The organism is Lichenicola cladoniae (genome assembly GCF_013201075.1).
Classification (GTDB): Bacteria; Pseudomonadota; Alphaproteobacteria; order Acetobacterales; family Acetobacteraceae; genus Lichenicola; species Lichenicola cladoniae.
In genome coordinates, this window is sequence record NZ_CP053709.1 from 57672 (window position 1) to 286557 (window position 228886).

The 228886-nt window shown below is 63.2% G+C and carries 209 protein-coding genes and 21 pseudogenes (1 of these 230 running past the window's edge); 116 read left to right on the forward strand and 114 right to left on the reverse strand.

Going from position 1 to position 228886, the window contains the following annotated elements; all coding sequences use genetic code 11:
• Positions 1-146, forward strand: partial view of a hypothetical protein gene (locus HN018_RS22130; protein ID WP_171837397.1) — the final stretch only. 988 nt of this gene lie to the left of the window's left edge; only the last 146 of its 1134 coding nucleotides appear in the window; its start codon lies beyond the left edge, outside the window; its stop codon occupies positions 144-146.
• A 76-nt stretch (positions 147-222) separates the two neighbouring features.
• Here HN018_RS22130 and HN018_RS22135 read toward each other — a convergent pair whose 3' ends face one another.
• The gene (locus tag HN018_RS22135; RefSeq protein WP_171837398.1) at positions 223-636 is read right to left on the reverse strand and encodes a hypothetical protein; all 414 of its coding nucleotides are present in this window, start codon (positions 634-636) and stop codon (positions 223-225) included.
• A 104-nt stretch (positions 637-740) separates the two neighbouring features.
• The gene (locus tag HN018_RS22140) at positions 741-1802 is read right to left on the reverse strand and encodes a site-specific integrase (protein ID WP_239479390.1); all 1062 of its coding nucleotides are present in this window, start codon (positions 1800-1802) and stop codon (positions 741-743) included.
• 470 nt (positions 1803-2272) lie between these two features.
• Here HN018_RS22140 and HN018_RS22145 point away from each other — a divergent pair, with 470 nt between their 5' ends.
• From HN018_RS22145 to HN018_RS22165, 5 genes are all read left to right on the forward strand, one after another.
• A complete protein-coding gene (locus tag HN018_RS22145; RefSeq protein ID WP_171837399.1) occupies positions 2273-3559 on the forward strand; it encodes a DnaB-like helicase C-terminal domain-containing protein in 1287 nt (428 codons plus the stop codon).
• Positions 3556-4434 (forward strand): site-specific integrase, encoded by an 879-nt coding sequence (locus HN018_RS22150; protein WP_171837400.1) that lies wholly within the window; start codon positions 3556-3558, stop codon positions 4432-4434. The genes HN018_RS22145 and HN018_RS22150 overlap by 4 nt, the downstream gene beginning before the upstream one ends.
• Complete coding sequence (locus HN018_RS22155; RefSeq protein ID WP_171837401.1) at positions 4431-5009, forward strand: hypothetical protein; 579 nt, start codon at positions 4431-4433, stop codon at positions 5007-5009. The genes HN018_RS22150 and HN018_RS22155 overlap by 4 nt, the downstream gene beginning before the upstream one ends.
• Entirely contained in the window at positions 5002-5784 is a 783-nt protein-coding gene (locus HN018_RS22160; RefSeq protein WP_204259807.1) for a segregation/condensation protein A, read from the forward strand. The genes HN018_RS22155 and HN018_RS22160 overlap by 8 nt, the downstream gene beginning before the upstream one ends.
• A gap of 117 nt (positions 5785-5901) precedes the next feature.
• On the forward strand, positions 5902-6372 hold the full coding sequence (locus HN018_RS22165; RefSeq protein WP_171837402.1) for a hypothetical protein: 471 nt from the start codon (positions 5902-5904) through the stop codon (positions 6370-6372).
• A 216-nt stretch (positions 6373-6588) separates the two neighbouring features.
• Here HN018_RS22165 and HN018_RS22170 read toward each other — a convergent pair whose 3' ends face one another.
• Positions 6589-7560 (reverse strand): IS5 family transposase, encoded by a 972-nt coding sequence (locus tag HN018_RS22170; protein WP_171837409.1) that lies wholly within the window; start codon positions 7558-7560, stop codon positions 6589-6591.
• A 988-nt stretch (positions 7561-8548) separates the two neighbouring features.
• On the opposite strand from HN018_RS22170, the gene HN018_RS22175 reads away from it, so the two are divergent.
• Positions 8549-9523: an IS5 family transposase gene (locus HN018_RS22175; protein WP_171837403.1), complete on the forward strand. Its 975-nt coding sequence runs from the start codon at positions 8549-8551 to the stop codon at positions 9521-9523.
• Between the two features lie 78 nt (positions 9524-9601).
• Here HN018_RS22175 and HN018_RS22180 read toward each other — a convergent pair whose 3' ends face one another.
• The 3 genes and pseudogenes from HN018_RS22180 to HN018_RS22190 form a co-directional block, all read right to left on the reverse strand.
• Complete coding sequence (locus HN018_RS22180) at positions 9602-10390, reverse strand: sterol desaturase family protein (protein WP_171837404.1); 789 nt, start codon at positions 10388-10390, stop codon at positions 9602-9604.
• Between the two features lie 162 nt (positions 10391-10552).
• Complete coding sequence (locus tag HN018_RS22185) at positions 10553-10708, reverse strand: hypothetical protein (protein WP_171837405.1); 156 nt, start codon at positions 10706-10708, stop codon at positions 10553-10555.
• Between the two features lie 58 nt (positions 10709-10766).
• A pseudogene (locus HN018_RS22190) lies at positions 10767-10940 on the reverse strand (IS5/IS1182 family transposase); the annotation flags it as partial.
• A gap of 1049 nt (positions 10941-11989) precedes the next feature.
• On the opposite strand from HN018_RS22190, the pseudogene HN018_RS22195 reads away from it, so the two are divergent.
• From HN018_RS22195 to HN018_RS22215, 5 genes and pseudogenes are all read left to right on the forward strand, one after another.
• Positions 11990-12952 (forward strand): annotated as a pseudogene (locus HN018_RS22195) (IS5 family transposase).
• A gap of 91 nt (positions 12953-13043) precedes the next feature.
• Positions 13044-13184: a hypothetical protein gene (locus HN018_RS22200; RefSeq protein WP_171837407.1), complete on the forward strand. Its 141-nt coding sequence runs from the start codon at positions 13044-13046 to the stop codon at positions 13182-13184.
• A gap of 147 nt (positions 13185-13331) precedes the next feature.
• Positions 13332-14863: pseudogene (locus HN018_RS22205) on the forward strand (ISNCY family transposase).
• 980 nt (positions 14864-15843) lie between these two features.
• Positions 15844-16953 carry an IS110 family RNA-guided transposase gene (locus HN018_RS22210; RefSeq protein ID WP_172443485.1) on the forward strand — a complete coding sequence of 370 codons (1110 nt, stop codon included), beginning with the start codon at positions 15844-15846 and terminating at the stop codon, positions 16951-16953.
• A gap of 383 nt (positions 16954-17336) precedes the next feature.
• Positions 17337-18362 (forward strand): IS481 family transposase, encoded by a 1026-nt coding sequence (locus HN018_RS22215; protein ID WP_171837990.1) that lies wholly within the window; start codon positions 17337-17339, stop codon positions 18360-18362.
• A gap of 289 nt (positions 18363-18651) precedes the next feature.
• Here the strand turns inward: HN018_RS22215 and HN018_RS22220 are convergent, their stop codons facing one another.
• The 8 genes and pseudogenes from HN018_RS22220 to cyoA all read right to left on the reverse strand — a co-directional run bounded on the left by HN018_RS22220 (position 18652) and on the right by cyoA (position 28028).
• Positions 18652-19761 carry an IS110 family RNA-guided transposase gene (locus HN018_RS22220; RefSeq protein WP_172443485.1) on the reverse strand — a complete coding sequence of 370 codons (1110 nt, stop codon included), beginning with the start codon at positions 19759-19761 and terminating at the stop codon, positions 18652-18654.
• A 207-nt stretch (positions 19762-19968) separates the two neighbouring features.
• Entirely contained in the window at positions 19969-21774 is a 1806-nt protein-coding gene (locus HN018_RS22225; RefSeq protein WP_171837856.1) for a glycoside hydrolase family 15 protein, read from the reverse strand.
• A gap of 38 nt (positions 21775-21812) precedes the next feature.
• Positions 21813-22553, reverse strand: a complete 741-nt coding sequence (locus tag HN018_RS22230; protein WP_171837855.1) for an NAD(P)/FAD-dependent oxidoreductase — start codon at positions 22551-22553, stop codon at positions 21813-21815.
• An 8-nt stretch (positions 22554-22561) separates the two neighbouring features.
• Complete coding sequence (zwf, locus tag HN018_RS22235; protein WP_171837854.1) at positions 22562-24076, reverse strand: glucose-6-phosphate dehydrogenase; 1515 nt, start codon at positions 24074-24076, stop codon at positions 22562-22564.
• A 51-nt stretch (positions 24077-24127) separates the two neighbouring features.
• On the reverse strand, positions 24128-24535 hold the full coding sequence (gene cyoD / locus HN018_RS22240) for a cytochrome o ubiquinol oxidase subunit IV (RefSeq protein ID WP_171837853.1): 408 nt from the start codon (positions 24533-24535) through the stop codon (positions 24128-24130).
• The gene (locus tag HN018_RS22245; protein ID WP_171837852.1) at positions 24532-25209 is read right to left on the reverse strand and encodes a cytochrome (ubi)quinol oxidase subunit III; all 678 of its coding nucleotides are present in this window, start codon (positions 25207-25209) and stop codon (positions 24532-24534) included. The genes cyoD and HN018_RS22245 overlap by 4 nt, the downstream gene beginning before the upstream one ends.
• Positions 25206-27217 (reverse strand): annotated as a pseudogene (gene cyoB, locus HN018_RS22250) (cytochrome o ubiquinol oxidase subunit I). Before cyoB ends, HN018_RS22245 begins: the two are co-directional and overlap by 4 nt.
• Before the next feature lie 4 nt (positions 27218-27221).
• Positions 27222-28028, reverse strand: coding sequence for a ubiquinol oxidase subunit II (gene cyoA, locus HN018_RS22255; RefSeq protein ID WP_239479391.1), 807 nt, complete (start codon positions 28026-28028; stop codon positions 27222-27224).
• A 426-nt stretch (positions 28029-28454) separates the two neighbouring features.
• Between cyoA and HN018_RS22260 the strand changes: the two genes are divergently transcribed.
• Positions 28455-28601, forward strand: coding sequence for a hypothetical protein (locus HN018_RS22260; protein ID WP_171837850.1), 147 nt, complete (start codon positions 28455-28457; stop codon positions 28599-28601).
• A gap of 25 nt (positions 28602-28626) precedes the next feature.
• Positions 28627-28740, forward strand: a pseudogene (locus HN018_RS28765) (IS5/IS1182 family transposase); the annotation flags it as partial.
• An 85-nt stretch (positions 28741-28825) separates the two neighbouring features.
• On the opposite strand, the gene HN018_RS22265 reads toward HN018_RS28765, so the two are convergent.
• The 7 genes and pseudogenes from HN018_RS22265 to HN018_RS28770 all read right to left on the reverse strand — a co-directional run.
• On the reverse strand, positions 28826-29524 hold the full coding sequence (locus tag HN018_RS22265) for a LysR substrate-binding domain-containing protein (protein WP_239479392.1): 699 nt from the start codon (positions 29522-29524) through the stop codon (positions 28826-28828).
• 66 nt (positions 29525-29590) lie between these two features.
• A pseudogene (locus HN018_RS29505) lies at positions 29591-29740 on the reverse strand (helix-turn-helix domain-containing protein); the annotation flags it as partial.
• Positions 29741-29937: 197 nt separating this feature from the next.
• A complete protein-coding gene (locus HN018_RS22270) occupies positions 29938-31491 on the reverse strand; it encodes a GMC oxidoreductase (protein ID WP_408886823.1) in 1554 nt (517 codons plus the stop codon).
• Between the two features lie 150 nt (positions 31492-31641).
• Complete coding sequence (locus tag HN018_RS22275) at positions 31642-33147, reverse strand: efflux transporter outer membrane subunit (RefSeq protein WP_408886824.1); 1506 nt, start codon at positions 33145-33147, stop codon at positions 31642-31644.
• Positions 33098-34240, reverse strand: coding sequence for an HlyD family secretion protein (locus HN018_RS22280; protein ID WP_239479393.1), 1143 nt, complete (start codon positions 34238-34240; stop codon positions 33098-33100). The genes HN018_RS22275 and HN018_RS22280 overlap by 50 nt, the downstream gene beginning before the upstream one ends.
• A gap of 6 nt (positions 34241-34246) precedes the next feature.
• On the reverse strand, positions 34247-35782 hold the full coding sequence (locus tag HN018_RS22285) for an MFS transporter (protein WP_239479394.1): 1536 nt from the start codon (positions 35780-35782) through the stop codon (positions 34247-34249).
• A 633-nt stretch (positions 35783-36415) separates the two neighbouring features.
• Positions 36416-36797 (reverse strand): annotated as a pseudogene (locus HN018_RS28770) (IS30 family transposase); the annotation flags it as partial.
• Positions 36798-36866: 69 nt separating this feature from the next.
• Between HN018_RS28770 and HN018_RS22290 the strand changes: the two are divergent.
• From HN018_RS22290 to HN018_RS22300, 3 genes are all read left to right on the forward strand, one after another.
• Positions 36867-37540, forward strand: a protein-coding gene (locus HN018_RS22290; RefSeq protein WP_408886825.1) for an IS6 family transposase whose coding sequence is annotated in 2 segments (ribosomal slippage) — positions 36867-37212 and positions 37212-37540 — 675 coding nt in all. Because the reading frame shifts where the segments join, the coding sequence is not laid out codon by codon here.
• An 83-nt stretch (positions 37541-37623) separates the two neighbouring features.
• Positions 37624-37821 carry a Rossmann-fold NAD(P)-binding domain-containing protein gene (locus HN018_RS22295; RefSeq protein WP_171837846.1) on the forward strand — a complete coding sequence of 66 codons (198 nt, stop codon included), beginning with the start codon at positions 37624-37626 and terminating at the stop codon, positions 37819-37821.
• Positions 37822-37865: 44 nt separating this feature from the next.
• Positions 37866-38906 (forward strand): IS110 family RNA-guided transposase, encoded by a 1041-nt coding sequence (locus HN018_RS22300; protein ID WP_171837845.1) that lies wholly within the window; start codon positions 37866-37868, stop codon positions 38904-38906.
• Positions 38907-39242: 336 nt separating this feature from the next.
• Here the strand turns inward: HN018_RS22300 and HN018_RS22305 are convergent, their stop codons facing one another.
• Positions 39243-39641, reverse strand: a complete 399-nt coding sequence (locus HN018_RS22305) for a helix-turn-helix domain-containing protein (protein WP_172443531.1) — start codon at positions 39639-39641, stop codon at positions 39243-39245.
• A gap of 135 nt (positions 39642-39776) precedes the next feature.
• Between HN018_RS22305 and HN018_RS22310 the strand changes: the two genes are divergently transcribed.
• Entirely contained in the window at positions 39777-39950 is a 174-nt protein-coding gene (locus HN018_RS22310; protein ID WP_172443532.1) for a hypothetical protein, read from the forward strand.
• On the opposite strand, the gene tnpC (HN018_RS22315) is transcribed toward HN018_RS22310, so the two are convergent.
• The 3 genes from tnpC (HN018_RS22315) to tnpA (HN018_RS22325) form a co-directional block, all read right to left on the reverse strand.
• Positions 39915-41450: an IS66 family transposase gene (gene tnpC, locus HN018_RS22315; RefSeq protein ID WP_172443560.1), complete on the reverse strand. Its 1536-nt coding sequence runs from the start codon at positions 41448-41450 to the stop codon at positions 39915-39917. The genes HN018_RS22310 and tnpC (HN018_RS22315) overlap by 36 nt on opposite strands.
• A 90-nt stretch (positions 41451-41540) precedes the next feature.
• Positions 41541-41888, reverse strand: coding sequence for an IS66 family insertion sequence element accessory protein TnpB (gene tnpB / locus HN018_RS22320; RefSeq protein WP_172443533.1), 348 nt, complete (start codon positions 41886-41888; stop codon positions 41541-41543).
• On the reverse strand, positions 41885-42313 hold the full coding sequence (gene tnpA / locus HN018_RS22325; protein ID WP_239479396.1) for an IS66-like element accessory protein TnpA: 429 nt from the start codon (positions 42311-42313) through the stop codon (positions 41885-41887). Before tnpA (HN018_RS22325) ends, tnpB (HN018_RS22320) begins: the two co-directional genes overlap by 4 nt.
• A gap of 95 nt (positions 42314-42408) precedes the next feature.
• Between tnpA (HN018_RS22325) and HN018_RS22330 the strand changes: the two genes are divergently transcribed.
• The 5 genes from HN018_RS22330 (at position 42409) to HN018_RS22350 (ending at position 46981) form a co-directional block, all read left to right on the forward strand.
• The gene (locus HN018_RS22330; protein ID WP_172443534.1) at positions 42409-42750 is read left to right on the forward strand and encodes a nuclear transport factor 2 family protein; all 342 of its coding nucleotides are present in this window, start codon (positions 42409-42411) and stop codon (positions 42748-42750) included.
• A 232-nt stretch (positions 42751-42982) separates the two neighbouring features.
• The gene (locus HN018_RS22335; RefSeq protein WP_171836571.1) at positions 42983-43531 is read left to right on the forward strand and encodes a recombinase family protein; all 549 of its coding nucleotides are present in this window, start codon (positions 42983-42985) and stop codon (positions 43529-43531) included.
• Positions 43532-43548: 17 nt separating this feature from the next.
• On the forward strand, positions 43549-45198 hold the full coding sequence (locus HN018_RS22340; RefSeq protein WP_171836583.1) for a transposase family protein: 1650 nt from the start codon (positions 43549-43551) through the stop codon (positions 45196-45198).
• Complete coding sequence (locus HN018_RS22345) at positions 45192-46163, forward strand: ExeA family protein (RefSeq protein WP_171836572.1); 972 nt, start codon at positions 45192-45194, stop codon at positions 46161-46163. The genes HN018_RS22340 and HN018_RS22345 overlap by 7 nt, the downstream gene beginning before the upstream one ends.
• A 128-nt stretch (positions 46164-46291) precedes the next feature.
• Positions 46292-46981 carry a BID domain-containing protein gene (locus HN018_RS22350; protein ID WP_171836573.1) on the forward strand — a complete coding sequence of 230 codons (690 nt, stop codon included), beginning with the start codon at positions 46292-46294 and terminating at the stop codon, positions 46979-46981.
• Between the two features lie 143 nt (positions 46982-47124).
• Here the strand turns inward: HN018_RS22350 and HN018_RS22355 are convergent, their stop codons facing one another.
• From HN018_RS22355 to HN018_RS28775, 5 genes are all read right to left on the reverse strand, one after another.
• A complete protein-coding gene (locus HN018_RS22355) occupies positions 47125-47556 on the reverse strand; it encodes a VOC family protein (RefSeq protein ID WP_171836574.1) in 432 nt (143 codons plus the stop codon).
• Positions 47557-47661: 105 nt separating this feature from the next.
• Positions 47662-48213: a cupin domain-containing protein gene (locus HN018_RS22360; RefSeq protein WP_171836575.1), complete on the reverse strand. Its 552-nt coding sequence runs from the start codon at positions 48211-48213 to the stop codon at positions 47662-47664.
• Positions 48214-48234: 21 nt separating this feature from the next.
• On the reverse strand, positions 48235-49149 hold the full coding sequence (locus tag HN018_RS22365; RefSeq protein ID WP_171836576.1) for an alpha/beta fold hydrolase: 915 nt from the start codon (positions 49147-49149) through the stop codon (positions 48235-48237).
• A gap of 11 nt (positions 49150-49160) precedes the next feature.
• Positions 49161-50252 (reverse strand): alkene reductase, encoded by a 1092-nt coding sequence (locus HN018_RS22370; RefSeq protein WP_171836577.1) that lies wholly within the window; start codon positions 50250-50252, stop codon positions 49161-49163.
• Positions 50253-50299: 47 nt separating this feature from the next.
• Complete coding sequence (locus HN018_RS28775) at positions 50300-51880, reverse strand: SDR family NAD(P)-dependent oxidoreductase (RefSeq protein ID WP_239479397.1); 1581 nt, start codon at positions 51878-51880, stop codon at positions 50300-50302.
• A 170-nt stretch (positions 51881-52050) separates the two neighbouring features.
• Here HN018_RS28775 and HN018_RS22385 point away from each other — a divergent pair, with 170 nt between their 5' ends.
• Positions 52051-53007 carry a LysR family transcriptional regulator gene (locus tag HN018_RS22385; RefSeq protein WP_171836579.1) on the forward strand — a complete coding sequence of 319 codons (957 nt, stop codon included), beginning with the start codon at positions 52051-52053 and terminating at the stop codon, positions 53005-53007.
• Between the two features lie 244 nt (positions 53008-53251).
• On the opposite strand, the gene HN018_RS22390 is transcribed toward HN018_RS22385, so the two are convergent.
• The gene (locus HN018_RS22390) at positions 53252-53989 is read right to left on the reverse strand and encodes an SDR family NAD(P)-dependent oxidoreductase (protein ID WP_171836580.1); all 738 of its coding nucleotides are present in this window, start codon (positions 53987-53989) and stop codon (positions 53252-53254) included.
• A gap of 74 nt (positions 53990-54063) precedes the next feature.
• Between HN018_RS22390 and HN018_RS22395 the strand changes: the two genes are divergently transcribed.
• Positions 54064-54654, forward strand: coding sequence for a TetR/AcrR family transcriptional regulator (locus tag HN018_RS22395; protein ID WP_171836581.1), 591 nt, complete (start codon positions 54064-54066; stop codon positions 54652-54654).
• A gap of 599 nt (positions 54655-55253) precedes the next feature.
• Here HN018_RS22395 and HN018_RS22400 read toward each other — a convergent pair.
• Positions 55254-55907 (reverse strand): annotated as a pseudogene (locus tag HN018_RS22400) (IS110 family RNA-guided transposase); the annotation flags it as partial.
• Between the two features lie 117 nt (positions 55908-56024).
• On the opposite strand from HN018_RS22400, the gene tnpA (HN018_RS29510) reads away from it, so the two are divergent.
• The 3 genes from tnpA (HN018_RS29510) to tnpC (HN018_RS22415) all read left to right on the forward strand — a co-directional run bounded on the left by tnpA (HN018_RS29510) (position 56025) and on the right by tnpC (HN018_RS22415) (position 58399).
• Positions 56025-56429, forward strand: a complete 405-nt coding sequence (tnpA, locus tag HN018_RS29510; RefSeq protein WP_171837828.1) for an IS66-like element accessory protein TnpA — start codon at positions 56025-56027, stop codon at positions 56427-56429.
• Entirely contained in the window at positions 56426-56773 is a 348-nt protein-coding gene (gene tnpB / locus HN018_RS22410) for an IS66 family insertion sequence element accessory protein TnpB (RefSeq protein ID WP_172443533.1), read from the forward strand. The genes tnpA (HN018_RS29510) and tnpB (HN018_RS22410) overlap by 4 nt, the downstream gene beginning before the upstream one ends.
• Before the next feature lie 90 nt (positions 56774-56863).
• On the forward strand, positions 56864-58399 hold the full coding sequence (tnpC, locus tag HN018_RS22415; protein WP_172443560.1) for an IS66 family transposase: 1536 nt from the start codon (positions 56864-56866) through the stop codon (positions 58397-58399).
• Between the two features lie 26 nt (positions 58400-58425).
• Here the strand turns inward: tnpC (HN018_RS22415) and HN018_RS22420 are convergent.
• Positions 58426-58821 (reverse strand): annotated as a pseudogene (locus HN018_RS22420) (IS110 family transposase); the annotation flags it as partial.
• A gap of 282 nt (positions 58822-59103) precedes the next feature.
• Between HN018_RS22420 and HN018_RS22425 the strand changes: the two are divergent.
• The 3 genes from HN018_RS22425 to HN018_RS22435 all read left to right on the forward strand — a co-directional run bounded on the left by HN018_RS22425 (position 59104) and on the right by HN018_RS22435 (position 61688).
• Positions 59104-60123: a tyrosine-type recombinase/integrase gene (locus HN018_RS22425; RefSeq protein ID WP_171837295.1), complete on the forward strand. Its 1020-nt coding sequence runs from the start codon at positions 59104-59106 to the stop codon at positions 60121-60123.
• A 591-nt stretch (positions 60124-60714) separates the two neighbouring features.
• The gene (gene parS, locus HN018_RS22430) at positions 60715-61185 is read left to right on the forward strand and encodes a type II RES/Xre toxin-antitoxin system antitoxin (protein WP_171837294.1); all 471 of its coding nucleotides are present in this window, start codon (positions 60715-60717) and stop codon (positions 61183-61185) included.
• Entirely contained in the window at positions 61182-61688 is a 507-nt protein-coding gene (locus HN018_RS22435; RefSeq protein ID WP_171837293.1) for an RES family NAD+ phosphorylase, read from the forward strand. Before parS ends, HN018_RS22435 begins: the two co-directional genes overlap by 4 nt.
• A gap of 207 nt (positions 61689-61895) precedes the next feature.
• On the opposite strand, the gene HN018_RS22440 is transcribed toward HN018_RS22435, so the two are convergent.
• Positions 61896-63242: an ISNCY family transposase gene (locus tag HN018_RS22440; RefSeq protein WP_408886826.1), complete on the reverse strand. Its 1347-nt coding sequence runs from the start codon at positions 63240-63242 to the stop codon at positions 61896-61898.
• A gap of 397 nt (positions 63243-63639) precedes the next feature.
• Between HN018_RS22440 and HN018_RS22445 the strand changes: the two genes are divergently transcribed.
• The 8 genes from HN018_RS22445 to HN018_RS22480 all read left to right on the forward strand — a co-directional run bounded on the left by HN018_RS22445 (position 63640) and on the right by HN018_RS22480 (position 69118).
• Positions 63640-64065, forward strand: coding sequence for a MucR family transcriptional regulator (locus HN018_RS22445; RefSeq protein ID WP_171837291.1), 426 nt, complete (start codon positions 63640-63642; stop codon positions 64063-64065).
• Positions 64066-64099: 34 nt separating this feature from the next.
• Positions 64100-64822 (forward strand): DUF7168 domain-containing protein, encoded by a 723-nt coding sequence (locus HN018_RS22450; protein ID WP_172443536.1) that lies wholly within the window; start codon positions 64100-64102, stop codon positions 64820-64822.
• Positions 64819-65280, forward strand: coding sequence for a SprT-like domain-containing protein (locus HN018_RS22455; RefSeq protein ID WP_239479398.1), 462 nt, complete (start codon positions 64819-64821; stop codon positions 65278-65280). Before HN018_RS22450 ends, HN018_RS22455 begins: the two co-directional genes overlap by 4 nt.
• The gene (locus HN018_RS22460) at positions 65280-65843 is read left to right on the forward strand and encodes an exonuclease domain-containing protein (protein WP_172443537.1); all 564 of its coding nucleotides are present in this window, start codon (positions 65280-65282) and stop codon (positions 65841-65843) included. The genes HN018_RS22455 and HN018_RS22460 overlap by 1 nt, the downstream gene beginning before the upstream one ends.
• Entirely contained in the window at positions 65843-65989 is a 147-nt protein-coding gene (locus HN018_RS29515; protein ID WP_408886830.1) for a putative quorum-sensing-regulated virulence factor, read from the forward strand. Before HN018_RS22460 ends, HN018_RS29515 begins: the two co-directional genes overlap by 1 nt.
• Positions 65990-66112: 123 nt before the next feature.
• On the forward strand, positions 66113-66571 hold the full coding sequence (locus HN018_RS22470) for a hypothetical protein (protein ID WP_171835758.1): 459 nt from the start codon (positions 66113-66115) through the stop codon (positions 66569-66571).
• Positions 66572-66789: 218 nt separating this feature from the next.
• Positions 66790-67059 (forward strand): HU family DNA-binding protein, encoded by a 270-nt coding sequence (locus tag HN018_RS22475; RefSeq protein WP_171835757.1) that lies wholly within the window; start codon positions 66790-66792, stop codon positions 67057-67059.
• 124 nt (positions 67060-67183) lie between these two features.
• Positions 67184-69118: a DEAD/DEAH box helicase gene (locus HN018_RS22480; protein WP_171835756.1), complete on the forward strand. Its 1935-nt coding sequence runs from the start codon at positions 67184-67186 to the stop codon at positions 69116-69118.
• A 264-nt stretch (positions 69119-69382) separates the two neighbouring features.
• On the opposite strand, the gene HN018_RS22485 is transcribed toward HN018_RS22480, so the two are convergent.
• Complete coding sequence (locus tag HN018_RS22485; protein WP_171835755.1) at positions 69383-69565, reverse strand: hypothetical protein; 183 nt, start codon at positions 69563-69565, stop codon at positions 69383-69385.
• A 525-nt stretch (positions 69566-70090) separates the two neighbouring features.
• On the opposite strand from HN018_RS22485, the gene HN018_RS22490 reads away from it, so the two are divergent.
• The 3 genes from HN018_RS22490 (at position 70091) to HN018_RS22500 (ending at position 73850) form a co-directional block, all read left to right on the forward strand.
• Positions 70091-70435 carry a hypothetical protein gene (locus HN018_RS22490; RefSeq protein WP_171835754.1) on the forward strand — a complete coding sequence of 115 codons (345 nt, stop codon included), beginning with the start codon at positions 70091-70093 and terminating at the stop codon, positions 70433-70435.
• 169 nt (positions 70436-70604) lie between these two features.
• On the forward strand, positions 70605-73505 hold the full coding sequence (locus HN018_RS22495) for a ligand-binding sensor domain-containing diguanylate cyclase (RefSeq protein ID WP_172443539.1): 2901 nt from the start codon (positions 70605-70607) through the stop codon (positions 73503-73505).
• Positions 73506-73640: 135 nt separating this feature from the next.
• Entirely contained in the window at positions 73641-73850 is a 210-nt protein-coding gene (locus tag HN018_RS22500; RefSeq protein WP_172443540.1) for a response regulator, read from the forward strand.
• Between the two features lie 102 nt (positions 73851-73952).
• On the opposite strand, the gene HN018_RS22505 is transcribed toward HN018_RS22500, so the two are convergent.
• Positions 73953-74147 (reverse strand): hypothetical protein, encoded by a 195-nt coding sequence (locus HN018_RS22505; protein WP_172443541.1) that lies wholly within the window; start codon positions 74145-74147, stop codon positions 73953-73955.
• Between the two features lie 162 nt (positions 74148-74309).
• A pseudogene (locus HN018_RS22510) lies at positions 74310-75028 on the reverse strand (IS5 family transposase); the annotation flags it as partial.
• A 145-nt stretch (positions 75029-75173) separates the two neighbouring features.
• Between HN018_RS22510 and HN018_RS22515 the strand changes: the two are divergent.
• From HN018_RS22515 to HN018_RS28790, 4 genes and pseudogenes are all read left to right on the forward strand, one after another.
• The gene (locus HN018_RS22515) at positions 75174-75884 is read left to right on the forward strand and encodes an IS6 family transposase (protein WP_171836555.1); all 711 of its coding nucleotides are present in this window, start codon (positions 75174-75176) and stop codon (positions 75882-75884) included.
• Between the two features lie 145 nt (positions 75885-76029).
• Positions 76030-76254 (forward strand): transposase, encoded by a 225-nt coding sequence (locus HN018_RS29520; RefSeq protein ID WP_408886831.1) that lies wholly within the window; start codon positions 76030-76032, stop codon positions 76252-76254.
• A 40-nt stretch (positions 76255-76294) separates the two neighbouring features.
• Positions 76295-76471: pseudogene (locus tag HN018_RS29525) on the forward strand (transposase); the annotation flags it as partial.
• A 113-nt stretch (positions 76472-76584) separates the two neighbouring features.
• A complete protein-coding gene (locus HN018_RS28790; RefSeq protein ID WP_239479400.1) occupies positions 76585-76854 on the forward strand; it encodes a hypothetical protein in 270 nt (89 codons plus the stop codon).
• A 504-nt stretch (positions 76855-77358) separates the two neighbouring features.
• On the opposite strand, the gene HN018_RS22530 is transcribed toward HN018_RS28790, so the two are convergent.
• From HN018_RS22530 to HN018_RS22540, 3 genes are all read right to left on the reverse strand, one after another.
• Positions 77359-78491 (reverse strand): IS3 family transposase gene (locus HN018_RS22530; RefSeq protein WP_171836553.1). Its coding sequence is split into 2 segments (ribosomal slippage): positions 77359-78245 and positions 78245-78491, totalling 1134 coding nucleotides; the frame shifts between segments, so codons are not numbered across the junction.
• A 1093-nt stretch (positions 78492-79584) separates the two neighbouring features.
• Entirely contained in the window at positions 79585-79803 is a 219-nt protein-coding gene (locus HN018_RS22535; protein WP_239479401.1) for a helix-turn-helix domain-containing protein, read from the reverse strand.
• Positions 79804-79806: 3 nt separating this feature from the next.
• Positions 79807-80097, reverse strand: coding sequence for a hypothetical protein (locus HN018_RS22540; protein ID WP_171836552.1), 291 nt, complete (start codon positions 80095-80097; stop codon positions 79807-79809).
• A gap of 127 nt (positions 80098-80224) precedes the next feature.
• On the opposite strand from HN018_RS22540, the gene HN018_RS22545 reads away from it, so the two are divergent.
• The gene (locus HN018_RS22545; protein ID WP_239479402.1) at positions 80225-80821 is read left to right on the forward strand and encodes a chemotaxis protein CheB; all 597 of its coding nucleotides are present in this window, start codon (positions 80225-80227) and stop codon (positions 80819-80821) included.
• A complete protein-coding gene (locus HN018_RS22550; RefSeq protein WP_171836550.1) occupies positions 80822-81820 on the forward strand; it encodes a sensor histidine kinase in 999 nt (332 codons plus the stop codon). It abuts the gene before it with no gap.
• A 105-nt stretch (positions 81821-81925) separates the two neighbouring features.
• Here the strand turns inward: HN018_RS22550 and HN018_RS22555 are convergent, their stop codons facing one another.
• The 4 genes from HN018_RS22555 to HN018_RS22570 all read right to left on the reverse strand — a co-directional run bounded on the left by HN018_RS22555 (position 81926) and on the right by HN018_RS22570 (position 84566).
• Positions 81926-83251 (reverse strand): PAS domain S-box protein, encoded by a 1326-nt coding sequence (locus tag HN018_RS22555; protein WP_172443542.1) that lies wholly within the window; start codon positions 83249-83251, stop codon positions 81926-81928.
• Positions 83252-83387: 136 nt separating this feature from the next.
• The gene (locus tag HN018_RS22560) at positions 83388-83909 is read right to left on the reverse strand and encodes a hypothetical protein (RefSeq protein ID WP_171836548.1); all 522 of its coding nucleotides are present in this window, start codon (positions 83907-83909) and stop codon (positions 83388-83390) included.
• A 10-nt stretch (positions 83910-83919) separates the two neighbouring features.
• A complete protein-coding gene (locus HN018_RS22565; RefSeq protein WP_171836547.1) occupies positions 83920-84318 on the reverse strand; it encodes a type II toxin-antitoxin system VapC family toxin in 399 nt (132 codons plus the stop codon).
• Positions 84315-84566, reverse strand: coding sequence for an AbrB/MazE/SpoVT family DNA-binding domain-containing protein (locus HN018_RS22570; protein WP_171836546.1), 252 nt, complete (start codon positions 84564-84566; stop codon positions 84315-84317). Before HN018_RS22570 ends, HN018_RS22565 begins: the two co-directional genes overlap by 4 nt.
• Positions 84567-84642: 76 nt before the next feature.
• Here HN018_RS22570 and HN018_RS22575 point away from each other — a divergent pair, with 76 nt between their 5' ends.
• From HN018_RS22575 to clpS, 4 genes are all read left to right on the forward strand, one after another.
• A complete protein-coding gene (locus tag HN018_RS22575; protein ID WP_171836545.1) occupies positions 84643-84831 on the forward strand; it encodes a hypothetical protein in 189 nt (62 codons plus the stop codon).
• A 186-nt stretch (positions 84832-85017) separates the two neighbouring features.
• Positions 85018-86529, forward strand: a complete 1512-nt coding sequence (gene istA, locus HN018_RS22580) for an IS21 family transposase (protein WP_408886729.1) — start codon at positions 85018-85020, stop codon at positions 86527-86529.
• Between the two features lie 11 nt (positions 86530-86540).
• On the forward strand, positions 86541-87308 hold the full coding sequence (gene istB / locus HN018_RS22585) for an IS21-like element helper ATPase IstB (RefSeq protein ID WP_171837390.1): 768 nt from the start codon (positions 86541-86543) through the stop codon (positions 87306-87308).
• 249 nt (positions 87309-87557) lie between these two features.
• The gene (gene clpS / locus HN018_RS22590; protein ID WP_171837800.1) at positions 87558-87863 is read left to right on the forward strand and encodes an ATP-dependent Clp protease adapter ClpS; all 306 of its coding nucleotides are present in this window, start codon (positions 87558-87560) and stop codon (positions 87861-87863) included.
• A 400-nt stretch (positions 87864-88263) separates the two neighbouring features.
• Here clpS and HN018_RS22595 read toward each other — a convergent pair whose 3' ends face one another.
• A complete protein-coding gene (locus HN018_RS22595) occupies positions 88264-91074 on the reverse strand; it encodes a bifunctional diguanylate cyclase/phosphodiesterase (protein WP_171837799.1) in 2811 nt (936 codons plus the stop codon).
• Positions 91075-91416: 342 nt separating this feature from the next.
• On the opposite strand from HN018_RS22595, the gene HN018_RS22600 reads away from it, so the two are divergent.
• Complete coding sequence (locus HN018_RS22600) at positions 91417-92409, forward strand: IS481 family transposase (RefSeq protein ID WP_172443529.1); 993 nt, start codon at positions 91417-91419, stop codon at positions 92407-92409.
• 97 nt (positions 92410-92506) lie between these two features.
• A complete protein-coding gene (locus HN018_RS22605; protein ID WP_172443543.1) occupies positions 92507-93805 on the forward strand; it encodes an IS701 family transposase in 1299 nt (432 codons plus the stop codon).
• A 45-nt stretch (positions 93806-93850) separates the two neighbouring features.
• Here the strand turns inward: HN018_RS22605 and HN018_RS22610 are convergent, their stop codons facing one another.
• From HN018_RS22610 to HN018_RS22625, 4 genes are all read right to left on the reverse strand, one after another.
• Positions 93851-94843 (reverse strand): IS481 family transposase, encoded by a 993-nt coding sequence (locus tag HN018_RS22610; RefSeq protein ID WP_172443544.1) that lies wholly within the window; start codon positions 94841-94843, stop codon positions 93851-93853.
• 116 nt (positions 94844-94959) lie between these two features.
• Positions 94960-95714, reverse strand: a protein-coding gene (locus HN018_RS22615; RefSeq protein ID WP_171837688.1) for an IS5 family transposase whose coding sequence is annotated in 2 segments (ribosomal slippage) — positions 94960-95381 and positions 95381-95714 — 756 coding nt in all. Because the reading frame shifts where the segments join, the coding sequence is not laid out codon by codon here.
• A gap of 815 nt (positions 95715-96529) precedes the next feature.
• Entirely contained in the window at positions 96530-96940 is a 411-nt protein-coding gene (locus HN018_RS22620) for a VOC family protein (protein ID WP_171837687.1), read from the reverse strand.
• Between the two features lie 39 nt (positions 96941-96979).
• The gene (locus tag HN018_RS22625) at positions 96980-98659 is read right to left on the reverse strand and encodes a gamma-glutamyltransferase (RefSeq protein WP_338034038.1); all 1680 of its coding nucleotides are present in this window, start codon (positions 98657-98659) and stop codon (positions 96980-96982) included.
• A 202-nt stretch (positions 98660-98861) separates the two neighbouring features.
• Between HN018_RS22625 and HN018_RS22630 the strand changes: the two genes are divergently transcribed.
• The 4 genes from HN018_RS22630 to HN018_RS22645 are packed head-to-tail and all read left to right on the forward strand — an operon-like array spanning position 98862 to position 103294.
• Positions 98862-99788 carry a 2-hydroxyacid dehydrogenase gene (locus tag HN018_RS22630; protein ID WP_171837685.1) on the forward strand — a complete coding sequence of 309 codons (927 nt, stop codon included), beginning with the start codon at positions 98862-98864 and terminating at the stop codon, positions 99786-99788.
• Positions 99789-99807: 19 nt separating this feature from the next.
• Entirely contained in the window at positions 99808-101451 is a 1644-nt protein-coding gene (locus tag HN018_RS22635; protein ID WP_239479404.1) for a peptide ABC transporter substrate-binding protein, read from the forward strand.
• Positions 101448-102401: an ABC transporter permease gene (locus tag HN018_RS22640; RefSeq protein WP_171837684.1), complete on the forward strand. Its 954-nt coding sequence runs from the start codon at positions 101448-101450 to the stop codon at positions 102399-102401. Before HN018_RS22635 ends, HN018_RS22640 begins: the two co-directional genes overlap by 4 nt.
• A gap of 5 nt (positions 102402-102406) precedes the next feature.
• Positions 102407-103294, forward strand: coding sequence for an ABC transporter permease (locus HN018_RS22645; protein ID WP_171837683.1), 888 nt, complete (start codon positions 102407-102409; stop codon positions 103292-103294).
• A gap of 102 nt (positions 103295-103396) precedes the next feature.
• On the opposite strand, the pseudogene HN018_RS28795 reads toward HN018_RS22645, so the two are convergent.
• Positions 103397-104236, reverse strand: a pseudogene (locus HN018_RS28795) (LysR substrate-binding domain-containing protein); the annotation flags it as partial.
• A 138-nt stretch (positions 104237-104374) separates the two neighbouring features.
• Between HN018_RS28795 and HN018_RS22650 the strand changes: the two are divergent.
• The 8 genes from HN018_RS22650 (at position 104375) to HN018_RS22685 (ending at position 115457) form a co-directional block, all read left to right on the forward strand.
• A complete protein-coding gene (locus tag HN018_RS22650; RefSeq protein ID WP_239479405.1) occupies positions 104375-105577 on the forward strand; it encodes a DUF885 domain-containing protein in 1203 nt (400 codons plus the stop codon).
• The gene (locus tag HN018_RS22655) at positions 105577-106680 is read left to right on the forward strand and encodes a ketopantoate reductase family protein (protein WP_171837682.1); all 1104 of its coding nucleotides are present in this window, start codon (positions 105577-105579) and stop codon (positions 106678-106680) included. Before HN018_RS22650 ends, HN018_RS22655 begins: the two co-directional genes overlap by 1 nt.
• A complete protein-coding gene (locus HN018_RS22660; protein WP_171837681.1) occupies positions 106677-107795 on the forward strand; it encodes a Gfo/Idh/MocA family protein in 1119 nt (372 codons plus the stop codon). Before HN018_RS22655 ends, HN018_RS22660 begins: the two co-directional genes overlap by 4 nt.
• The gene (locus HN018_RS22665) at positions 107795-109405 is read left to right on the forward strand and encodes a DUF885 family protein (protein ID WP_171837680.1); all 1611 of its coding nucleotides are present in this window, start codon (positions 107795-107797) and stop codon (positions 109403-109405) included. Before HN018_RS22660 ends, HN018_RS22665 begins: the two co-directional genes overlap by 1 nt.
• Positions 109406-109470: 65 nt before the next feature.
• Positions 109471-110460 carry an ABC transporter ATP-binding protein gene (locus tag HN018_RS22670; protein ID WP_239479406.1) on the forward strand — a complete coding sequence of 330 codons (990 nt, stop codon included), beginning with the start codon at positions 109471-109473 and terminating at the stop codon, positions 110458-110460.
• Positions 110457-111437: an ABC transporter ATP-binding protein gene (locus HN018_RS22675; protein WP_171837679.1), complete on the forward strand. Its 981-nt coding sequence runs from the start codon at positions 110457-110459 to the stop codon at positions 111435-111437. Before HN018_RS22670 ends, HN018_RS22675 begins: the two co-directional genes overlap by 4 nt.
• Positions 111438-111633: 196 nt before the next feature.
• Positions 111634-114441 (forward strand): TonB-dependent receptor domain-containing protein, encoded by a 2808-nt coding sequence (locus HN018_RS22680; RefSeq protein WP_171837678.1) that lies wholly within the window; start codon positions 111634-111636, stop codon positions 114439-114441.
• A gap of 767 nt (positions 114442-115208) precedes the next feature.
• The gene (locus HN018_RS22685; RefSeq protein WP_171837677.1) at positions 115209-115457 is read left to right on the forward strand and encodes a hypothetical protein; all 249 of its coding nucleotides are present in this window, start codon (positions 115209-115211) and stop codon (positions 115455-115457) included.
• A 2-nt stretch (positions 115458-115459) separates the two neighbouring features.
• On the opposite strand, the gene HN018_RS22690 is transcribed toward HN018_RS22685, so the two are convergent.
• The 5 genes and pseudogenes from HN018_RS22690 to HN018_RS22710 all read right to left on the reverse strand — a co-directional run.
• Positions 115460-115711: a hypothetical protein gene (locus HN018_RS22690; RefSeq protein ID WP_171837676.1), complete on the reverse strand. Its 252-nt coding sequence runs from the start codon at positions 115709-115711 to the stop codon at positions 115460-115462.
• Between the two features lie 11 nt (positions 115712-115722).
• Positions 115723-116436 carry a DNA/RNA non-specific endonuclease gene (locus HN018_RS22695; protein WP_239479407.1) on the reverse strand — a complete coding sequence of 238 codons (714 nt, stop codon included), beginning with the start codon at positions 116434-116436 and terminating at the stop codon, positions 115723-115725.
• 236 nt (positions 116437-116672) lie between these two features.
• Positions 116673-119945, reverse strand: coding sequence for an error-prone DNA polymerase (locus HN018_RS22700; RefSeq protein ID WP_171837674.1), 3273 nt, complete (start codon positions 119943-119945; stop codon positions 116673-116675).
• A 10-nt stretch (positions 119946-119955) separates the two neighbouring features.
• On the reverse strand, positions 119956-120195 hold the full coding sequence (locus HN018_RS22705) for a hypothetical protein (protein WP_171837673.1): 240 nt from the start codon (positions 120193-120195) through the stop codon (positions 119956-119958).
• Positions 120196-120211: 16 nt separating this feature from the next.
• Positions 120212-120391: pseudogene (locus tag HN018_RS22710) on the reverse strand (DNA polymerase Y family protein); the annotation flags it as partial.
• A 150-nt stretch (positions 120392-120541) separates the two neighbouring features.
• On the opposite strand from HN018_RS22710, the gene istA (HN018_RS22715) reads away from it, so the two are divergent.
• On the forward strand, positions 120542-121804 hold the full coding sequence (istA, locus tag HN018_RS22715) for an IS21 family transposase (RefSeq protein WP_172443561.1): 1263 nt from the start codon (positions 120542-120544) through the stop codon (positions 121802-121804).
• A 62-nt stretch (positions 121805-121866) separates the two neighbouring features.
• On the forward strand, positions 121867-122661 hold the full coding sequence (gene istB / locus HN018_RS22720; RefSeq protein ID WP_172443545.1) for an IS21-like element helper ATPase IstB: 795 nt from the start codon (positions 121867-121869) through the stop codon (positions 122659-122661).
• Between the two features lie 52 nt (positions 122662-122713).
• Here the strand turns inward: istB (HN018_RS22720) and HN018_RS22725 are convergent, their stop codons facing one another.
• The 6 genes from HN018_RS22725 to HN018_RS22750 form a co-directional block, all read right to left on the reverse strand.
• Positions 122714-124069, reverse strand: coding sequence for a Y-family DNA polymerase (locus HN018_RS22725; protein WP_171836871.1), 1356 nt, complete (start codon positions 124067-124069; stop codon positions 122714-122716).
• Positions 123987-124748 (reverse strand): ImuA family protein, encoded by a 762-nt coding sequence (locus HN018_RS22730; RefSeq protein ID WP_171836872.1) that lies wholly within the window; start codon positions 124746-124748, stop codon positions 123987-123989. Before HN018_RS22730 ends, HN018_RS22725 begins: the two co-directional genes overlap by 83 nt.
• 202 nt (positions 124749-124950) lie before the next feature.
• Positions 124951-126174, reverse strand: a complete 1224-nt coding sequence (locus tag HN018_RS22735) for a tyrosine-type recombinase/integrase (protein WP_171836873.1) — start codon at positions 126172-126174, stop codon at positions 124951-124953.
• Between the two features lie 3 nt (positions 126175-126177).
• Positions 126178-127410 carry a BRO family protein gene (locus tag HN018_RS28800; protein ID WP_239479408.1) on the reverse strand — a complete coding sequence of 411 codons (1233 nt, stop codon included), beginning with the start codon at positions 127408-127410 and terminating at the stop codon, positions 126178-126180.
• 305 nt (positions 127411-127715) lie between these two features.
• The gene (locus HN018_RS22745; protein ID WP_171836874.1) at positions 127716-128213 is read right to left on the reverse strand and encodes a hypothetical protein; all 498 of its coding nucleotides are present in this window, start codon (positions 128211-128213) and stop codon (positions 127716-127718) included.
• Positions 128213-128680, reverse strand: a complete 468-nt coding sequence (locus HN018_RS22750; RefSeq protein WP_171836875.1) for a hypothetical protein — start codon at positions 128678-128680, stop codon at positions 128213-128215. The genes HN018_RS22745 and HN018_RS22750 overlap by 1 nt, the downstream gene beginning before the upstream one ends.
• Before the next feature lie 196 nt (positions 128681-128876).
• Here HN018_RS22750 and HN018_RS22755 point away from each other — a divergent pair, with 196 nt between their 5' ends.
• From HN018_RS22755 to HN018_RS22765, 3 genes are all read left to right on the forward strand, one after another.
• On the forward strand, positions 128877-129089 hold the full coding sequence (locus tag HN018_RS22755; protein WP_171836876.1) for a transcriptional regulator: 213 nt from the start codon (positions 128877-128879) through the stop codon (positions 129087-129089).
• Between the two features lie 245 nt (positions 129090-129334).
• A complete protein-coding gene (locus HN018_RS22760) occupies positions 129335-129832 on the forward strand; it encodes a hypothetical protein (RefSeq protein ID WP_171836877.1) in 498 nt (165 codons plus the stop codon).
• A gap of 429 nt (positions 129833-130261) precedes the next feature.
• Positions 130262-130519, forward strand: coding sequence for a hypothetical protein (locus tag HN018_RS22765; protein WP_171836878.1), 258 nt, complete (start codon positions 130262-130264; stop codon positions 130517-130519).
• A gap of 286 nt (positions 130520-130805) precedes the next feature.
• On the opposite strand, the gene HN018_RS22770 is transcribed toward HN018_RS22765, so the two are convergent.
• Positions 130806-131318, reverse strand: a complete 513-nt coding sequence (locus HN018_RS22770; RefSeq protein WP_171836879.1) for a hypothetical protein — start codon at positions 131316-131318, stop codon at positions 130806-130808.
• Between the two features lie 116 nt (positions 131319-131434).
• On the opposite strand from HN018_RS22770, the gene HN018_RS22775 reads away from it, so the two are divergent.
• Positions 131435-131821: a hypothetical protein gene (locus HN018_RS22775; protein ID WP_171836880.1), complete on the forward strand. Its 387-nt coding sequence runs from the start codon at positions 131435-131437 to the stop codon at positions 131819-131821.
• Positions 131822-132305: 484 nt separating this feature from the next.
• On the opposite strand, the gene HN018_RS29170 is transcribed toward HN018_RS22775, so the two are convergent.
• Both HN018_RS29170 and HN018_RS22780 read right to left on the reverse strand, forming a co-directional pair.
• Positions 132306-132428 (reverse strand): hypothetical protein, encoded by a 123-nt coding sequence (locus HN018_RS29170; RefSeq protein WP_275434413.1) that lies wholly within the window; start codon positions 132426-132428, stop codon positions 132306-132308.
• A gap of 77 nt (positions 132429-132505) precedes the next feature.
• Complete coding sequence (locus HN018_RS22780; protein WP_171836881.1) at positions 132506-132859, reverse strand: hypothetical protein; 354 nt, start codon at positions 132857-132859, stop codon at positions 132506-132508.
• A 208-nt stretch (positions 132860-133067) separates the two neighbouring features.
• On the opposite strand from HN018_RS22780, the gene tnpA (HN018_RS22785) reads away from it, so the two are divergent.
• The 3 genes and pseudogenes from tnpA (HN018_RS22785) to HN018_RS29745 all read left to right on the forward strand — a co-directional run.
• Complete coding sequence (tnpA, locus tag HN018_RS22785; protein ID WP_171837828.1) at positions 133068-133472, forward strand: IS66-like element accessory protein TnpA; 405 nt, start codon at positions 133068-133070, stop codon at positions 133470-133472.
• Positions 133469-133816, forward strand: a complete 348-nt coding sequence (tnpB, locus tag HN018_RS22790; RefSeq protein WP_172443533.1) for an IS66 family insertion sequence element accessory protein TnpB — start codon at positions 133469-133471, stop codon at positions 133814-133816. Before tnpA (HN018_RS22785) ends, tnpB (HN018_RS22790) begins: the two co-directional genes overlap by 4 nt.
• A gap of 165 nt (positions 133817-133981) precedes the next feature.
• Positions 133982-134155: pseudogene (locus HN018_RS29745) on the forward strand (IS66 family transposase); the annotation flags it as partial.
• Positions 134156-134322: 167 nt separating this feature from the next.
• On the opposite strand, the gene HN018_RS22800 reads toward HN018_RS29745, so the two are convergent.
• Both HN018_RS22800 and HN018_RS22805 read right to left on the reverse strand, forming a co-directional pair.
• Positions 134323-134976: a plasmid pRiA4b ORF-3 family protein gene (locus HN018_RS22800; protein ID WP_172443546.1), complete on the reverse strand. Its 654-nt coding sequence runs from the start codon at positions 134974-134976 to the stop codon at positions 134323-134325.
• A 65-nt stretch (positions 134977-135041) separates the two neighbouring features.
• A pseudogene (locus HN018_RS22805) lies at positions 135042-135197 on the reverse strand (transposase domain-containing protein); the annotation flags it as partial.
• An 88-nt stretch (positions 135198-135285) separates the two neighbouring features.
• Between HN018_RS22805 and HN018_RS22810 the strand changes: the two are divergent.
• The 6 genes and pseudogenes from HN018_RS22810 (at position 135286) to HN018_RS22830 (ending at position 139265) form a co-directional block, all read left to right on the forward strand.
• Positions 135286-135507, forward strand: a complete 222-nt coding sequence (locus tag HN018_RS22810; protein WP_171836207.1) for a hypothetical protein — start codon at positions 135286-135288, stop codon at positions 135505-135507.
• A gap of 15 nt (positions 135508-135522) precedes the next feature.
• Positions 135523-135786: pseudogene (locus HN018_RS29530) on the forward strand (SMC-Scp complex subunit ScpB); the annotation flags it as partial.
• Positions 135787-135818: 32 nt separating this feature from the next.
• Positions 135819-135992: an SMC-Scp complex subunit ScpB gene (locus tag HN018_RS28810; protein WP_239479409.1), complete on the forward strand. Its 174-nt coding sequence runs from the start codon at positions 135819-135821 to the stop codon at positions 135990-135992.
• A gap of 449 nt (positions 135993-136441) precedes the next feature.
• Positions 136442-136828, forward strand: a complete 387-nt coding sequence (locus HN018_RS22820; protein ID WP_171836209.1) for an amidohydrolase family protein — start codon at positions 136442-136444, stop codon at positions 136826-136828.
• A gap of 64 nt (positions 136829-136892) precedes the next feature.
• Positions 136893-137657: an SDR family oxidoreductase gene (locus HN018_RS22825; RefSeq protein WP_171836210.1), complete on the forward strand. Its 765-nt coding sequence runs from the start codon at positions 136893-136895 to the stop codon at positions 137655-137657.
• Between the two features lie 894 nt (positions 137658-138551).
• Positions 138552-139265, forward strand: a complete 714-nt coding sequence (locus HN018_RS22830; RefSeq protein ID WP_171836211.1) for a GntR family transcriptional regulator — start codon at positions 138552-138554, stop codon at positions 139263-139265.
• A gap of 211 nt (positions 139266-139476) precedes the next feature.
• Here the strand turns inward: HN018_RS22830 and HN018_RS22835 are convergent, their stop codons facing one another.
• The 16 genes from HN018_RS22835 to HN018_RS22910 all read right to left on the reverse strand — a co-directional run bounded on the left by HN018_RS22835 (position 139477) and on the right by HN018_RS22910 (position 160251).
• Positions 139477-141834 carry a TonB-dependent receptor plug domain-containing protein gene (locus tag HN018_RS22835; RefSeq protein WP_171836212.1) on the reverse strand — a complete coding sequence of 786 codons (2358 nt, stop codon included), beginning with the start codon at positions 141832-141834 and terminating at the stop codon, positions 139477-139479.
• Between the two features lie 163 nt (positions 141835-141997).
• Complete coding sequence (locus HN018_RS22840; RefSeq protein ID WP_171836213.1) at positions 141998-143155, reverse strand: NAD(P)/FAD-dependent oxidoreductase; 1158 nt, start codon at positions 143153-143155, stop codon at positions 141998-142000.
• Positions 143152-145419 (reverse strand): GMC family oxidoreductase, encoded by a 2268-nt coding sequence (locus HN018_RS22845; RefSeq protein ID WP_171836214.1) that lies wholly within the window; start codon positions 145417-145419, stop codon positions 143152-143154. Before HN018_RS22845 ends, HN018_RS22840 begins: the two co-directional genes overlap by 4 nt.
• Positions 145420-145421: 2 nt before the next feature.
• Positions 145422-146342, reverse strand: a complete 921-nt coding sequence (locus HN018_RS22850) for a tripartite tricarboxylate transporter substrate-binding protein (RefSeq protein ID WP_171836215.1) — start codon at positions 146340-146342, stop codon at positions 145422-145424.
• A 24-nt stretch (positions 146343-146366) separates the two neighbouring features.
• The gene (locus HN018_RS22855; RefSeq protein WP_171836216.1) at positions 146367-147197 is read right to left on the reverse strand and encodes an amino acid ABC transporter permease; all 831 of its coding nucleotides are present in this window, start codon (positions 147195-147197) and stop codon (positions 146367-146369) included.
• Positions 147194-147928, reverse strand: coding sequence for a transporter substrate-binding domain-containing protein (locus HN018_RS22860; RefSeq protein ID WP_171836217.1), 735 nt, complete (start codon positions 147926-147928; stop codon positions 147194-147196). Before HN018_RS22860 ends, HN018_RS22855 begins: the two co-directional genes overlap by 4 nt.
• Before the next feature lie 215 nt (positions 147929-148143).
• Complete coding sequence (locus HN018_RS22865) at positions 148144-150516, reverse strand: TonB-dependent receptor plug domain-containing protein (RefSeq protein WP_171836218.1); 2373 nt, start codon at positions 150514-150516, stop codon at positions 148144-148146.
• A gap of 38 nt (positions 150517-150554) precedes the next feature.
• A complete protein-coding gene (locus HN018_RS22870; RefSeq protein ID WP_171836219.1) occupies positions 150555-152069 on the reverse strand; it encodes an FAD-dependent oxidoreductase in 1515 nt (504 codons plus the stop codon).
• Positions 152070-152506: 437 nt separating this feature from the next.
• Complete coding sequence (locus HN018_RS22875) at positions 152507-152872, reverse strand: hypothetical protein (protein WP_171836220.1); 366 nt, start codon at positions 152870-152872, stop codon at positions 152507-152509.
• A 47-nt stretch (positions 152873-152919) separates the two neighbouring features.
• A complete protein-coding gene (locus HN018_RS22880; RefSeq protein ID WP_171836221.1) occupies positions 152920-154884 on the reverse strand; it encodes an oxidoreductase in 1965 nt (654 codons plus the stop codon).
• Between the two features lie 23 nt (positions 154885-154907).
• On the reverse strand, positions 154908-155555 hold the full coding sequence (locus HN018_RS22885) for an amino acid ABC transporter permease (RefSeq protein WP_171836222.1): 648 nt from the start codon (positions 155553-155555) through the stop codon (positions 154908-154910).
• Positions 155552-156169 carry an amino acid ABC transporter permease gene (locus HN018_RS22890; RefSeq protein ID WP_171836223.1) on the reverse strand — a complete coding sequence of 206 codons (618 nt, stop codon included), beginning with the start codon at positions 156167-156169 and terminating at the stop codon, positions 155552-155554. Before HN018_RS22890 ends, HN018_RS22885 begins: the two co-directional genes overlap by 4 nt.
• Positions 156170-156211: 42 nt before the next feature.
• Positions 156212-157111: a substrate-binding periplasmic protein gene (locus HN018_RS22895; RefSeq protein WP_171836224.1), complete on the reverse strand. Its 900-nt coding sequence runs from the start codon at positions 157109-157111 to the stop codon at positions 156212-156214.
• 1 nt (position 157112) lies between these two features.
• Positions 157113-158462, reverse strand: coding sequence for a dihydroorotase (locus tag HN018_RS22900; protein WP_171836225.1), 1350 nt, complete (start codon positions 158460-158462; stop codon positions 157113-157115).
• A 2-nt stretch (positions 158463-158464) separates the two neighbouring features.
• The gene (locus tag HN018_RS22905; protein ID WP_171836226.1) at positions 158465-159139 is read right to left on the reverse strand and encodes an aspartate/glutamate racemase family protein; all 675 of its coding nucleotides are present in this window, start codon (positions 159137-159139) and stop codon (positions 158465-158467) included.
• Entirely contained in the window at positions 159139-160251 is a 1113-nt protein-coding gene (locus HN018_RS22910; protein ID WP_171836227.1) for a DUF2817 domain-containing protein, read from the reverse strand. Before HN018_RS22910 ends, HN018_RS22905 begins: the two co-directional genes overlap by 1 nt.
• Before the next feature lie 146 nt (positions 160252-160397).
• On the opposite strand from HN018_RS22910, the gene HN018_RS22915 reads away from it, so the two are divergent.
• A complete protein-coding gene (locus HN018_RS22915) occupies positions 160398-161192 on the forward strand; it encodes an amino acid ABC transporter ATP-binding protein (protein ID WP_171836228.1) in 795 nt (264 codons plus the stop codon).
• Complete coding sequence (locus HN018_RS22920) at positions 161189-162508, forward strand: NAD(P)/FAD-dependent oxidoreductase (RefSeq protein WP_171836229.1); 1320 nt, start codon at positions 161189-161191, stop codon at positions 162506-162508. The genes HN018_RS22915 and HN018_RS22920 overlap by 4 nt, the downstream gene beginning before the upstream one ends.
• A gap of 695 nt (positions 162509-163203) precedes the next feature.
• Here the strand turns inward: HN018_RS22920 and HN018_RS22925 are convergent.
• A pseudogene (locus HN018_RS22925) lies at positions 163204-164174 on the reverse strand (IS5 family transposase).
• Between the two features lie 46 nt (positions 164175-164220).
• Here HN018_RS22925 and HN018_RS22930 point away from each other — a divergent pair.
• Entirely contained in the window at positions 164221-164856 is a 636-nt protein-coding gene (locus tag HN018_RS22930; RefSeq protein WP_171836230.1) for an LpqB family beta-propeller domain-containing protein, read from the forward strand.
• A 93-nt stretch (positions 164857-164949) separates the two neighbouring features.
• Here HN018_RS22930 and HN018_RS22935 read toward each other — a convergent pair whose 3' ends face one another.
• Complete coding sequence (locus HN018_RS22935; protein ID WP_171836231.1) at positions 164950-165717, reverse strand: GntR family transcriptional regulator; 768 nt, start codon at positions 165715-165717, stop codon at positions 164950-164952.
• 152 nt (positions 165718-165869) lie between these two features.
• On the opposite strand from HN018_RS22935, the gene HN018_RS22940 reads away from it, so the two are divergent.
• From HN018_RS22940 to serA, 10 genes are all read left to right on the forward strand, one after another.
• Positions 165870-166730, forward strand: a complete 861-nt coding sequence (locus HN018_RS22940; RefSeq protein ID WP_171836232.1) for an amidohydrolase family protein — start codon at positions 165870-165872, stop codon at positions 166728-166730.
• Entirely contained in the window at positions 166727-167872 is a 1146-nt protein-coding gene (locus HN018_RS22945) for an isocitrate/isopropylmalate family dehydrogenase (RefSeq protein ID WP_171836233.1), read from the forward strand. The genes HN018_RS22940 and HN018_RS22945 overlap by 4 nt, the downstream gene beginning before the upstream one ends.
• 105 nt (positions 167873-167977) lie before the next feature.
• Positions 167978-168955 carry a transporter gene (locus HN018_RS22950; RefSeq protein WP_171836234.1) on the forward strand — a complete coding sequence of 326 codons (978 nt, stop codon included), beginning with the start codon at positions 167978-167980 and terminating at the stop codon, positions 168953-168955.
• Positions 168956-168976: 21 nt separating this feature from the next.
• Positions 168977-169363, forward strand: coding sequence for a VOC family protein (locus HN018_RS22955; protein WP_171836235.1), 387 nt, complete (start codon positions 168977-168979; stop codon positions 169361-169363).
• A 49-nt stretch (positions 169364-169412) separates the two neighbouring features.
• Positions 169413-170777: an NAD-dependent succinate-semialdehyde dehydrogenase gene (locus tag HN018_RS22960; RefSeq protein ID WP_171836236.1), complete on the forward strand. Its 1365-nt coding sequence runs from the start codon at positions 169413-169415 to the stop codon at positions 170775-170777.
• Between the two features lies 1 nt (position 170778).
• On the forward strand, positions 170779-171246 hold the full coding sequence (locus HN018_RS22965; protein ID WP_239479370.1) for a cupin domain-containing protein: 468 nt from the start codon (positions 170779-170781) through the stop codon (positions 171244-171246).
• A complete protein-coding gene (locus HN018_RS22970; protein ID WP_171836237.1) occupies positions 171243-171560 on the forward strand; it encodes an antibiotic biosynthesis monooxygenase family protein in 318 nt (105 codons plus the stop codon). The genes HN018_RS22965 and HN018_RS22970 overlap by 4 nt, the downstream gene beginning before the upstream one ends.
• A 50-nt stretch (positions 171561-171610) precedes the next feature.
• Positions 171611-172951, forward strand: coding sequence for an MFS transporter (locus HN018_RS22975; protein WP_171836238.1), 1341 nt, complete (start codon positions 171611-171613; stop codon positions 172949-172951).
• A 2-nt stretch (positions 172952-172953) separates the two neighbouring features.
• Positions 172954-173925 carry an amidohydrolase family protein gene (locus HN018_RS22980; RefSeq protein ID WP_171836239.1) on the forward strand — a complete coding sequence of 324 codons (972 nt, stop codon included), beginning with the start codon at positions 172954-172956 and terminating at the stop codon, positions 173923-173925.
• A gap of 72 nt (positions 173926-173997) precedes the next feature.
• On the forward strand, positions 173998-175254 hold the full coding sequence (gene serA / locus HN018_RS22985) for a phosphoglycerate dehydrogenase (RefSeq protein ID WP_171836240.1): 1257 nt from the start codon (positions 173998-174000) through the stop codon (positions 175252-175254).
• A 520-nt stretch (positions 175255-175774) separates the two neighbouring features.
• Here the strand turns inward: serA and HN018_RS22990 are convergent.
• Positions 175775-176971 carry a LysR family transcriptional regulator gene (locus tag HN018_RS22990; RefSeq protein WP_171836241.1) on the reverse strand — a complete coding sequence of 399 codons (1197 nt, stop codon included), beginning with the start codon at positions 176969-176971 and terminating at the stop codon, positions 175775-175777.
• A gap of 108 nt (positions 176972-177079) precedes the next feature.
• Between HN018_RS22990 and HN018_RS22995 the strand changes: the two genes are divergently transcribed.
• The gene (locus HN018_RS22995; protein WP_171836242.1) at positions 177080-178921 is read left to right on the forward strand and encodes a phosphoenolpyruvate carboxykinase (GTP); all 1842 of its coding nucleotides are present in this window, start codon (positions 177080-177082) and stop codon (positions 178919-178921) included.
• Positions 178922-179271: 350 nt separating this feature from the next.
• Positions 179272-180330: an SDR family NAD(P)-dependent oxidoreductase gene (locus HN018_RS23000; RefSeq protein WP_171836256.1), complete on the forward strand. Its 1059-nt coding sequence runs from the start codon at positions 179272-179274 to the stop codon at positions 180328-180330.
• A gap of 103 nt (positions 180331-180433) precedes the next feature.
• Here HN018_RS23000 and HN018_RS29260 read toward each other — a convergent pair.
• The 3 genes and pseudogenes from HN018_RS29260 to HN018_RS23015 all read right to left on the reverse strand — a co-directional run.
• Positions 180434-180657: pseudogene (locus tag HN018_RS29260) on the reverse strand (manganese catalase family protein); the annotation flags it as partial.
• 103 nt (positions 180658-180760) lie between these two features.
• A complete protein-coding gene (locus tag HN018_RS23010; RefSeq protein WP_171836243.1) occupies positions 180761-181993 on the reverse strand; it encodes an oxalate decarboxylase family bicupin in 1233 nt (410 codons plus the stop codon).
• A 491-nt stretch (positions 181994-182484) separates the two neighbouring features.
• The gene (locus HN018_RS23015) at positions 182485-182727 is read right to left on the reverse strand and encodes a hypothetical protein (protein WP_171836244.1); all 243 of its coding nucleotides are present in this window, start codon (positions 182725-182727) and stop codon (positions 182485-182487) included.
• Between HN018_RS23015 and HN018_RS23020 the strand changes: the two genes are divergently transcribed.
• Positions 182714-182980, forward strand: coding sequence for a hypothetical protein (locus HN018_RS23020; protein WP_171836245.1), 267 nt, complete (start codon positions 182714-182716; stop codon positions 182978-182980). The genes HN018_RS23015 and HN018_RS23020 overlap by 14 nt on opposite strands.
• Before the next feature lie 229 nt (positions 182981-183209).
• The gene (locus tag HN018_RS23025; RefSeq protein WP_171836246.1) at positions 183210-183410 is read left to right on the forward strand and encodes a hypothetical protein; all 201 of its coding nucleotides are present in this window, start codon (positions 183210-183212) and stop codon (positions 183408-183410) included.
• A 215-nt stretch (positions 183411-183625) separates the two neighbouring features.
• Here the strand turns inward: HN018_RS23025 and HN018_RS23030 are convergent, their stop codons facing one another.
• Both HN018_RS23030 and HN018_RS23035 read right to left on the reverse strand, forming a co-directional pair.
• Complete coding sequence (locus HN018_RS23030) at positions 183626-184690, reverse strand: lactonase family protein (protein WP_171836247.1); 1065 nt, start codon at positions 184688-184690, stop codon at positions 183626-183628.
• A gap of 202 nt (positions 184691-184892) precedes the next feature.
• Entirely contained in the window at positions 184893-186164 is a 1272-nt protein-coding gene (locus HN018_RS23035; protein WP_239479372.1) for an MFS transporter, read from the reverse strand.
• Between the two features lie 581 nt (positions 186165-186745).
• Between HN018_RS23035 and HN018_RS23040 the strand changes: the two genes are divergently transcribed.
• The 8 genes from HN018_RS23040 to HN018_RS23070 all read left to right on the forward strand — a co-directional run bounded on the left by HN018_RS23040 (position 186746) and on the right by HN018_RS23070 (position 193674).
• Positions 186746-187132 (forward strand): VOC family protein, encoded by a 387-nt coding sequence (locus tag HN018_RS23040; RefSeq protein WP_171836249.1) that lies wholly within the window; start codon positions 186746-186748, stop codon positions 187130-187132.
• A gap of 11 nt (positions 187133-187143) precedes the next feature.
• Complete coding sequence (locus tag HN018_RS23045) at positions 187144-188238, forward strand: Ldh family oxidoreductase (protein ID WP_171836250.1); 1095 nt, start codon at positions 187144-187146, stop codon at positions 188236-188238.
• Positions 188235-189602, forward strand: coding sequence for an NAD-dependent succinate-semialdehyde dehydrogenase (locus HN018_RS23050; protein ID WP_171836251.1), 1368 nt, complete (start codon positions 188235-188237; stop codon positions 189600-189602). Before HN018_RS23045 ends, HN018_RS23050 begins: the two co-directional genes overlap by 4 nt.
• A gap of 25 nt (positions 189603-189627) precedes the next feature.
• Entirely contained in the window at positions 189628-190026 is a 399-nt protein-coding gene (locus HN018_RS23055; RefSeq protein ID WP_171836252.1) for a cupin domain-containing protein, read from the forward strand.
• A gap of 161 nt (positions 190027-190187) precedes the next feature.
• On the forward strand, positions 190188-191168 hold the full coding sequence (locus HN018_RS23060; RefSeq protein ID WP_171836253.1) for an SDR family NAD(P)-dependent oxidoreductase: 981 nt from the start codon (positions 190188-190190) through the stop codon (positions 191166-191168).
• Positions 191169-191375: 207 nt separating this feature from the next.
• Entirely contained in the window at positions 191376-192356 is a 981-nt protein-coding gene (locus tag HN018_RS23065) for a SphA family protein (RefSeq protein ID WP_171836254.1), read from the forward strand.
• 22 nt (positions 192357-192378) lie between these two features.
• On the forward strand, positions 192379-192501 hold the full coding sequence (locus HN018_RS29175) for a hypothetical protein (RefSeq protein WP_275434422.1): 123 nt from the start codon (positions 192379-192381) through the stop codon (positions 192499-192501).
• Positions 192502-193059: 558 nt separating this feature from the next.
• Positions 193060-193674 (forward strand): transposase, encoded by a 615-nt coding sequence (locus HN018_RS23070; protein ID WP_172443547.1) that lies wholly within the window; start codon positions 193060-193062, stop codon positions 193672-193674.
• Here the strand turns inward: HN018_RS23070 and tnpC (HN018_RS23075) are convergent.
• The 6 genes and pseudogenes from tnpC (HN018_RS23075) to HN018_RS23100 all read right to left on the reverse strand — a co-directional run.
• Positions 193637-195280: an IS66 family transposase gene (gene tnpC / locus HN018_RS23075; RefSeq protein ID WP_171837086.1), complete on the reverse strand. Its 1644-nt coding sequence runs from the start codon at positions 195278-195280 to the stop codon at positions 193637-193639. The genes HN018_RS23070 and tnpC (HN018_RS23075) overlap by 38 nt on opposite strands.
• A gap of 60 nt (positions 195281-195340) precedes the next feature.
• The gene (gene tnpB, locus HN018_RS23080; protein ID WP_338034028.1) at positions 195341-195622 is read right to left on the reverse strand and encodes an IS66 family insertion sequence element accessory protein TnpB; all 282 of its coding nucleotides are present in this window, start codon (positions 195620-195622) and stop codon (positions 195341-195343) included.
• A gap of 62 nt (positions 195623-195684) precedes the next feature.
• Positions 195685-196095, reverse strand: coding sequence for an IS66-like element accessory protein TnpA (tnpA, locus tag HN018_RS23085; protein WP_172443548.1), 411 nt, complete (start codon positions 196093-196095; stop codon positions 195685-195687).
• A 67-nt stretch (positions 196096-196162) separates the two neighbouring features.
• On the reverse strand, positions 196163-196501 hold the full coding sequence (locus HN018_RS23090) for a transposase (protein WP_172443549.1): 339 nt from the start codon (positions 196499-196501) through the stop codon (positions 196163-196165).
• A gap of 228 nt (positions 196502-196729) precedes the next feature.
• Positions 196730-197701 carry a GntR family transcriptional regulator gene (locus HN018_RS23095; protein ID WP_171837953.1) on the reverse strand — a complete coding sequence of 324 codons (972 nt, stop codon included), beginning with the start codon at positions 197699-197701 and terminating at the stop codon, positions 196730-196732.
• Between the two features lie 245 nt (positions 197702-197946).
• Positions 197947-198525, reverse strand: a pseudogene (locus HN018_RS23100) (IS6 family transposase); the annotation flags it as partial.
• A gap of 127 nt (positions 198526-198652) precedes the next feature.
• Between HN018_RS23100 and HN018_RS23105 the strand changes: the two are divergent.
• Positions 198653-199027, forward strand: coding sequence for an ABC transporter permease subunit (locus tag HN018_RS23105; RefSeq protein WP_239479373.1), 375 nt, complete (start codon positions 198653-198655; stop codon positions 199025-199027).
• A 99-nt stretch (positions 199028-199126) separates the two neighbouring features.
• Here the strand turns inward: HN018_RS23105 and HN018_RS23110 are convergent, their stop codons facing one another.
• Positions 199127-199894, reverse strand: coding sequence for an alpha/beta fold hydrolase (locus tag HN018_RS23110; RefSeq protein ID WP_171837950.1), 768 nt, complete (start codon positions 199892-199894; stop codon positions 199127-199129).
• Positions 199895-200696: 802 nt separating this feature from the next.
• Between HN018_RS23110 and HN018_RS23115 the strand changes: the two genes are divergently transcribed.
• Positions 200697-201371, forward strand: a complete 675-nt coding sequence (locus HN018_RS23115) for an IS6 family transposase (RefSeq protein ID WP_171837419.1) — start codon at positions 200697-200699, stop codon at positions 201369-201371.
• A gap of 114 nt (positions 201372-201485) precedes the next feature.
• On the forward strand, positions 201486-202346 hold the full coding sequence (locus tag HN018_RS23120; protein ID WP_171837804.1) for a replication protein RepA: 861 nt from the start codon (positions 201486-201488) through the stop codon (positions 202344-202346).
• On the opposite strand, the gene HN018_RS23125 is transcribed toward HN018_RS23120, so the two are convergent.
• Positions 202311-203696, reverse strand: a complete 1386-nt coding sequence (locus HN018_RS23125; protein WP_171837803.1) for a hypothetical protein — start codon at positions 203694-203696, stop codon at positions 202311-202313. The two genes, HN018_RS23120 and HN018_RS23125, sit on opposite strands and share 36 nt — an antisense overlap.
• A 267-nt stretch (positions 203697-203963) precedes the next feature.
• On the opposite strand from HN018_RS23125, the gene HN018_RS23130 reads away from it, so the two are divergent.
• Both HN018_RS23130 and HN018_RS23135 read left to right on the forward strand, forming a co-directional pair.
• A complete protein-coding gene (locus HN018_RS23130; protein WP_239479374.1) occupies positions 203964-204920 on the forward strand; it encodes a DUF3991 and toprim domain-containing protein in 957 nt (318 codons plus the stop codon).
• Positions 204917-205228: pseudogene (locus tag HN018_RS23135) on the forward strand (hypothetical protein); the annotation flags it as partial. The gene HN018_RS23130 and the pseudogene HN018_RS23135, both read left to right, overlap by 4 nt.
• A 58-nt stretch (positions 205229-205286) precedes the next feature.
• On the opposite strand, the gene istB (HN018_RS23140) reads toward HN018_RS23135, so the two are convergent.
• Positions 205287-206081, reverse strand: a complete 795-nt coding sequence (gene istB, locus HN018_RS23140) for an IS21-like element helper ATPase IstB (protein ID WP_172443550.1) — start codon at positions 206079-206081, stop codon at positions 205287-205289.
• 62 nt (positions 206082-206143) lie between these two features.
• Positions 206144-207406, reverse strand: coding sequence for an IS21 family transposase (gene istA / locus HN018_RS23145; protein ID WP_172443561.1), 1263 nt, complete (start codon positions 207404-207406; stop codon positions 206144-206146).
• A 126-nt stretch (positions 207407-207532) separates the two neighbouring features.
• On the opposite strand from istA (HN018_RS23145), the gene HN018_RS23150 reads away from it, so the two are divergent.
• Complete coding sequence (locus tag HN018_RS23150) at positions 207533-207964, forward strand: ubiquitin family protein (protein ID WP_171836051.1); 432 nt, start codon at positions 207533-207535, stop codon at positions 207962-207964.
• Positions 207965-208054: 90 nt separating this feature from the next.
• On the opposite strand, the gene istB (HN018_RS23155) is transcribed toward HN018_RS23150, so the two are convergent.
• Both istB (HN018_RS23155) and istA (HN018_RS23160) read right to left on the reverse strand, forming a co-directional pair.
• Complete coding sequence (gene istB, locus HN018_RS23155; RefSeq protein WP_171836052.1) at positions 208055-208816, reverse strand: IS21-like element helper ATPase IstB; 762 nt, start codon at positions 208814-208816, stop codon at positions 208055-208057.
• Positions 208817-208830: 14 nt separating this feature from the next.
• Positions 208831-210372, reverse strand: coding sequence for an IS21 family transposase (istA, locus tag HN018_RS23160; protein WP_171836053.1), 1542 nt, complete (start codon positions 210370-210372; stop codon positions 208831-208833).
• 203 nt (positions 210373-210575) lie between these two features.
• Here istA (HN018_RS23160) and HN018_RS29535 point away from each other — a divergent pair, with 203 nt between their 5' ends.
• Complete coding sequence (locus HN018_RS29535) at positions 210576-210752, forward strand: Mu transposase domain-containing protein (protein ID WP_408886832.1); 177 nt, start codon at positions 210576-210578, stop codon at positions 210750-210752.
• Positions 210701-211243: pseudogene (locus HN018_RS23170) on the forward strand (ATP-binding protein); the annotation flags it as partial. The gene HN018_RS29535 and the pseudogene HN018_RS23170, both read left to right, overlap by 52 nt.
• 177 nt (positions 211244-211420) lie before the next feature.
• On the opposite strand, the gene otnK reads toward HN018_RS23170, so the two are convergent.
• The 6 genes from otnK to HN018_RS23200 form a co-directional block, all read right to left on the reverse strand.
• Positions 211421-212689, reverse strand: a complete 1269-nt coding sequence (gene otnK / locus HN018_RS23175; RefSeq protein WP_171836054.1) for a 3-oxo-tetronate kinase — start codon at positions 212687-212689, stop codon at positions 211421-211423.
• A 43-nt stretch (positions 212690-212732) separates the two neighbouring features.
• A complete protein-coding gene (locus tag HN018_RS23180; protein ID WP_171836055.1) occupies positions 212733-213392 on the reverse strand; it encodes an arylsulfatase in 660 nt (219 codons plus the stop codon).
• Entirely contained in the window at positions 213389-214291 is a 903-nt protein-coding gene (locus HN018_RS23185) for an amidohydrolase family protein (RefSeq protein WP_171836056.1), read from the reverse strand. Before HN018_RS23185 ends, HN018_RS23180 begins: the two co-directional genes overlap by 4 nt.
• Positions 214292-214377: 86 nt before the next feature.
• Positions 214378-215715 (reverse strand): MFS transporter, encoded by a 1338-nt coding sequence (locus HN018_RS23190; protein ID WP_239479375.1) that lies wholly within the window; start codon positions 215713-215715, stop codon positions 214378-214380.
• Positions 215716-215805: 90 nt separating this feature from the next.
• A complete protein-coding gene (locus HN018_RS23195; RefSeq protein WP_171836058.1) occupies positions 215806-216861 on the reverse strand; it encodes an isocitrate/isopropylmalate dehydrogenase family protein in 1056 nt (351 codons plus the stop codon).
• Entirely contained in the window at positions 216858-218129 is a 1272-nt protein-coding gene (locus HN018_RS23200; RefSeq protein WP_171836059.1) for a lactonase family protein, read from the reverse strand. Before HN018_RS23200 ends, HN018_RS23195 begins: the two co-directional genes overlap by 4 nt.
• A 305-nt stretch (positions 218130-218434) precedes the next feature.
• On the opposite strand from HN018_RS23200, the gene HN018_RS23205 reads away from it, so the two are divergent.
• The gene (locus HN018_RS23205) at positions 218435-219436 is read left to right on the forward strand and encodes a GntR family transcriptional regulator (RefSeq protein WP_172443551.1); all 1002 of its coding nucleotides are present in this window, start codon (positions 218435-218437) and stop codon (positions 219434-219436) included.
• Here HN018_RS23205 and HN018_RS23210 read toward each other — a convergent pair.
• The 6 genes from HN018_RS23210 to HN018_RS23235 all read right to left on the reverse strand — a co-directional run bounded on the left by HN018_RS23210 (position 219433) and on the right by HN018_RS23235 (position 227083).
• Entirely contained in the window at positions 219433-221247 is a 1815-nt protein-coding gene (locus tag HN018_RS23210; RefSeq protein ID WP_172443552.1) for a carbohydrate porin, read from the reverse strand. The two genes, HN018_RS23205 and HN018_RS23210, sit on opposite strands and share 4 nt — an antisense overlap.
• Before the next feature lie 908 nt (positions 221248-222155).
• The gene (locus HN018_RS23215; protein ID WP_171837419.1) at positions 222156-222830 is read right to left on the reverse strand and encodes an IS6 family transposase; all 675 of its coding nucleotides are present in this window, start codon (positions 222828-222830) and stop codon (positions 222156-222158) included.
• A gap of 1281 nt (positions 222831-224111) precedes the next feature.
• A complete protein-coding gene (locus tag HN018_RS23220; protein ID WP_171833921.1) occupies positions 224112-224267 on the reverse strand; it encodes a hypothetical protein in 156 nt (51 codons plus the stop codon).
• Positions 224268-224401: 134 nt separating this feature from the next.
• Positions 224402-224764 carry a hypothetical protein gene (locus tag HN018_RS23225; RefSeq protein ID WP_171833920.1) on the reverse strand — a complete coding sequence of 121 codons (363 nt, stop codon included), beginning with the start codon at positions 224762-224764 and terminating at the stop codon, positions 224402-224404.
• Complete coding sequence (locus tag HN018_RS23230) at positions 224761-225426, reverse strand: ParA family protein (protein ID WP_171833919.1); 666 nt, start codon at positions 225424-225426, stop codon at positions 224761-224763. Before HN018_RS23230 ends, HN018_RS23225 begins: the two co-directional genes overlap by 4 nt.
• Positions 225427-225898: 472 nt before the next feature.
• Entirely contained in the window at positions 225899-227083 is a 1185-nt protein-coding gene (locus tag HN018_RS23235) for a site-specific integrase (RefSeq protein WP_239479376.1), read from the reverse strand.
• 146 nt (positions 227084-227229) lie between these two features.
• Between HN018_RS23235 and HN018_RS23240 the strand changes: the two genes are divergently transcribed.
• Positions 227230-228348 (forward strand): hypothetical protein, encoded by a 1119-nt coding sequence (locus tag HN018_RS23240; protein ID WP_239479377.1) that lies wholly within the window; start codon positions 227230-227232, stop codon positions 228346-228348.
• The last annotated feature ends 538 nt before the right edge of the window (positions 228349-228886 follow it).

Sequence of the window (228886 nt, forward strand, 5' to 3'; positions counted from 1 at the left end):
CCGCGGCCGGACCCGCCTCGGGCATCGTCTGGGAGATCTTCACCAAGCGCGGTGCCACCCGGGCGTTCGGGCCGTACGACATCCAGGCGCTGGTCAAGGAGCCGGCCGGCTGGATGGCGCTCGCCGACAAACTGCTGCTGATCTAGGGCTTCGGCTTACGGCGGCAGCCAGACCTTGAGACAGCCGAATGCATTTTCGATGTGTGGCGCTCCTGGTGGAGGGTCACTCGCCCGCGCGGGATGCCGCCGGACAGCTCTCCTTCTGCCTGGCGAAGGTATACATCGTGGCCCGATCGCCGTGCGCCGAGCAGAACCTGTAGCCGTGGAGATCCGCGTAGACGCGCAGAAGCGGGCCGGACGCGACGAAACATACGATCGCGAAGGCAATCGGGAATATGAACACCAGCCACTCGATTGTCTGTGGCGCCCGGTTGCGGCGTAGCATTGCCACGTACATGGCGGCGCGGATGCCATAGATGCCAAGTGTTCCGTAAAAGACGAAGGTCGACCCCGGCACCGTGACACTCGGTAGTCCTTTGCTGAACGCTTGCAGATCCCGGTCGCCAAGATACGCCACGAACAGAAACAGCAGCATCAGCGCATCGAACAGGTAGCCACCCGGGCTACCTATGCGCACGGGCTTGCCGAATAGACGCCTCGATTGCAGGAAGCTCATGCTTTGGAGACGGAACGAGCGGGACGAAGCATCTCCGCTCTCCGGAAGAAAAACGGCGCCTTCACCTACAGGATCCCGCGCATGGGATGGGCCTCGAACGGGTCGCCCATCTCCAGATACTCGTCGAGCACTGCGTAGCTCTTGTGGCGGCCGTGCTGCTTGAGCCGGGTCGGGTGCACGCCACGCTCCATGCCTTCGGTGAGGGCGCCGCGCTTCAGGCTGTGACCGCCGAGGACACCGGGATCGAAGCCGACCGCCTCGGAGCGCCCCTGGATGATCCGCGCCACCGTGCGGGGATCGATCGCCTGACTGCCCAGGATCTGACTTCGTACCGAGGCGTGGTCATGACCGCCGCCTGCCGGCGGCTGCCACACCCTCCGGAACACCGCTCCCTCGCGGATACCGCCCGCCTCCATCCAGTGATACACCGCCTTCACCGGACAGAATTCCGTCGTCCCGGCCGGGATGGCGATCGTCACGCTGGCACCGCTCCGCGCTCCCTTGGAGCGTGGCAGGGTCAGCTGCAGGCCGCCGGCGCGCGGCTCGAGGTGCTCGACGCGGATGGCGGCCAGCTCCGAGCGTCGCAGCGCCCCCGCGAAGCCGATCAGCAGCAGCGCCCGGTCGCGCAGCCCGACCAGGTCGTCGCCGATCGGCTCGAGGATGCGAGTAAGGACGGCGAGGGTAGCGGCGGCCTTCTTGCGGGGATGCTCGCCAGCCAGACCGGCAGCACGACGGATGCCGGCGATGGTCTCGGTCACCCGCGCATGCTGGGTCGGCAGGGCGACACCGGCCAGATGGTGCAGATAGCGGATGGCGGCACTGCGCAGCTGGATGGTGGTGACCGAGCAGCCGCGGCCGCGCTCGTGCGCCAGGAAGGCGACGATGTCCTCGGGCTGTGCCGGCAAGGCCTTCAGGTAATGGAGGTCGCACCAGTCGCACCAGGCGCGGACCCCGGCCCGGTAGGCCCGCCTGGTGTTCTCGGCCTTGGCCTGGCGGGCGTAGGCGTCGGCGGCGCGGCGTGCGGTGGCTAGGGTGCCGTCATGCAGCGGCACCACGGCGTCGGCGGCGTCGTCGAACCAAGCACGGATCAGCGCCGGCGGGTGGTTCAGCGGTGCCGGCCGCAGCACGATCGTCGGCTCAAGCTCGGGGTCAGGCGTCCGCAGGAGCCAGGTTTCGCCGTCGTCGGTCGGCTGGGTCAGGGGTGCATCTCCGGTGGCCCTGGATCGGGCATTGATCGGCCGATCCTACTCGGTTCCGTATGCCCGACAAGCACACTTATCGGACATAGGGAGATTGGAGTGATGGACGGTTAGTGGACGCCTAAGCTATAAAATAGCACGCTATATCAATGAGTTAGCCTGGTCCTGCAGGTTATGATCCTCGATGTAAACTATAAAAGCACTCTTGAGCTTGCGAAGTGCTGACTAAGGCAGGATGATCCGCGTCATCACGCCAATGCATCGATGCGCCGGCCGCGCGGGAGAGGGAGCTCAATGATTGCCAGCCCGCATCGGCTCTAGATTACGGGGACCTGCACCTGTTTCCCGCACAGGCTCGCCTGCGCGGACGACGGCGCGCCAGCACGAAAGTCATGTCGATGAGCCGGCCGCCATCGCCGCGGCAGCAGGCCGACGCCATCCGCCATGCGGGCCGGCGCGCCTGTCACGCCGGGCTGTCGGAGACGGTGAACCCGTATAACCAGTTCCTGGCTGCGAAACCCTGGATGCTGTGGCGTCAGGGCTGGCACCAAGGTGCTGAGGAGCGGGTCGACACAGCGATGGAGGTGATCGCGCTGTGTGAAGACTGTGCGGCGGCGGTCGAGAACGAAAAGGATCCGCCGGCTCGTCCCGGCCTGCTCGGCAAAATCAAGGCACGCTGGCCGGCGCATGACCTACTCGTGCGTGATGACGAAGACGCTGATAGGTCGGATGGCCCGGATGATGGCGTCGACCTGCCATTGATTGCGCCCTGTGCCGGCTGTGGCGACCCTTGGCCCGGGCCACGTTGGCACGCGCTCGCCGTCCGCCGCGCGTTGACGCCAAGTCCGCTCGGGCCACCGCCTCCATCCCGCGGTCCGGTGGCGATCGCTACCATCCTGTCGACGCTTCCCGCGCTCAAGCAGGCCGGCATCCTGATCCAGGCTTCTCAGCAGCCGGTATCCGCGTCGCCCTTCGACGAGAGCCTGTTGGCAGCCACGACCGGGGGGCGAACCCGGGGCCAGCTGATCCTGCTGACTGGCCAGCCCGGGAGCGGCCGCTCAAGCCTGGCGCTACAGATCGCCACCGTCGCCGCCGGCCAAAACGGCCCAGTGGCCTGGTTTGCGCATGACAGGAACGCTGGGCAACTTGCGACACACCTGCTGACGCAGGCTGGCCTGCCGACGAAACCTGCTGTGCCGCGGCGATCGCCGGTGACGCAGACAGTTGTGAACCGGCTTGCCACACTGGCGCTGCATGTCGACGATCAGCCTGAGCTCGCGGTCGACGCCGTGCGACAACGCTGCGCAGAGTTGGCGGCCGGCATCGGACTGGCCCTGGTCGTCATCGACTATTTCCAGCTGATGAAACTCGATCGGCGCGCCCCGAGCTTCGACGCGGCACTGCAGCTGGCGAAGCAGGATCTGCGCGCGATGTCGCGCGCCCTCGATGTGCCGGTGCTGATCATCGGCTCGCAGCGCCGTCAACAGCCAGGGGAGACACAGTCCCCGCCTGGCCGTGATCTGCAGCGGCTGGATCCGCACTCGGTGTGTGATCGTGTGCTCGTGCTGCAGCGTACCGGCGAGGCAGCGCAGCTGCTCATCGTCAGGCCGGTCGAGCCGGCGATCGCGATGCGTTTCGATCCGGTCGGCTTGCGCTTCGAGCCAGCAGCAGGTCTTGCCACATGAGCAGCACGGGTGAGGGCTTCAATGTTGCCGCTGTCCCGGCATCGGCGAGATCGGTGCTCTCTCCGGAGACGCAACGGGTCTATGCCGGCGCCTGGCGAGACTTCTGCATCTGGCGCACCGGCATGGGACTGGGATCGTCCCTGCCGGTGCCGGCGGAGCACGTCGTCGCCCACATTGAACGCCTGATGCCGGCCGCAAGCTCCAGCACCGTCAAGCTGCGGCTGGCGTCGATCGCCTTGCACAGCAACCAGCCAGGCAGCGTCTCCTGCACCGCCCACGCCGCCGTCCGCGCGGCGCTGCGTCGATGCCAGCGTGCTGCAGAGGGTTCGATCGAGCAGGCGGTGGTGACCCAACTCGCCTGTTGCGGCGAGGATCTGGCCGGCCTGCGTGACCGGGCGGTGCTGCTGATGAACCACGTCGGCGGCCTGGCCCCGGCCGACATCGCCGGGTTGGATCGGGAGGATCTCGAGTTCAGGAACACCGAAGTCGTCGTCCGGGTCCGGCTGCCCAACGCCCCGGTCGAGGAGCCGGGTCAGCCGGTGCATCTGCCGCGCCGCCACGGCGATCCGTTTTGCCCGGCCGTGGCACTCGAACGTTGGCTGCAGCGCTCCGGCATCCTGTATGGCGCGATCTTCCAGGGGGTCACTGTGCACGGAACCCTGGACCGCCGGCTGGGTGTTGTCGGCGTGCGGCGGATCCTGCAGCGGATCGAGACGCAGGCCGCTGCGCAGGCCATGCCAACGGCGCGACCCCTGGTGCCGGCAACTCCAACGCCGCGATCCAGCCTAAAGGTGCCGCTATCTGCTCGCACCGCGAAGACCAAACCGCCAGTGACCGCACGACGTGGACTCTCGTCCCGACCGCCTGCTCGGTGACTGGCGCCGATGGCATCCTGGCGCCGGCACGCACGGACTGGCTGCGACACGTCCTAACCGTGGCCGGTCCGATCGCCGAGGTCGCGGCATTCGAGCTGAAGGCGCGAGGCCCGTCGGCAGTGCCGTGGCATCTCGATCTCGATCATGAGGAGATGCGCCTGCTGGCGCCGATGGCGGCAGCCGGGCCGGCGGCACGCGGGCTGGCCCGAGCGCTGCGGGCACAGGTGGAGGCCCATCATCAGCGCGTGCTGGCGGCCGCGGATCAGCCCGGCGGCGGCTGCCCGCTCGACCTGCACCGGCTGGTGCCGATCCCGGCCCGCATCCTGCAGCTGGGTGACGACGCGCCGGCCAGCCGCCTCTGGCTGTGGACGCACTGGGGCACGCTGCAGCCGCTGCGGCATGTGCGTAGGCTGGACCCGGTGGCGGATCGCTGGCGCAAGCGCACGGTCCGGGTGGAATGGGAGTTCTGGTCGGCCGATTGGACCCCGTGGCGGGCCATCGTGCAGCTGCGGCAGGACTGGCCCAGCCTGAGGTTTGACGTTCGACCAGACTATGGCGATGCCGCTGATGGCTGAGGGTGAGGTCGGCATCCCGCCGGCACCCACCGACGTCACGGACGTCGACCCGGTTTGGGATGACTGGGAAACGCCGCCGCGTGTGCCGAGTATCCCCGAGCTGCATGTCGACGGTTTCGATGGACCGCTCGACCTGCTGCTGGACCTGGCCGAGCGACAACAGATCGATCTGGGCCGCCTGTCCGCACTGGAACTGATCACCCAGTTCGTCACGGCGATGCAGAGGTTAGCGGGGCAGGTGACGCTGGAACGGCGTGCGGACTGGCTGGTGCTGGCCGCCCGGCTGCTGCTGCTGCGATCGCGGCTGATGATGCTCCGCATCCGGGCTGCAGCGAGCTGGCTGGAGGGACGGCCGCAGCTGGGACAGGAGGTGTTTGCCCGGCCGCGGCAGAAACAGGACGGCCGCACCGAAACCACGATGGCGCTGCTGGAGGCATGCCTGGTGGTGCTGCGTGGTCCGCGCAGCCGTCCTGAGACGGCGCCGCTCTACCGGCCGGTGCTGACGCAGTTCTGGCGGGTGGACCAGGCGCTGGCGCGGATCCGCGAGCTGCTGGCGGTAGACCCGTTGGGCGGTGAGTTGGGGATCTTCCTGCCAGCGCTAGAGCCAGAAACGGGGCAGGGGGGCAACCGGACGACGCAGCCGCGCGGTGCGCTGGCGGGGACCTTCGTGGCGTGCCTGGAGATGGCCAAGCAGGGCGAAATAGATGCCGACCAGGACTGCCTGTTCGAGCCAATCCGGATCAGTCTGCCGCAGCCGCCGTTCCAAGTTGCCTAGGCGATCTAAAGCTGCTGTGGGTCAGGAAAAACAAAACTCTACCCGCCGTGCCTAAAATTCGCATTGGCGCATGGCTTGGTTCTAGACTCGTCACAGTGTTTCGCTCGAGGAGTCGACATGCAGGTTTCCGACAGCACGGTGCTTTCGCCAAGCGTAACGCCAGTATCGGACGCGCCGCGGTCGCACCGTAAGCCTGGCACCATCCCGGTCACCGTGCGGCTGGATCCGTTCCGCTATGATCGGCTGAAACGGCTGGTGCGACGCTTCTCGACGACAGGGCAAAACATCATCCAGACGGCCCTTGACCGGAGCATGGTCAGTCTTGAGCGGGAACGCGAGCGGGCGTCCCAAGCAGAGATCGCCGGGCAGAGCCTGCTGTTTGCGCCGGCACTCGATGCCGAGGCCAGCATCGCCCGCAAGCCGAAGCAGGACAGCTTTGCCTTCATCAGGCCGGAACCGACGGTGGCACTCACCTACAGGGCGACGGTGCCGATGCACCGCTGGCTGCATCGCCAATCAGCCGAGACCGGGATGACGATCCAGGAGATCATCACTGACGCCCTGAAGATGTCGAAGGGCGCAGATTAGTTTTACAGCGTCACGTAGAAACCCTCATCGAAGCCGATCGCCAACTCACATTGCTTTGGCGGCGCGTCGGGCAGTAAGCCAATTTACAGGAAGTTTCCAAGGCACAAACCGCAGCTCGATCATAGCTTGGGTAAGAGCAGACGCGTAGCTCGTAGACATGGCGTTGTTGCATGGACTGGGTGGGAGGCACGAGCTTGTTCTACCCCGGTGATCGCGTCAGAGGGCGGGAACGGAGAGTGACCTGGCGATCCGGATCATCTGGTTGAGAGCGCAGATGGCGATGGCGACCTCACCTTTGTGACCAGCGGTCGATCGTGCCCTGAGCTTTGAACCGATGATGTGTTTGTAGCGACCGATCGTCGTCTCCACGATGCTGCGTCGGCCATACCCATTGGCCTTCTGCCAAGCCATGCGTCCCTTCTCGGCAATGTCATGGACATGACGATCGCGAACGGTTTGGACCTCAGCGTCAGCCTTGACGATCGAAGATGCTCTCGGCGGGATGACGATATGAGGTGGTGGGTAATGCTGGCGTGCGGCGGCAGCGTCATAGACGGACGTGCCATCATAGGCGCCGTCGGCGATCACGCTGGCAATTTGCCCCTCCACCGTTGCCAGCAGCACCGCAACTTCTGATATGTCGCCGGTATCCTTGTCGGTCAGGCTGTGTGCCACGATCTCGCCGGTCTCTGCATTGACGGCCAGATGCAGCTTGCGCCACTGCCTGGGCGTGCGGCCGTGCTTCTCGGCATCCCACTCGCCCTGCCCGAAGACCTGCAGGCCCGTGCTGTCCAGCACGACATGAACGGGTTCGTCACGCCGTCCTGCACGCGGTTGACGTCTGGCAAAGGCGCGCCCCCGACGGCTCAAGGTCGAATGATCAGGCACGCAAAGATCCAGTCCGAGCAGACGCAAGACCGAGCGCGCGAAACCCTCTGCCTGGCGTAGAGCCAGATGGAAGACCAGGCGCAGGGTCAGCACCAGTTCGATCGCCACCTCGGCATAGATCGGTTGACCGCCCCGTGTCGTCCGGCGCGCGGCGTGCCATCCGGTCAGGGCCGCCTCGTCCAGCCACAACCTCAGATCACCACGTTGCCGCAGACCAGCCTCATAGGCCGGCCAGTTCATGACCCGGCGACGAGCCTTCGGGATGTGGTGGCGGCGAGACGCATTGTGCTTGAAGGGCATCCCAGCCATTTACCAGCTCACGAAAGTCGCGTCAGCCGGATGGTCCGCGTTGTGCTTGAAAGGCATCCTAGACCTTTATCAGGCCAGGAGAACCGCGTCAGCCGACCGGTCCATGCACCAACGCCACGTGGCATGCGAGCTGCTGCCATACAGTTGAACTAGATGAAGACCGGCCTTGGGCTCACAAGCTGCCCAATCAACGCAGATACTGTTTCGCAAAAATCTTTTTTAATACGGCCTATTTGATCATCTGCAAGACCAATAACAACGTATGCACGTCACGCAACGAGTTTGCGTGCCAGGGGTGTTTCACCATTGGCATCATTCACGAGGTTCTACTATGCCTGACGACAAGACCGGCCTACTCGCGGATCTGCGAACATCTGTCCAGGCGGCGCTTGCGCGCGCACAGGCCGAACGAGAGCACCTCGCAGCGGTTATGGCGGAGATAAGGTCGGTCTCAGCGCAAACTCACCGCGAAGTGCAAAACGCTCGATTTAGCCGGGAGGCACTGCGCCAGGCTTGGATAGAGCAGCGCTACCCAGCAACCGATCTCCACCCGAACACGCAAAAGCCGAAGGTTTAATACGCCGCGTCTCGGTGCCTCCATCATCGTCAATCTGAGGTTGCGGCCATTTGGCAATTTCGTCAGGCGCTTGCCGTCCCTTATTCGGCTGTGATGTCTCTATCGTCTCGGCTGGGTGGGCTTCCTGCTACAATACTCGGCGGTCGCGAGCTCCTCGGCGCCGTTCCCCACGGAGCCGCCGCAGGCGGCCTGAGCTTAGTGGCTGGAGGCGCCGTCATGCGGATTCCGGGGTCATGTCGCCCGGCATTTCGGGATGTGCTCGCCTACCGTTCCGATTTGAAGTCGCCCGGCTTGGCGGTTTTCGTCTGCGAGGTCCTGGAGCTCTGCTGGCCTGTTTAGGGGACGTTGGTGCATGGAGGCGGGGAGGTAGCTTGACCTGATTAGCCCGCCTATGTCGCAGGCATGCCATTCAAGCACAATGTCGCCCGCCGCCACCATATCCCAAAGCAGCGCCGGCGGGTGACGAACTGGCCGGCCTACGAGGCGGGCCTGCGACAGCGTGGCGACCTGACCATCTGGCTGGACGAGGCTGCACTGTCCGGCTGGAACGCGCCTCGCCGGACGACGCGCGGCGGCCAGCCGCTTTACTCCGATGCAGCGATCGAGCTGGTGCTGACGCTGCGGCTAGTCTTTCATCTGGCGCTGCGTCAGGCCGAAGGCTTCGCACGCTCTGTCCTGCGCCTGCTCGGCCTGGATCTGTCTGTGCCAGATCACACCACGCTCAGCCGCCGCGGCCGGGCGTTCGCCGATCGCCAACCGCGTGCCATGCGGCGCGACGAACCAGTTCATGTCGTATTGGACAGCACTGGGCTGCAGAGGTTCGGCCAGGGCGAGTGGGACGGCGAGAAGCACGGCCGCACTCCGCGACGATGGCGCAAGCTGCATCTGGCCGTCGATGCGCAGACCGGCGAGATCGTTGCACACGTCCTGACCGATCCCGACGTGGGCGATATCCCCGCCGTTCCTGTCCTGCTCGCGACGGTAGAGGGACCGATCGCCGGGGTCATTGCAGACGGTGCCTATGACGGCGCATCCGTCTACCAGGCGGCATCCATGCGCCAGCGTGATCCGCCACCTGACATCATCATCCTGCCCCGCGCGTCTTCAGTGATCAACGACAACGAGGCTGATGCCTTGACGGTCCGGGAACGTCATGTCCAATACATTGCCGAGAAGGGCCGCATGGCTTGGCAGAAGGCCACCGGGTATGGCCGCCGCAGCCTCGTGGAAACCGCGATCGGTCGCTACAAGCATAGCATCGGTCCGAAGCTGCGAGCCAGATCAGCGGATGGCCAGCGGGGCGAAGTCGCCATCGCCGTCAGCGCGCTCAATCGCATGATCCGAAACGCCAAGCCGATCTCGGTCCGTCAGAACTGACCCTCCGCACCAGGTAGGGATATCCCGCCGACCTTCCGGTCCGTGCACCAGCGCCTCGAGGGGGTCATTCTAGGTCCTTCAAAGGTCCGTGCACTGACGCCGTTTGGCGTTTGAACTTGATAGCCGGCGTAGGGCCAGGTTTGCTCTTACTTCGGCATCATGAGTTGGGTGTAATGTCCCCATCAGCCGGTCCCAGAACGTAAAGTGCGGTGCATAGTTGTAGTTGAAGAACCGATGATGCTGGTCATGATGCGTGACGCTGTTGAACGGCGATGGTGGGGACACGAGCCCGCCGCCATGCTCCACGCCCGAGTGGCCAATAATTCCGCTGACATGATCGTAGACCTTGTGAGCAAAAAGTACGATCGGGGCAATCGGCAGGATGATGTGCGCCGCCATCCAATAAGATTGCAGGAAAAGGTTATCGAGGAGGGTGTCGCTATTATTCGACCAGGCTACGGTAGGCAGACTCAAATGATGCCATCTATGGATTGGGCGATAGAACAGCTTGGTATGCAACAACCTGTGCATCCAGTAAAACCACGTATCGTAGGCAATCATTGAAACCATAAAAGATAATGGTATCGACCAGATGTTATCAGGCCACGCCACAAAGCCAATATGCAATTTGGTATACAGAGTGTGGCCGATAGCGAACATCAACGAGATGCTGGCGAGCGACCTGACACTCTGACTAATATCGCGCCGCACTTTGACGGAGGAAAGTGACCTACCCCGAAAGATTTTGTCTACACGCGATGGATCGTTGGAATAGAACCACCACCCCACCACAAAGTAGATCGTCAGCAACAGCCCATAAACGACTAAAGTCGTGCCAAGAAGGTAAAGACCTACATTCAAAAGCATTATACTTCCTCTACCATACTGTTGCCGGTGTCACGCAGAGGCGAGATTTAATCGTCGCAGGAACCTACAACGCACGCCAGTATACCTAATCGGGCTCAGGAGGGCACTATACCGGCACATATAACGCTTACTCAAATGCGATCTTAGCTCGACTTTGGCCATTTAGGCGGCATAGCGAGCTGTGGCCATCAAAGCGATGATTGTCGCTGCTGGACGCAGCTTTCCTGCTGAGCGCAACTGGCCTTTGCGGATCATGTGCATGATCTCGATGCCGGCGATCGTGCTCGCCGCCGACCAGAAACTCTTGAAGCCGAGCATCGGGGCGTTGGTGCACGGACCTTTGAAGGACCGAGAATGACCCCCTCGATGCGAAGTGTCAGGCGCGGCGGACGGAAACGGGCTTGGCGGTCCTGATCATGCGGTTAAGTACGGCAACCGCGAGAGCGGCCTCGCCCTGCTGACCTGGCAGGGTGCTGGCGCGGAGCTTCGGGCCGATCAGGTGCTTGTAGCGGCCGATCGCCGTTTCAACGAGGCTGCGCCGGCCGTAACCAATCAACTAATCCCGCAATGGTCCTGCACATCGATCCGGACGACGCCGATCCGGCGCTTGTCGCTGGCGTCTAATTCGCTCGCGCACTGGTCGGTGCCAAGACTGCGGCCTTCTTGGTGGCGGTCGATGAGCAGGCGGTGTTGGTTCGGTCCATGATCATCGATGCCGGGTATCTGGTTGCGAAAGCCCGTCTGGCGGGTAAGGCGTTCGAAGTCGGGGACAAGACGAATGGCGCCGGATCGCCAGCCCGGAGTGACCGGTGACGTGGGGGACGGCGTAACAAAAGCCCGTAGCTACGTCCGCACCATGTACGGCAACGCCTCTCGAAAGCGTGACACACGGACCCGTGAGCTATATAGGTCAGCTGGGACCCGTCGTTCGGCAACCCAAAGGCAAGTATGAGAGCGGATCGTCCATGCCAACATATCGCGTCTATCCACTCGACGTGGCTGGGCACATTAAGGGGGCGGGATCCGACGTTGAGTGCAGCGACGACGATGACGCATTCAACTTTGCTAGCGCGCTTGTGGCAACCGGCAATTACGTCGAGGTCTGGCGAGGCACCAAGAAGGTGTGTTGCAAGCCGGTGTGACGCGGTTGGCTAACACGTGTAAGCGCTGAATGCGGTTGCTACCGGCGAACAAGCAAAGCGACATCACGGTCAGCGGACACCACCTACCTTACAGATGACATAGCAAATAAACCGATACGTCCGGGAGCGGAATGCTCAACTTGAGCATTTTACATCCTAAGCCTACAGGTGGGTTGAGCTATGCGCTTTCCAACAGTCCCTCGGCACGCCGGAGGTAAATCTCGTGGCAAGTTAGATGTCGCAAGATGGTCACACCTGTAGCGCTCAATACACACTCGGCCGAGCCTCCTGCGCTTGTGAGACCCATTGCAAGTGCCCTGTAGAAGCGCGTCCGAGATCGATCGCGGTGGGGTCCCGGATGGTGGGTAGGCTAGAAGCAGAGATTGCAGTGTTGCAGGGCGTTGGTGCATGGATGCGGGAGGTAGCATCGCCGGAGTAGGCCGGCTACGCCGCGATCATGCCGTCCAAGCACAATGCCACCCGCCGCCATCGCATCCCCGAGCAGCGCAGGCAGGTAACGAACTGGCCGGCCTACGAGGCAGGCCTGCGGCAGCGTGGCGACCTGACTATACGGCTTGACGAGGCTGCGCTATCGGGCTGGAACGCGCCGCGCAGGACGACACGAGGTGGCCAGCTGCTCTACACGGACCTAGCCATCGAGTTGGTGCTGACGCTGCGGCTGGTCTTCCATCTGGCGCTGCGCCAAGCCGAAGGCTTCACCCGTTCGGTACTGCGCCTGCTGGGCCTGCACCTTTCTGTGCCGAACCATACCAACACTCAGCCGCCGTGGTCGGGCGTTCGCAGGTCGCCGACCGCGTTCCGCACAGTACGGCGGGCCAGTCCATGTCGTGCTGGACAGCACCGGACTGCAGACGTTTGGCCAGGGCGAGTGGGATGGCGAGAAGCACGGCCGAACACCGCGGCGATGGCGAAAGCTGCATCTGGCCTCGCCGCTGAAACCGGCGAGATCGTGGCGCACGTCCTGATTGATCCCGATTTGGGTGACATCACCGCCGTCCCTGTCCTGCTCGCGACGGTGGAGGGATAGATCGCCGACGGCGCCTATGACGGCGCGTCCGTCTACCGGGCGGCATCTCCGCGCCAGCGCGATCCGCCACCTGACATCGTCATCCCGCCGCGTGCGTCCTCGGTGATCAACGACAGCGAGGCCCATGCCGCGACAGCCCGGGATCGTCATGTCCGAAACATTGCTGAGAGGAGCCGCATGGCCTGGCAGAAGGCAACCGGCTACGGGCGCCGCAGCATCGTCGATACCGCGATCGGCCGCTGCAAGCACGGCATCGGTGCGAAACTGCGAGCCAGATCAGCCGATGGCCAGCGGGGCGAAGTCGCCATAGCCGTCAGCGCGCTCAATCGCATGATCCGAACAGCCAAGCCCGTATCGGTTCGGGCATCCTAAAGTTATCCGCAGGTAGGGTGGTCCAAACCCTGTAGACGATCCATGCACCAACGCCGAGCGGATACCCAGGGTCGAGATCGCCGGGCAAAGCATGCTGTTCGAGCCAGCGGTCGACAATCAGGTCAGCACCGTCCGGAAACCGCGTCAGGACAGCTTCGCTTTCGTCCGGCCGGAACCGACCGTGGCAGTGACCTACCGGGCGACGGGGCCGGTGCACCGCTGGCTGCACTGAGTGGCGGCTGAACGCCGGATCACCATCCAGGAGTGTAGCACGGCAATCTGGATGAGAATCGCATTGCCTCGTCTGAAACGCTCCTTTGCTGTTACCCGTTGCCTCATCTGATCTGCTCCCCACCGAGGTTCATCGGTGGGGGCAAACATGGGGCGGATCAGCATGGCGACGCGTGACGAGTTGGTGGCGGCGGTGGCCGGGCGCTATGCGGTGGGCAACCGATTGGAGCGAGGCAGGATCCTCGACGAGTTCGCCGCGGTGACAGGCCATCACCGCAAGCATGCGATGCGCCTGCTGCGCGCCGGCATGGCACGTGACACTTCTGGCCCCAGGCCGGCGCGACGGCTTTACGGAGAGGCGATCCGCCAGGCGCTGGTCGTGATCTGGGAGGCGTCGGACCGGATCTGCGGCAAACGCCTGCATCCGCTGGTGCCGACCCTGATTGAGGCGATGGAACGCAACGGCCATCTGGATCTGGCTCCCGAAGTCCGCATTGGGTTGTTATCGGTGAGTGCGGCCACGATTGACCGGGCCTTGCGGGAAGCGCGCGGACCGACCGGACCGCGGCGGCGGCGCACGCCACCCTCGGCGGCGATCCGGCGCAGCGTGGCCGTGCGGACGTTCGATGACTGGGACAATCCAGCGCCGGGCTTCATGGAGGCTGACCTGGTTGCCCATAGCGGGCCCACGGCGAAAGGCAGTTTCGTGCAGACGTTGACCCTGACTGATATCGCGACGGCTGGACCGAGTGCGCGCCGGTTCTGGTGCGTGAGCAGACGCTCCTGACGGAAGTGCTGAGCGAGATCCGCAAAGTGCTACCGTTTCCCTTGCTTGGGTTCGACACCGATAACGACAGTGTTTTTATGAACGAGACGCTTCTGAATTACTGCGCAGGATCGGGTATCGAATTTACGCGTTGCCGCCCCTACCGGAAGAACGACCAAGCCTGGCTGGAGCAGAAGAACGGCGCCGTCGTCCGTCACATGGTGGGCTACCGCCGGTATGAGGGCCTCGAGGCTGCGGCCATGCTGGCCCGCCTGTATCGATCCCTGCGGCTGTTCGTGAATTTCTTCCAGCCTTCGTTCAAGCTGGCGGAGAAGTCTCGCGATGGCGCCAAGGTCAGAAAGCGTTACCACGCACCGGCGACGCCATATCAGCGATTGATTGCGGATCCGCGGACCAGCGAAGCGGTGAAGAACCAGGTGGCAACGACGTATGCGGGGCTTGATCCGGTCTGGCTGTTGAGCGAGATCCGCGACGTGCAGCAGCGACTGGTTGAGATCGCCGACCGGCCCGCGGTTGGTAAAATGATGCCGCCGACGGTCCCGACGCTGGCTGAATTCCTGTCAGGCCTGCGCACGGCATGGCAGGATGGCGAGGTGCGTCCGACAAGCCTGCCAAAGGGAAAGGCAAAACGCGGCCGCCGCCGTCCCGACCCGTTCGTAACGGTGACGGTGCAGGTTCGGAACTGATTCGAAGCTGAGCCATGGCGGACATCGCGTGAGCTGCTTGAGCGGCTACAGAAGGAGCAGCCTGGAATTTATCCGCCTGGACAGATCAGAACCCTGCAGCGACGCGTGAAGGGGTGGCGAAGCGAGGTCGCTCATAAGCTGGTGTTTGGGCCGGCGGTGACACCTACGAACGCCACCGTTGATGCGGTAACGGGAGCATCAACATGAGGCATGGGGAACATTCTGGTGAGGCAAGCGCCCGCGGTTCGGGAGCATCAGCGAATGAGGCAATACGTCTCGCACCTTGATTGCCGCGCAACACAGGAGATCATCAACGACGCGCCTATGGCGCCTCGCGGTGGCGAATGACTTGACAGACGACGGTTAGCCGCGACCGGGTTTCGGCCTAAACGACCTCAGCAGCAGGAAATATTGGCATGAGATACCGCAGGCTCGATGACAGCGACATCACGATCTCAAAGATCGCGTTCGGGTTGTGGCTGACCACGGCCGGCGGGGTTCAGAGGGACACGGCGATGCGACCTGAAGCGCGACCAGCTCGGACCGGCGGAACGCCCCGGCCATGCCGAGTGTCAGCAGGGCGCGATCGCGCTTACCCTTCAACGTATCCTGCACATGATCGAGCATCGCCTTGATTCTATTGGCGTTCGCCGGCGCCTTTTGGTTCGGTGCGATGCGGTGCCATGCGTGTTGCGGATGCCGGGCAGCACTGCGCGAACCTGCTTAACATCGGTGGGCGAGGGGAGGGCGGCGAGGCGATGGGCATACCGGATCGCGGACATCTTGCGGGTGAGGGCGGACGCCTTCACGCCGTCCCTCGCTTCCGACACGAGGAGGGCCGCAACCGTGTTGGCGCTTGCCGGCAGCGCTTCGACCTGTGGTGCTCGTCGCACGAATGGGTAAAGCAGCGGAAATCGGATCGATACCCCCGCCGTGTGGCCTCCGATTTCTCCGCCAGACCGTATTCGCGCACCGCGTCGGCTTCAGCGACTGAAAGCACTACCTCCGAAACCCGCGCGGCGACTGATTTTCCAACCATCGCCTGTCGTTTTCTGGGTATCGACAGGTGAGTTTATCACTAGACCACATGTTCGCCTGAGACAGGGCGACCCGTTTCACAATATGCAGGTTGTCGAGGGTTGTGCTGGATCGTTCAGCGCAGAGCCTCATGCATAGGGAGACGGGTCTTGGAAAAGCTTATCACCTACGTCGGGCTTGATGTTCACAAAGAGACAATCGCCGTGGCGCTTGCAGACGAGGGCAAGCGGGGAGATGTGCGTGAGCATGGCACGATCGCCAACACCGCTGCTGCTCTGACAAAATTGGTGAACAAGCTTGCAAAAGATGGTCGTGAGCTGAAGTTCTGCTACGAGGCCGGGCCATGCGGTTACGGTATCCAGCGTCAGCTGAGTGTGGCCGGGCACGAATGTATTGTCGTTGCACCCTCGCTGATCCCGATCAAGGCAGGCGACCGGATCAAGACGGACCGGCGGGACGCGATCAACCTCGCCAAGTTGCACCGGGCTGGCGAGTTGACGCCGGTCTGGATCCCCGATCAGGCGCACGAAGCTGTCCGCGATCTCGTGCGTGCCCGTTTGGCGGCTGTGCGCAGCTTACGCCAGGCTCGTCAGCAGTTGTCCGGGTTTCTGCTACGGCACAGCCTGCATTATAGCCGCCCGGCCTGGACGCTGATGCACAGACGCTGGCTGGCGGAGCTGCGTTTCAAACAACCCGTGCATTATCTGGTCCTGGAAGATTGTCTTGCCGTCATCGAAGCAGCGACGGCACGGCGAGATCGTCTCGAGGCTCACATTCGGGCGGCATTGGCGGACTGGTCGCTCGGCCCGGTCGTGCGCGCCTTGCAGGCTCTGCGTGGCGTCGCCCTGGTGGCAGCGGCAACCTTGGTGGCCGAGCTTGGCGACATGACGCGCTTTACCAACCCGCGCCAGCTCATGGCCTACCTGGGTCTGGTGCCATCGGAACATTCGAGCGGCGGCAAACGGCGCCAGGGAGGGATAACCAAAGCGGGCAACGGTGCAGCACGACGGATGCTGATCGAGGCTGCATGGACCTACCGGTTCCCGGCCCGGATCAGCCGGGATCTGCTGTTGCGGCAGGAAGGCGTGTCCGGGCCCATCCGCGAAACGGCGTGGAAGGCCCAGACCCGACTATGCGGGCGCTATCGCAAACTCTCTCATACCGGCAAGTCGGCAAAGATCGTGACCACGGCAATCGCACGTGAATTGAGTGGTTTTGTTTGGGCGATTGCCAAGCATGTCGAGGCTGCCGCCGCCTGATCTGTTTTATCTGATTGAACACGACGGTAAGGAGAACAGCAGCACCTCGATGCATCCAAAGCTGGGCAGGGCTGGAGGCACGGTCACGGCCAGGAGAACCCTCGGAAACATCTACAGCCGGATTTTTGTCCGACGCTGGTTTTCTAGACAGAGGACGCTCCGCGACGTATCCCCGGTCCGGCGGTAACCAACCCGCGTATCAGAGCATGATCAACCGTCGTTTCATGATCGTGCCTCCTGCCTTACCCAGCTGCGGCTATGCTGAACAGCCTGTCATACGGGCGCAGATTCACCATGCCTGCAGCTTGAAGTGGCGAACATTAGAGATGTTTCGTCCCAAGTTTTGATGGTGCATTCTTATCCGGTGGATGGAAGGAAGCATTATGGGCCAGGTTCTGCATGGCTGTGCCACAACGACTGCGGCGATCCGTCGAGCGATACAGCATAGTCAAGAGAGCCTGAGGGCTCTTGCCCGGCGCTACGGCATCAACCAAAAAACCGTCGCAAAGTGGAAGCAGCGGACCTCAGTCACGGACCAGCCAACCGGTCCAAGAGACCTGAAATCGACCGTGTTGTCGGTTGAGGACGAGGCCATCATCGTGGCATTTCGTCGCCATACGCTGCTGCCGCTCGACGACTGTCTTTACGCCCTGCAGGCCACCATCCCGTATTTGACCCGCTCGTCACTACATCGCTGTCTGCAACGCCATGGCATCTCTCGCTTGCCTGACGTCACCGGTGACAAGCCCGACAAGCAGAGATTCAAGGAATATCCGCTCGGCTACTTCCACATCGACATCGCCGAGGTTCGCACCGAGCAAGGCAAGCTCTACCTTCTCGTCGCCATCGACCGGACTTCGAAGTTTGCTTTCACCGAGCTGCATGAGAAAGCCACCGGGCAGGTCGCCGGCGACTTCCTTCGCGCCCTCATCAAAGCCGTGCCCTACAAAATCCACACCGTCCTGACAGATAACGGCACCCACTTCACAACACCCGGAAACGTCTGCTCGGCCGCGGCCGAGATCCGGGCCGCCATGGACAGCGGTCAACTCTTCCGGGCGCACTCGTTCGAGTATGCGTGCGCTCAGAACAACATCGATCACCGACTGACCAAGCCGCGCCACCCGTGGACCAACGGGCAGGTCGAACGCATGAACCGGACCCTCAAGGAAGCCACCGTCAAGCGATACCACTATGAGAGCCACGACCAGCTCAAAAGCCACTTGGCGGACTTCGTCACCGCTTATAATTTTGCCCGCCGCCTGAAGACCCTCAAGGGCCTCACACCTTATGAATTCATCTGCAAAACCTGGACAAACGAGCCACAGCGATTCATCGTAGACCCGATCCACCAAATGCCGGGACTAAACATCTCTAATGTTCGCCACTTCAAGCTGCAGGCATGGTGAATCTGCGCCCGTATGACAGGCTGTTCAGCATAGCCGCAGCTGGGTAAGGCAGGAGGCACGATCATGAAACGACGGTTGATCATGCTCTGATACGCGGGTTGGTTACCGCCGGACCGGGGATACGTCGCGGAGCGTCCTCTGTCTAGAAAACCAGCGTCGGACAAAAATCCGGCTGTAGATGTTTCCGAGGGTTCTCCTGGCCGTGACCGTGCCTCCAGCCCTGCCCAGCTTTGGATGCATCGAGGTGCTGCTGTTCTCCTTACCGTCGTGTTCAATCAGATAAAACAGATCAGGCGGCGGCAGCCTCGACATGCTTGGCAATCGCCCAAACAAAACCACTCAATTCACGTGCGATTGCCGTGGTCACGATCTTTGCCGACTTGCCGGTATGAGAGAGTTTGCGATAGCGCCCGCATAGTCGGGTCTGGGCCTTCCACGCCGTTTCGCGGATGGGCCCGGACACGCCTTCCTGCCGCAACAGCAGATCCCGGCTGATCCGGGCCGGGAACCGGTAGGTCCATGCAGCCTCGATCAGCATCCGTCGTGCTGCACCGTTGCCCGCTTTGGTTATCCCTCCCTGGCGCCGTTTGCCGCCGCTCGAATGTTCCGATGGCACCAGACCCAGGTAGGCCATGAGCTGGCGCGGGTTGGTAAAGCGCGTCATGTCGCCAAGCTCGGCCACCAAGGTTGCCGCTGCCACCAGGGCGACGCCACGCAGAGCCTGCAAGGCGCGCACGACCGGGCCGAGCGACCAGTCCGCCAATGCCGCCCGAATGTGAGCCTCGAGACGATCTCGCCGTGCCGTCGCTGCTTCGATGACGGCAAGACAATCTTCCAGGACCAGATAATGCACGGGTTGTTTGAAACGCAGCTCCGCCAGCCAGCGTCTGTGCATCAGCGTCCAGGCCGGGCGGCTATAATGCAGGCTGTGCCGTAGCAGAAACCCGGACAACTGCTGACGAGCCTGGCGTAAGCTGCGCACAGCCGCCAAACGGGCACGCACGAGATCGCGGACAGCTTCGTGCGCCTGATCGGGGATCCAGACCGGCGTCAACTCGCCAGCCCGGTGCAACTTGGCGAGGTTGATCGCGTCCCGCCGGTCCGTCTTGATCCGGTCGCCTGCCTTGATCGGGATCAGCGAGGGTGCAACGACAATACATTCGTGCCCGGCCACACTCAGCTGACGCTGGATACCGTAACCGCATGGCCCGGCCTCGTAGCAGAACTTCAGCTCACGACCATCTTTTGCAAGCTTGTTCACCAATTTTGTCAGAGCAGCAGCGGTGTTGGCGATCGTGCCATGCTCACGCACATCTCCCCGCTTGCCCTCGTCTGCAAGCGCCACGGCGATTGTCTCTTTGTGAACATCAAGCCCGACGTAGGTGATAAGCTTTTCCAAGACCCGTCTCCCTATGCATGAGGCTCTGCGCTGAACGATCCAGCACAACCCTCGACAACCTGCATATTGTGAAACGGGTCGCCCTGTCTCAGGCGAACATGTGGTCTAGCCCAAAGCAGTTTGACCCTCATCAGTGCTTTTGCCGCCGCCTGCAGCAATCCGGTCTCGTTTTGCGTCGCGGCGCTTCGCGTAATCTTCCTGATCGGCCTATGGGGCCGCTGCAGTCCTGTCCAAGGTGAGCGCCGCGATCATCAGCGCGAGGTGGGAAAAGGCCTGCGGGAAGTTGCCGACTTGCCGGCCGGCTTTTGCGTCATATTCCTCCGAAATCAATCCGACGTCGTTGACCAATCCGATCAGCTTGTTGAAAAGGGCTTCGGCTTTGTCCTGACGCCCTTGCAAGGCATAGGCGTTGACCAGCCAAAACGAGCAGGGCAGGAAGGCGCCCTCGCCTGGCGGCAGACCGTCCCCTGCATCCTCGCCATCTGTGCGGTAGCGCAGGACGAAGCCGTCGACCAACAGCTCGCGCTCAACCGCTGCGATGGTGCCCTGCACACGCGGATCATCGGCGGGCAGGAAGCCAACTCTTGGGATCAGCAGCAAGCTGGCGTCCAGTTCGGGCCGGCCATAGCTCTGGGTAAAGGTGTTGCGGGCGGTATCGAACCCTTTGCTGCAGATATCGCTGTGCATGCGGGCGCGGATGTCCTTCCATCGCTCGACCGGGGCGGGCAAGTCGAAGGCTTCGGCGTCTTGAATTGAACAGTCCAGCGCAACCCAAGCCATCACCTTGGAGTGTGTAAAGTGGCGGCGGCCGCCTCTTACCTCCCAGATGCCGTCATCCGGCTGCTCCCAGATGCGTTCGAGATGCTCGACGAACAGAACCTGGTTTGTCCACCCGACATGCGGTTCGGCAAGCTTTCCGGCACGTGCGATGTGCAGCGCGCCAATGACTTCGCCGTGGATGTCGAGCTGCAGCTGCTCTGAGGCGGCGTTGCCAATGTTGACCGGAGCAGAGCCCTCGTAGCCGGGCAGCCAGGAGGGCGACCACTCGACCAGGCGTCGCTCGCCACCGACACCATACATGATCTGCAGCTCTTCGGGGGTTCCAGCGACAGCACGATGCAGCCACTGGTACCAGGCTCTCGCCTCCTCTCGATAGCCGCCCTCCATCAGCGCGATCAGCGTCAAGGACGCGTCGCGCAGCCAGCAGAACCGGTAGTCCCAGTTGCGTACGCCCCCAAGTTGTTCGGGGAGCGACGTCGTGGGGGCTGCGACGATACCGCCGGTGGGGGCATAGGTCAGCGCTTTGAGCGTGAGCAGGGAGCGCAGCACGAGCTGGCGCCACCGACCCTTGTACCTGCACTGCGCCGACCAGTCGCGCCAGAAGGAATCCGTCCGCTGCAGCGCCTCGTCGGCTTCGAAAGCGGCTGGCAGCGGAAGATGCGACTGGCCCCAGCCCAACGTGAAGTCCACGTGCTCACCTGCGCTGATGTCGAAGGTGGCGAAGGTGCTGCGGTCGCGTCCTTCCAGCTCCACTGGCGTGCGCAGCACGACGAGATTGGGACCAAGGACGGCGCTGATGCCGCCGCCATCCTCGAGCTGCGTCACCCAGGGTGTCGAGGAGCCATAGTCGAAGCGCAGGCTGATCTGCATATGCATGGCCACGCGTCCGGAGCGTCCTTCAACCCTACGTACAATCGACGAGTTTTCACGTCCGATCGGCATGAAGTCGATCAGCGCAATGCTGCCCTGCTTGGTCTCGAAGATTGTCTCGAGCACCATCGTGTCGCCGCGATAGCTGCGGCTGATCCGGGCCTCAGCATCGTCCGGCGCCAGCAACCAGCGCCCGTTCTTGGAGGTTCCGAGCAGGGCGGCAAAGCAGGCTTCACTGTCGAAACGCGGCCAGCACAGCCAGTCGATCGAGCCATTACGTCCGACCAACGCCGCACTCAGGCAGTCGCCGATCAAGGCATAATCCTCGATCCGCAGTGGGGCATCACTGTCAGGCGTGTCCATCTTGCTCTCCATTGCTGTGTTTGCGTCATTGGGGCGGCCTACTGGGCCTGCAGCAGACCGTTCAACTCGCTGTCGTTGGGACAAGCGCCGCGCGCGTGGAACAACCACGCAGAGACCCACTGGATGTAGGCCAGGATGCGGTCGCACAGGCCTATCACTCGGAACAGGTGTACGACGATGCGCGCCTCCTCGGGCCTGATGCCCCGGTACTCCTGAGGCCGGCTGTAGCGAGTGAGCTCGCTGATCGCTCCGGCTAGCTCGACGCCGTTCAGACCACCCCCAACACCGATAAAAGCCAGAAGTCGCTTAACCTCCCAGGCGTCTCGGCGGCTTTCCGCACACTTGAAGGCACCGAGCAACCGCTGGCGCATCGTAGCGGGATCCTGCAGGGTCTTGAGGCCAACCGCGTGCGCCGCCCACTGATCATTACCGCACCAGCTCAACACGGCGCCGCAGGCGATGATCAGCTGGTGGTAGGCGAGCACACCGATTGCGCCGACCGACACAAAACGGGCCTTGGTATCGATGCCGTCCACCTCCCCGAGCAGGAGCTTGGCATTCGGATAGGACGCCAAGATGGACCGGATGGGTACTGCGATATCCACACCCGACAATTCCGCCGCCGCCACCTGATAAAGCAGGAGCTGAAACAGATGGTCGTTGCTGCGGTTGATCAGCACCACATCGATGGGCAGCTTGGCGAGGGCTTGCACAGCGCAAGAGCCGCCGAACCCGGCCCCGATGACGACCATGCGCGGACGGGCTGGCTTGCTGTGCATTCCTGACTTCATTCGTCTCCGAGGGGCAGCCAGTGGCGACCATCACTTCCCAACAGCGCGTCCGCTTGGGCCGGGCCCTGACTGCCTGCGGCGTAGGTCTCGACCTGACCTTCGCCAGCGCGCCAGGAGTCCAGCACCGGCTGCACCGCCGTCCAGCTCGCGTCGATAGCATCGGCACGCTGGAACAGCGTCGTGTCGCCGACCATGCAGTCGTAGAGCAGCGTCTCGTAGCCAACGCTGGGCTTTTCATCGAAGAAGTCCTTGAAGTGCGCGGACGTCTGCACCCGGCCGAGCTTCATCTGCGGCCCCGGAACCTTGGCATCAAACTGGGTCTCGATGCCCTGTTCGGGATCGATCAAAATGCGCACGACGTTCGGCGTCAACTTCTCGACCCGCGTGTCGCGAAACAACCGATAGGGCGCCGGCTTATGGTGGATGGAGATCACCGTTTGCCGGCCGGCCAGGCGCTTGCCGGTGCGCAGGTAGAACGGGACGCCGGCCCAGCGCCAGTTCTCGATGGAGAGTTTCAGCGCGATGTACGTCTCCGTCTTACTGTCTAGCGCGACGCTGGGCTCGCCGCGGTAGCCAGGAACGTCCTCACCGGACTGGCTGCCCGCTCCATACTGGCCACGCACTACCTCGTCGGGTTGTAGCGGCCGGATCGCCTCCATCAGCTTTGCCTTCTCGTTGCGCACGGCCTCGGCGTCGAACGAGTTCGGCGGTTCCATCGCCACCATGCAGAGCAGCGTGAACAGGTGATTGGGGATCATGTCACGCAGCGCCCCGGTGGGCTCGTAGAAGGCGCCGCGCTTCTCGACGCCGACCGTCTCGGCCGCGGTGATCTGCACGTGGTCAATATACTCGCGACGCCAACTTGGCTCGAACAGCCCGTTGGCGAAGCGCACGGCCATAATGCTCTGCACCGTCTCTTTGCCCAGAAAGTGGTCGATCCGGTAGATCTGGCTCTCGTCGGCCTGCCCGAGGATCTGAGTGTTCAGCGCTTGTGCGGTTGGCAGGTCGGAGCCGAACGGCTTCTCGATGATCACGCGCCGGAACATACCGTCAGACTGCTTGAGCAGTCCCGCCTTACCGAGACCATCGACTATAGTGCCGAAGAAGCGTGCCGACACTGCCAAGTAAAAGATCGTGCTGTCGTCGCCGATGGCCTGGCCGATCTTCCTGAAAACCTCGTCTTCGCTGAAGTCGCCCTGGAGATAATGCATGCGGTCCGTGACCCAACCCCAGCGCGCTTCGTCTATCTCGGGCGTGTAGAATTCCGCGGCGTTGTCCTTAGTGAAGGATTGCATGGTTTCGGTGAGCGACTGCTTCCAGGCATCGTCGCTGCTGTCACCGCGGTCGACGCCGTACAGGTTGAAGTCGTCCGGCAACAGGTCGCTGCAGGAGAGGTTGTAGAGTGCCGGCATCAGCAGGCGCTTGGTCAAGTCGCCGCCTGCGCCAAAGATCACCAGCTTGCAGGCGGGTGCCTTGGAGACGCCGGCGGCACCGTTTTGATGATCAGTCATGACTTAAGCCCTTGATTTGGGATGTCGTCTTTCGACGCCGCGCTGTGAGGGCTACCGTTGCATCTGCATGATGCGGTCCATCGGCATCATGCTGTGGTCGAGGTGGCCCATGATGAACAGTGAGCCGCCGATCAGCAGCAGAACAATCAGAACCCCGAAGGCGAGCGCCATGACGTTGTTGAAGCTGTCCGGACCGCTGGTGATGTGCAGAAAGAACACGACATGCACGCCAATCTGCGCGATCGCCAGAACCAGGAGCGCAATCGGTATGCTTGGCGTCCAGACCAACGTGGTGCGCGCGACAGCGAACGACACGATGGTGAGCAACGACGCGAGAACGATGCCGACCGTGTAGGCGCGTATGCCGTGGGCGATGTCGCTGCCGTCCGCCCGCTCGTCACCTGGTGCGGTGTCGCTGTAATGCAGCTCTTCGGACCCTGAGGCATGATCCTGGCTCATGGCCGCACTCCTTCGCAGTAGACCACGGTAAACAGGGCGACCCAGATGATGTCGAGCGTGTGCCAGAACAGGCTGAAGCACAGCAGGCGCCTCATGATGTCGGGTCGGAATCCCTTGGCGTAGACTTGGGCCATCATCGTGAGCAGCCAGAGCGATCCGGCGGTGACATGCAGTCCATGGCAGCCGACCAGGGCGAAGAAGCCCGAAAGGAAGGCGCTGCGGGTCGGGCCGTTGCCGGCTGCGACCATCCCGTAGAACTCATCAATTTCCAGCGCCAGGAAGCACAGCCCGAACACGAAGGTGACCATCATCGCGCCGTAGAACCACGCCTTGCTGCGCGCCCGGCTGGCTACGCTAGCCAGGCCGCAGGTGAAGCTCGAGGCCAGGAGGCAGCCGGTCTCGATCTCGGTGTTGCAGAGGTCGAACAGCTGCCGTCCGCCCGGCCCTCGAGCGGTCGCGCCGACCAACACCGTGTAAGCGGCGAAAAACGCCGAGAACATGATGATATCGCTGATGAGGAAGACCCAGAAGCCGTAGCCGGTGATGATCCGCTTCGAGGGCAGTTCCTTGGCCGCGTGCTCCGAGGTCCGCCCTCTGTCTCGTGCGGAGTCGCCTCGTCCGAGCTGGTAGGGATCGGCGCCCCCCTGAGTGGATGCCCCGTGAAACGCGCTCATCGGACAGCCTGCACGCGGACGAGGTCGGCAAGCGCCCTGCTGCGGGCGCGCCGGTTGGCGCCGTCGATGGTGGCGACGAGGGCAGCCGGGATGACGTACTCGGCCTCATCACGCCAAGCGAAAACGACGAACGTCACCAGGGAGCCGAGCAGGCCCAGGATGACCAGCCACCAGATGTGCCAGATCAGGGCAAACCCCATGAAGGTTGAGAAGAGCGCGCAGATGAAGCCGGTCGGGCTGTTTCGCGGCAGCTCAATGTCGGTATAGACGGGTTCCTCGGGAAGGTGCGCCTGCTCCAGCGCGCGCTGTTTGACCCCCCAGTAGGCTTCCTCCCCATGCACCTCCGGGAGCATGGCGAAGTTGAACGCCGGTGGCGGCGATGCGGTCGCCCACTCAAGCGAGCGGCCGTTCCAGGGATCGCCGGTCTCGTCGCGCAGCTCGTCTCGCCTACGAATGCTGACCACGATCTGGGCGATCTGCAGGCCGATGCCGCACAGGATAATGGCGGCCCGAACGCGGCCAGCAGCAGCCAGGGATGCCACGCCGGATTGTCGTAGTGCTGCATTCGGCGCGTCATGCCCAGGAAGCCGAGCACGTAGAGCGGCATGAAGGCAACATAGAAGCCAACCAGCCAGCACCAGAAAGAGGCCTTGCCGAGACCCTCGTGCAGGCGGAAGCCGAACGCTTTAGGGAACCAGTAATTATAGCCGGCGAACGCACCGAACAACACGCCGCCAATAATGACATTGTGGAAGTGAGCCACCAGGAAAAGGCTGTTATGCAGTACGAAATCGGCTGGAGGCACGGCCAGCAGAACACCGGTCATGCCGCCGATCACGAAGGTGACCATGAAGCCGAGCGCCCAAAGCATTGGGGTCGTGAACGACACGCGGCCGCCGAACATGGTGAACAGCCAGTTGAACACCTTCACCCCGGTCGGCACGGCGATGATCATGGTCATGACGCCGAAGAAGCCATTGACGTCGCCGCCGGCGCCCATGGTGAAGAAATGGTGCAGCCAGACCATGAAGGCGAGAACGCAGATCCCCATCGTCGCGATCACCATCGAACGATAGCCGAACAGCGCCTTCTGGGAGAAAGTCGAGACGACTTCGGAAAACACGCCGAACGCGGGCAGGATCAGGATGTAGACTTCGGGGTGACCCCAGGCCCAGATCAGGTTCATGAACATCATAACGTTGCCGCCATGATCGTTGGTGAAGAAGTGAAAGCCGATGTAGCGGTCAAGCAGCAGCATCGCCAGGGTGGCGGTCAGAATCGGGAAGGCGGCCACGATCAGCAGGTTCGACGCCAGTGCCGTCCAGCAGAACATCGGCATGCGCAGGTATGTCATGCCGGGGGCATGGATCTTCAGGATGGTGGTGACAAGGTTGACGCCGGACAGCAGGGTTCCCACACCTGAGATCTGTAGCGCCCAGAGATAGTAATCGACGCCGACGCCCGGCGAATAGGCGATCTCCGAGAGTGGCGGATAGGGCAGCCAACCGGTACGGGCAAACTCACCCACGACCAGCGAGACATTGACCAGCAGGGCGCCTGTTGCGGTCAACCAGAAACCCACCGAGTTCAGCGTCGGAAAGGCGACGTCACGGGCACCGAGTTGCAGGGGCACGACGAAGTTCATCAGCCCGATCACGAACGGCATCGCGACGAAGAAAATCATTAGCGTGCCGTGCGCGGAGAAGATCTGGTCGTAATGCTCCGGCGGCAGGTAGCCTGGGGACCGGAACGCCAACGCCTGCTGCGAGCGCATCATGATGGCGTCAGAAAAGCCGCGCAGCAACATGACCATCGCGAGCAGGGTGTACATGACGCCGATCCGCTTATGGTCGACGCTGGTGATCCACTCCTTCCACAGGTAAGGCAGCCAGCCCTTCAGGATGATGGTGGCTACAACTCCGGCCAGGACCAGGCCGACAACCGCCGAGGCGGCCATCGGGATGGGTTGGTCGAGCGGGACGGCACTCCAGGAAAGCTTGCCCAGCAAGGTGTCATTCCGTCCGTGACGATGTGACAAGGTCCGGTTTGCCCACATGCGGGCCGGCGGCAGGCGGAATCGTTTGTCTCACGATGTTCTGGAACAACCCCGGGTCGGCCTTGCTGAAGGTTATCGGACGGTCACCGATGCTTTGGCTGGACAGCTTCGCGTAACTTTGGGCGTCGAGCTCAGGACCGGCCCGCCCGGTCGTTTCGATCCAATCTTTGAAGCCTTGTTGTGGAAGCGCCCGGACCTCAAAGTGCATGTCGGAGAAACCGTCACCGCTATAGTGCGCGGAGAGGCCTTTAAACTCCCCCACCGAGTCAGCCCGCAGGTTGAGCTGGGTAGCCATACCGTTCATCGTGTAGATCATGCTGCCGAGCTGTGGGACGAAGAAGGCGTTCATCACGCTCGCCGAGGTCAGTGAGAAATGGACCGGGATGCCGACCGGGATGACCAGACGGTTCACACTGGCAACGTGCTGCGCCGGGTAGATGAAGAGCCACTTCCAGTCGAGCGAAACGACCTGCACCTCGAGAGGGGGCTTGTTCGACGGCAGCGGCTCCGCAGGGTCGAGCGCATGCGAGCTGATCCACGTCACGCCGCCGAGCAACATGATGGTCAGGAGAGGGATCCCCCAGGTGAGCAATTCGATGCGGCCTGAGTAAACCCAGTCCGGCCTGTAGCGCGCACAACTATTGGTAGCCCTAAACCACCACGCAAATGCCAGCGTCGCCACGATGGTCGGGATAACGATAACCAGCATGATGGCCAGGGAGTCGAACAGGATCGTCTTCTCCGCCCTTCCGACCGGGCCCATCGGCTCCAGGACAACAGCTCTACAGTCGGTCAGAGGCAACGCCAAGGAAAGGCAACAGAGTCTCTCAATGCGCCTTCTAAGCATGTCAGTTCCCTATAAGGCTGTCGCTAAAGCCATCGGCTGCATTACCATTTGCTAGTGCACTCTCGAAAATCTGCGGCAAAACACGATCTTCGATCCGAGCTCGATTGAGGTAGAAATGAGAGACTACCCGCGCTCTCCCAGACGACCGAGATCCAAGTTGTCTTTCTCAACATTCTCTTGGACACCAGAAAGCGGACTGTTGTCGGACACTCGCGTCTAGTGCTTCAATGTTCTCTCGTAGCCCAACAGTGTTCATGAGCGCGAGACTGGCGACCCGCACGACTGAGTTTGGATTAGTGAACGACGAAGGACAAGGATAAAAACGCGGAAGCGCTTTATGCAATGATCGACATATCGTTACAGATTAAAGCCGCCTGGATGATCACCCTTGCCGTGTCGGCTGGTGCGATCGATCCGGCACTGGCGCGCGCGCTGAGGGTGCTGCATCGCTTAGCACGTCTTCAGACTTTGTATTGCTTGGCTAACTGACTCATAAGGGGAGACTGCATCTCCTGTGGTTTCCGACGTTCTCTGGTCGATCATCGAGCCGCGGCTACCTGCCGCCTTACCGCGACCAAGCGGCGCCAAGCCACGTGTGCCAGATCGTGCGGCGCTAACGGGGGTACTGCCAGATCACCGACTTCAAGAGCGATGTGGTTGATCCCGGCGAGTTGAGTCATGAGCGTCCTATCTCCCGCATTCACCTAACAGCCCTAGCTCACCACAGCTGCTGGTAGAGCCGGGTCCCTCTGCGGGATGAAGCCGCTTTTTGACGCTGCAGTGAGGATCTGAAGAAAGGCCTTGCTGAAGTCCTTTTTCGGGGGCTTAACCGTGACAAGATCGAATTCAACGTCGGGTAAATCTGGAAGACCATGACCCTCAACTAACGGCGCAGCCCCGGCGAGCCACATGCTTCTCGGACCCGCGCATATCCCAAGCCCCGCCTGAACGGCAGCCTCGATCCCAGCGAGACCGACGCTCTCGAAGCGGATAAAGCAGGATCTACCACTTGCTCTGAGCATCGCAATCGGCATATCCCGCCCGGGATTAGGCGGCAGCGGCAAAACTAACGGAACTGGCTCTTCTCGGGAAAGCCTCATGTTCTTACGGCCGATCCAGGCCAGATTGTCGCGCCAGAGAAGTCTTGAATCTGCGTACTCGCCGAAACGACGCATGATGGCAAAGTCAATTGTCTTCTTCTCGATGCCCTCTGTTAAAGCGCTGTAAGTCCCAGAGATTATCCTGACACGGATGTTTGGATGCTCGGCGACGAACAGCCAGAGTATGGTCGCAAGTGCCGTCCGGCAGAAGTCCTCCGCCATCCCAATGGTAAGCTCCTCGATGTTGTCATGACTTTCGAGCTGCTTCTTCAGATCCTCGGTTAGTGATTCTAAGGCGCGAACATAGATCAAGACTGCCTCGCCTCCGGCCGTCAACTCGACTCCGTTTCGACCTCTTCGAAAAAGGGGGCGTCCTAGATGGCGCTCAAGCCGTTTGACCTGCTGACTGACCGAAGGCTGCGTCACCCCGAGGACCCTTGCGGCTCCACCAAATGTCTTCTGCTCCTCGATAGCCAGAAAAAGGCGGGTTATGCCAGGGTCTCTTAATCGAGCAGGGTCAAGAGTCATATTAACAAGCCTCTAGTCTATGGCTGGTAGCAGTCGGCTTCCCATGAAAGCTGTAAGCAGTGGATACTTGGAGAAGACAGGACGCTCGTACACAAGCTTGTATAACCTGTCTTATCATGTTGAGCACCACGCTCTCTCCAAAACCTCGGCACTGCTTGTATATCGATCTAATGCCAAGCTTGTGTCGCACCTCCTGTTTACCCTCGCGTATCTCCGGCCTGTCGATCTGAACCGGCCGGTGCGCCAAGACGCTCGCGAATCCGCTCAGCGACACGAAGCGCATTGGCAATTATTGTCAGTGTCGGATTAACTGCGCCGATGGATGGGAAGAAGCTCGCATCTGTCACGTAGAGGTTATCGATCCCGTGAGCACGGCAGTTCCGGTCGAGCACGCTGGTCTCGGGGTTGTCGCCAAACCGTAGCGTCCCGGCCTGGTGTGAGGTGCCTCCGATCGGCGTATTCTGTCCAAGGTAGAGGCCGCGGTCGACGAGCTGCGAGTAGATGCCGGACTTGTCGCATATCTGCTCGAGCTTGTGCTTGAGGCGTCGGTTACCTTCGAGGTTCGTCTCGGTAAGATCGAGGTGGACGTTGTTGTCCTTATAGAAGATCCGGTTAAAGGTTTTCGGCAGATCTTCCGACATCAACCAGAAGTCTATGGAGTGGCGAGCCAGCCAGTCGAATGGCTTTTCAGGAAACCACTGCAGCCACTTTGGCAGCCCTTCGCCATGCACCTGGACGCCATCGGACTTGCCGACCATCTGGATGTGGCCGAGCGGAAACTCCCAGTCTTCGGCGCCAAAGTAGAAATCGTTGATCCCCAGCGTCTTCTGGAACTTCGTTGGGTTAGGCGTCTTCGAGATGGCCATTACGACGGCGTTGTTGTGTCGCATGTAGTTCCGGCCGACCTGACCTGAGCCGTTCGCGAGGCCGTCCGGATGAGCGTCGCTCGCGGAGCGCAGCATCAGCAATGCGGACGATAGCGCGCCGCATGCCACGACAACGATATCTCCTGCGAATTCACGTCTCGCACCGTCCCGGACCACCGAGACGCCGGTCACTGCAGTACCGGAGGGGTTGGTGACAAGCCGGTCTACATAGGCCCTAGTGAGGAGTGTCACGTTCGGGTTCTCTCGGAGCGTTGGGTCGACCAGGAGGACCTGCGCGTCTGATTTACCGTTCACTAGACAGGGATACCCATCGAACCGATCGCATCGGATGCACGTTGAATGTGGAAGCGCGTCGCCCTTCCCGTCCTGCTCGAGCAAAACGCCGACTGGCAGGTGAAATGGATGGTAGCCTTCCTTCAAAAGCCCGTCCGATAGTTCCTGCAGCCGGGGCTCGTGTTTGATCGCCGGGTACTTGTAGGGCTTTGCTGCCGGCGGCTCTGTTGGATCCTCGCCACGCTGCCCGTGGACATGGAACAACTCCTCCGCAGCCTGATAGTATTGCTCAAACTCGTCGTACTTGACGGGCCACTCCGGGGCAATACCATCCGGGTGCGTCACTCCGTGGAAGTCACGCTCACGCAGCCGAAGCAGGATCGCGCCGTAGACCTTGCTATTGCCGCCGACGAAGTAGTGCAGGCCGGGAGAAAAAGTCTTCCCGTCGGCACTGTACCAGGTTTCCTTGGCCTGGTAGCGCGCCTTGATGAACACCTCCTCCGTGTCCCAGTTTGCCTGCTCCCGCTTCAGGTAGTCGCCCCGTTCGAGCAGCAGGATTCGCTTGCCGGTTGAGGCGAGCGCATGAACCATCGTTCCGCCTCCTGGACCAGAGCCGATAACGATAACGTCATAGCGGTCTTCAACCGTGGCTGACATGGCTTTGCCTCAAGCTAGATTTGGTGAAAGGGGGCGATGAGTAACATTCAGCGTTAAGACGAAGGCATGACAGAACCCAGCCATCTATCGGGTCTGCGCACTGTCCGCGATCTGCCAGCCGCCGCCAAGCGCCTTGTAAAGCGAGACAAGATCGGTCTCGAGATTGGTGTTGGCCGTAGCGAGCTGGTCCTCGCCCGATAGCAGCGACGCTTCGGCGTTGGTGACGTTCAGGAAATCCACAGCACCTTGCTGAAATCCCTGCGTCGCCGCGCTCAGCGCCTTCCGATCGGCGTCCACCGTCAGGGCAACATCGTCGCGCGTCCGGCGTGCGTGATCGTAAGCGGTCATTGCGTCATCGACATCGCGCCAGGCGGTGAGAACGGTGTTGCGGTAGGACAAGGCTGCCTGCCGCTGCTGCGACCGGCGGAGCCGCAGCGTACCAACCAGCCGGCCGCCCTCGAATAACGGCAGGTCGATCGACGGCCCGAATGTGAAGGCGCGCGACGGCAGCGAGAAGGCATTGCCGACGATCCTTCCATTCTCGTCGAACTGGCCGGTCAGGCTCACGTCCGGGTAGAAGGCAGCAACAGCAACGCCGGTGTTTGCCGTTGCGGCATGGAGCGACGCCTCCGCCTCACGGATATCCGGCCGCCGCCGGAGGAGCGCTGAGGGAAGTCCGACCGGTACCACGGGCGGAACCGAGAGGGCCGTCGCCGTTTCTTCGAGCTCGGCCGCCAGCGCCCGGGGCGGTTCGGCCAGCAACAATCCGATCGCGTTGACGAGACGAGCCTCGGTCGCCTCAAGCGCCGGCAGCGTCGAGGCGATCGTCGCCCGTTGCGCCTCCGCCTGCGCAACCGAGAGCGTCGTCGCGACGCCGTTGGCGAACTGGTCGCGCACCAGCTTCAGGTCGTGATCCGCGACAGCGAGGTTCCGCCTGGCGACCGCGATGCGCGTCTCGGTCCCACGTAGCTGGAGATAGTCGAGCGCCAGCGTCGCGATCGCGTCGAGGGCCACGGCGTGTCGCGCCTCGATCGCGGCCTCCGTGTCCGCCCGCTGTGCTTCCACGGCTCTGCGTACTCGCCCGAATAAGTCGAGTTCCCAGGATGCGTTCAGCCCGTTCTGCCAGACGTCATATGTCAGAGGCGCATACGGTGCCGGCTGGATCAGCGTGAGGAATCCGGTCGGGCTTTGCCGCTCGTGCTTGTAGGACGATTGCTCATCCACGTTCGGCAGTCCCTGCGCGCGGGCGATCTGGCGCTCGGCATCGGCCTGCTGCACACGTTCGGCGGCGCTTTGCAGGTCGATGTTCTGATGCACCAGCCGCTCGACCAGGGAGGACAGCTCCCGGTCGTGGAAGCTGTCCCACCACGTCGGATCGACCGCGCCGTTGCTCATCACGCCGCTCGACGCCGCGCCTGCCCAGATTGGCGGCGAGACATCTATCGGCCGATGGAAATCCGGACCGACCGTGCATGACTCGAGCCCGAGCTGCATCGTGATCAAGCCCACGAGCTTTGCCGCTCTTCGCGCCGTTTGCATCTCAGTTCGCGATGACGCGGCCGGATGTGTGCGCCTGCTCACCCGCCACATCCGCCAGTCCGGTATGAATGGTCGTCTCCACTGAGAGACCGGCGCGAAGCAGGTGCGCGAGATCCTGTCCCGGCGCGACCAGTATCTTCACCGGCAGGCGCTGCACGATCTTGGTGAAGTTTCCAGTCGCGTTGTTCGACGGCACCGGCGAATAGATGGCGCCTGATGCCGGCGGAATACCCTGCACCACACCATCGAGATCGATATTGTAGGCATCCACATGGATACGCACATGCTGGCCCGGCAGCACGTGGCGCAGCGCCAGTTCGCGATAGTTCGCCACGATATAAAGCCGGTCGAGCGGCACCAGCGACATCAACACGCCGCCCGGACCGACATAGTCACCGAGCTGCACGCTCCGGTTCGTGACCGTTGCGTCGAGCGGCGCCAAGATGCGCGTGTAGCTGAGCGTGAGCTGGGCCTGCTGGAGTTGGGCCTCGTCGGCCTTGATCTGCGCCCGGTCGGCGTCGGCCATGGCTTTCAGGACATCGAGCTGATGACGCGCAGCATCGGTCGACGCGCGCGCGCCTGCCAGTTGCGCTTCCAGTTGCGCCGTGTCGGCCTCCGACGACTGCCTGCTTTGCTGGGTCCCGGCGCCGGTGCTGGCAAGATTCCGGTAGCGCGTCCGGTTGGCGCGCGCGAGGCCAAGCTGCGCCTCGAGCGATGCCTCCTGGGACGATTGCTGCTCGATCACCGAGGGCTGCCGGCCGACGTTCGCCAGCGCGTCCTGGAACTGCGCGCGGTCCCGATCCAGCGTCGCCTGCGAGGTCGCGAGCGATACGCGCTGATCGCGATCATCGAGCTGGACCAGAAGCTGGCGGGCTTGCACGTGATCGTTGTCGTCGCTGGCAATGGCGACGACCTGGCCGGCGATCCGAGGCGAGACCGAGGCATAATGCACCTGCACGTAGGCGTCATCGGTCCAGACATCGGGGTTCGGCGTCAGCGCGATTACCAGCACGATCGCGACGAACGCTGCGACCACGACGAGCGCCAGCAGGATCGGCCAGAACGGCCGTTTTTTTGGCGACACCTTCTTGTCGTCGTCCTGCTTCTGGCCGTCGTCCGGCGTCCCGCTCTTGTCTGACATCATGCCGCCTTATTGCTGCAGGAGCGCGATACGCGGCGGATAGGTCCGGACCGGCAGGATTAGCATGACAACCATCAAGGCCGCGGTGATCGCTGCCATCACCAAGAACGCGTCGCTGAGCGTGAGCACCGTGCCTTGCAGCCGGATCGTCTCGTTGAGCGCCGCAAGGCCGCCGCCGGGGCGGGGAAGACCACTCGGCAGCAACCCCTGCGCGTATACCGTAGTGTAGCGCTCCTGGCCGGCCTGATCGGTCAGGCGGCTCGAATGCAGGCCGCCGCGCCAGCGCTCGATCAGTTGGAACAGCCAGACGCTCGTCGCCTCGCCAAGTGCCCGCGGCGTGTTCACCAGCGCCGAGGCGTAGGGTCCTTCCGGCGGCTTGATCGTGTTCGTCGCAAGTTGAAGCAACGACATGACCACCATCGCCTCGCTGGCCGAGATGGTAAGCTGCCAGAGGTAGAACTCGCCTCCCATCCAGACCGAGGTCAGCAACGAGTCACCAATGCAAGCACCAAGCAGTAGGCCGAGCCCGAGGAAGTGGACAACCCGCGGATCAACCCGCTCAAAGTTCAGCAGTACAGCGACGAGCGGAAGGAACACGAGCTGCGTCAGCGCAATCCCGCCGGTGAGCGCGAAGGATTGCAATGGCCGGAAGCTCTGCACCTCCTGGAGATATTCCGTCGGAAGGGTCGATCCGGCGCCAGACACCACGATGAAGGTGAACAGTGCCACGAGACCGTAGGCGAAGTTCCTTCGAGTGAGCAGCTGTATCCGCATCAGCGGCGCTTCGTGGCACCACTCGTTCCACACGAACAGCGGGATCGTCGCGACGCTGACGAGCGCCAGGATGCAGATCAGGTCGGAGTTGAACCAGTCGAGGCGATCGCCCTGCTGGAGCATCGTGGTCAGGGAGCCGAACCCGATCAGCGACAGCAGCATCCCGCGCCAGTCGATGATCCGGAACCGCTCATACTTGGGCGGATCCTGTGGCATACCGTACCAAAGCAACGAAGCGGCAACCGCCCCGATTGGGATCGCCTGCCAGAACGCAAACTGCCAACCCAGTGTGGCGTCGCCAGCGCCTTCCCATAGTGCCGCGAACCCGGCAGCCAAACTTGGGAACATCGTTGCCGTCATCGAGTAGGCGGCGAGCCCGAAGAGCCTGATCGGCGGCCCCAGCGCGCGAAGCGCGATCGTAAACACCAACGGGATCGTCAGACCTTCCGACATCCCCTGCAGGATACGCAGCGCGTAGAGCACGGTGAGGTTGGACGTCCACGGGATTGCAACGGTCGATATACAGGTAAGGGCAATCACGAGCAGTCCCCAGCGCCGGATCGACAATGTCAGTAGGAACCAGGGAGAGACCGACATGCCGAAAACCTCGGCCGTCAGATAAAGGGAGCTGAACCAGGTGCCCGGATCATGGGTGAAACCCAGGCCGCCTGAGATATCGCCAAGAAGCGCCGAGCTCACCGCATCGTTCAACTCAACGGACATTGCCGCGATGATGATGCCCGCGAGCGCGATAAGCAATTTTACGTCCAAGTCTTATCCTAGCAAGCTGATAGCTATGTGATGCGAATGCTAAACAACCCGCGTCCAGACGACTAAAACTAGCCTGGACATAAAATTGAACGTCCTGCCTCTTTGCCAGCCGCTTGTGATTTTGACAATCAGAAGGGACACCGTTGAGAGGTCATTCGAGACCTCGAGTGCGATCGGCCTAAAGGCCAGCACAGTCAGGACCGACTCCGAGCCCGGTAATACTGCAAGGATGTTGAGCAACTCTAGGTTCACGACACAGTCAGCCTTCATCAGAAAGTCTGTCGGCTAGGCGTTGCCAGAACAGCTTGCTCCAGGCACTTGCCGGTCCGCCATGGAAGTTAAGCTCCTAGATTCTTGCTTGCGCCGCAAGTGCTGAAGACATAAGACAAGAGTTATGACACTCAGCACGCCTGCATACTTTAAACGCCTCAAGTAGTCGTGCTTCTGTGATGCCACACGCATGTGGCTCACCTCGACTTTTGGATCATCGGAATAGACATAACCCTGCCCTTATGTCGATTTAGTCGCATCACAAGAAATTATGAAGACGCACGGTATGCAAACATGTCGCCGCGACGGCTGTACGCTCGAGATGCCATCAAAACCACTTCAACCGTTGACAAATCCCCGGCGTCAAGTGGCCGTCGCAACAATCGTCTGTGTCCTTAGCACGTCGTCAAATGCGTCGGCAGGAGTTTTCCAGTGGAGGGTCTTGCGAGTCTGGCGTTGAGAACAGCACTGACCGCTACGAGATCCCGTGCGCCGTGCACGCTCAGGTCACTACCTTTCGGCGAGTTCTGTCGCAGCAACCCGTTGGTGTTCTTATTGGTGCCCCGCTGCTATGGACTTTGCGGATCGCAGAAGTAGACCGTCAGACCCGTTCGATCCACAACCGGACGTGATGGGCCCTCTCTGTCCCCGGACCTCAGGTCAGGGGTCGCCGAAGCTGCGCCGGCAAGGTGGCGATCGTACGCGTTATCGCGTCGCGGAGTGCTTTGGCACCATGACCAATGAGGGTTCTGTTGCAAAGTTTCGATCGACCGGTGCGTGATGGCTAACGGCAACGGTTATGGATCTGGAGACGATGTCGATTGCGTTCAAAGGCAGCCACTACGAGCGCGACATTATCTTGTGGGGTGTTCGCTGGTATGTGGCGTATCCGTTGAGCTATCGCCAGGTTGAAGAGATGATGGGGGAGCGTGGCGTGAAGGTCGACCACACGACGCTGCATCGCTGGGTGCTCAGGTATGTGCCGTTGCTGGAGAAGGCCTTCGTGGACCGCAAACGTCCGGTCGGCGGCAGCTGGCGGATGGATGAGACCTACATACGGATCAAGGGCGTGTGGAAGTATCTGTATCGTGCAGTCGACAAGGCGGGTGCCACAGTGGACTTCCTGTTGACCGCCAAGCGCGATCGCAAGGCGGCGCTGCGTTCCTGTGCAAGGCTATCACCCGACATAGGGCTCCCCGCACGATCACCATCGACAAGAGCGGCGCCAACACCGCGGCGATTGACAGCTACAACACCGAGCATGACGCCGGGATCAAAATGCGCCAAGTCAAGTATCTCAACAACCTCGTCGAGCAGGACCACCGGGCGATCAAACGAATCACCCGGCAAATGCTCGGCTTCAAGAATTTCTGGTCAGCGGCGACCACCATTGCCGGCATCGAGATCATGCACATGATCCGCAAGGGTCAGTTACATTCGACAGCAAAGCTGCGTCCAGCGCAGCAGTTCTACTCCCTTGCAGGATAGAAAAACCAACGTCCCAGCCCATACGCAGACACGACGAAACTTTGCAACAGAACGCCCCTGTCTACCAGGAGGACGAGGCTCGGATGGGCTTGTCATTCATTGAGGCGGCCAAGGCGGCCGGGGTACGGCGCGTGGTGTTCTCGTCGGCAATCCATCCGGTCATCGGCGTCCTGCAGAACCATATCCAGAAGGTTGGGGGTCCGGTAGATGCCGTAATGGGCCGGCACCAGGATCAACTATCGCTGATTTTCGGTTCAGGTCTCTTCAAAGTGGTGGAATGACGAGCGGGATCGAGTGGTTCGACCCGGCCACCAGGAGGACGGCTATGGAACACTATGTCGGAATCGACGTGTCATTGGAGCTGAGCAGTCTGTGCGTCCTCGACCCGACCGGGAAAGTGATACGGGAAGCTAAGGTCGCGAGCGAGCCGGCGGCACTGGTTACCTTCCTACGCGGCCTAGACTTGATGATCGTGCGTGTCGGCCTGGAGGCTGGTCCATTATCGCAGTGGCTTTATGACGGGCTGCTCGAGGCAAATCTCTCACCGGTTCTGCTGGAGACCCGGCATGTGAAGGCTGCGCTATCAGCGATGGCGATCAAGACTGACCGTCGCGACGCGCGCGGTATCGCGCAGCTGCTGCGCATGGGGTGGTATCGACCCGTGCACCGCAAATCGGTGCCCTCGCAGGAGATCAGAGCGCTCCTGGCTGCTCGCAAGCAGATGCAGATCAAGGCGATGGATCTGGAGCAAACCATGCGCGGGCTGCTGCGTGGGTTCGGACTGAAGGTCGGAGAGGTGAGCCGAGGCAAGCTCGCCGCCCGCCTGCGCGAGCTGGTGGCCGGACATGCCATGCTGGAACGCATTGTGGAGCCGATGCTGGCTGCACGCGAGGCGCTCTGGCGCGAATTCGTCAAGCTCCATCGCGAGGTTCTGACCATAGTCAAAGAGGACGAGGTCTGCCGTCGGCTGATGACCGTTCCCGGTGTGGGCGCGGTTGTGTCACTGACCTACCGCTCCGGCGTGGACGATCCCGCGAGGTTTGTGAAATCCAAATCCGTTGGTGCCTTCTTCGGTCTGACGCCCAAGCGCTACCAGTCCGGCGAAATTGACGTTTCGGGCGGGATCACAAAGGTCGGCGATGCCGCCGTTCGCACGGCGTTGCATGATGCGGCAAACGTGCTCCTTTCGCGAGCCACCAGGTTCAGCACGCTCAAGCGCTGGGCAATGGAAGTCGCCAAGCGGCGGGGCATGCGGAGGGCAAAGGTAGCTCTGGCGCGCAAGCTCGCGACTGTGTTGCACCGCATGTGGGCGGATGGAACGGACTTCGTTTGGGGCAAGGATCCTGCGGTCGCTGCCGCGGTCTGACAGAAAAGGCATAAGGTTCGGAGCAGGGCCGGACGGCTCAGCTCCCACGATGTCCCGTCGCCGGGACGCGGAGATGGTGAGGCAGGTTCCGCTGCAGTGGCCGGGAGAAATTCCGAGACTACGCCCGGTAGATTGCTCCACCGCTCCCTCCGACAGCATGAAGTGGCGACCCCGCGTCGACCACGGACAGAAGCACGAAACCGGCGATTGGACCCACTTTGGAGCTTGACGACCGAAGGCCCATTACAGAAGCAACGGAACCGAAACTGCATTTCAACTTACCAAAGGAAGATTGAGGTTCCGATTGCAGGAACCCGATGGCGGAAGGTGTTTTGATTAACCATGGATCCCCAGCGGGAACTTGGGTGAGATTTCCACGTCGGGGTTGCTAACCCACACTATCTTTGCGTCGAGAAACGCGATGAGCTTTTGCAAATCGGCGGTCTTCCGTTTGAGCCGGTCACGCTGATCGGTTAGAAGCGCAACGAACTCCGAGGGTGCCATCGCGTGGTGAGCTTGTTTCTCGAGAACCGCACTAATTTCGTCTAGAGACAACCCTAGCACCTGCCAGGTCCGGATGACCCGCGCTTGTTCCAAATCCGCCGCTGAGAACATCTGGTAAGGGCGCGAGCCGCCTTTTTGTCCGACTGTCGGGTGCAACAGTCCTCGGCGCACGTAGAACCGTACTGTATCGGCGGACAGGCCGCTCTGGCGGGCAAAAGCCGAAATCATCATCGCCGAATGCTACTATTGACTATGGACCATGGTCCATAGTTATCTTCCCCGGTCGGGAGCGATCCTGGCTTAGGTCGCAGGCCGGCCGCTCCCATCGCGACGCGCATCTCGCGCACCATGTGATGGAGAGAACGAATGTTCGCCACTGATACCGTCGAAAGCTTCCCGGCAATGCTGCGTCGGGTGTTGCGCCTCAAGCCCGATGTCGCGAGCTTCCCTGACATGTTCGCCGCGGATGGTGTGTATCCATCCGCCGAGCACCACGGATACGCTTCAGGCGGCTGCGGCAGTCAGCGTTTTTGGCTTTGACCAATTCCATGGCAACAGATCGCCGAGGTCGCGATCGGGTTGATCGGCAATACGGCGCAGGACATCGGCGAGCCAGGCGCGCGGATCGACCCCATTCAGCTTGGCGGTGATGATCAGCGTGTAGACGTCAGCCGCGCGCTCGCCCCCACGATTGGATCCGGCGAACATCCAGGACTTTCGCCCGAGTGCAATTCCTCTGAGGGCACGTTCCGCGGCGTTGTTGGTCAGGCAGATCCTGCCGTCGTCTAGAAACCTGGTGAATGCAGGCCAGCGTTTGAGCATGTAGTCCATTGCCCGGCTGACCTCGTTGTGGCGAGACAGCCGGCTGCGCTCAGTGCGCATCCAGGCTTCCAGCTCTGCGACCAGAGGCACAACCTGCTCTTGTCGTGCGGCGCGCCGCTGTTCGGGCATGAGGCCGTTGATGGTGCGCTCGACGTCGAAGATCAGATCGATCCGGCGCACGGCCTCGATGGCGATCGGCGCCTTGGCCACGTCGGCGAGCACAAAGAATTTCCTCCGGCCGTGTGCCCAGCACGCGGCTTCGGAGATCGCACCTGGCCTGCGCCCGGGCAGGTAGAGCTCGTTGAATCCTGCATAGGCATCGGCCTGCAGAATACCTGCGTACTGCGCCAGGTGTCGGCGTGGATGCTCGCCGCCTCGGTCCGGTGAGTAGAAAAACATCGCCGCTGGTGGCTCCGGACCGCCGAATGGACGGTCGTCGCGGACGTAGGTCCAGAGCCGACCGATGCTCGTCTTGCTCTTGGCCAGTACCGGCACCGTGGTGTCGTCGCCGTGCAGCCGGTCTGCTACCAGCACGTGCTTGCGGATCAACGCCAACAGCGGCGCGAGGGCCGCGGTGCACGCGCCGACCCACCCGCCCAGGGTCGAGACGTCGAGGTGGATGCCCTCCAAGGCGTAGCTCTCGCTCTGCCGGTTCAGCGGCAGGTGCTGGCCGAACTTCGCCTCCAGGATCATGGCCAGCAACTCGGGCCCGGCACGACCCCGGGCGATTGGATGAAACGGTGCCGGCGGCTGGGTGATGCTCTCGCAGGCACGGCAGGAGAACTTCTCGCGCACTGTCTGGATGACCTTCCACTGGCGCGGGATCACCTCGAGTGTCTCCGTGATCGTCTCACCGAGCTTGACCAGCCGGCCGTGGCAGCAGGGACAAAGGGTCGGGCCTGGAACGACGACGCGCTCGCGCGGCAGATGGGCTGGCAGCGGCCCGCGCACCGGCTTTGCCCGGCTCGAACCCGGACGCGGATCCCCAGGTGCTGCTGGCTCGACGTCAGCCTCGGCAGCATTCGCCTCCAGCTCCTCGAGCTGCAGCTCCAACTGGTCGAGCAGCCTGCGACTGCGCTCCGACGTTGGGCCGAACCGGTCGCGCTGCAGCTTTGCGATCAGCAGCTTGAGGTGCGCGATCATCGCCTCCGCACCGGTTGCCCGCGTCTCGGCTGACAACCGGGCCGCGCGCTCAGCAACGAGTGCCGCCCGCAGCATGTCGATATCGTCAGGCAGGATGTCGGCGTCGGGTGTCACGCCAGCGATTCAACCACATCCCGGCTGGCTTGTGTACTGATTGCCTCGCCGTCAGCCTGCGGCCTCGGGCCGCCAGGTCCGCTGTGGATGCCGCCAGTCGATCCCTTCCAGCAGCATCGAGAGCATCGCCGGTGTCAGCGACACCACGCCATCAGCCGCCTGCGGCCACACGAACCGGCCGCGCTCCAGGCGCTTGGCATACAGCGACATGCCGAGCCCGTCGTGCCACAGGATCTTCACCAGATCACCGCGGCGTCCCCTGAACACGTAGAGATCGCCAACATGGGGATCACGCTCGAGCGCCTGCTGCACCTGCAGGGCCAGGCCGTTCATGCCGCGGCGCATGTCACTGGCCCCGGCCGCCAGCCAGACCCGGACACCGGACGGAACCGGGATCATCCGCGCAGAACGGCCACGATACGCCGCAGGGCCGCCTGGTTGACCGTCTCATCGACCCGCACACAGACGCCGCCCGGAAACTCGATCTCGATCAACGCAGGCTTTGTCGACGCTTTCGGTGTAGGCGGTGGCACCGGACGCGATTGGTCAGCCTGTTTCTCGGCAGCACGCGGCTCGTCAACGAGGTGAACCGGAACAAGTCGCAACGCGGATCCAGTCTTTACCACCGCGGCTCCTGCCCGCTCGCGGCGCCACCGGTAGACAAGGCTTGTGCAGATCCCGTGTCTGGCGGCGAGCTCTCGAATCCGGGTGCCGGGTACGTAGGAGCTCGCAACCACAAGCGCGCGAAACGCTGGATCATGGGCACGACGCCGGTCGCTGACGATCTCGATCCGCTGCATCGAAGCTGCCTGAGTGGCTGCCACTGTGGCAGCCTCATCTGCTGTGTTCACCATGAGGCTAAGCAGATCGGCATCCGCTTATTCCAGCAAGACGTCACTCGCCGGGCGGATACGATGGTGTGCTGGAGTTGCCGTTTGCTCCGCCGGGCTTCGAAACGCCACTCGCAGGCCGGGACGCCATAGCCGCTCATTTGCAAATGGCCTCGAACCTCATCAAGCTCGACAATCTAGCCGTCTCCGAAGTCGTCACGCACGAGACGAGTGATCCGGAGGTCATCGTCGTCGAGTTCGCAGGCTCGGGTCACGGGCTGGCCACGGGCGAGCCCTACGACCAACGGTATGTCTCGGTGATCAGGGTGCGTGACGGAAACATCGTGCATTACAAGGATTACTGGAATCCGATTGCCGTTCTCCGCACGATCAAAGGGGAGCAAATCCTGAAAGCCTTCGCTGTGGGCTGAGTGGACTTGACGTTTATGCGGTGGTCGACGAGCCGGACGCCCTGGTCTTTCCACCGGAGTGGCGGCTGAGGATGGGGCGGACCCCGAATGCCCGTTCCACACTCTCAGCTACAGCTCCATTGGGGTAGACCCCAGCGAGGCACCAACCTGAGACACTTTCTCCGTCTCAATAGGGTTGCTTTCGGCATTCTGGAACGATACCGTTTCGGGGTCTAGATCCTTCCGGAACAATATGGCGTTTTACGGGTATGCCCGCGTCTCTACGCTGGACCAGGACCTCACCGTGCAGCGGCAGGCGCTGCGCGCGGCTGGCTGTGGCGTGATCCGCGCTGAGAAGGCGAGCGGCAGCCGGCGCGACGGCCGGACCGAGCTGCAGGTACTGCTCGACTTCGCGCAGGCGGGCGACACCCTGGTCGTCACCCGCATCGACCGTCTCGCGCGTTCGATGAAAGACCTGCAGGACATCGTGCACGAGCTGAAAAGTCGTGGCGTGATGCTGCGCGCGACCGAGCAGCCGGTCGATACCAGCACGGCAGCCGGCAAGGCGTTCCTTGATATGCTAGGGGTGTTCGCGGAGTTCGAAACCAATCTGCGTCGCGAGCGCCAGCTTGAGGGTATCGCTCTGGCCAAGGCACGTGGCGTTTACCGTGGTCGCAAGCCTAGCATCGACACGGTCGAGATCAGACGGCTGCGCGAGCAGGACGGCCTGGGACCGACTGCGATCGCCCGTCAGCTCGGCATTGGCAGGGCTTCCGTCTACCGGGCTCTTGGGAGCCCATGATGGTGGGGGGCGTCGCCGTGCCGATCGAGGCGATCGCGATGCTCCGCCGCCGGATGGCGGCACTTCCGGCCCGCCATCCTCAGCGCGGGCCGCTGCTGTCGTCGACTGCCGAGCTCTACGCGGTCAGCCGCGCGACGCTGTACCGGCTGCTGCGCGGCGAGCGTCGACCCCGCGACGCGCAGCGCGGCGACCGCGGCACCCCGCGCGTCATGGCGGCGGCCGAGATCGAGCGCTGGTGCGAGATCATCGCCGCCATGAAGATCCGCACCACCAACCGCAAGGGACGGCATCTTTCGACCGTCCGCATCCTGCAGCTCCTCGTTGGGCACGGCATCGAGACGCCTGACGGCCTGCAGAGGCTACCATCGGGTCGGCTGACCGCCTCGACGATCAACCGGCACATGCGCCGCCTCGGCTACGACCGTGAGCGCATGACGCGCCAGCCGCCGGCGGTGCGGTTCCAGGCCGAGCGGTCGAACGCGCTCTGGCACTTCGACATGAGTCCGTCCGACCTGAAGCAGCTGGCGACGCCCCCCTGGATCGACCCGGACCGGGCTGGCGCGCCGACGCTGATGCTGTTCAGCGTGGTGGATGACCGCTCGGGCGTCGCCTGGCAGGAGTACCGCTGCGTCTACGGCGAGGACGTCGAGGCGGCGCTGCGTTTCCTGTTCGCCGCCATGTCGCTCAAGTCGGATGAGGCAGACCCGTTCCAGGGCATCCCGGCCGTCCTCTACGTGGACAACGGGCCGGTCGCGAAGTCGGCGGTGTTCCGGCGGGTGATGGAGAGCCTCGGCGTCGAGGTGGTCACGCACATGCCGGCCGGCAGCGACGGCAGGCGGACCACGGCGCGGGCCAAGGGCAAGGTCGAGCGGCCCTTCCGCACGGTCAAGGACGCACATGAGACGCTCTACCACTTCCACCAGCCGGCCTCGGAGGAAGAGGCCAACCGTTGGCTCGCGCGTTTTATCCGCACCTACAACCTCGGCGATCACCGCGCAGAGCCGCGCAGTCGCATCGAGGACTGGCTTGCGCACCTGCCGCCAGACGGCCTGCGTCAGATGTGCGCATGGGAGCGGTTCTGCGCCTTTGCCCGCGAGCCCGAGCGTCGTGCCGTCGGCGTCGACTGCCGGCTGACGGTGGCCGGCGTCGCCTACGAGGTCGACCCCGAGCTTGCGGGCGAGACGGTGGTGGTCTGGTGGGGGCTGTTCGACCAGGAGCTCTGGGTCGAGCACGGCGAGGAGCGGTTCGGGCCCTTCCATCCGGTCGGTGGCCCGGTCCCGCTGCACCGCTACCGCCGGCATCGCAAAAGCCGGCGCGAGGTCCGTGCCGACCGGGTCGGCGACCTGGCTCAGCAACTCGCTCTGCCGCGCTCCGCCCTCTCAGGGGAAGATGACGTCGTGCTGATCGGAGCCTTACCAATGGCCGCGGAGCATGTGCCTGTGCGCCCGTTCCGCGATCCCGACCCGTTCCAAGAGCTGAACTTCCCAACGCCGCTGGCGGCCAAGCGCGCAATCGCCGACGAGATCAGGCTGCCGCTCGGCAGGCTGTCGGACGACGACCGCGGGTTCATCGACGCCCTCGTGGCACGCACGCTGTCGCGGCCCGAGCTGATTGCCGCGGTGCGTGAACGCTTTCCGCAAGGCCGCAAGGGAGGCGTCGGATGCTGACCGAGGTCATGCGCTACTACCGCCTCGCCCGGCCGCCGGTCGACGCCGGCTTCTACGAGACCGAGCACCACGCCCAGGTGTCGCGCGACATCCGGGCTGCGATCATGGGCGGCCGCCTGATCGCGCTGACCGCCGTCATCGGGTCGGGCAAGACGATCTTGTCGCGGCGCCTGCGCGCTGAGCTGGAACGGGAAGGCCGGGTCATCGTGTCCCGTTCGCTGTCGGTCGAGAAGGCCAAGATCACCGTGCCGCTGCTGATCTCGGCGCTGTTCTACGACCTCACGCCGGAGAAGACGGTGACGATCTCCAGCCAGAGCGAGCGGCGCGAGCGCGACCTGCAGGAGCTGTTCCGGCGCGCCAAGAAGCCCGTCGCGCTGTTCATCGACGACGCCCACGATTTGCACCCAAAAACCCTGGTCGCCCTGAAGCGGCTGACCGAGGTCGTGGTCGAGGGCGGCGGCCAGCTCTCCGTCGTGCTGGTCGGCCACCCAAAGCTGAAGAACGACCTGCGCCGGCCGCAGATGGAAGAGATCGGCGACCGCACCACCGTGTTCGAGTTCGGCGGTCTGCGAGACCGCCAGCGCGACTACGTGGACTGGGTGCTCAAGAGCAGCCTGGAGGAGGGCGTCACGCCGGAGGACGTCATCACCGACGCCGCCGCGACCCGGTTGGCGGCCAAGCTCAAAACCCCGCTGCAGATCGGCCAACACCTGGTGCGGGCATTCGAGGCCGGCTTCGAGGTTGGCGCCAAACCAATCGACGAGACCGTGGTCGAGGCCGTGCTGTCGCTGCAGATCGACGACCTGGAGCCCCGCCTGACGCGTAACGGCTACGACATCCGCAACCTGGTCGAGCAGCTCGATGCCAAGCCGGCCGAAATCCGTCGCCTACTGCGGGGCGACCTCGAGCCGGCGCGGTCGCGTGAGCTTATGGACGAGATGCGTGCAGCCGGCTTGCCAACCTGATCGCGGCCACCCTGCGCCGCTGTCCGGCTATTGCGCGTCCGTCTCACCGAGCGTGCGCTGTGTCTCACCGATCGTGCGCCGGACGCTCCCATCCGTCTCACATAATGTGCGCCGAAACGGACCATCTATTGCGCGTCCGGGCGTACATCATTGCGCGCCGTTACACCTACCGCGACCCGCACGCGGCTCGGGCCGCGCTGGACGAGCTGGTGAAGAGCCAGGGATGGACGAGTGCCGCGTCGCGGATTGAGGCCGACCCGCTCCAGCTTGGGGAGCTGCGCGGCAAGGAGGGTCTGTTCGCGGGAGCCAAGGCCCGTGCGGAGCGTGTAGCGGCGCAGCGTGCGGCCGGTGCGATCGGATCGAGCCTGGAGCGGATCGGGGAAGCAGAGGCGCGGGCGGAGCGGAGCTACCGCACGGGTGTGGAGGCTCAGCGCATGGCGGATGCGACCGGCATCCCGCGCTTGTCCGCCGCGGCCGAGGCTGCGATCGGCGTAGTGGCCGCAGAACCGGACGAGAAGGCTCGGGCTGTAGCGTGGCGGGCTGTTCAGGCGGACGAGCGTGTCTCGGGAGAGCTGTGGGCCTTTGGTGCTGCAGTCGAGCAGCGGTTCGGGGAGGAAGGCGTGCGCGCCATGCTGCGGACCGGAGGACGGCGAGGCGCCGGTACGGCGGCGTCGGTTACGCCCAAGCAGCGGCCGGAGCTGGACCGGGTGGCCGAGCTAACCGCCGCCCTGAAATCAGGCGAGCAGGCCGATACCAGCCTGACCCAGCGCAAAGCGGAAAACGAACGACAAGGACAGCGCCGGGGACTGCGCACGTAGGGCGTCCGGTAGCAAGGGAAACTGAACTGCCTTTCAACTCTCATCGTCCATGACCGCCGAGTTGCGGACCGGTAAAAGCTCTCTCCGGCCGTCAATCGCCACTTGATGGCTTGGTTAGGCCGACGAGGCACATGGGGCCGCACTCACGGGTCCATGCCTTTTTGGCGAAGCTGCTCACTCGCCTTCTCCGTCTTTTCCGACGCGACATCCAGAACTCGCAATATCAGCTTCGTCTTGGAGAACTGGATATGGCGATATTCCACCATCTCGATGCGGTTGCCCCACGGGTCGCATATCTCAAATCCTGGCCCGTCGAGGATCAAGGCGTTTGCCGCTTCCGCGCGCTCACGCAATCCGGTTAGGTCGTCGACCACCAGACCGAAGTGCCTTTTGTCGTCTGGCCGTCGGCTTCCGCCCTCGGCAAGGGCCAGGAACTGATCGCCCATGTCAATGAACGCCATTTGGCTGGCTCGGCCCCGCAGCTCAAAGTCGAACAGGCGTCCGTAGAAGGCCAAGGCTGCATCGAGATCGCCGACCTCGAGTGCTACGTGGTTGATTCCGACGAGCTTGGTCATACTGTTCCTCTCAACCCGTAAGCTTCCTCGGGCCTGCAGATGGCTGAGCTAGTCGAGCAACACGTGGCACCAGATCACACGAGCGTTTGATCCTTTGCAGACGCCTCACGCTGTGCTCTTCAGGATCTCACTGCGATACTTGGGTGCCAGTTTTCCTGCTAGCCTGCCTTTTTCTGCCTGCTCCTCCTTGGAGACATCCGGCGGGAGTGCGTCGCGGCTGACGATCGGTATAGCCACAGCCATGAAGAATTCTTCCTGGCCGGCCGGCGTGCACATGCAGAGCATGTGGACCGTGTCACCAGATTTGTTCTTGAACTGGTGCGGCGCGTTGGCGGGAACGTTGATGGTCATGGGCGCCTTCACCGTTTGCGTCTCAGCCCGAAAGGTGAACTCCAACTCGCCTTCGAGCAGCGTGAACATCTCCTCGAAGTCGTGTCGATGAGGCGGCGGCCCGCTGCCGTCCGGCACCAGCATGTCAATCAGGCAGTAACGCCCGTCCGTCTCCGCGCCAGAGACAAGAATCGTGTAGGTATCGCCAACGAGCGAGATGTGGCGCGCGTGCGGGTCGTCTGGACTGATAACCGTCAGCTTGCGGCTGAGATCGTCGGCGGGAATCGGCGTTCCGGGCGGTATCGAAGTAATCGAATGGTCGGGCAAGAGCGTTCCTTTCTTAAAGCTTCAGACGGTCAGCTTGGCCGCCATGGCGAGGATGTGCTTGATGACGGTGCTCGGCTGTTCTTCGGGCATGAAGTGGCCGCTATCGTCGAGCGTGTGCGCCTCGACATGTTCGGCAATCAGCTCGACCATCTCGCCAACCTTGGCGCCGAGGCCATGGCGCGAGCCGCCGAGGGCCACGACCGGTACACGGACCTTGTTGCTCATCAGCGGCTCAGTCTGGACGATGCTGGTGAAGGCGGCGCGATAGACGCCCATCGCGCCGAGCACGCCTTCGCGCCCGGCAAAGGTGCGCAGATACTCATCCACTGTTGCTGGATCGATTGAGGTAGGGTCAGCCGTTGCCCCCTCATAGAACCAGGTCAGGAAGGCGCGTTCGTTGCCGACGACCAGCCGCTCGGGCACGCCCGGCGCCAACGGCAGGATCCACCACCACATTGATCCCCTGGCCATAGCCTCCGGCGTGTAGGCGACGATCCGTTGCAGCACGTCCGACAGCATCACCGGCCCTTCGATGTAGAGCAGACCGGCTAGCTCCTCCGGTTGATCGGCCGCCCAGATCAGTGCAGGTGGCGCGCCCATGTCGTGAGCCGCCAGGATCAGCTTGCGCCCCCCGCCAAACCCGATCTGCCGCACCAGGGCACGACACTCGTTGGCCAGTGCGCGATTGTCGTAGCCGTCGTTCCCGGCCGGCTTGTCGCTGTCGCCGAACCCGCGCATGTCGGGGATCAGCACGGCAAGACCTGCGTCCGCCAGCGCGGGCGCCACCTTGTGCCAAGCGTAGCCGGTACTGAGGAAACCATGCCAGAGCAGGACTGGAAGACCGTCGGGCTTCCCGCCCAGCCAATAGTGCAGCCGTGTTCCGTCAACGGTGACCGTCTCGCTATGGAAGCCGGTGATCGGCGCGCCTGCGGTCATGGAAATGTCTTTCAGGCGGCTTGGGCCAAAGCGAGAGTAGGGTAATCAGTGTAGCCCTCCGGTCCCACGCCATAGAATTTTGTGGGATCAGGCTTGTTGAGCGGTGCATCCGATCCAAGCCGGGCTACGAGGTCTGGGTTGGCGATGTAGGGAACGCCGAACGCCACGAGATCGGCGTCACCCGCCGCAAGCACCGCGTTGGCCTTTGCCTTGTCGAAACCAGTGTTGACGATGATGGGTACCGATATCATCGGCCGGAAGGTCCGGGCGACGTGTTCGATCTGCACTCCCCGCTCGGAATCCTTGGCGTTTGGTTCGAGCATGCAGAGATAGCCGACCTTCAAGGCATCCAGCGCTCGGACGACATGGCCAAACGTCGCCAGCTTGTCGCTATCGTCCACCCCGTAGAGGAAGCTCGACGGGGAAAGACGCACGCCGACATGGGCGGCGTCCCACGCCTTGATCATTGCCGCCGTGGTCTCGATCATCAGCCGCGCGCGGTTCTCGACCGGGCCGCCATAGGCGTCGGACCGCTTGTTGCTGCCGTCCTGTAGGAACTGGTCCTGAAGGTAGCCGTTCGCGCCGTGCAGCTCGACCCCGTCGAACCCGGCAATACGCGCGTTGCGGGTGGCTTGGGCGAAGTCGGCGACAATGCCGGGGATCTCGCCGATGGCGAGCTCGCGCGGCACAGGAAAGTCTACCCGGCCCGTAGGTAGGAAAAAGTCGCCGGTGGCGGGGATCGGCGAAGGTCCGACCGGCTGCTCGCCATCACGCATTCCCGGATGGGCGACGCGGCCGCAATGCCAGACCTGGCACATGATCCGCCCGCCCGCAGCATGGACAGCGTCTGTGACCTTGCGCCAGCCGGCAACCTGGTCGTCGCGGTGCAGGCCGGGGCAGCGGATGATCCCATGCGCCTGATCGGAGACTTGCGTGCATTCGGTTACGATCAGGCCGGCGGACGCACGCTGGACGTAATAGTCGCGCATCAGATCGGTGGGCGTCCCATCCTCGCTGGCACGCGTACGGGTCATTGCGGACATGGCGATGCGGTTGGGCAGGGCGAGGCCGTTCAAGTCGTAGCTGTCGAAGAGGTTGGTCATGGTCGTGTCCTTATCGGGAGGGGGAGCAGGAAGAAGGGGTGAGCGCGTCACAGCATGTACCTGCCGCCGTTGACGTTGAGCGTCTGGCCGGACATGAAATCGGCGTCTGGTGAAGCCAAGAAGAAGACCGTGCCGACAAGGTCCTGGCCGGTCTCTTCGCGCTGAATCGCCCGAGCCCCAACTTGCGCTTCAAGCAGGCTGGCCGGCATCGTCTCCTTGACCTTCGGCGTGACGGTAAGTCCAGGTGCCACCAGGTTGACGGTGATGCCGTCTTTGCCGACCACCCGTGCCAAGCTACGCGAGAAGCCGAGCACGCCTGCCTTTGCGGCGACATAGTGGGTCTGTTCGGCGATCCCTTCGAACATCGAGCCCGAGCCGATATTAATGATGCGGCCCCAGCCCCGGCCCTTCATCAAAGGCAGCATGGCCCTCACCATCAGGAACACACCAGTCAAGTTGATGCCGATGACCTTGTTCCAGTCGGCGAGCGTGATTTCGTCGAACGCCTGAGTGGGAAAGAAACCGGCGCAGTTTACCAGTACGTCCACCCGGACGGCCTTGTCGCGGGCGAAGGCCGCGAGCGCGGCGCAGCTCGCCTCGTCGGCGATATTCGCCGCCAGCACGTGGAGCCTACCCTGTCCGTCGGCTTTGTCGGCCAGGATTGCGAGCGCCTCACCGGACATGTCGGTGGCGATGACGGTGTCGCCGTTGGCGAGAAAGCGCGCTACGAACAAGGCGCCCATGCCGCCGGCAGCGCCCGTGATGACAACGACGCGGTCTGTCCTCATGACGTTTTCTTTCCCGCACCAGCGAGTTCTTGGAAGTAGGCCCGCAAAGTGCGCGGCTCGCGGCCGAGGATGGCACGCAGCGTCAATGCATTGCCGCGCAGGCCGAACCGGTTGTAATGATCGAACATCGGCTGCATCGGTGCGGCCTCGGACCCAGGCGTGTCGGGATCGACCCGCACAGCCTTGATCTTGCGGCCGAGCGCCTCGCCGGCCAGCGCCGCCACGCCGGTCGAGCGCGCCCTCCGCGCACAGTTCAAAGGTGCCGTCGAGCAGCCGGTTCTCGGTCAAGGCAATGGCAGCCACCTCGGCCACGTCGCGATAGTCGACCCGCGAGAAGCGCGTATCTGTCGACCAGGGCTCGGCGACCGCGCCGGTCTCTACGATCCTGTTCCAGCTTCTCGCATAGTTCTGGAAGAAGAGCGTCGGGTGCAGGAAGCTGTATTGGAGGTCTGAGTCGAGCACGGCCTCCTCCACCGGTGCCTTCGCCGCATGATTCTGCAAGCCGCTCAGGACCGGGTGAATGACCGAGGAGAACACGAAACGCCGCACCCCGGCTCGGATGGCAGCGGCGACCATCGCCTCGCCAATCTTCGCCTCGTCGGAAAGGAACGCGGGCGCGATATAGAAGACCGATGTCATGCCGTTGAGCGCGCGGTCGAGGCTGGCGTCATCGCGCAGATCGCCGATAGCCACCTCCGCCGCGCCCTTCGCCCGAACCGCGTCGGCCGCATCGGCCGTCTGGATCAGCCCGCGGACGTGAGCGCCGCGCGCAGCCAGGGCGGGGATCACGAGACCAGCAAACTTTCCGTCCGCGCCGATCGCCAGTATCATGTCGTTCATTACTAAACACTCCCAATCGAGTACCGAATCAGCAGCTCAAAGGACGTCTCATTCTGAGGAGAAGCTGGCTTCTCTCGATGCTGATCAGGTCATTCAGTTGGGCATGCTCGCTAGAGCGGGCATCCCATCGTTCTGTGGACACTGCATGCCGCAGATGGCACAACGGAGCTGTGCCCGACCTCAATGATCTTCGTGTCTTTGGACAGGTGGGTTCGCTGCGCAGCTTCGCGGGCGCCGCTCGCGCGCTGTCGCTACCCAGGTCGAGCGTCAGCCGGAGCATCGCCCGGCTGGAGACAGCGCTCGGTACGCGGCTGATCCACCGGACGACGCGCGAGGTCGAATTGACACCGGCCGGCCAGAGCCTAATGGCACGCTCCGCCAGCGCGCTCGGCGAGCTGGGACAGGCGCTCGAATATGTCGGCAGTCTTGCAACCGAAGTGCAAGGTGAACTGCGTGTGAGCGTTGGAATAGGTTTCGGCATCAACGTAATTGCCGAGCAGCTTCCAAAATTTCTGCACCGTTATCCAGACGTTGATGTGCTGCTCGACCTGACCAGCCGCTACGCCGAACTCGTATCCGACCATGTCGATGTCGCGATCCGTCTTGGTCCTCTAGAAGACTCGTCGATGGTCGCTGTCCGGCTCGGCGAGATGAAACGCGTGCTATGCGCGTCGCCCACTTATCTGGAGCGCAGTGGCGAGCCTCGCACGCTCGAAGACCTCAAGGGCCATGCGATCATCGAGATGCCGGGGGTAGATGGCCGCACGCGGACTTGGAGCTTTTTACGCGATGACCGGACCAGCGACGTCGTCGTTGAACCCCGCGTGTCCGTCAACGATGCGCTAACGATCAACCGGCTTGTGCTGAACGGCGCGGGGATCGGCATTATCTCCTGCTATCTGTGCGCGCCCGAGATCGAGGCGGCGCGGCTCGTCCACCTGCTGCCTGAATGGACCACACCCGCGGTTGGCGTTCACATGATCTTCCCCAGTAAACGCGAACTCGCGCCGGCGGTGCGGGCCTTCGTCGACTTCATGAAGGAAGTGAACCCGCCGGGGCTGCACTGGCAGAACAATGAGTTGCCGACTGACTGTAGGCCAGATCGCCAGATTGCCTCCGCAACATGAGCGGTCATAGCCCCGGTTGGATCTACCCCAGTGAGGCATCGGCATGAGGTGCCTCACCGTGCCTCGATCAGGCCATCGAACGCCGGCTAGGACGATGAAGGTGGAGGGTCTAGACCCTCCAGAGACTGTACGCGGCGTACTGTCCTAATCATCCCATAAACCAGGGTTTGTTGGACAAAGTAGCCGGCCTCGCGGGTCGTGACGCAAGCCATCTGATCCCGGTGGCCTATGGTTGGCGATCAGCTTAGATCGCGGAGGTGCCGCCATCGACGGACAGCTCTATGCCGTTCACGAAGCTGGAATCGTCGGAAGCAAGGAACAGCGCCACCGTCGCGATCTCCTCGGGGCGGCCCATCTTCCCGCGTGGGATCAGGGCCTCGAACTGCCGCTTCGTCGCCGCATCGAACATCTTGTCCTGAATGGGCGTGGCGATCTGCCCCGGACTCAGCACGTTCACCCGGATTTGCCTGTGCTTCAGTTCGTTGAGCCACGCGCGGGCAAAGGCACGCAGCGCGGCCTTGCTTGCCGAATATGCGCTATAGTCGGGCCAGCCTTTCACCGACGCGATCGAGCCGGTCATGATGATCGAGCCGCCATCGTTGAACAACGGCAACGCCTTCTGCACCGTGAACAGCGTACCGCGCGTGTTCAGGCCAAAGAGCGTGTCAAAGTTCTTTTCGGTGATCTCGCCGATCTTCTGCGCCTCACCTCCCGCTCCGGCACTGGCGAACAACACGTCGATGCTGCCCTTCTCTCGCTTCACCGTCTCGAACAAGCGGTCTAGATCGCCGAGGTTGGCAGCGTCGCCCTGCACGCCGGTCACGTTCCGGCCGATCGACGCCACGGCCTCGTCCAGCACCTCCTGCCTACGGCCGGTGATGAACACATGCGCGCCTTCCTCGACGAACAGCTTGGCGCTGGACAGCGCCATGCCGCTCGACCCGCCCGTTACCACGACGGTCTTGCCTTCTAACTTTCCCATGACTGCTCCTTACATTACAAAGTGGATCACCGCCCCGCATATGTGGAGCACTGACCCGTTTGTCAAAGGGGCTTATGCGCGCCGACGCCAAAAGGAACTACAGCCATCTGCTTGCCGTCGCGCGGGACGTGATCGCCGAGCATGGTGCCGACGCCTCACTGCGCGAGATCGCGCGTCGGGCCGAAGTCGGCTTGGGCACGCTGCACCGCCACTTTCCGACGCGGGAGGCGCTGCTCGATGCGCTGCTTCGTGCGAGCCTCGATGGATTGACGCAGAAGGCGGCCGAACTGGAAGCATCAGCCGCCCCTGATGAAGCGCTGATCTCCTGGTTCCGCGAGGGGGTCGCGTTCGTCCAAGGCTACAGCGGTGTCGTGGACCTGATGGCGGCCGCTATCGCAAACCCGGAATCGGCCCTCCATGCGTCATGCACCACGGTCCGCTCAGCAGGCGCGGCACTCCTCCTCCGTGCTCAAGCGAAGGGACTGGCGCGGGCCGATTTGAACGGAACCGACCTGTTCGCCCTGATGGGCGCACTCGGGTGGATCGGCGACCAACCCTCGTTCGCGCCACGGGCCGATCGTCTCGTGGACATTATTGCCGGCGCGATCCTGACAACTCGGCACAGCAGCGGGACCAAGACTTCGCGCCGTGCTCCGATTTTGTAGCGCGACAATCTGGCACTGCCATTCAGCGACAATCAGAGCACCAAATCCGAAGACGTGATACTCTACCGTAGGTAGCATCGCTCTTCCATGGTCTGGGCTGGGCAGCCGCCTGTAAAGCCTGGCCTTTCAGGCCACCGCCTCCGGCGGCTGTGGGCCTGACAGGCGACCGCCCAGCCCAGAGGGGTTCCACCGGTGGATGTGAGGCTGATTGTCGCTGACAGCGTGGTTCTGATTGTCGCGGAACACCGATTTAGTGGCCGCGCTTGTCACGGTGCGGAAAGCGGAGGTTTGTTGCACGCCCGGACAAGCCCAACCGGCCTTGTGTAAGTTTTCTGTTCCGTTGCTTCTGTAATGGGCCCCTGGTGGTCAAGCTTCGAAGTGGTGTCCACTCGCCGGTTTCGTGCTTCTGCCCGTGATCGGCACCAGGCCGTCACATGATGCTTCATGAGGGAGCCGGCGGAGCAATCTACCCAGCGTAGTCTCGGGATCGCTCCCGGCCACTGCAACGGAACCTGCCTTACCGTCTCCGCGTCCCGGCGAAGGGACCTCGTGGGAGCTGAGCCGCTTGGCTCCGCTCCGAACTGTGTGCCTCTTTGCAGTTATGCCTTCGCAGCCGCCGCCGGGTCCTTGCCCCAGACGAACTCTGTCCCGTCCGCCCACATGCGATGGAGCACGGTGGCCAGCTTACGGGCTAGCGCCACCTTCGCCCTCCGCATACCCCGCCGCTTGGCGACGTCTAACGCCCAGCGCTTGAGCGTGCTGAACCGCGTCGCGCGCGTCAGCAACGCGTTGGCCGCATCGTGCAGCGCGGTTCGAACGGCGGCATCACCAACCTTCGTGATCGAACCGACGACATCCGTCTCGCCCGACTGATAGCGTTTGGGTGTCAGACCAAAGAAGGCGCCGACCGACTTGGACTTCTTGAACCGGTCTGGATCGTCCACGCCCGCCCGATAGGTCAGCGACACCAGCGCACCTACGCCTGGGACCGTCATCAGCCTGCGACAGACCTGATCTTCCTTGACGATGATCAGCACCTCGCGGTGCAGCTTGGCCAGCTCGCGCCACATCGCCTCGCGTGCCGCCAGCAACGGCTCGACGATCTTCTCCAGCATCACGTGCCCGGCTGCGAGCTCGCGGATACGCGCGGGCAGCTTGCCGCGGCTCACGTCACCTACTTTGAGCCCAAAGCCACGCAGCAGCCCGCGCACGGTCTGCTCCAGGTCGATGACCTTGATCTGCAGCTGCTTGCGTGCGGTATCCGCCCGGCGAGTGACGTCTTGCTGGAATAAGCGGATGCCGATCTGCTTAGCCTCATGGTGAACACAGCAGATGAGGCTGCCACAGTGGCAGCCACTCAGGCAGCTTCGATGCAGCGGATCGAGATCGTCAGCGACCGGCGTCGTGCCCATGATCCAGCGTTTCGCGCGCTTGTGGTTGCGAGCTCCTACGTACCCGGCACCCGGATTCGAGAGCTCGCCGCCAGACACGGGATCTGCACAAGCCTTGTCTACCGGTGGCGCCGCGAGCGGGCAGGAGCCGCGGTGGTAAAGACTGGATCCGCGTTGCGACTTGTTCCGGTTCACCTCGTTGACGAGCCGCGTGCTGCCGAGAAACAGGCTGACCAATCGCGTCCGGTGCCACCGCCTACACCGAAAGCGTCGACAAAGCCTGCGTTGATCGAGATCGAGTTTCCGGGCGGCGTCTGTGTGCGGGTCGATGAGACGGTCAACCAGGCGGCCCTGCGGCGTATCGTGGCCGTTCTGCGCGGATGATCCCGGTTCCGTCCGGTGTCCGGGTCTGGCTGGCGGCCGGGGCCAGTGACATGCGCCGCGGCATGAACGGCCTGGCCCTGCAGGTGCAGCAGGCGCTCGAGCGTGATCCCCATGTTGGCGATCTCTACGTGTTCAGGGGACGCCGCGGTGATCTGGTGAAGATCCTGTGGCACGACGGGCTCGGCATGTCGCTGTATGCCAAGCGCCTGGAGCGCGGCCGGTTCGTGTGGCCGCAGGCGGCTGATGGCGTGGTGTCGCTGACACCGGCGATGCTCTCGATGCTGCTGGAAGGGATCGACTGGCGGCATCCACAGCGGACCTGGCGGCCCGAGGCCGCAGGCTGACGGCGAGGCAATCAGTACACAAGCCAGCCGGGATGTGGTTGAATCGCTGGCGTGACACCCGACGCCGACATCCTGCCTGACGATATCGACATGCTGCGGGCGGCACTCGTTGCTGAGCGCGCGGCCCGGTTGTCAGCCGAGACGCGGGCAACCGGTGCGGAGGCGATGATCGCGCACCTCAAGCTGCTGATCGCAAAGCTGCAGCGCGACCGGTTCGGCCCAACGTCGGAGCGCAGTCGCAGGCTGCTCGACCAGTTGGAGCTGCAGCTCGAGGAGCTGGAGGCGAATGCTGCCGAGGCTGACGTCGAGCCAGCAGCACCTGGGGATCCGCGTCCGGGTTCGAGCCGGGCAAAGCCGGTGCGCGGGCCGCTGCCAGCCCATCTGCCGCGCGAGCGCGTCGTCGTTCCAGGCCCGACCCTTTGTCCCTGCTGCCACGGCCGGCTGGTCAAGCTCGGTGAGACGATCACGGAGACACTCGAGGTGATCCCGCGCCAGTGGAAGGTCATCCAGACAGTGCGCGAGAAGTTCTCCTGCCGTGCCTGCGAGAGCATCACCCAGCCGCCGGCACCGTTTCATCCAATCGCCCGGGGTCGTGCCGGGCCCGAGTTGCTGGCCATGATCCTGGAGGCGAAGTTCGGCCAGCACCTGCCGCTGAACCGGCAGAGCGAGAGCTACGCCTTGGAGGGCATCCACCTCGACGTCTCGACCCTGGGCGGGTGGGTCGGCGCGTGCACCGCGGCCCTCGCGCCGCTGTTGGCGTTGATCCGCAAGCACGTGCTGGTAGCAGACCGGCTGCACGGCGACGACACCACGGTGCCGGTACTGGCCAAGAGCAAGACGAGCATCGGTCGGCTCTGGACCTACGTCCGCGACGACCGTCCATTCGGCGGTCCGGAGCCACCAGCGGCGATGTTTTTCTACTCACCGGACCGAGGCGGCGAGCATCCACGCCGACACCTGGCGCAGTACGCAGGTATTCTGCAGGCCGATGCCTATGCAGGATTCAACGAGCTCTACCTGCCCGGGCGCAGGCCAGGTGCGATCTCCGAAGCCGCGTGCTGGGCACACGGCCGGAGGAAATTCTTTGTGCTCGCCGACGTGGCCAAGGCGCCGATCGCCATCGAGGCCGTGCGCCGGATCGATCTGATCTTCGACGTCGAGCGCACCATCAACGGCCTCATGCCCGAACAGCGGCGCGCCGCACGACAAGAGCAGGTTGTGCCTCTGGTCGCAGAGCTGGAAGCCTGGATGCGCACTGAGCGCAGCCGGCTGTCTCGCCACAACGAGGTCAGCCGGGCAATGGACTACATGCTCAAACGCTGGCCTGCATTCACCAGGTTTCTAGACGACGGCAGGATCTGCCTGACCAACAACGCCGCGGAACGTGCCCTCAGAGGAATTGCACTCGGGCGAAAGTCCTGGATGTTCGCCGGATCCAATCGTGGGGGCGAGCGCGCGGCTGACGTCTACACGCTGATCATCACCGCCAAGCTGAATGGGGTCGATCCGCGCGCCTGGCTCGCCGATGTCCTGCGCCGTATTGCCGATCAACCCGATCGCGACCTCGGCGATCTGTTGCCATGGAATTGGTCAAAGCCAAAAACGCTGACTGCCGCAGCCGCCTGAAGCGTATCCGTGGTGCTCGGCGGATGGATACTGCGTGCGCCCAGCAAGGCCCTGATCTCCTGCGATGACATCGATTTGCGATGCACTGGCCGATACCACCCCATGCGCAGAAGCTGGGCTATCCCGCGAGCATCACGCCGATCCGTCTTCACCGCCATCGCAGACAGCGCCGCCTTGACGTGTCGTGTTTCCAGCAAGACCGGCTCGAGACCGGCTGCAAGCAACCCGTCATAGAGCCACTGTGATAACGGGCCAGCCTCCAGGCCAACGCGCGCGATTGTCAGGTTCAGGCCGAGCAGGAACGCGACCAGCGCCTCCGGCTCGCTCGCGACCTTCGCCTCCCGGATGACCTTCCCGGTGACGTCAAGCACGCACAGGCTGCTCAGCTCCAGCGACACGTCAATCCCGACATGATGTTCCATGGCCGTCCTCCTGATGGCCGGATCCGAACCGCTCAGATCCGCGCGTTCATGCCACCACTCTGAAGAGACCAGCACCACTCGTCAGCCCCGGTGCCAGCCCATTACGGCATCTACCAGACCCCCGATACGCTTGAAGAATGACAAAGGGCCCGCCTGTTAAGCGGACCCACTGCCGTGGCTGATAATAGCTTTTATCGCGCATAGATTTGCCCAGGAACGGGGGTCTGCTTTAGAATGCCCTTGGCGCGGGAATTGACCCCGCTGGGACGTATGGGCAGTCAGATGGACCTCTCCAGACCAAACCGAGCTGTCACGGTCAGGCAGACGGTCTCCGGCGGTGGTGAGGTCGTTATCACCGACATGGCGGCACTGATCGAGCGGAACCTCGAAGCATACCGGCAGGCTGCTCACGGCGCGTTCTCGGTCACGACCGAACGGGCGCTTCGCAGCGACAGCGCCGTCTTCACCGAGTGGTGCTCCAGCCGGGCCCTTCTGGCGCTACCGGCCGAGCCATCGACGGTGGCCACCTTCATCGACGACCAGGCGCTGACCAAGAAGCCGGCGACCATCCGCCGCTACGTGTCCAGCATCTCGCACCTGCACCGGGCGGCCGACGTGCCGAACCCGTGCGAACGGAGCGAGGTGAAGCTTGTCCTCAAGCGGATGGGCAAGACGCTCGGCAGCGCCCAGCGGCAAGCCGAGGGTCTGACCCGGCGCCTCGTCGACAAGATGATGCACTCAAGTGGCGACACGCTGCGGGATTTGCGCAACCGGGTCGTGCTGGCCGTCGGCTACGACACGCTGGCCCGCCGGTCGGAACTGGTGGCGCTGCGCGTGGAGGATCTGCGGCACGGCACCGCTCGCGACGGAACGATCAACATCTGCGGGTCCAAGACAGACCAGATGAGTGCCGGCTCCATCCGCTATCTCGCACCGGACACCATGCGCTTGGTGACGGAATGGATCGGCAAAGCTGGGATCGAAGACGGCTTCCTGCTGCGCGCGGTGCTGAAGGGCGGAAGGGTCGGCGGCGCGCTGGTCCCGATGGAGGTAACCCGGGTCTACAAGGAAATGGCAACCGCGGCCGGCCTGCCAATCGAGACCGTAGCGGCGATCAGCGCCCACAGCACCCGCGTTGGCGCCAGTCAGGATATGGCAGCGAGCGATCGCATCGAACTTCCGGCGATCATGCAAGCCGGTGGATGGAAGTCGCCGGAGATGGTGGCGCGATACACGGCCCGGCAGCACGCCAGGCGCAGCGGCTCAGCAAAGCTGGCGGAACTCCAGAACCGGACATCGTAAAGAAAACCGTATTGCTCGCGAGCAGGAAATTCAGGTGCATCTCACGCCTATCTTCTTTGTCGGCGTCATGCTTTGGATCGCAGAATGGAGCTCCCGACGAGCCGGTGAATGCTCGCACCCGAACCGCGGTTCGATTTGGCCTCATCGCGTGGATGGCGGACACGGATGGCAGCACCGCCGTGCTGTAGTGCGCCGCCATCTCCTGGCAGGTGTGGTTGATCCCGGGCTCGTGGCGATAGGTGGCCGTGACGCCACAGCGTAGGTTGTCGCAAACCAGGCGCTTCGGCACCCCCCAGGAACGTCTGCGCGTTGACGTGCGCGCCATCCAGTCGGCGAGCTCCTTGCTCCAGCGAGATGCCACGTAGGTGTAGTTCGACGAACCCAGCACTGCGACAAATACATGCGCCGGCCGCTCCTCTCCTGCCGCCCTGTCGACTACCGGCACGCTGTTGTCAGTGCAGTCGCGGACAGTCTCACGCCGGCAATGTGCGTCTGCCTGATGACCTGCTGGTGGCCGAACGCCACCGAGCCTTGAATTCTGTGCGTCATGTGTCATATGTTGGGCGTCACCTGACGTTAGGTAGGCTAATCATGCTCACTACCACTCCCCGCGACGAAACCAAGATTCATCGTGCAGCCGACTTGCTTGGGGGGTTGGAGATCCTCCAGTTCAACGTAGAAAGCCTGATGGATGCACACGACTTGATCGTGAAGGGGATCCCAAGCGAAGCCATCGTGCACCTATTTGGACAGCTTGGTCGGGTCCGAATCTCTACTTCATTCGTGAATGCGGTCGGGATGAGCGTGCGCACGATGCAAAGGCGCCGAGCGACTCCCACTGGTTTTCTCAGCCTGGAACAGAGTGGAAGAGCATGGAAGTTTGCTGAGATCATCGCCCGGGCAATGGAAGTTCTGGGATCAAAGGAAGCGGCCGAAAGCTGGCTGGAGCAAGAAGCACTTGCTTTAGACGGCCGGAGGCCAATCGACCTGTTGTCGACTTCTGCTGGCGTCGAGATTGTCGAGGATCTTCTTGGCCGTCTTGAGTACGGAGTCTACACGTGACCCCGCTGCCCGTTCCGCTTGGTTCGGGCGGCATTTCTGCGTGGAGACTTGACGACGCACGCTTCGCAGCAACCTGGGATGTAGGGGAGGGTGCCTTCCTTTTCGGGGGGCGATGGAATCGAAAGGGGATCCGGGCAGTCTACTGTTCGTTGGATCCGGGCACGGCGATCCTGGAGGTAGCCGTGCACAAAGGTTTCCGGGCGCTTGATGCTGTCCCGCATATGCTGACGTCTGTTGTGCTCACTAATCCAGGGCAAGTGCACGTTGTGCAACCCGATGAAGTTCCCAACGGTAACTGGCTGCGCCCAGGGACGCCCGGGGCATCGCAGCAGGACTTCGGAAGCGACCTTTTGGCCCGATATGCTTTCGTACTTTTTCCGAGTTCAGTATCTATGCACAGTTGGAACCTTGTGTTCATCGCAAGTCGTGCAGCCGGGATGTATTCACTCGCTACCCAAGAGCCATTTGCTCTTGATACTCGCTTGAACCCACCGGCTTCATAGGGCTGGCCACTGTAGCGATGGCTGGGCCGCTCCTCAGCAGGCTGTATTGACGTTGTTGGCCCGGTTAGCGGATAGCAAGGGTGGGGTGCTCGTAACGCGAACCTGTCAGACGATCCGCTGGACTCTAACTTACTGAATAGCTTTAAAACAGCGCTTCGAGATAGCATTCGGCCGCCTATAGTTGGGTGTCGGCGCAAGGTAGAGATATCACTCAGCCTGCAAAGTAGAGATGGCACCGCTGCGGATGCTGTTGCGGGTTGGCACGCCCGGCGCCTCCAGGTTGTTGGGCGGTCGGGCTCGACCTGTCGCACCACGCCGCTGGTTTGTGGGATATGCCGCCTGCTGCGCTTGCACATACGCCAGTGCTTCACCAAGCCGCTTGTTCTCGATGATCTCGCCAGGTCTCACGACGGCAAACTTGTCGAACAGCCGAAACGCCAAATCCACGCCCGCATGACGGACCGCGAACCGGCCGTCCGGGTAGTTCACGACCTCAACCTGTTTGCGTGCCAGAGCTCTCGTCTGCGGCGTCGGCTCCAGGATCAGCATCATGCGATCGTAGTGCAGCGTCAGGTTGGCTGAGACCGCACGCACCTCCCGCCATGCCAGGGCCTCGTCGAGCACGTCATCAGCAGGGGCGGGCCGGTGCAGATCCTTCGCATTGGCAGGCGACCGCGCGAAGCGCGCGTTGTAGGATGCGATGAAGCCCGGCAACCAGGCGTTCGCGGTCTCCATCGTGCCGATCCCAGCCAGCCGCAGCTCCTTGACCAGCCGATCCTGCAACGTGCCGAACGCTCGCTCCACGCGTCCCTTGGCCTGCGGGCTGTTGGCGCAGATGATGTCGATGTTCAGTGCACACAGGCCGCGACCGAACTGCGTGATCTCGTCGCCTGTCGCCGTCTTGCGGTTGACGCGAAAGATGCCGTGCTTGTCGGAGTAGAACGCAACCGGCTTGCCATGCGCCTCGACGTAGGCGCGGGTCGCGGTGAAATACGAGAACGCCGACTCACTCACCACGAAGCGCAGCAGCATGAGCCGGCTAGTCGCGTCATCGACGAAGGCAAGCAAGGTGCAGGTTGGCCCACGGTTCTCGAACCAGGCATGCTCCGAGCCGTCGATCTGGATCAACTCGCCCAGGCAATCTCGTCGCCGTCGCGGCTGGTGCGGCGAGGGTAGGCGGTGTCGCCGGTCGGTCCAGATCCCGTCAGCCATCATCCACTGGCGCACCGTCTCCCGCGACACCTTGCACCCGTGCAGCTCAGCCAATTTCTCCGCCGCCAGCGTCGGCCCGAAATCACAGTAGCGCTCGCGCACCAGCGTCACCGCCAGCTGGCGGACTGCGTCCGGCAGCCGGTGGTTGCTCGGGCGGCCCCGGCGCCGCGATACCAAGCTCGGAGCGCCATCATCCCGCAAGCCCTGCAGCAGGCGGAACACCTGCCGTCGGCTCAAGCCCATCAGGGTGCAGGCATCCTCAACGCGAAGTCGGCCGGACTGCACACCCAGCAACACCTCGAGCCGATCGAATTCCAGCTTGCTCATCGAGACCATCACCACGGACCAGCTCCTGCATGCCCCAGGTGCGGGAGGGTGCCATCTGTATCTGGCAGAGGGGTGACATCTCTATATTGCTGCTACATTGATTGTCCAGGGGCACTTGGTTTATGCAAACCCTTTCAACATTGCGACCGTACCCAGCTTCCGTCTCAGGGAGGCGTTGGAAACGCTGGCCGAAGTCGATCAGGATAAGGTTATTCGAGCACTGGATGAATTCGTCAGCCGAGCTTGAAGCTGAACCAGGCGTTGCCACCGCAAGACAAGCCCAGAGGAGAGATCTACCAACTGCGCAGACGCATGTGCTGCGCTATCTCCAGTGGGTCGTAGGCGGTAGTCATCTTTACGGCCAATGTAATACGACCTTAGAACAGAATCCGAAAATGCAGATGGAACTATCTTGACAGAATCTTCCGCATCTCTTCTGGAATTAACCACCCAGATTGTTAGCGCGCACTGCGCCATGAACACTGTGTCAGCGGAGGATCTGCCGACGCTGATCCAGAAGGTTTACGCGGCACTGAGCGAGGTCGGCGGGCGGCCAGAGGACGTTGCAGCCGTTGGTCCCGAGGCTCCGACGCCTGCCGTCCCGATCAAGAAGAGCGTTTTCCCCGATTACATCGTCTGCCTCGAGGACGGCAAGAAGCTCAAGATGCTGAAGCGTCACCTGCAATCATCTTATGGCACGACACCCGCGCAGTATCGCGAGCGGTGGAATCTGCCACAGGAGTATCCAATGGTGGCACCGAACTACGCAAAGCGCCGGAGCGCACTTGCCCGGGAAAGCGGCCTCGGCCGTAAGCCGGACGCGCAGGACGGGTCATGATTGTGTCTGAGCTGACGCCACAACGACCACACGCTTGAGCCAGGACACTGAACTCGTTCGGGTCAAGGCGCGGATCAAGGCGCTCACCGAGTGGACGATCGCCCGCGGCTGCACCGAGGCCGAGGCTATGGCGGCAGCCGACATGGTGGGACGGCTGCTCGAGCGCTACGCGCTCAGCATGGAAGAGATCGACATCCGCGATGAGCCCTGCATACGGATCGAGGTGCCGCTGCGCGGGATCCGTCGCCGGCCGATCGATGCTTGCGTGCCGGCGATTGCAGCGTTCTGCGACTGCAAAGTCTGGCTGTCGCGTGACAGAAGTCCACCGTCCTACGTGTTTTTCGGCTTTGCGACCGACACTGCTCTGGCGGCCTACCTCTACGCCGTGATCGAGCGCGCCATCCACAGCGACAGCCAGACCTTCCGATCCGCGAGGCCAGCGCTTGCCGGCACTGCCTTGAGTCGCGCCACCTCGAGCTTCCAGCTGGGCATGGCGGCGCGGATCGCCGAGCGGTTGGTGGACATGCACGATGATCGGGAGGCGAGCGTGGCCACGCAGCGTCCGACCGGCTCAGCCCTGACGATCGTGCGGCACCAGGTCGTAGAGGCAGCCTTTCGAGCCAGTGGGCCGAGGTTGCGGGCCATGCCGGGCCTGACGCTGCACAACGACACCGCCTTCCGCGTCGGGCGCCTGGCCGGAGAGCGGGTCAACCTCAGGCGGCCGGTTGAGCAGGACGACCAGAACCGTCTGGCATGATGACGGGACGCGATGAACAGCGCAGCCGGGTCTATGCGTGGGAGGATGAGATGGTCGTGCCACGCGATCCCAGCCTGATCGCCTACGGCGCGGCTCAAGGAATGGTGGACGCGATCTGGTCTGAGCTGGGTCTGCGCTATCCGCCGCGCGTCGAGCCTCTGCCGAAACAGGCGACGACGCGGATGGCGGATGGATCCCGCCTTACCCTCCGTCTGCCCGCGCAGACGCCGTCCTGGTGCCTGCTGCACGAGTTGGCGCATGCCCTGACCAGCACCCATGACGGACACTCGGATCAGCACGGCCCGGTGTTTGCCGGGATCTACGTGCAACTGCTCGTGCGGTATCTGCGGCTGCCGCAGCCTTGGCTGCTGGCGACCCTCGAGAGCGCGGACGTGCAGGTGGACATGCGGGCGCAGCCGCTGTTCGTCGACACCGCAGCCTTTCAGGCTCAACTGTGATGCGGCTGCGCGTCATCGACATCGAGACCACCGGCACGGCGCCGCCGGCCGAGATCATCGAGTTCGGCCGGGTCGACCTGCACGACAGCACGGGCTCCTGGCAGATCGACCGGCCGATGACGCGGCTGTACCGGCCGTTGCACGGCATCCCGCCGGAAACGATGGCGGTGCATCACATCACCGAGCACGATTTTAATGCGGACACCCCGGTGTGCACCGGCGAACGGCTGCGGCTGGCGGTGTGGGCCGGTAATCCGCCGGATGTTCTGGTGGCACACAACTGCGCCTTCGAGCAGCTGTTCGTCGACGTCCTGCACACCGACGCCCTGCCCTGGATCTGCACCTACAAGGTGGCGCTGCGGCTGTGGCCGGACGCACCAAAGCATTCCAACCAGGTGCTGCGCTACTGGCTCGGGCTGCCGCTTGATGCAGGTCTGGCGATGCCGCCGCATCGTGCCGGCCCCGACGCTATGTCACCGCGCATCTGCTGCTCCGGATGTTGGCGCTGGCCAGCATCGAGCAGATGGTCGATTGGACCAGCCAGCCAAAGCTGCTGCCCTTGATGCCGTTCGGCAAGCATCACGGGACATCCTGGCCGGAGCTTCCGCTCGATTATCTGCAATGGCTCGTCCGGCAGACCGAAATGGATGCGGACGTGATCTATTGCGGACGTCGAGAGATCGAACGGCGGCAACAGGCAGAACCGTAGGGTGCACGAGAACGTTTCGTCATAATTAATGGTAATGCTTTGTTTATTGTTGCTTCGGATTTAGCATGGTTTGCGACCCTTCCTGCGAATCGCTCGCTTCACCTTCGAGAACCGGAATCATCCATGGCTCGCACCGCGACCTCAACAAGCTCCTCTAAAAAGATTACTCCGACAGATGCGGCAAAGAAGCCGCGTGGCCGACCGCCCGGCTCGAAGAACGGCGTGCGCGCGACAAGCAAAGCCAAGGCACCCGCGGCCGTAAAGCGCGCCGCCGTGCGCAAGAGCGCGCCGGCTGCACCGAAACTCAACAAGGCCGAGCTCGAAGCTCACGTCATCAAGTTGGAGCGAACCATCGACCGGCTGCGCAAGCAGGGCGCTGAGATGAAGCAGGCTGCCAAACTATCCACTGCCAAGCCAGCCGCAGCTCCTGTGGAAGCCGCCGTGAAGAAGACGCGACGTGCAAAAGCCGTTGCCGAGGCACCGACGCCGATCGCGAAGCCACGCCGTGCAACTAAGAAGAAGTCAGAGATGCCGGCATCGGCCGCTGACAGCACATCGGAAAGTGCCGACGCCGATATCTGATCGGGCACGATGACGACCAGCGGTAATTCCCTAGGACCGTTGGCAAAGGGGAGTGGCATCAAGCCATTCCCCTTTTTCTTTAGCTTCTTGCCAGACGTTCCATGGTGTCAGCCGCGGTGGCTCAGACAGGGAAAGATGCGGTGCCTGGTTGAAGGTGTTAACTTGATCGTCGTGGGTCAAGCTTCTATCAGCGACTTTTGCATCAGAACACCAGACAGATGAGCAAAGCTTTTATCGCAGCGACGTTGCAGGATTCGACCGGCTGCACCGGCGTCGCCGCCAACCTGGCAGCTGCCGAGCTGATCGCGGCGATCGTCTCGGAAATGAAAAAGGAGGGCGGCTTCACCCTGCCCTCGTTCGGCACCTTCACCGTCAGGAAGACCAAGGCGCGCAAGGCGCTAAACCCGCGCACCGGAGAGCCGGTCAAGGTCAAGGCCGGCAAGACCGTCCGCTTCAAAGCCAGCCCGAAACTCAAGAAGGCCGTCTGACCGTTTTGCGCCGGCCGGCACCGGCCTTGATCCAGTGAGCCAGGCCGCGCCGTCGACCTGAACAGGAAGCAGGCCAACGTGGTCGGCCTGGACAGCGGAGTCTGCGTGACTCAAGATTCCGCCGATGACGTCGTCCCGGCCACTCCGCACCCATCAGCAGCGTCTGGCCAATCTGGTGGCGGCGATGGCAGCCGGGGAGACCACCGCACGCGACATCCTGGCCGCGGTCACGCCCGGCGGCGGCAAGTCGCTGCTGCCGGTGATCGCCGCGGCTCGGCTGATCGAGGCCGGCCTCATCGAGCGCGTCTGCTGGATCGTGCCGCGCGACAGCCTGCGCCTGCAGGCCGAGGAAGCGTTCACCGATCCGGTCTGGCGAAGTGTTCTCGGACACCGCCTGTCGGTGCGAGCGGCCGACAACACCGCTGATCCCAGCCGCGGCCTGGCTGGCTACATCACCACCTACCAGGGTGTGGCCGCCGCCCCTGACCTGCACCTGCGCGAGATGCGCCGGTATCGGACCCTGCTCGTGGTGGACGAGGTGCATCACCTGCCGGCCCTGGCCGACACCGATCCGGATGCGGCAGCACGTGCAGCCGGAACGGACGAGGAGCAGGCCAGCGCCTGGTCGCAGGCGATTCTGCCGCTGCTGGAGTGCGCGACGGTCCGGCTGCTGCTGTCCGGCACGCTGGAGCGGGCGGACGGCAAGGCGATCCTGTGGCTGCCCTACCGCAAGGGGGTGAAGGCGCGCACCCGCGAGATCGAGCTCGACGCCCCTGGCTGGGCGGTGATCGGCTACTCCCGTGCCCAGGCCCTGCTCGAGCGCGCTGTGCTGCCGGTGACCTTCGGCGCGCTGGATGGCGAGGCCCGCTGGCGGGACGAGGATGACACCGAGATCGGCCCGCACCGGCTGGCCAACCTGCATCCGGACGAGACCACCCGCCCCGCCCTGTTCACAGCACTCCGCACCGGCTTTGCCGAGACCCTGCTGCACGAGGCGTTCATCGCCATTCGCGACGTCCGCGCCCGACGGCGGCAGGAGCGAGACCTCCAACCGGGTGCCGCGGCCCGCGGACTGGGCAAGCTGCTGGTGGTGGCGCCGGATCAGGCGATGGCCAAGCACTATCTCGGCGTGATACGGCGCTGGATCCCGGCCGCCCAGGCAGAGGAGACAGCGCAGCTGGCCACGTCGGACACGCCGCGGGCGCACCAGATCCTGGCCAGCTTCCGGCTCAGGCCGGAGCCGTCGATCCTGGTCACGGTGGCCATGGCCTATGAAGGCCTGGATGCACCGGACGTGGCGGTGGTAGCCGCCCTCACCCACATCCGCTCGCGCGCCTGGCTGGAGCAGATGGTGGCGCGCGCCACCCGGGTGGATCCACATGCCGGTCCCTACGAGACGCAGCAGGCGCTGGTGTTCCACCCCGATGATCCACTGTTCGCGCTATTCCGCCGGCGGATGGAGTATGAGCAGGGCACGCTGGCGCGGCCGAAAGCCAAGCGAAAGCAGAGCGCCCTGCCCTTGTGGCTGCTCGACCAGCTGCCGCCGGCGCGGGAGGGCATCACGCCGCTGGACAGCAACGCGCTGGCGCTGCGCTTCGACACGCTGCGGCCTGGACCGGAGCTGGCCCTGAAGCGTCCCGAGCAGGAGGCGGCGCAGGCGGAGCTGCTGGAAGCGCCGTCAGTGGCCGAGCGGCGTCTGCGGGCCCGGTTGGGGGAGATGGTGGCGGCACAGGCGGTCGAAGACGAAGCCGGTCGTGCTGGCTTCAAGGGCGGCACGGCGGGTCCCGGGCTCTACCACCGCTACAACGCGGTGCTGAAGCGCATGACCGGCAACAAGAACCGGGCGCAGATGACGCTGGCGGAGCTGGAGGCGGCAATCGGCTGGCTCGAGCGCAACCAGTTGCAGGAGCATCTGCACCTGCTCGATGACGACCCGCGCTACGCCTGGACGGCGCGGCAGCGTGGTGAGTGGAGGCCGCCGGTCGGGCGGCTGACACGAACAACGACAGACGCGAAACGGGCGCCATCGGCTTATGCAGCGACAAAGCGATCCGGATGATGTCGGATGAAGGTCAATCGCGGCACAGGCTCGCCTCTTGCCGTGGCCTGATTAGTTCACAATGCCTGATGCAGGATCTTCCTAGTTCGAAAGGAACGATATTATGTCCAGTAGAAGTTCACAATCACTCGTGAGCGAAATCAAACGGTGGGCGGTTTTCGCTCGCAGAAACCAAGGATGTACTGAGCACCTTCCGAAGATGGTTTATTTGACGAAGTAAATGCCGCATCTTCAATCCTGCCCGCCCCGCGGTTCGCAACAGCGTTACCATGATGAGAGCTTTTGATAAGCGCATACAATGCCGGTTCGAAAGCCGCCAAAGGTCTCGAGGGCTTGGACGCAATTCTTGATGGCGGCCTTCTTCGGGCTGATGCCGGCGATGTCGACAAATTTATAGGCATCACGAGCGTGGCGATCTTGAGGAGCGCCATGCGCATTATAATGCATATTTCACGGCTCCCGCACCTCGGAGACGGCGAACGCCGAATTTGACGCCGATACTTTCGCTGCCTGCGAGGTCAGCGTGGCAGAGACTGGCGAGGAAGCTTTCGTTTCGAAATCGGCCCACGTGGTCCAGGACGTCGTGGTGCAGAAGGATGTTGACGAGTCGGCCGAACGGTTCACGACACTCTGCGTCGTGAGGAAGTTGAAGTTGTCGACCCGACGATCGCAGCTGCTGAAACGACAACGAAGCGTTTTGGCATCTAATCAGGATCCTGCCGGACGAAAGATCGTCGGGCAGTGTTTTTTGGCGTTCCCCTAAAACAACTTAAGCTACTTGATCTATGCACGAATTGATCGTGTCACCCGCCTGTAAAGTGCCCGATGAACATTAGGCGTTCGCCGCCACAGCCACTACCCAGAGGTTTTCGGCGCGGTAGCACATCGTGCCGCCACCGATCCAGGCCCGCGATAGTCTATACCTTGCTTTGGCTCGGACATCAGGTCCGCAGCCGCACAAGGACTCGGACTATGACCGCCAGAACCGTATTATTCTTTCAAGCACTTAGCGCGTCGCTGACGATTGCTGGGGGGCTACTGCTTTCCGGATCGTCGGTTCCTCCGACAAGCCATGAGGCAAGTATACACCAGGCCTTCCGTCTCGCCGACATTGATCCTAAGATCTTCCATCATTGGCCGAACGTGCACGCGACCACGACTGTCGCCGACGTTGATCCCGCGATCTTCCACCACTGGCCTCAAGCGGCGACAACGGTGGCGGACGCAGATCCTAAGATCTTTCATCATTGGCCGAACGTGGACGCGACCGTGACAGTCGCCGATATCGATCCGTCGATCTTTCATCACTGGGGCTGAAGTCTCATCGCACCCCTGGACCAACCATAACCCGTCGTTTGAACTGCGCCTTCTCGCCGAAAGGTGAGAAGGCGCTTTCTCAATCCTGATGCAGTGGATACTCTAGCTCTTCCAATGAGATCGTCGCCGTCGAATTGTCTTATATTTGAGCGCCGGGTGAAAACTGTTGATGCGGATGGTCCTCGCTTTCCATATGGCCCGCTATAGCTACAAACTCGTCTTCCTGCTCAGCCTTTTGCTCTGGGGCTACTCTGGCAGTCGGGCAGTGGCCCAACAGATCGCGTTCCAGTCCTATGGCAAGGCGGAAGGGCTTACGAACTCCTGGTTCTCTTGCCTGCACCAGGACCGGTCTGGCTACGTCTTCGCCTGCACCGAGCATGGGCTCTATGTCTATGACGGGCGGCGCTTTTTCAACTTCGGTCCGAAGCAGGGGCTGCCGGACGGCGGCATCGCCAGCGGCCTCACATTTGATACGCGCGGTCGGCTGATCGTTCGCTACCCACACAGCATCTTTGTTTCAACCGCACCCATCGGACCCCACACCCCGCCAACCGCCCTGACCTTTGAGGCCGCCATCTCACGGGTTGGGCCGATCCCTAGCGACAGCGCGGGCGGAATAGTCTCTTGGAACGGCGGCGCTGTTTTCGCCGGCCAAGGGAGTCTGTATCGCGTCCGGACCGACACCAGCAGTGGACGGCCCCTGGTGGAGTTCGCCGATGGGTTCCTCCGGCAATCAGGGGTTCCGTTACAAGACCCGTCCCCTCTCGCCGCCCGCGACTCAACCCTCTGGGTGGTTCGATCGGACGAGTCGATCTGCGGATTCGGCACAACCTCGGCGCGCTGTTTCGGTCCCGCTGAGGGTCTGCCGTCCGACAGCTGGGTGGCACTGCTGCTGACGAAGGACGGTCACGTTCTGGCACGCTCCGCCTCCCGTCTGGCAGACATCGATCCCAGGACGGGCCATGTTGACGTGTCGCTGCTGCCTGACCAAGGCGGACGTTACGCGAACTACCCACAGAGCCTTTTGTTGGCGCTGACACCGTCCGGTCGGCTGCTGACTCAGTCCTCCACCGGCCTCATGATCCGCGGCCCCACCGGCTGGAAGACGCTCACCACCGAAAACGGCCTGCCGCAGGTGCCGATCCTGACGTTGATGTTCGACCGCCAGGGCGATCTATGGCTCGCCGTACTCGGACGCGGGCTTATGCGAGCCCTTGGCTATGGCATGTGGGAGAACCTGGACCACCACGACGGCTTGGCCGACGACGTGCTCTGGCAAATTGCTCGCCAGCCGAACGGGCCGCTCTGGGTTGCTTCTGACGGCGGCATCGACGCGATCGGCGGGCCGCCGGGGGTGACTCTGGCACATCGGCACTACGACAAGGCGGCATTCTCGATCGCGCTGGATGCGTTCGGCCACCTTTGGCGGTCCGTCGGGTCGGCCGCCGTCGCCTGCATCACGCTCACTACCGGGCAGATCAGCACATATCCGCTGCCGCAGGTCAGCCAGATCCTGCATGGATCGAAGGCCCGGCTCTGGTTCATCACAGAGAAGGGCGTCTACATCGTCGACAGCGCTCCCGCACCGACGGCGCCACAGCCGATCGCCGGCCTGTCGGGGTCCGTGACGACGGCGGTTGTCGCTCCCGACGACAGCCTCTGGGTGCTTCGCGGCCAGGATTTATTGCACCGCCACGCCGACGGCTCGATCGTCTCTATTCCTCTACATTGGCAGCAGGCCGACTTCGAGCCGCTGACGCTGACGGCCGGACCGGCGGGAGTGGTCTGGGTCGCAGGGGCCGGCGGCGGGCTCTACCGGCTGCAGCTGGACAGCGACAGGATCGTGTCGAGCACCCGGTTCCAGCCACCCGACGTTATTTCCAACAGCATTGTCTCGCTGCTGGTCGACAGCCGGGGCTGGCTGTGGGCCGGGACCGACAACGGAGTTTCGGTCTTCAACGGTCGGCGCTGGGCGTCCGCCACCACTGCGGATGGCCTGATCTGGGATGATCTGGACCAAGGTGGCCTGCTGGAGGATAGCGACGGCTCGATGTGGATCGCTACCAGCCACGGACTGTCGCACCTGCTCGATCCGATGCAGCTGTTCATGAAGGAAAGCCTGAAGCCGGTCATCACTTCCGTCACCGTCGGCGAAACGGCTTTCCGCGAGCAGGCGGTGCCCTACACGCGGGATGCCTTCTTCATCCAGTTCGGCGTGCTCAACTTCCGCGCGGGCAGTATCGTCCGCTTTCGTTATCGCCTTGATGGTGTCGACAAAGGATGGGCTGACACCGCGAGCGGCTACGCCCGCTATCCCTCGGTTCCCCCGGGACATCACCGGTTCGAGCTCGTTGCCTACGACCCGCTGGCGCATCAGGTTTCGGCACCCGTATCCGTCCTGCTGCGCATCAGGAAGCCGTGGTGGCTCTGGTGGCCGCTGCTGGCCCTCTATCTCCTGGCCGGAGCAGGTTCCGCCTACTGCGTCTTGCGGCTGAGGGTCCGCCTTCTTGTCCAGCAGAGGCAGGCACTCAAGCGCGAGGTCGAACTGCGCACAGCTGAAATCCGTGAGGCCCAGGCGACGGACAGCCTGACCACGCTGCTGACGCGGGGCGAGATACAATCCAGGCTCGTCAGGACGCTCGCCCAGGCGGATCGAACATCCCAGGTCGCGATAGGCCTGCTGGACATTGACCACTTCAAGGGAATCAACGACCGCTATGGCCACCTGGCCGGTGACGAAATCCTCAAGGAAATGGGGCGTCGCCTGAAGCTGGCGTTGAAGCCGGGTGAGTATGCTGGCCGCTACGGTGGAGAGGAGATCCTGATCGTGATCGAGGCTGAACAGGTCCCAGAGGTCAATCGAATCCACCTTTTGAACATCGCGACCTGCGGCGAGCCGTTTGACGTGGATGGCGAGGTTATCAAGGTAACCTGCAGCATCGGCATGGCGCATGAGCATGCACGCGACGAATGGAAGTCGCTGGTCGGTCGCGCAGATAAAGCACTCTATCAAGCCAAAGCCGAGGGCCGTGACCGGATCATCGTGTCTGTCCGGGACGCGATGATCTAGCAGGCTGCTGACATTCAGGTGTGAAGATCGCGCTGATCTGGTCCTCTCCTCCTATGGGATAGGGGTATAGGACGCCCAAGACGGACGATCAGACTACTAGTCCTGATTGAACATCCTGACCAAATTAGACTGGTCGTGACCGATATCAACATGCCTGACTTCAATGGGTTTGATGTCGCTGAGCGGGCCCGTGAACGCCATCCAGGCCTGCCCATAGTTTTCGTCACCGCACTTGCAGACCAAGTCTACGCCCCGGTGAACGAGGAACCGTTCCATTGCTTTCCGAAGCCGTTCGCACTCCAAACATTGGTTACGACGGTTGACGAGATGCTGGCTGGGCGATGACCACCGAGCGCTGGATACCTGGGCGCTTTAAGGTCTCTTTCGTGCGTCTCGATGGCGCTTCTGCTGCCTTGCAATCAATGCGTCCAACCGACGAGAGGCACCCTAGTTGTGCGGAGCGGCGGCGATCGCCAGTCGGCTTTCCCGCGGCACTGGCGCGAAGCTCTCAAGCAACCGGGCGTAGTCAGCTTCGGTGAACAGGAGCTTGCGTCCATTCCGACGGTGCGTTGGGCCGCCACCGCCGGTCGGGTGCTCGACGATGTGGGCAAGCAGTCTGGTCTGGCTGACCTTGCCGTGCAAGCGTTCCAGCACCTCGGAGAGGAGCAGAAGGTCTTGTGGGGCGTTCGAAGCTATCGGTCCAGCACCTAAGAGCGCCTTTCAAAACCTCTTCTGCAGCGTGTTGAAGCAGATCAATGAGCAGGCGAGAGCGGTGAATGCGTGGTGGATATCGCTTCTGCGCTCGTAGCGCGTGACGAGCCGGCGGTAGCGGTTGATCCACGCGAAGGTCCGCTCGATGACCCACCTGTGTCGGCCCAGCTTCTGGCTGGTCTCGACGCCGCGCCGGGCGATGCGGGGTGAGATCCCACGGCGGCGGCAGGCCTGGCGGCAACGTCGGTGATCGTAGGCCTTGTCGGCGTGCAGCTTGTCCGGCCGGTGTCGTGCCCGGCCCGGCTTGCCGCCGATCGGCAGGATGCTGTCGAGCAGTTCCTCGAACGGCATGCTGTCGTTGGTGTTGGCGCCGGTCAGTATGAAGGCGAGCGGGATGCCGCTCCGGTCCGTGACGAGATGGCGTTTCGTGCCGAGCCTGCCTCGATCGGTCGGGTTTGGCCCTGTCTTGTCGCCCCCCTTTTTGCAGCCAGCGATGCGCTGTCCAGGCAGGCCCGGCTCCAGTCGATCCGGTCGGCCGCCCGCAGCCGACGCAGCAGTTCGCGGTGCAGTGCATCCCACACGCCCGCCTCTTGCCAATCCCGCAAGCGACGCCAGCACGTGATGCCCGAGCCGCACCCCACCTCAAGCGGTAGCATCTCCCACTGGATGCCGGTCCGTAGCACGAACAGGATCCCGGTCAGCGCCGCCCGATCCGGTACCCGCGGCCTGCCGCCCCGCGGTCGTGGCGGAGGCACGGGCAGCAACGGCTCGATGATCGACCAGAGGGCGTCGGAGACGAGAGGAGAAGCCATGTCTCCTCATGAATCAGATCGCCGGGCAGTACAAGGTTTTGAAAGGCGCTCTAAACCTTGAGTTCGTCCAGCCAGCCCCTCGCATCGGCAAACGGCATTGTCACGATAACTGGCCTTCAGCTGCGGTCCTAGCCAGGATAGCTGGATGAAGACGTCGCCTGATCCGCACCATCGTCACCGCTTTCCGGCCGAGCTCATCAGCCAGGCCGTGTGGCTCTATCACGTGTTCAGCCTGAGCTTTCGAGACGTGGAGCTCCTGCTGGCCGAGCGTGGGGTCATCGTCTCCTATGAGAGCATCCGGCGATGGTGTCTGAAGTTCGGCTCGCATTTTGTGGGCCGCATCCGTCGACGGCGGCCTCGCCCGGGGGACAAATGGCACCTCGATGAAGTCTTCATCCGCATCCAGGGCGAGGTGCGCTATCTATGGCGCGCTGTCGACCAGAACGGCGTCGTGCTGGACATCCTGGTGCAAAGTCGCTGGGATGGCACAGCAGCAAAGTGCTTCTTCAAGCGCCTGTTGAAAGGTCTATCTTATGCGCCCCGCGTCGTGGTGACGGACCAGCTGAAGAGCTACGGGGTGGCGAGACGCGAGATGCTGCCCGACGCCGAGCACCGCGAAAGCCGTTACCTGAACAACCGGGCCGAAAACTCTCACCGTCCAACCCGGCGGCGAGAGCGGCACATGCAGCGCTTCAAGTCGATGCGGCAGGCACAGCGTTTCCTCTCCGCGCACGCCTTCATCTCCGGGCACTTCCGACCGCGACGCCACCTGATGACGGCAGACCGCTATCGTGCGATGCGTGCCAAAGCTTTCAAAATATGGACACAGGAAACATGTGCCCAAAGCACCGGGTGATCGTGCCAACCCAATCGGTCCAAGCCTACTTCCAAACTCCACCAGTTAATGTGACAATGCCGCGGGGAGGTAGCGTCGCCCGCATAGGCCGGATACGTCGCGAGCATGCCGTTCAAGCACAACGCAGCTGTCCGGTTGGAATGTACTGCGTCGGACGACACGTGGCGGTCAGCCGCTCTACTCCGATGCAGCGATCGAGCTGGTGCTGACGCTGAGGCTGGTCTTTCATCTGGCGCTGCGTCAGGCCGAAGGCTTCGCCCGCTCCGTCCTGCGCCTGCTTGGCCTGGACCTGTCGGTGCCGGACCATACCACGCTCAGCCCGCCGCGGCCGGGCGTTCGCCGGCCGCCAGTCTCGGACTGCCCAGCATGACGGGCCGATTCAGGTCGTTGTGGACAGCACCGGACTGCCGATGTTCGGCCAGGGCGAATGGGACGCCGAGAAGCACGGTCGCACTCCTCGGCGATGGCGCAAGCTGCATCTGGCCATCGACGCACAGACCGGCGAAATCGTGGCGCACGTCCTGACCGATCTTGATGTGGGCGATATCACCGCGGTCCCGGTTCTGCTGGAGACGGTGGAGGGACCGATCGCCAGCGTGATCGCCGACGGCGCCTATGACGGTGCGTCCGTCTACCGGGCAACATCCCTGCGCCAGCGCGACCGCCACCTGACATCATCATCCCACCCCGCGCGTCTTCGGTGGTCAACGATAACAAGGTCGCTGCCTCGACGGTCCGGGATCATCATGTCCAATACATTGCCGAGAAGGGCCGCATGGCCTGGCAGAAGGCGACCGGGTATGGCCGCCGCAGCCTCGTGGAGACCGCGATCGGTCGCTACAAGCACAGCATCGGTCCGAAGCTGCGAGCAAGATCAACCGATGGCCAGCAGGGCGAAGTCGCCATCGCCGTCAACGCGCTCAATCGGATGATCCGAACAGCAAAGCCCATCTCGGCCCGTCAGACCTGAGCCTCCGCAATGGGGAGGGACATCTCGACGACCTTCCGCTCCGTGCACCAACGCCTGGGGGCACTGCAAGGCCTGAACGCCTACAAGTCATTGCCCATGGTCGGCACGTCGTCCGTTCTGAGGTTCGACTAAACCCCTCCGCACCGACAGATGCTACATTTTCTCCATGACCTCCTTAAACGATGCAGCTTTGACGCAGATTGACGCGGCCGTTCCAGGAACGATCTGGGAGGTTCTACCTGGCGAAGGGGCGCCTCGGCATCCAGTCTGCGGGCGGTATTCAAGCATTACGAAGGCGGTGGCGGCATTGAGAGGTGCCGGCTTCCAATTCAGTGCATATCCCGTCGTCCCAGCTCAGACGCTTAGCAGTCGCTATGGCAGTCGAACAATGTTGCCCTGGACCTTCAAGAACGCCCTTAGCGTCGAGATTGGATTGATCCTGATAGCTCGGGTCTAGACGATAGTCCTTGAGCAAAACTGACCCTGCCCCCAACGCGCCCTCGTTCATAAGCAGAGTCCGTTCTCCGTATGCCCCTGGTTGGGGCGTGTTGCAAAGGCTGCTGGGGTGAGCCCGTCCAGGCTCGTGTGTGGGCGCTCTGTGTTGTAATCGACCCTCCATGCTTCGATGATCCGGCGTGCCGCAGCCAGGCTGCTGAATAGGTGTTCGTTCAAGCATTCATCGCGGAACCGGCCGTTGAAGCTCTCCACAAACGCGTTTTGTTGCGGCTTGCCCGGAGCGATGTAATGCCACAGCACCGAACGCTCCTCTTGCCAGCGCAGGATCGCGTGCGACGTCAACTCCGTGCCGTTGTCGCTGACGATCGTCAACGGACGGCAGCCACGCCGCTCGATGATGCAGTCGAGCTCGCGACCGACCCTCAGGCCGGACAGCGACGTGTCGGCGACCAGGCCGAGGCATTCACGGGTGAAGTCGTCGACGACCGTCAGCACCCGGAACCGCCGCCCGTTGGCCAGCGCGTCGGACACAAAATCCAACGACCAGCGTTGGTTCGCCGCTTCGGGTAACGCCATCGGCGAGCGCGTCCCGAGCGCCCGCTTCCGGCCGCCTCGCTTGCGCACCCCCAGCCGTTCGTCACGGTAGAGCCGGAACAGCCGCTTGTGGTTCAGCCGCATGCCCTCGCGCGCCAGCAAGGTCTGGCCGCGAAGCGGACTGACCAGTCGCCGGTAGCCGAACCGCCGCCGCTCACCGGCCAGCACGCGCAGCCTGGCACGGATCTCGCCTTCGCCGGGTCGCTTGCAGGCATATCGGTAGGTTTTCGGTTCTAGCCCGACCAACCCGCACGCGCGCCGTTGCGAGTAATTCTTCTGTGTAATCGCCCAGGTCACGGCGGCACGCCGTGAGCCAGGCGTCAGAAGTTTTTTGCCAGCATCTCCTTCAGCGTCGCCACGTCCAGCATCTGCTCGGCCAACAGCCTCTTGAGCTTGGCGTTCTCTTCCTCGAGCCCTTTCAGCTTGCGAGCATCAGACACTTCCATGCCGCCGTATTTCGACCGCCACGTGTAGAACGTCGCATCGCTGATGCCGTGCTTGCGACATAAGTCGGCCGCCGTCGCACCTGCCTGATGCACCTTCAGCACGCCAATAATCTGCTCCTGCGTAAACCTCGACCGCTTCATCTGTCCGTCTCCTGCTGACGGATCCTAACTTCAGAACGGGGGCATTTCAGGGGGCAAGGTCAAAACCGACACTTTCGCGGCCTTAGAAGAGTCAGCGCACTTTTTGCTTTAATCTTAGATTTTGGTGCGATAGGCTTTCGGTGTTTCTAGCGCGTCAGACGCCGAACATGAGCCGCCTTCATAGGCTTTTCAGGATTATGCCCGCGGATTTTCCTAATCCTTTTAGGGAAGATCTTCTTCTCCAGGTGCCAGCGTCTAAAATCCGAATTCCGGAACAAGAAGGTCTGACAAAAAGAGAATACGCCTTGGAAATGGAGGCGTATCTGGATGCCATGCGAGAGCGGACGTCTATCAGTTTCCGGCTCGACCGCGCCCGTGCTGTCCAGGTTGGTAGCAAAAGTTACGTCTGGCAGTTAAGCGGAGTGAATGCCGGGGTCTGCCAGCGGTGCCTGTCGCCTCATGACAAGAAATTTTACTGGGACAAACCTCCAACAGGGGGCCATCCGGGCGAAGGCACGTGTTGCGACACTGACTGGTGCCGATTCTGGGCAAAGCCGATTTTAGGACCTTAACCTCTCTGTTGTGGACAACCTGGCTCGCATAACCTGAGCCACTTCGGCTCGATGTTCCGACCCCAATTCTGGCAGCCGGTGCACCGCACCTTCACCAGCGCCATTTCGACAGGATAGAGCTCACCATAACGCTGGATCAGCTCGCCGATCGGCAGCGGCGCCATGCGGCCGCACTTCGAGCAGACAGCCATGGCGATATAGCCTGGGCGGTCGATGGCCCATATTCGAAGGTGGGGTTGGCGGTCTCGGCTTGGACTCATCAGCCGTGAACAGAGCCAGAACGCAGGTATAGAGTCTAGGGCAGGCTTGATTGCCTTCCAATATCAGCCAGCTATCAAATGGAAACCGCCGCGGGCCTTGGCCGCAATCGCCAGTTGAGCGAAAGATGTTGAAGTTGCGATTGTCGAGCCTTCATCCTTCGTTGACGTATAGGGTGTGGATCTTGCCAGCATCAGCCTGCGATCGGTGCCGGTGACGGCTCCAACAACAGCCCACGATCTGTCACATGCACGACGGTGCTGCTACGGTGAGGGGTTTTGAGCGTAGACCAGCTCGACTTGTTCAGGAGCATTCGAGATCACCCGCAGATAGCTGCGCGCCGCAGTGTCCGGCTCTCGTTTACCGGTCTCCCAGTTCCTGACTGCCTCGACCTCCAGGCCATAACGAAGGGCGAATTGCTCCCGGGACAGTCCAATTTTCTGCCGCACATGGCGGACGTTCAGCGTCGTGGACAACTGCACCAGTTAGGCCTCGAAACCCGCCGTATCGAGTTCGGCGACCACGGCGGACGTATCCTCGACGGTCGGGAGTTCGACGGTTGCCTGCCCCGTCTCGATCACAGCCTCGATCTGCCGCTTCGCCTTCAACATGCTCAGCCCGCGGCGGGCCAGGACGAACATGGCCTCGATCGTCCTGAGAGCTGGATGATCCGGCTGGAGGCGGATCGAGAACACGGCGGGTGTACCAGATGCTACACGGTCGATGGCCCGGACGGGCTCCAGTCGGGCGAACTGCTCCTTCGAAGACGAGTCCATCGAACCCCAGTCCCTTCGTAATGGCCTGGACGATCACGAAGTCTCCGTACGCCTCCGCCCGTGTTTGCCCACAATGAGTCTTAAAAAAACGCGCGTAACTTTTCCGATAGACATGTATAATATTTTCGTGAGCGAAACTGGCCTTCCCTTCTTCATCGCGATCGGCGCCTCGGGCGGCGAAGGCATGACCGACATGGTGACCTTGCTCCACTTGCTTCCCAAGCCTGTCCACGCGGTCGTTCTGGCGGTGCTCCATCGGCCGTTCGACAAGATCAGCCACTTGCGGGACATCCTGGCTCGGGGCTCCGGTATGCCCGTGGTAGTCGCCGGGGACGCTGAACGCTTCGTGCCTGGCACCTGCTACATCGGTGAACCGGACGGCCACCTCTCGCTGAGGAGTGACGCCCAGGCCAGCCTGGTCACGGGTCATGACGACAAGCTGCGCAACCGAACCGTGGACACCCTCTTCAACCCAGTCGCGGCCTTCTCCCCCGGCCCGGCCATCGGCATCATCCTGTCCGGCTCGCTGGACGACGGATCTCGCGGTCTAGCCGCTGTCCACGCCGCCAGTGGGGTGACGATGGTGCTCGACCCCCGCGGCAAATGGCCGCCGGGCATGCAGCAGAACGCTATTCAACACGACGGTCCGGTTGATATCGTCGGAACGGCGCACATGATCGCTGAGATGGTCGGACGGGTGACCACCGAAGCGAGGCACCTCTAGATGTTATGGAGCGGATCTGGCGATCTGGTTTGGGATGCCGAGCGGCGGCGCATCGCAACTGACGCGGCCGGCGTTGCCCTCTGGTCATGGAACTTCGATACCGATGAGATCGCACTGGATGAGCGCGCACAGACTCTATGGGGCGTGTCCAGCAACAGGGCGGTTACCTTCGAAACCTTGTCCGCCCGTATCCATCCTGAAGACCTGGACCGCGTAAAGACGGTGTTCACCGCAACCCACAAGATGACCGGCGCCTACGAAATAGACTTCCGCATCCTGCTCGACGACAGCATCCGATGGATTTTGGCTCGCGGCCAAAGTGAAGATGTCGGCATCGTCAACCGGGTAATGTTCGGGGTCTTCCTCGACGTGAGCGACCGCAAGCAGGCTGAGGAAAAGCATGAGATGCTGGCGGGTGAGATGAATCACCGCGTCAAGAACCTGTTTGCGTTGGCATCCGCCCTGACCAGCCTGGCCGCCCGATCGACCGAGACGAAGGCGGAAATGGCCGAGGACCTGACGGAACGGCTGGCAGCCCTGGGACGCGCCCACAGCCTGGTCCGCCCTGGTCCCGGCCAGGAGAACAAGGCGCTGCTCGCCGAGCTGCTGGCCGTGCTGCTCGCACCCTACGATGATCAGACGACGATCAGCCGTCGTCTCCGTATCTCCGTACCGGAACTGCCGGTCGGGGAGGCAAGCGCCACGACGCTGGCCCTGGTCGTCCATGAGCTGGCCACCAACTCGGTCAAGTATGGCGCCCTGTCAGCCGCAAGTGGCACGTTGGACGTGTCCTGCACCGATGAGGACAGTGATCTTGTCATGCTCTGGACCGAGCGGGGTGGTCCTCCCCTTGATCCCTGTCAGAGACCGAAGGGCTTCGGCAGCAAGCTGATCGCGCGGAGTATCTCCTTCCAGCTCGGAGGCTCCATCACATACGATTGGCCACCGCAGGGTGCTGTGGTCACCCTGCGGATCAGCAAGACCTGCTTGGCGAGGTAGTCCTTCAGGCTCTGCTTACAGGTCAGGAGCGTGCGAGATGAGCATGAGGAGTCGGGTTAGCATGATCTGGCACAGTCCGATGCGGGCTTCACCAGACGACCGGCCTCAGGACATATGGCCTGCCCGAAACGAGTCGGCTGGCAGCCAGATCGTGCACCATACGCCATCGGATCGGAATTCGAGCCGGGTCTCTGCCGAGAGTTGGTAGCGCAGCGCGCGTGTGATCAGGTCCGTACCAAAACCGCGACGGTCGGGATCGGCCGGCATCCTGACTCCGCTCTCCTGCCAGGTCAGCACCAGACGCGCGTCTTCGGCAAAATGCCATCGAACCGCAAGCCGCCCATCCGGCTGTGACAGCGCCCCATGCTTGATCGCGTTTGTGGCACACTCGTGCAGCAACAACACCAACGCCTGCACCTTGTCGCCGGGCAGTTCGACGAATGGTCCCTCGGTTGTCGCCTGTCCAAGCCCGTCCTCGCCAACGGCTTCCAATTCGCCGCGCACGATGTCGCCCAGCGACACGAACTGAGTTGGTGTCGTCGATAGAAAGCTTTGCACGCGACCAAGTGCCGCCAGCCTGGCATCAAACACGTCCCGGTCCGACGAATTCGGTAACGTGCGCAATGCGACAGCGCGCGTCACAGCGAGCAGATTACGCGTCCGGTGGTGCAACTCCGCCACCAGAAGCTCCTGCTGGTACTCGAGCTGCTTGCGCGCAATAATGTCTCGCTGAACCGACAGCCAATGCGTCGTCTGACCAGCTGGGTTCTTGACCGGCGTGACCATCCACTCGATGAGGTAGGTGCCTCCGTCCTTCCGATAATTGATGATCTCGCCGATGAAGGTTTCTTCCTTGGCGAGACAGTCCCGCAGTCGATCCAGCACGACGCGGTCCGTCAATGGGCCCTGCAGAAGGCGTGGCGTCTGGCCAAGTGACTCTTCGGCGCTGAAGCCGGTCATGCGGGTGAAGGCCGGGTTGACGTACTCGATCCTGGGACCTGGTGGGTCCAGCTCACAGGATGTGATGACCACGGCATCGCCAACAGCTTCGACCGTGGCCTTGAACAGGGCAAAGCTCTGAGCAGCCTCTGTGTTCGGTGACTGGGGGCTTAAATGTACTATCGTCATGCATCGCGCCTTCGATCGACCGGTAGAGGGATCCCGGGCCGCGCTTGAGAGTTCCGTCACACCTTCGGTCAGGTATGTCCCAGCTTGCGCACAGGCTCCGCGTGAACGGAGATGTGGACTCCTGCCCGGCGGCCGACCGCCTTCACCAGGAGGAACACGGCTCGCTGCGAGAACAGGTAGCCGATACCCGCTGCTTCCAAACGACACAAGCATGCTGGTCCGTTCCAACCGCACAAGGCATTCAACAGAAGAGGCCACAATCAGTAGTGCAAAGGCCTCGAGATCAGCGGCGACAGCGTCCACCTGACTGGCATCTTCTAAGCAGATTTTGGCATTACAAGCCTAAGCTGGCTTTACGCGTCGCCTCTCTGCAGGTCGGCATGGCACACCAGGATTTATCCGTCGCTGCCACAAAGATGAATACCAGTCAGGAAGAGCGTCAGCACCGGCGGCGGCTCGTACGTCGACGCCTGAGCATATGGCCCCCGAGTATGGTCGCTGCCGATGGGACCAGCCCGCGTGCCTCAGCCAGCTCGAGCAGACCGCCGATGCCGATGACGTTGATATCGGCATTCGGCCCGCGCAAGCCGGCAACCTCATGCAGGCGAGGAGTGTCGGTCAGTACCAGCAACTCGATGTCGGCCTCCAGCGCGGCGTTGGCCAGCCATTCGGCGATCGCGGTCAGGCCGCTATCCGAGGGCCAATACTCCGGCTCATAGGTCCAGAGCCGTCGCAGCATCTCGCCGCTTGGAGTTGCATCAACCCGCACCCGTGTGCCCTGTGCCTTGAGCCAGCCCAGCACGGGATCCGCCAGCTTGGGCGAACGGCGCATGAGGTCCATCCGCACCAGGTCGACCAGCACCAGCTGCCGGCCAATCAAGGGCAACAGCGCGAGCTGCCCAAGCTCGATCAGCAGCAGGAGGGATCCTGCATCCGGCAACAGAAGATCAGGATGGTTCATGGGCAGAGGGTCAGGTCAGCAGCCGGGTCTGTTGCCCCTTCGCTGCGATCAGCGCGACGGCCTTCTTGTCGAAGGAGACGAACACCTCGCCACCGAGCCAGCGCCCCTCATAGGCGATCAAGCCATCGGCGAAATCGCCACCAGCCTCGAAGATCGCCAGACCAGCATCAACGGCCGGACGGTTGACGACCACGTTGCCGGCGCCGAGCAGGACACGCAGTGCAGCGGAGATATCGGACTGTCCGAACCCATAGACCCGGCGCAGCACCCAGACGAACTCGCAGAGACAGGGAAGCGGCACGACGATCAGCTCTGCTTCCTTCAGAAGAGCCGCGGCCGCCTCGCCCTGCTTCTCATCGTCACGCACCACAGCCCGAACCAGGATGTTGGTGTCGACGGTGATCTTCATTCGCGCCCAGCCCAACCGGACGACGCAGCCGCATCGATCTCGTCGAGACTGGCCACTTTTCTGGTCTTTCCGGCGAGCAGGCCGACAAAGCCATCGATCGTTCCGGCCGGTCTGGCTGCCTTGAGCGACACCCTCCCGTCCGGCAGCATATCCAGCTCGATCTTCTCGCCAGGCTGAATGCCCAGATGGTGCAGCACGTCCTTTCGGAACGTGACCTGACCCCGCGTGGTGACGGTCAACATCGTCATGGCTCAGCTCTCCTTAAAAAACTATGTAATGCAGAATAGCATTATTAGCTAGGTAGTTATCCACAGGTCTGCCTCCATGTGCGTCGGCATCGAGGATAATCTGGCCAAGGGACGGGTTAGGCGGGAGGAGCTGGTGCTGGCCTATGCGACAACGATCCAGAGGCGCAGGGCTCGGAATATCCAGTTGATGCCGGTCGGGCAGCGCACGCCGGCGCTGGTCGAAGCTTGCGTGTTCCGGCTGATCCTGATCACTGATTCCGTTTGATGGTGATCATTGAATCCGTTCGATCTCGATCATGCATTCCGTTTGATGGCGATCATCGGTTCCGGTGATCCTGATCATGCTGGAGATGACGATGCCGGTCGGCTGCCGCTGACAGTCTTCAACCGAGGGTAGTGTCGACCTGTTGCCGGGGAGCAAGGGGTCGGGATGCCAGGCGAGAGAGTGTCGATGCGCAAGATACGCGAGCTTCTGCGGCTGCGGTTGGAACAGCGGCTGCCGCAGCGAACGATCGGACTGAGCCTGCGGCTGGGCCAGGGAACGATCAGTGATTACCTGGGCCGGGCCCATCGTGCTGGCCTGGATTGGCCATTACCGGATGACATGGACGACACGCAGCTTGAGGCGCTGCTGTTTCCGCCACTGCCGGATGTGCCGCTGGATCAGCGGCCGGTGCCAGACTGGGCGGCGGTTCACCGCGATTTGCGCCGGCCAAACATGACGCTGGCCCTGTTATGGGAAGAATACCGCGCAGGATCGGCTCACGCGTTTGGCTACTCGTGGTTTTGTGATCTCTATCGCGCGTGGGCCGGACGGTTGAAACCGACGCTGCGCCAGGTGCACACGGCCGGCGAAAAGCTGTTCGTCGACTTCGCCGGTCAGAGCATGTCCGTCATCGACGGGGCAAGCGGGGAGAAGCATCAGGCCGAAATCTTCGTGGCTGTGCTGGGGGCGTCGAGTTTTGTCTACGTGGAGGCGACCTGGAGCCAGACGCTGCCGGACTGGATTTCGGCTCATGTCAACGCTCTGGCCTTCTTTGGCGGCGTGCCGCACCAGATCGTCAGCGACAATCTCAAGGCCGGCGTCACCAGGGCCTGTTTCTTTGAGCCGACGATCAATCGCACCTACGCCGAGATGGCGGCGCATTATCGCAGTGCGGTCATTCCGGCCCGGCCCTACAAGCCGCGCGACAAGGCCAAGGTCGAAGTCGGCGTGCAGGTGGTCCAGCGCTGGGTTCTGGCCCAGCTCCGTAACCGGCAGTTCTTCTCGCTGGCCGATCTCAACTTGGCGATCCGTGAGCTGGTCGAGCAGATCAACGACCGGCCGATGCGCGGCTGGGGCACGACGCGCCGTGCCCTGTATGAACAGCTCGATCGTCCGGCCCTGCTGGCGTTGCCAGAAGTGCCTTACGAGTATGCGGACTGGCGGTACTGCCGGGTTAATCTCGATTATCACATCGAGATCGCCCGGCATTTCTATTCGGTGCCGTTCCGGCTGGTCCGTCAGCCTGTGGAGGCACGCATCACAACCAGGACGGTGGAGATTTTCCACCGCGGCAGCCTCGTGGCCACGCATCTTCGCAGCGTGCGCCAGCATCAGCCAAGCACGGTGAGCGACCACATGCCGAGCACGCACCGGCGCTACCGCGACTGGACCCATGAGCGGATCACACGCGAGGCGATGGCAACCGGCGACGATACCGCGGCTCTGATCGAGATCGTGCTGCGCTCGCGGCCACATCCCGAACAGGGTTTGCGCTCCTGCATCGGTATCCTCGGCCTGCGTGGCCGTTACGGCCCGGAACGGGTGGACGCTGCCTGTGCCAAGGCCCTGGCACTCGGCACCCGCTCCTACGGCTCTGTCGCCGCGATCCTGAAGAATGCCCAGGAGAAAAAGTCCGCCATCACTGACCAGCCCAGCCTGATGCACGAGAACATTCGCGGTCCTGGCTACTATCATTGAAAGGAAAGACAATGCTGATCCATCCCATGGTGGACCGTCTGCGCGATCTTGGCCTGGCCGCGATGGCCGACGCATTCATCGAAATGAGCCGCCAAAGTGCGGCCGATGATCTGTCGCGCGAAGACTGGCTCGGCCTGCTGGTCGATCGCGAGGTGACCGCGCGAGACAACAAGCGGCTCGGCCGGCGGCTCAGCCATGCCCGGTTGCGCCAGAATGCGGTGGTCGAGGACACTGATCTGCGCACGCCCCGCGGGCTCGATCGTGGCCTGTTCCAGAGCCTGGCGGCCTGCGGTTGGATCCGCGACAGCCAGCATCTGCTGATCGTCGGCCCGACCGGCGTGGGTAAATCCTGGCTGGCCTGTGCGCTGGGACACAAAGCCTGCCGGGAAGGTTACGCTGTGCTCTACCGCCGTGCGCCGCGGCTGTTTGCCGACATCGCCACGGCGCGTGGCGAAGGGCGCCTGCCGCGCCTGATGCGGACAATCGAGCGCACACGCCTGCTCATCATCGACGATTGGGGCCCGGAGCCGCTGTCGGCTGAACAGCGTCGCGACCTGATGGAGATCGTCGATGACCGCGATGGGAAAGGCTCGTTGCTGATCACCAGCCAGGTCCCAACGAGCCGCTGGCACGAGATCATTGGCGATCCCACTCTGGGCGATGCAATTCTCGACCGCATCATTCACCGGTCCCATCGCATCGAGCTGAAAGGCGAAAGTCTGCGCAAGCGCCAGGTCCTGAACACGGCAGAAGGCTTGACGAGCGCCAAGGAGAAGTGAGACCTGTTCAACCGTCAGTGGTAGCTCACCGGCACCACGTCATGCTGTCCGCCATGCCCTCCCCAGGCAGGGTGAACACCGTGATCCGGATCACCATGAACGGTGATCACGATCAGCTGGAATGGCTGATCAGCATCAACGGAATACGCACGAAGCTGCTGGAGTGGTTGCAAGCCAGCAGCCGAGGGTCATCTACGAGGATCGGGCCACAAGCTGCCGCCTGACGCAGTCCTGCCAGGGAAACAGCCAATGCCCGAGACAATCAACACCCCCCGTGTCCAGCTTGAGCTCAAGGTCGAGCGGCCGCGGCTGTACAAGGTCATGCTGGTTAACGACGACTTCACGCCGCGTGAGTTCGTGGTCCGGGTGTTGAAGGCGGAGTTCCAGCTGGATGAGGGGCAGGCCAGCCGGGTGATGATGACGGCGCATCAACGTGGGGTCTGTGTGGTTGCTGTCTTCACGCAGGAGGTGGCCGAGACTAAGGCGACCACGGCGACCGATATGGCACGCAGCAAGGGGTATCCGCTGCTTTTCACGACCGAGCCGGAAGAGTAGGTCCCAGGGCAGCCACGCCGGATGCTGATCCGCGGTTTGCTTACCGGTGTTTACATCTGTCTTAGACCTGAACTTGGTAGCCGTTAGGTCAAGACAAGGCATTGTCCACACTATCCTCTAGCGCAGGAAAACAGCGTTACGCCGTTACGTGCTCGCGCCGGCGGCTGCCCGCAGGCCCCGCACCTGAGGTGGAGCAATTCGCCAATGGCATCAGCCGTGACCTAGCGACGGTAATCGCCGCCATCACGTCTCCCTAGTCCAGCGGACAGCTTGAAGGGCCGATCATGAGGTTGAAGCTGATACAGCGTCAGATGTTGTCCGCACTAAAAACTGCATCAAAGCCAGTTTCGATGCCGTTGACAAGCAATAGGGAGATGACTGGCTGCGGCGGTCTAGGGCGCTAGGCCGCCCCGTCGCTGTTCACAGGCCGTGAACCCGGATATCGCGACTGTCGTTCGTCGGCCCCGAGCGGCTTGGAGAACAGATAGCCCTGGGCTGCATCGCAGCGTGCCGCCTTGACCGAGCGGAGCTGCTGGACCGTCTCGACGCCCTCGGCGACGATCCTGAGATCGAGGGTGCGGGCCAGGCCGACGATGGCGTCGAAGAACCGGTCCACCCCGGGGGCGGAGCCAAGCGGGGTCACGAAGCTGCGGTCGATCTTGATGATGTCGATCGGCAGATGGCGGAGGTAGGCCAGCGACGAGTAGCCGGTGCCGAAATCGTCGATGGCGATGCGACAGCCGATCGCGCGCAGTTCGTGCAGTTGGGCCACAGCCGCCCGGTCCATCAGCGCGCCCTCGGTGACCTCAATCGTCACCCGAGGCGCCTCTATCCCGGCCCGGTGCAGGGCAGCCCGTACGGCGCCGGCGAAGTCGCCGGAGCCGAGCTGGCGCGGCGAGACGTTGATCGCCAGGGTCAGGTCCCGGTCCCGCCAGGTTGCGAGCTCGGCAATGCCGGTTTCCATGATCCACCGGCCGAGGGTGACGATCATCCAGGTTTCCTCGGCGAGGGAAATGAAGTCGAGCGGCGGGATCAGGCCGCGCTCGGGATGCTTCCAGCGCACCAGGGCCTCGAAACCCATCGTGGCACCGGTCGCGGTCGCGACGATCGGCTGGTAGTGCAGGACGAACTCGTCCCTTTGGATCGCCAGGAACATGTCCTGCTCGGTGCGCAGTGCCGTCAGCGCCGTCTGGTGCAGGGAGTCCTGAAACACGACGGCCCCACCCGAGCCCATGCGCTTTGCCGCGTACATGGCGGCGTCGGCTTCCCGGAGCAAGTCGCCGGTCTGTGTCTGCGACCAGGCCACGCCGATGCTGGCGCTGACCCGATGCGGCCGGCCCAGCAGGTCGAACGGCTGCTCGAAGGCCTGGAGCATCACCGCCGCGACTTCCTGCGCCACCTCGAGCACCCGGCCAAGCAAGAAGACCACGAACTCGTCACCTCCGAGGCGGGCGACCAGACAGCCGGGCGGAACAGCACGTTGCAACCGGTCGGCTACCTGGAGCAGCAGGGCGTCGCCAGCCGCATGCCCCAGAGAATCGTTGACCGTCTTGAAACGATCGAGATCGACGAACAGCAGGGCCGCCGATATTGCCGGAGCAGCCTGCCAAGCGTGCAGTTCCTGCTCCAGCTGTCTCCGGTTGGCCAGCCCGGTCAGGGTGTCGGTCGAGGAGAGGCGCGCGAGGCTGGCTTCGGCATGACGCAGCATGCCGTCAGTGACGACACGCCTGAGATCGTGTGCGGCGCGTATTTGAGTACGGGTCCAAGGCAGCGAGGTCCCGCGAACCAGCTCGAGCCACCTCGCGAAGGACTTTCGCGGAGAGATGCGTCCGTCGGGATCGGCGGCCGGCTTGCCTGGGTCGCCACCCCAAACGATCGTCCGGACGACCTGGGGCCGGAACCAGATGATCGCGTCATGCGGATTGTTCAGCAGGGGAAGATACAACACGCCACTTGCCAGATCGGCGAGGTCGACCCAGTCGAGGCGACGCCGCCCGAACGAGTCCTCGGCGAACACTTCGCCCAGTGCCACGGCTTCTACATCGTCGAAGATCAGATCCACCATGGTGGCGGACGGAGTCGCGCCGAACAGATGGACGCATCCGCTCAGACGCAACGCGACGCCACCTGCGTCCATGAGGTCGACCATCGCCGGGTGCACGGAGCCCAGTCCCGCCAGGATCGAGGGGGCGCGGTCCACCGCCCCCTTGATACCGGCGAGGATCGCCTGCCGCTCGACCGTACGCCCGAGCGCTTCCCGCTCCTCGGCCTGCTGGATGAGCAGTGCTACAATCTGGCCGACCAGGTCACACATCGCCGCCACGTCGGCGGGGACCGAATGTGGCGTCTGGTGATGGCAGACCACCATGCCCCAGAGTGCTTCGTCGTGGATCAGCGAGATCGCCAGGGTTCCGCCGACGCCCATGTTCCTAAGGTATTCCAGGTGCAGCGGCGACACTCTGCGCAAGGTGCAGTAGCTCATGTCGAGCGCCTCCGACGCGAACGCCTGTTCCCCGGTAAGGAGTTTGACGGGCTGATAGTCGGTGTCGGCGATGATGCGGATACGCTGCGTCAGATAGAGCTTGCGGGCCTGAGCGGGGATGTCGGAAGCTGGATAGCGATAATGTAGAAGCGGTTCGAGGTCGGCCCGCTTGTCCTCGGCAACGACCTCTCCATGGCCTTCAGCATCGAAGCGGTAGACCATGACGCGATCATATCCGGTCACGCGTCGGACGGCCGCCACAGTCCGGTCAGCGATTTCCGCGACTGACGTCTGCCGCGGCAGCTCGGCGATCACCGACTGGATGTTGGAGACGGCTTTGTGCCGATCGATCGGATGGTGCCCGATTTCGAGCTCCAGGAAGACATGCCCGGCATGGGCTTGCACGACGACGTCCCGGCACGGGCTTCGATGAAAGCCGAGGTCGAGCGTCATGACGCTGGCCACCGAATGACGCTCGCTCGACAAGGCCGCCTGCAGCATCGCCGTCGGCTCGACGCCGATGACCGCCGAAAGTGCCGCACCGATCGCATCTTCGTTGCGCAGGCCACTCGACGACGCGAAGTTCTCGCTAACGTGGGTGACGTGCAGGGTCTTCGCATCGGCGACAATCAGCACGCCATACGGCTGGATCGCACCGGGGGCATGGATCGGCTCGATGTCGCAGGAGGTGAGGTCGGCGACGACCGGGCATTGCAGGGTCGTAATCATCCCCGGCACCCGTCCGCGGCAGGAACGAGTTTAGGCTCGAATGCCAGCACAAAGGCGGTGAAGGCCTGCCTCGCGCCTCCCATCAGATGCGGTCGATCATTGGGTCGTGCCGCGCCGAACGCGTCGATGGCCGCCAGCACGGTACGCCAGGGAGGTCCGGGGTTTGGTGGACATATTGCAGCACGGACATCGGGTGATTTGTCATCTAGCAGGATCCCAGCGATAGGCGGAGGCCCTAACTGTTTGGTTGCGGAACATTGTTGGGATCCGGTAGGGTTGGCGATCCAGGACTATGCCTACAGGTTTAACCGCCTTGCCGCTGTAGCCGGACACAGGTGACGCATGCCGCAGATCCATCCGCAAGCCCGTACCACACCCGCCACCCGTATCGAGATCGCCCGATCCACGGAGCCGAGTAGCACTGTAGCCAGGCGCTACGGCATCAGCGCCGAAACGGTACGCAAGTGGCGCAAGCGAGGTGCCGCTGACTGCCTTGATCACTCAGCGCGCCCGCACCGACTTCCCTGGAAGGCGACTGATGAAGAGCGTGCAATCGTCTGCACCCTGCGACGTGAAACCAACTTTCCTCTGGATGACCTGACTTTCGCCGTCTGCCACTTCCTGCCACACCTCAATCGCGACAGTATCTGGCGTATCCTCAAGGCAGCCGGTCTCAATCGCAGACCTAAGCCCTCCTCCGAACAGCCCACCAAAGGCCAGGGAACGTTCCGTGAATACGACCTTGGCTTCGTGCATATCGACATCAAGCATCTGCCAAAGCTGCAGACAGCTAATGCCGAAAGACGCAAGCGGTATCTCTACGTGGCTATCGATCGATGCTCACGCTCGGTCCACCTTGCCGTCAAGGACGACGAAACCGAAAAGAGCGCCATTGCCTTCCTCCGCGAGGCGGCCGCTGCCTTTCCATTCCCGCTCACCCACGTGCTGACCGATAACGGCAGCTGCTTCACGCCGGCCTTCGCAAAGGTATGCGCAAGCCTGGGCGCGCACTATCGCCATACCAAGCCGCGAACCCCACAAACCAATGGCATGGTGGAGCGCTTCAACGGCCGCATTAGCAGCGAGGTATTGGGCATCAACATCTACTCGCATCGTGCTCTCGAGCAGGTTCTCCGCGGCTTCAACGTCGCCTACAACGCGCGCCGCCAGCGGGTCCTCGCTGCCAGAACACCAAACCAGGTCGTGCAGGAACGACTGGCTTCTATCTGTTCAACCGATCATCGCGAGGCAAACACCAGAGCAGGTCCATGCGACCTCACCAAGGCTCGACTGATCGTAGAAGCCGCCAAGGAGGTCTCACAACCAGACACCTAGCACTACTTTGGCAGATTCTTTTGTTGTGGGCGAGTTTGAGGATTCCCAGAAGCGAGTTTGCATGATTCATGGAGGTCGGCTTTTGGAAGGCTGACCGATGAACGTGGACTGGCGCACGGATTTGGATTGCTGGCTGTCGCCGTTTATCACCGCGCTTAGGCATAAGACGAGGGCGCGGATGTGTCCCGCCTATATCGCCGGGCTGATTGGTCCAGGAGACCGCAAAAGCGTCCAACCGATGGCGGCACGTGCTGACGAAGTCGGCTACGATCAGCTTCATCACTTCGTTGCCGTCGGCGCTTGGGACAGTGCTCCACTTGAGGCGGCCCTGCTGAAAAAGGCCGATGACCTGGTTGGCGACAAGGCGGGTTTTCTTGTCATCGATGACACGGCGTTGCCGAAGAAGGGATGCCACTCGGTTGGCGTGGCCCCTCAGTATGCCTCCTCGCTCGGAAAGACTGCCAACTGCCAGTCGCTGGTCTCGGTAACGTTGGCGTCGCGCGAGGTGCCGGTGATGGTGGGACTGCGGCTATTCCTGCCCGAGAGCTGGACCGGTGATCCGGAGCGCATGGCGCGGGCTGGCGTGCCGAAAGATAGACGGACGGCTCTGACGAAGCCGGAGATTGCCATTGAGGAGATCGACCGCATCGTCGCCTCCGGTGTGCGTTTCCATTGTGTGCTTGCCGATTCAGGGTATGGCTCCAGCGGCCCTTTTCGTCAGGCTTTGAGCGAGCGCCGCCTGCTGTGGGCGGTCGGTTTGTCGCGACGCCAGAATGTCTATCCCGCCGACGTCGCTCTGATCTTCCCCGTCGCGAAGACCGGCAAACCCCGCCAATACCATGTCCCGAGTCAGCCCCCGGTTGCTGCTGAAGCACTGCTGGCCAAAGAGAAATGGCAGAGGGTCAGTTGGCGGCGCGGCACCAAAGGTCGGCTGACATGCCTGTTTGCGGCCCGTCGTGTTCGCGTTGCAGATGGGCACAAGCACCGCATGCTCGACAACCGGATGCAATGTATGCCGGGCGATGAGGTTTGGCTCGTCGGCGAACGCCGATCGACTGGCGAACAAAAATACTATGTGTCGAACCTACCGGCCGATGTGAGCATCAAGACACTTGCCGCCACAATCAAAGCCAGATGGATTTGCGAGCAGGCGCATCAGCAACTCAAGGAGGAGCTTGGCCTCGATCACTTCGAAGGTCGATCCTGGACCGGGTTACACCGACACGCCTTGATGACCATGATCGCCTACGCCTTCCTCCAATCCCGCCGCCTCAGCGCAGCGGGACGGAAAAAAAAGAATCGGGGGACCACCGCCACAACCGAGCATGCCAGCCATCAGACAAGCTATCCTCGACCTCTTCGCACGATCTCCACCCAGGCGATGCCCGTACTGTGAGAAACTCCTTGTCCACCCCGGCAAACCTAATCTGCCAAAGTAGTGCTAGCTGTCTGGTTGTGAGACCTCCTTGGCGGCTTCTACGATCAGTCGAGCCTTGGTGAGGTCGCATGGACCTGCTCTGGTGTTTGCCTCGCGATGATCGGTTGAACAGATAGAAGCCAGTCGTTCCTGCACGACCTGGTTTGGTGTTCTGGCAGCGAGGACCCGCTGGCGGCGCGCGTTGTAGGCGACGTTGAAGCCGCGGAGAACCTGCTCGAGAGCACGATGCGAGTAGATGTTGATGCCCAATACCTCGCTGCTAATGCGGCCGTTGAAGCGCTCCACCATGCCATTGGTTTGTGGGGTTCGCGGCTTGGTATGGCGATAGTGCGCGCCCAGGCTTGCGCATACCTTTGCGAAGGCCGGCGTGAAGCAGCTGCCGTTATCGGTCAGCACGTGGGTGAGCGGGAATGGAAAGGCAGCGGCCGCCTCGCGGAGGAAGGCAATGGCGCTCTTTTCGGTTTCGTCGTCCTTGACGGCAAGGTGGACCGAGCGTGAGCATCGATCGATAGCCACGTAGAGATACCGCTTGCGTCTTTCGGCATTAGCTGTCTGCAGCTTTGGCAGATGCTTGATGTCGATATGCACGAAGCCAAGGTCGTATTCACGGAACGTTCCCTGGCCTTTGGTGGGCTGTTCGGAGGAGGGCTTAGGTCTGCGATTGAGACCGGCTGCCTTGAGGATACGCCAGATACTGTCGCGATTGAGGTGTGGCAGGAAGTGGCAGACGGCGAAAGTCAGGTCATCCAGAGGAAAGTTGGTTTCACGTCGCAGGGTGCAGACGATTGCACGCTCTTCATCAGTCGCCTTCCAGGGAAGTCGGTGCGGGCGCGCTGAGTGATCAAGGCAGTCAGCGGCACCTCGCTTGCGCCACTTGCGTACCGTTTCGGCGCTGATGCCGTAGCGCCTGGCTACAGTGCTACTCGGCTCCGTGGATCGGGCGATCTCGATACGGGTGGCGGGTGTGGTACGGGCTTGCGGATGGATCTGCGGCATGCGTCACCTGTGTCCGGCTACAGCGGCAAGGCGGTTAAACCTGTAGGCATAGTCCTGGATCGCCAACCCTACCGGATCCCAACAATGTTCCGCAACCAAACAGCTAGGGTCCGGACTCATAACCAATAGCTGACGGCGGCGGCGAGATAGACGGCGCTGGCGAAGTTGGTGGCGAGTTTGTCGTAGCGGGTGGCGATGCGGCGGTAGTCTTTCAGGCGACAAAACATGCGCTCGATGGCGTTGCGACCACGGTAGAGCACCGGGCTGAAGCAGCTCTTCCAGATACGTGTGCTTCTGGGCGGAATGTTGGGCACCGCACCCTGCGTCTCGATCTGCTGGCGGACGGCGTTGGTGTCGTAGGCGCGGTCCGCCATGACCAGAGCCTTGCGCGGCAGGTCCTGCAGCAGCACCTCGGCCGCCCGGCAGTCTGCGGCCTGGGCGCCGGTGAACGAGAACGCCACCGGGCGGCCCAATCCATCTGTCAGGGCATGGATTTTGGTGGTGGGTCCGCCTCGGCTGATACCGATCGCCTGGTTTTGCCGCCCCCTTTTCCGCCAGCGGCGCAGCGGTGTGCCTTGACGTGCGTGCTGTCGAGCAGGAGTTCGGCCGGAGGACCACCTGCTGCCGCCAGTTCCTGGAACAGCTTCTGCCAGATGCCAGCGGCACCCCATCGAACGAAGCGGTTGTAGAGCGTCTTGCGTGGCCCATAGATCGCCGGAGCGTCCACCCATCGGCCACCGGACTTCATGACGTGCACGATCCCGCTGATCACCCGCCGGTCGTCCACCCGCGGGATGCCTCGGGATTTACGTGGCAGCAACCGCTGAAGCCGCTTCCACTGCCGCTCGTTCAGCCAGAACTCGCCCGCCATGCCTATGCCTCCATCAGAAGGCGAAGCGAATCACAGGCCCAGGCTCTTGGGAATCCCCTTTATGGGTCCGAACCCTAGCTCAGGAATGAATAATCCAAGTGATCGTCGGGCCATACCAGGCCTTCGGTCCTGAATTGAGCTCAGCCGTGCTCAACTGAGTTTTAGATTTGCAGCACGCTCGAGTTGGTGCGGGGGAGGGGCAGCGAGCCCCTCCTGAACGGTACTCTCGTCCACTGCATCAGAAACCATAGGCCCCAGCCATCTGCGTGGATCAGCACACCCCTTCCAGGGCCCGCAGCACCGTTCTGCGCCTCACCTTGCACCTTGAACGTGACGCTTACTGCCATGTGCCACTCCATCTTGCTGATGGCGAGACCCAGGAAGGGCGCTGACCACGCTGTGGTGGCGACCAGAAGTCCCCAACACAGCTTTCTGGCCGAGCTGGAAAATTCACATATGATTCTGCTTCAACGTGAAAAATAATCAAGCTGGTAGCCGACTGCGATCCGAGAGGCTCCTTCCCTCCTACTGCCCTCCATCACCCCTGATAAAGGACGTTATCAGGTGTGATAGGCGTCTGGGACAGGCCGATTAGCCAATATTCCGGTCTGGAGCGAGAACCTGCAAGGGCGAAAGATAGGCTAGCGAGCCGGCGTAGGCTGCTAGCGTGTTCTCGAGGCTTGTTGAAGAACCGGACCAACGTACGCTTAATGGTCGAAAGCTGATCGAGCAGTATTCCGTGGCGTAATGCTTACAACAACCCCCGTCCCGCGACCGAGCATCCAATTGATGAAATCGTTCGAGTGGCGCCGGGTTCAGCGTTTGAAGACTGCATCCTCGTGCCGGTATGCCTTGAACTCGAGCGCATTGCCGGACGGATCGCTGACGAAGAAGGTCGCCTGTTCACCCGGCATGCCGACGAACCGCACCTGTGGTTCCAGGATGAACGGAACGCCCGCGACCTGTAGGCGCTGATGCAGTCGCTCCCACTCACTCCAGCTGATGACGGCCCCGAAATGGTTGAGCGGCACCGCGGTGTCGTCGACCATCGTCTCGAGCTTCCAGTCGGGCCGCGCTCCCAGATGCGCCGAGATCTGGTTGCCGAAGAAATCAAAATCGATCCATGTGGCGCTTTCCCGGCCCTGGCTGCATTGCAGCAGCTCGCCATAGAACTGCCGCGTACTCTCGATCTCGTCGATCCGGAACGCCATGTGAAACGCCGACATCGAAATCCTTTCTCTGATCGTTTTGGGTTGGCCTGACGGTCAGTTGAGACCGTCGGCGACACCGCACCGTCGCGGGTCGGCTGCCGCACCTAGAAATCCGGCATCGTCGCGGAAGCACATCTGGAACGAGCCCATGTGCCAGTCATAGGCCGGCATCGCCGACATACCGACACCCATCCGTGCCAGACCCTGCACCGTGGCTGCACTGACCCGATCCTCGATGATCAGGCGGTTATCCTCGCCGAGCGGCAGGATCCGCGGTGCCTCGATCGCCGCCTCGACGGACAGGCCGAAATCCAGGAGATTGCTGACCACCTGCGGCACCGTGCAATAGACGTTGCCAGGCGTGCCAAGGCCGTAGAGCGGTGCGCCCTCCTTGAGGATGAAGCTGTGGCCGACGATGCTGCGCAGCCTCGCACCTTCCACCAGCTTGATATCGAAATGTCCGCTCACGCCAGCAAAGGTCGCATGCGAGCCGATCATCGGGATGCCGTCGACGACCATCCCAGGGATGCCGCCCGACTGGAGCGTGTTCATCATCTGCAGCCAGTTACCATCGGCGTCGACGATGCTCAACTCGCAGCTTCCCGAGGGCTGCCTGGACTGGATCTCGCATGACGGAATGCCCGGCAGACCGTGGCCGTCGCTGCGGAACGACGCACTCTCGGTGAGCCGCACGTGGTTCGCAAGGTCGTGCGCCGGTCGCATGCCTCGGATCAGGCGGGCCAATGCCCGGTGGAAATCGCCGTCGCGGAGCTGATCGGTGTCGTATGGTCCGACGGCAGGATCACCCAGGAAACCGCAAAAGTACAGGCCGAGCCGCAGTGCGTGGCCCATCGCGAACAGATGCTCCGCTGAACCATGCTCCATGCTCCGCAGGCCGAGATGATCCAGAATGCCCAGGGTCATCGACAGGAACACGCCCTGCTGCTCAGGCGCCGACAGGCCGACGATCTCGAACCGGCCATGCGCAAAACGGAGCGGCTCGATCCAGCGCGGCGGGTTGGCGCTCATGTCGGCCATCGAGATCGGCCAACCCATGCGGTTGGCGGTGGCCACGAACGCGGCGGCCCAGCCGCCCTCGATCATGTAGCCCGGGCCCTCGTCCGCAACATGGCGCAGCGTGTCTGCCATCGCGGCGTTGCCGAACAGGGTGCCGACCGTCGGCATATGGCCGCCCGGCATGTAGAAGCGCCGCCCTTCCGGGAAGTAGGTCGTGAAGTCGAGTTCGCCCAGCAATGCACCGTATTCGAAGCTCGAGACCGGGTGGCCCGTCTCGGCCCAGCGGATCGCGTCCTGACACAGATCCGCCCAGGGCAGTGTTCCGAAGCGCTGGTGAATTGCCTGCAGCCCCGGCATGAAACCCGGAATACACGCGGAAGGCGGCATCCGGCCGAGACCGCTGTCGGTTTTCCGCGTCGGCCTGAACGGCGGCAGATGCGGCGGAAAGGTGCCGGCACTGTGCAACTGGTGATACCGGCCGGTCGCCGCCGCCCGGTAGAGCAGGCTCACGGTACCGGTATGATTTGTCATGAACGGCTCGACGGCCGCCTGCACCATCGCCCCGGCAATCGCCGCGTCGGCCGCATTGCCGCCGGCCGCAAGGGTTGCAAGAACTGTTTCAGTAACGATCGCATTGTCCGAACTGCAGACTGCGCGTTTTCCCCTGACTGATTCTTTCGGCCCCGGATTTCGCATATAATACGACGGATCAAACATGCATGCCCGCTGGACAAGGAAGCCCGTGGCATCAGCCTCGGGACAATACCGGCTTTACGAACTCCTCGCCGTGCCGGCAATGTCGTAAGTTGTCCCGTACGCATGAGTTTCTGGAATGACGGACGCGTGGGATGACGGCGACGGTCGATCGGCATAAGTTTTTTGTTGTTGCACCTGCGCAAGAGTGTGCCAGCATTGGTTGATGAAAACGATCCTTGTCATGCTCCGTGCGCACGCCGACGACTGGGTGCGGCTCCTGAAGCTAGGCCTGCCGGAGCACGCGGTGGTGACCGACGCCTCGGCAGCCGACGGTCCGCTTTCCTATGCCGTGGTGGGCAAGCCGCCGGCGGGTGCGATCGCAGCACTCGGCCGGCTTGACGCGTTGTTCAGCGTCAATGCCGGGATCGAGGCGCTACTCGAGAGCGGCGAGGTCCCGGACGATATGCCGCTGGTTCGGATGGTCGATGACGGGCTTGCGGCCGGCATGCTGGAATGGGTCATCGCGGAAACGCTGGCCTGGCACCGCAACCTTTTCCACTACCGGGCTGTGCAACTCGAACAACGCTGGGCGCCGCTGCAGGAAAAGTTAGCGTTCGAGCGGACGGTGTGCGTGTTGGGTGCCGGCCATCTTGGACGCCCGGTGGCGGAGCAGCTTGCCTCGCTCGGTTTCATCACCAGGACCTGGAGCCGTGGCGGCACGATGATCCCGGGTGTCGACTCGTTCCGCGGACCGGATGGCCTGGCCGCATCTGTCGACAACGCGGACTTCCTGATCAATCTGCTGCCGTTGACGCCCGAGACCGAGACCCTGCTCGATGCGGCGCTGCTGCGACGCCTGGCACCGGGTGCGGTGCTGATCAATGGCGGCCGTGGGCGGCACGTGGTCGACGAGGCGGTCATCGCGCTGCTCGATGAAGGCCATCTCCGGGCCGCGGTGCTCGACGTGTTCCGCACAGAGCCATTGCCATCCGAGCACCCGTTCTGGAGCCATCCGGGGGTCTATCTGTCGCCGCATGTCGCAGCACCCACGCATCCCGCGACGGCCGTCGCCTCGATCACGCAGAACATCCGCGGCTTCGAGTCCGGGTTGGCGCTACGCCATGTCGTGGACCGGGCGCGCGGCTACTAGCGGGCCGCGGCGCAGGCCGGTGGCGTCCCTGACTCTTTGGCACCTGTCATGGGTGTTGATGTTGTCGCCGCTCCTGGCGACCCGTTGCGCTGCCGAGGCAGTACACCCTGGCGGCACACTGACAGTCGCGCTCTCCTATGATCTCGACACGCTGAACGTTTACGCCACGGGCTTCCTTGGCGATGTCGAGGCCGCGGTCGTGGAAGGGCTGGTGGCCCCGGACTCGCAAGCCAGATATCGGCCGGTGCTCGCCACCACGGTGCCGACGATCGGCAATGGCGGCATCGTGCTCGACCCCGATGGCCGCATGCATGTCACCTACCACCTTCGCGCCGGCGTTTGCTGGCAGGACGGGGCGCCGTTTACCGCGGCCGACGTGAAGTTCACCTGGGAGGCGGTACGCGACCCGGCGTTCCTCGCAGAATCCAAGGATGGCAGCGAGGATATCGAGGGGATCGATACGCCCGACGATCTGACAGTGGTGGTGAATTACCGCCACAGCTCGGCCGCCTTCGCATCGACGCTGTTCACCTTCGGCATCCTGCCGCGTCATTTGCTGCTGGGCCACGACCTCAACCACGACCCGTACAACACCCGCCCGATCGGCACAGGTCCGTTCATGGTGCGTGAGTTCCGGCGCGGCGAATATGTAGCGCTGGACCGTAACCCGCACTACTGGCAGCACGATTCCGAGGGCCGGCAGCTGCCGTATCTGGATCGCATCGTGTTCCGGATCGTGCCCGACTCCAACACGCTCGGGACGCTGATCCGCGCGGGCGAGATCGGCCTGGCGCCGCTGATCCCCTACATGCTGGCCAAGCAGCTGCAGGGCACCCGCGGCATCGAGATCGTGCGCGGTCCGTCACTGGGCTGGGAACATCTCGATTTCAGCTTCAAGGGACCGCCGGCCCTGCGCGATCCAACAGTGCGCCGGGCCATTGCACAGGCGATCGACCGACGCATCCTGGTGCGCGCGGCCGGGGGCTTTCCTCTGCCGATCCGCTCGGTGGTGGTGCCTACCCTGACCGATCTCTACGACCCGATGGTGCCGGTGCTGGCCTACGATCCGGCGCAGGCTAACCGGCTGCTCGACGATGCCGGTTACGCACGCGGCCCGGACGGCATCCGTGCGCGGGATGGCCAACGTCTGTCGTTCAGTATCACCGCGCAGACCGGCCAGATCGACGACGAGATCGCCGAGCAGATCATCATCGCCGAGTTGCGGGCGATCGGCATTCGGTTGTCCGCCGACAACAAGTCCGGCATCAGTTTTCGCCAGGCGCGCTACCGCGGCGCCTACGACCTCTTGTATGGCCGCTGGGTCACCGCGGCGGACCCCGTCTACAGCGTGTTCTACGGTACGCATGGCCCAAATAACGGCCAGGGGTATGCGAGCCCGGAGCTTGACGAGGCGATGCGGCGTCTGGAAACCGAGATGCACCCGGAGCCGCGGCGCCAGGATGCGGCGGCGATGCAGGCGATCCTAGCGCGCGACCTGCCGACGATCCCGCTGCTCAGCACGGTCTCGGTCAATGCACGGTCCGACCGCCTGCGCGGCTATGTGCCGAACCCGACCAACATGACCGATTTCGTCGGTGCGGCGAGCTGGTGGCTGGCCCCCGCCTCGATGACGGCCACCCTATCCGGCGGCCGCGCGCCGTGAGCCCCGCCTACCTGCTGCGCCAGCTGCTAGGCGCGATCCCGCTGCTACTGGCGATCTCGCTGATCCTGTTCGCGATTATCCATCTGGCGCCGGGCGGGCCGCTCGACATGTACACCGACAACCCGTCGGTGACGCCGGCGGCACTCGAGCATATCCGGCGTGCCTATGGCCTGGATCGGCCGGTGCCGCTGCAATACCTGATGTGGCTGCGCTCAATGGTGATCGGCGACTGGGGATTCTCGATCCGGACCGGACGACCGGTGCTGGCCGAGATCGCCGATCGGCTGCCGGCGACGCTGCTGCTTGGCGGCTCCGCGATGGTGCTGGCGCTGTCGCTGGCGCTGCCGGTAGGCGTGCTGACGGCGCTGCACCGTTCCAGCCGGCTCGACCACCTCCTGACACTCCTATCATTCTCTGGCATCTCGATCCCGGTATTCTGGCTGGCGCTGATGCTGCAGCTGCTGTTCAGCATCCTGCTGGGGTGGCTGCCCGCGGCCGGCTACACGACGTTCGGCGATGCCTCGCTGGGTGATCGACTGGCCCATCTGGCGATGCCGGCCTGCGTGCTGTCGCTGGCGACCGCTGCCGGCTGGAGCCGCTTCCTGCGCTCGAGCCTGCTGGACGTGCTGCGCCAGGACTACATCCGCACCGCGTATGCCAAGGGCCAGACCACCGCCGGCATGCTGCTGCACCATGCACTCCGCAATGCACTGGTCCCGATGGTGACGGTGATGGCGCTCGACATCGCGAGCATCATTTCAGGTGCGGTCATCACCGAGACGGTGTTCGCCTGGCCGGGGATCGGCCGGCTGTTCATCGAGAGCATGGATGGCCGGGACTATCCGGTGCTGATGGGACTGATGATGACAGGCTCGCTGGCGCTGGTGCTGGCCAATCTCGCGGCCGACATCGCCTACGCCGTTATCGATCCGCGGATCAGGTTCGGCTGATCGCCATGGACCTCACAACCGAACCGCTATCGCCGCCGGACAGCCGCACGATCGGACGCTCCCGTCGCATGCTGCAGCGCCTGCTCGAGCATCGCCCGGCCGGCATCGCGCTGCTGTTTCTCTGCAGCCTGGCGGTGCTAGTGCTGGTCGGGCCGATGCTCTCGCCGTATTCGTTCGACGGCCAGGACCTGACCCTGATCGGGCAGCCGGCGCCACCCAGCCGGGCGCACTGGCTCGGCACCGACGAGCTCGGGCGGGATCTGCTGATGCGCCTGCTGTTTGGCGGCCGCATCTCGCTCGCTGTCGGCATCGCCAGTGCGGTGGTGTCAACGTTTCTCGGCACACTGGTCGGCGGCCTGGCCGGCTTCCACGGCCGGCACATCGACCAGCTGCTGATGCGCCTCACCGACGTCGTGCTGTCGATCCCGCTGCTGCCACTGGTGCTGCTGCTGTCCGGCCTGTTCAGGCCGGACGTTCCGCTGCTGGTGCTGGTGATCGGCGGCCTTACCTGGATGGGAGCAGCGAGACTCGTGCGGAGCCAGTTCCTGTCGCTACGGACGCTCGATTACGTGGATGCGGCGCGGGCCCTTGGTGCCACGTCGCTCCGCCTGATGCTGCGCCATATCCTGCCGAATGCCTCCGGACCGATCATCGTTTCGGCGACGCTGGCGGTCGGCAACGCGATCATGCTGGAGTCCGCGCTGTCATTCCTGGGCTTCGGTGTGCAGCCGCCGATCCCGACCTGGGGCAACATGCTCAATGCAGCGACGCCGTGGATCGGCACCGCGGCCTGGATGGCGCTGCCGCCGGGGATTTTGATCTTCGCGACCGTGCTCTCCGTCAATTTCCTCGGCGACGGGCTGCGCGACGCGCTGGACAGCCGGAGCCATTGACTGGACCGTTGCCACCGGTGAAAGCGCCTCATCCGAAGGCAGACGCGCCACTTCCCCGAGCAGCCAGCGGCGGAACAGCAGTACTCGGGCAACATCCTGTTTTGCCTTCGGGGTGACCAGGTAATAGGCGCCTGGCCCGGCGACGCGGTAGGCAAGAGGTGCCACCAATACGCCGCGCGCCAGTTCCTCCTCAATCAGGATGCGCGGCAGCAGCGCGATGCCAAGCCCAGACTGGGCCGCCTGGATCAGCATGAAGAAATGCTCGAAACTTGCCCCCCAATTCGCATCCTCCTCGGCAAAGCCGACCGCGTGGAACCAGTGCGACCAGGCATGCGGGCGGGTCGTGTGCTGGAGCAGCGGATACGCGGTGAGGTCACTGACCAAGCGCAGCGGCGATCCCGCCTGCAGCAGTTCCGGCGCGCAGGCAATCAGGATTTCCTCCGCGAGAAGCGGTTCGGCGACGGTGTCGGGCCAGCTGCCGCTGCCGAACTGGATCGCCACGTCGAGTTTCGGCATGTCGACGGCAAGCTCGCCATCGGTGCTGATGATGTTGAGCAGGATCTCGGGGTGCCGGGCGCGAAACAAACGAAGGCGCGGAATCAGCCAGCGGGTACCGAAGGTAGGCAGCACACCGATCGTCAGGGTGCCTCCGCCCTTGCGTGTCGCGATCAGCTCGTTGGTCCCGGCCTCGATTTTATCGAGAGCTTCACGAATCAGATTGAAGTAATAACGGCCGCTGGTGGTCAGTTCGCTCCGCCGGCTGGTCCGATTGAACAAGGCCAGCTCGAGATAATCCTCGAGTGCCCGCACCTGACGGCTGGCAGCACTCTGGGTCACGTTCAACTCTGCCCCAGCAAGCGTGAAGCTCTCATATCGGGCGACCGCCTCGAACGTCCGCAGGGCACTGAGTGACGGCAGCAGGCGTCGGCGCATCCGATACATTCCTTTGTCGCATGAAGGCAGGACCAAAGTGCGCTTGCACGCCGCGTTCGAACCTATAGCCTTGAGTAGGCGAGGGCTTGCAAAAATCGCACCATACCTAAACCGAAGACTCCCATCGCCATCGGAGACAGGCTTTTCATGACCAGTTCTGCATCGGCGTCGAATGCATCCTTCGGTGCCGACCTCGCCGCCATCACGATGGGGATCGACGACTTCGAGCGACGGATCAATCGCGAGGCCGGCCTGCTCGATACCGAAGGATTGGTTCCGATCTACCTTGGCAATGACATCGTCGGTCCGCGCCACTACGAGAATTGGTGGGCGGTTGAGGACGATCTCAACGAACTGCAGCAGCGCTTGCCGTCGATCATCCCGCCGCATCGTCAGCTGTTCGCAACGGCAATGATCCGATCTCTGAAGATTGCCTTGCGGCTATTCGCCGGATCGAGTCCCTCGTTCGAGGTCAAGGTTCGCGATCTTGTCGGCGGGCAGACCGGTCCGGTCCAACCGGCGATCATCGACGGCCTGCGCGACACCCTCGACACGCTGCTGCAGCGACGCGGCATCGTGCGCGGCGAGTTGTCGCAGCGGATCGCGGAGTGGGAGTCCTCGAACTTCCTCGAGCCTACGCGGATCGAAGGCACCTACGGGGAATTGATGGCCGAGGGCAGGCGTCGCACTGCGGAAAGGATCTTCGATTGCGGTGACTTCACGATGGCGTTGAACCCGGTGCGCGATGTCCCCTACACGGCGCGCTGCAGCTTCAACGACGGGCTCATGGACCTGAATGTCGATAATGGTTTCACGCGCGCCTCGCTGAAACATCTGGTGGCGCACGAGGTCTTTCCGGGCCACGCGACACAGCTGCTGTATACACGGGCACGCGTCGACCAGGGACGGGCGCAGCCGGAAGTGCTGCTCTGCACCGCGAACTCGGTGCTCGGCTGTGTCCAGGAGGGCATCGCCGATGATGGCGTGGCGCTGATCGACTGGCTCGAGGACGAGGACGACATGATCCACATCGAGCTGCGACGGCTGCGCAGTGCGGTGCAGACCAGTGCCGCCTGGTACATGATGGCGGACGGCTGGGAGCCGGACGCCGTCGCCAACTATCTGCGCGAGATTGCAGCCGGCCAGGAGCCCTGGGTGCAGGGGCGGCTGCGCATGGCGGCACACCCGTTCCGCGGTCCGTTCATCTCGTCGTACTGGACCGGCGCGGTGGCGGTCAGGCAGGTGCGCGAGCGTACTCCGGCCGAGGCGATGCCGAAGTTCATCGAATATCTTTATGCCAATGCGCATTCGCCGCAAAGCCTGGCGCTGTTCCAGCCGGGCGTCGCCTGATGGCCGATCCTGCTCCGTCTTCGCCCGCCAGGCTGGTGGTGCTTGGCGCCGGTGCGATCGGTGGCCTCGCCGGGGCGTTCATGACGCAGGCCGGGCACGACGTGGTGCTGGTCGATCGCTGGGCGGAGCATGTCGAGGCGATGAACCAGCATGGTCTGATCATCGACGGGGTGCGCGGGCCGATGACGATCCCGGTGAGGGCCAGCACGCCGGAGGCGCTGGGCGGTCCCATCGGTGGTGTGCTGGTGGCAACCAAGTCACAGCACACACTCGAGGCGATCACGCAGATTCTGCCGCTACTCACCCCGGACAGCTTTATCGTCTCGGCCCAGAACGGCTTCAACGAGCCGGACATCGCGGAGCTGCTGGTAACGTACGGGCTGGCGGGCATCACGCAGGTGATCGGCTCGATCCCGAACTATGGCGGCGCGCTGCTCGACCCCGGCCGGATCGAGTTCGTGCATGAAGGCGCGATCCAGCTCGGCGAGATGGATGGCTCGATGAGCGATCGGCTGCAGTTGCTGGCAGCCCAGCTATCGGCGCTGACGGAAGTGCAGCTCTCGGCCAATATCTGGGGCCAGATCTGGGCGAAGGAGGTTTATTCCGCGCAAGTGGTTTTTTCGGCCCTGGTCGATGCGCCGATCCGAGAGACGCTCGGGGTCGAACGCTATGCCCGCATAGCCGGTGCGATCGTGCGCGAGGCGCTTGAGATTGCCGACGCCAACGGCATCGTCGTCGAGGCGTTCGACTTCTTCGACCCGGCCAATTACCGCCCGCAGGCGCCGGATGACACGCGCCGGCTGCTCGCCAACATCAACCACGCGATCTGGCTGCTTAAAAAAGACCAGAACACCAAATATGCCTTCAAGAAGAAGGGGTCCGGGATCTGGTGGGATATTGTCTACCGCAACCGCCCGTCCGAGGTCCGCGCCTCCAACGGCAAGCTGGTCGAGTACGGTCGCCAAGTCGGCGCCGACACCCGCCTGAACGACAAGATGTGCAGCATGATCTACGAGATCGAGAACGGCACCCGCCCGCTCGGCCTGCAGAACTACGACGAGCTTGAGGCTTACGCTGCCGAAATCGGCAGGGCGCTGCCATGACCGGGATACAGCGCCTGGGCGTCGGCGTCATCGGCGCGCACGACTGGGCGGAAAAGGCGCATCTGCCGGCCTATGCGGCGAATGAGCGCGTGCATCTGGCCGCGATCTGCGATGTCGTGCCGGAACGCGCGGCAGCGATGGCGGCACGGTTCAACATCGCCCGCGTGTATCACGATCATCACGCAATGCTCGCCGATCCTGCAGTGCAGGCAGTCGATGTCTGCACGCCGACCCATACGCACTTGCCGCTCAGTCTAGATGCGATCGCCGCTGGGCGCCATGTGCTGTCGGAAAAACCGCTGGCGACATCGGCCGGACCGGCATTCGAGGCTGCCGCCGCAGCTTCCGCCCGCGGCGTGCGTACGAAGCTCGGCTTCACCTTCCGTTATTCGCCGGCGATCCGCCAGATCAAGCGCTGGATCGATGACGGGACGCTCGGAACGATTTTCCATATTCATGGCTTCGAGCAGAACTCGCAATTTCTCGATCCGGATTATCCGTTGCGACAGTTATCCCCGGATGCGCCACGCGATCGGCTGATCCCGTCATCGATCGTCGGATACGGCTCGCATCTGGTCGATCTAATGCGCTGGCTCGGCGGCGAGTTCGGGTCCGTGGCGTCAAGCATGCGTAATTTCGTGCCGGAGCGCCTGGTGCGCGGCATGGTTGGGCGGCAGGCGATCCCGGTCGAGGATGGCACCGTGGCGCTGGTCGAGTATGCCAACGGCACGCAAGGGCTGCTGCAATCAAGCTATATCGCCGTAGGCAATTATCCGGGTGTCGAGATCCGCGTTTATGGCTCCAAGGGTGCTGCGGTCGCCCGGCTAATCTCCGAGTTCGGTATTGCCGAAACCCTGCATGCTGCCACTGCGGATGAGGTCGAGTTCAGGTCAGTCGTGCTCGGCCCCGAGCATCTGCCGCCAGGTGCCGATCTGCATACCCGCTGGCCGGAGTTGTATTACCGCAACCTGATCCGGCATTTCGTCGATGAGATCCTCGATGATCGCCCCGAGGAATGCACGTTCTTCGACGGAGCAAAAAGCCAGGAGATCGTCGACGCGATCGTGCAGGCGCATTTCGAGCGGCGCTGGGTCGATCTTCCGGCGACCTCGTGATGAGCGGTCCAGATGGCCTGGGACAGGCGTTTCTCGACCACCATCTCGCCTTCCATCCGGTCGATGCGAGCTTTATGGGGATCGGCGGTTATGACCATCTGCTGCCACGCGCAGACAGCAGCGTGGCTGCCGACGAGCGGCGCGGCATCGCCCGGCTACGCGTTGGCCTGCAGGACGCACCCGAGGATAGCCCGGGCCATCGCATCGACAAGCGCATCGTCGTCGGCGAGCTCGCCTGTGCGGACGCAGCCCTTGATGGCCGGCCACGCTGCAACAACCCCGCTTGGTTCACCGGCGAGGCGGCGTTCGCGCTGATCGGGCTGCTGCTGCCGCAGTCGGCCCCAATCGATCTGGCTGCATTCGCCGCGCGGCTTCTTGCCTTGCCAGATTTCCTTGCAGACGGACGTCAGCGGCTTCGGGAGGCGGGTGCCGCACCCGTCGGCTGGTGCGATCGGGCGGCCCGCGAGTGCCGCGCGATGAGCCGCTTCCTGACCGCGGATCTGCCCCGGCATCCGGCCTGGCGGTCCGAATGGCTGCTGCCCGCAAAGGCTGCCGCCGCCTCGTTCGAGGCGTTCGCCGACATGCTGCCGAGCCTCGGAGATGCCGACCCGGCTGCCGGACGTACGCGGCTGGCACAGATCATGGCGGCCCTGCACGGCCTGGAACAGGGCCCGGAGGCGCTGGCGGCGGCGGCACAGGCGGCGTTCGACCGGCTGGGCGACGAACTCGAGGCCGATGCGGCACGGAGTTTCCATGGCCGACGCTGCCAGGATGTCCTCGACGAGCTGGCGGCGCTGCATCCCGACGCGGACGGCGTGATGGCCTGCTACCGGCAGTCGAACGCGGCTGCCCTTGACGCGGCGCGAGGCCTGGTGACGCCGGCGACCCAATACGGTCTTGATTATCGCCTGCTCCCCGAGGCGATGCTGGGCGTCGCCGAGGATCTCTATTTCCTGTCGTACCGGTCGCCGCCGGCGATGCGTCCGGGCGCCGGCAGCGTATATTGGGTGACGCCCCGCGGGCCCGACCTGGACGCCTATCTGCGGCAACAGAACCACGCCACCATCAAGCTGATCCATGCGGTGCATCACGGCAGCATCGGTCATCATACGCACAATACCCGCGCCCGGGCAGCCGACAGTCTGCTTGCGCGCATCGCCGGTACCGACTGCGCCAGCGGCATTGCGCTGCTGTCCGGCGGCATGGCGGTCGAGGGATGGGCCTGTTACGCCGAGGACCTGCTGATGGAAGCGCCGGGCTTCTACAGCGATGCCGAGCGGCTAGCCCTGAAGCAGTACGAGCGGCGTAATGCAGCCAGCGTCCTGGTGGATATACGCCTGCATTGCGGCCTGTGGAGCCAGCAGGAGGCCGAGCGTTTCTACCGCGACGAGGCAGGCTTCGCTCCGGCACGGGTGCATAACGAGCTGGTCCGCAACTCGATGTTTCCAGGCAGCCGTCTGATGTACTGGGCCGGCGTGGAAGCGATCCGCGCCCTGCGTGCCCGTTGGACCGGAACCACGCTGGAGTTTTACGACACGTTGCTCAGCTACGGCCACAGCCCTGTCAGCACGATCGAGGCGGAGATGGCCCGGGCCGGCCGCATCACGTGAGCAACGCGGGAGCGGCACCAGATACGCACCCGGAGGCTCATATAGGGACGGACACGGACAAACCAGTGCTGGCGGTTCGCGACCTGGTGACCGCGTTTTACACCCCGCGTGGGACCTTCCATGCCGTCGACGGCGTCAATCTGACCGTCCGCCGCGGCCAGACGGTCGCTCTTGTCGGCGAAAGCGGATCCGGCAAGTCCGTGACCTGCATGTCGATCATGCGCCTGCTGGCGGCGCCTGCAGCCCGCATCGTCTCCGGCCGGATCCTTTTCCGCAGCCGCAGCGGCCTGGAGTGTGATCTGGCGCAGCTCGACGAACACGCGATGCGGGCGCTGCGCGGCAACGAAATCGCCATGATCTTCCAGGAGCCGATGACGAGCCTGAACCCGACCGGCACGATAGGCACGCAGATCGCCGAGGTGCTGCGTCTGCATCGTCCGATCTCACGCCGCGCGGCAATGGCGGAAGCGGTACGATTGCTGGGGCTGGTCGAGATTGCCGACCCGGCGCGCCACGTCGAAAGCTATCCACATCATCTGTCGGGTGGCATGCGACAGCGTGTGATGATCGCCATGGCGCTGGCCTGCGGACCCTCGCTCCTGCTCGCCGACGAGCCGACGACGGCGCTGGACGTGACCGTGCAGGCCCAGATCCTGCGGCTGCTGCGCACACTGCAGCAGGAGCTCGGCATGGGGGTGTTGTTCATCACCCACAACCTGGGCGTGGTGGCAGAGATCGCGGACCAGGTCTCGGTGATGTATGGCGGCCAGGTCGTCGAGACGGCGCCAGTGCGCGCGTTGTTCGATGCGCCGGGCCATCCCTACACGCGCGCCCTGATGGCCAGCCTGCCACGCATGGATGCGGTCCTAGCAACACCTCGCCGCCTGCCGATGATCCGCGGCAGCATGGTCGACCCGCACCGGCCGCCGCCCGGGTGCCGCTTCGCCCCACGATGTGACATGGTGCTTCCGGCCTGCGAGGCGGCGGTGCCGGACGAGTACAAGATCGGCATTGAGCACCAGTCACGCTGCCTGCGCTGGCAGGAGCTCGCGTGAAGCGGCCGCCGGTTCTCGACGTCATCGACCTGTCCGTGGCGTTTGCCCAGGCGCGCCGTCTGCCTTGGCAGCGTCCGACCGCAGTCCCGGTCGTGCGCAACGTGTCATTCACGATACGGCGGAACGAGATCATCGGGCTGGTCGGCGAGTCTGGTTCCGGTAAGACGACCTTGTCCCGCGCTCTGCTGCGACTGCTGCCGGCTACCTCCGGCACTGTCCGCTTCGACGGCATCGACCTGCTGACGCTGCCGGCTGCCGACCTGCGGCGATTGCGCGGCCGCATGCAGGTGATTTTCCAGGATCCCTACACGAGCCTTAACCCGCGCATGACGGCGGCGGACAACATCGCAGAAGGAATCAGCCTGCAGCGCCTGTGCGACCGTCGCGACATCCGGGCACGCGTTGCCGCCGTGCTGGATCAGGTGGGGCTTGCCCCCGATGCCGGCTCACGCTTTCCGCATGAATTTTCCGGCGGCCAGCGTCAGCGGATCGGCATCGCCCGGGCGCTCGCGGTCGAACCGGAGCTTCTCATCGCCGATGAACCGGTGTCGGCACTCGACATGTCGATCCAGGCGCAGATCCTGAACCTGCTGATGGAACAGCAAGAACGACGCAGCCTCGCGATGCTGTTCATCGGCCATGACCTGTCGGTGATCCGCCATATCTGCGACCGCGTGCTCGTCATGTATCGGGGACGGATCGTCGAGACTGCTCCGGTCGCTGCGCTGTTCCACCACCCGGCGCATCCCTACACGCAGGCGCTGCTCGATGCGGCGCCGGTCTCGCATCCCTCAATGCGGCATCGCAAACGCGCTTCATTAGCTGAACCTGTAAACTTTCGTTCGCGTCCAATTGGCTGTCCTTTCGCTGCGCGCTGCCTGCATCGCATTGACGCTTGCGACGACGCGCTGCCGCCGCTTCGTACAATCGGACACGACCATCAGGTCGCCTGCATCAGAAGTGAGATCTTTCGGTAGCTCGTCCATGCGCTGAGGTCATGTGCACAGGATGCAGAGGGGCCTTGCGTCGGAGCTTGTAGACCGTCTCAATAACGCAATAAATTCAGACCCAAGATCACTCCGGTTGGCCAATTTACAGCCCAAACTTTCCCCGGGTAACGACAGGTTCGGGTCAGGCTTCCAGCTTTATTCAGTGAGAAAGGATAAATCCTCGATGCGCATCCGTTCGATCGACGTCCTGACGAAGAGAGTGGCAGCGGGACTGGCGCTCGCTGCGGGCAGCTTGGTGCTTCCGGTGGCCGGGGCACTTGCACAGACCGCCGTTACAACGGGACAGATCGGCGAGCCCAGCGAGCAAGTCACGGTAACCGGCTCGCAGATCAGGCAGGACACATCCAGCAATACGCCAATTACTGTTATAACGTCGAAGCAGTTGCAGGATTCCAGCACCGTCACGCTCGAACAGTATCTGCAGAGGATCCCCGAGTTCGGTCAGCAGGGTGTCAACTCCAATCAGAATGGCGGCGGCGAGGGTGTCTCGTTCATCGAGCTCCGAAACCTCGGCGTGACGCGCACCCTTGTGCTGATCGACGGACACCGGATGGTGTCGAGCGGTACCGACACGGTCAATGCCGTCGACCTCAATAACATTCCAGTATCGTTGATCGACCATATCGAGATCCTGCGCGACGGGGCCTCGGCGATCTATGGTTCGGACGCGATCGCCGGCGTCGTCAACATTATCCTGAAGAAGCACTTTGATGGTGTGATGGTTAACGCGCAGGAGGGAATCAGCGACCGCCACGATGCGCAGTCTTACGACTTTAGTGGCACCGCCGGCCACAACTTCCAGAAGGGAAACATCCTTTTCAACTTTGAGTACAGCAACCGGGACCCGTTGCCACAGAACCGTCGGGCCTGGTCGCAGAACAAGTCGTTGCCGGACGGCTCCCAGACGCTCGGCAGCACGCGCACACTGGGCGGTCTGGTGCAGAATCCGACCGCCTTCGACGTCGTGACCGGTCAACCATCGATCAATGACCGCGCCTTCGGCAACGGCGTCTTCCGAACCTTCAATCCGGCACAGGACGACCTGCTCCTGAACGATTATGGCTATTCGAGCACTCAGCTCGATCGTCGCAGTTTCAATGCCCTCGGTCACTATGAGATTTTGCCGAACGTCAATTTGAATATCGATGCGCTGTTCACCGATCATCATGCCCAGCAGCAACTTGGTCCCGACGCGGAAGGCGGCGATGTCGTGACTGACCGCTATCCGAACGGGTTCATCATCCCAGCCTCGAACCCCTACAATCCCTATGGTGTGGATGTCGTCGACCGGACCAGGCGCGCAGAAGTCGGCAACCGGCAGTACAACGAGAGCGGTTCGACCTACCGGCTGGGGATCGGCCTGTCAGGGACGATCCTGAACCGCTTTGATTGGGAGGCTGGTTACAAATACGGTTCGTCGAACGACAAGTTCACGTTTACGAACCAGTACAACCAAACTTACATCCTGCAGGTCAGCGTGTATCTGCCATGCAGCGCCGCCGATGCCGCTCAGGGCTGCAGTGTCGGCAATTTCTTTGGGCCCAACACGCTAACCCCGGCGCAGGCCAGATATATCGGCTTCACCCAGACCAACAAGGTCGATGTCGGCCAGCATTACTGGTTTGGAAAGGTCACAGGGCCAATTCTCCAGCTTCCGGCCGGGCCATTCAGTTTTGCTCTCGGCGGGGAACTGCGCCACGAGTCCGGGAAATACGCGCCGGACAGCGTCATCACCAGCGGTAACGGTGATTTCGACCAGGCGTCGACAGCGGGAAGCTTCAACGTCAAGGAGGGCTATCTCGAGTTCAAGGTGCCGGTGCTCAAGGACATGTTCATGGCCAAGGAGCTGTCGGTGGATGGCGCTGCGCGCTATTCCGACTACAGCAACTTTGGCAACGCCACGACCTGGAACGTCTCGGTCGCATACGCACCAACCCGCGACATCAGGTTCCGTTTCAATACCGGAACCGGCTTTCGCTCACCGAGCATCACCGATCTTTATTCCGGTCAATACGAGGCGGCCAACACCGTCAACGACCCGTGCGATGTCAATGTAGGATTGCGCCGCAGCAATGCCAATGCGGCAGCGAACTGCAACAGAGTGCTGTCATCAGCGGGCCTGTCACCGGCGAGCTTCATGCAGCAGCAGACCCAGCTCTACACCTATATCGGCGGCAACTCCCGTCTCCAGCCCGAGACATCGCGGCAGCTCGATCTCGGCACCGTCATCACGCCGCGCTGGATCCCGGACCTGTCGATGACCGTCGACTACTACCGCATCAAGATTGCCAATCACATCACGGCGCCGGATGCACAGACGATCCTGGATAGCTGTTACGCATCAACTGGCCTGTCGAGCCCACAATGCCTGCTGGTCGGCAACCGCGGCGGCGGCCAGCTGACGACAGTCAGTGCGATCAATACCAACTCCGGCTTCGTCAATACGGATGGCCTCGATTTCGGACTTAACTACAATCTTAAGTTGAGCCGTCTCGGACTTCCCAGCTGGGCGGGGCGGCTAGAGTTTAGCAATCTCGACACGCTACTGCTGAACTACACGGAACAGCTGCCTAACGGCGATGTGCGCCAGGATGCCGGTGCCATCATCTCGACCACGACGCCACAGGCCTTCACGCGCTTCAAGTCGACCAACAGCATTGCCTACGTGCAGCCTAAATGGTCGTTCCAATGGACGATCCGATATATCGGAGGATCGAGCAATTACGTGTCACCGGGCGAGCCGGCCGATACGAGCTATGGCGGCAGCGTCGGGCCGATCGTCTACCACGATATCGTGGGCAGCTACGCGTTGAAGGTTGCAGGAAAGCACACTGTTACGCTTATCGCCGGTATCGACAACATGTTCGACCGCGACCCACCGTTCTACTACGACGGATCGACAAATTCCTTAACCAACAGCTACGACTATCTCGGTCGCTACTATTACTTCAAGGCTGGCGTGCGGTTCTAAATACGGCAATCGAGTTGGCGTAATAGCAAATATTATCCCGAGCGGATGTTCTTCCGTGTGACCCTTTGGGGTCATAACCTGAAGGAGCACTGAGATGACCTACTATGTCGGGATCGACTTGCTGGAGACGAGCAGCATTTGCATCGTGGATGCACAGAGCGCGATCCGTCGCGAGTTTAAACGGGAGCGAGAGTTGGATGTGATAGCAGCTGTCCCGCTCTGCATTATGGCGTGCTCGTCCGGTCGCCCATCCTCATCGTGTAACATAAAGGACGTTATGTTCCGCGATCGCTTAGCGTCGCGTTGAAGACTAGGAGCTGCCGCGGATGCAGTGGCTGCTACCCGAGCCAGATAAGCTAAAACGGCAAGCTACGTCGCTTCATGTTGGACGAGTGCAAGAAACTTAAAAGAATGTGTTTCTATATCTGCAACATTACCATCGCCAAGCTGCTCGGTCCTTTCGCCACTGCGCGCGCATCCGCGCCGCCCGAATTGAAATCGGATCAAGCTGCACTTTCGGTGCCGGTTCCAACGCCAATAGCCGCAATCCGTCTGCCGTGAGGGCGTGCTCCCATCGTGGATCCGGTGGTGCCGGAATTAGGATAGCCTCCTCGTAAGGAAGAGGACGCCATTCATCAGACGGCCGAGGCGAGCGGCGGAACCAGGACATGCATAGTAGAATATCTGCCGCGGCTTAATGCGGTGATAAGACCACATGAGGGCCGTAAAATGCGGCCCTCCGATCGTTCTACGGCTTGGAAAAATCCATGCGGATCCTGATCCTGGGTATGGCTTGGCTGTTTATAGCCACTCCGGCGCTCGCCCGGCACAAAGACTACGCGGCAGTCGATCCCGGCATTTCATGCCCCAATGATCGGGTCGTTTGGGTCAACACACGCACCAAGATTTATCATCTTGAAGGCGAGCGCTGGTTCGGCCGAACAAAGCAAGGACAATTCGAGTGCGAGAGGGCCGCCAAGAAGGAAGGCGATCGAGAGACCGAGAATGGCCAGTGAAATCAGCTGAAGGGGTTCTTCACGATCTTCGGTATTACATCCGCCGCTACCGTGGCCGACAACGGCTTTGCCTCAAGCACCTCGATGATCTGGTCCAGCAGCGCTTTCATCTGGCGTGCGTGGGTCAGGCCCGCTTGGTCGCGGGTGATGTCCAGGCTGCCATAGAGGGTCACCTGATCTGCACCGTTCTCGATCGTCAGCTTGCCGATTGAGATCGACGCAGCGTCGTCGGCAAATGGGTCGAGCTTGGTCATCGCCAACTCCTTCAAGCGGTGAGCAGATGCTGCAGCCAGTTGATCAGCGGTTGCAGCGGGCTAGCCTCAGGCGGCGGCTGGCGACGACCACGATGAGCATACTGGCTCGCCGCCGGCTGGGGTAGCGCCAAGGCGGTCTGCTTTAACTGGTCGGGCAGGGCAGGGAAGGGATCGACGCCAACGACGCGGATCAGCGTCGCGACTGACACGATGTCGCAGGTCGGAGCGTCGGTGTTCTTGCACACATAGACCGCGACGCCACGAGCACGAGGATCGTAAACGGCCTTCCACGTTGAGGTCGGTACCAGCACGCCATCGGGACCAATCGATCTCAGCTCAGTGCCATGGAATGCCGGCCCCGTAACGAGATAGAGTTCGCCGTCTTTGTTCGCCAGGTTGCGAATAGCCTCTTCCAGCCCGGCCCAGATGCCGCGGTTCAGTTCAGCGGTTTGCGGGACCATGTTGGCCAGGGAGAAGCTCTGCTGCTGCGCCGTCTCGCCTGGCATATCACCGGACGGTGCCATATGGCCGCGGTCAAAGCCGCTTCGGCGGTAGTCGGCCAGCTGCGCCTGGTCAGCCGGAGGCAGGCGATCGTCGGCATGGAAGCGACCTTCTCGATGCGTCTGGGCGGCCTCAGCCAGCCACGTCGCCGTTGGATGCTCTGCCGACCACAGAGGGCCATGCGTGACGCCTGAGGCCAGAGACGCATAGGCGTCGTTGCACAACAGCGTCGTCCGTACAGACAGCTTTAGGTTAGTCAGGGCAGGGGGTTGGCCACCTGGGAAGAACTGCGGGCAAGACGCGTCGGCGTAGGCCAGACTCGAAGAGAGGGCTGTAACGAGACAGAACAGCGAGATCCGGACAAGATGCATAAACTGATCTGATGCGACCGCTTCACTTCCGTCAAACGGTCATCCTTTTTGCAACAGCTCAATCCTGACCTTCATCCCGCAAGTTCGGATCAGCGAAAATCTCGGGTCGGCACCTTGATGCCTGACCTGATGTGCAAGTCCGGAATGTCAATGTGGCGGATTGGGCGCCCACCTGGACCAGCCCCTGGCCCGTCACGAGGATCCCGAGTTGCTGGATGCGTCACCACGTCGCCCTGCCCGTGTCTGATTGGAAATGCACCGTCCTGATCACCGACCGACCACAGTAGGTCGGACAGATCGTCCAGCCGGTCCGTCACGACGTGGATGACTTCGCCTTCCCGCTGCACTTTGCCGTGGCACGCGATCATCCCGGCCGACAGCACCAGCCGGCGCTGCGCCTCGAACCGGTCCGGCCACAGGATCAGGTTGGCGACACCGGTTTCGTCCTCGATGGTGATGAACATCACACCCTTCGCCGAGCCCGGCTTCTGCCGCACCAGCACGATGCCCGGCACGATGATGCGAAGGCCGTCCCGGGTGTTGCGGAGGTCGGCACAGCTGATCATCCGCCTGGCTTGCAGCTGTGGCCGGATGAATGAGACCGGGTGCCGGCGCAGGCTCAGCCCGATGCTGCGGTAATCCTCCACCACCTCGCGCCCGTCCTTCATCGGCGTGAGCGCTACCAGCGGTTCCACCAGTTCCGGCCGTGGTCGCCGCCCCATATCTGCTGCGGCAAACAGCGGCAGCGCCGTGTCGGCCAGCCCCTTCACCTGCCAGAGTGCCTGACGCCGATCGAGCCCAAGGCCCTGGAACGCATCCGCCTCCGCCAGCCGCTCCAGCGCCGCCGCCGGGATGTCCGCGCGACGCCAGATCTCTTCGACGCTGCGATACGGCGCCTCCCCGCGATGTGCGACCAGCTGCGCTCCGTCCTGGTTTGCCAGCCCCTTGGCCAGACGCAGCCCAAGCCGCACCGCCAGCCCCGGCCCGTTGTCCCGCCGCGGCTCCAGCGTGCAGTCCCAGCGTGATGCGTTGACGCAGACCGGCCTGACCTCGACCCCGTGCTGGCGCGCATCCCGCACCACCTGCGCCGGCGCATAGAAGCCCATCGGCTGGGAGTTCAGCAGGGCGACGCAGAACACGTCCGGGTGGTGGCACTTCATCCAGCTGCTGGCGTAGGCGATCAGCGCGAAGCTGGCGGCATGGCTCTCCGGAAACCCATACGAGCCGAACCCTTCCAACTGGCTGAAGGTGCGCTCGGCATAGCTGCGCTCGTAGCCCTTACCGACCATGCCTTCGATCAGCTTGTCTTTGAAGTGGCTGACCCCGCCGGTGAACTTGAAGGTCGCCATCGAGCGCCGCAGCTGATCCGCCTCGCCCGGGGTGAAGCCCGCGCACTGGATGGCGACCTGCATCGCCTGCTCCTGGAACAGCGGGATACCCAGCGTCTTGCCGAGCACCCGGCGCAGTTCTTCCTTGGGATACTCGACCGGTTCCTTGCCTTCCCGGCGACGCAGATACGGATGCACCATGTCGCCCTGGATCGGCCCGGGCCGGACGATCGCCACCTGCACCACCAGATCATAGAAGGTCACCGGCTTCAGCCGCGGCAGCATGCTCATCTGCGCCCGGCTCTCGATCTGGAAGGTGCCGAGCGTGTCCGCTTTGCGGATCATCGCGTAGGTGGCCGGATCCTCCGCTGGGATGGTGGCGACATCCATCGTCACGCCGTGATGCTCCTGCAGCAGCTCGAACGAGCGGCGCATGCAGCCGAGCATGCCGAGGCCGAGCACATCGACCTTCATGAACTTGAGCGCGTCGATATCGTCCTTGTCCCACTCGATGACCTGCCGGTCGGCCATCGAGGCCGGTTCGATCGGTACCAAATCATCGAGCCGGTCCTGGGTCAGCACGAAACCGCCCGGATGGGTGCCGAGCTGGCGCGGGAAGCCGATCAGCTCACGGGCCAGCTGCAACGTCAGGCGCAGCCGGCGATCGGTCAGGTTGAGGTTGAGCTCGGCCGCATGCGCCTCGCTGATGCCGTCGTTGGACCAAGCTGAGACCTGTCCGGCCAGCGCAGCGGTCACATCCGCCGGCAACCCCATCGCCTTGCCGACGTCGCGGATGGCCCCGCGGGAATGGAACCGCATCACCGTGCAGCACAGGGCCGCCCGGTCGCGGCCGTAACGCTGATACACCCACTGGATCACCTCCTCGCGCCGTTCTGACTCGAAGTCGACGTCGATGTCAGGCGGCTCGCGGCGCTCCGCCGAGATGAAGCGCTCGAACAGCAGCCCACTCCGCACCGGGTCGATCGAGGTGATGCCGAGTACGTAGCAGACCGCGGAGTTGGCCGCCGATCCACGACCCTGGCACAGGATCTCCTTGGAACGCGCAAAGCGGACGATGCTGTTCACGGTGAGGAAGTACGACGCGTAGTCGAGTGCTGCGATCAGATCGAGCTCGTGCTGCAGCTGCTTGGCCACGTCCGCCGGCAGCCCGTCCGGGTAGCGCAACGGGATGCTGTCGCCGACCTGCTGTTCGAGCGCCTGCTGCGGCGTCTGCCCGGCGATGTCAGCTTCGTCCGGATACTGGTAGCGCAACTCCGACAGGCTGAAGCGGCAGCGATCGGCGATCTCGAGCGTGCGCATCAGCGCTTCGGGATAGGCACCGAACAGCCGGTGCATCTCGGCCGGTGCCTTGAGATGCCGATCGGCGAAGCGCTCGCGCCGGAAGCCGGCATCGTCGATCGTGCAGCTCTCACGGATGCAGGTCACCACGTCCTGCAGGATGCGACGGTCCGGGGCGTGGAACAGCACGTCCCCGGTGACCACCGTCGGCACCCGCGCCGCCTGCGCCAGGTCGCTCAGCTGGCGCAGGCGCACCGCATCACCCGGGCGACGGCGCAGGCTGAGTTGCAGATAGCAGCGACCGGCAAAGCCCTGCCGCAGACTGGCAAGTTCTAGCTCGAGCCGTGCATCCACCGCATCCGGTAGCAGGATCAGCAGCAGACCTTCGCCATGCGCCAGCAGGTCGGCCCAGCCGATATCGCAGCCGCCCTTGCCGGTGCGTCCCTTGCCGAGCGTCAGCAGCCGGCACAGCCGGGCGTAGGCGGCACGATCGGTTGGGTAGGCCAGCACGGGCAAACCGTCGCGCAGATCCAGCCGGCAGCCGACGATCAGCCGGATGCCGACCTCCTCGGCGCGGGCATGCGCGCGGGCGATGCCGGCCAGGGTGTTGTGGTCGGTGACGGCGATCGCCGGCAGCTCAAGGTCCTTGGCGGCGAGGAACAGCTCCTCGACATGGCTGGCGCCGCGCAGGAACGAGTAGTTGCTGGTGACCTGCAGCTCGACATAGTCGGACATGATCGCCAGCTCAGTCGCTGTTCGGATGCCGGTGGCCACTGGTTGAGGGCACCGCCGAGCTCGGCCGCTTCATCAGCACGTAGCCGCTCTTCTCCAGATGCTGCACCAGCCGCTCGGCGGTGACCCGGGCCATGACATCGTCAGCGGTGTGCACACGCTTCTTGCCGGCGAAGCGCAGCGCGAACGACAGCGTCTCCTCGAGCTCGCTGGTGCTGGCGGGACGCAAGGTGCGTTTGTCGTCGTCGGTCATGGCGGAACAGTCACTGTTAGAAAAACCCGTGCAGGAACCAGGCAAGTGCGCCGGTGCTGCTGTCGACACCATCACCCTGGCGGAACAGCCAGAACCGGCGTCCATCCTGGTTCTCGACGGTCCAATAATCGCGCACGGCGACGAGCTCGGTCGAGCGGCGCCACCACTCACCGGTGATGCGCTCCGGCCCGTCGGCGTGCAGTGTCAGTGGCGCCTGCATTCTCCTCAGATTGGGCGTTTGAATATTCCCCACTTTAGTGTGGCGGCTGGTTCCTGAGACTGGCTGCTGTGGGGCAGCGCCCGGCGGTAGGCCACCATTCCCTCGATGGTTCGAGGGAGAACGATGGTGGTCAGGCTTGGGGAGCTCGTCATGATCCTGGATCTGCATCGGCAAGGGTTGAGCGTGTCGGCCATCGCGCGTCGCGTCGGCACCGATCGAAAGACCGTGCGCAAATATATCGAGCGGGGTCTCGAGCCGCCGATCTACCAGGCGCGACAGCCACGACCCGCCAAGGTGGCTCCGTTCCATCCCTACCTGCGTGAGCGTGTCGCGGCCTATCCTGACCTGACCGGCAGCCGCCTCCATCGTGAGATCCGCGATCTTGGCTATGCCGGGGGCTACACGGCGGTAAAGGATTTCCTGCGCGGCGTCCGGCCGACCACACCAGCTGGTTTCGAGGTGCGCTTCGAGACGCCACCAGGTCGCCAGGCGCAGGTCGACTTCGCCCATTTTCGCACCGTGTTCACCGACGAGCCAAGTGTCGAGCGGGTCGTGTGGCTCTTCTCGCTCGTGCTGGGCCACAGCCGGATGCTGTGGGGACGGTTCGTGCCGCATCAGGATCTGCAGACCTTGCTGCGTTGCCATGCCGCGGCTTTCGAGGCGTTGCACGGTGCGCCGACCGAAATCCTCTACGACCGCATGCGCACAGTGTTCAGTCGTGAGGATCCCGAGGCTGGCCACATCGTCTACAACCGGACTGTCGTCGAGTTCGCCCGGCACTACGGCTACCTGCCCAAAGCCTGCCAGGCCTATCGGGCCAAAACCAAGGGTAAGGTGGAGCGGCCGTTCCGCTACATCCGCGAGGATTTCTTCCTCAGTCGCAGCTTTCGCAACCTTGGCGACCTCAACGACCAGTTCCGCCAGTGGCTTGATCGGGTTGCCAACGCCCGCATCCACGCCACCACGCAGCGCGTGGTCAGCGAGCATTTCGCCGAGGAGCGCCCACGCCTGCAGCCGCTTCCGGCCGGACCGTTCCAGGCCGTGCTGCGCCTGGAGCGGCGCATCACCCGCGACGGCATGGTCTCCGTCGACGGCAATCTCTACAGCGTGCCCGATACCACCCATCGCCGGCCGGTCGAGGTGCACAGCACCGCCAGCGAAGTGCGCATTCTCGAGGAGGGGCACGTCGTCGCTACCCATCCCGTGCTGGAGGGACGCGGCCAGCGCCGTATCATCGCCGGGCACCGGAGCGCACCACCTCCGCCCAACAGTCAGACACCTCGCAATGGTCCACTACCCGGCCGATCCGGTGACGTCGTCGCACTCCGACCCCTGGCGTTCTATGATGCCGTCGGCAAGCGGCTCGCCGCGGACGGAGCGGCCGCGTGAGACCGGCAGCTCAGCTCGAGGCGCCCATCGAGCGGATCCGGCATAATCTTGTCGGCCTGCGCATGCCGCGCGCCCTGGAGACACTCGATGACGTCATCCAGCAGCTCGAGCGCGGACAGATCAGTGCCATCGAGGCAATCGACATGCTGCTCGCCGAGGAGATCACCTTGCGCGAAAGCCGCCGGATCAAGGCGGCCCTGCAGATGGCCAGGCTGGCCACCATCAAGACCCTGACCGGCTTTGACTTCTCGTTTCAGCCCTCACTGGACCGTAACCGCATCATGGCCCTGGCCGGGCTCGATTTCATCAACCGCCACGAGGTGGTTCATTTCATCGGACAGTCCGGAACCGGCAAAAGTCATCTCGCCGCAGCTCTTGGTGTGGAGGCGATCCGTGCCGGTCGCAGTGTTTACTTCTCGCCCCTCGCTGACATCATCGAGAGCCTGACAAAAGCTGATCGGGAGGGACGTCTGCGCGAGCGCATTCGCTATCTTTGCCGGTCGCAGCTGCTCATTATCGATGAAATCGGGTACCTCACCGTCGGCGCCGCCGCCGGAAACTTATTCTTCCAACTGGTCAACGCCCGATATGAACGTGGCGCCATGATCCTAACCAGCAACCGCGGATTCTCCGAATGGGCTGAAGTCTTCGGCGATCCCGTCGTCGCCACAGCCCTTCTGGATCGCCTCCTGCACCACGCCGTCGTCGTGCATATCGAGGGCGCAAGCTATCGCCTACGTCAGCATGCTGACCTCTTTCCGGAAGCCCTGCGCCCGAAGCCAAATGCAGTGCCGGCTGCCAACACGCCTCGTCGACGCGGACGACCTCCCAAAAACCATGACGCCAATACCCAATAAACAGATGCCGTAACGAAGTAGGGAATTTTACTCCGCCACTTCTGCGGAGGGTTCAACCGCCGTTGACATGCAGGACGCGGTGACGCACCTTGCGCCAGGTGAAGGCCTTGGGCGGATGGTCCGGCAGCATCGCCAGCGTCTCGATCGGCTCCGGCTGGCCGAGCAGCCGGATCGGTCGCGGCCAGGGCGAAATCCGCCCGGCGGGGACGAGCGGCGTGTAGACCGACACCGCCTGCTGCGAGCGCTCCGGCACGTCGCTCTCCACCGACTGCATGCGATAGACCTTGCCCGGTCCGAGCCGGTTCACCAGCCGGTCGATCAGCTCGGACAGGTCCGCTTCCGGTGCGCCGTCCGGGGCCAGCCCGCCCGGGCGCTGGGCGTAGGACAGCGGCTCAACCAGCGGCAGCACCAGCCGCATCGCTTCGACACCCGGGCCGGGATCGACCTCCTCGATGCGCTCATCCAGCAGCCGGGCCAGATGGCGGATGTCGCGCGCCGGGCGGGCGGTGCCGATCCGAACCACCTGCAGCGATGCATCGGTGCGCTCGAATATCAGGTCCAGCTGCCGGGCACCCTGCCCACGCTGCTCCAACAGCGTGCAGGCTTCGGTGACCAGCACCAAGATCACCGTAACGAAGGCCTCCGGGGTCGAGAGCGGCTCGACGAAGGTGCGGCGGATCGAGATCGTGTCCGGCGGCAGCACAGGCTGGATCGGCTCGCGCACCCGGCCAGATGCCTGATCGAGCCGGGTCAGCAGCCCGTTGCCGAACCGACGCGCCAGCGGTGCGCGCGGTGTTGTTGCCAGCTGGCCGACACGCTCTAGCCCCAGCCGACGCAGCCCGCCTGCCGTGTCGGTGTCGATCCGCAGGGCCTCGATCGGCAGGTCGGCCAGGGCCTCCGCATGCAGCCCCATCCCGATGATGGTGGTGGGATCCGAACCAAAGCGGGCAATCGCATGCGCAGCTCCCGGCGTGTCGGCGATGGCCAACCGCGCCGTCAGTCCATGCCGCGCTAAGTGTTCGGACAACTGCGCCAGCATCGCATGTTCGCCGTCCTGCAGATGCGTGCATCCGGTGGCGTCGATCCAGACTCCATCAGGTTCGTCGGCGGCGGTCATCGGCGACAGCCGCAGGCACCAGGCCGCCAATCGTCGCAGGGCCTCGGCGTCCTCGTCCGGGGTGGCATCGACCACTGTAAGGCCGGGCACCATCGCCCGCGCATGCGCCAGTGGCATGCCGGCGTGCAGCAAGAGTCCACGGGCAGCGGAGCAGGCGGCAGCGATCACCATCCGGCGTCCGTCATGGCTACGGGTGACCAGCGGCACATCAGCCGGCACGTCGGCGCAGCGGTGCCGCCGCAGCCGGTCGGTTGGCCATGTGGGGAGCCAGAGCGAGATGACCCTGCGCATTGCAGCCTTCAACAATCCAGGATGCGGGTTCGGCGCCGCGACAGCGCAGCAGCTCGAGATGCCAGAGCGGCCGGCCGACACCGGCGCCCTCCGGTGCATGCGCCAGCGGCGGCGGCGACGGCACGCCGGTGATGCGCCAGCGCGTCGAGGCGGCTGAGGGGGCGATGAGTGCTGGGTCGTTGAAGCGACGACTGCGGCGCAGCACCAGCCCGAGCACGTCGGAGGCTTCGGCCGCCAACTGCAGGCGCCGTGAGGCGACCAGGTCCAGCTTGCCCTCGAGTTCACACACTACTCCCGCAAGATCGGGATGACGCAGCCCTTCCTCCATCGCCTGCAAGGCATTCTGCCGCGCCTGCACCAGCACGAGCCGGGCCGGATCGAGACCGGCCTGGGCTAGGCCGGCGGAAAACAGGTCGTGTTTGCCAAGGATCCACAGCACCGGGCCGGGCCGACGGGCCAGCAGGCCGGCGGCGAACAAGGCAGGAGCGGCACCCTGCTCGACTTCCGGGCCACCGCCAGCGAGTTCGTGGACCGCGCCGAGGGTCAGGCCACCGCCAGGCAGATGCCGGTCGATCGGCGCGACCCCGAGCGGCAGCACGGCCTCGTCACGCTGCCGGCCTGCCCCGCGCTCGAGGGAAGCGATCTGCGACCGGAGGTCGGCAACAGCAATTTTCTGCATGGTCTACCTCCTCCTGGTCAGCCGCCAGCGAGGAGAACGTATAGGGAACATTGGGGCGACAGGAAGACCCTTTCGACGTTGACCCTGCACTTATTCCGCGAAGTCTAGATGGATGAAGCGGTTAGGTTGTGTTGCGGAACCGGTCTGAGAGAAGGGTCGGTTAAGTTCTGGACGGCAGCATCATCTTCTTCGCGTTCAGTTCTCACGCCTTTGTTTCCAATGCCTTAGCAGGCTCATGCGAAACTATGCGAAAGTCAGGTTGCGAAAACGCCGCCGTCATCCGTTCCAGCGCCTCGTGGCGACGGTGCCCGCCAGCGATCGGATGGGCGTACACCTGCAGCGTCATGTCGAATTTTGCGTGGCCGAGCAGCGACGCGACATCGGTCACCGGCAGTCCGCCATCGATCATCATGCTCGCGGCGAAATGGCGCAGCGCATGGAAGTGCAGCCAAGGTTCGCCGGCCTTGGGCGCAAGCCCAGCGCGGACCAGTAGCGGCTTCCAGTGGGTGCCGTGAAACCCGTTCGCCGCGATCTGTTTGCCGCTTGGGGTGCGAAACACCAGGCCGCGATCGTTGGCGACATAGTGCCGCTGCCAATCGACGAAGAGGTTGGCGACCGCCTGCGGCAGCGGCACGTCGCGCAGCCCGGCTCGAGTCTTCGGGTCCTTGAGCTCGTCCCAGGCGGTCAGGTTATGCCGGACGTGCAGGACCCGAGCCGCGACGTCGACGTCCTCCCAGCGCAGCCCCATGATCTCGCCGTAGCGCAAGCCGCAGAACGCGGCGAGCTGGATCACGACCCGCAGCATCGCGATGTTCCGCTTGTGCGCGTTGGTGAAGCCCAGCGCCGCGGTCTCGATCAGCGTCCGCACGTCCTCAATGGCGAACTGGCGGACGGGGTCGACCCGCACGCCACGCCAATCCTTCATCGCCTCCTGCACCGCGTTTCCGGACACGTACTGACGGCGGATCGCGAAATCGAACAGGACCTTGAAGAAGTGCATCACGCGCTTCACCGTCGAAGGCGCCAGCTTCTTCTCCGCACCGAGCGCCCGGGCCCAACGATCGACCTCTGTCCATTTCAAGTGGGAAATGGCCCGTGTTCCGAACGAAGGCAGGATATGGTTCCGGACCATGGACGTGGTCCCGCGCAGGTGGCTTTCCCCCATCCGGCGGCGGTCCCGGCGTCTCGCTTCTGCCGCCCCTAAGAACTCCTCGGCGACCTGCAGGACCGTGATCGTGCCGCGCGCCGTGATGCGCCGCCCTTCGCGGATCCCGGTTTGGATGTGAAACGCAAAGTCGTCCGCCTCACGCTTGCGATCGAACGATTTCGACCTCTGCGCCCCTGTTTCGTCGAAGTAGCGGACCTCGAAGGCGGCTTTCTTGGTCCCCGCCTTGTTCGTCCAGGTCCGTTTGTGTGTGCTGGCCATCCGCTACGCCGCCCGCGCCTTGCGCTGGACCAGCGCAGCCAGCGCCGTCAGGCCCTTCGCAGTCACCAGCACCTGGCGCCGCACCGTCTCGCGCTCCTCCTTGGTGGTGATCGTCACCCGATGGTCGAGGTGCCCGCTGGTCACCTTGTCCTGGTAGCCGAGCCAGGTCTGGCCGTGCGCCCGCTTGAACAGCCATCCATGCCTTTGCATCAGTGCAAAGATCGCCTCCTGGCCCATCCCCAGGATCTTCCCGGCGTCGGTAACGCTCATCGCGCCAGCTGCGCCCGCGATCCGTTCCAGTGCCTCGACCTTCGGCGCCATCTCCGCAATCTGTGCGTCCGATCGATTGATCGTCTCCTGCGCGACCAGCACCGCCCGGGCCAGGATTTGTTCCCGCGTCTCCTCCGGTCGCGCGACCATGTAGCCGCCGGTGCGCCGGATCGCCGGAATGACCTCGCTGGTGATCCAGCGCTTGAACACCTTCGCCTCCGGCTTCCGGCTGGTCAGCACCAGCGAGTACAGGCCAGACTCGTTGATGATGGTCATTTCCTGGTCGCCGCCGGGGGTGTCGCTACTGACGACACCCTTCTCATCGTCATCCAACCTGGTTGCCGCGTGCCGGCTGTTGGCGATCTCCAGCACCCGGCAGACATCGGCGAGGACGAACCACGGGGCGCCGCCGCGCGTGACCGCCCGGACCGGCCTGTCGCCGAACGAGAACGGCATCAGACCGCCGGCGGCTGGCTCGGCCTGACCCGTCGAAACGACGGCCAAGCTCATTCCGAGCGGCAATGGCGCCGGGGGATCCTCGGGGGCCTGCGCGAGGATGCGCAGGTGCTCCCCTTGCTGAGGGGTATCAAGACTGGTGATACCCTCCGGCGTGGCGGTGGCCGTGGTGATGATCGTCAGGCCGGCTGGCTCACCGAGGCTGACGATCTGCCGCGCCGCCGGCTGCACCTGGTCGAGCAACCAACGCCGGTTGCGATGCCCTGTCAGGCTCTCGGCGCGGAGCGCAAGGGCGATCATCCCCTGCTCCGTCACAGCTGGCACCGGTCCGACCTCACCGGTGCCGCGAATCATGGTCCGCGCCTCGGGGGCGAGATGAACCGCGGCGCTGGCCGCCGGGCCCAGGTCGAGGGCATCGCACAGGTCGGGAAGCAGGTACCACGGCTGGCCGCCGATGACGGTGACGCGGACGGTCGTTCCTTCGGACGTGAAGGCGGATAGGTCGGTCATATCGATCTCCGCAGAAGGCGGGCATTGATGGGGTGCGTAGGTGGTGGCGGCCTGGACGCGCCCGGCTCGAGTACGGCGGTCAGGCTTCGGGCCGGGCGGGAGCGGAGCCGGTGGCGGGACTGGCTCCCCCGCCTCTCGCGCCGCCAGCCATGCATCTAGAGCGCTAGGCCTCGCGCAGACCGACCGGCCCATATTGAAGGTTGGCAGTCCGGCATGTTCGCGCAGGTGGTTTACCTGCCGAGGCTTCAAGCCGAGACGCACGGCGATCGCTGGCGTGCCGAGGAGGATCCCCGATGCGTTGCCGCTTATGACGGCACACTTTCGCAGCGGGCCCGAAACGCTGCCGCTCCGAGCAGATCCTCGAGCAGCGACCAGGCCAAGAGCTCGTGCGGTTCAAACCTGTCCGTATCCACGACCCCGTCCGACACATGGACGACCTTCATTTCGTGGTGGACGAGCCAGGCCTTCGCGATCATGGCTTCACGGCTATGCGCCCGCAGCTCGACGGCGCGATCAGCCATTTCAGACAACCGATCATCAATCGGCACCATTGCGTCACTGACCGTGTCCAGCTCGGTCTTTATTGCGGGATCGTTGTAATCACCGCCCGTCGGGATTGCCCACCATCGCGCCTCGAGTGGCTTCCGCTTCTCGATGAGAGCGACGGCCTCGCGCCCGATCGCGATCAGCTCAGCGTCGGCGCCACGGTCAGCGCTGGCGGGTGCCGTCAGGACGACGGTCGCAACTCCGACCAAGGCCGATATCGCCCCGCCCTTGAGGAGCTCTCGGCGACTGGCGGCCATCACACCGACACCCCGAGTAGATCACATAGCAGCGGCCAGATCCGGTATTCGTCGAGCTCGTGTGAAGAGTCATCCAGACCACGAAGTTCAAACCATGACGCCAGGACGCGAGCTCGGGCTTGGTGCCCCGTCATCGTTGTGACGATGTGCTCGTTCATCTCGTCCAAGATAGCTGCTTGCTCGATGACGAGGTTGTCGAGCTCGTCTACTGTATCCGGCCGCCCAGCGTTGATCTCATCGACCTGCACCTGGAGCGCCATGAACTTGTCGGCGAGGGCAAGTGGGGCGGCATCGGGGGAGATTGTTGCCGCCGTGGGCGTTATCCCCACGGTTGCGTGCTGATCAGGCTTGGCGATCGCCGCAGCGGCAATGCCAGCGAGAATGGTAAATCCCGCGGCGCCGAGAAGGTCGCGGCGTTTCGTCGTCTTCGGTAGGATGTTCGTAGCCTCTTGCATGGTCTCGATCACCTTGCTCGGGGTCAGGCACGAGAAGCGGTTGCAACGCTTCCCGTGCCGACCTCGCCCGGCCGTTTGGCGCGGACTATCCTAGGAAGCGCCCTGGCTCGTTGATGTTCACGTCATCATGCGATAACGTAGTGCCAACGTAAGAAGCTCAACCGGGTGCTGTCAAGGTGATCGTATGATAACGGGGACACAACTTAGGATGGCCCGGGCTGCGCTGAAGCTTGGAGTTCGCGAGCTGGCATCTGCCGCGAAGGTATCTCCAGCGACTGTCACGAGGATCGAAGGCGACAATCCTGCCAACGCAGCCACCCTCGCTGCGCTGCGCGCTACGCTGGAGGCCGCTGGTGTAGAGTTCACCAATGGTGACGCTCCTGGAGTCAGGCTGAAGACCGCAACTGGTTCAGACGCCTGACATGCCGGTCAATTCGGATCTAGCAATTCGCAAGACCGTCTCGCTCCCTGCGAGCCTTTGGCGCGAAATCGAAGATTATCAGTTCGCTAATCGGATCAACCGAGACACGAAGGCGATCCGCCGCCTCATCGAGCTGGGCCTAGAAGCTGCGAAAGGTAAGGCCACGTCAGGTGGATGAGCCACCGCGAAAGCAGCCGCCGCCGCCGATACCAAAGCTCCGGATGGCCCGGTCAGTGGGATTAGGTATGCGGGGAGGGCTTGATCGGCTTGCAGCTGCTCAAGCCGCTCAAACGGCGTCCCTCAAAGCTCAGGGCGCGGCAGCCGCAGAACAGGATCGGCTTACCGCTGCACTGATCGCCGTGCGAAAGCGCGAAAAGCGCCTTGCCGGCAAATCTGTCCCGTCGGTCGAAGTTCCGGCCCCTCGGCCTGATCTTGTCGTTGGGGACAAGCCCGAAAAGTATGAGCTGCCGGTCGTCATCCGGTTTGCCGTCCAAGTTATCACAGGCACTCTCGCCTTTGGGCTTGTAGCAGGGGCTGCTCTGCTCCTAAGTCAGTTCGTCGACTTCATCGAGACGCGGCATGTCTCCCCCTACGTGGTCACCGGACTGCGCGGGGTGGAACTGTTGATCTTTGGGGCCGATATGCTGGTGATGACGATCTTCGTTGTCGTCGAGGCGCTCGACCTGTCACGCTCACTGCTTGTTAAGGCCTGGAAGACAATGTTTCGGCGATCAACGGGCTGAGGAGACACACATATGCTCACCAACACCAGGATGAGCCGCCGCTACAGGCTGGCGAGCGCTGTTCTCGATGAGGCGAAGACTGGTCTTTCCGTGTTCCTTGCTCCGGTCGTTGCCGTCGGTAAGGTGATCGCCGGATCCCTGTCCCACTCCAGGTCTCTCCGGCGTCCGGAGGCGACCGCCACGGTCCTGAGACCACTCGACAACAAGAAGGTGCCTGCCAAGCGGCCTCACGCAAAGCATGTCCCAAACCCGTATTTGCACCGTTCGAAGGGCACTTTCCCGCGTGCACCTGCCCCGGCTGCTCGCGCTATGGAACACGCCGACTCCAATTAAGGCAGCGACCACGATCAGCACGCGGCAAAGCGTGGCGCAGATAGCCCAGATTCCGAAAGCGTTGCTGGCGACGGCGGTCCTCCCCATACTCCAGGGATGGAGCTGCTGATCGCCCGCGTGGACGGCCTGGAGAAGCGGATCGACAAGGTCGATGCCCGCCTGGACAAGATCGACGACCGGTTGCAGCGCGTCGAGACCACGCTGGCGAACATCAGCGGCAAGATCGACACCCTGACGAACTCGGTCATCGGCAAGCTTCCGTCCTGGTGGCAGATGCCCGCCGTTATGGCCGGGATGATCAGCCTTTTCGCGGCCCTATTCGCCGTAGTGAAATACTTCCACCTCGCCAGCTAGGACTGTCGATCACCGGTCCAGAGAGGCAAACCGCCCCTATCTCTACCTCACCCGCCCCTAGGAATTTGTTCCTACTACGCTTTTGTGGCGTAAACCGACAACTGCCGCGGCCTGATGATCCGAACTGGAGCAACCGCCTCGAATGCCTCGGCCCATCCATCGATGGCCGCCGGCCGGCAGCGGATGATCAGCACCCGTTCTAGATCGGCCACGCTATCGACGACGTAATTCTAGAGTGTTCGCTCGCACTATGGGTCGATCACGACCAGCTTGGGAAGGGAAAGCTTCAGCTGCCGGATGCAGGCGCACGACCCGACTGGGACCGGCAGTGGAACTGCTGATCTTCGCGGCCGATATCCTGGTGATGACAATCTTCGTGGTAGTAGAGGCCGCGAGCCTGTTGCGGTTGCTCGTTGACGACGGGCGGATGGCCATCCGGCCAAGACGGGACAGGTAAGAGATGCCGAACTCGATCAACCGGAAGCGCCATAACTCCGCCGCAGCCGCCATCGCCAGCATCACTGCTGCCGAGGCCCGGATCGGGCTTGCCGTCTTCTTTGCACCCGTTGTGGCGGTCGGACGGGCGATTGCCGGCTCGCTGGCCGATCCGCGACGCGCTATGCCTGATGGGCCCAGACGATTGCGCCCAACGATCTCGGGTAAAGCCGAGCAACAGGCTTTCATGGTGCATTTGGCCGGAGAGATCGCGGCCCGACGGACGGGGAGGATGATCTTCCATGGCCCAGTGCGACCAGCGCCTGCACGTGTTGCGCGCGAGGAGCATGATGCAGCCGTTCATGAGTCCGCTCACCAGTAGGCAAAGGCCCCGCCACCCCGTTGGCCCCTTTTCAAGCCGACCTGAGGGGTGCGGAAAATGGTCACTCCTTCGCATCAACCGACTAGATGGATCGCCTCATGCTCGCAACGTTAGAAATTCAGACTGTAAGACTAGCCTACGGCTACAGCGACACGCCGTATCACTTTACCTTAGTGCTTCCTTTACCAAACCAGCACGTAATGCCTGAAAATAGGCAGCCGGGCTATATTTATGTTGAAGACTATATGCCTACAGATGAAGCGCATCATCTTGCCTTGGGGAAGTTCCTTGGTGCGTGGAGCAATCTAGAAGACGTAGTGGATGGGATGTTCATGCAGATTTCCGAGTGCGATCAGATTACTGGTCAAACCATTATTGACACAATGGGTTCAGCCCAACGTCTGCGTGAGGCCATATCTTCACTTGCAAAGAAAAACTTTCTCCCAGCGTGTGCACGAGAATCGACGCTTTACTGGAACGTTTAAAAGCAGTGACGTCGCGCAGGAACGTCCTTGTCCACGGACATTGGGTCTTGGAGGTTGCCTATTGGTTCAGTAAGGGCGCCGTCCAGGTTAAGGCTAGTCTGCAACGAGAAACCAACCCACCGGATATCCACATTGCGAAGGGCCTTGGCAACCTTCGCAACCAGAAAGACAGGATCAAGTATTGTTATAATGTCAAAAGAATCAATGCCGTTGCGACCGAGTCGCGTCTGCTAGCTTCCGACCTGGCAACATTTCTACGATACGTTCTACAGCCGATTTTACCTCGGCGTGATGCACCCGAGGAGGCATTTAATCTCCCGCAAGATTAGATGGTAAGCTCCGATCACGCTCGGGCCAAAGAAGGCAGCCCGAAAAAGTAGCTGAACGTGTTCTAGCAGCAATACTGCGGCACACCTCTACCAATCTGCATTGAGCCTGCCTGCGTTGACGGCTCCGCCAACCCTGCACTGCAGCCAGCCATCCGTCAGATTGGCGTCAAACCTTTTTTAGCCGCATCGGCATCGTGCGGGGTGATGATCCGGACGAGCGGGATCTCGTCGCCAGCGACGGCCGTGCCTGCGGACGGGGAAGCAGAGATTTCTGTCATGGTTGTTCTTCCTAGTCATGAAAAAGGCCGCTCAAGGCGGCCAGGACGTTCGGCGGGGTGGTGAAAGGCCTGCAGGGCTAGGTCGTGATCCCGGGAAGCGGCGACAGCGCCACCGGCACGAGGGCGCCGTTCAGCACGCTCAGGCTGGTGCTGATCGTGCCGGGCAGGATCAGGGGCGCGGTCACGATCGCTCTCGGAATGACGCCACCCGGTCCGGGCGTGTCCGCCCATGGCGCATGGGCCTCATCGAGCGCGTCGTGCACCGTCCCGGCGATAAGCCCGGCGGCGATGCTTCCGGAGTAGGCCGACCCATCAGGGAAGCCGGCGAACGCGGGCAGGTTCAGAGTGATCGCACCGACGTCCAGGGTGTCGCCCGGTCCGACCGTCGGCTGGACCCGCGAACCATTGCCGTACGGGAGGACCATGAGCATTTGCCCTCCCGTCGCCCTGGACCAGATGGCGCGCCCAGTTGTCGGCCCGATCGCGGCCGAGCCGAAGGAGTAGGACGAGGCCAGCTTGCTGATGCGTATCCGCCCGGCGAGTGACGTCTTGCTGAAATAAGCCGATTCCGATTTCCTTAGCCTCATGGTGAATACAGCAGATGAAGCTGCCACAGTGGCAGCCACTCAGGCAGCTTCGATGCAGCGGATCGAGATCGTCAGCGACCGGCGTCGTGCCCATGATCCAGCGTTTCGCGCGCTTGTGGTTGCGAGCTCCTACGTACCCGGCACCCGGATTCGAGAGCTCGCCGCCAGACACGGGATCTGCACAAGCCTTGTCTACCGGTGGCGCCGCGAGCGGGCAGGAGCCGCGGTGGTAAAGACTGGATCCGCGTTGCGACTTGTTCCGGTTCACCTCGTTGACGAGCCGCGTGCTGCCGAGAAACAGGCTGACCAATCGCGTCCGGTGCCACCGCCTACACCGAAAGCGTCGACAAAGCCTGCGTTGATCGAGATCGAGTTTCCGGGCGGCGTCTGTGTGCGGGTCGATGAGACGGTCAACCAGGCGGCCCTGCGGCGTATCGTGGCCGTTCTGCGCGGATGATCCCGGTTCCGTCCGGTGTCCGGGTCTGGCTGGCGGCCGGGGCCAGTGACATGCGCCGCGGCATGAACGGCCTGGCCCTGCAGGTGCAGCAGGCGCTCGAGCGTGATCCCCATGTTGGCGATCTCTACGTGTTCAGGGGACGCCGCGGTGATCTGGTGAAGATCCTGTGGCACGACGGGCTCGGCATGTCGCTGTATGCCAAGCGCCTGGAGCGCGGCCGGTTCGTGTGGCCGCAGGCGGCTGATGGCGTGGTGTCGCTGACACCGGCGATGCTCTCGATGCTGCTGGAAGGGATCGACTGGCGGCATCCACAGCGGACCTGGCGGCCCGAGGCCGCAGGCTGACGGCGAGGCAATCAGTACACAAGCCAGCCGGGATGTGGTTGAATCGCTGGCGTGACACCCGACGCCGACATCCTGCCTGACGATATCGACATGCTGCGGGCGGCACTCGTTGCTGAGCGCGCGGCCCGGTTGTCAGCCGAGACGCGGGCAACCGGTGCGGAGGCGATGATCGCGCACCTCAAGCTGCTGATCGCAAAGCTGCAGCGCGACCGGTTCGGCCCAACGTCGGAGCGCAGTCGCAGGCTGCTCGACCAGTTGGAGCTGCAGCTCGAGGAGCTGGAGGCGAATGCTGCCGAGGCTGACGTCGAGCCAGCAGCACCTGGGGATCCGCGTCCGGGTTCGAGCCGGGCAAAGCCGGTGCGCGGGCCGCTGCCAGCCCATCTGCCGCGCGAGCGCGTCGTCGTTCCAGGCCCGACCGCTTGTCCCAACTGCCACGGCCGGCTGGTCAAGCTCGGTGAGACGATCAGTATCCATCCGGCGGGAGCCGCGGCTGAGTTTACATGTTCCTATTTGCTGGGATCGTGTGATGTTTTCAGGATCCTAGTTCTAGCGGCATTGCGCCGACTGGCGATGCGGCCAAGGGCTATCCTAAGGGAGAATTCGTCGATCTTCTTGGGGTTCCAGCCCTCCAGATATTCGGCGACCCTGGCATGATCGGGGTGCTCGGGGTCGGCGAGGGCGTCGAGCAAGTGGTAGTAGCCGGGGATGCCGCCGCAGTCGTCGGGTGGGCAGTCCCATTCGCCGCCAACGTAGTGGGGGTAGGAGACGTCGTGCAGGCCGTGGCGGATTTTGGTGACGGTGATGCAGTGTTGCCAGCTGTCGCCAATGTCGTAGAGGTAGTCGATGTTGGTTTTGCGGGGTTTCAGAACGTCGCGTAAGCGGACCTTGATCGCCTCGGTGCGGGGTGCGGAACCCCAGTCCTCATCCATCGGCAGCCCATAGATCTTCTTGTCGATCGTGAACTCCCACAGGTGCTGGTCGAGCCAGCCCATGGTGATCTGGACGATGTCGTGCAGCACCTTGAGCGTGATGGAGGTCGGCACCTCCACCTCGCGCCAGATCAGCGGGTCGGTGTCCAACAGTTCGATCCGGACCGTGCAGATCTGGTTGACGCTGTCTGCAGCAGAGGTGTCGTTGGCAGGGACTTTGCTCGGGCTCATGCGGCCAGTTTGACAGCCTGCTCCATTCAGTTCCAGGGCAGCAACCCGTCGAGCCGCGATGCGGGTTAGGCGGCCTGATCGACGGCGCTGGATTTGGCTGCGGCCCAGTTCCAAGGCAGCAAATCATCGAGGCGCTGCGCCGGATGTTCCGCGATGCGGGCCAGCACGTCAGCCAGCCAAACCTGCGGGTCGATGTCGTTCATCTTGGCCGTGACGATCAGTGGTTTACCAGCCTTAGGGGAGGCTTGCCCCAATTGCGGCAGCGGCGCAAACAGGTTGCGAGTTCAACGCGGTGGCGAGACGAGGCGAATGGCGATCGAGCAGCTGGTGCAGGATGTCGATACGGCCGATGCCGCGTCAGCCGCCACAGCCGCTACCAATCCCGGCCCGCCGAATGCTGCGCCGTCAGTTCTGCGCGCACCACACAGCGCGGTGACGCTGTCGATTTCCTTTAACGACTGCACTTCCGTCTTAGCAAATGCACTGGCCCCGCTGAGAGCGGTCGTCTCCCTCAGCGATAGCTGCTCATGATAAGCCTTGTTGCGGATGAACCGACAAGGCTCCGTGGCAGATCCCGAGATTTCGTTTGATGTTCGGAGGCTCGCAGAAGCCTTCGTGTTCGTCAGTCCCAAGCCGGTGACCTGGGACACGCACCGCCGGCTACTCCCGGACCATCTCGATCCGATAACCGTCCTGGTCGCCCTCCGGGAGCATTGTGCTGCCCGGGGGGTCAATCTCGTCGAGGATGGTGGTGGGTGGGTATTCCGGACCGCTCCAGACCTGGCGGAGAAGCTGCGCGAGGCTCTGAGGGAAACCCGGCGTCTCCCGCGGGTGGCCATGGAGTGCCTGGTGATCATCGCCTACAACAGCCGATTACCCGCGCCGAGATCGAGGAGGTCCGGGGCGTTGCTTTGGCGCAGAGCAACATCACCATGCTGGATCGTGGACAGGTGGTGACGCAGGGCAGGGCGGACACGCTCGGCGAGACGGTGTTGCGAGGACACGTCACAATCTAGACCCAGGGTTGCAGATAACCGGATCGTAATCTATCGCTTATTGAAGAATCGGAATTTACGAACCCTGTTCGACTCTCGTATCTCGGCCAGCTACAAAGGAGGTCCGTCCGCTTCTGACCAATCGCCACGCAGCCATAATCCAGGGGCGTCGGACGTGGCTGCGTCAACAATCTCGACGCCGACGGATGCGTTGCCGATGCCAACATCCTGCGTGCTCGATGTCACGCCGAGGATTCAGGATCTCTTGGCCTCGTCGGCATATATGGCGGCGCGGGCGTTTCCGCGGCCATACCGTGGGCGCCTTGGCAACGCTCGGCATCCAGGCTTCGATGTATCCCGACGCATGGTCTGCCTGGAGTTCCGACCCAGGCCGGCCGCCCGGAGACCGGAACCCGGCTGAACCACCGGTGCCACGCCAGCTCATCGCGTAGCCTCGACAGGATCGCCTCATGCCTTATGACCACCTTATCCGCTTGGAAACCTTGCTGCCGGCGTTCTTCACCGGTGCGGTGGCGCAGGGGCTCGATGCAGCCGCCCCGTGTGCTGCGCAGCTCAGCGAGCGGCCGGCGAAGTTCTTCGGTCTCTGGCCGCAAAAAGGTGCGATCCAGGTCGGTGCCGATGCCGATCTTGCGGTTCTTACGCCCGGAGTTTTCCGCTGGGACAGCGCGCAGGCGCACGACGCGCTGAACTGGAGCCCGTACGATGGGCGCCAGTTCTCGGCGCGTGTCAGACGCACCTATCTGGGCGGCCAGCTCGCTTGGGATGGCGCGGACATTCAGGCCCATGCCGGTCAGGGCCGTTACGTCCGACGCGGCACATCCGCCTGGTTTCGTTAACGATGACGAATGCGGCGAGAGTTTTTTCTAAAATAATCATGCTATGCCCGGAGGCATTTATCTGATGGATCTCGGATTGACCGGAAAGCGTGCCCTGGTTCTGGGCGCCAGCCGCGGCCTCGGCGCCGCCAGCGCATTGGCCCTCGCACGTGAAGGCGTGCACGTGATTGCGGCCTCGCGTCACCCGAAGCCGCTCGAGCCGGAAGCGGGCGTGGACATCTCGACGCTCGTGCTCGACCTCTCCGACCCGGCATCGATCGGCGCGATGATCGACGCCGTCCTGGCCCAGGGCGGCGTCGATATCCTGGTCAACAATACCGGCGGCCCGGCACCGGGGCCGGTCGAGGGACAGCCTGCCGACGCCTGGAGCAACAGCTTCGCCATGCTGGCGGCGTCCTTGTTCCGGATCACCGAGGCGATGCTGCCGACGATGCTGGCGCGCAACTGGGGACGGGTGATCACCATAGGCTCGTCGGGCGTCGAGCAGCCGATTGCCGGCCTTGCGCTTTCCAATGCGGTGCGTGGTTCGATCGCCGGCTGGTCCAAGACACTGGCCAGCGAGGTCGCGGGGCGTGGCGTGACCGTCAACATGGTGCTGCCGGGCCGGATCGCCACCGATCGGGTGCGTGAGCTCGACGGGGCACGCGCCGCGCGCACGGGGCTGCCGATCGAGCAGGTGCAGCAGGCATCGCGACAGGAAATCCCCGCCGGCCGCTATGGCCGTCCCGAAGAGTTCGGTGCGGCGGTTGCATTTCTTGCCGGTGTTCCCGCGTCGTACATCACCGGCTCGATGATCCGCGTCGATGGCGGAGCAATACGATCAATCTAATCATGCCGTTCGACTTCGATACCTCGATCGACCGGCTCGGAAATCGCGTCGTCGCCCGGGTAGGCGGACTGGCAAGCGTATCCGGGTCCGGCTAGACGTTCGGAGTGCCGTTCAAGCACAACGGGTCCCGACGCCACTGTATCACAAGGGTCCGTTGCCGGATGACCACTTGTTGGTCTACGAGGCGGCCTCGCGGCGGCGTGGTGACCTGCCGTTCTGGCTGGACGAAGCTACATCGTCGCGATGGACCGCCGCGCCGAACAACGCGAGGCGGTTAGCCGTTTTACTCGGATGTGGCGATCGAACTAGTGCTAACGCTGCGGCTCGTTTTTTATCCGGCGCTGCGTCTGGGCCGGCGTGAAAAAGTCGCCGATGACGATTTCACGCATGACTGGTTTCATTCGACCCGAGCGAAGCTGATGTGCTGGTTTGGCGCATATATGAACACCCTCACCATTCGCATACCATCGGTATGCCATCGAAAAACCAAAGTGCGACGAAGGTTTGCCGCCGGCATTCGTCCCGGATCGCGAACGCATCGGCTTGGCGCCCCGCCTGGGCAACCGCGCCGGGACGGCCGGGCCTAGGCGTTTGCCTGACGGAAGCCGGCGTCCAGGACGCAGTTCGGCAGCTGACGGCTTGGCGCCGCGTTCCTGTTTAACTAAGCAACCACCGTTCCGGCGCCAGATCGACGGGTGTTGCGTTCAGCCAAGGCGCTGATATCCGCGACCAATCACCCTGGTCCGCCCGGTGCGGAATACGAAAGTCGATCCTTCGGCCGGCAGGGCCGGTGGCTCACCATTTCGATAATTGATATCTCACACCGTATGCCATACGAATATTGATTAAGCGGGAACGGCGGTAAGACCGGTTCAGTTTCCGCGCGGGGGGCGAATGCTAAGGCACCAGAAGGTTGGTCGGCGCCAGACGGCGCAGGACCGCGAGCCGTCCTTGACGGAACAGGCCTACGCCATCTTGCGTAAGGAGATCATTACCTGCGAGCTCCCTCCAGGAGCGGAAGTGTCCGAGCTGGAGCTCGCGGACCGATTCGGGATGAGCAAGACGCCGGTCCGCGAGGCCCTGGGGCGCCTCGATCTGGAAGGTTTCGTCGACACCTTTCCACGACGAGGCTACCGGATCACGCCGGTGACGATCAGCGACATCAACAATCTGTTCGCGATCCGCGCATTGCTGGAGCCGGCGGCTGCGGCGCTGGCCGCCCAGGCGATGTCGCCCGGTGCGCTGGATGCCTTGGATAAGGTGGCAGGCGCGTCCTACACGGTCGGGAAGAGCCGAACGCTGGATCATTTCGTCCAGTCGAACCGACTGTTCCATTCCGCCATCGCCGAAGGCTCGGGCAACCGGCGCCTGCAGTCGCTCATCATGGCGCATCTGGAGGAAAGCGAGCGCTTCTTCTATATCGGCGCCCGTACGCGAGACGTGAACGTGGAAACCAATCGCGACCACAGCACCATCGTCACCGTTCTGCGCCATCGCGACGCCAAGGAAGCGGCGTCGATCATGGCCGAACATATCGAGACGACACGGATCGGGCTGACGCAGTCGATCCTCCGTTCGCCGTCCATCAGCGTGGGGATCGGTGTCTGACCGGGCGGCGTTGCCACGGATGTGGACAGGACGTCGCCGCTCTTCACGGCGACCGGTAGAGCGTCTCGTTAGCATTGACAGGCACTGCTCCGGCCTGTCCCTTACCGCCCCGCATCGGTGATTGATGCGGGGGTGCCGCCAAACCGCCTGTTGCAGGAAAGGCGGCGTCCTTACGGATATCCGGCGCCACTGATGGCGCCCTTGCCGGCGTTCAGAACGCGATGTTGGCGGCCAGGTAGTAGAAGCCGCCGTTGATCCCGATCTGTTCGATGCCTTTGTCCGAGCGATCGACGCCCAGATAGGACGTGTTGTACGGGATGCGGCTCGGATACGCGTTGAACAGGTTGTTCGCCCCGAGCGTCAGGTGCAGATGCGGAGTCACCTGATAGCCGACCGAGAGATCGGTTTCGAAGCGCGGCTGATCCACGAACTCATCGAACACGGAGTTCGAGTAGGCATTGGCGCCGCTGACATAGGTGAGCTGGGACGTTGCGCTACCGTAGCGGATTTCGTGCAAGGCGATGTCCCAGCGGTTCTTTGTCCAGTGGCCGCCGACGATGAGCTTGTTGCGGGGAAAATACGTCGACAGATAGGCGACGTCCTGTGCGTTCAGCAGCGCGTTGCCGTTCTGGTCTTTGGCGATGTTCTTGACGTAGGTGTAGTTGGCGTTGAACGACGCGTCCCAGGCAATGCGGCCATAGCGACCGAGGGACGTGATGTAGGTTGCGGCAATGTCGATGCCCGAGGTGTAGGTGCTGGCCGCGTTCGCGAAATATTGTGCCGAAACGGAGTCCGGCACGACGGTGCTGGCCAGGGCGATGCCCTGTGATTCGAGCGCGTTGATTGCCGACTGGCCATTGTAAACGCCGCCGAGGGTGATCCGGTCGCGGATGTTGATGCGATACCCGTCGATCGTGATCTGCAGGCGGTCGATCGGGTTCAGGACCAGGCCGGCGCTGAAGTTGGTGGAGCGCTCCGGCTTGAGCGCCCGGGCACCCAGGCTGCGCGCGGCGGCGGAGTCGACGGCAAGGATTCCGCTCGCGCCGGTCGGCGTGGTTTCCAGGCTGGTGAAGTGCTCTTCCGCCAGGGTCGGCGCGCGAAAGCCGTTGCTGACCGTGCCGCGCACGGCAACAAACCGGTTGAAGTCGTATCGGGTGGAGACCTTGCCGGTCTCGGTGTTGCCCGCGTCGGTGTAGTGCTCGAACCGACCGGCGAGATCGATCTGCCAATGCGGCAGGATGTGGGTCGAGACATCGATGTAGCCGGCGGTGACGTCGCGGCCGGAAGAGCTTCTGCTGATCGGAGACAATCCGTCCTGGCCCTGCGGACCGGAGCCGTAATAGGAAGCCGGCTCGCCCGGGCGCACGTCGTAGGTGTCGTAGCGATATTGGGCGCCGATCGAGAAGTTCAGCGGTGACGCAAGCAGCGGCAAGTCGAAGGCGCGTTGCAGGCCAAGATCGGTGGTCCAGTCCGTGTTGGCGTAGCTCATCTGGCTGAAACGCGTGGGTGTGGCGCCGGTGGCGGCATACAAGGACGTGTTGACGCTGTTGAAAAGCGAGAAGTCGGTGTTGTCGCCGCCATAGGTCGTGCTGAGATCGAGCGTCCAGCCACCGAGATTGTAGTCCTTGATTCCGGCCGTGACGCTGTAGTCGTTCTCGTCAATCGCGCTGACGGGGTCGAAGCCCGCCGGAAAGACCTGCGGCAGCAACGAGGGCACCCGGTAATACTGCCAGGATTCGCCGTTGCGGTGGCCGTAGGTGGCGAACGAGTACAGTGAGATGTTGCTGGAAAGGTCGTAGCCCGCGTTGTACGAGACCGTTTCCCGGGTTTCCTGGGGAGACCCGAAGAACTGGTCCACCGGCTGTCCGAGCCGGTTATCCGGGCCGCCGCGGTTGGTGTTGTCCTGGTGCTTGAACTCGGCGTTCAGGTTCAGGTAACCGCTGTTGCCGAGCGAGATGCCGCCGCCCACCGCATCGTCGGTCGTGAAGCCATCTGCCTTGTAGTATCCGCCGGCTTCGCCCTGCGCGGTGACGCCGTGGTTGGTTGTTTTGAGGATGATGTTGACGACGCCGGCGATCGCATCCGAACCGTACTGTGCGGCGGCACCATCCTGCAGGATCTCGATGTGGTCGATGGCCGAGATCGGGATCATCCCGATATCGACCGGCGTACTGCCGAGCTGCGCGCCGGTGTCGTTGATCACCGACGTGGTGTGGCGCCGTTTTCCGTTGACCAGGATCAGGGTCTCGTCCTGCGACAAGGTCCGGAGCGCGATGGTGTCAAGGAAGTTGGCGTTGCCGCCGTTGAGCACCTCGCGCGTGATCGACGGCGCAAGATGGGTCAGCGCGTCGCGCAGATCGGGCTGGCCGGTTGCCGCCAGCTCCTTCGCGCTGACAACCGTGATTGGGCTGAGGCTCTTGCGCGCCGTCTGGTGCGGATCGCGGGTTCCGGTGACGATGACCTGTTCGCTTGAAGAGGTGTTGGCCGGATCCTCGGCCGGTTGAGCGAAGGCCGACGGGGAGATGAGGCAGGTCGTGGCGAGAAGGAACGCCGCCGGCTTCGCGATCATTTTGTTTCCTGTAACTAGAGCTGGTCGCACGAAAGAGACGATGCTGATATACCATTTGCAATATGCGTTTTGCGCAAGAAAATTATGCGCGAAATGAATTATTTCCCTATCTGTGACCAGATTCCCTCGCACGCGATCCGCGGTCGTGGCGGATCGAACGGATCTAGTTCCGAAACGGTTCACGTTCGAACCGAAACCACGCGTCGTCGGGAACGCCAGATCGTTCGGGACGGAAGGGGTTCAGCAGGTCCTGCTTTTGACCAAGAAGATCGTCGGCGACGAGTGCGCCGATCATCGGGGAAACCTGAAACCCGTGATTGGAAAAACCGGTCGCCAGATAAACACCGGTTTCGCCAAGCGAACCGATGAACGGCATGCTGTCGAGGGTCTGCGCTTCAGCGCCCGCCCAGCTGCGTTGCAGAACACGGTTGCGCAGATCCGGCAGAATCGCGGTCGCGCCCGCCCATTGCCGCAGGACGTGATCCTCGATCGGCTCCACGGCCGGCGCGGCGCCGACCGGACGCGCGAACCAGCGGCCGCCGATTATGATGCCCCCGGACGGGCTCTGCTTGAGCGACAGGTTCCGTCCCACCGCCGTCACAGTTGGGGATACCCGCGCCGGCGACGCATCGGACAGCAGCATCTGCAGGCCGCGCCAGCGAAGCGGAAGCGTGCAGCCGATCTCGCGCAGCCAGCCGATGCTCCAGGCGCCGGCGGCCAATATCACGTGTTCCGGGCGCAGCGTTTCGCCGGACGGCAGCAGCAGCCCCGTCACGCGCCCTAGCTCGACCAGCGGTTGTGCCGGGCTGCGGAGCAAACAGGCCGCGCCATGGCGTTCGGCCGCACGCGCGAACGCCTGCGCGACGCGTGCGGGATTGGCCTGGCCATCGTCAGGGGTCCAGGCGCCGAGCCGCAGGTGCGCCGACAGGTCCGGCGCAATCTCCCGGATCTCCCGGGCGCCGACCTGCTCGATAGCGATGCCGGCATCCCGGTCGGCTTGCACCCGGGCCAGGACCGCCGCCTCTTCCGCCTCGGTTTCGGCAACATGCAGGTGACCCCCGAGAAGCACGCCCAGATCGGCGTCCAGCTCCTGTTCGAGCGTCCGCCAGCGCGCCGCCGCCATGATGCTGATGGCTTGTTCGGGGCCATGGCGTCCCTGCGAGCGGAGACCGCCCGCGCTGGCCCAGCTGGCGCTCGGGGCGACGGCGGGCTCGGCCGCATCGATCAGAACCACACGGGCTCCGGCTTTGGCCAGATGATAGGCGATCGAGGCGCCGATCACGCCGCTGCCCAGCACGGCGCATTGCGTGGTGGTGGTCATCGTGCGGCATCCTGGAGGATCTTGTCGCCGGCACGAAGGGCGAGGGCGAGAATGGACAGGAACGGGTTGACCGCCGGAAGCGAAACAAAGGTCGATCCGCCCAGCACGACGAGGCCCGGCGTGTCGTGCACGCGGCCGAACCCGTCGATGACGGAGCTTTGCGCGTCATGACCCATCCGCGTGCCGCCCACGTCGTGGGTGCTGATCGGGCCGGTCAGCGGCGGGCGGCGCCAGATCCGGGTGGCGCCCATCCGCTGCAGCAGGTTGTCGGCTTTGTCCTGGAGGAAGTCGGTCAGGCGGCGTTCGTTCTGGTGGATGTCGAAGGTGATGCGGGTCACCGGCTGGCCGAGATCGTCCTTGTATTCCGGATCGAGGTCGAGGCGGTTGCTGGCGTAGGGCAGGATCTCGGGATCGATGAACAGCATTGCCGTGCGGGAAAAGGCATGGACAAAGAAGTCGCGCCACGCGGCCCCCCAGCGCGGCACATCCGGCGGCAGCACGGCCGACGCTTCGGTCGGCAGATATTGGTTGAACGCGGCGATGCGGCCGCCGCGGATGAAGCCGAGATCCGAATGGTCGAAGAAGTCGGCCGAGAAATCCGCAATCGCCTGCGCCTGCGCGGTGGGTCCGGTGAAGCGGTTGAGCCTGCGGCCGCCGAACACGCCGTAGACCGCGGGCTGCTGGCGCGTGATGTAGTGCAGCCCGACCTGGCCGGTCTCGTTGCCAAGCCCGCGCGCGTGGCCGCTATCGGTGGAGCGGAGCAGCAGGCGCACGTTCTCGAAGGTGTAGGTGGCCAGCACGATGGTCCCGCCGAGCTGGATGCGCTCCTCGCCGTCCGGTTGCCGGTACAGCACGCCGGTGGCGCGGCCGGATCCGTCCGTGAGCACGCGCAGGACCCGCGCGCCGCTGACGATGCGTAACAGTCCGGAATTCATCGCCTCGGGCAGCACGGTGTTCTGCGCAGATGCCTTCGCGTCGACATGGCAGCCGAAGCGCGAACAGAAGCTGCAATAGGTGCAGGCGGCGCGACCGCGGAAGGGTTCGGTCAGGATCGCCGCGGGAAGCGGGAACGGGTGGTAACCGCAGGTGCGGGCGGCATCGGCGAATAGCTCGCCAAGGCCGCTCGTCCGCAGCGGCGGCATGGCGTAGCCGTGATGGCGCGGCGCTTCGAACGGGTTACCGCCCGTGCTGGTCCAGGCCTGTCCGGACACACCGAGCAGGTCCTCGGCCTCGTCATAGAACGGTGCCAGATCGTCATAGGAAAGCGGCCAGTCGGCGAGGCTCGAGTTCGGCGGGATGCGGTCGGCGCCATAGCGCGCGGCCGTCGCGCTGCGGACACGGAAATCGTCCTCGTAGAAGCGCATGGCGACCGCGCCCCAGGCGACCGAGTTGCCGCCAAGCGCGGTTTCCAGCCCCTGGGACCGTATTGCGCGCGTAGCCTGCTCCCCGTCGTTGCGGCGCCAAGTCGGTATCTCGCGGTTGAACTTGGCGCCGCCGCCCTCGTTGCGGAATGCCGTGGCGCTCAGCTCGTCCATCCGGTGCTCGCGCCCGGTCCGCGTGGCGCCCGCTTCCAGCATGACCACACGCAGGCCACCCATCACCAGCTTGCGGGCAAGGAAGCCGCCCACGGCGCCGCCGCCAACGATCACGACATCCGCTTCGCCCCAAGGCTGCTCGCCCGAGGGTTGCTCGCGCCTGGGCTGCCCGTCCTGGGTCGGGCCTTCCTGGGTCGGGGCGGGACCGCCGGCGACTTCCACCGCCGGCGCCTTCCGCAGCGTGTCGGTGGGCAGGTCGCGCAGGCTGCGGGCGGCCGGCGGGTGGACGTAGTCGAGGCGCTGCTGCTCAGCGGTGAAGCCCGGCTCGACTCCTGGAAAGCCGACCGCGTGCCACCCCATCATCGCCCGGTTGCCGCCATGGACCGGATCGCCGAACAGCCCTTCGCGCAGATGACGCAGCACCAGATCGAAGGTGATGCCCGGACGCTCTTCCCGCAGGTCCCGGAGCGTGCCGTTTTCCAGTGCGGTGATGGCGGAGTGCTGTGTTCCGGCGTCTGCCTGAGCGAAGCTGCCGCCGCTCGCGCGGTCGAGGCCGTGGCACACGGCGCGGTATGTTTCGAGGTCGGCGGCGTACGGTCCCGCGAGAACGCCCGCCAGATAGGCGTCGGCGCCGATCGCCGACGCGCCGGGAACGGAGGCCGATGCGGGAAACATGCAGTCGAACAAGGCGGAAAGCGTCCGCAGTTCGGTGGGATTCATTGCAACCATGCCTAGGAACTCTTTGTTCCGAGCAGTCCCGCCATCGTCAGGTGCTTCTCGTACCAGGTCCATTCGGTTTTAAGAAAGTCGCTGAAGGCTGGGCCGGGCAGGAACGCGCTGACCTGGCCGTTGCGCGTCAGGTACTCCTGCCAGGCCTGCGTGCGCGTCATCGCCTCGATCCGCGCGTGCCAGACGGCCTGCTGCGCTTCGCTCAGCAATGGAGGCCCCATCAGGCCGCGCCACATGGTAAACCGGACCGGCACGCCCAGCTCCCAAAGCGTCGGCACATCCGGGAAGGGCTGCCGCCTGTCAACATCAAGGGCCGCGATGACCCGGATCGTGCCGGCTTCGAGATGCGGGCGCAGTTCCGCGCCGACGCCGACGCCCCAGTCGATCTCGCCGGCGATCAGCGCGTCCCAGACGGCGGGCTCGGTCGGCGTGATGATGAATTCCATCTCGGCCCCTGTCGCCTCGGCGATCGACAGGGCAAGAAGATGGTTGATGCCGCCGAGAAAGTAGCCGCCGGTCCTGGTTTTGCGCTGCGGCAGCGTTTCAACGAAGTCATTGGCGGTTTTCCAGGCGCTGTCCGTGCGCACCACCAGAAAGAAATGGTCGCTGACAAGGCGCGCGAGAGGGGTCAGCGCGCGATGCGTCAGCGTCATGCCGCGCAGCATCGGCGCCTGCAGGAAGACGGGCGTGCAGGTCGACAGGATGGCGTCGTCCCCGGGGCGGGTCAGCAGCAGATGCATGGCGTCGATGCCGGGATCGTTGCCGCGCGGCACGAGCCTGTAGGGCCGTTCGTCGCTGTGTGCTTCCGCCAGGGCCGCGAGCAGCGCGTCCGCCAGCACGGGCGGCGCGCTGCCGGGCGGGCCGTGGACCACGAGGTCCACGATCTCGGTGTTCGGAACTTGCATAAGGAGTTCTTCCAGCAATTCTTGTTTCGCGGGCGTCGGGCGCTACCGCTTGTGGCGGCCGACCCTGGTCTCGAGCGCGCGCTGCATGCAACTCACCACGGTGGTGGCCGTGAGGTACCAGATGCAGGCGACGACCAGCAGCGGGATGGTCTGGTAGTTTCGCGAATACACCGACTGCGCGGCGTAAAGGAGGTCGGTCAGGGCGATGACGCTGACAAGCGAGGTCGCCTTCAGCATGCCCGCGACTTGGTTGCCGGTTGGCGGCAGAATCACCGGCATCGCCTGCGGCATGATGATGCGGCGCATGATGCGGAACGGCCCGAGGCCGAGCGCGCGCGCGGCTTCCATCTGCCCCCGGCCCACCGAGGCCAGACCGGAGCGCACGATTTCCGTCATGTAGGCTCCCTCGTTCAGCCCGAGGCCGAGAACGGCTGCCGACATCGGCGTGATGAGGTCGTTGACCGAGCCATGCAGGAGATGCGGGGCGAGAAAGGGGATGCCGAGTGAGTATTGCGGATAAAGTGCGGCGAGATTGTACCAGAACAGGAGCTGGACGAGTTGCGGCGTGCCGCGGAACACCCAGACATAGGCGCGCGCCGGTGCCGAAAGCGCCAGCACGCCAGAGATCTGCGAAAAGGCCAGCAGCACGCCGATGACGATGCCGGCGACCATCGTCAGGACGGTCAGCAGGCACGTCATTCCCAGACCGCGCAGGATGATGGGCGAGAAAAGATATTGCCCGACCACGGTCCACTGGAAGTTCGGGTTCAGCCAGACCGACCGGAAGACAACAAGCGTGATCAGCGCCATGAAGACCAACGGAACGGTGCGCAGCAGAACAACGCCGCCGCCATGCCGGGATGCGGCGATCATGGTTGGCCGGCGGCGAGGTTCAGGCCTGGATGGTCGAGCGCCAGCGGGCTGACCTGCCACCTGGAAAGGATCGCCGCGTAGCTGCCGTCCTGGTGCATCCGTTCCAGCGCCGCCAGCAGCGCGGCCGCCAGCTGCTTGTCGTCGTGCCGGACGATGGCGCCGACCGTGAAGCGGGGCAGGCCGACATCGACGATCTTCAACGGCCGGGGCGAATGCTCGGTCATCTTTTTCGCAGCCAGCCGGTCATCCACCGCGAAATCGACCCGCTGCGCGTAAAGCGCCATCACTGTCGCGGCGTCGGACGCGTATTCCATGGCGTCGATGGCCGGCTTGCCATGCGCCGTGCAGGCGGTTGAAAGCCTGCGAATGCTGGTGGCGAAGTCGGTGCCCGCCTGCAGCCCCGCCTTCAGGCCGCACAGGCTGTTCGCATCGGTGGTGACGGCGGTCGAGGCGGGCGCGTAGACGACGGCGCTGGCGTTCGCGTAGTCGATGAACGTCACCTGCTGCTCGCGCGCTGTGTCATCGGACAGCGACTCGAACGCGACGTCGAACCGGCCGGACTGCACGCTGGGGATGAGGCCGTCGAAATCGATCGACACCACCCGCGTGGTAACGCCGAGCAGCGTCGCGAGCGTGTTCCAGACATCGGGCTCAAAACCGACAATCGTTTTGCCGTCGTCGGCATAACTTTCGTTTGGCGGGTGATGGGCATCCGTCGCGATCGTCAGCACCCCGCTCTGCTTGATCCGGTCCGGAAGCAGGGCGTGCAGATCGTCCCGCGGCCCGGCCGCATGCGCAACGACCCCGGCACCGCTGATGATGCCGAGCATCGCCACGAGCCCGGCCAGTCCGAACTGGATGCGACGTAATCGCTTCACATCATGTCTCCACTGGCGAGGCTGGAATGCGGGTCGGCGACCCGCATTCTGCACCAGAAACAGCTGTCTCAGAAGTTGAAATTGGCCTGCAGATAGTAGAACCCGCCATTGATGCCGACCTGCTCAACCGTATAGTCGTACTGATAAACGCCGAGATACTGGTTGGCCGGAGGGATTTTCCGCTGGTAGGCGTCGAAAACATTGTTGGCGCCGATCGCCAGATGCAGCCGCTTTGTCGCCTGGTAGCCCAGCTGCAGGTTGGTGACCCATTGCGGGGTGTTCTGGAAGGCCAGGAAGTTCGTGTTCGAGTACGCGTTCGCGCCGCTCGTGTACTGGAGCTGCGACAGTGCGGATCCGTAGCGGACCTCGTGCAGCGCAAAGTCGAACTTCTGTCCGAACCAGTGACCGCCGACGATAAGCTTGTTTTTCGGGAAGTAGGTCGAGAGGTAGCCGATGCCCTGCTTGTTCAGCAGCGCGTTGCCATTCTTGTCCGCGGCGACATTGAACACCTTGGTTTCGTTCATGTTCAATTCGGCATCCCAGTCGATGCGGTTCTGGTTCGGGAGAAGCGTCTCGTAGGTCCAGGTGATGTCGGCGCCGTGGGTGTGGGTGCTCGCGGCGTTGGCGAAATACTGCGCCGACACGTCCGCCGGAATCACGGAGTTCGAGATGCTGATGCCCTGCGCCGCCAGGGCGCTGATCGCCGCCTCGCCGTTGTAGTTGCCGCCCAGCGCGATGCGGTCGCGGATGTTGATCTGGTAGGCGTCCACGGCGAAGTGCATCCGCGGCAGCGGGTTAATGAGCACGCCGACGCTGAAGTTGGTGGAACGCTCTGGCTTCAGGCTCTGGGCCCCCAGCAGCCGGGCGGCGATGGAGTCCACGGCAAGGATGCCCTGGGCGCCCGTCGGCAGCACGCCCAGGCTGGTGTAGTGCTCCTCCGCCAGCGACGGCGCGCGGAACCCGTTGCTGACCGCGCCACGCAGCGCGATGAACTTGTTGAAGTCGTAGCGGGCCGAAACCTTGCCGGTCTCGGTGTCGCCGGCATCGGTGTAATGTTCGAACCGGCCGGCGAGATCGATCTGCAGCTTGGGAACGATGTGCGTCGACAGGTCGATGTAGCCCGCTGTGACGTCCCGGCCGGCATGGCTGATGCTGATCGGCGACAGGCCGTCCTCGGCTTCGGGACCGTTGCCATAGTAAGCGTTCGGCTCGCCCGCGCCGACATCGTAGGTGTCGTAGCGGTATTGCGCGCCGATCGCGAAGTTGATCGGCGACGCGAAGATGGTGTTCTGGAACGCCTTGCGGACGCCCAGATCGGTTGTCCACTCGGTGTCGTCAAACGACATGTTATGGAAACGAGTCTGGGTGTTTCCGTAATCGGACAGAAGCGAGGTGTTGATGGTGTCGAAGATGTTGATGCTGTCGTATTCGCCGCCATAGGTGGTGCTCAGGTCGACCATCCAGTCCTGCGGAAGCTGGTAATGAAGGCCGCCGGTGAAGCTGAAATCGTTCGACGACAAGGCGATCTGCGGCACGAACCCGTTCGGATAAACGCTGGGCGCCGTGGTGGGGGTCCGGTAGTTCTGAAACGCTTCCCCGTTGCGGTGCCCGTAGGTCGCGAACGAATAAGCCTGCAGCACGTCGGTGATGTCGTAGCCGGCATTGTAGCCGATCGTTTCCCGGGTCGATTGCGGGTTGCCGACAAAGGGGTTGAGCTTCGCGTTCACGCGGTTGTCCGGGCCGACGCGAATGGTGTGATCCTGATGCTTGACCTCGGCACTCAGATCGAAATATCCGCGCCCGCCAAGATCGAAGCCGTAGGTGGCGGTCTCGCCGGTGGTGAATCCGTCGCCGGCCTCGTAGCCGCCGTTGATCGCCTGCACGGTGCCGCCATGGGTGTTCTTTTTCAGGATGATATTGACCACCCCGGCGATGGCGTCCGAGCCATAAAGGGCGGCGGCGCCATCCTGCAGGATCTCGACGTGATCCACCGACGCGGTCGGGATCATGTCGATGTCGACCGGGGTGGTGCCGGTCTGCGGACCCTCGTAATCGGCGATGATCGCGGTGCCGTGGCGCCGTTTGCCGTTGACCAGCACCAGCGTCTGGTCGGCAGTCAGGCTGCGCAAGCTGATCGCGTCAACAAGGTTGGCGTTGCCGCCGGCCATGTCCGGCCGGGTGATCGAGGGGGCGAGCTGCGTCAGGGCGTCGCGTATGTCTGCCTGGCCGGTTGAACGCAGCTGCGCGCCGCTGATCACCGTCACCGGGCTGATGCTGCTGCGGGCGGTTGCATGCGGATCGCGTGTGCCGGTGACGATGACCTGCTCGCTGGTGTCGGCCTGCGGGCCGTTGCTGGGGGTCGCGGCCGACGCGGCGGCGAGATTCGAAACCAAGAAGCCGCTGACGATAACGCTACCCGAAAAAAGCAGGCGCCGGGACATGGATGTTCCTTTCAACGGGAGGTGAAGCATTGTCGAGATCAAAGGAAATGCCTTCGCAGGCGCTTCGCGAGCGCCGCCGGGTCGGTATCGAGCGAGTCCCAGGCGAGCGTTTTCGCGAAATGAACCGGTTCGTCTTCCTGCCACAGGGCATAGGTCACGCCGTGAATCAGCGGCTGGATGCCGTAAAGGATGCCCGACAGCGACGCGCCGGAATGGGCGTTCGACACCAGCGTGCCGTAGTTGAAGCAGAACACGTTCGCAAAGATCGGCGTTGCCCCGGCGGTTCGCTCGCGGAAGCGCAAGGAGCTGTCCAGATAAGGATAGCTGGCGAGCCAGGGATCGGGATATTCAGCCGGCGCGGGATACACCTCGCCCCAGGTGAGGATGTTGTCCGAGAAGCGGCCCAGCTCCGGCCGGTTCGACGGGTCCATCGAGAAGCCGCAGCCGATAAACAGGTGGTCGAAGATCCCCACCGTGCCGTCGGTTGCCGTCACCTCGATGCCGGCTTCGGTTTCGTTCAGCGACGTCCAGCTCACGCCGGTGTGCAGACTGAAGTTGTCGAAGGCGGCGCACCGGTCAACGCCGTCCTGTGTTGGCGGCTGACCGAAGCTGAGGATCGTGCGGATCCACCGCCACTTGTCCGCGTCGTCCATGGACTGGTAGTGGCGCAGGTAGCCCGCCATCTCCAGGTAGCGGAACGGGTTGGCAGTCAGCACCTGCGCGCGACGCATGTAGAGCGTCAACGAGGTTGTGCCGAGTTCAAGCAGATCGGCGGCACGGTCCCATGCCGTGGCCCCGGCGCCGAGAACGGCGACGCGCTTGCCACGCCAGGCGAGGCTGTCGACGTCGTCGCTGCACAGGCTCCACGACGTTTTCTGAAGGCTGCTGCGCACCACCTCCGGCACGTTCCAGTCGCCGATCCCTTCGAGACCGGTCGCGAGAACAACCTTTCGCGCCAGCACGAACTCATTGTTCGCGAGATCGACGCGCACGATGGCGCCGTGCTGCTCGAGAAGCGTCACCCGCGCCTCGTTGCGTACCGGCAACGCCAGCACATCGCGATACCAGTTCAGATAGGACTGCCAGGTGTGGCGCGGCCACTTCTCGAGACGCTCCCAGCCGTCCTCGCCGAACATCGCTTCGAACCAGCTGCGCGGCGCGAGCGAGGGAATCCCGAGGTCAGGGCCGGTCAGGTGCTTGGGCGAACGCAGGGTCCACATCCTGGAATAGGTGACCCAGGGTCCTTCCTTGTACTGGGGTGCCGCATCCAGAACGAGGATGTTGGTGACGCGCTCGCGGATCAGGCCAAATGCCGTTGACAGGCCGCACTGGCCGCCGCCGACGATGACGACGTCGAACACATGCTGGCCGGATTCGTCCGTGCGCGGCAGAACCCAGGGGTCCTTGGGATAAACCAGGATCTCAAGGTCATGGCGGACACGGGCGCCCAGCGCGATCAGCCGTTGCCGGTGATCGGGATGCAGCGGCGGAAGTTCGGTGGGCAACAGCCCCAGCCGCCCGTCTCGATGCTCTATGACCGGAGGAAGATACATATAGAAACCTTGCTGACGTTGCCCGCAGGCTGTTTACGAAGATTTTTTAACGGCCTCCTGTGACATCTCGCAAGATATATCTGCAGATGTTTCGGTTGAAACTAGCGGCCTGCGTCAGGTTCCGCTGCATGTGTGTGCAGCGTCTGCGAAAGGCTTGGGCAGAAGCCTGATCGGCAGCCAGGAAACGCGATCGCTGCTGGCGTTTTTTAGCTCTAGGTCCTGTTGGAGCTGCCGGTCGGAATCGGGGTTGTTCGTGCCGGCGGCGCGCACCGCCGACATCTTTTTCGGAAATGAACTGGCCTTTGTGCGGCGGCCAGGGTCCGGGGCCGCCGGGGTCGGGGCGGCCGGAGGCTGGTGTGCGCAGTGTGGTCCGGATTGAGGCGGCCGCCGGCGTGCAGGATCTGCGCGAAGCGGATCCTGTGCCAGCAGCGCTCTGGCTAGACTTCGAGCGGCTCGCGCGACGGCGTGCAGCACACCGCGACCACCAGGCCGCCTTCGCCGACGATGTGGCGGTAGCGGTAGTTCACCGGCAGGTACATGGCGTCGCCGGGCTTGAAGATTCGCTCGCGGTTGTCGGACAGGTCGATCTGCCGCGACCAGCCATGCAGGCAGTAGAGCACCACCTCGTGCACCCCGTCACCCTCGACGATGGTGTCGAACTCGGCCATGTAGGTGGTGATGTGAAAGGAGAACGAGCAGCCCTGGTGGCGCTCCGTGATCAGCCGGTGGCTGTATTCGAGCCCCGGATGCACCCAGGCCTTTTCCACTTCCTCCTGGCGGCTCCACATGATCTTGTCGCCCATCACTCAACCTTTCCTGTTTCTGCGTTGTCGGCGAGACGCGCCATGCGTCAAACCCGCCTGCCGGTCTCGAACCCTTCGAGGATCGCCGCCTCGACGTCACGCGGCGCGTAGGCGTCTCCGATCACGTGGACCGGGAACCCGTCCTGAGAGAATGCCGCCGCGAGACCGTCGCGCGGGCGCCCCGGCTCGGCGACGACGATGCTGTCGAACGGTCCTTCGCTCCAGCGCTGGCCGCCGATCGGATTGCGGAAATGCACCATGCCGCCGTCGAAGCCAGTCGGCTGGCAGAGCTGTTTCATCGCCAGGCCGGATGAATAAGCGCGGCGATAGAATTCCGTAGTGTTCTGCAGCTCGAGCTTCAGCCCGACCTGGAGCGACGGCGTGACCAGCACGACCTCGCGGTCCCCGTTCTGCGCGAGCATGATCGCCGCGACCATGGCGGGTTGCCGGTCGAGATAATCCACCACCAGCACGCGGCGTCCGACGCGGCCGGGCTCGGCGACCGCCTCGTCGACCGACAGGAGCGGGGCGCTAGCGCTGCCCGGAAGGGCCGCCACAGAGCCGGCATCCACATGGAAGGACGCGCCGGTCGCCATGATCAGCACGTCTGGCGCGAGTGCCCGCACCGCGCCCGCATCGACAGTCCGGCCGAGCTCGAGCGTGATGTCGGCGCGTGTCATCGCCACGGTCTTCTGCGCGATCAGCTTGCGCCATTCTTCCCGCCCTGCCGGACGGCCGGCGAGGAGCATCCGGCCGCCGGGCATCTCGCCCGCGTCGACGAGATGCACCCGGTGTCCGCGCCCGGCCGCCTGCAGGGCTGCTTCCATGCCGGCCGGACCGGCTCCCACCACGACCACATGCCGGCGCGTTTCGGCAGGGGTCGGCACGCGGTGCTGCTGTTCCCGGCCGGTCACCGGATTGCCAACGCAGCTGATGTGGTAGCCCCGGTGCAGGCGGCCGAGGCAAGCCTGCTCGCAGGCAACGCAGGGGATGATCTCGTTCCCGCGTCCGGTGCGGGCCTTGGCCGGCAGCATCGGGTCGGCGATCAGCGCGCGCACCATGCCGGCCATGTCGGCGTCGCCGCGCGCGAGCAGCGCTTCGGCTGCTTCGGGCGTCTCGATGCGGGTGCCGTGGATGATCGGCACGTCGACCGTCTGGCGGATGCGCTGGGCCAGGCTCGCGAACGGCGCCGACGGCAAGCCCATCGGCGGCTCGTGCAGCATGTTGCTGACGAGATCCCCATCCGATCCCGCGCTGACATCGACGTAGTCGAGGCGCCCGGCGGAAACCAGGTGCGGCACGATGCGCGCCATGTCCTCGCCGGTGAGGCCTCCCGCCACGAGCTCGTCTCCCGAGCAGCGGATGCCCACCGGCACCGTGTCGCCCACGGCGCGTCGCACGGCGGCCAGCACCTCGGCCGGGAAGCGCCGCCGGTTCTCCTCGGAGCCGCCGTACCGGTCGGTGCGGTGGTTGGTGAGCGGTGAAAGGAACTGCTGCAACAGCAGGCCGTGGCCGCAATGGATCTGCAGCCCGTCCAGCCCGGCCTCAAGGCAGCGCAGCGCCGCCGAAGCGAAGGCTTCCGTGACCTCCTCGATCTCGGCGATCGTCATCGCGTGCGCGACCTCGCCGTATTTCTGCTCATAGGCGTTCGAGGCCGACCACAGGGCCGTCGGCCGCGCGCTGGCAGCGAGGCCCATGTGCGAAAGGTAGCCGAAGATCCTGCCGCCGTGACGATGCACCGCGGCCCCCACCGCTTTCAAACCGGGGATGATCGTGTCGTCGACATTGCACAGAAGGCCGGTGATGCCCGGCGAGGAGCGATGCACCTGCTGCGAGCCGAACATGATCAGGCCGGTTTCCCCGCGCGCCCGCTGTTCGTAGTAGGCGATCATCCGTTCGTCGGGATGGTGGTCGCGGCCCATGCCGGTGCCGTGGCCGGTCAGCGTGATCCTGTTGCGGATCTCGAGGTTGCCCAGCTTGATCGGGGTGAACAGGCGTTCAAAGTTCGACATAAAGGAATGGTCTCCGCGTCCGGCTAGCGGAAGCGCCGCTCGAGCCAGACCTGCACGATGGCCAGCAGGCCGTTGATCGCGAGATACAGGCAGGCCGAGGCGGCCAGGAATTCGGTTGCGTGGTAGGTGCTGGAAATCAGGTCGTAGCTGGTGCCGGTCAGTTCATTAACCGAAACGATCCCGGCCAGCGCGGTGGATTTCACGATCACGATCAGCCGCGACATGTAGGGCGGCAGCATTCTCGGGATCGCCTGCGGCACGACAATGCGGCAAACGATCTGGCGGTAGGAAAGGCCGAGCGCGCGCGCGGCCTGCCATTGGCCGGACGGAACGGCGACCAACGCCCCGCGCACATCTTCGCACATGTAGGCGGAGGAGGCGATCACGAGGCCAATCAGCGCCGCCGGCACCGGCGCCAGCGACAGGCCCAGCGACGGCAGCCCGTAGAAGGAGAAATATAGCACGATCAGGACCGGGATGATCCGGAAGGTGGTGACATAGATGGTCGCCGCACCGGCAAGCACGCGCCCCGCGGTCTGGCGCGCCAGCGCGAGGCACAGGGCGATCGGCGTGGTGATGATCGCGGTGGCCACCGACAGGAGAAGCGTGCGCCAGGTCGCGCGCAGCAGCTCGGGCATATGCTGCACGATGATGGACGCATCGAAGCTCATGCGGTCGCCCGCTTCAGCCGGCGCGTCACCAGGGCCTGGACGGCGAGCAGGCATCCGTCGAGTGCCGCGTAGAGCAGGCCCATGACAACAAGCACGGGAAGGGTGCGTCCGGTGGCCATGATCATCTGGTAGCCGTTGCCGGTGAGCTCGGCGACGGAAATGGCCGAGGCCAGCGCAGAGCCTTTGACGACTTCGGTCGCGTAGCCGATGAACGGCGGCAGCGCGACCGGGAGCAGCTGCGGCAGCAGCACGCGGCGTGCGGCGCGCAGCCGCGGCAGCCCCAGGGCGCGCACCGCGTCATGCTGGCCGGCAGGAATGGCGGCGAGGCCGGAACGAATGCATTCGGCGAAGTAGAAGACGATGTAGAGCGACAGCCCGGCGATGGCGGCCTGCACCGGGCTGAGCACGATTCCGGCCACGGGCAGCACGAAATAGGCCGTGAACAGCAACAGAAGCGGCGGGATGCCACGAACAAACGCGCCGACAATCGTGGTCGCCCCGCGAACCACGGCGAACCGGCTGCGCATCAGGATGGCCACGAGCACGGACATCGGCGTGGCGATCGCAAGGATCGCGATAACCAGCCAGATCGTCGTTTCTGCGCCGCGCAGCATGAACAAGATGGCGTGGCTGAGCGGCTCCGGCCTCATGGGCGACTAGTAGCCGACGGCGGAAAGATCGTTCAGATCGTCCGCGTTGCTGAAGCGCGCGTTGATCTGCGCCAATGTGCCGTCGGTCCGGTATTGCGTCAGTAGGATATCGACTGCCTGCAGGAGGTCGGCTTCGCGCGCGTTGACGCACACGCCCTGCGGCGCCGACGATACCCCGGGGTCGAGCACACGGAACGAGGACGGATCGCTCGCCTGCGCCTTGAGCGAGCGGGCGGTCGGCAGATCGACCACGAACGCGTCGACCTGCCCGTTGAGCAGCGCCATCAGCCCTTCCTGCCGTCCCGGCATCGACACGGGAATGGCCTCGGGCACCGCCTTGCGGGCGCGCGCGAATTCGGTTTCGCCGCGCACGCCGCCGAGCTTGCGGCCGGCCAGCGCGTGCCAGTCCGTGATCCGGTCGTTGCCCCGTACAAGCACCACCAGATGCGTCATCGCCACCGGGCGCGACAACAGGAAGCCGCCGGCGGCAAGCCGCTCGGGCGTCCACTCTACCCCTTCGCAGGCCATGTCAAAGCGGTTCGCGAACAGGCCAGGCAGGATGGCTGGCCAGTCCAGGCGCACGAAGTTCACCGACAGGCCCAGATCGTGCGCGATCCTGCTGAACAGCACGATCCGCGAGCCGTCCAGCGTGCCGTCGGCGCGGCTGAACGAGAGCGGCGGATCCTTGGCGGTGATGCCGACGGTCAAGGTTCCGTCGCGCACGAGATGATGCATCGGCCAGGGGTACGGCAGATCGAGACGGGCCGCGGAAGCCTGGCGTAACGGCACAGTCTGGGTGCCTAGCGGCGGCGCCGTCCCATTGTTCTCTGCTCGTGCGGGCGCAGCCAGCGCGATGCCGCACACCAGGACGGCGAGACCGAGGGCGAAGGGGCGCGCGCGGCTCAACTCAGCGGCGCTCACGCCTGACGAAGCGGCCGTGCCCTGGCTGGCCCACGACGGTCTTGCCGTCCCAGACCAAGGTGCCGCGCACAAAAGTGGCGGTCACGCGGGCGTCGAACTGCTCGCCGTCATAGGGGCTCCAGTTGAGCTCGTCCTGGGTTTCGGCGGCGCGGAACACGTGCGGTCCCGACTGCAGCACGACGATGTCGGCATCCGCGCCGACGCTCAGTTGTCCCTTGCGCGCCAGGCCGAAGAAGCGCGCCGGGTTTTCCGCGACCAGGCGGACAAGCGCGCGTTCGGGTTCCGCCCCATGTGCTGCGAGATCGGTGAAGAAAGACGGAACCAGTGTTTCGAGGCCGGGGATGCCGGCGCCGGCATCGAAGATGGACGGCGTGAGCTTGTTGTCGACCGGCCAGCTCGAATGGTCGGAGGACACGAAATCCACCAGACCGTCACGGAGAGCCTGCCACAACCCGTCGAGCGAATTCTCGCGGATCGGCGGATTGACCTTCATCCGCGCGCCGAGCCGCTCCATGTCGCGTGCGGCATCGAAATGCAGGTAGTGTGCGCACATCTCGGCGGTGCACTGCGCGCCCATCTCCTGGAACTTGCGCACCAGTGCGAACCCTTCCGGGCAGGAGATGTGCACGATGTGGGCATGCGCGCCCGCGGCGAGCCCGAGGGCGAGGAAGCTCGCGGTGGAGGCCAGCTCGGCCGCCACGGGACGGCTCGGCGCATGCCATTCCGGCGTCTGCAGATTGCGGGCGCGCAACGAAGCCACGGTGGCCCGCACGATTTCCTGGTCTTCGTTGTGCAGGCCGACAGGCAAGCCCAGCGGCGCCGCCGCGCGGAGGATTTCGAAGATGCGGTCGTTCGGGATGCGCGGGAAGCGGACAGGATGGCTTTCGAAGCTTGAAAGCTTGAAGGCAGCGACTCCCGCTTCCGCGAGTGCCGCCATCGTTTCGACGCCCTGGTCGGGGGCGACCGTGCCGTAAAGCGCCACGTCGGCCACGCTTTCGCACGCGACCGCCTCGGCCTTTGCCGCAAGACGCTCCAGCGTGTTCAACGGTTCGGGGTTGTCGTACGGCATGTCGACAAGGGTGGTGATCCCGCCGGCAACGGCGGAGCGTGTGGTCGAGCGGAATCCGGGCAGCCCAGCATAGCTCGTCGCATGGGTCTGGCCGTCTACAAAGCCGGGCATGACAAAGGCGGAGCCGGCATCGTGCAGGCGCGCGGCCTCGGGCGCCGGGCCGACGCCGATCGCCGCGATGCGCTCGCCGACAACGCCGATCCAGCCGTCGGGCAAGGTGGCGTGCGGCAGGACCAGCCTGCCGCGCACGATCAGATCGAAACGCATCGTCAGGAGACTTTCCGTTGCGGGGGCACAAGCGCCCGGGAAGCCTGCAGCACCGCCGCTTGCGCCGGATCGATCACCGGCACGCCGAGTTCGGCTTGGACGTGCGCGCAATAGGCTCCCATCGTCGCGCAGCCCAGGATCAGCACGGTCGCGCCATCCTCGTCGCGCAGCTGCCGCCCGATCTCGATGACGCGGCGAAGCGACCGCTCCTGGTCGAGCAGCTCCTGGACACCGAGATCGAGCGCGCGGTTGCCGGCCAAACGATCCAGCGCGCCGAGCGCGCCGATCGTGCGCTTGTGGCGGCGGATCGAGCTTTCCTTGATCGCCACGATTCCGAACCGCCCGCCCTGCGCCGTTGCCGCCAGGATCGCTGATTCGGCGATCCCGAAGCTCGGTGCATCCAGTTCCTCGCGCGCAAGCAACAGCCCCGGATCGGAAAAGCAGCCGATCACGTAGGCATCGGCCGGATGTGCCAGGAAATAAGCGACGGTGGGCAGCACCACAGACTCGACGTGGCGCTGGGTTTCGATACCCGGCGGCCCTTCCGCCAGCGTGGCGAAAACCAGTTCCTGTCCGGCCGGCAGCGCCAAATCCGCGCAGGCGGCGCGCATCGATTCCGTGACGGCGCCGGAACTGTTCGGGTTGAGCACCAGGATCCGCTGCGTCTGTTCCGCCATCACTGCGCCGCCATGCCGTTCAGCGCCTGCGCGATCACTTGGCGGCTGCGGAACAGCACCAGTTCCTCCCAGGACTTCGTGCCGGGATGATAAAACTTCTTCAGATCCTGCTTGACCTTCTGCACGGCGGGGTCGTTCCAGTCGACCGCCCCGGCGCGATGCACAACATGATCGAGCCGAAGGGCGCGGGCGCCGCGCTCAGCCTCGTAGGTGCCGTATTCCAGGGCGATGAACGTCAGGATGTCGTCGCCCACGTGGCGCGCCCACACATACTGGGTCAGGCCGAGGATCGGCAGCGACGACGAGGTGCCGAGCAGTGGCTCGCCAAGCGATTCGCCGTACCAGCTGCGGCAGCGGGTCTGGCCGCTTTCGCCTGGGCGGTGGCCGCAGATCGGCTCGCCGTGGCCGTGGGCGCCCAGACCGGTGTGGTAGTCGATCACGGCCACCGCACGGCGAGCCGACAGCCGGAAGTCGTCGCAGATCGCGACCAGGACCCGGGTGGCCCAGGCGGGCTCGGTGCCGCCGTAGAAGATGCCTGACGGATCGGTGTATTGTCCGGTGCTGCGGGCGAACTGGTAGGCATACGCATCATGTTCGGTGCGCCAGGTTTCCAGAACCATGTCCGCCGCCGCAAGCGTTTCCCCGTCGAGATCCTTTGGCACGAATGCATCGGCCAGCTCGGCGTAGCCGGGGTTTTCCGGAACGCCGTTCTCGAAGAGCAGCCCGTTGCGGTTGAGATCCACGCCCTCCTCGGTGGTTCTGCGCAGCCAGGCGAACCCGTGCGGGTTGAGCGCATGCACAAGCAATGCCGCCGTTCCGGGAGGAAGTGCTGCCGGGCCGCCGTTGCGGATCCAGTCGATCTGCGCGCCGGAACCGCAGAAGCCTTCCACGCCATGGGTGGCGGACACCAGAACAAGCACGCGCGCGGCATCTTCCGCGCCAAACCACGCGACATCGACGGTCAGCGTCTCGTTCAATGGACCGCGATGGGGATTGTTGTAGGCTCGCAGCCGGCCTCCGGCCTCTGTGGCGAGGCGGCGGAACAGATCGCGGGCGGAACCATAGTCCTCCGTGAAGCAGGCATCGGCATCGATCTGACAGCCGAGAATCATGAGTCTCTCCGGAGCGGCAACCGGCCTTACGTTAATGCCGAATGAAGTCCTTGTGCAATATCAGATGATGCCTCAGATGGAGTATCCGTGTTACCGGCATGCCATCGGCGCCTTGCCAAGGCGCGGCAATCCGGCAAAGGATCTGCATGCTCCAGCTGACCGAACTGAAGAAGGCTTATGGGTCCAACCTCGTTCTGCGGGGCGTCAGCCTGACTGTCGCGGCGGGACGCGCCGTGGCCCTGATCGGTCCGTCGGGGTCGGGCAAGTCATCCTTGTTGCGGTGCATAAACTATCTCGAAACGCCCGATGCCGGCACCGTCGAGGTGGACGGCGAGTTGATCGGGCAGGTCCGCAGGCGAGATAAACTAGCGCCCGCCGGTGAGGCGCTGCTGCGCCGGCAGCGGGCGCAGATCGGCATGGTGTTCCAGCAGTATAATCTGTTTCCGCACATGACGGCGCTGGAAAACATTGTCGAGGCGCCGATCGCGGTGCGCAACCTGAAGCGGGGGGAAGCGCGGGACGAGGCCATGGCGCTGCTGGAAAAGGTCGGTCTCGCAGAAAAGGCCACAGCCTACCCCGCCTCCCTTTCGGGCGGCCAGCAGCAGCGCGTGGCCATCGTTCGAGCGCTGGCGATGCGGCCCAAGCTGATGCTGTTCGACGAAGCAACCGCGGCGCTAGATCCCGAACTGGTGGGCGAGGTGCTGAAGGTCATGCGGAGCCTGGCCGAGGAAGGCATGACCATGGTGGTCGTGACGCATGAGATGGAATTCGCAGCACATGTCGCCGACGAGGTGGTGTTCATGGACGGCGGCGTGGTGCTGGAGCAGGGACCGCCGGACGAGATCCTGCGGCAGCCGCGTCACCACCGGACCCGGCGGTTCCTGCGGCGGCTGAACGCCAGCAAGGCGAGCGAAGGCGAAAACGAGATCGATGCGGCATGACGCGGCCGGACAGCTTCCACCGCTCGCTCTGGTCGGCGATCACGCCGTCGGGGTCGGCGTTCGATCGCGCCGAAGGACGGCAACGTTTCGATGTCGTCGTTGTTGGCGGCGGCCTGCTTGGCTTGTCGACTGCGCTGGCGCTTGCGGAGAAGGGCGCTTCGGTTGGGCTGGTAGAGCGCGACGAGGCCGGCTTCGGCGCTTCCGGACGCAATACCGGCTTTGTGGTGCCCGCCCTCAAGGGATCCGTCGATCCGGGGCGCGTCGCGCATAGGCTGCCCGGAAACAAGGTCGAGCCGCTGCTCCGGCTGGTTTCGGGCTCCGGCGATGCCGTGTTCGCCCTGATCGACCGGCTGAAGATCGCGTGCGCGCCGGAACAGAATGGGTGTCTGCAGCCCGCGCCGACCGAAGCGGCGCTCGCGTCCGTCGAGGCCCAGGTCAGGGCGATGGCGCCCCTAGGCGTGAACTGGCAGGTTCTGGACGCGAACGAGACCTTCCAGCGCACCGGCATCCCCGGTTACGTCGGCAGCATGCTGTTGCCGACCGGCGGCCAGCTGAACCCGCTGGCCTACACGCGCGGGCTCGCGAGCGCGGTTCGCGGCGCGGGGGGCACCCTGCTCGCCGGCAGGGTCGTGGCACTCGCACGGCAGTCCGGCGCGTGGCACCTGGACCTCGCAAACGGCGCGGAACTTGTCGCCGGCAACGTCGTGCTGGCTACCAATGCGCTGCTCGAGGGCCTGGTGCCCGAGGTTTCGCGCAGCCTCGTGCCGGTGCATGCCTATCAGGTCGCGACCCAGCCGCTGGATGTCGCGTATCGCGACCGCATCCTCCGCCATCGGCAGCCATCGGTGGATCTTCGCAACCATCCCCTCGCGGTCCGCTGGAGTCCCGACAACCGGCTGGTCACGGGCGGTGGCGCGCTGTGGCACGGCACCGGCGCTGTGGACCGGATGGCGCGGTTCTTTCTCAGGCGGCTGGAGCGGGAGATCCCGGACCTGCCGCTGCTGCGCCCGGACTTCGCCTGGTCGGGCATCATCGGCGGTACCGGGGATTTCCTGCCGCGGCTGTGGGATCTCGGCGACGGCATGTATGCGCCGATCGGCTGCAACGGCCGTGGCGTCGCGCTAACGACGGCGCTTGGCAACAGCCTCGGCCGGTTCCTGCTCGATCGCGACGAGGCCGCGCTTCCGTTGCCGCTTACCCGGCCCAGGCCATGGCGCTTCCACGGGGCGATGCGTCACGCGCCGTTGCTCTGGCTGGCGCAGGGCCGGCTGCGGGACTGGCGGAACGAGAAGCGGGCCGGCCGACCGGGCGGCTGATATCGATCGCCGGGGAATGCAGGAGCTGGCTGCCGTCCGGACGCGCCGATCCCGGTCGCGGAGGTGTGTTCAGGTCCGGATTGGACAGACCGAACGAGGCGGTGCCGGACGAATGCAGGGCACGCGCCCCGCCGGGCGCTTCTGGTTGCGGATCTTTGGCTAGATCCGCCGCAGCGAGCAGCATGTCGATCTCCTCTAACGACTGCACCTTCGTCTAAGCGAATGCACTGACCGGCTGAGAGTGGGTCGTCTCTCTCCGGGGCAGCCGCTCATGACAAGCTTTGATCCGGATGAGCCGGCGAAACCCGTTCTCGGCCTTCTCAAGCACAACCTCTCATATCAGTCCGCCTTGCTGCACTGAGACGATTGTATCGGATCGGCAAAGCCCTCCGGAAGATCATCACTGCTGCGGGCTGAACTTTAGAACCAAAGCAAGCGGTCAGGCCAAAGCGCCAAACCAGTCTCCTCTCAAGATTCTCGGCATCTTTCGGAGGCACCCATCGGGCAGATTGCTTTGTGCAGTGCAGCCGTTAGGCGATATTCGCTTCTAGTGCAGTGCCTAATCATGAGCCTCACTGCAGCCATTACGCGTTAACTGCCTGAAGGAGCGTCTATAACACTGCTTTAGCTACGCGAGATGGCGTTGTTGCGTGGACCGGGCGGAAGGCAAGAGCTTGCCCTACCCGGTGATCGCTTCAGACGGTGGGAACGGAGATGGGCTTGGCGATCCGGATCATTTGGTTGAGGGCACAGATGGCGATGGCGACCTCAGCTTTCTGACCGGCGGTCGACCGCGCTCTGAGCTTCGGACCGATGATGTGTTTGTAGCGACCGATCGTCGTCTCCACGATGCTGCGTCGGCCGTAACCAGTGGCTTTCTGCCAGGCCATGCGTCCCTTCTCGGTAATGTCCCGGCATGACGATTGCGAACGGTCTCGGTGTCGGCGTCAGCTTTGATGACCGAAGATGCTCTTGGCGGGATGACGATATGAGGTGGCGGGTTATGCTGGCGTGCGGCAGCAGCGTCATACACGGACGTGCCATCATAGGCGCCGTCGGCGATCACGTTGGCGATCTTCCCCTCCACCGTTGCCAGCAGCCCCGCGACCTCTGATATGTCGCCGGTATCCTTGTCCGTCAGGTTGTGCGCCACGATTTCGCCAGTCTCGGCATTGACGGCCAGATGCAGCTTTCGCCATTTCCTGGGTGTGAGGCCATGCTTCTCGGCATCCCACTCGCCCTGCCTGAAGACCTGCAGGCCCGTGCTGTCCAACACGACATGAACAGGCTCGTCACGCCGGGCGGCACGCGGTTGACGTCCGGCAAAGGCGCGCCCCCGACGGCTCAAGGTCGAATGATCAGGCACGCAAAGTTCCAGTCCGAGTAGGCGCAGAACCGAGCGCGCGAAACCTTCTGCCTGGCGTGGAGCCAGATGGAAGACCAATCGCAGGGTCAGCACCAGCTCGATCGCCACCTCGGCATAGACCGGTTGACCGCCTGGTGTCGTCCGGCGCGGGGCATGCCATCCAGCCAAGGCCGCCTTGTCCAGCCACAACGTCAAATCACCACGTTGCCGCAGACCAGCCTCATAGGCCGCCCAGTTCATGACCCGGCGACGGGCCTTCGGGATGTGGTGGCGGCGGGACGCGTTGTGCTTGAAGGGCATCCCAGACCTCTATCAGGCCAGGAGAGCCGCGTCAGCCGACCGGTCCATGCACCAACGCCGCATCGCGGTGTTCGCGGCACGTGGTCGCCGCCTCGTCCGCCTGACTCATGGCTCGTCGCTCGACCTCCATGCCGGGCCGTCGAAGGACGACGATCATCCCGCCATCTCGCTCGATGGACGCACCATCGCCTTCGTCACGGACGATGCGGACGGCGAGCGCCAGGTCGCGACGGTGCCTATTGCGGGCGGCCCCGTCCAGCGCCTGACCCATGCCGCGTGGGCAGCCTTCGCGACCCCCATCTGGTCGCCCGACGGTACGACGCTAGCCGTGCCGGACGAGGAGCATGCGCTCTGGCTCGTCGCCCCGCGCGATGGCCACGCTCGGCGCGTGGCCATGGACCCGATAGCCACCATCGGCGACGCGGACTTCTCCCCGGACGGTCACCGCCTCGCCTACAGCACCACGTGGCCGACCAGCGCCTACCTGCTGCACCTCCTCGATCTCGGCTCCGGACGTAACGTGGTCGCCACCCCGCCGCTCGAGAGCGACCATGCTCACGCCTTCTTTGGCGACGGCCGCACGCTGTTCTTCCTCTCCGCGCGCCAGGACCGTCCGGTTCTCTCCGACCGCACCTCACCGCGTCCCATCTGGCGCGCGAGCTGCCGGGCATCGCGGTCCTGAGGCGGCGATGGAGTGCACGTCTGGCCTGTTGCCTTTGGCTTCCGATGCGTCCCGACGCGCCCATCGAGGGTCATCGCTGCGCGCGCCGACCGGTCAGGACACGCTCAACCGGTAATGGAACCGGTCGGTCTGGCCCCGCGAGCGCCGCCATTCGAGCGGCTGACGCAGGGCGTCGAGTGCTGTGCGCTCGACCTGGACCAGCTTCTCGGCGGCGCGCAGGCCGAGCAGGCGGGCATCCTCACGCGAGGCGGGCTCGATCGTGATCTCCTCCTCGATGAAGCAGACCAGCGTGCCGCAAAGCCGCTCGTAGGCGGGATAGAGGAGCTGGCCGATCTCCGTCTCGGGGCAGGCGAGAATCGCCGCGAAGGACGCGTGCGGGAGGTAGATGTCCTCGAGCAGACGCATCCCGCCGTCCCAAGAGCGGTGGCGGATGATCTCGATTAGCGGCGCGTCGTCCTCGAGCCCTAGGCGGCGGGCGATCGCCGGCCGATCAGTGAGGCGGCGGCGCGAGACGATGTGGCTCTCCGGCGTCAGCGCGCTGCCTGCGCTATCGCGAAACAGGAAGAAGCGCATCATCGAGTTGTTGAAGTTCGAGCGGCGCACGAACGTGCCCGAGCCGTGGCGGCGCTCGATCAGACCGTCGCTCTCGAGCGCGTCGATCGCCTTGCGCACGGTGCCGACGGCTAGGTCGTAGACGCGGGCGAACTCCGCCTCGCTCGGAATTGCCTCGCCCGGTCGCCAATCGCGGGCGGCGATGCGCCGGGCGATGGTGCGGTGTAGCCGCCGGTAAAGCGGGGTGTAGGTGTCGCCGTCCAGCGCTGGCGCCGGGTCTGCCGCGGTAGCACCCGCTCCTTCGCCCATGCTTCCTCCGTCTTCTTCCTTGCTCGCATCGACCGATAGCCCACCGTCCGAAATCATGGAAGCGCGACGATCTCACGCTGCCGCGTTGATGCTCTTGCCAACAACTCCTATATATGTCTAGTTATGCACTCCTCTATATGTCTTGGGGTCGTATGCGTGAGGTTGGCGTTCAAGTCGAGCAAATAAGCGTAGAGCTGGACGAGCCGGTCCCGGTAGACACCCATGTCCACGTCTTCCTCCGCGACCACGATTTCAGCGCCGATCGCCGCTACGCGCCCAACTACGACGCGCCGCCCGAGGCGCTGCTCGGCGCCATGGCGGATGGCGGCATCGGCGCCGCGATCCTGATCCAGCCGAGCTTCCTCGGCAGCGACAACCGATACATCCTCGATGTGATCAGCGCGCGTCCGAAAATGTTCCGCGGGGTGGCAGTGGTGGACCCCGCGATCGCACCCGCCGAGCTCGACCGCCTTCGCGACGGCGGCATCGTCGGAGTACGGCTGAACTGCATCGGCAGACCGGCGCCCAATATCGGAGGCGCGGCACTCGCGCCGCTCGCCGAGCGCCTTGCCGAGCGCGGGCTGGTGCTCGAGATCCAGGCCGAGGGAAGGCAGTGGATCGAGGCGGCGCCAGCCCTCGCGCGCGCGCCCTGCGCCGTCGTGGTTGACCATTTCGGCCGCTGCGACCCGGACGATGCGAGCTTCGCGGCACTGCTCGACGCCGCCGCGTCCCATTCCGCGACATGGTTCAAATTCTCCGCACCCTACCGGCTGGCGCCCTTGGCGGCGGAAGCGAGTGCGGAGGCGATCCTCAACCGCGTCGGCCCCGGCCGTGTGGTCTGGGGCAGCGACTGGCCCTGGACCCAGCACGAGGGCGCGCATCGCTACGCCGACACGCTCGACTGGCTCGCGCGATGGGTCCCCGACCCGGCGCTGCGCCGCGCGATCCTCGTCGATAATCCACGCCAACTTTTTGGATCGATCGGTCCGCAACTTACGAGAGTCGCCGCATGAACGAGACCTCCGAACGCCACGCCAACGTCGTTTTGATCCCCGGCGACGGAATCGGGCCAGAAATTTCCGACGCGGTCATCGGCATCCTCGATGCCGCCGGCGCGCGCATCGATTGGGTCCGGTGCGAAGCGGGCGGGGAGGTGTTCAAGCGCGGCGATGCGAGCGGCGTTCCGGCCGAGACGGTCGAGGCGATCCGCCGCTGCGGTGTAGCGCTGAAATCGCCGCTTGCCACTCCGCTCGGCCGCGGTGAGCGTAGCGCGAACGTGACGCTGCGCGAGAAGCTCAAGACCTTCGCCGCCGTCCGGCCTGTCCGCACGCTCGCCGGCATCCGCTCGCCCGCCGCGCATGTCGATCTCGTGCTGATCCGCGAGAACTATGAGGATCTCTACATCGGTATGGAATACGACCTCGGCGAGGGCGTGCTCGCAGCCCTCAAGGTCAATTCCGAGCGTAACACCCGCACGATCTGCCGGACCGCCTTCGACATCGCGCGCTCGCAGCGCCGCCGCCACGTCACCGGTATCTCGAAATCCAACATCCTCAAGAAGACCGACGGCATGTTCGACCGCATCTTCGACGAGGAGGCGGCGCGTGCCCATGGGATCGAAAGCGGCAAGCTGCTGGTGGACGCCGCCGCTTGCCGCCTGGTGCAGACGCCCGAGCGCTTCGACGTGATCGTTACCAGCAACCTCTACGGCGACATCCTCAGCGACCTCACCGCCGGCCTCGCCGGCGGCCTCGGGCTTGCGGCCTCGGTCAATCTCGGCCGCGGGGTCGCGATGTTCGAGGCGGTGCACGGTTCGGCGCCTGACATCGCCGGGCGCGGCACCGCGAACCCGACCGCGCTGCTGCGCGCCGCCGTGCTGATGCTCGACCATCTCGGCCTGCACGATGCGGCCGGCCGCATCGAGGCGGCGCTCGCGCTGGTGTTCGGGGAGGGGCGCGTGCGCACCGCCGATCTCGGCGGCTCGGCGAGCACATCGGAGTTCGCGCGCGCCATCGTCGAGGCACTCGAGCGGGCTGAGCCGGACGCCGATCGCCTGCGCTGGAGCGCGTCCGCTTCCGAGCATGACCCGGTCGAAAGCCAACTTCCCGACGATCTCCGCAACTACGTCGCAGGAGTGCTCTCGCGCGGCATCTGAAAGAGACCAAATTGCCGCCCGCCGGAAACAGGCGGCGATGCACCTAAAACAAAAAAATATTCGGCACCTCCTGGTAGTCGATGGTGTCAAGGGAACAGGAAACGCATGTCGAGAATTACGAGTTTTCTAGCCGCAGCTGGGCTGGTCATGACGATTGGGAACGTTGCTAGGGCTGCGGAGGGCGGTTTCTATTCTGGCCCGATCGGCGGCTCGGACATACGTTCGGCCATCCTCAGCACGCCCGGTACGCTGGCGATCAACCTCACCGCGTCGCCGATTTGGAGCAACCTCTACACCAGCTCGGACGGCGGCCCGTCGCCGACTGCGCGCTCCGTCGCCTTCGCCGCCCAAGGTATCGGCGGCGGCTTCAACTACGTCTATCCGTGGACGCTCGCCGGCGGCAGGTTCGCGACCAAGTTCCAGGACCAGTACTACTTCACCTGCTACCGCAAGCTGTCACGCCAGCAATGCGACAGCGGCAACAACGACCCATACATGGACGTGCTGGAGTACAGCTTCCACGCCGGTATGTTCGGAGCAAAGCCGCCTGCGCCGCATCCCGGCGCGTTAAAGCTGCCCTACGGCCTGCAGGTTGCGCCGGCCTTCAGCCTGTCGATCCCCGTTGGCCGCTACACTATTACCGATCTTGCCAACCAGGGCCACAACACCTGGATCTTCGTGCCCAACGTCTCTCTCACCTACACGACCGGGCCGGACATGTCGTTCTTCGATGCGACCGAGATCAGCACCCGCCTCTACTATGAGGTGAGTGCGGACAATCCCAAGACCGGCTACCGCAACGGCGACACCTTCGTCGATGACTTCGCCTTCACGCAACGCGCTCATTACTGGCAGTTCGGCATCGCCGGCACGGTCGCGACGGCGACGACCGCCGACAGTCTTCACGGCGTTCCGCGGCCCAACGACGGCAACCGGCTGTTCGACTTCCTGATCGGCCCGGTCATCCAGGTAGACGTGCCGAAATGGCATGCCTCCTTCGGCGTCAAGGGTCTTTACGACGCCGTCAGCCACAACCGTCTCGATCACAACATCGTCGTCTTCCGCGCCACGTTCAGCCTCTAGACGGAAAGGATTCCGCGTCCCATGGCCCGCTTCGGCATCGACCACCTCCACCTCAGAAGTGCGGACGCGTCGGCGGCCGCCTGGTTCTTCGTCGACAACTTCGGCGCGCGGGAGGTGAACCGCCTCGTCGTGCGCGGTAAGACGCGCCTCGTGGTCGCGATCGACGCGCTCGAGATCTTCATCGAGGAGGAAAACGCGGCGCTGCCCACGCCGCCCGCGCCGCCCTTCCGCGGGATCGAGCATCTCGGCCTCGCGGTCGACGATCTCGACGAAACGGTCAGGCAGTTGGCGCACAATGATGTGGCACTCGCGGGCCCCGTTGAGCAGGTCAAACCGGGCGTGCGCATCGCCTTCCTGCATGGGCCCGACGGCATCCTCATCGAACTCATAGAGCGGCGGCCGGCCTGATTAACACAACCGGCGCCTTGCAACTGACCTGAACGAAGGTAATCCGTACATGATCGTCTCCACCAACCCGGCCACACTCCAGGAGAACGGCCGCTTCCCGCTGTCCGATGCGGCCGCCGTCGAGCACGTCCTCGACGGCGCTGTTCGAGCACAGAGGAGCTGGCGCGAGACCTCTCCTGACGAACGCGCGCAGCTGCTGCGCAATATCGCGATCGCGCTGCGCGAGGACAGTGGCAACCTCTCGCGGCTGATCACCGAGGAGATGGGCAAGCCGATCGCCGAGGCCGAAGGCGAGATCGCGAAATGCGCGATGACCTGCGACTTCTACGCCGATAACGCCGTGCGCTTCCTCAGCCCCGAATACGTCCAGACATCGGCGGCCGAGAGCATGATCGTGGGCGACCCGCTCGGCGTGGTGCTCGCGATCATGCCGTGGAACTACCCATTCTGGCAGACGATCCGCTGCCTCGCGCCAGCCCTCCTCGGCGGCAACGCGCTGGTGCTCAAGCACGCGAACAACGTGGTGCAGTGCGCGATGTGGACCGCTTCCGTGCTGGAGCGTGCGGGCGCCCCGAGCGGCCTCTTGGGCGTCCTTTATCTCGGAAACGAGGAGGTCGAGCGCGTCATCCGCGATCGGCGCATCGCCGCGGTGAGCCTGACGGGTTCGACGCGGGTCGGCAGCATCGTCGGCGCGCAGGCGGCCAGTGAGCTCAAGCCGCAGGTGCTCGAACTCGGCGGTTCTGATCCCTACATCGTGTTGGCCGACGCCGATGTCGATCTGGCGGCAGAGGTCGCCGCCAAGGCGCGCTTCTCCAACGCTGGACAGAGTTGCCTGTCGCCCAAGCGCTTCATCGTCGTGCGCGAGATCGCCGACCGCTTCGTCGAGAGGCTGCTCGGCCATGTCGCAGCACTCCGGCTGGGTGACCCGATGGAGCGCGACACGACGCTCGGCCCGCTCGCGCGCGCCGATCTGCGCGACGAGCTGGACCACCAGGTCAAGGCGACGATCGCCGCGGGTGCGACCCTGCTGACCGGCGGCGGCCCTGCCGATCGTACGGGCCATTTCTACCACCCGACCGTGCTCGACCATGTGACCGAGGATATGGTGGCCTTTCGTGAGGAGACGTTCGGGCCGGTGGGCTCGGTGGTGCGCGCGCGAGACGCGGACGACGCGATCCGCCTCGCCAACCGGTCGGATTTCGGCCTCGGCGCGTCGATCTGGACTCGCGACCTCGACGCCGCCCGCCACCACGTCCGCCGCATCGAGGCCGGTGCCGTCTTCGTCAACGCGATGGTCGCCTCAGACCCGCGCGTGCCCTTCGGCGGCATCAAGCGCTCCGGCTATGGTCGCGAGCTCGGGCTGCTCGGTGTGCGCTCTTTCATGAACGTGAAAACCGTCTGGATTGCCGCCTGACATGCCCACCATCAAGGAGCTGATTATGGACGAACACATCGACAACAGCCGCGGCGTGGTCCTGCGCCCCAGCCTGCTGCCCACGTATGAACGCGGCGGCAGCGCCCGGAGCACACCGTTGGTGGGGACCGAAATTGGCGCCAAGGCCTTCCTCAACGGCATGACGGTGATCGGACCCGGCGCCGCGATCCCGCTGCACACCCACAACTGCGAGGAGAGCATCGTCATCCTCGAGGGCGAGGCGATCGCCGAAATCGACGGTGCGCAGCACGCGCTGCGCCCATTCGAGACGAGCTGGGTTCCGGCCGATATTCCGCACCGCTTCATCAACGCCTCGGACAAGACGCCGCTGCGCATCCTCTGGACCTATGGCCGCACCGACGCGACGCGCACGCTCGTCGAGACCGGCGAGACCCGTCCGGTCGTCGCCGAGCACGACCGCAGCCGGGTGCCGCAGGCAAGCGCATGATCCGCGAGATCGCACTGATCGAGGTCCTTCCCGGCCAGGAGGAAGCTTTCGAGGTTGGAGTGCACGCCGCCTTCCCTGCATTCCTGGCGGCGGAGGGCTGCCACGGCGTCGAGCTGCTGCGGTCGATCGAGTACGGCACGCGATACCGCCTCGTCGTGGTGTGGGAGACGGTCGAGCACCACATGGTGCTGTTCCGGGCCTCGTCAGGCTTTGCCCGTTGGCGTGAGCTCGCGAGTCCCTATTTCGCCTCGCCTCCTGTCGTCGAGCATGTCCGCGTCGTGGGCGGCGGTGCGGATGGGCGACCAGCATCGTAAGGCACGACAATCGGCGACCGAAAGAACGCCGGAAAAGGAGAAGCATCCAGGTGACCCAGGTTCTTGAGTCCTCATTGCGCATCCATCTGCTTCCGAAGGAGGCGGGATCGTCAGCGATCGCGACCATTGCCTTCCGATTCATGCCCCTTCTTACTGGATGCTTTCTCGCCGCCTACATAGACCGGGTGAACGTCAGCTTCGCCGCCCTGACCGCCAATCGTGATCTCGGTTTGTCGTCGAGTGAGTTCGGATGGGGCGCCGGACTGTTCTTCCTCGGCTATTTCCTTGCCGAGACGCCGAGCAACGTTATGCTGACCAAGGTCGGACCGCGGCGGTGGTTCGCCCGCATCATGATCACCATGGGGCTGGTCGCCGCCGCCACCTCGATGGTGGTCGGCCCGCGGTCGTTTTACGTCGCGCGCTTCCTGCTCGGGACCTGCGAAGCTGGCCTCCTGCCCGGTGTGATCTGGTTCTTCCGCCAGTGGATCCCGAAGCAATACCGGGCGCAGTACATGGCGGTCTTCCTGCTCGCGATCCCGTTGGCCAGCGTCATCGGTGCGCCGCTCTCCGGCGCCATCATGCAGCTCGACGGGCTCTACGGGTTCAAGGGCTGGCAACTGATGTACGTGATCGAGGCGCTGCCCTGCCTGGTGCTGGGCGTGCTGCTGCTCATCTTCCTGACGGAGAAGCGCGCCGATGCGACTTGGCTCGACGGCGCCCAGAAGAGCTGGCTCGACGCTCAATTCGCGGCCGAGCGGCCGGCCGAAATCCGGCACGAGAAGGCGGCGACGTGGCGCCTCATGCTTGACGGGCGCGTACTCACCTACGGCCTCGCCTTCTTCGGCGTGCTGTGCGGCAGTTACGGGCTGACGCTGTGGCTACCCCAGATGGTCCATGCGTTCGGCGCCTCCAGTCTCGGCACCGGGCTGATCACGGCGATCCCGTTCGTGTTCGGCTGCGTCGCCACAGTGGTACTCGCCCGCAGCTCCGACCGCAGCGGGGAGCGGACCTGGCACGTGGCAGGGCCGGCGCTGTGTTCGGCCGTAGGGCTCGCGCTCGCGACCCTGACCGCCTCGCCCGTCGTCATCATGGCGGCGATCTCGATGGCCGCCGTCGGCATCTTCGGACTGCGCGGGACCTTCTTCGCGCTGTTGTCGGAGGAGTTCTCCGATGCGGACTCCGCGATCGGCATCGCCGCCGTCGGCGCCTACAGCTCGCTCGCCGGCCTGATCGGGCCTTGGGTCGTCGGACTGCTCAAGGAAGCGACGGGCGGATTTGACGCCGGAATGCTGTTCTTGTCGTTGATGTCGCTGATGAGTGCTGCAATCGTGTTGATGCGATCGCGCCACGTCAGGCGGGCGCGCCGCTCGGTCGCGAGCCTGACACTATGATCGTGCCCAGTCCCAAAACGCTGCCGACGCGTAGGCAGGTCATGGCCGGTTTGCTCGCCGCGAGCGGCACGGTCGCCAACGCAGAGCCGGCCTCCGCACGAGCAGAGACGCCGCCGGGTTTCACCGTGCCGGACCCTGCCTGTGACAGCCACCAGCACGTCATCGGGCCCGTAGCCCGCTACCCCATGGCAGCCGATCGCGGTTACTCGCCGCCGCCCGCGCCGCTTGCGGCACTCGATGCGATGCACGCCGCGCTCGGGATCAGGCGCGCCGTGCTCGTCCAGCCCAGCTTCTACGGCACCGATAATTCATGCCTCCTCGACGCGTTGACCACCCTGGGAGCCTCGGCGCGGGGCATCGTTGTCCTGCCTGACGACATTGCGCCGGCCGCGATCGTTCGCATGAAACAGCTCGGCGCGGTGGGTCTTCGCGTGAACCAGACCCACGCCGTCCACGATGCTGGGCAGCTTCGTTCGGCGGTCCGTTCCGCAATGGCTCGGGCCGCGCCACTGGGCTGGCAAGTCCAGCTCTACCTCAAGCTGGCGTCCCTCGACGCCATCGCCGACATCCTGGCAGCGTCGCCCGTGCCAATCGTGCTCGACCATTTCGGCGGCGCATCGGCGCAGGGGCCCGAGCAGCCGGGATTCCGAACCCTTTGCCGCCTGGTCGCGGACGGCTACTGTCATGTCAAGCTGTCCGCACCCTACCGCGCGACGGTGTCGGCGGAAGGTGAAGCGGCTATGGTCATCTTGGCACGACACCTGATCGATGCAGGGGAGGACCGGCTTCTATGGGGCAGCGACTGGCCCCATACGAGGTCGCTACCCCCCGGCGGACCGCGCCAGGGGGCTGAGACGGGCTTTTTTGATGTCGACGACGGTCGACTGCTAAATGATCTTCTTGCTTGGATGACGCCTGTTCAGCGACGTCGCGTGCTGGTTGAGAACCCGGCTCGACTGTTCGGCTTCATATGATGCGGTCGATGAAAAGCTCGTTTCAACGTGACCTCCTGGTCGGGTTCGGTGATGGTAGCGGTGGGGTATTCGATGCAGTCTGATGCGCAGCTTTCCCTTTCAAAGGACACGATCCGTGTCCTCTTAGTCGAGGGAGTCCACCAGAGCGCTGTCGAGCTCTTCGAGAGGCAGGGTTATCATGCCGTCGAACAACGTAAGAGTGCGCTTGATGGCGCGGAGCTTAGGGCGGCTCTGCGAGGCGTCCACCTGCTCGGGATCCGTTCCCGGACACAGATCACGGCGGAAGTCCTGAAAAGTGCCGACAAGCTGATCGCTGTCGGGTGTTTTTGCATAGGAACGAACCAAGTGGCGCTCGACGCGGCTACCCGATGCGGTATCCCTGTATTCAACGCTCCCTACAGCAACACGCGAAGCGTAGCCGAGCTGGTCATGGGTGAGATCGTGATGCTTATGAGGGGCATATTCCCCCGTTCGGTGGCCGCGCATGCCGGCGGCTGGCAGAAATTGGCAGCGAATTCGTGGGAGGTGCGCGGTAAGACACTCGGCATCGTCGGCTATGGGTCAATTGGTTCGCAGCTTTCGGTTCTTGCCGAAGCGTTCGGCATGCAGGTCCTCTACTATGATGTTGCGCCAAAGCTTGGTCACGGTAAGGCGTCCGAGATGCCGAGCCTGACGTCGCTGCTGGAAAACAGCGATGTTGTTAGTCTGCATGTCCCTCAGACAGTGGAAACGAGGGGGATGATCGGCAATTCTGAAATTTCCGCCATGAAGCCGGGGGCCTTCTTGATCAACAACGCGCGTGGGGACATCGTCGATCTCCAAGCGCTCGCCGCCGCCGTCAAAGACGGACGCTTGTCCGGCGCTGCGATCGACGTGTTCCCGCACGAGCCTTCGAGTAACCTTGACCCGTTTGTCACGCCTCTCCAGGGTTGCGACAACGTCATACTGACACCTCATATCGGCGCCTCCACAATCGAAGCGCAGGAACGCATTGGTGTCGAGGTTGCCTGCAAGCTGATCGATTACAGCGATGTCGGCACAACGCTTGGAGCACTGAACTTCCCTCAACTCCGGCTGCGAACGAGCTCACGCGGGACCCGTTTCATGCACGTACACACTAATGCGCCCGGTATTCTGCGCAAGATCAACGATGTGATTGCGGCGAGTGGTGCCAACATAACGGCTCAGTTCCTGCAGACTTATGGAGAAATTGGCTACGTCGTCATCGAAGCCGAGACTGACCAGGAAGAAGACATCATGCTACTCCGGCGGATTAGAGCTCTGCCTGGGACTATCCGCGCGAGGCTGCTGTATGCTGCCTGTTCGTGACAAACAGTCTGGTGGTAGCGATTCTTTCGAGAGGATCTGTGAGGATCGCGCAGTAGTCTGGCACTAGATAATACATGAGCCCGGGAACGTTCAGGTGAAGGTCACAACGTGAAGAGCGACGTGAACACCTTGGCGAAGCGGGAGCAGTGGAGACGATCTGTTCGTGACGACGGCAGGTACAAAGGAAATGGCAAAGTTCGCTACGCTCATGGGAGAGCCGCGCGACGGCACTAACGCTCTTGAAGCTTCGCATACATCGGACCCGGCTATTAATGCCGCCGTAGTCCCGCTTGAGACGGTTGTTCAAGTAGGCGCTGGTCGATGTACCGGCATTCGCTTTCGTGCTGTCGGCGAGAGGTGGAGAGACTGGCCGGCGCTCGTAGGATTGACGCGCGAGTATCTAGTACCGGTGCGCATGGATGCGAAGAGCCGTAGGCTCCCGCCGGCTGCGATCAGCACCTTCTGCTTGTGGCTTGTCATTGGTTATTGGAACATGAGGACGGAAGCTTCAAGGCCGTGTTCATATGCGGTCGCTAACCTGCTTTGTTCCGACCTGGCGTAATATAGCCAGGAACCGCTCCTGCAGCTCTGTCGGATGCCAATCCAGCCGGGTGATGGCGCCGATCGCGCGCGGCGTATCTGGGATGCAAGACAGGATCTGGATAAGCAAACCCGCTTCGATTTCAGCACTGACCTGAGTGCGCGATAGTAATGTCATAAAGTCGCTTTGCACGAGAACACCTCTTATTAAAGAGACCGAGCCGCACTGAATTGGAGCGTCGGGACGAGGAACGCCGGCCCGGTCGAAGATCTGCTGCCATCGCTCCAGCAGTCCGGAAGCTCTTCGCGCCACAATCCATGGATAGCAGGCGAGATCTGCAAAGCTGGCCTCTTTTTTAGCCAGAGGATGTTCCGCGCGGCCAATGATAGTAAGCTGGTCGATGAACAGCGTCTCTTGCCGAATGTCAGAATCTGGCTGAGCGCGCAGTGCGCCGATGATAATGTCGATGCGACCGCTCCGAAGCAACCCGACTAGTTCCAGATATGAACCGTCGACGACGTCCACGCGCGCCTCCGGACGTTCGCGCAGCAAGGTGGCTAGCGTCGCCGGAAGCAGAAGTGATCGCGACAGGGCCATGGCGCCCACCGTGATGCGGCCTCCGCGCGCCGAGCATTCGTCGAGGGCCGCGTTTAGTTCTGATAGGCAGATCGAGAACGCGCGAGCGAAGGTATGCCCCGCTCGGCTGAGGCCGATCCCTCTGCCACGGCGCACCACGAGCGGGGCGCCAGCCAGCGCCTCGAGATCGCGAACCGCGCGGTGCACCGCCGGCGCCGACACCCCCGCCGCCCGAGCCGCCGCCACGAAGCTGCCCTGCTCCGCCACGGTTAGAAGCCCTCGCAGGTGAGCGCTGGTAAGGAATCGGACTGGCTCTGCCTGCCGCAGGCCGTTGCTGGAAAACCGGAACGCCTGTGCCAGACTGGCGAGCGACCGGTCGACACGGTCGAGCACCTTGGCGCCGTCCTGTGTCAGCGAGATACCGTCCGCGTGACGCTGAAACAATTCGGTTCCGAACGCTCCCTCTAGTTTCAGGAGGGCCTGGCTAAGCGCGGGCTGAGTCACTCCGACCAGCTTCGCTGCCTGGCTGATGCTCCCAGCCTGAGCCAGCGCAGGCAGCATGCGCAGATGACGTAGGTTCAGGCTGTAGGCGTCGGTCATCTGATAGAGTTAACTCAAGCTTATGGCATTCCGATATTCGAATTAACGCCGCAGCGCGACAGGTTCGTATGAGAAATGCTCGGGACGAGGTTCCCGGGGGAAACAGCAATGCCGGCGCATTCGCTTGCCATTTCAGACGACGTCGTAGTTGCGCTGCCACCGACACCTCACCGTGGTCTGCAAGACTGGATCGATGAGGTAGCGGCGCGGGCCCAACCCGACCGGGTGGTCTGGTGCGACGGCACCGATGCCGAATGGGACCTGCTCTCGGAGCAGATGATTGAGACAGGCACGCTGGTCCGGCTGAACCCGCGGTTGCGGCGGAACTCGTTCTACGCGCGCTCCTCGGCGTCCGATGTGGCGCGCGTGGAGAGCCGAACCTTCATCTGCTCGGAGCACGAGGCGGATGCCGGACCCACCAACAACTGGGTCGACCCGAAGGACATGCGGCGGCAGTTTGCGGAACTCTTCGAGGGCTGCATGCGCGGGCGCACGATGTACGTGGTGCCGTTTTGCATGGGACCGATGGGTTCCAAGCAGAGCGTCATCGGCGTCGAAATCACCGACAGCCCCTATGTCGTCCTTTCCATGCGTATTATGACCCGGATCGGCACGCCGGTGCTAGAGATCCTGGGCGGGGATGGCTTTTTCGTTCGCTGCGTCCACTCCGTGGGCATGCCGCTCGCCCTCGGCGAGGCAGATGTGGCCTGGCCATGCAACGACGAGAAATGGATTGCCCACTTTCCGGAGACCCGTGAAATCTGGTCCTACGGATCCGGCTACGGCGGCAACGCGCTGTTGGGAAAGAAATGCTTAGCGCTGCGGATCGCGAGCGTAATGGCGCGCGACGAGGGCTGGCTCGCCGAGCACATGTTGATCATCAAGATCACCAACCCTGAGGGCCGTTCGCACTTCATTGCCGCCGCGTTTCCGAGCGCATGTGGGAAGACTAACCTCGCCATGATCCAGCCCACGCTTCCCGGCTGGCAGGTCGAGACGGTGGGAGACGACATCGCCTGGATGCGGTTCGGGACCGACGGGCGCCTCTACGCCGTCAACCCAGAGGCGGGCTTCTTCGGCGTGGCGCCCGGCACCGGCCCGGCGACGAACCGCAACGCCATCCAGACGCTGACGGAAAACTGCATCTTCACCAACACGGCGCTGACCGCAGAGGGCGATGTCTGGTGGGAGGGCCTGACGGATCAGCCACCATCCGGATTGACGGATTGGACCGGCGTAGCCTGGGATTCCGGCAGCGGCAAGCCCGCCGCGCATCCGAACGCCAGGTTCACCGTTCCCGCAGCCCAGTGCCCGTCCATCGCGTCCGAGTGGGACGCTCCCCAAGGTGTGCCGATTTCCGCATTGCTGTTCGGAGGCCGGCGCGCCACCGCGGTTCCTCTCGCTATCGAGGCCTTCGACTGGGACCACGGTGTCTATCTTGCCGCCAACATGGCGTCCGAGGGAACCGCGGCCGCGGAAGGCGAGGTGGGCAAGCTGCGCCGTGACCCTTTCGCAATGCTTCCCTTCTGCGGCTACAATCTTTCTGACTACCTCGCGCACTGGTGCAGAATCGGCGCGGCCGCCGAAAACGACAGCCGAATCCTCCCGAAGATTTTCCTTGTCAACTGGTTCCGAAAGGACACGAATGGGCGCTTCCTTTGGCCGGGTTACGAGGAGAACGCTCGCGTTCTCCGTTGGGTGATCGAGCGGGTCGAGAGCGGAGGTGAGGCCATCGAGACGGCTATCGGCCGCCTTCCGACACCTGACGCGATCGGAATGTCCGACCTCAATCTATTGCCGGGTGTGGCCGAAGCTTTGCTATCGGTCGACAACGAGGTCTGGATCGACGAGGCACGACGGAACCGCGCCTACCTAAATGATTTTGGCGATCGTGTCCCGGCTTTAGATCACCAGCAGGACCTGCTCGAGCAACGACTTCATTTGGCGTGAGCAAGAAAAGTGAACCGTTCCTTATTAGCCCGTGACATCCTAGTCGCAAAAGGACTCCGAGTGATGCGTATAGGCACTAAAACGACCGATTGCGGAAGGTGTCAGTATCCTGCACAAAAGCGATCGGGGCGGTTCTCAAGCGGGGTGTGACCGTCCTCGACGTTGCGGAAGTCGCGGCGCTGCTCGCGGCACTGGACCGTTCGACGTGGATCGGCCAGCAAGACACGCTTCTCCGGATTGAGTGGCACCCACCGTTCGCTACGGCAGAAGACAATCACACAGCCGGATATACAACGGGAGCTGGATCGTCATGTTCAATGCGCCTGTTGTTCACCATGGAAGAGATTACAATGACTTCGTTCGGCAAAGGAATCAGTGGTGAAACCGGTAGCGACACGCCGCCGAACACCCCTATCTCATCTACTGGCCGCCGTACGCTTCTGCTAACGGGTGGTCTTGCGGCGCTTGCTGCAGCGCTGCCAGCGAACGCGCAGGGTCTTGGACCATTTCCCGAGCCGCCGGCCACGCGGATGGCTGGACCAATCAAGCCAGGTCGCGGGTCTAATCTTTCGGGACGCGTAGCTGTCGTCACGGGCGCTGCCCGGGGCATTGGACGCGCCATCGCCGTCGAGTATGCGGCCAATGGAGCTGATGTTGTGGCGCTTGATATAATCGGGCCGATCAGCACGTCCGCCGACGCACCTCCTGCAACGCGCGCAGAGTTGGATGAAACCGTCAGCCAAATTCGCGCCTATGGGCGGACTGGCACTGCAATCCAGGCAGACATTCGCAACATCGCGCAGATGCGTAAAATCGCGGATGATGTTGAGCGGCAGCACGGGAAGATCGACATCCTGGTGGCGAACGCCGCGATCCAGGCATGGCAGCCGTTACTGCACATGGCCGATAGTGACTGGGACGACACGATCGAGAACAACCTGAACGGAACTGCGCGTACGATCCGCGCCCTCGCGCCGAAGATGGTGGACAAGAAATACGGCCGGATCATCGTTGTCTCGTCCATGCAGGGCCGGCAGGGAACCAAAGGCGCCGCTGCTTATTCCGCTTCAAAATGGGCCCTGATCGGACTTGCAAAGTCAGCCGCGCTAGAGTTCGGTGAGTTCGGCATCACGGTCAACGTCCTCATACCCGGGCTTGTCGCAACGCCCCTCACACTCAATACACCGCGACTCCAGGCGGTGATGCTACAGACAACGCATCAGGCAGTTGCCCAGCCGTCGGCCGAGGCGGCATTCCGAGCGCGGGCAAAGGGTGAAGCGCTGCAAGTCGGTTGGCTGCAGGTCACCGATATATCGCCTATGGCCGTGTTCCTGGCGTCCGATGCCGCCGCAATGATCACCGGCGGCGAGTTTGAGGTGACCGGCGGCGACTCGGCGTTAAGTGTTTAAGCAATATATAGTCTAAAGAATCTGACACTTGAATTTCGCGATGCTATGATGCGGCTCGGGTTCAGTTAGGTATTAATCGGTTCTCTAGAGCATCATCCCGAAACTCAACGTGCCCGAGCTCCTCGGCGGTGATGGTGGCGACCAGGTTATACAATGGCGGGAGCTTCGCCTGGCTGCGGAAACTGAAGCGCTGGGACATATAGTTGCCGATAGTCGACATCTCGCTTTAACTGAAGCCGAGCAGTGCCTGCGGCGCGGCCGCTGCTTTGGGATGCCTGCGCTTTGAAGCGGATATCTAAATTGCGGCTTGTCGATACATAGAAACATCGCGTGACCTCCGGTTGCTCGCGGCCCACGGCGTGGTTTTCCTGGGGTTTCCGGCGAAGCGATCACGATTCACACCTGGCCGGTAAGCGCAGGTTGAAGAAGCTCAGGCCGGTATCACCGAGTGCTTAGTTTTAGACAATGCCTTCATCACCTGGTCGCTGAGCTTCAGGTGACCCTGCACCAGCTTCGTCGGCGTCAGCGCCATCCACTGGTTCAACGACACGTCCTCGAACCGCAGCGCCTTGAACATCTCGAGAAAACGCAGCGGGGTGCTGCCGGTGTTTTCTATGTAATGCCCCATCGCGAAGGGGACGTAGCCGACATCGCCGGCGCGGTAGTCGAAGGTGCGGGCATCGCCCGACGCGCCGAATACGCCCATGCGCGCCTGGCCGGAGATGTAGTACTGCCACTCGTCAGTGTTTGGGTGCCAGTGCAGCTCCCGCATGCCACCCGGCTCGACCTCGACGATGGCGGCAGCAAGAGTCTTTGCCGCCTTGAAGTTGCTGGAATCAACGATTCGGACGCTGCCTGACCTAAATGTCAACGGCGTCACTGTCGACGGCCGGAAGCTGAAGCTTTCGGGCACCGTGCCGTTGCCGATGATGCGGTCGGAGGCGATCGGTCCCGGCACCGGCAGCGGGAACATGTAGCGCTCCTCGGGGTCCGGGGTATGGCCGAAATTGTTCGCGGGCACGCTGAAATTCTTAGCCAGCACGTCCGGCGGCACATGCTTGAACCAGTCGCTGATCAGGAACGTACTGTCTTCGTTGAAGCTGCCGTCATCGAACACCAGCAGAAACTCGCAGCCCTGGTCCAGGGCCTGGATCGAGTGCGGGACCCCGGACGGGAAATACCAGAGGTCGCCCTCGTTCACGTCGTCGATGAAGTTGCGGCCGTTCTGGTCGACTGCGGTGATGCGTGCAGCGCCGGCTAGCATGATTGACCACTCACCCTGCTTGTGCCAGTGCATCTCGCGCACGCCGCCAGGCACCAGGCGCATGTCGACGCCAGCGATGCTCTTGGAGATCCCGAGTTCCCGCTCGGTGACCTGCCTAGTCCAGCCGCCATCGGTCTCGCGAACATGCGAGTCGGAAAAAGAGAACTTCAGGTTGGGCAGGGTGCCGTGGTCGGTGCGTGGCGGGTTGACGAGATCCGGTTCCTCGCCGTCGCGGGCCGGATCGTGTGGTCCCGGATCGTCGCCGATCGGGCTGACGCGGGCAGGCTGCCCGGCGGCGGCGGCCAGTGCGTTGGCAGCTGTGCCGACCGAAAGCGCAGCCAGGCCGCCGGCAGCACCCGCGCCGGCCGTGAGGATGCGTCTGCGCGAAAAGGAATTCATGAGACCTGCTCCAAGCTGTGGCAGGCCTTAGATGGGGCTGCAACTGCGCAACAATAAGGCAAACGGTCCGTTCGGTCACTGCTAGAAACTTCATGGCGAAACGACTGCACGGTCTTGTGCTCTTGCGCACAAAAGCCGACGCCTCTCCGTTGCCGCGCGAGCCTGACATCCGGATCGAGATGGTTTTAAGCTACACAGAGAACGGCAAAGTGTGAGCTATGCTGGAGACGCTCAAAGGGATCCCGTTTGGCGCGTGGTTGAAGCGGTTCAGTGATCATCCAGGTCAGCTGCCACAGATTCCGGCTGATTCCGCTAACTGTTCCGATTTGATGCCGCCATGCAGAGGTGGGACTTTTTCTGGCGTAGTGTCCCGGCTCGTGGTGGAAACGTTGGATCAGGCGGCAGGCATGTTCTACGTCGGTTTAAATATTTCGGTCGCGCGCACCTCAACGTGCATCATGGATTCAGCGAGCTAGGTGATTCTCGAGCGTTCAGTCAACAGCACGCCAGAAACGATTGCCGCGACCATCAGGGCATCCGGAAAGGATGTGGACTGGGTCGGGCTCGAAGTCGGCATGAACTCCGCCTGGATTGCCCGAGGGCTTGGCGGGGGCAAATTGCGGGTCATCGTGATCGATGCCGCCCACGCTGCCGCGGCGCTTAAGACCGGGTTTCGCAACAAGACTGACAAGAATGATGCCCGCGGGATTGCTGACATGATTGGGGGTCGACAAGTTCCGCGCCGTTTCGCTGACGTCGGTGGCCGCGCAGCGCGATCGTGCCCTGCTGACAGTGCGCGAGCAGCTCCGCCGGCAGTCGCTCGACGCGCGCAACATCATCTGGTCCATCCTGCAAGTGGAAGGACTGAAGCCGCCGAAGCTGACCAGGCCGGCTTTCCTGGATCTGGTGACGCAGTCACTGAACGACGATGCTCTGGCGCCGCTGTTGTGGCCGCTCGTCACCATTGTCGAAGACATCAACAGTTAGGTTAACGGACTGGACAGGGAAAATACCGCGCGAGCAAAGGCGAGCACAGCCTCCAAATGGCTGATGACAGTGCCTGGCGTTGGCCCGCTCGTTGCCCTCACCTACGCAGCTGGTGTAGACGGCTCAGCGACTCCCGAACCGTCGGTGCTCACTTCGAGCTGACACCGCGACGGTTTTAAACAGGTGAGATGGACTGGTCCGGCGGGATCGGCCGGCCGGCGATGCTGGGGTGAGGCGTGCGCTGTATCAGGCAGCCAACGTGCTCATCCATCATAGCCGTGGTTGGTGCGCGCTGAAGTCCGGGGCCGTACGGCTGGCAAAGCGCCTCGGCCTTGGCAAGGCCAAGGTCGTCCTGGCGCGTAAGCTGGCCGTGGCGATGCACAAGATGTGGACAACGGGCGAGGACTACCGGCTGACAGCCGCAGCCTAGCCGCCCATAGCGGATCGGTCGCACGCTCGACGCGGCCGAAGAGGGTCCCTCCGGAGACGGGGTTGAAGAGAGTGTGTTTTACTTGTTTGGGGGCCGCAGCGCTCTTTACGGAATCCAGATACCGCGAAAAAGTAATCACCTCCACCAAATCGTCAGGTCATTTGTCCGGGTTGAGTTCGGAAGTGGCCGTTTCGATCTCGATCAGGGACAGGCTCTCAGGGTATAAGGATGCAAACGGGACTTCCTGTTATAATTTCTGATCCAGGAACGCGCGTCGGTCTTTCGGCTGGAGAAAGATCGAACGCGCAGATGTTATCGGACAGCTCGTTGGCGACGAGCAGCTGATCCGACCCTACCCCGAAACTCGCAAAGCGCGGGCCGTGGCCGCCACAGGATGTCCACGACGGTGCGTGCAGCGTTTCTTGCTCCGCAATGAAGTGGGCGCAGTAGATGCTGTCATGACCGCGGTTGGTCACCAGCACCATGCCGCCGTCGGCCGTTACCAGGACTTCGGCCGCCGTGTTGCCCGACGATGCGTCGGCAGGGATCGTCCGATACACGCCACGCAAATCCAGCGTGCCCGCTTGCGCATCATAGCCGTAGACACCGACCTCCGAAGACAGCTCGTAGGCCACAAAAGCGTAGGGCCTTGTCGGGTGGAAGACGACGTGACGCGGCCCGCTGCCCGGCTTGGTTGCGAACCGACCGCAGATCTCGAGCCGAGCGTCGTTGGGATCAAAGCGAAGCACGAAGATCTGGTCTGTTCCCTTGTCCGGCACCACGACAAAACGGTTCGCCGGATCCCACGCGACCTGATGCGGATGCGATGAGAGCTGTTGCACACGATCCGGTCCCGGGTGCCCCGGCAGTATCAGGATGGCGGAAGGGTCGGCCAGTGATCCGTCGATGTTACGCGGCAAGGCTGAGACCGAGCCGCTGGCGTAGTTCGCGATCAGCATGAAGCGGTTGGTGGGATCCGGCGCCAAATGCACCGGATTGGCGCCACCCGTACTGGTTGTGCCCAGCACAACCAGCCGCCCGTCAGGCCCGCGCCTCAGCGAGGTGACGTCGGTCATGTCGCCGTGCACTGCGTAGAGGAAGTCGCCTTGTCGGTCGACCGCCAAGAACGACGGGTTCACCATGCCCTCCACGAGTTGAACCTGCGTCCACCGTCCGTCGGCGTGCACATCGAATACGGAGAGGCCGCGGCCTTTCGCTCCGCGCTCGCGGCTCGTCCGGCAACCGACATAGGCGACAGCAAGTGTTCTACTCTTGGACATGGGCATCCTCTTTAGCGGCGGGGCAGCGCGCACGGCGCTGAAGCCTAGGACCGGAGCCAAGGCGAGCAGTCCGCGCCGTCTCAGCATGTGGCAGGCCTTCCGCAGGTGACAACCGCACTAGACTCTCGAGCATGGCGTCGTGAAAGACAGACTGAGGATGTCGCGTGTTCCGCACGGAGACATATACGGGAAACATGAGCGATCACTTGCATTCTCGCGTTCTAGGCGGCGGCGCAGCATCTGTATTGGATATATGTGACGCAACGATAGCGCCGTGCGACAGCAGTAGTGCGCTCGCCGCACCAAAGATTTGCAATGTGCCTGCCGCTAAAAAAGCCGCCGTGTAGCCGCCTGTCGTCGAGACCACGTATCCAGTGACGATCGGCGCCGTCAGACCGAACAGGTTCCCCACCAGCACGACGAAGCCCATACACACGCCGACATCCGACGGCGACGCGACAATATCATTCAGCAGGGCAAAATTCAGCGACGTGGTCGATGCGATCCCGGATAGTGACAAAGCGGCAAGCAGGATAGCCATTGTCGTCGTATGGGCAAACGGGATGGCCGCGACTGTGGCGACAATGCAGGCCATCGCTGCCACTGCGAGCCGACGTCCGCCTCCCGCCACCCGTCCACGCAGCAGCCGGTCGCTCGCATGGCCTGCGACGATGCAGGCCGCGGCCGCGACTGCATAGGGAACGGCGGCCCAAAACCCCACATTCGCGGTCGGGACCTTGAGCACATGGCGCAGGTAACTTGGCAGCCAGGTGAGGAAGAGGTATTGCGCATAGACATTGCAGCCCTGGGTCACGGCCACGCCCCAAAGTCCGGGGCCTGCGCGCAGCAGGCGCAGCAGACCACTCGCCTTTGGATATCCGGTGGCGTGGCCTGGTTGCTTGGTATCCCGGGTTGCCAGGATATGCTGGCACTCTCCCTCTCCAAGCCAGCGAGCACGTTCTGGCTGCTCGAACATGCGCAACCAGAACAGCAGCCAGATCAGACCGAGCACTCCCGATAGAAAGAACAGAGACCGCCAACCGAAGGCCGCGATCAGCGGCCCAGCAATCAGCGCGCACAAAGCGGGTCCCACATAGGAACCGGAGTTGAAGAGCGCGGTGACAATCCCGCGTTCCGCGGCTGGAAACCAGGACCGGACGACGCGGGCGCCAGATGGGTTGCTGACCGCTTCCGCCCCACCCATGACGAGACGGGTCAGGAGCAACGACCCATAGCCCGGGACCAGACCGCCCGCCACCGTAGCCGCCGACCAGACGGCAAGCCCCAGTCCGGCAATCCGCTTGGGACCGAACCGGTCCACCATCACGCCCATCGGCACCACAAGTGCGGAGTAGGACCAGAGGAAAGACGAGAACAGGAAGCCAAGTGCGACAGGCGTCAATCGAAAGTCATGGGCGATGCCTGTAGCCGCGAACGAGATTGTGGCGCGGTCGACATAGCTCAGCAGCGACATGCCCAAGAGCAGGAACGCAATCCGGTATCGCCTCGAGTCCAACGTTCCCCCAATCGACGCGCATTGGCGCCTGATGGTCCGCCGCTTGGACAGACGGTCCTGCAGCGAACCTTGCAACCTCATGAGAGACACATACGACGCTTGTCATTGTATTGTAAGTGGTCTAGATACAAATATCATGTATCTAATGCAAAAGGGGTGCATCCTGTGAGGGCTCGGATGACAAGGCCAACTCAATGGTCGAGCAGGTTTCGTCACGTAGCGCGAGATCGCACTTGGACAAGCTCGACTAACCATAAGGGTCTGGGTGTTCTCAGCCGCTGTCGCTTGAGGCAGACGTATCCTGTGTCGTGTTGCGGGATCCCGACGCCTACCCAAAGGGGAACTACGAGGCATCTCGCAAGATCGCCTGTGGCTTGTGCGCACGGCAGCGCTGCTTCCCGCCCCTATCTACGATCCCTTTGCCAAAGCAGGGCAGACGCACCAAAGCAGCGGCGCCGGCCGGCCAGCATCTCAACCGTGTCTCGAGGGAAGCAAACATCCCTCGCAAGGCTGAACACTTCTCTCGGAAGAGCCAATTAATGACCACCATTCTGCTTGACCATATCCATTTCCGCAGCCGTCATCCGGAAGCGGTCGCCGACTTCCTGTCGCGGCACTTTGATGTCGAGATCGTCGAGCGGATGGAGGTGCGCGGCTTACCACGTGTCGTGCTGCGGATTGGCGACGTCGCGATCTTCGTTGAAGGAGCCACGGACGACATGCCGCGCGTGCCTGGTATGCCGTTCCGAGGCATCGAGCATGTCTGCGTGCGGGTCTCTGACATCGCCGCTCACGCGGCACGTCTGGAGCAGGCTGGAGTGACGCTGCTCTCACCAGTCTCCCAAATCCGGCCCGGCGTGCAAATCGCCTTTGTCGAAGCGCCAGACGGGATCCTGATCGAGATGATCGAACGGTTGACGGCCTGAAAGGCGGACGCATGAGCGGGCTCCGGACTGATCACGAAACCCTGCAAACATTCACCGCCGCTGTTTTGTGTGCCGTCGGTCTCAGCGAACCAGACGCCGCTCTGTGCGCGGACACGCTGGTGCAAGCCGAGCTTTGGGGACACGCCTCGCATGGCGTGCTGCGTTTGCCCTGGTATGTTGCGCGGATCGCATCCGGCGCATGCAATCCCACTGCAAAGCCGCGCGTATTGCAGGATATGGGCGCGCTGGCGCTGGTCGACGCCGACAACGCTATGGGCCAAGTCGCGACCACCTTTGCGATGGACGAAGCGGTGCGGCGCGCCGGGACGTACGGCATTGCCGCCGTCTCGGTACGTAACTCCAACCACTTCGGCACGGCAATGTACTACACGTCGGGAGCGGCTCGTCGCGGCATGTTGGCTTTCCTTTCCACCAATGCCAGCCCAGCGATGGCCCCGTGGGGTGGGCGGGAACGGGCGGTCGGCACCAATCCCTGGTCGTGGGCCGCGCCTGCGGGCGAGTTGCCGCCTCTGGTGCTCGACATCGCCAACACCAGCGTTGCACGTGGCAAGGTGTACCTTGCGCACCAGAGGGGCGAACTTATTCCGCTGACCTGGGCACTCGATGGCTCAGGCCGGCCGACGGACGATCCCCAGGCGGCGATCGAAGGGCTGATCCAGCCCATGGCGGGCCACAAGGGCTACGCGATCGCGCTGATGATGGACGTCATCTCCGGCGTGCTGAGTGGTAGCGCATTTGGTGCTGGAGTAGTCGGGCCCTACCACCCGGAAGGCCGCAGCGGCGCCGGCCATTTCGCCTTCGTTCTCGACATCAAGCGACTAATGCCGCTCGGCGAATTTACGGGCCGGGTGCGCGAGCTCGTCGAGAGCCTTAAGCGTAATCCGGTTGCCGAAGGCTCGGAAGGGATCCTGTACCCGGGCGAGCTGGAGGCGGCCAACGACGCCAGCTCTCGAAACTCCGGCATCCTGCTGCCGCCCGACACAGTACGCGATCTGCTGGCGCTGGCCCGGGCCTACGACGTTACCCCCGCCTTCTTGCCTGCCGCCGGGCCTTTGAACCCGATCCCGAAAGGAGCAACGGCATGACCATCATCACGATCAATCCCGCGACGGGCGACCAACTTGAAGCCTACGAGGCGCATACGCCCGCAGCGGTGGAAGCGCGTCTGGCGGCAGCAGCGTCGGCGCAGCGCGGATGGAGAGCCGAACCACCCGCGCTGCGGGGGGCCCTGCTGGCACGCCTTGCCGGCGTATTGCGCGAGCGGACGCCGCACCATGCGCGGCTGATCACGCTTGAGATGGGCAAGCCGCTCACGGAGGCGGCGGCCGAAATCGAGAAGTGCGCCGTTACCTGCGACTATTACGCCCGCAACGCTGAACGCTTCCTGGCGCCCGAGCTGGTCGAGACCTCGGCAAAGGAAAGCATGGTCGTCTTCGAGCCGCTCGGTACCGTACTCGGGATCATGCCTTGGAACTACCCGTTCTGGCAGACCATCCGCTTCCTGGCTCCCGCATTGCTCGGTGGCAACGCCGCTATCCTCAAGCACGCCAACAACGTGCCCGGCTGTGCGCTCGCCCTTGAAGCAGCGCTGCGCGAGGCCGGATTACCCGAAGGCCTGTTCGCGGCCCTGCTGATCGACACCGGCGAGGTGAAGGCGGTGGTGGAAGATGCACGGATCTCAGCGGTCAGCCTTACGGGCTCGACCGAGGTCGGTGCCATCGTCGCTTCGCAAGCTGGCAGCAGGCTCAAGCCGCAGGTGCTGGAGCTCGGCGGATCCGATCCGTTCATCGTGCTTGCCGACGCGGACCTCGAACTCGCAGTCGCGACCGCGGTGAAGGCACGCTACTCGAACAACGGCCAGAGCTGCATCTCCGCCAAGCGCTTTCTCGTCGCCGAGAAGATCGCGGACGAGTTCGTCGAAGCCTTCACCGTTTCCGTGCGTGCGCTCACGGTCGGCAACCCACTCGACCCAACTACGAAGCTCGGGCCGCTGGCACGCGAGAGCCTGCGCACAAACCTGCATCGTCAAGTCGAAGCGACGCGAAGCGCCGGAGCCCGGCTGGTCTGCGGTGGCGAGCCGCTCGAGGGCCCCGGATGGTTCTACCCCCCGACCGTACTTGATCGCGTGACGCCCGGCATGGCGGCCTTCGACGAGGAGACCTTTGGGCCCGCCGCTGCCATCACGGTAGTTGCGGATGCCGACGAAGCGGTTGAGCTCGCGAACGCAAGTCCGTTCGGCCTCGGCGCTTCGCTATGGACGCGCGATCTGGATCGGGCCCGCGGGCTGCTCCCCCACATTCAGGCTGGTGCGGTGTTCGTCAACGCCCTGGTGGCCTCCGACCCGCGAATCCCGTTCGGGGGCATCAAGCAGTCCGGCTACGGCCGTGAACTGGGTGTTCTCGGGCTGCGGAGCTTCGTGAACCAGAAAACCGTGTGGATCGACGCGTGATGCCGACCGAACAGGAGTCAATGCTATGACCAAAGGCGTCATTCTACACCCGAACGACTTACCGGCCCACAAGCGCGGCAACGGCAACAAGACGATCCCGCTAGCCGGACCGAGGATCGGAGCCGGCTTTCTCAACGGCATCACCGTTATCGCGCCGGGTTCGGCAATCCCGCTGCACACGCACAACTGTGAGGAAAGCGTCGTGGTGCTGGAAGGGGACGCTTTGGCCGAGATCGACGGCGAGCAGCACAAGCTTGTACGGCACGACGCGAGCTGGATCCCCGCCGATCTGCCGCATCGGTTCATCAATGCGAGCCAGACGGAGCCGCTCACCATCCTCTGGACCTACGCTCGGCCCGACGCGACCCGCACGCTCGTCGAAACCGGCGAAACCCGGCCTGTATCCGCCGAACACCGGCGCTGATCTGCTCTGGCGTCATGGACGACGCGTCAACCCGAGAAAAGACTCCGGATGAAAAAATGATGTCATCACACGATCATAAGATAGCAGACGATCCACAACCTAGTAGAGATGAAGTATGTCGCGCGACGATAGACTTGCCGAAGCGGCCTGACCGGCGTGGCATGCTGCTGGGAACATTGGCTGGCATCGGAGCGCTCGGTATCGGCAGCGCGCGCGCGGTTGAAGTGCACGCGCCGACCGAACAGCAGGCAGCAGCCAGCACAGCCGCCACCGAGACTGACAGCCAGCCCGCTGGGCGACCAGATCTCGAGGCCATCCTTACCGGGAAGGTTGCGGTCGTAACGGGTGCTGCGCGAGGCATCGGACGCTCGATCGCGGTCGAGTTCGCAGCCAATGGCGCCGACTTCGTTGGCCTCGACATATGCAGACCGGCCAGCGCCCACACGCTCTACCCGCACTCGACGCGTGCTGATCTTGATGAAACGGAACGGCTTGTCGCATCGCGTGGAAGACGCTTCACGCCGATCGTCACCGACATCCGCGACATTGCGGCTTTACGTGCGGCGGCGAAGAGCGTGTCCGACAAGATCGGACGGATCAACATCGTGGTCGCCGATGCCGGCATCCAACCGTTCCAGCCGCTGCTTGAGATGACGGACGCGCAATGGCACGAGCCCATCGATGTGAACCTTAACAGCACAGCTAACACGATCAGAGCTTTCGGGCCTGCGCTGATGGCTGCCGGTGGCGGCCGTATCATCGTGGTTGCCTCCATGCAAGGCCGTTACGGCACGAAGAATGGCTCCTCCTATTCTGCGTCGAAGTGGGGAGTCCTCGGCCTGATGAAATCGGCGGCGCTTGAGTTGGGAGAACACAAGATCACGGTCAACGCTATCGTCCCGGGACTGATCGACACCCTGATGACGCGCAATGAGACGCGCTGGAAGCTTGCAATGGCGGCCGCCGATGGTCGCGTCGTCAACGAACCAACGGAGGCGCAGGCTGCTGCCGTCCTCAAGCCGTACTCGCCGCCAGAGCTCCATTGGCTGAACCCTGACCAGATTGCGCCTGCAGCCGTGTTTCTTGCCTCCGACGGTGCTGCCATTGTGACGGGCGGCAACTCCGCTCAAAATACCGCCTGAATAGAAGCCGGCCTCCCGCTACTCGTAGGTTCAAGTGTTCCCTTGCTGGCAGGTCCTCTAGTTCACAGCCAACCGGTCCGGTGAATGCATCTCCCAACAGCTGTTCGGCGGAAACACGTCAATATTTGACATTATTAAATAAACGGCCGGGCTCTTAATTAGGAGCTCCAACCGCACTTTAACTCTCTCAATGAAAATAGGTGGAGCATGAGGTCCAAGATCGTCGCATCGGGCGCCTGTTTTGCGCTCTTTTTGTCAACAACTATTTCGCGTGGCGCCGAAGGCGGCTTCTACTCCGGACCGATCGGCGGATCGGATATTAGATCCGCTTTTTTAAGCGACCCCGGTTCGCTGTCAATCAACCTAAGCGGCTCACCACAATGGAGTGACCTTTATACTGGTCCAAATGGCGGACCCAATCCAGCCGCGCGATCCGTAGCCTTTTCGGTGCAGGCGCTGGTCGGTGGCCTAAGCTACGTCTATCCGTGGACATTCGCTGGAGGCAAGTTTGGATCGAAGATTCAAGATCAGTACGTCTTTGCATGCTTCCGTAAGAACTCCGCGCGGCAATGCGATAGTGGCTTCACGGATCCTTACACGGATATCCTCATTTACAGTGTTCACCTTGGCCTCTTTGGCGCCCGCCCGCCCGCGCCGGGGAGCGGCCACCTTGCGCTGCCTTATGGTTTGACCATGGCTCCCGCCTTCAGCATGTCGCTTCCTCTAGGTCGATACAACGTACGAGAGCTGCTTAATCAAGGCCATAACGTTGCAATCTTCGTGCCAAACATCAGCTTTACCTATACAACTGGCGCAAACCTCTCTATCGGTGACGCAACGGAGATCAGCACGCGACTTTATTACGAGGTGAGCGCCGACAATCCGAAGACTGGCTATCGTAATGGTGATACGCTGGTCGATGACTTCGCATTGACAGAACGCGTACATCACTGGCAATTTGGTATCAACGGCACAGTCGCTCAGGCGACCAACAACGACACCCTTCATGGTGTCTCGCGTCCCGTCGACGGGAACCGACTGTTTGATTTCTTAATCGGTCCAGTGGTTCAGTACGATGTACCTGCTTGGCATTCCAGCTTCGGCATTAAGGCACTCTACGATGCCGCGAGCCACGACCGTCTCGAGCACAACCTCGTTGTAGCGCGTGCGACCATCAGCCTGTTCTAATCAGAGGCGGTGCAGCCCGGCCATGGCGGCGGACCTGTCCAAGACGCTTTGGAGCAAGGAGGACGTGGTGGCACTGACCGATGCCAAGGCCGAGCCGGCGAAGAAGCGGAGTGCGTATAAGCCTCGTGCGCAGAAGGCGGCGTAAATATGGCTGCTTTGGACGAGACTGAGATTGTGCCAGGCCTAGTGGTAGAGCTTGACCCAGAAATATTGAGCCAGTGTCCGGGCGTGTTGACAAACGCTAGACAGACAGTAGGCGGCACGCGTATCGCAAACCGTCCGGGTCCTTTTATTGTTCTTACAAGCGAAGTTCGGGGCTGGCTGTGTGCTCCAACGTTTTCCAATGGATACCCCGGATTCGAACTCAACTCAAAACTACAAGGCGGCTCGTTAGTCAGGTGGCGGAAACAAGTTAGCTACTTTAACAAGTTTCAGTTCTGGATCGTTCCAGCGAAGTGCCTTATAGCCGCGTCGGGAAGGCACCGCTGTTCGTACGCAGGCGAAAATCCTGACGAGCTTGCTCGGATTGCTGGTTATCAGAACGAAAGTGACGTGAGCTTTAGCCCTACTTTAAACTGAGACACTACCCTCGACTTTGGCCATTTTTGGCCTGGCTGGTGATGAATCGAACGTGATGAGGTCAAGGATTCACCACTGAATCTGCGGCTGCGAGTCTAACCCCGGATATTGGATCGGGGTTGAGATGGCGGATAACTGGTTGTTTGAAGCGGCGCACGTGAAGCCGGCCGATTGGATGGCGCCGTTCGCTGACATGTTCACCGCCCCGACCTGGCAGCGTGTGCTGGTGCTGCTGATCGGTGCCGTGCTCAGCCCAGGACGCCGTACCGTGGCTGCGGCGCTTCGGGTCACTGGCCTGGACCAGGATCCGCATTTCACCAACTATCACCGCGTGCTTAATCGCTGCCGTTGGTCGAGCCGCCGGGTAGCGCGATGCCTGTTCTGCCTGTTGGTCACCACCTTTGTCCCGAGTGGGCCGGTCATCATCGGCCTGGACGACACGCTGGAACGACGTTGGGGCGCCAAGATCGCGGCACGCGGGATCTACCGCGATCCAACTCGGTCCTCGCACGGCCATTTCGTCAAGGCGAGCGGCCTGCGTTGGCTCTCGGTCATGGTGCTACCGGAGATTGCCTTTGCGGGGCGGGTCTGGGGATTACCATTTCTGACCGCTTTGGCGCCCTCCGAGCGATATGCGATGCAACGCCAGCGGCGGCACAAGAAGCGTAACCATCCGCTGAGCACCGCGGCATCATGTCTGATCAGGCAGCGTGGCCGATCGCGGCGGTATTTGATTTAAGCCAGTGCCATGGCAGCAGATCATCGAGGCGTTGCACCGGATGTTCCGCGATGCGGGCCAGCACGTCAGCCAGCCAAGCCTGCGGGTCAACGTCGTTCATCTTGGCCGTGACGATCAAGCTGTACATGATTGCGGCACGCTGCCCGCCGCGATCCGAACCACAGAACAGCCAGGATTTTCGCCCAAGTGCGATGCCTCTCAGGGCGCGTTCGGCCGCGTTGTTGCTGAGGCAGATCCGTCCATCATCCGCAAACCGGGTAAACGCCGTCCAGCGTTTCAGCATGTAGTCGATGGCTTTGGCGATGTCGTTGCCACGCGCGAGCTTAGCCCGCTGCTGACCCAACCAGTCCTGCAGGTCCATCACCAGGGGAAGTGACGAGGCCTGCCGGATCGCCCGGCGCTCCTCGGCACTGTGGCCGTTGATGTCGCGTTCGATGTCGAACAGGGCGTCGATGCGTTGCACGGCTTCCAGGCAGATTGGCGACAGAACCGCTGGGGCCTTGCCGTGCGCCGCACGGCGCGCGCTGCCCGCAAGGTCGGCCAGCACGAAAAACTTCCGGCGCGCATGCGCCCAGCAGGCAGCTTCCACGATCGGCCCGGGTTTGCGTCCCGGTTCATAGAGCTTGCCATAGCCGCCATAAGCATCTGCCTGCAGGATGCCGGTGTAGGCTGCCAGATGGCCTTGCGGGTGTTCGCCGCCGCGATCGCGCGAGTAGTGGAACACAGCACCCGGCGGAGCGAGACCACCGAACGGCCGATCGTCGCGCACGTAGACCCACAGACGGGCGATGTCGGTCTTGCCGCGGGCCAGCACCGGCACCGTGGTGTCATCGCCATGCAGCCGTTCTGCCGCCATGACATGAGCAGCCAAGCGCCCAAACAGCGGCATCAGCACGGTTGTGCAGGCACCGACCTGGTCGGCCAGCGTCGACAGGCTGACCTCCACACCCTCGCGGGCATAGCGTTCTGCCTGACGGTTGAGCGGCTGATGCTGGCCGAACTTCTCGAACAGAATCATGGCCAGCAGGTTCGGTCCGGCCCAGCCGCGGGGCGTCACGTGGAATGGCGCCGGGGGCTGACTGATGCGCTCGCAATCGCGGCAGGAGAATTTCTCACGCACATGCTGGATGACTTTCCAGCTGCGCGGGACGACCTCCAGGGTCTCCGTGACGTCCTCCCCCAGCCTGGACAGGCGTGTGCCGCCGCAGCAGGCGCAGGCCGACGGACCTGCGATGACGACGCGCTCGCGAGGGAGGTGTTCGGGAAACGGGCGCCGGGCCGGGCGCTTGCGGGTAAAGCCGGTGACGGCTGTAGTCTTGGCCGCGGCGGCCTCGGCAGCCAGCTCGTCCTCGGTGGCCGATGCTTCCAGCTCTTCCAGCTGCAGTTCCATCTGCTCCAGCAGGCGGGCGGTGCGCTCCGAGCGTGGTCCGAAGCGGTCACGGTTCAGTTTCTCAATCTGCAGCTTGAGGTGGGCGATCAACGCCTGGTCGCTGGATTGCTGGGCTTGGGCCTCGGCTATGACCCGGGCGACGTCGGCACGTGCTGCCAGGAGCGCTGCCTTGAGCAGCTCGACCTCATCCGGCGGTGCGGCAAACTCGGCGTCCATGCCGAAGATTGAATCATGAACCAAGCCGCCGTGGTACTATTTTCGGCAGCTACCGATCCATTATCCTGCAGATTGTGGACGCCATGTCTGCCGCGGATTGCGCCAGTCGATCGCCTCCAGCAAATAACCCATCTGCGCCGCTGTCAGCGGCACTGCGCCATCCACCGTCTGCGGCCAAATGAAGCGCCCGCGATCCAGGCGCTTGGCATAGAGCGACAAACCGATGCCATCATGCCAGATCGCCTTGATCAGCGAACCACTGCGGCCCCTAAAAACAAAAACATCCCCAGCAAATGGATCTCGGCCAAGCCCTTCCTGCACCTGCAGAGCAAGACCGCGCATGCCCCGGCGCATGTCGGTATGGCCCGTCGCGATCCAGATCCGTACGCTCGCCGAAACCGGGATCACTCGCGCAGCGCCGCCAGCACGCGCCGCAACGCGCCGAGATTGACGTCGCTGCCAACGCGGACGTGTCGGCCATTGCCCAGCTCGATTTCGATGAGCCCGGACGTCGGCACGGATCGCATCGGCGCTACCGAGTGCGGTGCCGAATTGGATGGCATGGATTCCGTGGGAGCCACCCCGATCATCTGCACCGGCATGAACATCGCCATATCCGACGCCGCCCTCAGCACACCCTCACGCACCTGTCGTCGCCAGGTGAACAGAAGGCTTTCGCAAATATCATGGCGAGCCGCGACAGCGCGGATCGCAACACCAGGCTCCTGCGTCTCAGCAACAATGCGCAGCTTATCTGCCGTGCTCCAACGCCGCCGACCCTCACGCCCGGTGATGATCTCCATCACGCCATCCATCGAAACACCTCAAGCGCCACCTAAAGTAGCAACTTAAGGTGGCGACAGATTCACGCCCAGGCGGCCTTCAGCGGAGGGATACTTCCAGCGTGTCGTCCAGGCCGATGATGACCGGCCCACTCGGGACAAAGGTGGTGACCAACAGGCAGAACAGGCATCGCGCTACCCGGCGGCTCGACCAACGGCAGCGATTAAGCACGCGGTGATAGTTGGTGAAATGCGGATCCTGGTCCAGGCCAGTGACCCGAAGCGCCGCAGCCACGGTACGGCGTCCTGGGCTGAGCACGGCACCGATCAGCAGCACCAGCACACGCTGCCAGGTCGGGGCGGTGAACATGTCAGCGAACGGCGCCATCCAATCGGCCGGCTTCACGTGCGCCGCTTCAAACAACCAGTTATCCGCCATCTCAACCCCGATCCAATATCCGGGGTTAGACTCGCAGCCGCAGATTCAGTGGTGAATCCTTGACCTCATCACGTTCGATTCATCACCAGCCAGGCCAAAAATGGCCAAAGTCGAGCTAAGAACATCCGCGCGGCAAGGCCGGTCGGACCGGACTACTCGCCCATATCTTCGAACGCCCAACCTGCGGCGGTGGCGGGCGTGCGCGACCAGCCGCTCTTGCAGCATCCGTTATTCGCAATCCGGTAATACGAGAATAGTGCCGATCCGACCTCTGCGCACCGTTCTGTAAGCCTCATCAACTTTATCGCCTGCCTCAGACGCCCCCGTCAGAAGCGCGACCTTCTCCAAGGAAGCATTGGCAAGATGTTGCTCTAGTAGGATCGCCGCCTGCGCTCGCTCACCCCGCTCCAGAAGCGCGATGATCGCCACGTGTTCCTCGCACTGGCGTCTGACGCGAGAGCGATCGTCAATTTCTTTGTACTCGATGAGGCGCCGCAGCTGATTCTGTCGCACGATCGTCTGGTGAATGAATCGGTTGCCTGACAGAGTCGCTAAAGTCTCATGGAACGTCGCGTTGGCCACGAAGAGTTCGACGTGGCTGGCGCTCGCGTAACCTTCGCTGACTAGTGCCTCCTGTTGTTGCCGAAGTCGCCGGAGCAACACGGAGTCGATCACGAAGGTCGACAGCATCATGGCCGATGGCTCGAGCAGCCTGCGCAACTCATAGCTTTCGGCATAGGATCGCGGTCCGTCGATCATCGGCTGGAACGACCACCCCTTGCTCGTCCGACGCTCGATCCATCCCTCGTTCGCGATGCGGTCTAACAAGCGGCCGACCCGTTGACGGGTCAGGCCGTATCGACGCATCAAGTCGACCTCGGTGACAACAGGCTTCAGTTCGCCCAATAGTCGATCCCGAGCAAGTGCCAGATAAGCTTCATCGTCAGCAGCAAAGGCATGATCGTCGCTACCGGCGGCGATCGATTCGGCAGCCCGAGCGAGGAAATACCCCCTCAATGGCGGGCGGGTCTCGACGATGCCCATCTCTGCAAGATGGGCAAGCGCGCCCCGCACCGGCGATCTGGATGTCCCAAGCACCCTCTCCAAAGATTGCTCGGTAAGGTGATGACCGACCGGAAACCGCTCCCGCCTCACGTAGGCGATCACCCGGTTTGCCAAGAGCGTGTGGAGCTTACTCATCCCCGGATTGTATCACGAACAGGTTCAACAACGCCAGTTTTGTACTGTTATCGCTCTTGATACATCGTTCTCGGTCTAGTTTGTTGGATGGGAACCACGTCGAACAGTGGTGGGCTAAGGGTCTTCGCGACGTAGGGTCTGACGTCCGCTTCCTGAAATTTTGGCTTAGGTAAGGCACCTCGATGGCATTGTCACGTTAACTGGTGGAGTTTGGAAGTAGGCTTGGACCAATTGGGTTGGCACGATCACCCGGTGCTTTGGGCACATGTTTCATGTGTCCATATTTTGAAAGCTTTGGCACGCACTGCACGATAGCGGCCTGCCGTCATCAGGTGGCGTCGCGGTCGGAAGTGCCCGGAGATGAAGGCGTGAGCGGAGCGGAAACGCTGTGCCTGCCGCATCGACTTGAAGCGCTGCATGTGCCGCTCTCGCCGCCGGGTTGGACGGTGAGAGTTTTCGGTCCGGTTGTTCAGGTAACGGCTTTCGCGGTGCTCGGCATCGGGCATCAGCTCGCGTCTCGCCACCTCGTAGCTCTTCAGCTTGTCCGTCACCACGACGCGGAGCGTATAAGATAGACCTTTCAGCAGGCGCTTGAAGAAGCGCTTTGCTGCTGTGCCATCCCGGCGACTTTGCACCAGGATGTCCAGCACGACGCAGTTCTGGTCGACAGCGCGCCAAAGATAGCCCAACTCTCCCTGGATTCGGATGAAGACTTCATCGAGGTGCCATTTGTCACCCGGGCAAGGCCGCCGTCGACGAATGCGGCCCGCGAAATGCAAGCCGAACTTCAGGCACCATCGCCGGACGCTCTCATAGAAGACGATGGTGCGGATCGGGCGGCGTCTTCATCCAACTATCCTCGCTCGGACCACAGCTGAAGGCCAGTTAACGTGACAATGCCTGGCCGTCGCCAAGGTGCCATCCTTCGTCGCCACACTGGGCGATATGACGGTGGCGTCCGGCCTGGCCTTCGTGTTCAGCGACGGCCAGCCGATCTCCGGCCTGTCCGACCAGTTCCTGGCACTGTCGGGCACCGTCCACGGCGTTTCCATTCCGATGATCGTGATGATCGTGATGGTCGTGGTGGTCGCGGTGTCCTGGGTCGTGTTGGCGCGGACCCGGTTCGGCATGCATGTCTACGCGGTCTGCGGCAACGCCCATGTAGCACGCGTGGCCGACGTCGACCAGCGCAGCATCCGCTTTATGGTCTACATCGACGCGGGCGCGCTCGCCGGGCTCGCGGGCGTGATGCTCGCGGCACGCGCCGCCGCTGGGATCGCCAACACCGGCGCGGGCTACGAGCTCAACGGACCGCCGCCGCCGTGATCGGCGGCATTAGCCTCGCCAGCGTCCTCGATAACGGGCTGAACATCATCAGTAATCGATCCAATTAAACTGATCCCCGCATATTTCCTAGATTGATCGTCAACGTGACAATGTCGGTGCGGTTCCCACGTGCTGACGCATGAATGAGTCGACGGCGGCATTAAATGCGTCGGAGTTCTCAAGCTGCGGGAAATGGTTCGCCGATGGCACCGTGGCCTGGGTGCCGCCAGTCGCTTGAGCAGCGACCCTTGCCACTGCGTCGATGGAAGCACTCCATCCACCGGTCACGACCAACACCGGGATCTTTGCTGCGGCTACGGTCTCGGCAGCCCGGCGAAGCTCGATGGGTGTCGCCATCCGACCGCGCAGAAGCGCGCAACCAAGTTGTGCCGCCCCATCCTCGTCGAGATCTCCCATCCCGCGGGAGCTTCTCGCCCCAGCATCCCCCACCAAATCACGCATGAAGATGCGGGCATACTCGGCCGGCGTCGCCGCAGTCAGCAGTGGCTGCATCATCCCCGCGACCGTTGCCTTAAGCTCTGGATCGGCCTCAAGGGCGGGATCGGTCATTGCCAGTCCCTGCAGCGCCGGCTCGACCAGCACCAGCGATCGTACGGCCTCAGGGCGGCGTGCGGCCGCCAGCAGCGCCTCGGCGCCACCCCAGGAATGCCCAATCAGATTGCCACCATCCCCGAGCAAGTCGGAGATCCAGACGGCATCACCCTCCATGTCGTCCGGACCACGCGAAGGGCTTTGACCAAATCCTGGCCGGTCCGCGATGGCGAGCTGCCAGCCCCAGTCAGCCAAAGCCTTCTGTTTGGAGAAGGTCACCGGACCCCCGCCGATCCCACCCTGGACCCCCGCCATGGATGATCACGACCAACGGCCAAGTCGTTCCATGCCGCTCGACGTTGATCGGGAGCCGGATGGCCTCTTCCGCAGGCAACGACGGGACCACTGGGCATTGCGCCAGAAGAGCCGCATGCTTTTCCATGACCATCGAGAGTGACATAAGCGTTTTCCCCGGTGTTCTCGCCTGCCGTCGCTCGGAACGTAACAAGCTTGTGGATCTCGAGCAGGAACCGAATTCGAAAGCCTAGTCAATGCGTGACAGCGATCGAGGCACTCGGGGCGGGCCCGCCTCAGATAAACGGAGCTCTACGGCTTGATGAGCCGAAGGGATTTTAGATGACGCTGCCGTCCGACATTCCGCCTCGCCAGAAACAGGGCGCCGCAGACCGGGGTCAGGACATGGATCGGGTGAGATAGCACGATTGGCGTCACGGACCGGGAACATTGCAATCAGCTGTTCCAGTTATCACGGCTCGAGCTTTCCAGCGGGCGCGCTAGGTTTAGCGACGCACAATGATGAACGTCTCGACCCGTAACCAAGGGCGGTTCCTGACGCACTTTGATTGAGACTGGGGTAGGTGCCTGACGCAGGTTGTTGAAGAATCGGCACACGTTCATTGATATCGACGTGAAATCCTAAGCTTTGGTGCGGGGTCGATGAGACAGACGCGGCACTAGAGTCAGACGTGACGCACTCACGTCGTTGGTGGAGCTTTGGGAAGATGCGGCTTGAGACTGCGGGCGAGAGGTTCTGTCGCAATTTTCGGATGGCTACGATCTGGTATAAGATTTGAGCTTGGTTCGGGTCGGGTGGATGATGGCGATCGAGTTCAAGGGCAGCCACTTCGAGCGTGACGTTATCCTGTGGGGCGTGCGTTGGTATGTGGCTTATCCGCTGAGCTACCGCCAGATCGAGGAGATGATGGCCGAGCGAGGCGTCGAGGTTGACCACTCGACGCTGCATCGCTGGGTGCTCAAGTATGTCCCGAAGTTGGAGGATGCGTTCCTGGCACGTAAGCGCCCGGTCGGCGGTAGTTGGCGGATGGACGAGACCTACGTGCGCATCAAGGGCGTGTGGACGTATCTGTATCGTGCCGTCGACAAGGCCGGTGCCACGGTAGACTTCTTGCTGACCGCGCGACGCGATCGCAAGGCGGCGCTGCGGTTCCTGCGCAAGGCTGCTGGCCGGCATGGTGTTCCCCGGAAGATCACCATCGACAAGAGTGGCGCCAACACCGCGGCGATCGAGAGCTACAACACCGAGCATGATGCCACCATCGAGATCCGCCGGATCAAGTTTCTCAACAACATCGTCGAACAAGATCACCGGGCGATCAAACGAATGACCAGGCCGATGCTGAGCTTCAAGAGCTTCTGGTCAGCACGGATCACCCTGGCTGGCATCGAGATCATGCACATGATCCGCAAGGGCCAGCTGCACTCGACAGGAAAGCTGCGTCCAGCACAGCAGTTCTACTCGCTCGCAGAATAGTCCAGTCCACAAGTCCCAAGACCAGCTCAACCATTCCAAAAACTTGCGACATAACCCGACGAATGCCTAGCTGTCGAATACGAGGACGCGCGGGAAGCCGGAGCCCTTGGGTTCATGGCCCGCGCCCTAGTACAAGCCACGCTGCCTCATTTAGACCCAAAGACCCACTACTTTGAGCGCACGAATGGTTTGGTAACGTTGTCCATCGTCAATCGGCCCCAAGTCGGGGTGCCGTACGGGACGCTGCCTCGAATACTAATGGCCTGGCTATGCACAGAGGCCGTGCGTACACAAAACCCGGAACTCTTGCTCGGTAAAAGCCAAGCTGACTTTATGCGCAAGCTTCAGCTCGCGACTGGTGGTCGGGACGTTGCTCGACTTAAGGACCAGGCTCACAGGCTCTTTTCAAGCATGATCTCATTAACCGGCAAGCGCGGGGATGAGACCGGGCTAGAAAACATATCGATAGCGAAGCGAGCCATGTTGTTCTGGAATCCCAGGGATCCGGAAGAAGAAAGTAAGTGGGAAAGCTCATTGACTTTGACAGCCGACTTTTTCGAGGAAGTGACTAGCTCTCCAATCCCTATAGACATGCGCGTTCTCCATGCTCTCAAACAGTCCGCGATGGCTATGGATATTTATACTTGGCTTACCTACAGGATCTTTCTTCTGCGCTCAAAAAACCGGGGGCAGGTGACTATTCCGTGGGAACGCCTACGAGCGCAGTTCGGAGCGGGTTACGGCAGCCGCAGGAGCTTAACCGCTACACCCGAAGATCAGGCAGAGCGGGATCGCAAAGCTACGTCCCATTTCAGATTTGCGTTTGAACGACGTCTGAGAGAGGTCTTGATCTTTTACCCCGAAGCGCGGGATGCGATTGACGCGACTAAGGCCGGTTTAACAGTACGGGCTTGTGCGTTGCATATCGAGCACCGTCCTTCATGGCGCACCAGGGACCCGGTGACGCTCAGTTGAGCCGGTAATATGCCAACGACAGTCTAGCCAAAAATGCCTGTCCCGCTCGATCTGGCTTCGATTAAGGGGATAATGGAAGTCGTGCTCGACTACGGGAGATTGTCCCGTCACAAGGCCCATTCTGGCGTGAGAGAATTGTTTTCGGTCGCGATACTGCACGTCGGCATAACCCATAGTCTCGATGACCAATAGCGACCTGCCGCCCTTCGGCACGCGATCCGCCTCCAGCAGAAAGTCGGGAATGCAAGGCTCGTGCGGAGTATCGCCATCGCTCTCTGACTCGGTGAGGCCTGTTCTGGCTGACATATCAAACAACGGTTTTACGATAGAAAGCCCAATCCCCTTCTTGTGGAACAGCCAGGTCCGCAGCTGAACTAGCACTTGGAACGTATGGCGTTCCAAGTTGCTGTCCACTGGCATCAAATGCCCTGCCGACATGCAAGGGTGGAGGTATGCCTTCAGCACTTCAACCGGGCTTCGTGGGGACGGACGGCCGACCACGCAAATCGCGAGATACGGCGATCGGGCGCGGCGATCCTCGACGCTCTGGCGGCTATGTCCTTCACGTTCGCCAAAGACGGCAATCTGACCACGCACTGCAACAGGATCCCCCCGCAACGGCTTCAAGACCCCGACCGAGGCATCTTCCACCACGACAATTAAAATTCCATGCGGACGCCCCGACTTCGGGAAACGACCAGGCGGCATTTGGGCGATCCGATCCATGAATTCAGGCAGTGCGGGAAGGTACGTGCAGAGGCATCTCGATAGTTGCACGCCTTTATCAAGCTCGATCCCAGCCGTAGCCGCCCGCAGGGCCTTATACTGTTCACTGACCGGGGCAACCACGCCAGAGGCGGCCACGCGGTTCAAGCTGGCGGTTTCAATCAGGTGCATCAGCAAGGTTGCGAGTGCGCCGCGGCGGCGGCCATAGCTGCGCGATTTTAGCCGCGGCGCACGCTCACCATCGTCGCTACCCAAACCGGCCAGGAGCGAGACGGCCTTGCCTTCGGGCAAGCGGACGTAACTGCGGGTGATGGCACGCTGCTCGGCTGCATCGCGGTGAAACTCGCACTCGAGGTCGTGCCTCGGCCAAGGAGGATCATAGTGGCGGCGGATATGGGCTTCCGAAACCGGAACCAGGGCGGGTGGCACCACCTCAGGGCCGAGACAATCGCATAGGAACCAGCACCCCGCACCAACCCGCTGATAGCGTTGGATGACGGCCGCGCCTGCTGCCCGATCCTCGGGTTCTGCATAGCGGCCAAACGCCCGGCGTAGCGCCTGGTCCTCCGGGACCGATAACTCCCGCACAACCTCCACAGTACCGCGTCGGCTCATCTTCAGCACAGTCGTCTCCCATTGCTTTGCTGAAGCCTTGCTTGGTTCGGCGCGAACGAAAATAGCAGCCGAAGGCACGGATTTAGAGGTGCCGTTCGCCCCAAGCCACCTGAGGCTAGAGCCAGGATCGGCAAATATGGGGATGAGAATGCCGCTATCGCTTGCGCCTTGGCCGCCACAAGGGTGCGTCGCCAGTGCTCCCGCCTGCTGCGCAGGCGCCCTTGTCCCGTCCGCGGCACGCGATCGTCGGATCGTATTCAAAGGACAGGAGTGCGGATGATGAGCGGTCATGATGGCGAGTTGGAGCAGATGAGGACAGGAGTCAGTTGTGCCGTGTTGCTGGAACGGCATTCGCCACCCTGGCGGTTGGACAAGAAGGAGAGCACCCGTCACTGCCTGAAATACCGCAGGGCGGCCGGCGAGGTCCTGCTGGTCACCCATGAGGGACGAGGCTGGTGGGACCCAGGCAGCACCGCGAAGGGCGATGTTTTCGGCTTGGTGCAGTATCTCAATCCCGGCCTGAACTTCGGCGAGGTGCGCAAGCTGCTGCGCCCGTTTGTTGGTTTGAGTCCATCCTACCCAGCGCACGAAGCTCGTTCGGCACCACCACGACCGGTCGTGCCGTTTGATGTGAAGTGGAACAGCCGACGCCGGCCAGCGCGGGGGTCGCCGACCTGGCGCTACCTGACGGAGCAGCGTCGCTTGCCGACGCCCACGGTTCTTGCCGCTGTTTATGCCGGGGTTCTGCGCGAAGGCCCCTACGCCAGTGCCTGGTTTGCTCACCATGACCACGACGGCGGACTGACCGGGATCGAGATGCGCGGCCCCGAGTACCGTGGCTTCAGCCCGGGCGGCGAGAAGACCTTGTTCCGGTTGCCGGGGAAACTAGCCAACAGCAGCGTCCCGATGCGCCGTCTGGTGGTGGCCGAGGCGCCGATCGACGCCATGAGCATCGCGACCCACGAGCGCTTGCGTGCTGACACGCTCTATCTTGCGACGGCAGGCGGCATGGGTCCGGCAACGCTGACAGCCCTCGAGCTGCAGCTTCGAGAGCTTTCAGAACGACCGGGAGGTGTCCTGGTCGCCGCGACCGACAATGACCGGGCCGGGGACGGCTACGCCACCCGGCTGATCGAGATGGCGCAAGCGGCGGGGGTTGGCTCTGAACGCTTGCTGCCACTGCATGGACTGAAGGACTGGAACGACGTGCTCAAGCAGGGGAGGTCTTCATGAGGCCCGATCGCGCCTGGGTGCTGCTGGGCTCCGGCCGCCGTTTGAATCTTGTCGACCCGCAGCCGGACGACTGGCAGGACATGGATTTGGCGGTCGGCCTGTCGCGCACCTACCGCTGGGGTGGTCACTCACACTGGGACCTGCCGCTGTCCGTGGCCCAGCACAGCTTGCTGGTGTTGGTGCTACGCCAGCAGATGCAGCCGCATCAGCCGCTGACACCGGGCGAGGCCTTGCGGGAGCTGCTGCACGACGCGGATGAAGGGCTGCTCGGCTTCGACCCGATCTCACCGCTCAAGCCTGTCAACGGCGGTTGAACCCTCCGCAGAAGTGGCGGAGTAAAATTCCCCACTTCGTTACGGCATCTGTTTATTGGGTATTGGCGTCAGGGTTTTTGGGAGGTCGTCCGCGTCGACGAGGCGTGTTGGCAGCCGGCACTGCATTTGGCTTCGGGTGCAGGGCTTCCGGAAAGAGGTCAGCATGCTGACGTAGGCGATAGCTTGCGCCCTCGATATGCACGACGACGGCGTGGTGCAGGAGGCGATCCAAAAGGGCTGTGGCGACGACGGGATCGCCAAAGACTTCAGCCCATTCCGAGAATCCGCGGTTGCTGGTTAGGATCATGGCGCCACGTTCATATCGGGCGTTGACCAGTTGGAAGAATAAGTTTCCGGCGGCGGCGCCGACGGTGAGGTACCCGATTTCATCGATAATGAGCAGCTGCGACCGGCAAAGATAGCGAATGCGCTCGCGCAGACGTCCCTCCCGATCAGCTTTTGTCAGGCTCTCGATGATGTCAGCGAGGGGCGAGAAGTAAACACTGCGACCGGCACGGATCGCCTCCACACCAAGAGCTGCGGCGAGATGACTTTTGCCGGTTCCGGACTGTCCGATGAAATGAACCACCTCGTGGCGGTTGATGAAATCGAGCCCGGCCAGGGCCATGATGCGGTTACGGTCCAGTGAGGGCTGAAACGAGAAGTCAAAGCCGGTCAGGGTCTTGATGGTGGCCAGCCTGGCCATCTGCAGGGCCGCCTTGATCCGGCGGCTTTCGCGCAAGGTGATCTCCTCGGCGAGCAGCATGTCGATTGCCTCGATGGCACTGATCTGTCCGCGCTCGAGCTGCTGGATGACGTCATCGAGTGTCTCCAGGGCGCGCGGCATGCGCAGGCCGACAAGATTATGCCGGATCCGCTCGATGGGCGCCTCGAGCTGAGCTGCCGGTCTCACGCGGCCGCTCCGTCCGCGGCGAGCCGCTTGCCGACGGCATCATAGAACGCCAGGGGTCGGAGTGCGACGACGTCACCGGATCGGCCGGGTAGTGGACCATTGCGAGGTGTCTGACTGTTGGGCGGAGGTGGTGCGCTCCGGTGCCCGGCGATGATACGGCGCTGGCCGCGTCCCTCCAGCACGGGATGGGTAGCGACGACGTGCCCCTCCTCGAGAATGCGCACTTCGCTGGCGGTGCTGTGCACCTCGACCGGCCGGCGATGGGTGGTATCGGGCACGCTGTAGAGATTGCCGTCGACGGAGACCATGCCGTCGCGGGTGATGCGCCGCTCCAGGCGCAGCACGGCCTGGAACGGTCCGGCCGGAAGCGGCTGCAGGCGTGGGCGCTCCTCGGCGAAATGCTCGCTGACCACGCGCTGCGTGGTGGCGTGGATGCGGGCGTTGGCAACCCGATCAAGCCACTGGCGGAACTGGTCGTTGAGGTCGCCAAGGTTGCGAAAGCTGCGACTGAGGAAGAAATCCTCGCGGATGTAGCGGAACGGCCGCTCCACCTTACCCTTGGTTTTGGCCCGATAGGCCTGGCAGGCTTTGGGCAGGTAGCCGTAGTGCCGGGCGAACTCGACGACAGTCCGGTTGTAGACGATGTGGCCAGCCTCGGGATCCTCACGACTGAACACTGTGCGCATGCGGTCGTAGAGGATTTCGGTCGGCGCACCGTGCAACGCCTCGAAAGCCGCGGCATGGCAACGCAGCAAGGTCTGCAGATCCTGATGCGGCACGAACCGTCCCCACAGCATCCGGCTGTGGCCCAGCACGAGCGAGAAGAGCCACACGACCCGCTCGACACTTGGCTCGTCGGTGAACACGGTGCGAAAATGGGCGAAGTCGACCTGCGCCTGGCGACCTGGTGGCGTCTCGAAGCGCACCTCGAAACCAGCTGGTGTGGTCGGCCGGACGCCGCGCAGGAAATCCTTTACCGCCGTGTAGCCCCCGGCATAGCCAAGATCGCGGATCTCACGATGGAGGCGGCTGCCGGTCAGGTCAGGATAGGCCGCGACACGCTCACGCAGGTAGGGATGGAACGGAGCCACCTTGGCGGGTCGTGGCTGTCGCGCCTGGTAGATCGGCGGCTCGAGACCCCGCTCGATATATTTGCGCACGGTCTTTCGATCGGTGCCGACGCGACGCGCGATGGCCGATACGCTCAACCCTTGCCGATGCAGATCCAGGATCATGACGAGCTCCCCAAGCCTGACCACCATCGCTCTCCCTCGAACCATCGAGGGGATGGTGGCCTACCGCCGGGCGCTGCCCCACAGCAGCCAGCCTCAGGAACCAGCCGCCACAATAAAGTGGGGAATATTCAAACGCCCGATCTGAGGAGAATGCAGGCGCCACTGACAAAGCCGCACCTGGGCAAGGACTTTGCCGCCCTGACCCAGCGCCTGCAGCACGCCATCGCGGTTCGCTACCGGCTGCCCGACTGGTCGCATGAGGACTACCTCCTGCATAAGCGCGCCGATCATCTGGCCGCCGCGTCTGAGGCTTTGCACGTGGCCGGCTGGGCACGCGACGCCGTGCACGAAATGCTGGGCATTTGCATGAGCCCGGTGATGACGGACCCGATGCCGTGCCTCGAGGGGTGCCTACCGTGGCAGCCATGGGCGCCGCGCCGCGCCGCCGCCGTGTTCCTGGCCAAACTGCGAGAGCTTGTCGGAGCCGACAGTCTGGAAGCTCCCGCTGACCTGACAGCGGCGGTCGAGCGCGAGGCGATTCTGGCCCGCCTTGGTGCGGATTCCAATGAATGCGGCCACTGATTCCAATCGATGGTGGCCACCGATTCCAATCGAAGGCGGCCTGGGATTCCAATGATCCCGGCCAGGGTCGTCATCGACGTGGTTATGGGGTCAGGCGGTGACTTCGGCGTCAAGCATGATCGCCTTTGCGGCCTGTTTTCTGAGTGACTCTCCTTTCAGGATGAGGCGGTGGGCGTTGTGGACGAGGCGGTCGAGGATCGCATCGGCAATGGTCGGATCGCCGATGACCTCGTGCCAATGATCGACCGGAACCTGGCTGGTCACGATCGTCGAGCCTTTGCCATGACGGTCGTCCATGATCTCCAGCAGGTCGCGTCGCTGCTCGGCGCTGAGCGGCGTGAGACCCCAGTCATCCAGAATTAGGACCTGCACCCGGGCGATCGTCTTCAGCATGCGGGCATGGCGTCCGTCGCCACGGGCCAGAGCGAGAGCCTCGAGCATCCTGGGCATCCGGTAGTAGGCGACAGAGCGGTCGTCCCGGCAGGCCTTGTGGCCGAGCGCGCAGGCCAGCCACGACTTGCCTACGCCGGTCGGTCCCAGGATCAGCAGGTTCTGCTTGCGGTCGATCCAGTCGCCGGCTGCAAGCTTTTGGAACAATGCCCGATCGAGTCCGCGTGCGCTGCGCAGGTCGACGTCCTCGACCACGGCCGCCTGGCGGAGCGCTGCAAAGCGCAGCCGGGCAACCAGTCGCTTGTTCTCCCGGTCGGTGCTCTCGCGATCGATCAGCAGTGCCAGCCGCTCCTCGAAGCTCAGTGCTGCAATGTCGGGCTGTCGTCGCTGGTCGTCGAACGCCTTGGCCATGCTGCCGAGGCCAAGGGCGATCAGGCGTTCCTGGGTAGGATGGGCAAGCATCGGATTTTCCTTTGTCAGTGGTAGTAGCCGCGACCGCGGATGTTCTCGTGCAGTACGGGAGCGGTGTCGGGGGCCGGGTCCTCCTGGAATGCGCGGTCGAGGCCGTTTCGCAGGATTGAGGCGATCGAGCCGTAGCTGCGGGCGCCAATGCTGACGCCACGCTGGCAGGCCGCCTCCAGGCGAGCGCTGCCATAGGTCTTGGCCAACTGCAGGATGCCGAGGCAGGCGCGGAAACCCTGCTCGGGATGCGGCTTAATGCTCATGATCGTCTCGACCAGGGCGGTGGTGCCCGGACCGACCTCGGCAGCGAACGCCTGGATCCGCGCCGGCGTCCAACTGGCGTAGCGGCGATGGGCGCTCGGCACGTGCTCAGGTGTTGTCGTGTGCCGCCGGCGCAGCGTCGACCGCGAATGCGCCGCGACCCGCTGGCCGGCGTGGAACACCTCGATCGTCGTATCGGTGATGCGGGCTTCGACCAGCTCGCGGATCAGACGCGACGGGACCGAGTAGAAGTGGCCGTGCAGTTCGACATGGTAATCGGGTGCCACCCGGCAGCGCTTCCACTCGGCATAGGCGTAGGGCTCGGCTGGCAGCGGCATCAGCGCCGGCCGGTCGATGCTGTCGAAGAACTCCCGCCGGCTGGCGCCAAGCTTGCGCATCAGTCGGGCATTCATGTCGCCCTGGACGGCGTGGATCGCCTCGTTGAGCTCGCCGAGCGACAGGAACCGCCGGTTGCGCAGCCGCGCCAGGATGAACCGCTCGACGATCAGCACCGCGGTTTCGACCTTGGCCTTGTCGCGCGGGTGACGGACACGGGCTGGCAGCACCGCCGTGCCGTAATGCGCCGCCATCTCCTGGTAGGTGCGGTTGATCCCGGGCTCGTAGCGACAGGTGGCCGTGACGCCAGAGCGCAGATTGTCGCAGACCAGGAGCTTCGGCACGCCGCCCAGAAACGTCAGCGCGTTGACGTGCGCGCCAATCCAATCCGCCAGCCCCTCGCTCCATCTGGCCTCGGCATACGTGTAGTTCGACGCACCCAGCACCGCGACGAATACATGCGCCGGACGCTCCTCTCCGGTCGCCCCATCGAACACCGGCACGGTGTCGCCGGCGTAGTCGACGAACAGTCTTTCGCCGGCAACGTGCGTCTGTCGCATCGTGGCGCTGACACCACGGCGCCAACCGATGTAGAGCCCGCAGAAGCGGCTATAACCGTAGCCGTCCGGATGCTCTGCTCTGTATTCTTCCCAGAGCAGCACCAGGGTTACACCCCGGCGGCGGAGCTCGGCATGGACATGGTTCCAGTTCGGCGCTGCCCGAACCAGGGCCGTGTCGAACCCGGCCGGCGTGAACAGCCGCCGCTCCAGTTCGGCATCGTCCATCTCGGTCGGCAACGGCCAGATGATCCCGATCACCGCCGTCCGCCGCAGATACTCGCCCACCGTCGTCCGGCTGATCCCCACCGACTGGGCAATCATCCTCTCGCTCGCCCCACAGGCATGCCGCAGCCGTAATACCTCGCGAACCTTGCGCATCGACACTCTCTCGGCTGGCATCGCGTCCCCCACTCGTCATGGGAGCCACGCTACCGGGCATCAGATCGTCGACTTCAAAACCAGCCCCGACGGGGTGGCCGCATTCGTTGGAATCAATGGCCGCATTCAATCGGAATCACCGGCCGCTTTGACTCGGAATCCGCACTCCTGCCCTGCCTGGCGATCCGTATGCCTACGCGGAGTGGCGACGTTGCCGGGCAGGGCTGGACTACTACGTCGAGGTGTATGGCCACTTCTACTCGGTGCCTTACCACCTGATGCGCGAGGTGATCGAGGCCCGCATCTCCGACCAGACCATCGAGCTGTATCACCAGAACAACCGTGTCGCCTCGACCATCGCGCCGCCCGCGGTCTCGACCGTGCGCTGTTCCAGAAGCTGACAAACGGCGAAAGGATCGAGCGCCACCAGGATCTGCTCGTCACCGGGCCGACCGGCACCGGAAAGACCTGATTGTCTTGCGCCCTGGGTCACCGCGCCTGCCGCGACAACCGCTCCGTGCTGTATCAGCGGGTGCCGCGGCTGCTGGAGGCGCTCGGCATCGCCCGCGGCGACGGCCGCTACGCCCGCATGCTGAAAAGCCTAGCCCGGGTGCAACTGTTGATCCTGGACGACTGGGCGATCACCCCGCTGACCGCCGAACAACGGCGCGACCTGATGGAAATCGTCGACGACCGGCACGACCGGGCTTCCACCATCATCACCAGCCAGGTGCCCGTGGAGCTTTGACACGAGCACATCGGCAATCCCCCCATTGCCGACGCTGTGCTGGACAGGCTGGTGCACGGTGCCCACCGCCTCGAACTGAAAGGAGAGAGCATGCGAAAGCTGAAAGCCGCCAAAGCCAGACTTGACGAAGCGGCCATCCAGTAGCCCAACTTCACCCGCTCGCGACACGCACTGCTACCCGGCTGGGATCATCGGAATACCCGGCTGGCGTCGATTGGGTCAGGTGGCTGGTTTCAATCGGAAACCGATGACTGCAATCGTCGGAATACGCAGCCATGCTCCGACCGATCCGGCAGAGCGCTTCGCGCAAGCCTGTCTCGCTTATGGTTGTTGCGCCAGCGCCCTGGCGAAGAAGTCCTCGCTGCCGAAGTTTCCGGACTTCAACGCGACCGCAAGCGGCTTCGCGTTCGTCGCGTACGTCCAGGGCACACCGGTATCAATGCTGGGGCCGATCACCAGGGCCTCGACACCGAGAGCGTGTACCACGGCCCCGGAGGTCTCGCCGCCGGCAACTACGAAACGCGTCACGCCGTGGCGATGGAGCTCGACCGCAATCCGGCCAAGCGTTGCCTCGATTCTGTCCACAGCGCCGGCGCCATACCCACGTAGGATTGCCTGGACGTTCTCTGAGGTTTCGCTGGCATAGATCAGAATGGGCTTGGAGCCCAGGCGGCGGCTGGCCCACGCCATCACCTCATCGACCGGATCTCTTCCGTCCAGTAAGGCTGCGACATCAAGCTTGTAGCTCGCGGCGTCGGGCACTGATTTGAAATATGCGATCTGTCCCAGGGTCGCCCGCGAACAGGATCCCGCGAGAACTGCACTCGGACCTGCGAACCGGCGGAGCTCGCCGGGGTCCCGGTTTGGCGTGAAGCGTCCCTGACGGGCTAGGCTGTCGGGAATACCAAGGGCGATGCCCGAACTTCCGCTCACGAGTACGAGATCGGCGGTAGCCAGGCCGATGTCGATTAGGTGACGCTCGCTGAGCGCATCGACGACGACATGTCGGACACCTGCCCGTCTTGCCGCGGCGATGGCATCGGCGATTGCAGGCGCGCCCTGCGAGACGATTTCGTGACATACAAGCGAAACGTCACCGCTCGCCTGGCGCCGCAGCAGCCGCGGCAGGTTGCTGTCGGTCATCGGCGTGATCGGGTGATGCCGCATTCCCGATTCCGATAGCAGATCCGAGCCGACGAAGAGGTGTCCCTGGTAGACCGTACGGCCGTTGTTCGGAAAAGCCGGGCAGTGGACCGTGAGATCCGCGCCCAGCGCGTTGAGCAGGGCGTCCGCCACTGGACCGATATTGCCGCGATCTGTCGAATCGAAAGTAGAACAATATTTGAAGATCAGCTTTCCGGCTCCGAGCGAGCGGAGCCACGTGGCGGCCTCGACGGACTGTCCCACCGCGAGTTCGGGTTCGATACTTCGGCTCTTCAGCGCGACGACGATCGCGTCCACCGGAGGCAGCGCCAGATGGTTGCCGGGCAAGCCGATCGTCTGCACGACGCGCATCCCGCTCTCGCGCAGAGTACTGGCAAGATCCGTCGCGCCGGTCAGGTCGTCCGCGATCGCACCAAGAAGAATCATCGTCGTCCTACTTCGATAGTTTCGGTCGCGCGGGCTACCGGCGTTACGGCACGTTGCCGACAAGTAGCTTCATCTTTCGAACGGCGCTGTCCGGCGCGGTCAGCGGCTCGAAGCCGAGCTTCTCGGCCACGGCCGTTCTTGCTCGGGCCATGGAGAATTGCGTCAGCATGACACTGTCGAAGCCGCGCAGCCGTTCCGACGCCTGCGCAAGCAGCCGATCGTGGGCAATGGCGTCGCCGTCCCGTAGGGCTTGCAGCGCTTCGGGAACGCAGACCACTTCCGGCTTTATCGGTTGGCTCACCCACGTATCGGCTTCAACCAGTTCGCGGATCAATCCATCAACCGATGGCGCGAAGGTAGCCATAAAACCGATCCGGCCGCCCTTCACCCTCGCCTCGTCGAACATGGCCTCGTTCGGGCGCAGGATTGGCAGGTCGGACCGGGATGCTGCGGCCCGGATAGCCGCGCCGAACGCCGAACAGGTGAAGAGGATGCCGGCGCTGCCCAGGGTTTCCGCGTAGCGGGAGAGCAGAAGGATCCGCTGCGCGATGTCGCCAGTGAGACTGCCGCGGCGGTCGAGATCGGTCGGAAGCGAGTCGTCCATGACGTTGGCCAAATCGACCTCGGGCCACAACCGGCGGAATGCGTCCGCAATCGGCTCCATTGCGACCGGCGTCGCGTGGATCAGCGCAATACGTGTCATCCCCGACGTCCCTCCTGCGCCGCGTCCGCGTCAAACGAGAACAGGGACGCGGGATTGTCGACCAGGACCAGGTCGCGGGTCCGGGAGTCGGGGATCCATGTGCCGAGAAGGTCGAACAGGGACAGGTCGTCGATCTTGAGGAACGGATTCACGTCCGTGGGGCTGATTTTAGGCGGACGCTTGCCGTTGGTGTGCGGCCAGTCGCTTCCCCACAGCAGCCGGTCGCTGCGGGTCTGCACCAAGCCCTGCACCAGGCCCTCTAGACGGAAATAATCCCCGCCGGGGCCCATCGCATAATAGGGCGCGGACAGCTTCACGTAGCAGCTTCCCTGGCGGACGAGCTGGAACAGCGTTTCGAGCTGGCGTTCGTCGTCGGTTCCGGGCACGTATCCGGCGAAATGGTCCAGCGCAATCGTGCAGGGTAGGACGGCGAAGCCATCGGCCAGCGCCAGCACAGTCCGGAACGGTAGCAGGGTTTGAATATGCCATCCCAAGCCCGCCACGCGGGAGGCGGCGTGGCGGAACGACTCGAGCAGCCCGCGAGCGTCGTCCAGGCCGTGTTTCGGATTGAGCCTGATGCCCCGGACTCCGGCCGCCCGCATCGTCTCAAGCGTCGCGTCGGTAACGGCATTGTCGATCACCGCGATGCCGCGCCCGGTTCGGCCGAGCTGGCCGAGCGCGTCGAGCAGACAGCGATTGTCTGTCCCGTAGAAGCTCGGCTGGATCAGTACAGAACGCTGAATGCGCATTTCGACGTGCATCGCCTCCAGCGCCCGCAACGGCGCTTCGGGCGGGGTGTAGGTCCGGGTCGGCGACATCGGGTAGCGTTGCGGATCGCCAATGACGTGCTGGTGGCTATCGCAGGCCTGCTCCGGCACCGCGAAATTTGGTCCATCCATGACGGCGGCGTTCGATCGGGAATCACCGTTGGCAGGTTTAATTCCACCGGCCATGCCCATGGTCATGAGGAGCTGACGTCGGAACATCACCGTCTCGCCTTCGTCGCCTTGCCGCCGTAGCGGGCGTTAACCGTGGGCAGCATCAGACTGAGTATCCCGGATAGGCCTACGATGAAGGCGAGCACGCCGAGGCCGGTCGTGAAGGAGCCAGTCGCATGCTTTAGCCAGCCCATCGTCAGCGGCCCGAGAAAGCCGCCGAACGCTCCGACGGAGCTGATGAAGGCGAGGCCACCGGCCGCGCCGCGCCCTTGCAGGATTTGCGGCGGGATCGACCAGAAGATGCCGCGGGTAGAAGTCACGCCGATGATCGCGAGCGTAAGGCCCAGCAGCGAGATCGCAGCGTCGTGGAACCAGACGGAGATCAGCAGGCCGATCGTGGCTAGGCAGCAGGTCGCAGCGAGATTGAGGATCCGCTTGCCGCTGCGGTCGGACGCGGTCGCCCAAAGGATCGTCGCCAAGCATCCCAGCGCGTAGGGCACCGCAGAAGCGAGGCCGATCTGCGTCAGCGTCATGTGGTGCTGCTTGAGGATCAGCGGCAGCCAGATGCCCACGGCATAGGCTCCGAGCGTGAAGCAGAGCTGGATGGCGGCGAGAAGCAGCACCCGCGGATCCCTCAGCACGGCGCCGAAGCTGTGCGACGCGTCGCGTCGGGGCTCAGCCTCGATCGCGGCCGTCACCATCGCCTGCTCCCCTCGGTCGAGCCATCCGGCCTGGTCGGGTCGTTCCTTCAGGACTAACAGCACCGCGACGCCAAGAATGATTGCCGGAAGCCCTTCGACGATGAACAGCCATTGCCAACCTCTCAACCCCCAAGTTCCATTAAGCGATAGGATGCCGACAGAAAGCGGGCCTGCCACGACCGCGGACAGCGGGATCGCCATCTGGAACCATGCCAGGATCCGCCCCTGGTAGCGCGACGGAAACCAGGCCATGAAGAAGAACATCACCCCCGGATTAAATCCCGCCTCTGCGACGCCCAGCAGGAAGCGCAAGCCGTAAAAACTCTTCGGTCCGACCGACAGCGCGGTCGCAGCCGAAAGCAATCCCCAGGTGATCATGATGCGCGACAGCCAGAGCCTAGCGCCAACCCGATACTGGACGAGGCTGCTGGGAACCTCGAACAGGCAGTAGCCGAAGAACAGTACGCCGGCGCCCCAGCCGAAGGCGACGTCGGACAGACCGAGGTCGCGGTTCATGCTGAGCGCCGCAAACCCGACATTCGTGCGATCAATGTAGTTGACGAGGAAGCATAGCGTTAGCAGCGGCACGAAGCGCCAGGCAATCCTGCGGAACGTCGCGCGCTCGGCTCGTTTGTATTCAGGAATGGACCGCGTTGCCGGCTCGGCTATGCGTGCTACTGCCATGTCTCGCATCTCACACTCGGGGATCGTTTGTCGCGGCGCAGCGGATCGGGGTCGGCGGGAGCCGCTTGCCGCGGGATCAGCCCCATCCCACTACAGCCCCGCGTGCACCGCTCGCGCGACCGACGCCGTGTTCCCCTTGCCCCCCAAGTCGCCTGTACGGCTCGCAGCGTTGGCGAGAGCGGCATCGATCGCGCGATCAATCGTGTCGGCGGCATCGACGTAGCGCGGCTGCTCTCGGGTCGAACCCAGGTGCCGCAGCAGCATCGCCGCGGACAGTATGAGGCCGACGGGGTTGGCGATTCCGCGGCCCGCGATGTCGGGAGCGGAGCCATGGCCGGCATTAGCGGCTGCATGGACGTCGCCCACGTTCAGCGCGGCGGCCATACCGAGCCCGCCTGCCAGGGCGTTTGCTTGGTTCGAGAGGATGTCGCCGAACATGTTGGTGGTCAGGATCACGTCGAAAGCCTCGGGCCGCGAGTACAGGTCGGCCGCTATCGCGTCGATGTCGATCTCGCGCAAGGCCACGTCCGGGTAGCGTTCCGCCACCGCCTCGACCTCGCGCATAAACAGCCCGTCGGTCACCTGCATGACGTGGCGCTTGCCGACCATCGTGACGTGCTTTCGGCGCTGCATTGCGGTCCTGAACGCGACCTCGGCGATACGCCTGGAGGCGGTGGCGGTGATCAACCGCAGCGACAACGCGGAGTCGTGGGTGGGCATGAACTCCCCGTATCCGTGGAATAGGTTACGATCGGCATAGAAACCTTCAGTGTTTTCCCGGACGATGACGCAGTCCAGTCCGGGTACGGCGCGCGGCACGCCCGGCCGCGAGCGTGCCGGGCGGATGTTGGCGTACAAGTCGAGCTGCTTTCGGATCGTGCCGGGAATGTTGCGGCCGCCCTCGGCGACCGGTGGATACGCGCTCATGCCGGCCGGTCCGAGCAGAACGCCATCGGCGGCCTTCGCGTCGGCAATGACGTCGTCGGAGAGCGTGGTGCCGGTCTTCTTGTGGCTCGCCATCCCGACTACATGATTTGTGAACTCGAGCCCGAGATCGAACTTGGCATTCACCGTTTGGAGCACGTCCAATGTCGCCTCGGTGATTTCCGGTCCAATGTCGTCGCCAGGTAATACAGAGATCTTCATGACGGTCCTCTTAATTGTTCCCGTTTTAGCAACGTTGCCTGTCCGGTTCGCATAGCGGCGCCGATACCGTTGCGGCCCTCGGCATGGTTCTTACGACCGGTGCTCGCGCGAACGATGCAGACCGGACTGTCGGTGGCGACGAGATGGCGCATTTCTAGTGATTCGTATCTGTCGTCCCGGAAGCCGAACACGGACACGCCATCTGAGAGTTCATTCGCCACCAGAAGGTGATTCGCCACACTGTCGAAAAGGGCGAACCTGGGTCCGTGGCCGCCGCTTGTGATCCACCGCACAGACGCCAATGCTCCGTCCTGCGGATGGAAGGCGGCAACCATGATGCTGTCGTGGCCGCGATTGGTGACGTAGACCGTGCCACCATCAGGAGACAAAAGGACCTCGGCCGCCGTGTTCTTGATCGTCACGTTTGGTGGCAGAGTTGAGTATGGTGCGGCCAGCGTCAGCCGGCCGCTCGTGAGGTCGCGCCGGTATATTCCTACCTGCGACGACAGTTCGTAGGAGACGAAGGCGAACTTGCCTGTAGGATGAAACGCGATATGCCGCGGTCCGCTGCCGGCGGCAGTCTCGAGCTCATGCAACAAATGGAACGAAGGGCGCGCTGGATTGAAGACGAGCGTGTAAATACGGTCGCTGCCCTTGTCGGGAACATATAGATAACGGCCTTGCGGATCGAAACTTATCTGATGCGGATGCGGTGACGTCTGCTCGATAGGATTTGGGCCCTGCGGTGCATCGAATTCCAGCAAAGCGGTCGGCGGCGAGATCCGGCCGTCGCCATCGATCGGCAGCGCCGCGATTGATCCGGTGGCGTAGTTCGCGACCAGCATGAAGCGGTTGTCGAGACTGGGCAAAATGTAGACCGGATTTCTACCGTCCGTGCCGGCGCTGTTGAGGAACATCAACATGCCATCAGGTCCGATTCGGTAGGCGGAAATGCTGGTTCCATCGCCGTGCACAGCGTACAGGAACCGCTCGGTCCGATCCGTGCAGAGAAAGGACGGATTGTCTGGACCAGTTGTTATCGACATCAGCCGCCAGCTACCGTCGTGCTCCAGAACGTAGGTGGATATCCCCTTGCCGTGTGCCCCGCGCGCGCGACTGGTTCTGCAACCCACAAAGGCGAGTTCCACCCGCAGCATGCCTGCCGACATAGGCGGCTCAGCTCGTGCTTCGCCGGGCGGGATCCAGGGTCTCGATCCCAGAATCGCGAGGCCGGCGACCTTGAGAATGCTGCGTCGTGCAAGGTTCATCGGACATTCACCCCTGAGCCGTCTGGCGCTAACTCCGCGAGTGGGCGGGAAGGTTTTGACCTGAGCCCCATCGAGGCGGCTTCCTCATTCAAGGCGTCCAATCAGGGCGCCGCGAGAAACGCGATCCCGGTCTGAAGCCGTGTCAGACTTATTAAACCGGAAGTCCGATTGTATCAATACACTATTATATACAAACTGTCTGTTGAGGGTCAGCCGGTTTGGTGGCTCAGCGCGGCGTCCGATCTTGTGAACAAGAGATTGAGGAAGGGTTTACCGTATGCTAGATTTTTCAATACGGAGGCCAGGTGGAACGCGAAGAGAGAAGCTTGGGTGGCTCTGGGTCGAGTAAGTTGCCATCCCGTCTTGCTGCCCAAATCATTGAAAGGACCCGTCATCTGGGGCTGTCGGCCGGAGCGCATCTAAAGGAACAGGAACTGGCGGACGCCCTGCGTGTGTCGCGAACGCCCGTCCGGTTGGCCCTAAACGTCCTGGCCTCCATGGACCTCATCGAGAACCGGCCTAATCGCGGCTTCTTCCTCAAGCATCCTGCCGAGCCGCAGCGAGGCGTTCCAGGGCTCAAGCCGGCGCCGGACGGCGCCGCCGAGGACTTGCTCTATCTCCAGATATCAGACGACAGGCTGACCGGCCGCATTCCAGTCCGGGTGCTTGAGACCGAGGTGGCACGCCGTTATGGTGCGACGCGCGCAAGGATCGCTCGAATTTTCGCCAGGATGGCCGAGGAAGGGTGGCTGACCCGTCTTCCCGGCCATGGATGGGAGTTCCAGGCGACGCTCACCTCGCCGAGCGCCTATGACCAGAGCTACCAGTTTCGCATGCTGATCGAGCCCGCGGCGCTTCGCGAGGCGGAATATCGCCTCGGACCTAGCGCCATTGAAGAGTCCCGAACGCGACAGAAGGCGATGCTGGAGGGGGGTATCGAGCACTGGTCGCGCTCCGAGACGTTTGCCGCGAACGCGGGCTTCCACGAAACCATAGTATCCGGATCCAACAACCCGTTCCTGCTGGAGGCGCTTCGGCGGGTAAACCGGCTGCGCCGGCTGCTGGAATACCGGATGCATCGCAACCGGGCGCGGCTGGTGCAGGAATGCCAGGAGCATCTCACGTTGCTCGACCTGATCGAGAAGGGAGATACTTCTGCGGCGGCGGATTTCCTCTACGTCCATCTCGCACGGGCGCGCGTGGAGAAGGTCGGTATCGCCGCCGTTGCCGAGAAGCTGACCGAGGAAGCGCCCCCGCCGGACCAAAAGCGGCGGTACGGCGCGAAACGGATGCCGCCCATCGGCTAGAACGCCGCATGTATTTTGAATCCTAGGACGAAGGCATTGGGGATATTCCTCTGGGCATTCGGGTGGATTACATACATGGCGTCGGGTTGGAAGTTCAGTCCCTGGGCGATGCGAATGTCGTAAAACACTTCGACGAGCTTCTCGCGGGTCTGGATCCCTGTCGCTCCATTCGCGAGCGATCGATGTCGAGCCATCTGCACTTCTTGCGTCTGCGTCAATAGAGGACTGAAGTCTGCGTAGGTGAACGCGAGTCCAGCGCCGTCGCGCGGGCGGGCAGAGAGGAAACCCCGATCAACCAGGGCCGCGTAGGCGGAGGTTCCGTAGGTCGCCGTGGTCGCGTCGTTGCCGGCCACGCCGCACAAGAGGGTCAGACCGCTGTTAGGCGTCGGGCGATGATGCAGCAGCATCTGGTCGGCGGTGACCCACCATTGCGTCTCGCCGTGATCCACGCGCGCCTGCTTGCCGGTCAGCGCGATCGCCGAGCCGTTCATGTCGTAGTAGAGATCTTTGTGCGGCGCGTTGTTGTAGGCGAAGCCGACCTTGTAGTGGCCTGGGAGCTGGCCCCGGCCGATGACCGGCTCGTAACCCAGCTCGACCGGAAACTCCTCGCCGACGATATCCGAGGAGTCGAACTTCCATCCGCTCCGGTAGAAATATGGGTTGCTCAGACCACTTTCGTAGGAGAACAGGCCGAACTGCAGATAGATCGAGGTCGTGGGCCGAATGCGGACCCGCGAGCCCCAGGTCGGGTTCGGATAAGTCGTGAAACCAGAGGCGCTGTTGCTGAGCGCACGCGGATTGCCGCAGAACCCCTTGCTCATGAAGCTGCAATAGAGAGGAGACGAGGCGAAGTCGAAGCCCACGGGATAGCGGCCGACCAGAAGGTCGAGCCGACCGTGCGCGAAGGTTTCCTGCGCCCAGACCGCGGTCAGATGCGCGACAACATTGCCACCGTTGGTCGTGTTTAGATCCTGCGGCCGCAGGAAAGTATCGCCGTAGCCGCGGCCGGTGTTGCCGCCCTCGCGGTTGGTGATGATTAGGTGCGTCGTCAGGCCGCTGATAGCGGCCAGCTTGTTCCAATCGATGTCGTTCTCGAAGCCTATCTGGTTGGCGGCCGCGGCCGTCTGCCTGGTTCCTCCGGACACGTTTCCAGCGAACTCCACGCGTGCGTCCAGCAGGAAGGCGATGCCTTCGTCCTGGAGCCGGCGGCGGAAATCGGGCCAGACGCCAATCATGCCGTCGGTTTTGGGCAATAGCGGGGTCGTGAAGAACGGCAGGTTTGGCTGGAGCGGGGTCGCAACGTCTATACTCGGTCCGGAAGAGAAGCCGACATTCGAGGTCTGCGCGCGAGCCTCCCAACCGGCCGACAGGAAGCCGAGCGAGATCAGCACGGCCAACCGTCGCCTCCGGCAAATGCTGGCGAGGCGCCTTGTCGCTCGGCGGACGTCCGCCGCGGAGGATGACAAGACAGAGCTGCACTCGGCAATCCGCAGCCCATCGACCGAACGCGCAAGTGGCGAGGCCACTCGCACGGAGTAAAGGGCGCCATGACGATGCGCCCTTCCCTTACGTGGATGTCTCTCACCGATCGAGAGGTGGTCCGATCCGATCATGCCGAAGGCCATTCCGGTCGGCGCAGTTTCTCCAGCGTGCAGATCATCCTCCTCTCGCGGCGCTTGTCGCGCTCGTTCCCGCCCGAAGCATCCTAGCCCGGCCTCAGAGGATTGTATCAAAGCCGCGTTTTGTGCAATATGAATGTGGCCTAGCAAGGCATGTGTGGTCACGGGCAGCCAGCTTATCTTCGCGGCCACCCTTGGAACGGTATACGACGAAACAATCCTGCCCCGGCGGTTTTGGATCCGAGCCTGAGGAAAACCGAATGACTACTATGAGCCTCGATCACATCCATCTGCGCGGTCATGATCCGGAGGTCGTAGCGGAGTTCCTTCACCAGCACTTCGGTAGCGAGATCGTCGAACCCTTGAGGTGCGCGGCTCGCCGCGAATGGTTCTGCGACTCAGTGCCGTGAAGCTGTTCGTCGAGGGCCCCACGGAAGCCATGCCTTGCGCGTCGGCCATGCCGTTCCGCGGTGTCGAGCATCTTCGTGCGGGTAGCGGATATCGAGGCGCAAGTCGCGCGTCTGGCGCGCAACGGTGTGGATTTAAATATGCTGATCCAGGACTTCCGTCCTGGGATAAGGACTGCGTACGCGGAGGCGCGCGACCGGATTGTGTTAGAAGTGGATCAACGCTCAAGCGCGGGTCTATCTGCTTAGTGACTGGTACGCGCCATGCCCGTAGTTTATCGAACGGTCGAGGTCGTATGAAACCTCTGCACCATCCATCCCATAAATTATGGAAAACGGGACGGTTAAGACCAGTCAGCGCCGCTAACCTTGTAGCTGCCAGAGGTACATCAGCAAGCCTGTGGCGCGATCAACGCCTCAGAACGGCGCCATGAACATGTATTGGATCGGTCGCCGGTCCGCGATGTCCAGCTTGCAGCAGCGCCAATGAAAGCTCAAACGATCTCTACCCTAATTGGACAGCGGCGGGTTCTGCTACAAATTTCCGATTAAGAAAGAAAGCCTGAGAATGATTGACTAGACCAGATGTTCGCCTAAGAAAGGGTGACCCGTCTTGCAATATGCAGGCTAACGAGGGGGTTATGTCGCAAGTTTTTGGAATGGTTGAGCTGGTCTTGGGACTTGTGGACTGGACTATTCTGCGAGCGAGTAGAACTGCTGTGCTGGACGCAGCTTTCCTGTCGAGTGCAGCTGGCCCTTGCGGATCATGTGCATGATCTCGATGCCAGCCAGGGTGATCCGTGCTGACCAGAAGCTCTTGAAGCTCAGCATCGGCCTGGTCATTCGTTTGATCGCCCGGTGATCTTGTTCGACGATGTTGTTGAGAAACTTGATCCGGCGGATCTCGATGGTGGCATCATGCTCGGTGTTGTAGCTCTCGATCGCCGCGGTGTTGGCGCCACTCTTGTCGATGGTGATCTTCCGGGGAACACCATGCCGGCCAGCAGCCTTGCGCAGGAACCGCAGCGCCGCCTTGCGATCGCGTCGCGCGGTCAGCAAGAAGTCTACCGTGGCACCGGCCTTGTCGACGGCACGATACAGATACGTCCACACGCCCTTGATGCGCACGTAGGTCTCGTCCATCCGCCAACTACCGCCGACCGGGCGCTTACGTGCCAGGAACGCATCCTCCAACTTCGGGACATACTTGAGCACCCAGCGATGCAGCGTCGAGTGGTCAACCTCGACGCCTCGCTCGGCCATCATCTCCTCGATCTGGCGGTAGCTCAGCGGATAAGCCACATACCAACGCACGCCCCACAGGATAACGTCACGCTCGAAGTGGCTGCCCTTGAACTCGATCGCCATCATCCACCCGACCCGAACCAAGCTCAAATCTTATACCAGATCGTAGCCATCCGAAAATTGCGACAGAACCATTCGTCGAGCATGTCTGATATTCGACGGTTCATGCAGCCGCACCTTTCCGCTCTTCGGGAGGTGCTACCCCGCCCGATGGTTCAATTCTTACGCCTTCTGCTTCAAAGGCCCGTTGAAGTGCTGCACGCGTGCTTTGATTTGGCGCGCTCTGCTCGCCCTCAAAGCGAATTATTGTGGTCTTACTAACTTGGGACTTTGCAGCCAGCTCGGCGGTCGTCCAGTGCAGACACGCTCGAGCCATTCGGCATTGGGCTGACGTTAACATAACGCTACCGTAGGTGTCGCGTTGTACCAGGGCAAGCACAATTTTGTTTGGTAACGAAAGAGATTTCTAATGCCTCAAAAAGAGAGAATCTACTTTTTGATTTTATTTGTGGGCGCTGTAGAGCCGTGGGCAGAGGAAGGATCGAGCTTTCGATCCTTTCGGTGCGCTTTGCGCACTGTCCACGGCTTCGCAGCCGCAAACTACCTGTAAGAGACATATTTGTAGGAGCTAAATGTACAGTTACTTGCTGGTAGCGTCGAATCCGAGAGTTCGTAGATCTGATCACGAACGCCACAGGATACACGCGGTCATTTCCGCCACAGGATACACGCGTTTCCGCCATAGGATACACGCGTTCGCGCCACAGGATACACGTGGACGGTTTCGCGTTTCCTAGAGTTACCGCGTTGATCTATAGGGGTTTTTATGACTTGCCATAGGATACACGTGGATAACTCATTATATTCACAACCTTATGGATAGCCCAGAGGTCCGGGATCAATCCGCCACAGGATACACGTGGATAACCGCGACGATGGGCGATGAGGTGTGCGAGCGGTCTGGTCTCGATCCGCCACAGGATACACGTGGATAACCCTTCGCTATTTCTAGCTGAGTCCTCCCGGCTGACTCAGCGTCAATCCGCCACAGGATACACGCGATAACCCTCGGCTGTTCCTGGCTGAGCCCTCTCGGCTGATTCAACCTCAACCCGCCACAGGATACACGTGGATAACTCCCAGCTTTCCCTTGGAGTTAAGTCGCGGCGGCTTCTCTGGGCTCAATCCGCCACAGGATACACGTGGATAACTGCCCGCCTCCACTTGGGGGTTAAGTCCCGGCGGGCAGTCTCGGCTCAATCCGCCACAGGATACACGCGGTTAACCCAATGTATTTGCAAGACTATGGGTTTCTGTGATGGGACTCCAGACCCTCGAATGGTTCTACGACTTCCGACGTTTATCGCGCAGGTTGCTGACCCGCCGTCGGCTGGTGATGTGCGGCGTCATCCGGCGCTGGCGCAGGGCGTGCACGAAGCTCGTCACGTTGTAGCCCTTGTCGGTTTCCAGGGTGATCCGTCGCGGCCAGAGCCAGCCCACTAGAACCAGGGCCTCATGCCCGCTCGGCCGTGCCGGTGGCGTGCGTTAGGAAGCCGTACGCCACCATGCCGTTCGTGATCTCCACAATCATTACCTTAAAGCATCTTGGACAAGATGCTTTAAGGTATCTTGTCCTAGCGCTTTTTCCAGCGCCTTCGATCTTTAACCAAATCAACTTCTTCCAACCTGTATCCATCTTTGCCAAGTGCCAGGAGAATGAGGTACGTCTTTGTCACTCCGAGTTCTGCTGCCTTGATGGATAACTGCTTGTCGAGGTAGTCGGGCGAGTCAAAGCGCACGCTGACCAAAGGGGCGGCTGGAGGCAGAGGCACTTCTTTGGGGGCAATCTGGGTTGATGAGCCCCACGTCTCGCCGATTTCCTTCGCCCTCGCCGTCACCGCCTCATCGGGCAGATCCTCCCGGGGTTTTAGGTCAAACGTAATCTTCTTAGATGGCTGCCGGATGTCGTCGCTAATCGACGGTAGCTTTGTGCTCATGCCGCAGCTTCTGACAGCGAGGCGATGCGCGTGAGCAGTTCGCCTGCGAATGCGGTGACGTTTGCAGCAGCACTGCTGCTGGGATCCACCTGGCGAGGAACTTTCCCAGTGATGTGTATCTCCCGGAACGCCGCTCTTTCCATAATCTGGGTTCGCAAGATGGGCACCTGCCCTTCGGCTTCTACGCTTTCTCGCACGTGCCGAGCCGATCGGCTCTCGAAGCCAGACAGCACACGGGTCCACAATATTGCGCGCGCAATCGGAGTTCTAGCGAGCTCTTGCGCATCATCGATCTGAGCGATGGTCTTCATCGCGGCGCGGACGTCGGGAAGCGACGCTTGGCTAGGCACCAGCACAAAGTGTGAGCGATGCAGCGCCTTCAGCGCTAAAGTTGATGACCCACCAGGCAAATCGACAATAACGACCTCGTTCTCAGCTTCAGCCTTTCGAAGCATGGTCAAAATGTTGTCCTCACGAACGTCACCAAGCACGGTCAGCCCAACGATGTCCGCCTTGAGACCGAACGCGACAGCCTGTTGGTTCAAGTCAGCGTCAACCAACGCCACCTTATAACCGTCCAGGGCCAGCTCCGCTGCGAACAAGATCGCGCTGGTGGTTTTCGAAACGCCGCCTTTGTCGCTGGCAATTGAGATCGTCGCCATGATGCCTTCCAAGCTTGCTGCTTTAAAGCATCGTAGCTTTAACGCTTCCTAGCTTCAAGCGAATTAAGCATCTTGTACAAGTTGCCTAATCGCCTTGACGCTTTATCGCCTTGTGTGAAGTGCTGCAGCAGGGAACCTCCCGCTTTCAAACCTATTCTCTGCACCGAACAACGACCCGGGAAAACGGGTTTGCGGAGCATGCTGCAGCCCTGGAGCGCGCTCTATTAGAGGTTATGGCCAAGAAGCATCTTTGCTTTGATGCGTTAATGCTTTCCTGCGGTGATGAATGAAAGCTCCATACTGACGGCTGTGGAGCGACAAATTTTCTGGGCTAGAAGGCATTACTGCCTTGATGCTCGGTCAGGAATTCGAAGCCGCGATCAGGCGACCAATAGTTGAGGCGCAACCCTGGCGATTGGAAGATCCCTGTCCACGGTGGTTGACTGTGTTGCCAGGATTGGTGAAACGGCCTTCACAAGACACCCGCGAGAGGGTGCCCGTCGAACGGGTCGCCCATCTCGAGATACTCGTCCAGTACAGCGTAGCTCTTATGCCGGCCGTGCTGCTTCAGCCTGGTCGGGTGCACCCCGCGTTCCATGCCCTCGGTGAGTGCGCCGCGCTTCAGGCTGTGACCGCCCAGGACGCCAGGATCGAAACCAACCGCCTCGGATCGCATCTGGATGATCCGGGCCACCGTACGGGGATCGATTGCCCGGCTGCCCAGGATCTGGCTGCGTGCAGACGTCTGGTCATGTCCCCCGCCGGCCGGCGGCTGCCACACTCTCCGGAATACCGCGCCTTCGCGGATCCCGGCCGCCCCCATCCAGCGATACACCGCCTTTACCGGACAGTAGGCCGTCGTGCCCGTCGGAATGGCGATGGTCACACTGGTGCCGGCCCGCACGCCCTTAGAGCGTGGCAGGGTCAACTGCAGGCCGCCGGCGCGGGGCTCGAGGTGCTCCACGCGGATGGCGGCAAGCTCCGAGCGTCGCAGGGCGCCGGCGAAGCCGATTAGCAGCAGCGCCCGGTCGCGCAGGCCGACCAGGTCGTTGCCGATCGGCTCGAGGATGCGGATGAGGACGGCGAGCGTCGCGGCCGCCTTCTTGCGTGGGTGCTCGCCGGCGAGGCCGGCGGCGCGGCGGATCCCGGCGATGGTCTCGGTCACCCGCGCATGCTGGGTCGGTAGCGGGACACCAGCCAGATGGTGCAGGTAGCGGATCGAGGCACTGCGCAGCTTGATGGTGGTAACCGAGCAGCCGCGGCCGCGCTCGGACGCCAGGAAGGCGACGATGTCTTCCGGCTGGGCCGGCAAAGCCTTCAGGGCATGGGTATCGCACCAGTCGCACCAAGCGCGGACGCCGGCACGATAGGCGCGTCTTGTGTTCGTGGCTTTGGCCTGGCGCGCGTAGGCATCCGCAGCGCGGCGTGCGGTGGCGAGCGTGCCATCGTGCAGTGGCACCACGGCGTCGGCGGCGTCATCGAACCAGGCGCAGATCAGGGCCGGCGGACGTTTCAGCGGCGCCGGCCGCAGGTCGATTGCCGTCTCAAGCTCGGGGTCAGGCCCCAGCAGGAGCCAGGATTCGGCCTCGTCGGCTGGCTGGGTCAGGGTGCATCTCCGGCAACGCTGGATCGGACGTTGATCGGTTGATCTTAGCAAATTCCCTATGCCCGACAACTACTGTTATCGGGCATACGGAGGTTCGCAAGCCCATATTTGTGCGCAGCAGAAATAATAAGGCTTATTGAACCTTAAGGGGCGGTTAAGGTAAATTATCCCCGGTTCCGGGGTGAGAAAGCAAGTAGATGAGACTGCTCGATCCTCTGATCCCCATGATCGAGGCGCCGTCGCGGCACCGCATGCCGGCAGCTCTGGCCTTTGCTGCGGCGGCCGTCGCACGTCTGGACCAGGTGGTGACCGGGCACCCGCTGTGCGGCGCTTTCCTCTATCGAACCCGTCTGGAAGCCGTTCGCCGACAAGCGGCGGTTGACGGTCACAGCATCGATCCTTGGCATCTGGCCGCTGTTATCGAAGGGCTACGTCCCCGCATCGACCAGTCGCTCGAGCCTTACGACCGTGGCAGCCTGATCGACGCCGCCCGGTATGCCTTCGACGGATATCAATGGCTGGTCAGGCCGACCTTCGAGCAAGAAGACGCAATCCGGACAGCCGGCCTCTCGTTCCCGCTTGTGACGGAAGCGGCGACGCTCCTGGCCGGCGCATCAGCGCTGCATTCCTGGCTTGAGGCGGGGGGCACCCGGCAAGCAGGACGGGCCGCCCTGCTGCGCTTCTGGATGCAGCAAAAGATCATGCGTGTGCCGGTGCCGTTGACTGCGGCAGCCTCACTCGGTGCTGACGTGCCGTGGGCGCGAGAAGCCTGGATCCCGATTTTTCTGGATACCCTTGCCGCCGAGGCAGGGGAGGGACTGCAACTTCTGATGACCATGGAACGTGCCTGGTGCGATGCACGCCAAGCGGTTGCCGGTGGACGACGTCATTCCCGGGCCGGTTTGGCGGTGGACCTTCTCGCCGCATGCCCGGTGATGTCGGCAACCTCACTCGCCTGCGGTCTCGACATGGCTGTGAAGAACGCGGCTCAGCTGCTTGACCGCTTTCTTGCTGAAGGGCTGGTGGTCGAAGTGACTCATCGGCACAAGCGCCGACTGTTTGGGTTGAAGGCGCTGACGCCGCTGCGAGAAGGTACTGCACCCCCGCGCCGTCCTGAGCCCGGTCGAAATCGCGGACGACCCCGACGTCAGCGCAAAGACGAATCCGACGAGGTGGCAATGCCTGCCCCTGTCCTCGTGCTCGATCCATTCCAGAGACGTGCCGTTGATTACTCCGGTTTGGAAGCAGCGATGGCCTATGCGGACAAAGCCATCGACCGGGCGCAACGAATGCTGAAATCATTGGAAGAAAACTAGATCTTCCTGAACAAGACCGGTTGCCCTCTGTCCCGTCACCCGCCACATTGGCGATCGTGCTGGACACGGCGCAGCAACCGCTTCGAACTGCACCGCTCGTTGAGCGCACCCAAGGGGGTGGGAATCCTCTCCCGCCGCAGATCTAGTTTCACGAAAAACTTACACCGTTGTGCCAAGGGATCCACGATCCTCAGCCGGCGATCGTGTTCCAAGCCTTATAAGGCGTTAGCAATATCCCCGGCATTATCCAGGACATCCGCTAGCTGGGATGGGAGGACAAGCGCGTCTCTTTGTTCTTGCCTTGTCCATAGTTAGTGCGCTTAAGTTTTCTTAATGAAACACGGTGAGATAGCGTCGATGGCATGGGAAGCGGATGTCGTCTGCCTTTAGTTTTCGAACAATGCTCAGATTTCCAAAGACCTTACGGTTGGGGGGGTGTTGTGTCCGTTGCTTTAAGGGCAGCCGGATTTTTCTCTTTTAAACTGCCGCTTCGAGAGGTGAACCATTGGCTTCGTGTCGGGTGAGGAATTTGGTGCCA

Excerpts from the sequence above, each read along its gene's own strand:
- HN018_RS23185 (WP_171836056.1), bottom strand. The coding sequence starts at position 214,291 with ATGGATGGACCAAATTTCGCGGTGCCGGAGCAGGCCTGCGATAGCCAC.
- HN018_RS22165 (WP_171837402.1), top strand. The coding sequence starts at position 5,902 with ATGCAGGTTTCCGACAGCACGGTGCTTTCGCCAAGCGTAACGCCAGTA.
- HN018_RS22995 (WP_171836242.1), top strand. The coding sequence starts at position 177,080 with ATGCCGGCGCATTCGCTTGCCATTTCAGACGACGTCGTAGTTGCGCTG.
- tnpC (WP_172443560.1), bottom strand. The coding sequence starts at position 41,450 with ATGCTGCGGGCGGCACTCGTTGCTGAGCGCGCGGCCCGGTTGTCAGCC.
- HN018_RS22765 (WP_171836878.1), top strand. The coding sequence starts at position 130,262 with ATGGAGCTGCTGATCGCCCGCGTGGACGGCCTGGAGAAGCGGATCGAC.
- HN018_RS22755 (WP_171836876.1), top strand. The coding sequence starts at position 128,877 with ATGGCCCGGGCTGCGCTGAAGCTTGGAGTTCGCGAGCTGGCATCTGCC.
- serA (WP_171836240.1), top strand. The coding sequence starts at position 173,998 with ATGCAGTCTGATGCGCAGCTTTCCCTTTCAAAGGACACGATCCGTGTC.
- HN018_RS23110 (WP_171837950.1), bottom strand. The coding sequence starts at position 199,894 with ATGGCGGGGGTCCAGGGTGGGATCGGCGGGGGTCCGGTGACCTTCTCC.
- HN018_RS22830 (WP_171836211.1), top strand. The coding sequence starts at position 138,552 with ATGCTAAGGCACCAGAAGGTTGGTCGGCGCCAGACGGCGCAGGACCGC.
- tnpB (WP_172443533.1), top strand. The coding sequence starts at position 133,469 with ATGATCCCGGTTCCGTCCGGTGTCCGGGTCTGGCTGGCGGCCGGGGCC.
- HN018_RS22215 (WP_171837990.1), top strand. The coding sequence starts at position 17,337 with ATGGGCCAGGTTCTGCATGGCTGTGCCACAACGACTGCGGCGATCCGT.
- HN018_RS22870 (WP_171836219.1), bottom strand. The coding sequence starts at position 152,069 with ATGTATCTTCCTCCGGTCATAGAGCATCGAGACGGGCGGCTGGGGCTG.
- HN018_RS22905 (WP_171836226.1), bottom strand. The coding sequence starts at position 159,139 with ATGGCGGAACAGACGCAGCGGATCCTGGTGCTCAACCCGAACAGTTCC.
- HN018_RS23070 (WP_172443547.1), top strand. The coding sequence starts at position 193,060 with ATGGCGGATAACTGGTTGTTTGAAGCGGCGCACGTGAAGCCGGCCGAT.
- HN018_RS22575 (WP_171836545.1), top strand. The coding sequence starts at position 84,643 with ATGTGCGTCGGCATCGAGGATAATCTGGCCAAGGGACGGGTTAGGCGG.
- HN018_RS22565 (WP_171836547.1), bottom strand. The coding sequence starts at position 84,318 with ATGAAGATCACCGTCGACACCAACATCCTGGTTCGGGCTGTGGTGCGT.
- HN018_RS23215 (WP_171837419.1), bottom strand. The coding sequence starts at position 222,830 with ATGGCGATCGAGTTCAAGGGCAGCCACTTCGAGCGTGACGTTATCCTG.
- HN018_RS23030 (WP_171836247.1), bottom strand. The coding sequence starts at position 184,690 with ATGTCCAAGAGTAGAACACTTGCTGTCGCCTATGTCGGTTGCCGGACG.
- HN018_RS22145 (WP_171837399.1), top strand. The coding sequence starts at position 2,273 with ATGAGCCGGCCGCCATCGCCGCGGCAGCAGGCCGACGCCATCCGCCAT.
- HN018_RS22745 (WP_171836874.1), bottom strand. The coding sequence starts at position 128,213 with ATGGCCGCCAGTCGCCGAGAGCTCCTCAAGGGCGGGGCGATATCGGCC.
- HN018_RS22945 (WP_171836233.1), top strand. The coding sequence starts at position 166,727 with ATGAACGAGACCTCCGAACGCCACGCCAACGTCGTTTTGATCCCCGGC.
- tnpB (WP_172443533.1), top strand. The coding sequence starts at position 56,426 with ATGATCCCGGTTCCGTCCGGTGTCCGGGTCTGGCTGGCGGCCGGGGCC.
- HN018_RS22770 (WP_171836879.1), bottom strand. The coding sequence starts at position 131,318 with ATGAACGGCTGCATCATGCTCCTCGCGCGCAACACGTGCAGGCGCTGG.
- HN018_RS23055 (WP_171836252.1), top strand. The coding sequence starts at position 189,628 with ATGACCAAAGGCGTCATTCTACACCCGAACGACTTACCGGCCCACAAG.
- istB (WP_171837390.1), top strand. The coding sequence starts at position 86,541 with ATGCTGATCCATCCCATGGTGGACCGTCTGCGCGATCTTGGCCTGGCC.
- HN018_RS23240 (WP_239479377.1), top strand. The coding sequence starts at position 227,230 with ATGAGACTGCTCGATCCTCTGATCCCCATGATCGAGGCGCCGTCGCGG.
- HN018_RS22620 (WP_171837687.1), bottom strand. The coding sequence starts at position 96,940 with ATGTCGGCGTTTCACATGGCGTTCCGGATCGACGAGATCGAGAGTACG.
- HN018_RS22225 (WP_171837856.1), bottom strand. The coding sequence starts at position 21,774 with ATGGACACGCCTGACAGTGATGCCCCACTGCGGATCGAGGATTATGCC.
- HN018_RS22890 (WP_171836223.1), bottom strand. The coding sequence starts at position 156,169 with ATGCTGCGCGGCGCAGAAACGACGATCTGGCTGGTTATCGCGATCCTT.
- HN018_RS22735 (WP_171836873.1), bottom strand. The coding sequence starts at position 126,174 with ATGGCCAGCACACACAAACGGACCTGGACGAACAAGGCGGGGACCAAG.
- HN018_RS22310 (WP_172443532.1), top strand. The coding sequence starts at position 39,777 with ATGTTCGCCACTGATACCGTCGAAAGCTTCCCGGCAATGCTGCGTCGG.
- HN018_RS22150 (WP_171837400.1), top strand. The coding sequence starts at position 3,556 with ATGAGCAGCACGGGTGAGGGCTTCAATGTTGCCGCTGTCCCGGCATCG.
- HN018_RS22230 (WP_171837855.1), bottom strand. The coding sequence starts at position 22,553 with ATGCACAGCAAGCCAGCCCGTCCGCGCATGGTCGTCATCGGGGCCGGG.
- HN018_RS22840 (WP_171836213.1), bottom strand. The coding sequence starts at position 143,155 with ATGACCACCACCACGCAATGCGCCGTGCTGGGCAGCGGCGTGATCGGC.
- istA (WP_408886729.1), top strand. The coding sequence starts at position 85,018 with ATGCGCAAGATACGCGAGCTTCTGCGGCTGCGGTTGGAACAGCGGCTG.
- tnpA (WP_172443548.1), bottom strand. The coding sequence starts at position 196,095 with ATGGATGGCGTGATGGAGATCATCACCGGGCGTGAGGGTCGGCGGCGT.
- HN018_RS22965 (WP_239479370.1), top strand. The coding sequence starts at position 170,779 with ATGCCCACCATCAAGGAGCTGATTATGGACGAACACATCGACAACAGC.
- HN018_RS23010 (WP_171836243.1), bottom strand. The coding sequence starts at position 181,993 with ATGAATTCCTTTTCGCGCAGACGCATCCTCACGGCCGGCGCGGGTGCT.
- HN018_RS22875 (WP_171836220.1), bottom strand. The coding sequence starts at position 152,872 with ATGGGCGACAAGATCATGTGGAGCCGCCAGGAGGAAGTGGAAAAGGCC.
- HN018_RS22175 (WP_171837403.1), top strand. The coding sequence starts at position 8,549 with ATGCCATTCAAGCACAATGTCGCCCGCCGCCACCATATCCCAAAGCAG.
- HN018_RS22550 (WP_171836550.1), top strand. The coding sequence starts at position 80,822 with ATGTTATGGAGCGGATCTGGCGATCTGGTTTGGGATGCCGAGCGGCGG.
- HN018_RS22485 (WP_171835755.1), bottom strand. The coding sequence starts at position 69,565 with ATGCATTATAATGCGCATGGCGCTCCTCAAGATCGCCACGCTCGTGAT.
- HN018_RS22910 (WP_171836227.1), bottom strand. The coding sequence starts at position 160,251 with ATGATTCTCGGCTGTCAGATCGATGCCGATGCCTGCTTCACGGAGGAC.
- HN018_RS22390 (WP_171836580.1), bottom strand. The coding sequence starts at position 53,989 with ATGGGAAAGTTAGAAGGCAAGACCGTCGTGGTAACGGGCGGGTCGAGC.
- HN018_RS22275 (WP_408886824.1), bottom strand. The coding sequence starts at position 33,147 with ATGTGGCGGGTGAGCAGGCGCACACATCCGGCCGCGTCATCGCGAACT.
- HN018_RS23190 (WP_239479375.1), bottom strand. The coding sequence starts at position 215,715 with ATGGCAGTAGCACGCATAGCCGAGCCGGCAACGCGGTCCATTCCTGAA.
- HN018_RS22930 (WP_171836230.1), top strand. The coding sequence starts at position 164,221 with ATGCACCAACGCCGCATCGCGGTGTTCGCGGCACGTGGTCGCCGCCTC.
- HN018_RS22295 (WP_171837846.1), top strand. The coding sequence starts at position 37,624 with ATGGGCTTGTCATTCATTGAGGCGGCCAAGGCGGCCGGGGTACGGCGC.
- HN018_RS28800 (WP_239479408.1), bottom strand. The coding sequence starts at position 127,410 with ATGACCGACCTATCCGCCTTCACGTCCGAAGGAACGACCGTCCGCGTC.
- HN018_RS22610 (WP_172443544.1), bottom strand. The coding sequence starts at position 94,843 with ATGCCGCAGATCCATCCGCAAGCCCGTACCACACCCGCCACCCGTATC.
- HN018_RS22935 (WP_171836231.1), bottom strand. The coding sequence starts at position 165,717 with ATGGGCGAAGGAGCGGGTGCTACCGCGGCAGACCCGGCGCCAGCGCTG.
- HN018_RS22280 (WP_239479393.1), bottom strand. The coding sequence starts at position 34,240 with ATGATGTCAGACAAGAGCGGGACGCCGGACGACGGCCAGAAGCAGGAC.
- HN018_RS29515 (WP_408886830.1), top strand. The coding sequence starts at position 65,843 with ATGCCGTTCGGCAAGCATCACGGGACATCCTGGCCGGAGCTTCCGCTC.
- clpS (WP_171837800.1), top strand. The coding sequence starts at position 87,558 with ATGCCCGAGACAATCAACACCCCCCGTGTCCAGCTTGAGCTCAAGGTC.
- HN018_RS29175 (WP_275434422.1), top strand. The coding sequence starts at position 192,379 with ATGGCGGCGGACCTGTCCAAGACGCTTTGGAGCAAGGAGGACGTGGTG.
- HN018_RS22900 (WP_171836225.1), bottom strand. The coding sequence starts at position 158,462 with ATGCGTTTCGATCTGATCGTGCGCGGCAGGCTGGTCCTGCCGCACGCC.
- HN018_RS22355 (WP_171836574.1), bottom strand. The coding sequence starts at position 47,556 with ATGACCAAGCTCGTCGGAATCAACCACGTAGCACTCGAGGTCGGCGAT.
- HN018_RS22300 (WP_171837845.1), top strand. The coding sequence starts at position 37,866 with ATGGAACACTATGTCGGAATCGACGTGTCATTGGAGCTGAGCAGTCTG.
- HN018_RS22915 (WP_171836228.1), top strand. The coding sequence starts at position 160,398 with ATGCTCCAGCTGACCGAACTGAAGAAGGCTTATGGGTCCAACCTCGTT.
- HN018_RS22170 (WP_171837409.1), bottom strand. The coding sequence starts at position 7,560 with ATGCCCTTCAAGCACAATGCGTCTCGCCGCCACCACATCCCGAAGGCT.
- HN018_RS22460 (WP_172443537.1), top strand. The coding sequence starts at position 65,280 with ATGCGGCTGCGCGTCATCGACATCGAGACCACCGGCACGGCGCCGCCG.
- HN018_RS22480 (WP_171835756.1), top strand. The coding sequence starts at position 67,184 with ATGACGTCGTCCCGGCCACTCCGCACCCATCAGCAGCGTCTGGCCAAT.
- HN018_RS28775 (WP_239479397.1), bottom strand. The coding sequence starts at position 51,880 with ATGAACGACATGATACTGGCGATCGGCGCGGACGGAAAGTTTGCTGGT.
- HN018_RS22775 (WP_171836880.1), top strand. The coding sequence starts at position 131,435 with ATGCTCGCAACGTTAGAAATTCAGACTGTAAGACTAGCCTACGGCTAC.
- HN018_RS22725 (WP_171836871.1), bottom strand. The coding sequence starts at position 124,069 with ATGCGCAGGGTCATCTCGCTCTGGCTCCCCACATGGCCAACCGACCGG.
- HN018_RS23195 (WP_171836058.1), bottom strand. The coding sequence starts at position 216,861 with ATGAAGATCTCTGTATTACCTGGCGACGACATTGGACCGGAAATCACC.
- HN018_RS22950 (WP_171836234.1), top strand. The coding sequence starts at position 167,978 with ATGTCGAGAATTACGAGTTTTCTAGCCGCAGCTGGGCTGGTCATGACG.
- HN018_RS22825 (WP_171836210.1), top strand. The coding sequence starts at position 136,893 with ATGGATCTCGGATTGACCGGAAAGCGTGCCCTGGTTCTGGGCGCCAGC.
- HN018_RS22345 (WP_171836572.1), top strand. The coding sequence starts at position 45,192 with ATGCTGACCGAGGTCATGCGCTACTACCGCCTCGCCCGGCCGCCGGTC.
- HN018_RS22705 (WP_171837673.1), bottom strand. The coding sequence starts at position 120,195 with ATGACCGACGACGACAAACGCACCTTGCGTCCCGCCAGCACCAGCGAG.
- HN018_RS22595 (WP_171837799.1), bottom strand. The coding sequence starts at position 91,074 with ATGATTACGACCCTGCAATGCCCGGTCGTCGCCGACCTCACCTCCTGC.
- HN018_RS22470 (WP_171835758.1), top strand. The coding sequence starts at position 66,113 with ATGGCTCGCACCGCGACCTCAACAAGCTCCTCTAAAAAGATTACTCCG.
- istB (WP_171836052.1), bottom strand. The coding sequence starts at position 208,816 with ATGCTTGCCCATCCTACCCAGGAACGCCTGATCGCCCTTGGCCTCGGC.
- HN018_RS22335 (WP_171836571.1), top strand. The coding sequence starts at position 42,983 with ATGGCGTTTTACGGGTATGCCCGCGTCTCTACGCTGGACCAGGACCTC.
- HN018_RS22305 (WP_172443531.1), bottom strand. The coding sequence starts at position 39,641 with ATGATGATTTCGGCTTTTGCCCGCCAGAGCGGCCTGTCCGCCGATACA.
- HN018_RS22650 (WP_239479405.1), top strand. The coding sequence starts at position 104,375 with ATGACCAGTTCTGCATCGGCGTCGAATGCATCCTTCGGTGCCGACCTC.
- HN018_RS22260 (WP_171837850.1), top strand. The coding sequence starts at position 28,455 with ATGATCGACATATCGTTACAGATTAAAGCCGCCTGGATGATCACCCTT.
- HN018_RS22780 (WP_171836881.1), bottom strand. The coding sequence starts at position 132,859 with ATGCTCATGGTCCTCCCGTACGGCAATGGTTCGCGGGTCCAGCCGACG.
- HN018_RS22760 (WP_171836877.1), top strand. The coding sequence starts at position 129,335 with ATGCGGGGAGGGCTTGATCGGCTTGCAGCTGCTCAAGCCGCTCAAACG.
- HN018_RS22185 (WP_171837405.1), bottom strand. The coding sequence starts at position 10,708 with ATGCTCGGCTTCAAGAGTTTCTGGTCGGCGGCGAGCACGATCGCCGGC.
- HN018_RS22880 (WP_171836221.1), bottom strand. The coding sequence starts at position 154,884 with ATGTCGAACTTTGAACGCCTGTTCACCCCGATCAAGCTGGGCAACCTC.
- cyoA (WP_239479391.1), bottom strand. The coding sequence starts at position 28,028 with ATGGGCCCGGTCGGAAGGGCGGAGAAGACGATCCTGTTCGACTCCCTG.
- HN018_RS22940 (WP_171836232.1), top strand. The coding sequence starts at position 165,870 with ATGCGTGAGGTTGGCGTTCAAGTCGAGCAAATAAGCGTAGAGCTGGAC.
- HN018_RS22680 (WP_171837678.1), top strand. The coding sequence starts at position 111,634 with ATGCGCATCCGTTCGATCGACGTCCTGACGAAGAGAGTGGCAGCGGGA.
- HN018_RS23120 (WP_171837804.1), top strand. The coding sequence starts at position 201,486 with ATGGCCCGCGCCCTAGTACAAGCCACGCTGCCTCATTTAGACCCAAAG.
- HN018_RS22245 (WP_171837852.1), bottom strand. The coding sequence starts at position 25,209 with ATGAGCGCGTTTCACGGGGCATCCACTCAGGGGGGCGCCGATCCCTAC.
- HN018_RS22845 (WP_171836214.1), bottom strand. The coding sequence starts at position 145,419 with ATGGTTGCAATGAATCCCACCGAACTGCGGACGCTTTCCGCCTTGTTC.
- HN018_RS23150 (WP_171836051.1), top strand. The coding sequence starts at position 207,533 with ATGCAGGCGCCACTGACAAAGCCGCACCTGGGCAAGGACTTTGCCGCC.
- HN018_RS22425 (WP_171837295.1), top strand. The coding sequence starts at position 59,104 with ATGGACCTCTCCAGACCAAACCGAGCTGTCACGGTCAGGCAGACGGTC.
- HN018_RS22490 (WP_171835754.1), top strand. The coding sequence starts at position 70,091 with ATGACCGCCAGAACCGTATTATTCTTTCAAGCACTTAGCGCGTCGCTG.
- HN018_RS22645 (WP_171837683.1), top strand. The coding sequence starts at position 102,407 with ATGGACCTCACAACCGAACCGCTATCGCCGCCGGACAGCCGCACGATC.
- zwf (WP_171837854.1), bottom strand. The coding sequence starts at position 24,076 with ATGACTGATCATCAAAACGGTGCCGCCGGCGTCTCCAAGGCACCCGCC.
- HN018_RS23115 (WP_171837419.1), top strand. The coding sequence starts at position 200,697 with ATGGCGATCGAGTTCAAGGGCAGCCACTTCGAGCGTGACGTTATCCTG.
- HN018_RS23035 (WP_239479372.1), bottom strand. The coding sequence starts at position 186,164 with ATGTCGCTGCTGAGCTATGTCGACCGCGCCACAATCTCGTTCGCGGCT.
- HN018_RS23200 (WP_171836059.1), bottom strand. The coding sequence starts at position 218,129 with ATGAACCTTGCACGACGCAGCATTCTCAAGGTCGCCGGCCTCGCGATT.
- HN018_RS22560 (WP_171836548.1), bottom strand. The coding sequence starts at position 83,909 with ATGAACCATCCTGATCTTCTGTTGCCGGATGCAGGATCCCTCCTGCTG.
- HN018_RS22600 (WP_172443529.1), top strand. The coding sequence starts at position 91,417 with ATGCCGCAGATCCATCCGCAAGCCCGTACCACACCCGCCACCCGTATC.
- HN018_RS22990 (WP_171836241.1), bottom strand. The coding sequence starts at position 176,971 with ATGACCGACGCCTACAGCCTGAACCTACGTCATCTGCGCATGCTGCCT.
- HN018_RS22810 (WP_171836207.1), top strand. The coding sequence starts at position 135,286 with ATGGCGATCGAGCAGCTGGTGCAGGATGTCGATACGGCCGATGCCGCG.
- HN018_RS22855 (WP_171836216.1), bottom strand. The coding sequence starts at position 147,197 with ATGATCGCCGCATCCCGGCATGGCGGCGGCGTTGTTCTGCTGCGCACC.
- HN018_RS22365 (WP_171836576.1), bottom strand. The coding sequence starts at position 49,149 with ATGACCGCAGGCGCGCCGATCACCGGCTTCCATAGCGAGACGGTCACC.
- HN018_RS23040 (WP_171836249.1), top strand. The coding sequence starts at position 186,746 with ATGACCACCATTCTGCTTGACCATATCCATTTCCGCAGCCGTCATCCG.
- HN018_RS23065 (WP_171836254.1), top strand. The coding sequence starts at position 191,376 with ATGAGGTCCAAGATCGTCGCATCGGGCGCCTGTTTTGCGCTCTTTTTG.
- HN018_RS22655 (WP_171837682.1), top strand. The coding sequence starts at position 105,577 with ATGGCCGATCCTGCTCCGTCTTCGCCCGCCAGGCTGGTGGTGCTTGGC.
- HN018_RS22540 (WP_171836552.1), bottom strand. The coding sequence starts at position 80,097 with ATGGACTCGTCTTCGAAGGAGCAGTTCGCCCGACTGGAGCCCGTCCGG.
- HN018_RS22625 (WP_338034038.1), bottom strand. The coding sequence starts at position 98,659 with ATGTTTGATCCGTCGTATTATATGCGAAATCCGGGGCCGAAAGAATCA.
- HN018_RS22475 (WP_171835757.1), top strand. The coding sequence starts at position 66,790 with ATGAGCAAAGCTTTTATCGCAGCGACGTTGCAGGATTCGACCGGCTGC.
- HN018_RS23090 (WP_172443549.1), bottom strand. The coding sequence starts at position 196,501 with ATGGCGGATAACTGGTTGTTTGAAGCGGCGCACGTGAAGCCGGCCGAT.
- HN018_RS23050 (WP_171836251.1), top strand. The coding sequence starts at position 188,235 with ATGACCATCATCACGATCAATCCCGCGACGGGCGACCAACTTGAAGCC.
- HN018_RS22690 (WP_171837676.1), bottom strand. The coding sequence starts at position 115,711 with ATGACCAAGCTCGACCCATTTGCCGACGACGCTGCGTCGATCTCAATC.
- HN018_RS22665 (WP_171837680.1), top strand. The coding sequence starts at position 107,795 with ATGAGCGGTCCAGATGGCCTGGGACAGGCGTTTCTCGACCACCATCTC.
- tnpA (WP_171837828.1), top strand. The coding sequence starts at position 133,068 with ATGCAGCGGATCGAGATCGTCAGCGACCGGCGTCGTGCCCATGATCCA.
- HN018_RS22960 (WP_171836236.1), top strand. The coding sequence starts at position 169,413 with ATGATCGTCTCCACCAACCCGGCCACACTCCAGGAGAACGGCCGCTTC.
- HN018_RS23000 (WP_171836256.1), top strand. The coding sequence starts at position 179,272 with ATGACTTCGTTCGGCAAAGGAATCAGTGGTGAAACCGGTAGCGACACG.
- tnpC (WP_172443560.1), top strand. The coding sequence starts at position 56,864 with ATGCTGCGGGCGGCACTCGTTGCTGAGCGCGCGGCCCGGTTGTCAGCC.
- HN018_RS22200 (WP_171837407.1), top strand. The coding sequence starts at position 13,044 with ATGCTGTTCGAGCCAGCGGTCGACAATCAGGTCAGCACCGTCCGGAAA.
- HN018_RS22570 (WP_171836546.1), bottom strand. The coding sequence starts at position 84,566 with ATGACGATGTTGACCGTCACCACGCGGGGTCAGGTCACGTTCCGAAAG.
- istB (WP_172443550.1), bottom strand. The coding sequence starts at position 206,081 with ATGCCGCGCGCCCTGGAGACACTCGATGACGTCATCCAGCAGCTCGAG.
- otnK (WP_171836054.1), bottom strand. The coding sequence starts at position 212,689 with ATGATTCTTCTTGGTGCGATCGCGGACGACCTGACCGGCGCGACGGAT.
- HN018_RS22800 (WP_172443546.1), bottom strand. The coding sequence starts at position 134,976 with ATGAGCCCGAGCAAAGTCCCTGCCAACGACACCTCTGCTGCAGACAGC.
- HN018_RS22700 (WP_171837674.1), bottom strand. The coding sequence starts at position 119,945 with ATGTCCGACTATGTCGAGCTGCAGGTCACCAGCAACTACTCGTTCCTG.
- HN018_RS22955 (WP_171836235.1), top strand. The coding sequence starts at position 168,977 with ATGGCCCGCTTCGGCATCGACCACCTCCACCTCAGAAGTGCGGACGCG.
- cyoD (WP_171837853.1), bottom strand. The coding sequence starts at position 24,535 with ATGAGCCAGGATCATGCCTCAGGGTCCGAAGAGCTGCATTACAGCGAC.
- HN018_RS23180 (WP_171836055.1), bottom strand. The coding sequence starts at position 213,392 with ATGACACGTATTGCGCTGATCCACGCGACGCCGGTCGCAATGGAGCCG.
- tnpC (WP_171837086.1), bottom strand. The coding sequence starts at position 195,280 with ATGGACGCCGAGTTTGCCGCACCGCCGGATGAGGTCGAGCTGCTCAAG.
- HN018_RS22885 (WP_171836222.1), bottom strand. The coding sequence starts at position 155,555 with ATGAGCTTCGATGCGTCCATCATCGTGCAGCATATGCCCGAGCTGCTG.
- tnpB (WP_338034028.1), bottom strand. The coding sequence starts at position 195,622 with ATGCGCGGTCTTGCTCTGCAGGTGCAGGAAGGGCTTGGCCGAGATCCA.
- HN018_RS22160 (WP_204259807.1), top strand. The coding sequence starts at position 5,002 with ATGGCTGAGGGTGAGGTCGGCATCCCGCCGGCACCCACCGACGTCACG.
- istA (WP_171836053.1), bottom strand. The coding sequence starts at position 210,372 with ATGCCAGCCGAGAGAGTGTCGATGCGCAAGGTTCGCGAGGTATTACGG.
- HN018_RS22970 (WP_171836237.1), top strand. The coding sequence starts at position 171,243 with ATGATCCGCGAGATCGCACTGATCGAGGTCCTTCCCGGCCAGGAGGAA.
- HN018_RS23230 (WP_171833919.1), bottom strand. The coding sequence starts at position 225,426 with ATGGCGACGATCTCAATTGCCAGCGACAAAGGCGGCGTTTCGAAAACC.
- HN018_RS22395 (WP_171836581.1), top strand. The coding sequence starts at position 54,064 with ATGCGCGCCGACGCCAAAAGGAACTACAGCCATCTGCTTGCCGTCGCG.
- HN018_RS22660 (WP_171837681.1), top strand. The coding sequence starts at position 106,677 with ATGACCGGGATACAGCGCCTGGGCGTCGGCGTCATCGGCGCGCACGAC.
- HN018_RS23045 (WP_171836250.1), top strand. The coding sequence starts at position 187,144 with ATGAGCGGGCTCCGGACTGATCACGAAACCCTGCAAACATTCACCGCC.
- HN018_RS22730 (WP_171836872.1), bottom strand. The coding sequence starts at position 124,748 with ATGCAGAAAATTGCTGTTGCCGACCTCCGGTCGCAGATCGCTTCCCTC.
- istB (WP_172443545.1), top strand. The coding sequence starts at position 121,867 with ATGCCGCGCGCCCTGGAGACACTCGATGACGTCATCCAGCAGCTCGAG.
- HN018_RS23225 (WP_171833920.1), bottom strand. The coding sequence starts at position 224,764 with ATGAGCACAAAGCTACCGTCGATTAGCGACGACATCCGGCAGCCATCT.
- HN018_RS29170 (WP_275434413.1), bottom strand. The coding sequence starts at position 132,428 with ATGACAGAAATCTCTGCTTCCCCGTCCGCAGGCACGGCCGTCGCTGGC.
- HN018_RS22180 (WP_171837404.1), bottom strand. The coding sequence starts at position 10,390 with ATGCTTTTGAATGTAGGTCTTTACCTTCTTGGCACGACTTTAGTCGTT.
- HN018_RS22370 (WP_171836577.1), bottom strand. The coding sequence starts at position 50,252 with ATGACCAACCTCTTCGACAGCTACGACTTGAACGGCCTCGCCCTGCCC.
- HN018_RS22820 (WP_171836209.1), top strand. The coding sequence starts at position 136,442 with ATGCCTTATGACCACCTTATCCGCTTGGAAACCTTGCTGCCGGCGTTC.
- HN018_RS22495 (WP_172443539.1), top strand. The coding sequence starts at position 70,605 with ATGCGGATGGTCCTCGCTTTCCATATGGCCCGCTATAGCTACAAACTC.
- HN018_RS22865 (WP_171836218.1), bottom strand. The coding sequence starts at position 150,516 with ATGTCCCGGCGCCTGCTTTTTTCGGGTAGCGTTATCGTCAGCGGCTTC.
- HN018_RS22920 (WP_171836229.1), top strand. The coding sequence starts at position 161,189 with ATGACGCGGCCGGACAGCTTCCACCGCTCGCTCTGGTCGGCGATCACG.
- HN018_RS22630 (WP_171837685.1), top strand. The coding sequence starts at position 98,862 with ATGAAAACGATCCTTGTCATGCTCCGTGCGCACGCCGACGACTGGGTG.
- HN018_RS22685 (WP_171837677.1), top strand. The coding sequence starts at position 115,209 with ATGCGGATCCTGATCCTGGGTATGGCTTGGCTGTTTATAGCCACTCCG.
- tnpA (WP_171837828.1), top strand. The coding sequence starts at position 56,025 with ATGCAGCGGATCGAGATCGTCAGCGACCGGCGTCGTGCCCATGATCCA.
- HN018_RS22515 (WP_171836555.1), top strand. The coding sequence starts at position 75,174 with ATGAAGACGTCGCCTGATCCGCACCATCGTCACCGCTTTCCGGCCGAG.
- HN018_RS22270 (WP_408886823.1), bottom strand. The coding sequence starts at position 31,491 with ATGGTTCATGCGCTCGCCTCAACCGGCAAGCGAATCCTGCTGCTCGAA.
- HN018_RS23095 (WP_171837953.1), bottom strand. The coding sequence starts at position 197,701 with ATGAGTAAGCTCCACACGCTCTTGGCAAACCGGGTGATCGCCTACGTG.
- HN018_RS23060 (WP_171836253.1), top strand. The coding sequence starts at position 190,188 with ATGCTGCTGGGAACATTGGCTGGCATCGGAGCGCTCGGTATCGGCAGC.
- HN018_RS23130 (WP_239479374.1), top strand. The coding sequence starts at position 203,964 with ATGATGAGCGGTCATGATGGCGAGTTGGAGCAGATGAGGACAGGAGTC.
- tnpB (WP_172443533.1), bottom strand. The coding sequence starts at position 41,888 with ATGATCCCGGTTCCGTCCGGTGTCCGGGTCTGGCTGGCGGCCGGGGCC.
- parS (WP_171837294.1), top strand. The coding sequence starts at position 60,715 with ATGCTCACTACCACTCCCCGCGACGAAACCAAGATTCATCGTGCAGCC.
- HN018_RS22835 (WP_171836212.1), bottom strand. The coding sequence starts at position 141,834 with ATGATCGCGAAGCCGGCGGCGTTCCTTCTCGCCACGACCTGCCTCATC.
- HN018_RS22605 (WP_172443543.1), top strand. The coding sequence starts at position 92,507 with ATGAACGTGGACTGGCGCACGGATTTGGATTGCTGGCTGTCGCCGTTT.
- HN018_RS22455 (WP_239479398.1), top strand. The coding sequence starts at position 64,819 with ATGATGACGGGACGCGATGAACAGCGCAGCCGGGTCTATGCGTGGGAG.